Below are 230686 nucleotides of genomic sequence, written 5' to 3' on the forward strand. Positions count from 1 at the left end.
GCAGAATTCGATAAAAAAATGTATTTTCGAACTTATCAATTAGCAGGAGGATTTCTGCCTAAAGGAAATTGGGAGTGTGCCATGTTAGAGTATGCTAAGTATGCAGGTGAATGGAATGAATACTATAAGGACTATAAATGGCAAAAACTTGAAGGCGGTGATCATACCGCAGTCGGTGATTGCATAGCGACTCTAGATCTAATTAAGTCGATGGCTAATTCAATAAAACTGAAAAGGTGGTATGAGTTTTGGATTAGAAAATAACAAGTAACTTTGTTTGGTCTGATTTTGCTGATCAAATAGGAGACTCATCGCTTCACCGCAACCTCATATCGTTTCATCGTACGTTTGGAATTAAGGGCTTTTAGACGGGGCAGGGCCAATTGATACAGCGCTTCGGCTTTTTCTGTTTCTCCCAGTTCGGCTAAGGCGATGGCGGTGTAGGCGCGGGCGACGTCTGTGTAGAGGCGGGAGAAGGGTTGATTCTTTACCAATGGTTTCAGGCGGTTTTCTGCTTCGGTCAGTTGCTGAACGGCGCGCTGATAATTGCGTCGATTCAATTCAAGCAACCCTTTGGCTAATGGGAAAACAGTTTCCAGTATGTCACTGAGTTGCTGTTGTTCGATTTCTTCAATCAATTCCTGGGCACGCTCTGTATCTTGATCCAGCTTTAACAGTGTATTTGCATAACCCAGTTGAAGCGCACTATTTCCCGGGTCTCCTTCATACGCCTGCACGCGGCATTCGAGCGAACGTTCGAGCTGATTCGCAGATTCATACATTTCCGCGAGCCGCGTCAGGTACAACCAGTGTGGTATTTTTGATGCGTCAGAAAAGGGTTCCATCACTTCCAGGGCTTCATCTAGTTTTCCCAGCCCCGCCAGGGCTGCTGCCTGTCGACTTGCGAATTCCATTGGCGGTAATTTCTTGCGGATTTGGGGCAGACGCTTGAGGGCTTCATTCCAGCGGCCCCAGCACAAATCTTCCAGAATGCGATTGTATTTACTGGCTGGCGTAAATAATGTGGTCAGTAATGCAATCAAGGGGGGAAATAAAATTAATGGCACTGTGAGAACCACAAGAGAACTCACCAGACGGTCTGATTCGCGATCGACTAAAAATATGAAAAAACTACCAAACAAAAAAATCCAGAAAAATCGTTGGTAGAGTTTCTTCAACGTAAGTAGAAATACCCCGCCGCTACTCATGTTCCGTAGTGCGATAAAATCAGCAGGAGAAATTGGTCCCTTGGTAGATACTTTTCGTGGCATCAATTCTAAGGTCGCTGCCGCAATATCGTCGGTATGCAACACAATGTCATGATACTCATCTGTCTTCAGCTGGTGCAGTGCTTCCTGCGCAGAGGCAGCCTGAATACATTCTGTCTCACGTTTACCGGACTGGTCCGTTGCCGTATAAAAATATTCGGGCATGTGCTAGATCGCTTAGGTGTGAAGTAATGTGTTGAGTCTTAATAACAAGTAGACAGATGATAACAGGAAACGAAAGCGTACTTCAACCTGCGTACTGTATCATTGGAGAAGGTGTCTGTTCTGGACATACCGTCTTTTCTCTGTCATGCTGGACACTGGCCAAATTCTGTTGCAATTATGAATCCGGGAGAGGATGGAAATGAGCGATCACACAGAGAAGCATTCCCCTGACGAAGTCCATTCTGTGCCAAGAAGAACGTTTTTGCGTGAGTTGGGTACGGTGACTGCGGCGGGACTGGCTGCGGCGCCTGCGGTCTGGGCCGGTGGTGGAAACAAGGCTGATACGTTGCGCGTTGGCTTGATTGGTTGCGGGTCTCGTGGTTCCGGTGCCGCCATCAATGCCATGCAGGCCGATCCCAATACACAACTCGTAGCGATGGCAGACATCTTTGAAGACAAACTGAAAGCAAGTGCCGAACGGATTAAGAAATTGATCGGCAAACAATATGCCGTCGATCCCACTCAGCAATTCGTGGGTTTCGATGCTTTTGAAATATTAATCAGTAGTGACGTCGATGTCGTGCTGCTGACCACGCCCCCGCACTTTCGTCCCGCTCATCTGAAACGTGCGATTGAAGCCGGCAAACATGTCTTTGCCGAAAAGCCGGTGGCCGTAGACGCACCCGGTGTGCGTTCGGTGATGGAGACGTGCCGACTGGCGAGGCAGAAACAGCTTTCAATCCAGTCGGGTTTAATGCTGCGCTACAGTAGGGCCATGCAGGAAACACTCACTCGCATCCATGATGGTCAACTCGGAAAGATCGTGACACTGCAGACCAACTACAACATTAATGGTCTCTGGTCACATCCCCGCAAGCCTGAATGGAGTGACATGGAATGGCAGCTGCGCAACTGGTATTACTTCACCTGGCTCTCGGGCGGGCAGTTGGTGGAGCAGCATGTACATGGACTCGACCTGATGTCCTGGGTCATGCAGGAGGAATATCCCACTAAATGTTTCGGGCTAGGCGGCAGGCAATCGCGCACCGATCCGTTATACGGCCACATCTTTGATCATCATGCCATCTGTTATGAATACAGCGGCGGTCAACGCTGTTTTGCTTTTTGTCGCCAGCAGGATGGCACCGACATCAACACGTCTCAACTGGTGTTCGGCGAAAAGGGAACCGCCGATTTGAATCGGAACACGCTCAGCGGCTCGAAAACCTGGCGATACAGCCGGGCGCGTGGCCGCGCCAGAAATGGCGTGAAGGATCTGCCGTATCTGCAGGAACACGAGGCCCTGTTCAAAAGCATTCGGAACAGTTCGCCGATCTGCAATGGTGAGTACGCGGCCAAAAGTTCGCTGATGGCCATCATGGGCCGCATGGCCTCGTACACGGGAAAAAGCGTGAGTTGGGACGAAGCCTGGAATTCCAAAGAGGACCTGACACCATCTGAATACACGTTTGGACCGTTGAAAGTCGCCCCCGTCGCCTTGCCTGGCAAGACCAATATCTACTAAACCCAGAGAGCAGGGGGGAAATCCGTTGTCATGAAATCATTTTGTTTATCACTAGCCGACAAAGCAATCGCCGCGTAGGCGCGACCTATATCCGATTTGTATTCTCCTTAAAAAAATTGTATTGAAAACATCGAACGAAGGACTTTGGTCTACTTACATTTGGAGATTTGACTCAATGAATGATGAAAGACCACTATTTTCTTTACCATACATTAAGTTGTTTATGCAGCAAGCCTTAAATCGTTTTCTCTGCGTGGCTTTACTTTTTATTTCTTATCCTGCGGACATCTTGAGTGCGGAAGGTAAAACGCCGTTACAGATTTCTGTGAAGGATATTGATGAACGACCACTGCCGTGTCGTATTCACTTAAAGAACGAACGAGGTGAACCTCAGAAAGCATTGGGGCAGCCTTTCTGGCACGACCATTTTGTCTGTTCTGGAACGGTCCGCATGAATGTGTCACCCGGTAAATACACCTGGGAAATCGAACGCGGGCCGGAGTATGAGCGAAAGTCAGGTGACATCAAGGTGGTTGCTGATAAAGTTGCTGCAGTCGATGTCACTCTCAAACGAATTGCTTCGCTACGCGATGAAGGATGGTACTCTGCCGATTTGCACGTTCATCGTCCTGTCGATGAGATTGAGCGGTTGATACTCGCGGAAGATCTCGATTTTGCACCGGTCATTACCTGGTGGAACAATAAAAATTTCTGGCGGAAGAACAAAGTTCCGCAAAAAATAACGACTCAGCTCGATGGCCATCGTTTTTATAACATCATGGCTGGTGAAGATGAACGGGAAGGGGGCGCACTGCTTTACTTTGGCTTGAAGCAACCGCTGGATCTCTCAGTTAAGTCTCGCGAGGTACCTTCCTCGATGTTCTTTGCAGAGCAGGCTCAAAAGAAGAACAAAGATGTCTGGATTGATATCGAAAAACCGTTCTGGTGGGATGTGCCGGTGTGGCTTGCCAGCGGACAAATGGATTCAATCGGCCTGGCGAATAATCACATGTGTCGAAGTGAAATGTTGGATATGGAAGCCTGGGGCAAGCCGCGCGATCGACGGCGACTTGGCGATGTTCGAGGGAATGGATTTTGGACACAGGAACTCTATTATCACATTTTGAACTCCGGAATGAGAATTCCCCCTTCCGCGGGGAGTGCATCGGGAGTTTTGCGAAATCCTGTTGGATATAACCGGGTCTATGCTTATCTTGGTCGAGAGAACTCTGAAAAAGAAAGCGTGGGACAGGAGACCAACGAGCACGCTGAGGTATTTACGCGGGAAACATGGTTTGGCTCATTATCACGCGGTAGATGTTTCGTAACGAATGGTCCCTTGTTACGAGTGACGGCAAACGAACAGTTACCGGGAGCAACTCTGAAACTGTCCGGAGATCAAGGAACTCCCATCAAGCTTTCCGTTAAACTCACTTCAAATGATCGAGTCCCTGCGCTCGAAGTGATCCATAACGGGCGGGTCATAAAAACGATCGAATATTCTAACGAGAGAGAGCAGCAGAAAACAATTGCTTTTACAGTAACTGAATCTGGTTGGTTTCTGGTCCGAGCGATAACTGATGTAAAAAACACATTCCGATTTGCATCCACGGCTCCTTGGTACATTGAATCAGAGACTGAACCATTTCGGGGCAGTCGCCAGTCAGCCCAGTTCTTTCTGGATTGGGTCAATGAACGGATTCAACGTATTAAATCAAACGTGAAGGATGAACGTGAACTTCGTAAAGTGCTCGTCTGGCAGGAAAAAGCGCGTGAATTCTGGAAACAGAAGGTCGCCTCTAGCAAAACGTTGACTTCTGAAAATCATCCTGAATGAGTCAATGAACTAAATGGATCAGGTCTCTTAAATTGCAAAGACTGCATCATAACAGCGCTGATTTACTACGGTTGAATACTACAGAAATAAAATAGGCGAGGGCATTCAGAATTTGCTGTTACTCCGCATTCACACAGAAAACACTGCAACCCACAATAAACCCATCAGTTAGAGGCAATGAAAACTGATTACGAGAATCAAGTCTCTATCTGAGCCTGTATCCGTATTGCAGATTAAGTAATCGAAAGTCTTCCATTGTTTTAAAATTACTCTCATTCCTCATCATGATATATGCTGGATCCGTGTAGTAAGCAAGGTTTTCAAAAAAGACCTCTCGCACAACAGGCGTAAATGGAATAATTTCATCTTGAAAAAGTAGTTTGGCCTGCTTGATTTCACAGACCGTTTCCAACTCAGGATGACGCAATATTTTTTCTTGCGAGTGTGTTATATCGAAGGATTGAGTTAATGAGGCAACTAGCTCGGTCGAGACACGTTGATCAAACGGTTCCAATTGGTAAGTGCTTATGATTTTATCATTTGCGCTCACAGATAAAATTGCACAATTGAAACAGACCAATGCGACGAACAAATCCTTCATAATTGCCTCCCTGAAATCATCGGGCTCGAACTGAAAAAACGCGATTCGAGGGCTTCAAATAACAGAAAAACAAAATACTGTCGATACCATTCCTCGCCCCACTCAAACTGATTCTATGGTCTTAAAAAATCGGCCAGATACCGGGGGTTGCCAGTTCGACCACATGATTATCGGGATTACGGAAGTAGATGCTTTCACCGCCGCGGGGCCAGTTGACGCGGCTTTCGATTCCGATGACAGTGTCAAAACGACGATGATTTTTGGGACAAAATGTCTGAAATGGAATGCTGCTGGAAGGTCCACGCAGCCTGAATGACCAGTCTTTGTTGAGGCCGTAATTCAACGCAAAGAACCTTGGTTATTTCCTGCTGGAATTGAGCTCGAAGTTGATTTCGTTAATGCCAGGTTCGACACTGGCTGTGAGATTCGTACGCGTATTGTATTCTTCGGGAATCCGTTCGGGAACTTCGTGTCGTTCGTCTGATTCGACGATTTCTTCCACTTTGTATGTGCTGATGCTAACTTTGTGGTTGCCGAGAACGGCTCCTTTTTTGTCGGCGATATATTTCAGTTCAAAGTTTCCATCGTAGTCCGTGTGACCCACTGAGGGACGCCCTTTCTCTGGTTGGAATATTACGCTTGCTGATTTTACCGGTTCGCCATCCAGTTTGACCCAGCCTTTGACAATGGCGATTTCCGGCATGTCGCCGGATTGGGATCCACAACCAGAACTCAGTATTAAGACGACAGATAGAAATGGAACAAGAAGTTTTGATTTCATGATAGAGTAACACATTTGAAAATGGGGAATATCTTTTTCTGATTCGTTAAGCCGACCGTCAGCCTGTTCCTAATCAGAGGGCCTCATGAGAGAAAAGGTTGCTGTTCTGATGTTGCAACCTCTCTCTCATTGCCACATCAGAATTAAAATTCGCCAATGACACGTCCATCGTCGATGGTGGAAAGATCGTTATACGTTGTTGTGTCAATGTTCTCACTAATGAACCGAATCGCGCCATCTCCAAGTAGAAAATGAGCGCCTCCCTGGTGCATACTGCTAAACCAGCCTCGGTAGCGCCAGTGAACGGACTCGGCTGAATTGATGGGAAATGACGTTACGCCAGTCACTTCGAAGGCACCGCGCCAACCACTTCCGTTTTGATTTGATTCACGAACGCCTGCCCAATGGGTATAACTGTCATTCGTGTTTCCAATAATTTTACTGGCCCGTTCTCCGACTGCGATTGTATTGCTCGAGCCATCAGTAATGTCTCTGATTTTGACGCTGTTGTTTCGTGCCCCGAAAATACCTCGTCCATCATTTAAGCGGACCTCAGTTCTTTCTCCATTCACGCCGGGGTAGTTTGAACGGCTTGTCTGTTCTCCGGAAATGGTGAGGCCGGAAAGATTTTTTCCTGTGTCAGAAGGACAACGAAAAACAGGAATCGTATTCTGAAGAACCACCAGTTTTGCAGGATCACCAATGGCCTGACTGAGTTTGGTCGGGCCTGGTTCCATTGAGTTATAAGCGGGGGCCTGATCAACGAAGGGAAGAATCATGGCACTCCAGGCCCAGGAAGGGTCATTACAGGGAGAGCCAGCGCAATTGTTGGTGTCTGTTTCGTAAATAAATGCCGGGGGAAAAGTTCGATGCGTTTCATGATAATTGTGTAGAGCCAGACCGATTTGTTTCAGATTATTTTTACATTGGCTTCTGCGTGCTGCTTCTCTGGCCTGTTGTACTGCGGGGAGGAGTAGTGCGATCAGAATTGCGATAATGGCAATGACCACCAGTAGCTCAATGAGAGTAAATCCTTTTTTACCGTTCGTTAACTTGTTCATCGGCGCTTCCTTTTAAGAAAAAATATAATGTAAAAAGCCACCGCAGCTTCATAGTGAGAATTAGTCGAGTCTCACCGGTCGTGCTTTGGTTGTTCTTCTCGCTTAAAGCGGAATCAGGCTTCCCGTAATCAACAGATCAAAATCTGCCTGAATCAGGTTCCCGATGGATTTGTTCCGAAAATGGATGTGGTTACTGCTTTTTTTTGAAAAAATCCCAATAATCCTGGATTTATTGGGAACTGTAATTTCAAAGTGGTGTTGCGGAGCATGAGAGGTATGAAGAAAGCGCGCAAGCTTATCTCAGATCTGGAAAGAAAAGCGCAGCAAGTTTCTATTTTTGAGAAGGATTAATCTCTCGTATTTTTTGCTGCCTTCTTAAGGGGTGGCTGAGGGTGCTCAAAATTCGTTACCGAATTCCAAGTGTGGCCAATGCGGAGTTCGTCGAAGAGATATTCCCCCTTGCCTCCGACATAGACCAGGACTTGATCAAAGACACTATTATCGAAGGTTGGTTTCGAAACACAGGTCCAAACCAATGGTTCCTGTTTATAATCAGAGTCTTCCTTCGAGTAGACGCGTAAAAACATCTGATCTGGTGTGTTTTTACTGGCGACAATCTTCCCGACATAAAAATAATTCTTATGGATTCTCAAACTGGGTGAGACATGATAGCTCTCACTATTATGTATCAGTGATGGATACTTTGAAGAAGTCATGCCAAACAATAACTTACGACCATCTTCAGGCCAGTTCAGAGTTCGAAATGAAATACTCCCATATTGTGTCTCTGAGGCGTCAAGTTGTTTCGACTTATTGATGTAAAAGCTGAGATAATAGATGGCGTCCGTATCCAGCCGAATTGGTTTCTGTAGAGAACGCCAGGCCGATCGGTTCAGCCCGATTTTTAATGCGCCATTCCTGGCATCATTTTTGAATCTAGGAAACTCCAAAGACTTCTTAGGCAGGACTGAGCCTTGTGCGGGGAAATTTCGATCCACGCCAACTCTCCAGTTACCATTCCAGCCCATGCCACCATTGCGCCATTCTGGTTTCTTGTTACTTCCCAGACCCCCGGTTGCATTAAAACTCTCATAAGCAATCAGTTCATCTTTGACAAACCCTTTCTTCCGAGCTTGATCGTGTGTCTCTCGTTTGAAGCTATCAGGTCTGACAGGAATGTCTGTATTGGATGCCTGCCCAATTTGTTTGGCAGCACCGGCTTCGATAATGAATCGATCATTCGCTGGTGATTCACCCTCTTTTTGTTGAATCCGTACAGCTCCCTGGAAGACGTGGACTTCTACATCGCCATTTTTATTCACGCTGGCCCCATATTCTGTACCGATATCGTAGAGATTGGCGCGTGGGGTACTCAACTCAAATTCTTCAGCCAGTTCGTGGCCATGTAGTACGACCCGACCTAATTTGAGTGTGGCTGAATTGGAAGAATCAATACTGAGTTTTGTCGGGCCTTCGATGATCAATCGCACGCCACTATCAAATCGGAATTCGGCAACACCCTGTTCAAGGGATAGTTCACGTGTGAGCAATCGTTGGCCTTCAAATTTGGGTTGCAGTTCACCAGCCCACTGGCAGTCTCGGGCGCGAACCAGTGTTGCCACCAGGGCGGGAGGTTGCTGTGGCACCACGACAACCTGCTTTGAAATGGGAGGATTCCAGGGGGTTCGACCAAGGGCCCACCACTCAATTCCTAACGCTAAAATTCCAGAGGCTGCAATGATGGTAACGTATTTGAGAATCGCGTGTGATGTTTTCTTTGAGGGAGTTTCTGGCGGAGTAGAGATAGAATTTATTGGTTCATCAATTTTGCCAACGACTTCACCAAACGAAATGATATCCTGTTCTTCCTGGGAAAGATCGCCCAACCCCTGGAGGATATCAAGGTAATCGTAATAGGCTTCCCGGGCCTGTGGGTCGTTTTTAAGTTGATGCTGCAGTTGCCGATGCTTTTCGGCCGAAATCTCTTTTGAATAGAGGGCATCAAAGAGTTCATAGATTTCATTCGGGGATTTTGATGGTTCCATTTACTTCAACCCTTCGACCGTTAATTTTTGTTTCACGCATCGAGCCAGGCTTCGACGAAGCCCTCCGAGTCGGTTGTAAAGTGTTTGTGCGGCGTTTCCGACCTGGACTGCGAATTCATTAATAGTTGCTTCTTCAGAAGAAGCGCGGAGCACCAGTTCCTGATCATCGGGAGAGAGTTTCTTGATACATTCCTGAAGAAATTCGAAGCGACGACTCTGTGTCTTCAAGTGTGCTGTTCGCTCGCGTGCCATCATCTCAACCAGATCCTGGCTGAATTGCAGACGATCACGGTTTTCTTTTCGCCGAAAATTACATACTGTAAAATAAGCAATGCCGCACGACCACGAAAAAAAATCGCGGTCCCGATCAAATTCATCAAATTTATTCCACAACGTAATGCTGACACGTTGGAGAATATCTTCCGCATCAGGTCGATGGGGAACAAGCGTAAGTATATACCCCAGAATTCGAGAGCGATCCTGTGTAAATAACGACTCGAATAATTCACTCGCGTCTTGACTCACTGTTTGCGGAACACTTGCCATGGATCTAGATCCTTATCGTGTTCAATACTGTTTTAAACTCAGGAAGAACACTGATTTGAAACGTTTTTATACACTCTTTCTGACAAGGATCAGTTAAGTCAGTCAGAGTTAAAATGGGTTTCGATATAAATATATATTTCAATTCATGTTGAACTTGAATCTTCAGGTGGGGATTTTTGGCTCTGGCTCACGGGCTATTTTTGTATCATCCGTGAAAGATCATCGGGAATGTCTCAGGTGGTTTCACACGATTCCCCTTTGAGTATTGTCACTCAAATTACCGCATATACTGCTTTTTTTTCATATTTTGTTGAAATGTTTCCGAATTGAGGAATCTGTGTATAACTCATTTAAAAACAGCAGTTTACGACATTGATATTTTGGTCGCATGTGCAGTTTGAATGTGCGAGTTGGACATTCAAACTGTTGAGATCAGGCTTCACTTGTCCTGTTCCGTGGAATTTGCCCCGGAGCTTACTGGCTAGAAGATGGGCCAGATGCCGGGGGTGGCGAGTTCGACCACGTGATTATCGGGATCGCGGAAGTAGATGCTTTCCCCGCCGCGGGGCCAGTTGACTCGGCTTTCAATTTCGACGCCGGCGTCAATGAGACGTTGTTCCCAGTTTGGTAAATCATCTTTATCAATGGCGAAGGCAAAATGCACGGGACCAGCGCCATCGTGAGGGGGAATGATTCCCCCTTCCAGATGGGCTGCGGTATGACTGGCACCGCGTTTAAAGATCAGAAATACACTGCGGTCACCCGCATTCAAGGCACAAAACCGGCGATCTTCTGCCATCACTTCAAAATCGAATAACCGTTGATAAAAGTCGGCAGCGACTTGTAGATCATCGACATAAATTGCTGTTTCCAGAACGCCGTGTACTTTCAAGCGATTGCTCCTGCTCAGGCCACCTTTCTTTGTTCACTCGTTTCGAATTGTAGTATATCACCTGGCTGGCAATTCAGGAACTCACAAATTTTTTCCAGAGTACCAAAACGAATTCCCTTCACCTTTCCTGATTTCAGCAGAGAAAGATTTTGCTCGGTAATTCCCACATAACGTGCCAGATCACGCGAAGTGACTTTGCGTTTGGCCAGCATGACATCCAAAGTAATGCAAATTTTCATGATGCCCTTAATGCTTGAGAAAAAAAGTGTTGTTGAGGAGATCATACAATTGATCGCCTATGACTATCAATTGGCATCACTAAACAATTTGCGCGTTTTCATCGGCGATCAGACTGGCCCGCTTGAGTAAATTGGCGAGGATGAATAATAAGCCGCCAATGGCAACTAAAATGATCTGATTCGAACTGATATTAATGGCTAACATTTTCTGGCCGGCGGGTCTGTGTAATGTCAGAATCACGCTTAATACGGCTCCGGTAATGGGTGAGATCAAGGCGGTTCCCATCAAGCCAAACGCAAATCGTTTGAGATCACGGCTGTTTTGCAGCGTTAGATAGTCTTCTGTACTACAGGCTGCTAAAAAGCGACGCAACGAGAAGAGGCCCCAGTAAGCGGGGGAAATCATAATCGCTGTTAACAGGACCAGAAACGTTTTTGTGGTCACGGGTAACGGATGCTGAATCACCGAGTCGGGAATCATTCCATTTCCGGCTACGAGTTGATCGGCATAAAACCAGACTCCCAGCAGCATTAAGGGAACTACGTAGAGTGACAAAACGCTGAAATAGTAGAGCACCTGACAAATGGTACTGGTTCGATCTTTTGAAGTCATAATAGGATTCCTTTCCAAGGGGGTTTGTTGTAAGACGGCGAGTTTTTATCGTTTTACGATAAACTCTACAACCCCAATTCCAAGAAAATTTTTTGTGGGGACGGATCTGCTTCGCTGCAGATTAAGTTCCTTTTGAGAGCCAGCCTCCCGGTTGTGGAGTTGCAGTCGACTGTGTGTCCTGGTACCAGTCTTTCAATTGTTTCAGCATTGCGGCTGCCTGTTCTGGTTCTTGCTTAACCCGATTTTTTTGTTCGCCTGGATCCAGGTCGAGCCGATAGAGTTCGATCTTTTCGTTTTCAAACGTCCCCGGTTTTGCTTTGGGATGCTGGACTACCAGTTTCCACGGACCATGACGCATCGCCTCGGATCGTCTCCCATTATTGGAAAGCGAAGCCCAGAACAGGGGGCGTTTGGCAACAGCCTGTTGTTTTAATAAGACCGGTGAGAGATCAACACCGTCCAAAGGACGCTCCTCTGGCATTTTCACTTTTGCCAATGAGAGCAGGGTGGGCATCACATCAATACTGATGGCGGGTGTATTGGAAGACGTTCCCGCTTTGATTTTCCCCGGCCACCAGGCAATGGCTGGCACACGGTGTCCGCCTTCGTAGACCGATCCTTTACCCCCTCGCCATTGGGGGCTACCGCTGGGAAAGTCTCGTGCAGGACCGTTGTCAGAGAAGAATAAAACGAACGTGTTTTGGTCGAGTCTCAAGTCCACAAGCGTTTGGCGAATCTGCCCGACACCAACATCGATGGGAAGTGTCATGCCTTTGTACTTTTCAATTCGTTCTGCTTTGTTGGCTGGTTTCCAACGTTTCCATCCCTCTGCTTCGCTACGTCGGACAGGGTCGCCGGGGACTTGAACCGGATTGTGAATGGCTTCATGTGCGACATACAAACAGAAGGGTTGTTCTCGATTGTCCTTGATGAATTGAAGGGCATACCGATTAATCAAATGAGTCGAGTAACCAGTTTCGTGCGTTTCAGTTCGTCCGTGCCACCAGTCATGCTTGACATGATCGCCGACATGGCTGATGAAATCGATGTTCCCGCTATGGTAGCCGATGAAGGTATCAAAGCCATGATGATCCGGATGAAACTCGGACGTGTTATGAGGATACCCCTGGTGCCACTTGCCAATTAAACCTGTTCGGTAGCCGGCTTGTTTTAATTGTTCCGCAAATGTGTTCTCGATTTTGCGCAAGCCTTTGCGATGTTCAGGATGATTGCTGACCGGATGAATGACGGCTTCAATTCCCGCCCGCTGTTGATAGCGACCCGTCAATAATCCCGCGCGTGTGGGTGAGCAAACGGTACCCGAAGAATGGAAGTCGGTCAGCTTTAGTCCTTCGTTTGCCAGTCGATCAATTTCCGGGGTCTTGAAATAGGGATTTCCAAAACAACTCACGCCGGCATAGCCCATGTCATCCACCATGATCACGATTAAATTCGGGCGATCTCCGGGCTGTCGCTCTGCTGCTTCCAGCGATGACGACATGCCATGGTTTAAAACGATCGAAAACAGTACCAGAATCGTTGCAGGATTAAATATACGATCACACATTGATGTTTTCCTGATTTGTTCATTAAAAAAGAAATCACGATTCCCTCAGGAATCGTTTTTTTATGTTCTCTTAGGAAATTGAATTTTCTGCTTGCGATTATAGCTTAAGTACTGCATGATTTCGAATGAGTTCTGATATCTACGAAATCAAATCGATCATAAAAAATGCTTAAGGCTTTGACGATGATTAAATTCGAATGTGAAACATGTTTCCAGGAATATAAAGTACGCGATGACCGAGCCGGACAGGTACTGAAATGTAAGTCGTGCGGTTCCAAAATGCGTGTGCCTGCGGGAGATGACGATTTCGAAGACGATCTGTATGAAGACTTCGAAGAACCAGTTCGTCCTACACGTAAAAAGAAACCGACCGGCGCATCAAAAAAGAAAAGCTCGGGGAATTCGAATAATCCGATCACGATCATAGCAGGCGTGTGTGCGTTTGGGATTGCGTTCTTTGTTGCTTATACATTCGTAGGTGGCCTGTTTGGTGATAAAAATAATGAGGCTGCTCAGCATGAATTAGTCAACATAAGTCAAGAATTGAAACAATTAAGAGCAAAAATGAAGGAGTATTCAGAAGCGGTCAAGAAGGCAACTTCGAAAGAGGAAAGGCAGCCGATTCTGGACAAAATGAAAACAACTCTCGCACGAATTAAGGAGTTGAAAGCGAAACAGAAAGCGTCAATTGCTGCGATCGGCGAAACGCAGTCTCCTGACAAGGTCGCAAACAAAAGCAGTAGGCCTACCAGTCAAGAATGGGTCTCACTGATTGATCCTCCTCGCACTGTTCCAAAATGGCCAGAGGTGTCACAGATATCAATCGATTTGGATCACAGTACTAATGATCGAATTCATCCGCACTCAGTCAGTCCTTATATGGGACAGTGGTACGATGTCAATCGTGCAACACATCTTGACGTCTGGAATCTGGTAACAGAAAAAAAAGTAAACGAGTTGTCAATTGATATTAAACGAAGTTCGATTTCTTACAAAGGAAAAGCCAAGTTAAGTGAAGATGGAAAATATCTCTTACTGGCATTTCAGAATTACAAAGAACTTATCCCAAGACTGGAATGTTGGGATGTGATGAATGACAAGTTAAAAGCTGAGTGGGATGCTGGCCCTAAAGGTTCCACAATCGAAGAATATAACATTTGTAGTCCCACACGCGCTATTTCAAAAACGAATGAAAAGGTCGATGGAAAATATCACGCGTTTCTAAAACTTTGGGATCTTACTACAGGAAAATTGATAAAAGAAAGAGAGATTGAATCACTTCATCTCATTAATTCAAGTTATAAAATTAGTCCGGGTGGCAAATACCTGATTGCACACTCATACTCAGATTTATATGTATATGATTTGGGTTCACTCGACTTAATTTATGAGACTAAATTAAAGGATTTTCTGAACTCTGATGAAGACTATTACAATATTGCTGATCTCGATTTTTCTGCAGATGGTAAAGAACTAGGCTTGCTTGTGTCCGGTTCAAATTCGACGACAATCTGGATTGTCGAATTGAGTTCTGGAAAATCAAACAAAGGATTTCAAATTTCAGGAAGTTTGAGTCAAGCTTTGCGCGAACCTGGGTATGTGGGATCTGATTTTGTCTGGAATCCCGATGGTGCTGGATGGCTACTTTATGGGGCTTGGTATGTGGATCGTCAACGAAGGCAATTAATCTGGACTCTTAAGCCCGTTCCTAATGTAACCATACGAGATGAAGTATTTCTGACACCACATTATTTGATCGCGTCGACTGCAACTGCACTTAAAGACGAAAATGGTCGCTACATTAAAAATCGAGAGCCGAGGCTCGTCGCCGTTCCGATTCCTGAGCAGAAAATTTCAGACAGCCTCTCCGCTTATGAAAGTAAAAGTGATGCTATCTTGGGAGCGGGGCAGGAAATCAGCATTAATGTCAACATTGGTGAGTTAAAATTTGGTAATGCTGATGAAGTAAAATCGATATTAACTGATGTGATACAAAAACGATTAGAAGCAGATGGTTTCAAAATTATGCCAGATCAGCCCCTAGTCTTCAAACTCGAATATCAGGAACAAGAAGGGAACAAATTACAGCTTTCCAAACGAGGTGCGCCCACAGCCAAGAATCCTCTGGGGCGAATTGCTACCGGGAAATCGATTCAGTCAACAGCAGCGGTTTTTAAGCTTTCCTGGATTGATCAGCCAGCAAAAAAAACTCTCTGGTCGAAACAAGCTCTGGTCAATCCCCGCTTTCTCATCTTAAGAGATGCAACGGCGGAAGAAGCCCGTAAACAAATGTTTGAAGGCTTGCAAAACAGGTTGATGGCCGAAGCCATTCCCTATTTCATTCCTGAGAACAAAAAGCTTTCCATGCTCCCCGTTGAAATTAAATTGCCAGAGTGAGACATCTGAGCGGGGAAAATTCAGCTCACACAGCATGGGGGATTCCCTGATTGACCCATGGTGTCGTTCCCTTACAATGATTGCGAATGATAACCTTGTTAGAATCTGAGACTTGGATTCTGCTGTCACCCGCCATTGTTAAGGACAATCTGATGCGAAAGCTTTTATACCTGTTTCTTTGTGGTTCTCTTCTTCTCGGTTTAGGAGCCGATCCGCGCGATTCTCAACTTTTACATGCTGTAGATGATTCGAAGGATAAAAATAAACTGCAATCGAAAGATGAAGAAGCCGAAGAACGACTCAACAAATTCATGCGTGAGAAACTGACTAGTTCTCAAGAGGTCTTGGAAGGACTGATGATCGAAGATTATGATCTGATGCAGAAGGGGGCAAAAAAGATGATCAAAATGAGTAACGCCACCGATTGGCAGGTGATCGAAGGCCCTATCTTTGCACAACAAAGTGATGAATTCCGCTCAGCGGCGCGCCAGGTGATCAAGTTTGCGAAGGAGAAAAACCTGGATGGAGCATCGCTTAGTTACCTGCATTTGACGATGACCTGTATTTCATGTCATAAGAAAGTGAACAAAGTACTGATTTCCGAAAGATGACCATTTCGAGTTGTTGAATCGTTTTCAGTCGAATGGCATTCACAAAATTGAAAAGAAAACAGGGGTAACGTGAACTGAGATCACGTTACCCCTTTTGTTTTGCCGTCATTTTTCTGAATTATTTTTCCGTCGAGGCAGTCTTCTGTGCCTGTTTGGCGGGAATCACGCGAATCACCCGGCCGCTTTGATGTTTATCTCCGTCCATTTCGACGGTACGAACTCGTAGCAGATGGGTTCCCGGTTTCACTCCTTCAGGTAACTTGGCATGCCAGAGGTGTGTTGATTTTTTGGGCTTAGGTAGATCACGCCATTTTTTGTCTTTGATGGCATTTTCTGTCTCAGACAATTTTTTGAAGCTGGGATCGATTTCCGCTTTGTGGTGCATTGGAATCCAGGTGCCACTATTTCCAATCAGCATTTCCACTTTTGATTTTTCAGATCCATTGAAGACATTTACATAGATATCAGTATTAGCCAACTGATCTGTAGCAACCTCTTCGGGAGCCAAGATATTCATCTGATAGTCAGTTGGCCGACCTGCGGCGCGGAAATCAACGTTATAATCTTTGCCGTCGAAACTGATAATGGAATAACCATTGGGAGCACCGTCGGCCATCATAGTGTGGGGAATTCCTCGCTCGTCAGGTGCACCAGACCACCAGCTACCACTGACGGTGACATTGATGACGTGATGATGTGGCTTGGGACCCCGCCAGCCATCCGCTTTGGTAATAAAGCGGTGCTCATGATGATGCGTGTGCCCGGAAATGGACATGCAGAAGGGACGTTTTTCAATTAAACGATAAAGTTCCTGGCGATCTTTTACGTCCACCAGGGGAATGTGCATCATTAACACAACGAGTTGATCTTCGGGAATCTGTTTCAAATCATTCTTGATAAACTCCATTTGTTCTTTACCAAAGCCGCCTTGATATTTTCCTTTCTTTCCTTTTTCAGAAACAATCCATTCAATATCATCGAGTACCAGAAAATGCACTTGTCCATAGTCGAACGAGTAGTAAGCGGGGCCAAAGGCGCGTTCAAATGTTTCATCGCTCAATTTATCATTGGGCGCATCGTAGTTGATATCATGGTTGCCGATAACGTTGTACCAGGGAATTCCCAACAGAGCGATACCTCGTGCCTGGGATTCAAACAGGGAAAGGTCATCAAATAAAATATCACCCAGAGTCACACCAAATGACGCGTCGGTTCCTACCAACTCTTCCAACACGTCATGCGCGATATAATCAATTTCCTTCTGGTTCCGTGGCTGTGGATCTCCAAAGAACAGCGCCCGAAACTGAGCAGGTTCTTTTTGAGGGTAAAGCGGGAAGTCTACCGAAGCGGGAAGTGGGCCAGTAGGCTTCACACCCGCGTATTTCGATTTGGGTGATCCTTTTGGTTTATGAATATAATAAAACTCGGGTGTCAGGTTCTTACTGAGTGGAGTCCGCCAGCCTTGTGGCTTGATTACGAACAGAATCGTATCATCAGTGACAGGGAGTTGATATTGGCCATTTTCGTCAGTACACACGATATCGCGACCATTGGAAACGCGAACACAAGGTAAGACCTGTTCTCCCGCATCTCGTTTCCGATTGTGGTTAGCATCATAAAATACATAACCGGTTGCAGTCTGTTGTCCGTCCTTTTTTGTATCTGCCTGCCCACTCTCATGATGAGAAACGATAAAAAGTAAGCTCAAAAGCAATTTCAGCAATGGTCGTAGACGCATTTATCTTCCCTTGTTTGCAAGTTAGTAAACCAAATTAATCAACTTGAGTATTGTATGATCATGACGGCATCTGCAAAACCCAAACGCCTGTATTTGGTGTTGTGCGCTCTAGTATACCTATGATTTCAGGGGTCTGTGTATTCTGGTGTGGGGGTGGTGTCACCGGTGACACCCTCTTCCTGCTCACTTGAGCAACCTGCCATTGAGATTGTCATACAGAGAAGACAAGCCATTAATCGCAATACATTTTTCATCAAAAGGATCTCCAGAAAGCTGGTAATATCAGAAATACCGAGGAATGAATTTTGCATTCATTCCCCGGTTTCAAATGAAAGAAAAGAATCAGGTGGTTGCTAAGCTGAATTGGAATTTACCAATCGCCAATCACTTCACGACCGGCACGTGTTCCCAGTGCCTCCAAAATCGTCTGGCTGATATTTTCCGAAATGAATCGACAGGAACCATCGACGAGACAGACCTGCGCACCACCGGTATGCAGACTTCGCATGGCTGCGATCTGAGTTCCGTCATTCGCTTCAGTACAAGGCATTTCTGTAGTATTGGTACATCTCGATAGAATATCGGCATCCACACTATTGGGGTTTCGAGCTGTACTGAAAGCAGAGCCCCCCATGCCGGAATAAACCCAGGCGCCTCGCGCATCAGCAGTGACGTCATTGATGTAGTTCACTTCGCCTACCAGCAAAGTGTTCGTCGTCCCATCTGTGATATCTCTGATACTCGTGGAAGAATTAATGGTAAATACGCCCGCTGTTGCCTGGACATAAGAAGCTGTTAGATCTCCAGAACCATAGTTTGCAGCGTAGTTTCCACGAGACATATGTTCGATGGAACGGAAAGCAACATTACTACGACGATCCCAGGGGTGGCTGGGACAACGATACGCGACGGGAGAGAAATGACCAAAAATGTTGTTCATATAATCTAATGGATCTCTTGCACTTAAAATGGGAGCTGCTTTATCCCAAAGCGCGCCTTGTTCCATTTGTGGCAAAATGAAGAGCAACCAATTTCCCCCGAGGCTTTGCCCACCACTGCACTCTTGCAGTCCAGTGAGATTCGTTGGAGGATTTCCTCCACAGGGGCCAATGATTCCACCTGGAGGAAATACGCGATGTGTGTCATGGTAATTTTGGAGTGCCAAACCAAGCTGTTTCATATTATTTTTGCAGCTACTGCGGCGGGCGGCTTCACGTGCCTGTTGGACAGCGGGAAGTAATAAAGCAATGAGAATTGCGATAATCGCAATGACGACCAGTAATTCAATTAGCGTAAAACCGCGACGATGTAACGATTTGTTGATACGCGCACCGGCGATACGCGAAAAGTGAAGAAGCATCAACTTTCTCCTCAAAAGTGAAAAATAAAGATAAATTGTTTCAGCATTTCAAGGCACTTTGATGCCGGGGTGGGTCTTGTCTGACCAAATATCGAGAGGAAGTTCTGATTCGCTCCTCGATGTTGGCGGAATCTTACACACGGATTATTAAGATTCCATGACCGTAAAGTGAAAAGTGACCGAACCGCTGGATTGATAAAATCTTGATATGGTTCGTTCAGATAACCGGCTCGTTCACTAGTCTTGCCCGGGAGTTTTTTACTTAAAGGATTTTGGAACGTAATTGCTAAGTGAAACAGTAAGCAAACAGAAGATTTTAGTTAATCTCTTGCCAGGTATTGACGTTGTGCATTTGTTCTTTCATAGTAAAGAATGGAGCTTAGCACTCTGATTTCTTTTCCATATGAAAACCGTATCCCCAATATGATGATTCATTCCTCCAGGAGCCTGCCATTATGCCGAAACATCGCCTGATCAATCCCAACATTATTTTTCATACTGTAATATGTTCCGTGTTTTCAATTCTCTGCATCTCGTCTCTAGACGTTTATGGTGCAGAGAAGACTGATACATTGCGGATTTTGTGTTACAACATTCACTATGGTCAGGGAAATGATGGGAAGTACGATGTAGAGCGATTGGCGAAAGCGATCAAACGTACCAAGCCGGATTTAGTCGCTTTACAGGAAGTTGATGTGGGGGTCAAGCGGTCTGGTCGCGTTCACGAAGCGCAACGGTTGGCTGAACTGACAGGCATGGCGGTACGCTTTGGACCCACACAACATTATGAAGGGGGGCTGTTCGGGAACGCCGTTCTGACTCGATTGCCAATTCTCAATGTGATGATTCAACCATTGCCTTATACCGAAAGTACCAAAGAACGGGTGACTTACCCACGAGGAGCCATTGCCGTTACCGTGCGCGGCCCCAATGGAGAGCCATTACGGTTTATCAGCACACACTTTCAACACAATGTGCCTGAAGATCGAGTTGCGGAAGCAAAAGCGATCAACAAACATTTTGCTGTCAATAATGAGATCCCTACGATACTGGCTGGCGATATGAATGCCACCCCTGACTCGGAACCGATCAAAATCTTGCTGAAGCAGTGGACCAATGCCATTGACAAAGCTGCCGCACCGAGCGCTCCCGCAACCAAACCCAGATCTCGTATTGATTATATCTTCTACCGGCCAGCATCCCGATTCCAAATGATCAAATCGGAAGTCATTGCCGAGCCAATGGCATCAGATCATTTACCCGTTTTTGCCATTTTGAAATTACAGCAAGATTGACAGCATGTATTTCTTTAATGTGTGGTTAAAATCTAACCCCTTTCATGCGTCTCCTTGATGGTATTCTACAAAGCAACTTGGGAACACAATTATGAGAATCATGACCTGGATCGCTCTGATTTGTCTGTTACTCCTTTCCGGGTTCTCCAATTTAGCTATCTCTGCGGAGCCGGCTGCGACCCTCGTGAGTTCGATTCGTGTTCAGCCAGGATTTCAGGTGGAACTGTTGCGTTCTGCCGGTAAAGACGAAAGCTCCTGGATTAGTATGACCTTCGATGACCGGGGACGGCTGATCCTGGGACTCGACGATGTTGGAGTGGGGCGACTCACACTCAATCACGATCCGTCCAAAGTAAAATTCGAAAAGATTGAAAACACGTTCAAACACTGTCGTGGAGTACTGTATGCGCACAACAGCCTGTATGTCAGCGTTACCAATGGAAAAGGATTTTATCGTTTACAGGACACGACAGGCGATGATCAATTTGATCAAAAAACTCTGTTAAAAAAGCTGGACTATCGCAGTCGCTTCGGTCATGGCTGTAACCAGATTGTGCTCGGCCCCGATAATATGATCTATATCGTTGTCGGTAACGATGTCTCTTTCCCGGAGGGAACGTCGCCAAATTCACCTTATCGCGATCCGCGCAATGACCACTTGCTGCCCAACCCCCATGATGCCGGTCAGGATAATCGTGTCGGCTATATTTTACGAACCGATGCCGATGGGAAACAATGGGATGTTCTTGCAGGTGGATTTCGCAATCAGGTTGATCTGGCTTTCAACAAGGAAGGGGAGATGTTTACCTACGATGCCGACATGGAATGGGATGTCGGTCAGCCCTGGTATCGACCGACTCGTGTCAATCATGTTGTGTCAGGTGGTGAATATGGTTGGCGTTGGGGAACCGGGAAATGGCCAGACTATTTTGCCGACAGTCTCCCCACGACGCTGGATACTGCCTTGGGCTCACCAACGGGAATGATTTTTGGAACGAAAAGCAATTTTCCCGCTCGATTTAAAAATGCCCTGTTTATTGCTGACTGGCAAAATGGTCGTATCCTGCTGGTCGATCTGATTCCCTCGGGAGCAAGTTATACCTGCAAATATGAAGTTTTTCTGGAAGGGGGGCCACTCAATGTGTGTGACATGCAATTTGGTCCCGATGGTGCGTTGTACTTCATTACCGGAGGACGTGGTTCCCAATCGGGCTTATATCGCGTCACTCCCAAGATGAATCAAAAAAGTCAATCAGGGACACCTCCAATTAGCGATCAGGTCAAAGCACAATCACGGACTGCGCGAAAGTTAAGACGGGAGCTGGAAGTGTTTCATGTTCAACAGAATGCGAACATTGATGATCTCTGGAAGCATCTCAATAGTGAAGATCGCTGGCTTCGTTTTGCTGCCCGGCGTGCGATTGAAAACCAGGATGTTTCCCAGTGGCGCAAACGGGCTCTGGCAGAGTCACAGCCTACTGCTGCCATTGACGGTCTGATCGCTTTGTGTCGGCAAGGTGATTCAACCGACCGTGATGGTGTTCTGGGAGCGCTCAATCGAATCGATTTGAAAAAGTTGAAACAATCGCAATTGCTTGGTTTGCTGCGTGTCTACCAACTCTGTTTTATCAGACTGGGACGACCTGATACCACACAAGCGACCGCCGTTAATCGCCGACTGAGTTCCCTTTATCCTCATCCCACAAGTAGTGTGAACCACCTGCTTGGGGAATTACTTGTTTATTTACAAGATACGGATATTGTTACTAAATCGATCAGCTTATTATCAGATACTTCGACGCAGGAAGAACAGATACGCGCAGCGCGAACACTGACCTTTGCGAAACAGGGCTGGAATGAAGATCGACAACGTCATTTTCTTAAGTGGTTGGGACATGCGCGTACCTTCAGCGGGGGTAAACAGATCACCGAACGAATTCGCGATATTCGAACTGACTTTATCGCAATCTTAAGTGAGCAGGAACGTCAGAAATTCAGTAAAGAAATCGCTGCGCTTGATAAACCGTTGGTTGAACTCGAAACAGTACCGGCGCGGCCGGTGGTCCAGGAGTGGACCTTAAGCGATCTCGAACCTCATCTCACTTCTGTCGCATCGAACCGATCCTATAAAAGTGCACGACAGGCATTATTAGCGGCCAATTGTCTCAAGTGCCATCGTATCGGTTCCACGGGCGCACAGATTGGCCCTGATCTGACCAACGTCGGTAAGCGTTTTGATGCGCGTGCGATTCTGGAATCAATCATTGCTCCTTCCAAAGTCATGGACTCCAAATACCTTTATACCGTTTATGTGCTGACCAATGGTAAAGTGGTGACCGGGAGGCCTGTCGGAGTCAGCCGCACCACAATTACAGTGGAAACTGATCCCTTAAAACAAACAACAGTTCCCGTGCTTCGCAAAGACATTGAAGAGGCGGTGCTCTCGAAAACATCACCGATGCCTGCCAATCTGATCAATGTGCTTACACAAGAAGAAATTCTTGATCTGCTGGCTTATCTCAAATCCGGCGGCAACCCGGAAGCGACTGCCTTTCAGAGTCAGAAATGAAATTGGTGACCAGCAAGACGAAAACTGAAATCAGCGAGAAACTTTGCGAAAAGAATTAAGATTGTTATTATTTGCCGTGATATTTTTGACGGGAATACGCCTTCTGGTTAGTGGGATCATTCTTGAGCCGGTTCAATCTGGTACTCAGATAGCCTCAAACACAGAAATTTCGTCTTTATAGGGAGCTCTCGCATGCGTCGCAACACTATGTTTACTGCCTTTTTCAGTACTTTACTGCTTTCTGCGCAGTGGGTATCTGCTGAGCCACTAGCGGAACGGTACCTGACTTCGGGACAACTTGCGGAGGGGGAAAAAGCCCTGAAGGAACAAATTACGAAGTCCCCTGAAGACGATGAAGCCCGCTTCGGTTTAGGAGTGGTTCAGTTTTTTCAGTCTTTTGAACATCTGGGAGGCAGTCTCTATAAGTACGGCTTACGAACAGAGGGTACTTTTCGGGGTATGCCTCCCGAAGTTCGTGCACTATTGCCGCAGAATCGAAATCCAGAAGAAATTTCCTATGCTGATGTCCGACAAATTTTGCAAACCTGGGTAAACGATTTAAAACAGGCTGAAAAAACTCTGTCTGCTGTTAAAGAACCTGACGTAAAATTGCCCTTACATGTGGGATTGATCAAGGTCGATCTGATCGGCTCGGGGAAACCCGTTGATGCGGCATTCTTGATGGGCAGAATCGGGACACCGCAGCAAAAACAGGCTGCCGAGAACTTTGTGATTGGCTTTGATCGGGGAGATGCCGACTGGCTGGCCGGTTATTGTAATTTTTTGTGTGCCTGGGGTGAAGTAATGCTGGCTGTGGATGGGCAGGAGATCTTCAATTGCACGGCGCACCTGTTTTTTGAAAAGGTGGATACGCCTTATAAGTTTCTCTTGGAAGGACCCCGCAATTTTGATGCGCTTCGCAGCTTTAACCGACCGTTAATCTCGGACATTCTCGCTTTTATCCATCTCTGGCGTTTTGAAATGAAAGAGGCAGAAAGAATGAAGGCGGCGCTTGCTCATCTGGAAGATATGCAGCTCCATGCGAAATCGATGTGGAAATACTATCAGGTGGAGACCGACGATGATCATGAGTGGATTCCCAATCCGAAACAAACGGGAGTATTGCAGATTAAAGTCACCCAGGAAATGCTCGACACTTGGCTGGCTGTATTGGACGAAACCGGTTTGGTTCTGCAAGGCAAAAAGTTAATCCCCTTCTGGCGCGGAAAACCAGGTACGCAGGGAGTGAATTTAAGACGAGTTTTTACTGAGCCACGAATCATCGATCCGTTCCTCTGGGTACAGGGTACTGCGGCCGCCCCGTATCTGGAAGAAGGACCGATTACAGAATTCGCCTCCCCTCAAATGCTGGGCCGCATCAATAGTACGTTTGGTGGTGCCAACTTCTTCACAATGGCGTTCTGGTTTAATTAAGATGGCGAGATTTATACTCATCCTATACGCGCTGCTTGTATCGATTGTTTCCAATTTCGCCGCTGACCCAGATATTCCCCTTGCTCGGAAGTTGATACGCGAGGCCCGTGATTTATGCGGTGCAAGCTGTGAAATCGTCGCAGAATTTGGAGCGGCACAAGCGAAAGCCGGTGACTTGAAAGCGTCAAAAAAGTCGTTTGCTGAAGCATGGGATGCTGCAATGAAGCTGAAAGACGGCGTTGAACGGCGAATGGTCCTGAACGAGATTGCCACACTTCAAGCTCAGGCGGGACAAATCAAGGAGGCAATAAAGGCCGTGCAACGCTTTCCGTCTAGTTATGAGCAAGCAATGGCCTTGAGCACGATTGCCTTTGCTCAAGCCGAAAAAGGTGAGGCGAAAGCCGCTCAGCAGACAGTGGATCTGATACCAACAGAAGAGATCTGGCAACGGAATTTCACACCGCAAATGATTGTGATAAGTCTGTCTAACCGTCGTGATTTTGCAGGCGCGATCCGTGTCCTGAACCTCATTCCCGGAGACATTGAACTGGCGAAAAAGATCCTTGCCAGAAATGTCCCGATGGAACAACTTAACCCGCAGGAACAAACTATAGTTGAACAGTCAATGATGAAGTTCGCGGGATTGATCACGATCGCTCAAGATCAAGCAAAGGCCGGGTACCTAAAAACCGCTCTGCAAACAGCCCGCAGGATTGGCCTCGACAGTCACCGTGATATTGGGCTGATGCGAGTGGCGCGCGTTGCCGCAGACTCAGGTGATCTTAAGGTTGCCCAGGCAGCGTTCAAGGAAATTCGCGGTCAGGAGCAAAAAGAGTATGCTTTGGTGCGGCTCGTCAGCGCGATGGCCAAGCAGGGGAGGTTCAAGGAGGCGCGGGACATTGCAGAGACGATCAAAGATCCGAACAATAAGGCCGTGGCGTTTTTTGAAATGGCGGCTGCACGGGCTGCCCATGGAGATGCCAAGACAACCCGTTTGCTCTACCAAAACGCGTCATTGCTCAACCCATCCGACAACGAGGCACATAATGCCGCTGCCATACAGATCGTGGTCGCATTCTTACAATCATCACACCTAGAACTTGCTGAGGCTTTTACACGTGAAATCAATGATCCGGGAACGCTCTCGGAAGCCTTTGAGAAGGTCGCGGCCACAAAGTGGCGGATTCAGAAAATCAGCGATGCTAGACGGTTGTTTGACAAGAGTCGACAGGCCGCTCAAGATATCGCGGAATCTTATCAGAAATGTGTCCGCCTTCGCGAGTTGGCAATAGTCCAATTCGAAGCCGGAGACAGAAGAGAGGCTAAGACGACAATCGCGCTTGCAGTCATTGCCGCGAGAAAGATCGAAATCGGTGGCGGATCAGATGTCATCGCCCTCACGGAGACCGCGACGACGCAGAGTGTAATCGGCGATCGAGACAGTGCGATAGCCAGCTTCGAAATCGCGAGAGTAACTGCTTCACGTTATCCCGATAAAGCGTATGTTGCCCAATTGCTGCAAGATGTAACCTTCGCTCAGGTCCGTGTCGGCGATGTCGAGACAGCGATTCAGTCTGCACGGCGGCAGGAATCAGCACTGAGCCGTTCGCGCATGCTTCTCGGTGTCGCCAACGCGATTCTCTCTCAGCCAAAATAAAACTTCCAAGAATTTTTTGTGATGCGTTCCCCGAAACTCTGGACTGCATCAATAGTAAGTTCGTCGGTGCTAACTTCTTCACAATGGCGTTCTGGTTTAATTAAGAATCGGTGATGATTCGAAAATGAAAGTACTTCCAGGTTAAGGTTTGCACTTTTTATTGTCTCTGGGGCTGGTTTCACAGACTTTTGTGACTATATTACTGAGAGAAGCTGTTGAGCCTATTTCGTGTCTGGGATAGTGAGAACAAATATCTTCAGTAAGTGCTTTTGTTAATTTCTTCTCCTCCAGAGGATAAAGAAGTGCAGCCACAACCTATGATTGCCGTCAATGATGTTCCTGCCAGTAGCAATTGGTATCAACGGCTCCTCAATTGTCAGAGTGGTCATGGTGGTGATGAATACGAAAGGCTGATCGCTGATTCTGGTGAATTGGTTCTGCAACTGCATCACTGGGATGCTCACGAGCATCCCTACATGGGTGATCCCGAACTGCCGCGTGGAAACGGAGTGCTACTCTGGTTTCGAGTGGAAGGCTTTGAAGATGCTGTGGCTCGAGCCAATGCGATGTCAGCACAGGTGCTGGATGGTCCCATGGTTAATCCGAACGCCAACCATCGCGAAATCTGGATTAAAGATCCTGATGGGTATGTAGTTGTGCTTGCCGGTCCTACTGGTGATTTGTAATCTGCTGAACCCGACATAAAACAAACAAAGGAATGCAAAGTGATGTCGCAACAAATTACTTCAGACGTGATTCACTCTTTTAAAACTCAACTGGAATCGCATCCCATTTATGATTCGATTGCCACGCTTGACGATTTGCAGCGGTTTATGCAGCATCATGTGTATTCGGTCTGGGATTTCATGTCGCTGATCAAGTATCTGCAGTCGATCATCGCTCCCACCGAATCTCCCTGGGTTCCTCGGGGGGATGCCAGTGTTCGGCGTTTTATCAATGAGATTATTCTTGAGGAAGAGTCGGATGAATCTACCAGCAAAGGTGAATATTCCAGTCACTTCGAATTGTATATGACCGCCATGGCAGAAGTCGGCGCATGCACTGCGTCACTGACGGAATTCATTGAAACTGTCAAACAACAGGGAGTCAATGCCGCTCTGAAACTGCCGGGAGTCCCTGAACCTTCACGGCAATTTACGTCTCAGACCTTTGCTTTGATTGAGGAAGGGCAACCTCACAAAGTAGCCGCCGCGTTTGCGTTGGGGAGGGAGCACATCATTCCGGATATGTTTCGCTCAATATTAAAGCGAACTGGTGTCTCAGAAGCAGAGGCACCTGTATTTCATTTTTATCTGAATCGGCATATTGATTTGGATGGAGATTTTCATGCACCCTTATCATTGCGTTTGCTGAACGGCTTATGCGATGGAAATGAAACGAAAATAGAGGAAGCGATTGCCGCGGCTCAATCAGCTGTGCAGGCACGTTTGCTATTATGGGATGGTGTTTTAGCCAGCATTCAAACGCCTGTTTGAGGACCGCATATCAGGTAATCTTTCGCGAAATGTATTGTTTCTTAAAACACAGATCTGGATTCGTGAGTTCGTTTTGTAAGCATCGCGCTATATTCGATTGAAAACAATTCGGATTGTCTTTTTACTTGGCGATGATTGATTTTCAAAACGACTACCTGTTATCCTCAAGTCTTTGCATGACTAATTTTTCCTTTCGTTTGGTAATCCCTCATGACTGATCCCCAATTTAAAGCCGCCATTGCCCATGTCGCCCCCGTTTTTCTTGACAAAGATGCGACCGTGGATAAGGCATGTTCCTTGATCCGAGAAGCGGCACAAAATGGGGCGCAGGTTATCGTCTTTCCTGAGACTTACATTCCGGCTTTTCCCGTCTGGTGTGCGTTACAGGCACCAATTCATAATCATGATTTGTTCTGCAGACTTGCCGCTAACTCAATCAAAGTTGATGGTCCCGAGTTAGCTCTAATTGCGGAAACAGCCCGCGAATGCGGAATGTTTGTTTCCATGGGCTTTAATGAAGGGACAACTGTCAGTGGAGGCTGCATCTGGAATTCCAATGCGTTGATTGACGATGAGGGCAAAGTTCTGTGTCACCATCGAAAAATCGTACCGACGTTCTATGAGAAACTGGTTTGGACGCCCGGTGATGGTGCTGGCTTGCAAGTGAGCGAGACGCGTCTGGGAAGACTGGGAATGCTGATCTGTGGAGAAAACACGAATCCCCTTGCGAGATTCACATTGCTCGCGCAGGGGGAGCAAGTCCACATGTCGACCTACCCACCGGCCTGGCCTTCGCATGACCCCGCAACACACGAAAACTACGATCTCAAAAACGCGATTCTGATTCGCGCGGGCGCGCACTCTTTTGAAGGTAAGCTGTTCAATCTTGTAGCCGCCGGCTATTTGGATCGATCAACTCGCGACTTATTGGCGAACCGAGATAAAGAGGCGGGACGAATTCTTGATGCAAGTCCCCGCGGTATTTCGGTTGTCATCGGTCCCAACGGCACGCCTGTCAGTGAGATCATGCAGGAAGAGGAAGGCATACTTTACACTGCCATCGATTTGTCACTGTGTGTTGAGCCCAAACAGCTTCACGATATCGTGGGTGGATATAATCGGTTTGATATTTTCAAACTGACGGTCAATCGCGAAGCTCAGCGACCCATCAGTTTTTTGCCAAATAGTGCCACATCAGGCAATCTAGCCGGTGATGAGCCGACTGTTTAGAAAACGGGATTACGAGAGATTTCTGCAAATAAAATTTGCTACGATCGAGTTTGGCCTGTTACGATACACGCATCTGTTTTGTCGTTCACTACGGCCTTTCTTTAAAAGAGGTGTCCCATGTCACGTCGCATTTGTATGTTTCTGTTAGCGTTTCTTTGTATTGCATGGTCTGTCACGACATATTCCGGGGCGGCGCAAACTGAAGACGCGAACGTCGGCAACAAAATTTCAGAATTGATGAAGGAACGTCTTGATGTGTTCCGTCAGCTTTTAGCCGCGGCTAAGAGTTCCTATGAGCATGGAGAAAAACCGATTGAGCAGGTTATCTCTGCTCAAGATGATTTGTTCAAAGCCGAACTCGAACTCGCTTCTACAAAGTCAGAACGTATTGAGCTTTGCAAAAAGCGGCTCGACAATTTACGTAAGCTTGAGAGTGTCACGGCTCAAAGGTTTTCATCGGGTACTGGCAAAATACAAGCCAAGCTTTCGGCGAAAGCGGCACGACTTCAAGCAGAGATCGATTGCCTCCGCGAACAATCTGCGACTAAATAATGTCTGTCATAATGACAACATTCCCCAGCCAATGCATATGGTGACGATGGTGTGTTTACTGAGATTGTTGACATGGGATTGATGCGTAATATCATCATCGCAGAGTACACCACTGCATGGCAGGAGATGTTTGTAACAGAGTCATTATGCTTGAACAATGCGCTCGAATCAGTTCTAATTTCGATCCATCATATCGGCAGCACATCTATCCCCGGTCTTGCCGCTAAGCCAACGATTGATATGCTGGCAGTGGTCCAAAGTTTAAATGAGCTCGACACGTTAAATCATGTGATGTCGGATCTTGGTTATGTAGCGAAGGGAGAACTTGGTATCGTCGGGCGGCGATTTTTCGCGAAAGGGAGTGATGATCACCGCACACATCATGTTCACGCATATGAAGAGGGACATCCTGAAATTGAATCACATCTGGACTTTCGAGACTATTTGCGATCTCACCCCGACCAGGTAAGCTGTTATGCAGAGCTCAAATCAAAATTATCTGAACAACACAGAAATGATGTTGAGGCTTATATTGAAGGCAAGTCTTCTTTTATTGAAGAGACTATCTGGAATGCACGTCAATGGCGTCAATTACTTGATAACGATACATAATCATTCATAATCCGCAAAGGAAGTACTATGCCTCTCACCACGGTAATTAATGAGAGTTTCGATCGGTCATTTACTCTGTATCGTGATTTGATTGAATCGATTGAAGAGAGTACTCTCAGTTCCAAACTGGCACGACTGCCTTCCAATACATTGGGGCTCCAATTGTGGTGCGTCATTGGTGCTCGTGAGAGTTTCAGCAAAGCGATCCAGGCCAATCAGTGGTCCGGCTTTTCCTGTTCGCTGGAAAACACTGATAACAAGGTGAGCGTTGCCGAAGCGTTGCATCGTTCTGAATCTGCCGTCTCTGAAGCTCTGGAAACGATCGCGGAATTCAGCGATGTTCAGAATCGACTCATCATCGATCTACTCGAACACGAAGCCGCCCACCACGGTCAACTGATCAGATATTTGTACGGTTTGAAGCTCACGATTCCCGCTAGTTGGAAATCAAAGTATGCGTTAGATTAGACTCGCAACTAGCCCGTCAACTATGTTCATAAACATCATATAGTCGCGGAATGAGACTGGGACATCCATTTTACTTTACCGGTGCACCTTGAATTCTCTTATTTTACGCTGATTTCTGTCACAAAGACTCAATAAAAGAGCTACGATCAGTAAAGCTTTATACTTAGCGGTGAGTAGAGTAACGTGCCCCCCTTAACCACATCCAGAACTTGATATACTGATCAGGATTCTGGACCAATTGAGGAGGAGCAAACATGCTCACCAAACGTCATTCATCCGAATAGATTATTTTCAAACTCCGGGAATGCATACTCACAGTGAAGATGAATTCACTGTTCAATAGGGGCATTTATCTCTTAAGAAAGATAAGAAATACATTCTGAATCACCACACTTCGTAACGGTACTCTGTAATCCGTTCGGGTGACGGTAATTTCCAGCCCTCGATTGACAATGATTCTCGCATCGTTGAAGATAAATGAACTGAAGATTTCTCTTTCGTTCGCTTATTTATTTTACTCCTGGTGCAGAGTCTCATCTCATGAATCGATTTTTGTTTGCGTTGTCAGTTTTTTCATTGGTACTGGTAAATCAGGGAATGCCTCTGGAAGCTGCGGAGCAGCAGCCCAATATTCTTTGGATTATTGCGGAAGACATGGGACCCGAATTAAGTTGTTATGGGACTCCCGAAGTCAAAACCCCCACTCTGGATCGTTTGGCTGAAAAAGGGATGCTTTTCAAAAATGCCTTTACCGTGACCCCCGTTTGTTCTACTAGTCGTTCCTCTTTCATGACCGGCATGTATGCGATGTCGATCGACGCGCATAATCATCGTTCGCATCGTGAAGGAACTAACCCGCTACCTGATGGGGTGAGAGTGATTACCGACTGGCTGCGTCCCGTCGGTTATACGACGGCTAATATTAGAAAACTGACGAAAGATCGCAAGCTGTCCAAGTTCTATAAAGGGACGGGAAAAACAGACTGGAACTTTACGTATCCCAAGGGGAAAAAGCCCTTCGATGTCAGTGACTTTGATGAACTCAAAAACAAACAACCTTTTTATGCTCAGATCAACTTTTCAGAAACCCATCGTGGTGGTGCCTGGAATACATCACATCAACATATCGATCATCAGGCTGATCCAGCCAAGGTGAAGATACCCGATTACTATCCCGAACATCCCGTCACGCGGGCGGTGTGGGCCCAATATCTGAACGCTGTGATGGCCGTCGATAAGAAAGTCGCTTTCATACTGGATCTGTTGAAACGGGACCAGCTTGATAAAAATACGATTGTCATCTTCCTTGGCGATCACGGTCGCGCGATGCCTCGGGGAAAGCAATGGCCTTACGACAGCGGACTGCATATTCCCCTCATTGTTTACTGGCCTGAAAATAATTCCACACTTCCTGTCCCTGTGAACTATAAACGGGGGGAGCAAAGCGAGCAGTTGATCTCTGCCATTGATTTGAGCGCGACGACGCTGGCATTAGCGGGAGTGACCAAACCGGAAAAAATGCAGGGCCAGGTTTTTCTGGGATCTCAATCAGAGCCTCCCCGTACTTATTTATTTAGTGGTCGCGATCGCGGTGATGAAACCGTCTTTCACATTCGCACCGTACGCGACAAACGTTATCGTTACCTCCGCAGTAAATATCCGGAACGTCCCTTCCTGCAAATCAATCGTTACAAGGAAGCCTCATATCCGATTATCGGTTTGCTGCGTCATCTGCACTCAGAAGGAAAATTAACAGGTCCTCCATTGAAGCTCATGGCACAGAGCCGACCTAAAGAAGAGTTGTATGACCTAGAGAATGATCCCTGGGAAACAAAGAACCTGGCGAATTCCGCAGAGCATCAAGCGGCCAGGAAAAAACTGGCGTTGGCTCTTGATGAATGGATGGAAAAAATCGATGACAAAGGTCGCATTCCCGAAGATCCTGCGATTCCCAAATTCTGGGACGAGCGATCCATTCGTGTTTATACGAAGCGACTGGAAAACCGACCTGACAACTGGTTTGAAATCGATTCGGCATTAGGACCTTATAAGATCCAGGAGAAAAAATAAGTTTCGTTCTTACACTCAATATTGACATGACAACAAAAAACCTCAGGCAACAGTGTGCTGCCTGAGGTTTAGTTTTTTGAAACAGTACTTCAACTGGCACGGTTGACTTAGATCGAAAGATAACCGTTTGATTCGAGATAGGCCACGACTTCGTCAGCCAAATCATCAATGCCTTTGCCGTCGGAATCCAGAATCAGTTCTGCCTTTTCTGGTTCTTCGTAAGGAGCATCAATTCCAGTGAAACCTTTGATTTCACCAGCACGGGCTTTTTTGTAGAGCCCTTTGGGATCACGTTCTTCACAGGTTTCCAGAGAGGCTTTGACGAAGACTTCAATGAATTCGCCATCTCCCAGAATTTCTCGAACCTGATCACGGTCTTCACGATAAGGCGAAATGAAAGCCGTCATCACCAGAATTCCGGCATCAGTGTATAATTTGGAAACTTCACCAATCCGACGAATGTTTTCAGTACGATCTTCGGGAGAGAAGCCCAGGTTTTTGTTCAGGCCCATTCGAATGTTATCGCCATCTAAAACAAACGTGTGTTTGCCTTGTTCGAACAGCTTATGGTCAACGGTATTCGCAATGGTGCTTTTTCCGGACCCACTTAAGCCTGTGAACCAAAGCACGGCTCCTTTGTGTCCGTTTTGTTGACAGCGTTCTTCTTTGGAAACACGGTGGTCATGCCAAGTGACATTGGTGGCTTTTTGCTCGGCCATCGAGGAATTTCTCCTTACTTTCTAATAAATTTCTGTACAAACAATTTCTATCTGATTGATCCCTGTAGTGAAAATTCACCCGGAATCGTTTATCCTGAGCAGGTGCTTTCAAGATCCTAGAGAAACTCCACGCTTGATGGAAGTCCATAGATTGGGATTTTCTCGTAACATTCTCGTTCCGAACTACTGGAACTACGGTTTTTTAGCTGTTAGAGTACGCGCACGGGTTTTCTTAAGAGAAGGAGCCATTCGCTGGCAATCACTCCAGTGGTTCCGATTTCTAACTGAAAAAAGAAATCTAAACTGTTAATATTACATAGATTACGCACTAAACCATCGAATTCAGAAAAACAAGTATCATGTCTGAGAAGGTCTTAAAACTCGGTATTCCCGCGGGAAGTTTGCAAGAATCCACGGCGGAATTATTCAAGCGTGCCGGTTATGTGATTAAATTTTCCTCTCGCTCCTATTACCCTACGATTGACGACGATGAGATCGAATGTTTACTGATTCGTGCTCAGGAAATGGCCCGTTATGTGGATCAAGGTATTTTGGATGCCGGGATTACGGGGTATGACTGGATTCTGGAAACGAATGCCGATGTCCATGAAATTTGCGAGCTGCTATTTTCAAAAGTCAGCCGCCGCCCTGTGCGTTGGGTATTGTGTGTTCCTGAAGATTCTCCAATCCAGACCGTCAAGGATCTGGAAGGCAAACGCATTGCCACAGAAGTCGTGGGAATGACAGAGCGTTATCTCGAAAAGCATGGCGTAAAAGCAACAGTGGAATTTTCCTGGGGCGCCACCGAAGTCAAGCCTCCCAAGCTCGCTGATGCAATTGTCGAAGTGACCGAGACCGGATCGTCTTTGCGGGCCAATAATCTGCGAATCGTGGAAGAGCTGATGCAGAGCACGACACGATTCATCGCCAATAAAGATTCGTTCGAAGATCCCTGGAAACGTGAGAAACTGGAAAATATCGCGATGATGTTGGAGTCCTGTCTGGCGGCAGAAGGCAAAGTCTGTTTGATGATGAATGTCGTTCGAACAGATCTCGAAAATGTACTGAATCTTTTGCCTGCTTTGCAAAAGCCCACGGTATCTTCTCTGTCAGATCCAGACTGGGTCGCTATCAGCACCATCATGGAGGAATCTGTAGTGCGAACCATTGTCCCGAAATTGAAAGCAGCGGGCGCCTGCGGTCTTGTGGAATATCAGATTTCGAAAATCATTGACTAAACTCCGTTTGAATCTTCGGCGCACCAGACATGAAGACTGCGGTTATCAAAATTGGTGGGAGTCTGTTTGATCTTCCCGATCTCGCGGGGCGGATTGCGAAGTTATTAGACAGTTTAGAAAACACAAAGCCGCTCATCGTCTGTGGAGGTGGCAAAACCGTTGACGTTGTTCGAAGCTGGGATCAAACGCATCAACTGGGTGATCGTGCCGCGCATTGGCTTGCCATTCAATCGTTGATGTTGAATGACCAGTTACTCTGCCAATTGCTGCCTGACGCGCGTATTATTACTTCCCCTTCCGAAGCCAAAGTTGTCTGGCAGGAACGCGGTGTTCCTATTCTTAGTGCTTACGCTTATTTGCAACAAACCTTAGTACCACAAGTAACACAACTGCCAGAATCATGGGATGTGACCAGTGATTCGATTGCTGCCTGGGTCTCTCTCACCTGGCCTGCTGACGAACTTATTTTATTGAAGTCTATTGAGCTTCCCAAAGATCGATCACCTTCCAAGCTCGCTTTAGCGGGACTCGTCGACTCTTACTTGCCAACGATAGCAGAGTCCCTACCTCAACTCAGTTGGTGTAACTTGCGGTCAGATTCTGATCCACTTCAACTCGACACAGTGATCAGCGGTAACAGTTTCCACATCAGAAATGCGACAGGGCCCGCGTAAAGTGGACTGTCTAATAAATCGAGCAGACCTCCAAACCCGGGCAATAATTCGGCGGAGTCTTTTTTTCCGACGTCCCGTTTAATGAGCGACTCGCATAAATCACCCACCAGCCCCACTAATCCAATGACTGCGCCGAATAAAATGGACCAGTACCACGCGGGAGCAGACCAGTTCGAGTGAAACAGCGCGGGGGTGAACTGAAACCAGAGGAAGCTTCCCAAGGCGGCACCAAAGAGAGCACCGTATCCTCCGGCCCAGGTCTTACCGGGGCTCAGTCGCGGCACCAGTTTCTGTTTGCCCCACAACCGACCAAAGGTATAACCGCCGATATCTCCCATCTTTGCACTGATAATCAAAGAGCCCAAGGCGATGTATCCGGTTTCAGGACCAATGACCCAACGTAATTCTGCGAGCATGGCCAATAAGAACCCAAGATAGGAAACAGAAAGGATCTCAGCACCGATGGTTTCCATACTTTGCCCCGGTTCCTGAAATTGAATCGCGCCTTTGAGGAAGATCATTAAGATGGAAACGGCAAATGCCACCGCCATCAATGCCAGTGAGAGGGTTTGTGAGTGTATCTGCCCGTCAAGCGAAGTAAGAAACGGTATCCAGGCCATGATGCAGATGAGTAATGACAGAATACACACCATCGGATAACTGGGAGCAAGCTTACGGACTTTTAAAAGATGTGTTAATTCCCAGCTGCCTCTTAACACCAAAAGGCAGCACAAACCCAGTAGATAAGGTGCACCAACTCCCGCACGTTGATCCAGATAAAAAAGACCGAACAAAAGAGGAATTAGAATTGCCGATACGAGTAACCGCCAACCGAGCATGTCGGGTTATCCTTTCAAACCGCCAAAGCGACGGTCACGGGCGGCAAAGTCACGTAACGCCTGCCAGAAATCGGAAACAGCAAAGTCCGGCCAATAGGTCTCAGTGACCCAAAGTTCGGCATAGCTGATCTGCCATAACAGGAAGTTGCTCACCCGCATTTCTCCTGCTGTGCGAATCACAAGATCCGGGTCAACCATGCCTGCTGTGTAAAGATGTGAGGAAATAACATCTTCAGTAATTTCTTCTTTTTTTAAATTTCCCTGTTCGACCGCAGCCACAATGGATTGCACCGCGTCGACAATTTCTGATCGACTGCCATAATTTAGTGCCAGACAAAGTTGCATCCCGGAATTTTCCTGGCTCTCACTAATGGTTTTGTCCACTTCGATGAGTACATCCTGCGGGAGATCTGTCCGACGGCCGATAGTTGTGAACCGGATATTCTGACGCATAATCTCTTCACGCTCGCCGATGACAAACTTTTTCAGAAGTTGCATCAGAAGATTCAATTCTAATGCGGGCCGTTTCCAGTTTTCACTGCTGAGGCAATAAAGCGTCAGTTGTTCAATTCCCAGGCGTGTTGATTCTTCTACAACTGTGCGCACACTATTGACACCCTGGCGGTGTCCTTCGATGCGCGGAAATCCACGTCGGGATGCCCAGCGTCCATTTCCATCCATGATGATGGCAATGTGACGTGGCAGCTGCCGGGACTCCAAGCCGAGTGATTCTCCATCCTGTTCCGATATGGCAGGCACAACTTGCCTCACAATGACTGATGATAGTTTGAAAAGACGCCTCTGCCTGGTTAATGCAGGCTTCACAGCAGGAGTTGACAGATAAACCTCCCCCTGTAGCTCTATTGTGAGAAATTATCTCGAAAACGCCAAGGCTGTATGGCTAGAAAGCCCAGCTTCTTTAGAGAAAGCATGGAAACGGGAACACTCAGGAGGCAGTTTTACCTACACTGATTTTTACTCTGAAGGTTTGTTCTGAAGGAATCAACTAGTGGCTTCGACTGGTTGTAATTCCTCCAATTCAACAGATTGATCCAGATAGACATCTTTTTCCCAGTAAGCAGGTTCTGCTCCGGGAGTCTCTACTGAAATTCTTACGTGGTCCTCAAATACTTCAAGCACTTTAACAACTGTATGTTCCCCAATGAGGATACTCTCATTCATGCCACGAGAGATAATATGCATTCGCTCGCCTCAAAGATATTTCAGATTTGAATCTGTGAATTGTGAATAGTTATTGTGAAGCACATTCTGACGAACTGCCATCAGAAGGACAAGCGGAAATTAAATAAAATTTAAAACGATTTTAATGATGTTTCTTTTCGTCGAAAATCACTTGACAAATTCTGATTAATCATTTCTGTGATAATTCCTTGATATGTAGATTAGTTTTCTAAACTTGAGATGAATCTGTTTTTTTATCACCGCGCTCACACAATGAATGAAATTTAAAAATAAAAAAACAGACATTTGGTTTTGCACTTGCAAACATCAAATTAAGTAGAGATTCAGAATTACTTTTTACCTTCTGCACGTTTTTGACGAAAAAACTCTTGCAGGATTGTGCGGCATTCCTCTTGCATCACACCACTAATGACAGTGCTTTGATGGTTTAATCGGGAATCATTGGTAATTTGAAATAATGAATCACAGGCGCCCGCTTTTTCATCACGCGTGCCATAGATGACGAAGGGGATTCTCGATTGAATAATCGCACCCGCACACATGGGACAGGGCTCCAGCGTGACGTACAACAGACAGTCAGACAAACGCCAGGAACCAAGTGATTCTGCTGCTTGCGTGATGGCAATCATTTCGGCATGTGCCGTCGGATCGTTCAACGTCTCTCTTTGATTATGAGCGGCTGCGATGATGCGATCCTGATAGACGATGACGGCGCCTACAGGAACTTCATCCTCTTCAAAAGCCGCACGTGCTTCATCATAAGCAAAGCGCATCCAGCGCGTATGTAACTGCAATAATTCCCGATCGCCGGGAATGAATTCAGGTTCTTCTTGTCGATCAATCATCTCATTTACGATTCATTAAGAAAGAAATAGAACGATTCCACCACAACATAATCCAGATTCACTCGGAAAGAAAGGCGTCTTTTTGTTTTATTTCGTATGAACATTTTACTTCTCCAAAAGTCAGGCATGTCAGTACATAAAGCACATCAAGTAATTTCATAGGAATCGATTCCGATGATAGCATTCGGCGAGTTATTCTGATTACAATATTGTCTGATAGGACTGACTCGGAAATTCAACAAAATCAACTCAAGGTTAATCTCATGCGCGGACTCGTCATTTCTTTCTCTACTCTCATAGTCATTGGTTTTCTTGTGATTTCATCACAAAAGAGTGTCTCACAAAATGACTCGACGGTGAGCCAGGCACCCGCGATTCCGACTGTGAAGTCGTTTGGAGCCACCGGCGATGGAAAAACCGACGACTCTGCTGCCATCCAAAAAGCCGTCGGTACCAAAATGGGGCAGATTCAGTTTCCCAAAGGCGTCTATCGTATTACGAAAACGATCACTGTCGATCTGGACAAACTGGGACCGACTTCTCTCAGTTCAGATGGTACTGCGACGATCATTATGGCAGGAGCAGGGCCCGCATTCCGCTTTATTGGTACACATGCCGGTACTGCCAGCCCGAAAACCGTTAAGGAGAATGTCTGGCAGAATCAACGTTCTCCGCTGGTGGACGGGTTGGAAATTGTGGGCGATCACCCCGAAGCCTGCGGCATCGAAGCCACGGGAACCATGCAGATGACCTTCACGCGGCTGACCATTCGCCGCGCACTGCATGGCATCCATTTTGTGAAACGGAATCGAAATCTGATTATTTCCAACTGTCATATTTATGAGAACCGGGGCGCGGGAGTCTTTTATGACCATGTCAACATTCATCAATCGAATATTGTCGGCTGTCATATTTCCTACAATGCCGGCGGGGGTGTGGTTGTGCGTAAAGGAGACATTCGCAACATCCATATCGGCACGTGTGACATTGAAGGCAACATGGGCGATGAAAACTCTGAGCCAACCGCCAATGTATTGATCGACTCGGAAGGGGCTATGGTGGGTGAGATTGCCATCGTTGGTTGCACGATTCAACACGACCATTATGCTCCAGGTTCCGCCAATATTCGCATTAACGAACATGCACGCATCAGACCACACTCCACTGAATATCGCGATGGCAATATTACCATCGCCGACAATGTGCTTTCTGATGTGCAGACCAACATTGAGATCACCAGTGCCCGTGGCGTGACGGTAACCGGCAATACGATGTGGAAAGGCTATACCCACAATATCCGAATTCATGACTGTCATAACATTGTGGTTTCGAATAATGTGCTGGATCGCAATCCGCGCTATCACTATCGTGATGGGGCGACTGCCAAAGTGGGGATGCTCTTGACCAATTGCGATGGCTGTACCATCAGCGGAAATCACATCAATGGAACCGGCGATGAAACCGCGGCTTTAGAAATTCGTGATTCGCGGCGGATGAATGTGACGGGCTGTACGATTCTCGATTATGCCAAAGTAGGCCTGTTACTGAAGAACGTTTCTCAGAGTCGTATCTCAGACTGTCTGATTCAAAACGATTTGCCGGGCAACGAGAAAACCTACTCGATTCAAGTCATCGGTGGCCAGGAGAATCAGATTGTTGACAACCTGTTTGGCAATCAGAAACAACTCTAGTAAATAGAGATTATCGTTCCGGCACCAGTGATAAGAAATTCTCCTCTCAGACAAATTTCTGACGAACAATCATTTCTTAACATTCTTCAGTAGTCGCCGATTTTTAATTTTGCTTAAATAAAACGATGTCAGTTCCTCACGTTTCCTACCCCAAATATGCCGAGTCTTACCCATGAACATGCTCTCCTCTTGCTTGAAAACAATTTCACGATCTTTTCTGTTTCTGATTCCAGCGCTTTGTTTTGCTGCTGAGGCACCGCAAATCAAAGTCGGCTTTGCAGAACGCGATATTACTCCCGAAATTGGGATGGAGCAGCCCGGCGGTTATGGGAAATCATTTCATCGCTCATTCCATGATCCGTGCAAAGTACGAGCAACCGTGTTTGACAATGGAAAACATGTTGTGGCTGTAGTGAGTCTGGATGCGTTATTTATTCGTCGCGTCACAGTCAATGAAATTAGGAAACGCGTTCAAGCCAAATGTAAGATTCCCGCGGATTCGATTCTGCTCCACGCCACGCACTCGCACTCTTCAGGTCCCATGGGCATGATTTTGCCCGGTGAGTACGACCATGCTTCTGACTTCGTGCAAGAACTGGCATATGAAAAATCATCAACGGCAGACTCTGCTTATCTTGAAACGGTGGTTGATCAGTCTGTTGAAGCCATCTGTAAAGCGTATAAAAAGCGAAACGCTTCAAAGTGCGGCGCTGGTGTGGGCATTGAAGAACAAGTTGCCTTCAACCGCCGTTTCTTTATGCGTAACGGTTTGTCCTTTACACATCCGCGTCCCGGTAACCCGGATATTGTAAAACCCGCCGGTCCCGTTGATCCTGAAGTAGGCGTCATCGGCGTATGGGATGAGCAGGGTGAGCTGAAAGGTTGCATTGTGAATTTCGTCTGTCATGCGACCACCAATCCGGGTGGTATTTCGGCGAACTATATCTATTATGTCGAACAAGTCATTCGAGGAGTTTTCGGTAAAGATGCCATTGTCGTGTTTTTAGCGGGGGCATCGGGCGATGTCACACAGGTTGATAATCTTTCAAAATTCCAACGACGTCCGAGCGAAGAATCAGCGCGTTTTGTCGGCGGTCGCGTAGGGGCCGAAACTGTCAAGGTCCTGCTTTCAATGCCGCGCGGCAACTTTGAAACAGTGGCCAGCAAAACCAGAATACTTAAGATCCCTCGTCGCAAACCAAATCCGGAACGTGTGAAGAAAGCGATCGAAATGGTGAAAGCCGGACCGGCAAAATCAGGAGCCGTCGACTGGGTGTTTGCGAAAGAGACTGTACTGCTCGATGCCCGTCTGCAAAAAGAACCGGTGGCAGAAGTCGAAATTCAAGCAGTTCAGTTGGGGCCCGTAGTATTACTGACAGACCCTGCGGAATTTTTCTGTCAACTCGGTCTCGACATCAAAGCGGGCAGCCCGTTTCCGATCACATTTCCTGTTTCACTGGCCAATGGGTGTGTCGGGTATGTTCCCACCAAAGAGGCGTTTGATAAAAACGGTGGTGGTTATGAAACCCGCCTGACAGGATACAGCAATCTCATCATCACGGCGGGACCCCAAATGGTGGATGCAGCGGTTGAGCTTTCGAAGCAGCTAACCCCCGACAAAGTGCCGCAGCGTCCAGCAGCCCCCGCGTTCAATAACAATCCCTGGGGTTACGGAAGCGTGCCACCGGAGTTGGAATAGTTAAAAGGATGATTTTCGCTTTTGACTACCACGAAAACTCGAAAGGAAAACAGGCGACTGTAGTAACTCTGTTAAGAATCGAGATGCGTTTATCTGTTGCATTTAATCTTGACCATTCAGTTGACAGATGACTCTCGTTCGATGTAATCATATATGGTGTTCCAAATATCGACTGCATGCTATCAGCCAGGCAGCGATATTTTTTAGAATCATAATTTGATAATCAGAGTAAAGAGAATCTCATGGAAAATAAAACACCGGAAGTCCAGCAGTTACCAGAACGTTTGGTGGCCTGCGTCTCACATCAGGGTAACTACATCGGCGATACCGAATTATTTAAACGCCTCTTTACCAAAGTTGGTAACTGGGCAGGCGCCAAAGGCTTGTTTTCGGCGGAGACCGTTTTCTTGTCGTCGTATGTTAATGATCCCTGTGATACGCCACTCGATGAACTCAAGTTAGATGTCTGCATCAGCATCCCCGAGGGAACCGACGTTGATGATGCGGAGATACAAGAGAAGCGATTGCCCGGTGGTTCTTATGTTGTGATGCACGCCGAATTAACCGGTCCCCCAGAATATGAAACTGCGTGGAACCTGATCGTGGATTGGGTCGAGCAAAGTGACTATGAACGCGATGCGACTCGACCCTGTTATGAACTGTATCTCAACAACCCGGAAGAGCATCCCGAGAAACATCACATCGTGGAAATCTGTGTGAGTGTGAAGCAATAGACCCAAAAGGTGCAGCGAATATTTTTCTCTGTTTCTGTTGGTTACCAGTCACGCCATTCATCGGCCAGATTTTCATGTGCGCCTAAGCCGCACGCATGCACGATGGCCTCGAATTCGTGGCAGATATCTTCACGCTCGACGGTTTCAATGAATTCCAGTTTTTCGTCGAGTGCATTGAAGGCTTCGACGCAGCTCTGCAGCACATTGAGCCGATCGGGTTCGCTTGCTGACTTACCAAGTTCGATCAACGCCTGAACTGTGTCGACCATGATTTTGCGTGAAGCTGTGATCGCTTTTTTCGGAGGATACGTCCAGTCTGCGAAAAACTTGTGTTTTGCGAGGTCTTTCAACTTTGCCTGTTTCAATTGTTCTTGGCGTTCCCGTTTTTTCTGTGCTGCTTGATCAGCTTGCGCCTGTTCCCTGGCAGCATCCTCTGCTATGACAGCCTCACGATCATGATCCCACTGCCACTGCATCAAGGGCTGTTGTATCTTTGAGAACCAGTCACTGTATGAAGGACAATTCAGGGACGCTTCTTCTTCCGTGGGAGTAATGGTTCCAATCGGAATAAATGTGTCGGGGACGGGGTCACTGATCCAGGCAATTTTTTCCTCATCCCATGCATGATGTGTAAGTTTAAGAATTGGTCTTAATTCCGGATTATCCACGGAGGGTACTTCAGACCCGATCCAGGCAGAGGATGCGACTAAGACTGCATCGATACTTAATCTTGGTCGAGTGATTCGATCAGCCAGCACGCGGCACACAGAATACCGACCATCTTCAAGCGGAACTGCAAATGCGTCTCCGGCGCTGGGAAGGATGACTTTCTTCTTACGTCCCATTGGTTTGTTCTCCTCATTTTGAACGCTTTATGTGGAGGAAAAATCTCAGAAAGCTTTGAACCTACTGAGCGACAGGGTGATAGACCTCGCTATTCTACAAAAATAATTTCCGTTACGAAGTGGACCTACTAACTTGCGCCTACATTTAACTACCACGAAAAGCACGAAAGCCACGAACTTTAATCAGGGTGGTTCGAATCATTCTGCTCGATTGATTTTCGTATATAAAGATGGCAATTACAAAGGTACTGCCTACTTTTTTAAATCTCTTCGGATATGAGAGAGTAATTAGCAGTCTGAATATGATTCTACTAACACTATTGGACGAGCTATTTAGACCAGACAGTAGTACCTTGTTAAAATAGAAACAATTGCTTCTTCAGCACAAACATTACATCATATTTATCATTAATTGACAGAGAGCTTCATTATGATACGATTATTTTGTGGTTTGCATGTAACTGATTCATAATCTTATGTAGATGCACTCTGTATCATGAGATTCGAATAAAGTATCAAACGAAAAGGCTCCGGACACCTTTTTCTCTTTTTAAACCACATCATTTACTGTTTTTACGAACTACGATTAGCCAGTCCTCTTTTGGATCCACAGAAGGTGATCCCAGGTTGACTTTCCCTCCACCAGTAATTGACTTCACTGAACCTGTTGTTAAGTCGCCGCCAGCACGAGGATTAAACCACTTGACGTTAAAATCGCCCTTCGCGTCAGACAGATCCAGTTTCGTGGTTCCGCCTTGTGGAAGGTAAACCAGGTAGAGGTTTCCCTGCGAGGCGAAGCAGAATCGCGATACGCTATGATTTGGATTTCCAACCAGTTCATCGGCGTTTGTCATCGTCCAGAATGGGATGTGATGCTCGTGAAAGAAGTTGATTGCGATGCGGCAGTAGTCCCAGCTTTGATCGCGACTGCGCCAGTCTTCACACTTGAGATCGTTCTGGTCAAATTTATAGCCGAAGTAGTATTCGTTGCCTGCTCCCCCCGCCATCAGTACGGCCCACAAGGTTTGTTTGCGGACTTTGTGCTGCGTATAAATCATCTTGCCTTCGCGGTCGCGTCCATCAAATCCGTTGTAGCCGAGGTCGGGGCATTGAGCGTGAGCGGCACTCCCCGATTCATCAAAGGCGACGACCCACGGCTTGCCGGCTTTGGCGGACTCGCGAACCCATTTCACTGTTTGAGCGTGTGTGGTTTCCAATTCACTGTTTTGTAGTGACACACCCGTCAGCTTCGACTTTTTTCCAATGAGTGACCGATAGACCTGATCTTGTTGCCCTGGAAAAGTGTGAACGACAATATTGTGATTGTAAGCGTCCAGGTCGGCGATGTAATCAATCATCGCCTGCTGTTGTGCTGTCGTTTGAGTGTTTTCCTCGCCAAGGTTCCAATTCAACGCCAGGTTGTGACCAAAACGGGCGATCAACTCGCGACAATAAAGTTTTCGCTGCACGCCGAGATTGCCACCGTCCAGACTTTCGGGTACTCGCTTGTTCCCTTTCGTTTGATGGTCATCGTTTTCGGTTTCCTGCATCTTGAAATGGAGATACATGCCCAGGTTGGTTCCGTGGTCAAATACCATGCCCCATTGGTCAAGTTTCGAACAGTCGTAATGCAGCTTGTCGTCGCGATGGATAAAGGGCCAGACATTGTCGCCATCGCCGCCTGCGTTGTACGTCAGAAACGAAAATGCATTGCAACCCTTACCAGACAAGTAATTGATCGCACCAATCAGCCCCTTGCCCTTGTCATTTTTCCAGGTCGGATCGCCATCCTTCCAATCCCTCACATGCGGCCCCCACGTTTTCAACGGGACTCCTTTTGGTTTACCGGCGATGGTGTTGTCGAAGTCTTTGTAAGCGAGCAATGTTTCGGGGGCATCTGCGCCAACTTTCAAAAAGTACTGTTTCGAGCCGGCGTGTTGCAGGTAGTGCTTGCCAACATACTGCAGCCGTCCATGCGCTCGAAAGTCTTTCCCCTCCTTGTCGCTGGCCGCCACTTCAAATTGCCCGGACACACCGTCATAGGGTGTGAGATTTTTCGTAGCGACCTTCGCGTCCAGCGCTGCGTTCTTGCCAGACGAGAATGAAATCTGATATTTCCACAAACCTGTTTGATCCGGAGCGAAATGGGCTCTCCAAACCGTTCCTGCTTCTGCGGAACTCTCGCCTGCGTTGCCATCTGCAGCGAAATAACCGGGAATTGTGTAGCTGGTTCCGCTGGAGTGTGTCAACAAAACAGTCATTCGATAATCGGTAAATGGATTCGGCGCGTTGTCTTTTTCGTGAGCATAAGGCCCAGCCAAAGATAGTGTGACCTTGTGCCACTGCCTGAGTTCGCCACTGATCGTAGCGTTGCCATCGCCGTTCGGCTGACGCGGCATTTGAAGCGGTTGGGAACTGGTGGATTTTGTGGGACTGGTGCCAGGTTCCTTGTTAATAGTGACACGCTGACTTCGCTTTGCCTTCACATACGGAAACGGTTTGGGCAACTTTCCTTGATGGACAACCGAAGAAGGCCCTTTTCCCTGCGGACGTTTCAAGTTTCGGTCGGTTGTCATTAACCACTTATCAAACTCGAAGCCGTCTTCTCGCATCGAAAATTGGATCAGATGCGTACCCGCCTTTTGAATGTCCAGGAATACCTTGTAGGGTTCGCCGCAGTGTTCTTTTTTCGTACGCTGCCTGCTTTCCCACCACCACGATTGTTTTCCCTGACACCACTGCAATCTTTGCCCGCTGGCGGGCCACGTTCCGTCGATACCAACGTGCAGGCCGTTATCTTCCGTGCCTGTAGAATAAGCACGCGCCCAGACATAATACCGCCCTGGCGTTTTGAAATGCACTTTGTAATGAAGCACAGCCATTTTACCGGGTTCAGGTGAAAAGTTTTTTTGTTTGATCAATTTGTCGCTATGAGTTCGGCGCGTATCCGGCAAGATTTCCAGATAGGCTCCGCCACTTGCCCCGGCAACGTGCGGCGAATCACCATCTGGAGTGAGGTCGGGTGTCTGCCTGGAGTGTGTCAAATAAAATGCACGAACGTCGTGTTGCGTCTGTTTGAAATAGTGCTCCGCTTCGACGGAGACAATCCCCTCTTTTTCGCTGAAGACAAGGGAGTCGCGAGCAAGTGGTTCCCTGGAAGAAACAGACGAGGGTGCAAAGAGGCAAACGGTAATTACAGCTACTAGAAACTGAGAAATGAAATGTTGCATGATGTCCTGATTTTTTATTAATTGAATTCAGGGATTTCCATACCCTATATGGTCATTTTTTTTAAAATGTTCGAGCTACGGGACATGATAAATCAGATTGGTCCTTAATTAATTCCGTCTTCTTTTATAACCGGCGCAACACTCCCGCCGCAATATTGTCGGGGAGATAAACGGCGTGAGAACAGAACAAAGATTTTACATTCATAGTTCTGTGCCTCTGTCAGATTCCAACTCGCTTTGTTTGGTCCGAATTGTATTCGGCTTACCCGTTATTTAAGCTGTTTTCCAGCTTACTTGGCGAGGGGCATGAGCACGTTAGGCTCTGGTTTTTCTTCGGGGGTTTCTTCGGCCAGGACGGTTTCGCAGAAGAATTTCAATAATTGTTTGAAGTCTTCGTTGTCAACGCTTTCTGCCAGTTCTTCGGCGCGTGCTCGTGATTTGTCGACGAGTGCTTCCGCTTTTGTGAAGACGTCGCAGTCCTGGTATATTTTGCGTAAGCGACCAATTCGCAGGCCATCGGAAGGATTGCCGAGCAGAATGTCTTTCAAGTCTGCTTTTTGATGGTCGTCTGCCGTTTGCAGAGCCAGCGCCAGTAGTAGTGTGGGCCGCATTGCGAGTGCGTCCTGGCCAGTGATGAGCTTGTTATTGTCATCGCCCTGCCAGTCTTTGAGGTCGTTCAGAATCTGAAAGCCAACGCCGATGTGCCTTGAGAACGAAGAGATTAATTCCTCGTACTCTCCCACAGAACCGGTCATCCGAATTCCCGCATACAGAGCGGCCTCGAAGGCGGGGGATGTCTTGAGGGCGTAAATCTGTAAGGCGTCGAGCGGCGCCAGTTCAAACGACTGGCTGTCCTGCCAGGACATTTCTGCGCCTTGACCTTCGCACAGCTTAATATGCGCGGCTGCCATCTTTTCGACTAAGTCTGATGCGGCTTCGGCACCGATGTCGGCACGGGCTTCGTTTAGCAGGCGATAGCCGATGCCGATTAAGTAGTCACCAATGTTAATGGCCATGCCAGTGCCATGTTGTCGATGTAATGTTTCCTGGCCGTAGCGGTATTGGTCGTCATCTTCAATATCATCATGGATGAGAGACGCTTTGTGGAAGACTTCAATGGCCATCGCCGCTTTTTGAACGCCGAGCGGGTAACTCTGTTCTGGTTGATCCGTGTTTGTTGTGGATGTCTGGTTTTTGTTCAGAGCATTATAGGCTGCCAGGGTAATAAAGGGGCGGAATCGTTTTCCACCATGTTTCAGCCAGTCGTAGGCGATGGCTTCCGTCTTCCCCAGCGGAGTTTGAGCCGCCTGTTCCGTTTTTGTGCGGCGGGGAGGTAGAATCTGATCGAAGTTTTCTTCAAAGAGCGCGTTGGAAGCCCGCATCGTCGGCAGATAACTTCTGGTGAGCGGCTCTTCGAGGGGGCGATACTCTTCGAGCACTTCCCAGATCCAGGGTTCGTCCATTTTTGTATTTTTACAGTCACCGGAATGGAGGGGAATTGCATAGGAGGGCACACCGGCGATCAGAACTTTATCAATTGATTTTTCCAGCACGTTCAGGCAGGCGACTCCTAAAATGCCATCGACATAACCGCCGACGATGATTTTGAGCACTACGGGGGAGCCCTCAGCAACGAGCACCTTGTAGCCCAGCTTTTCAGCTTTGACTTTATAATCAGCAATCGAACAGGCACCGCATTTTTCGCAGTCCAGGCCGAACTCGTCGTATTCCGCCGGACAACCTTCGGCATGTTTCAAACAATGCGGCAGCAGCAAGAGGCGTCGCTCAAACGGGATCGCCAGAAATTGCCGTTTCCAGAAAAAGTTTCCGATCAAGACCATCATGAAGCCCAGAAACTTTTCAGGCTGTTCCATCCGCTCCAGCAGTTCGCGAGACCAGGCTTCCAGTGTCGCTTTGGTAAAGGGGTTGGAACAGTCGAGATGTTCGACGTACTTTTCCGCTTCCGCTTTCATCTCTTCGCGCAGGGCGAGTGTTTCCGGAACCGCTTTTAAGTGACTGGTACTTTGACGTTTTCGTTTTCTTTTGACTGGTTTCTTTTCTTCGGAAGCGTCTTGCGCAGGCTTTGCTGAGCCAGGGACGATATTATCTTCAGAATTTTCCTGGTCTAAAGGCGCGATGGACACGAAACACTCCTCTATTGTAAGTAACTCAGCCGAGCGATGATCAAGTTATTGATTAAAGTTTGCTTGGGGATCGGGGGGGACCTATTGTTTCTCGGTACTCATTATAGGGTAATCCTCTTCCGCAAGCGACAATCTTAAATTGTCATCAGTACATTTTTTTAAAACCATTTCTGCCCGATGCAGGGCGGAAACACTAAAGATAATTGGATAAAGTTGTTCGAAATACCATAATTTGGCAAAGTAAAAGCCAATCGGTGTGGATTCAGTAAAACCGTTTGTTTCCACCTGTTGCAACAGCCAGTTCAGACCCGAAGTAATGTTCGGATTGTCAGGATCAAGGCCCATTGCCAGTAAAGTGTCGACTGCTAAGGCGGTTTCTTCCACACTGGAGGGGGCTCCGGCATCACCGCCCCAACCACCATCAGTATTCTGTACGCTTTTCAAAAATTTGATGGCTTGTTCCGCCTGTGTGGAATCAGACATTTCCTGCGACGCATAAGCGGCTAACACGCGCGCGGTGCCGTAAACCGGATTTTCATCATTCTTGATGTGCTGATTTCCAAACCAGAGTGGAAGCCAGGATCCATCGTTGCGTTGAACTGATGCCAGATAACGAAACGAACGTTGGATGGCGTGTTCGGCACGTTTTCGCAATGGAATGTCCGCATCATCTGGCTCTGTTTCCAGCCAGGCTTGCAACGCACGAATGACGTGTGCCGAAATATCAGCCGCACTCTGATCGAAGGGAAGCGTTCCCCAACCACGACAGAAGGTCGGCCAGCCCCCATTACTATTTTGCAAATCGAGAAGCCATTGGACGCCGTTACGTAAGGCGAGTCTCAATTCAGATGAGAGTTCATGTTCGGAATCTTCTGGTCTTAAATTCAATAATGCCAGAATGGCCCCGGGAGTATCATCGGCATCCGGCACGCCCCCCGGTAGATCGGTCCACGCCCAACCTCCCGGTTCCGCAGAAGTGTAAGGATGCAATTCCTGATATTGCTGTTGTAATAACCATTGACGAATGGGGGCTTTTTCAAATTCGGAGAGGGTTCCCTGAATGGCATTCACGGAAAGAGTGGTGGTCCAAGTCGCCAGGTTGGTATCGATGGGCCAACTGCCATCCGGTCTGGCGGAAGCGAGTAAAAATTCGAGCCCCTTGTTAACAACCGGGTGATCGACGAGACCCATTCCCGCCAGACTCATGGTGACAAAACTAGTGAGCGGGGCCGCTTCCAGAAAACCACCGTTCGTGGGCTGAATCGAAATCAGCTTCTTGAGGCTTTTCTGAATCGACAGATTTCTGATGATACGTGTGATCGGGTTCCTGGGCTTTTGGAAATGATGCCTTACTTGGCCGATGGCAATGAGCGCCGGCAGTGCATAGCTGACGACGGGCAATCGCACCGTCTTGTAAAAATTGGCAGGCAGACAGGACAATTCAAAGGGCAGGGCAGGGATGGTTTTCCAATCGACGAGTCCTGCGAGTGCACAATGTGTGAGGATCGGCACTGAGAACGTTTTATCTTTGCCATAGCGGGCGATGACTGCCTCGACACCGCCGATGCGATCGATGTATTGTTTCGCATTGACGACAACCGTAGCAAATTTCTCTGTATTACACGTCGCATGAAATACGGCGTGGCAAAGCATACTCGTGGAAATGTTGCTGAAGCTTTTGACAGTGTCGCCCCAGCCGCCATCCTCATTTTGATGCGTGGCGATCCATTGAATACCTTGTTTGATATAGGAGTCGAGTGAGTGATCATCGTCCGGGCGGTGACGACGAATCATTTCAAGTGCCATGACTGCCGTGGCCGTTGAAAGCGCGGAAGTGGAAAGTTCTCCCTCCCAGTGACCGGCGTCGTTACGGGCAGAAAGTAATTCTGCCCGTGCTCGCTGGTATGCGGCTTGAACTCTCTGGTAGGAGATGCTTTCACTCATTCCGATGTCTTATTTTTTAATCAGAGTTCTGTTTCAAATCATTGAAAGCCTATAAGTCCATGGCATCCAGGCTGTCGATCAGCTCGTCTAACTCATCGCTGGTTTCTTGTGAAACCTTTAAACGATTGGGAATGCCTACTGTCATTCCCACAGCATCCCTTCCCTCGGCGACCAGTTCCACATCACGTTCTCTGGCTGCCATTTCCAATGCATCCGGTGCGCCGAATAATTTGGAGAGATCAATTTTCAAGCCGGCGACTTCACCATCGGCACCAGCAATGCCCGGTGTTTTATGGCCGGGGAAGATAATCGCATTTTCCGGGCAGACGCGGCTACAGGCAGGACAGCCTTTTTTACAGCTATCCTGTTCTTCCACCAGAATTTGTCCCCCCTGATCGACGCCGTAGACACCGAACAGGCAAAAATCGATGCACTCCATGCAATTCGTACACAGGCTATAGTCAATCACAGGATACCAGCGACGTTTGGTGGGTTCTAACTGGTTTGCTTCGTTTGCACTGCTATTGTCTTTCTGAGCGCTGATCGCATCCAGCGGTTTCAAATACTTTTCCAGCTGTGCCGGTTTGGGGCTTTCCTGAATCACATTCATCAGCTGAAAGGTTTGCACCTGTGCATCCTGAGAGATGCGTTTGATTTCAGAAATGTAGTCTTCAGGGTTTGAACTGACTCGTAGATCAATCGAATAAATTTTGCGATCAGGGATTGTGTTTTGACGCTCCGGGTTTTCAAAGGGGGCCGATTTTTCCTCGGCTGCTTCCAGTTCTTCTTCGTCTTCATCAGTCTCTGCTTTTAACAGCACCAGTCCTTCCTGACCGCGTACATTTTGCCGATCGAGGACCCAGTGTGAAGCGCGCGGATACAGCCATGACAGGACGACCATATCACCGCGGATCGCCTGCAGAAACAGGGTTCCTGTGTGGTCGGCGGAAAGGTCATAGAGGTGAGGCACCAGAGAGACTTCAAGGTCGGGTTCCATCATGAGTGTTGCTGCCAGCGTTTCTTCCAACTCACGCTTGGCGGGATTTTTCCCCTGAGCCTGAGAGATCACTACTGTCAATTTTTTATCAGCCATTCTGAAAACCTTTTCAACGCGAAACGAAAACGGTAAACCGTTTGTTGTTTTTTAGTTGAGCTGTCCTTTAATCATCCGCTGGGTCTGCTCCCAGCCGTCATCTAATACTTGCATGTACTCGGATGGGGTCAACCACTGTGCCTTCGACTCCATCTCAAATAACCAACCTTTATCGTAATTATCCGCCTGATTGATGGCGGAGGGATCGTTTAACAATTCTTCATTAAATTCCAGGATCTGGCCCATTGAGGGGGCATACAGATCGGATAATGCTTTTGAACTTTCAATCTCTCCAATCTTCTGTTTTTCCTGAACACGGGTAAATGGGTCAATAGCCCAGTCCAGAAAATAGACATCCTGTAATAATCGAACCGAATACGCAGTAAAACCCACCCGCCAATGATCTTGCTCAGGCATGAACCACAGGTGTGATTTACTATAAACACGGTCCTGAGGAATTCGGGCTTCGAAATTCCCCATCATAAAGACAAGATCGTCAGGCATGATTCATTTTGCAGTGAGTTTCGTTCACACTAAACCCAAGGTGAAAAGGGAGTTAAATCCCATAGTACTATTCAGGTAGGATTTTTCGCAATATACGCTACTTTAATAGTAGAAACACTTTTTAAGCTGGATGCAAGCAGGATTCCATCGCGAAAGTTGGGAAGACAGGATTTTCCCATTCAACTGCCGGAAGTACTGGAACTTTCAGGCCGATAGACACAATTCCGTGTCAATCTTTGAATACCTCATCATAGACTCTGCAAAGGGAAATACCCACTCGAAATTTTGTGATTCGATTTTGAAGAGAATGTAAATACATAATGACACTATGGTTGTGTTGATAATATTCCTACATGTATTTTGCGAATCATTGTCGGGCTAGATTCTCGGTGTTGTTCTAAATCCATTTAAAGATTGATGATAAGTTATTATTTATGGTTTGTTTTTTGTTTTTTAATTGACAGAAAAAAATGTATTAGTACCATAACAAATATCAAGTTGTATCATGTTGTATGTACCTATCGTTGATTTGTTCAAAATCTCAGGCATGATACCAAAACAAAAAGACCTTTCTAATTGGGATGATCCGACTTTGTTATTCAAAAACGAAACGTTTGATGCTGCCTCGTTTGCTGCAAATGAAAGCACTGATTCCACCCAGGCAAAATACGAGCGCATTCAGGAATATCTCAAAACACAGATCAGAGAAGGGCAACTTCCGCCGGGAACAGCGCTTCCCTCTGAACAACAGTTAGCAAATTTGTTTGAAAGTGCACGCAGTACTGTCAGACAGGCGATGGGAATGTTGGAGCGTGAGGGACTCGTCAGTCGGGTTCAGGGAAAAGGGACTTTCGTGCATGAAAATGCGCGACAAAGACTGGCATCCGGGCTCGACATTTTGGCATTGGTGATTCCCGAAGTGTTATCCGGATTTTATCCTTCCCTGCAACATAGCTTTGAGGAATCAGCCAGACACTCTCAAAACCAGATGATGGTTTGCTGCACGCGCAATAATATTGACAAACAAGGTAATGCCATTCTGCAGTTGATCGATAATCAGGTGGGAGGCGTGGCCATTGTGCCAGCCAGTACGCCTCCGACTCCGGCGTATCAAATTCGTCAGCTACAGAAAGCAGGCATTCCGGTTGTTTTTTGCCATCGTCCCGTTGAGGGGATCATCGCTCCTTTATTGGGGCTCCCCTATAAAGAGATTGGCAGACTGGCGGGTGAATCACTGGTGAAGCTGGGGCATCGTCGTTTTGCCTTTTTTGCACCGCATTGCACTCACACCACAGATATGTATTTGGATGGTTTTCAGAAGTCATTAGCCGAAGAGGGCTGCGAACTACCAGAAGACCATTGCTATTTTGGTGAAGACGGCGTGATCGATATGCAGAAACTCGATGCCGATATTGTGAGCACATTAAAACGTTTGATGGAAAGTAAAGACCGACCGACTGCCATCTTTACGACCTTTGATTCGATGGCAGAGCGAATCTATTTGCATTTGAACAAAATGGGAATCCGCATGCCCGAAGAGATTTCGTTGATTGGAGTCGGCGACAAAATTCGCCATAGCGTGCTCCAGCAACACATCGCTTCGGTCACAATCGATGAAACTCAACTGGGCCATCGCGCGGCTGAGCTACTTAACAAGATGCGTAGTGGAGAAATCCCGATCGAATCTTCTGAATCATACATTATTCCTGCAGAAGTTTATCATGGCACCACACTTGGAGCTATGAATGAAGTTGAGATGACATAAGCAAATTCCTGCTCAAACAGGAGTTTTAAGCAGATACGTTATTTGATTTATTCATTGTCTATTGCTGCCAGGTTTTAGTACGTCTCACAAAGCGCCATTTTCAGGGCGGGCCTGTGTCGCACTTTCATTTAGCTTGAAAGGGAAGAAAGATGAAAAGTGACATCTCAAAAAATCGTGGATTCACACTCATTGAACTGCTGGTGGTCATTGCCATTATCGCGATCCTGATTGCCTTGTTACTGCCTGCGGTACAACAGGCGAGAGAGTCAGCGCGACGCAGTCAATGTAAAAACAACCTCAAGCAGATGGGGTTGGGCATGCATAATTACCACGATGCCCACAACGTATTCGCCATCAGCCATGGTGATACCGGGAATTCGTTTGGATGGCGGGCGATGATTCTTCCCTATGTCGATCAGGCACCGCTATATAATCAAATCAACTTCAGCGGCAATATTATCGATCCCGGGAATCTGGATGTTGCGCAAACGCCGATGTCCCTTTATCGCTGTCCCAGCGATCCGACACTACCTCGTGTGAGTGGCGGTAACCAGGTCTGGTCGAACTGGTGTTTCCCGGCCTCTTGCACTAGTGCTTCGCGGAATAATATCGCGGTCACAACTTATAAGGGCGTTGATGGCAGAGGCTACGATCAGACGTTAGCCGCTTCTCCGATGCCTCACGGTATGTTTGACCGACGTATGGGACTCGTTGCCAGTGGAGGCGGAGGAAGTCTAGTCACGCCTAATCGTACGATCCGAATGCGCGATGTCGTGGATGGGACTTCGAATGTGCTGTTTGTGGGTGAAAATTCTCCGGGTTTTCATGCCTGGTCTTCCTGGGCCGCCTGGCATTCTCCCATGACGACGGCGTTTCCCATCAACCATCCCTGGACCGTCTGGAATAGTGCTCAAGCTCGGATTAGTTCGGGAGCTCATGGCTGGATCCCTGGTTTTGCCTCTTCCAGCTACCACGAAGGGGGCGCGCACTTCATGATGGTCGATGGCAGCGTGCATTTCCTGAGCGAGAATATGGACTTCTTAACGTATCAGCAATTGGGGAATCCTCAAGATGGGTTACCTCTGGGCGGACTTCCCAATTAGTCAACACGTTGATTCGATTCAGACTGAACCGACCTGGATACCGATTTACGCTTCACTCAATTTGGTATCTGGGATTTTCACAGGAGAGACTCATGAATTGCCTTCACTGTTTCACAAAATTTGGAATGATCCTGCTCGGTTTCACTTTGTGTGTCGGTTGCAGCGGTCAAAAAGATAAAGATTTGCCGGCCACAATTTCCGTCAAGGGAGTGGTGACGTATCAGGGGAAGCCGGTACCCGATGCAATGATTATGCTCTACCCGGTGCAGGGACGGAAACCGGCCTCTGGTAAAGCAGATGCCTCGGGGAATTTTACCATGACCACGTTCGAGAAGGATGACGGTGTCATCCCGGGAGAGCACAAAGTCACTGTGACTGCTTATGAATCGACATCAGAAGGAGTCTCTATGAAAAGTGCGATTCCTGAGAAATATACGTATCAGAATAGTTCGCCACTGACGGTGACGGTTTCCGAGTCGGAGAACGAGCTCAAATTAGAACTGGTCGATTAAGTTAGTTGATCTGTTCTGACGACGCGTCGTGTGTCAACTCACTTTTCTCTTTGATGATCGTGGGCCGATTGACGAGGGAGACCAGCACAAAACTGAGCATCATCAATAGATACCAGGCGGTTAACTTGGAGGGCGAGACCATATGCCACTGAAGTTTCTGTGTGGGATAAATCCAGACATTAGAAAACGTGGCCAGATTTTCTGCAAACCAGATAAACAGGGCCACCAATAACCAGCCGATGATCAGCGGCATATGACGGTGTATGGTGTCCATTTTAAAGTAGATCATGACTTTGCCGAACATCAGCAGGCTGGCCAAAATCAGCAACCAGCGAATATCAACGACATAGTGGTGCGTAAAAAAGTTGGCATAAATTAATGTGACCAGTACTATTGTGCTCCAAAGCGGCGGGTAACTGGAATAACGAAAGTCAAAAATGCGCCAGACGCGGGCAATATAACTTCCCACCGCGCTATACATGAATCCGGCGAAGAGTGGCACATTTCCGATGCCAATCACAAATGGTTCCGGGTATTGCCAGGAGCGAATTCCCTCTGAGGTTTTAAACAGTTCCATCACCGTGGCGACGATATGAAAGATAAGAATCACAATGGCTTCCTTTGGTGATTCCAGACGTGTGATTAACAGGAAGATTTGAAACGCAACGGCAGCCAGAAAGAGAAAATCATATCGATACAGGAAATCGATGGGATACCAGAAGCGGGTAATGATCATGAGTGCCAGCAGGAAACCACCAAAGATACAGGCCGAAGCCTGCTTTATTCCAAACAGCCAGAATTCCCACAAAAATGTTTTCAGGAGAGGAACCTCGTGATCAGTTTTCGTCTGAGTGAGTTGTTTTAGCGAGGTGAAATTGTAATGGAACAGCCAAACTTTCTCTATGACAAAAAATAGGGAGCAGACACATTGCCTGCTCCCTGTTCGGAACTTGGGATGACTCCAAGCCATCCCTCGCACACTTCCGTTACTCTACAACGATGGCAGCGACTTGTGGTGCGAACTGCACATCGATGGGGTTTGAAGCAGCACCGTCTCCGCGAACGACAACCAGGGTTGCTTCTGCTGAGTCCAGCAAAGGCAGTTCGGGCAGCTTGACGCGAACACCCAGGTCGTACCAGCCGTGGATTTCTGCTTCAAAGTTCATTCCATTGATGGATACCAGAACTTTCCCTGGTTCCGGTCCCAGACCTTCGCCTGCCAGGTTGATCAGCGAGCCACTTAACACAGCTTCCGTGTCTGTTGAAAATAACGCTGGATCAACTGACAAAACATCAACGCGAGCCATAATGGCTCCGTTGTTTTCTTCGAACGCTTCAGGAATTTCACGATGGGAATCGATCAAGACATGCAATTGTTCGAAGGGAACGGCATTTCCTTCTGCATCCGTCGACATCGTGCTGGCAGCGAACGGCAGACGAATATCAACAGACTGAATCTGACCGGCGGCGATATTATCGACGCGTGATCCCGCTTCAGGTAAACCTGTTGTTAATTCACGTGAATTCGCAGCGAACAGCATCACGTTGAAGGGGACGTTGATATCGACATCGCTGTTGTTTCTGAACCAGACTCGGAAACGTGGTCCCAGTTCTTCTTCAGAATGTCCTGAGTCGACAAATCGTACTGCCAGCATCTGCAGGTCCAGTCCAGAGTTGATGACGACAGGATTAACATCAACCCACGTTCCACAAGTGACAACAGGTAGTGGCTGCCAGATAGGACAGGCATACCAGTTCCAGGGAACACAAGGTTCACAGAAAATGGGACGACAGATGATGGGGCGTGGATCGCAAATCGGGTGACACCAATCCCACCAGCACCAGTCTACCCAATCACACCAGTGTGGGCTCCAGCAGTAGGTAGGGTAGCATCCTGGTCCGGCGTACCAGCAACCAAAGTGTGATGTCGTAAAGGTGTTTGCCATCTGACCAAACAGAGTTCGGTTTCTCCATCCACCATGTTTTAACAGGTTCTTGTGCAGGTTGAGCTGGCGAGCGACATCTCCTTTTTTATGGAGTTGGAACTGTTTCTTCAGGTTCCATTGCTGCGCTTTCTTACTGTTCATTAACGGCTTCAGTTTCCCGATTTTGAGTTGCTTATCTACACTCATATTGATGGGTTTGATGTTTTTGCCTTTGAACAGGTCCTTACTTAGAGGGACTCCATTTTTACCGAGCCACTTATTGGATTTGGGAAACCTATTGTTCAGATTGCCTTTTCCTTTGGACAAACCTTTGATCTTCGAAAGATCGATCTTTCCTGGGACGCGGCTATTGTTGCCTGGTCTTTTGCCGGGTTTGCCAATCAGATCGTCTTTGGAAATTCCTTTGACGGGAGGAATACTATTCCCTTTGCCCGGCTTAGGAACGAACGTACCTTTTCCAGGTTTGAATACGTCGTTATTTTTACCAGGGCGGGGTCGTACTACTTTATTGCCGGGCTTGGGGACAAACTTCCCATTACCCACTTTACGATCTGGTATTTTCAGATTCGGAATTTTTCGATCCGGAACTTTTCGATTGGGAATTTTGAGACTGGGGATCTTCGGTTTGATATCTTTGGTGGTCCCTTTCGAACCGGGTCGTCTTCCCGTATTCGGAATCTTGAAATTGGGTCGTGTTGTTGGGGGGGCCACTTTAATGTTGGGGACTTTGAAGGTCTTCTGAGGTCGACTGGGTCTCGTCTTGGAAATCTTGGGAGTCGTTTGCTGTGGGACTCGGTTGAAGTTGGGTCGCGTTGTACGAGAGGGTCGTTTTGAAGTGGTAGAAGATTGGAATTTTGGTCGGCTGCTACTACTTCGGATAGAACTCGAACGTTGTGGTTGACTTGTCTGAACTCGATTCAATTGGCTTGATGAGCGTTGTGAACTGCTGCGAGCGCTACGACTGGAGCTACTACGACTCGATGATTTTTTGGATGACTGTGCCAGTAACGGTGAACCACAGAGGCTTCCCACCAGTACCAGTGAAAGTAAAACGCGAAACGGCCGCTTGAACAGATAGGCTCTTCTCTGGATCATCATGACTCTTCCCCTTTTGGCTAAATCGTAACTGCCCGCGTTGTGAAGTGAACGATTTAAGAGAAGAGCGCAAATTATGCCAATTATGCCGATTTAGACTTCAGGCGAAAATTTAGAGTCAATAAGTCTTTTGATTAAATAGGTTTATGGAATCTAATAGATCTTGAGCGCAGAGCAGAATCTCATTGTAAGATCAACATCTTTGCAGCGAGCGCCGTCAAATTGATTTCGATGCAAAATCAAAATTGCCACACAGAGTCAGAGAGATCAGGACGATTTTGCCGATGCCAGAGAGGGATCATTCTGCTGTTTTCGCCAGGCGTTCAATCTCTGCTGTAATTTCGAAAGGGTTTTTGCGTGCGTTGCGTCTTGAGAGAGGTCATGTAATTCCAGCGGATCCTGTTTCAGGTCAAATAATTGCACGCGTTCCAGATGAGGATAGACGATTAACTTCCAACGGTCCGTGCGAATCATGCGCTGGTAATTGCGGAAGTAGCCGTAAACTTCATCATAGATGTCTGCTTTCTCACCCGTGATGACCGGTTTCAAGCTCTTGCCTTCAACACTGGACGGAATGGCGACGCCTGCTAAATCACAGCTCGTGGGATACAAGTCGCGCAGGTAACATTGGGCCGCTTTACGTTGATCGGCGGGAATGCCCGGTCCGACCATAATCAATGGCACGCCAATTGTGTGTTCATACATACTTTGTTTTCCACGCAAACCGTGACTGCCCATTGCCAGACCATGGTCGCTGGAGAAAATGAGAATCGTATTGTCCCACTGACCTGTTTTTTTCAATGCATCCACAACACGGCCTACCTGTGCATCTAAATGTGAAATCACAGAGTAATACAGCGAGAGGTCATTTTTCACGATCTTCTTCGTACGAGGAAAGGGAAGTAACACTTCATCACGCCCGTATTGATTCCCATGCTCGAACGGATGTTCGCTGCGAAAATTCGCGGGGACCGGCATTTTGTCCGCATCATAATAATTTTCATATCCGATGGGCATTAAGAGCGGGTCATGCGGGGCGGTGAAGCAGACGTGGAGGAAAAAGGGTTTCGTATGCTTGCGTTCGATAAATTCGATGGCCGCATCCGCGAAATGTTCGCTGATGTTGGAGGTCAGTCCCACACCTTTTTCCGGAAAAAAGTTTCGTTTGTCATCCTGAAAAATCCAGCCTCGATAACCGGTGACTAAGACCCCGTTACCGTCAAAGGAAGGGACCGCCCAACGTCCACCGCCACCGGTAAACAGCCCTAATGTTTCATCATAGCCACGAATGACTGGTTTACCATCGTTATGCCACTTCCCTACATACCAGGAGTTGTAACCTGCGTTATGCATGGTTTGCGACCAGGTGGGTAGCTCTGGCTTAATCGGTTTACCGAAATCCAGCGAGCCGTTGTGAAATCCGCTGACACCCGACAGGATTTCCGCCCGACTGGGTGTACAGATTGGGTTGGCGCATACGGCCCGTGTAAAACTGGTGCCCTGTTTGACCAGTTGATCGAGATGGGGCGTTTTGATTACGGAGTTTCCTAATGCGGCAATGGTATCGGGCCGCTGGTCATCACTCAGCAGGAACACAATATTGGGACGGGTTGTTTTCGATTTCGGTTTCTGATCTGCCGAGACGTGTTGCTGAAGGAAAAACAGGCTGGAAAACAGTAAAAAAGCAGGAATGCTCGCTCTCATGATGGCTCCCGGACAGAATGAGGGTCTCTTCTGAATTCGTCTTTTCCTAAATCCGTAATAGTGATACCTTTTGCACGTCAATCAGGCTCAAATTACACGATTCATTAACTTTATTAATCTATTCTGGACAATGTCGCCATGCAGGGCAAGCGTTTTATCAGTTGGATGCTGGGAATTGTCATTCTTGCGGGAACGGGCTGGTCGTTCTGGAGCAAGAAGCAGCAGGAAAAAGCGAATCAAACCCAGAGCAAGCCTGCTGAGTCGACCGTGGCAGCAAAGCCGGTGGCCCCACAGGTGAAAGCACAGCATGCGTCACTGAGTGAAGAAAAAGTTGAGGTCCTGGAACTCAATCTTACCGTCAACCAGCGGTTTCCGATGATCAAAACCGTTGAGCAGACGCTTTCACAGGCTTCCAGTTCAGGAATTACTCACAGCAAATCCAAACTGGAATTGATTCTGGCACTCACAGTGGAAGAGATTAAGGACGATGGCCGCAAGCGGTTTAAAGTGCTTTACACCGGCGTGAAATATTCGCATGACATTGCCGGCGAACGCGTGCACTATGATTCAAATCGTCCCAGTGGTCCTGTGCCTCCAGACGTGCAAGCTTACCAGAGGTTGGTAAAAAATGGATTCTCTTTCTGGATTGGTCCCGATAATAAGATTGTCGAACTGGTGGGCTTCGATGATTTCCTCAAACGTTGTCTACAGAATACGCCTCCCGAACAGCGGGAAACGGTGCTCGCCAAGATTTCTGAGTCTTCGGGCGATGATGGCATTGCGAATTTCATTGACGACAGTATTGGATTGCTGCCTTATAACATTGATGAACACCACAAAGGGGGGGCGATTCGTGTGGGAGAAACCTGGACGAAGATTCGCCGGCTCACACAACCCATCCCGATGGTTCTGAAGACCGAATACACGCTCCGCGAGCTCGACGAGAAGACGGCCATTATCAATGTGGCTGGCGACATTGCCGCCTCAAAAATCAGCAGCCCGCTGAATCAAAACGGCAAAAACGTCCAGCTTTATATCCGAGGTGGAAAATCGTTTGGCTCCTGTCTGATTGATCGCAAAACAGGACTGCCGCTCAAATCACAAATCGAGCGCTTTCTGGAAACCACCGTCAAACTGGCCAATGGCCGCGAATTCGAACAACAGAAACAGATCGTGACCACGATTCGCGCGTTCCCACATCAGGAATCACGACCACTGGGACCAGCGGCGAATTGAGTTATTTACTACCACGAAATTCACGAAAGCACACGAACACGATCTGACTGATTCGCTCCAAATGGAATTCAGAATAGTTCCATGGTGTGACTAAGCATGGCATAAATGCTTGGGTTTCTTTTGTCCTTTTCTCTTCTAGCTTTGATAATAGCAAGCAAGATAGAGCAACAGGATAATCTTCGTGCTAATACAAAGTAAGTGTGGTATTATATATGGAACTTCAGGAGTCAGTATTATCTAGCGCGTAAGACAATAAAGGTCTCAATTACTATGATGTCGATAGTAAAGAAAGGGAAACATGTTATTGACACTTACTTAAGAGCTAGGCTTAGTTCCGTACTACGTTGGGTGTTTAGATTATTAATATTATTTTTTCCAATTGTAATCATAATCTTCATGACTCTGGTCACCCTTGCGAAAATCCATCTCTTAGGACAGACGCATGAGGAATTTCAACGTTTTAATCTTTCTAATGAGAGATCCATTGTTATCTATTGTGAGCATGAATGGATTTTTGAACCGCCAGGATATGTTTATTATGACGTCGTTGAAAATGGAAAAACTCTTGTATCAAAACGTGTCTTTCAGGGGGTTGGGCCACAACATACACCGTTTGAAAAATTTAAAATGGTGTCAGCAGACGATGGGGATCTTGTTGCTATTATCTTTGTTTCTAATGTTGTGATAATGCACGACTTTCGTACAAATCGCAGTTGGCCTGGTAACTACGAGCGGAGAGATAATTCGGAAGACTATTTATTAGCCAAAGATTTAATCATGGAGTTTAAAGCAAAAGGAAAGATACTTCATTGTGATGCTATTATAAGATATCCTAAAAAACGCCTTCATTCGACCGATCGATAGTGGTTTGTCAGACATGAGTGGGTTGTATATGAAGGTTTAGAGGGATATCAGTTGAAAGCCCGAATGTCAGATCAAAAAGGACAGAATTATTCTCTATTTGATCTTTATTTCTCTGTGGAATATTTGGGACAAAGAAACGATAAGCAATGGAAGGCACTCAATGCTCAGTGGAAAGCCGGTTGGTTAGATGTCGACACATTTGCAGTTTCGAACGATAAGTTCGGAACTCGTGTTTGGCAATATAGAGAGTATGATTCCTTTGCCGAACTACCACAGCCGATTGATTCCCGCCTTTAAAGGCGGGAATCAATCGGCTTTGTTTACATATCAAAACAAAGAATTGCAGACAGTCAACCGTAAGATACAAGGGGCGGACTCGCGTGTCCGACCGCGCGGTTTGGATAGCAACGGGCGAACACATGGGTTCGCCCCTACGTGTTTACAATTGTCATTCTGAATCGTCAAATCTGTTTCCGGTGGCACCCGGTGAATTGTCACTCATAGGATTTCGTGCAGTTCGTGGTAGTATTGTTTTTTTGTTTAGATGAAAGTGTTTTGATGCTCTTTCTGCACTTCCAGATTTTCAGTTAGGGTCGCACGTCTCTATTATTTATGATTCCTGGTTGATTGTGCTCGGCAGATTCTTTTGTCAGTTTCTGGTAGGTCGCTTCTTTCGCTTCGTCAGACAGGTTTTAATGACGTTTGCGGTCTCATTCACCTGCAAGTTGCTGCCTTTCCGAATGTGCTGTTCTTTAATGGTTCTGGTTTGAGAGGTAAGAGTTGTCATGGTTGTATCTTCTTTTAAACGAGAGCTCGCTGTGTTGAGTGAATCTGATCATGCCGATCGGCACACAGGGGTCAAGAGAAGCTTATGCGCCTTAATGTCTCGGAAGTGGTATGAAATCGCGGTTTGGTTTCAATTATGGTTTCGGAAAGCGTGCTCAAAAGGAGTGACTCGATACGAGACATGGGGAACTGGTTCCCGCTCATCAGGTGAAAATCTGGAAAAAACAGCTCGTTTTCAGGTGAAGAAACTGAAGTTATACGTGATGTTTCGTCATCAGAAAAAAACGCCTCGCGCGCGCGAGCCAGACCACGGAGTTTCGGGAAGAGCGGGGCTGTGTCAAGCTTAGAAAGATCACTAAACAAAGAGAGCCAAAGTGAACTTCAAAAAGTCACGAGTCTGTCAAGTGCGTCTGTTTTTCTGCGGATTGTTGTGGAAAGCGTTAAGCGGCAGAACGAGTTTCTGACAGTATCTTTTTATGAGTGTTCGCGGCATGCTGCTGGCATTTCTGGATCACATCGGCCACAAACTGTCTTGCGGTCAGGTGTTCTTTCAGGTAGCTGGAGACTTTTGTAAGTCGTGAAGAGAAGTAATAAGGGCGCAGATGATAACGGAGCGGAGTGGCTTCATTGATGACGCGCATAGTTTGATGGTAGTTGGTGGGATCGATGATCGGTTCTGATTTCTCGCTGCAAGAGAAGAGCATCTGCAGGTTGGGATCTTCTTTACTGCCGAACTGTTGTTCCAGTTTGAAACCACAACTCTCTACTAACATTTTGAGGCTGGAAGGAGTGAAGTTATGAATGTGAGCGTAGTGAAACATTTTGCTGCGACGGGCGAAGGGCGCTGCGATGTTCGGACACTCGACATAAAATTGCCCCGTGTCGGTGAGCATGCTGCGAATGTATTCCAGAGCCCTTCGGGGTGAATTAAAATGCTCAATGACATGCACCAGAAGTACCAGTTCGCGACTGTGATCACGTGGTTGCTCAAACAGGTCGCCACGGACGACATCGGTGAGCAACGTTTGCTGAGAATAGTTTTGAAATCCTTCTCCCGGTTCGATTCCGCTGGCACGATGGCCATTCAATTCGAAGACTTTAACAGTACAACCAATGCCGGCACCAACCTCAAAGACTTCAGCGTTTGAATTAATATGTGGTTGCAGTTGATTAAAAATTCGTTCGCCATTTTTCCAGGCCCGCATCACGCGACGCTCTGAAGGGGTTAATTCGCCGTGATAACTCTGTCGGTATTCCGTGGCATAGTAGCGTGCGAGTTCTTCATCGGTTGGAATTTGTCCATGTGCGACAAGTCCGCATGTTTTACAAATGACCGACTCCAGAGGATTCCCGTGACGATCTTGATTTCCGATTTTTTCAAACTTGGTACCTGAGCAAAGATCGCACTGCTTATGTTCCATTTCTTTCACCACTTTTTAATACCTGACTTTGAGGAAGTTCTGTCACTTTTTTGTCTGAAAAACAAGTTAACCGTAGTTGAACCGAACTAAACGGCGTGAACCCTAATCTCAGAGGGAAATCAGGTCAAGATGAATCACTAGAAGGCGTTTTCTGATCAGAGCTTAGCGATTAATGAGACGTATCATTCAGGGACTATGATTCTTCATCTTTGAGATTTGAAGGCCCTGACTAAAATAGACTCAACAAGGACTTGGTGCATTGTGTTTCTCAAGCAAGGCATGTACTCTAGTGACGGTTTTCCTGCCTAGAAAGCCAGTCTGAATTTAACCTTAAATAAGCCTTCAAGCTAAAAGTATACAAAGAGTTAGGAGATTCCATGTCAACGGGTAGTATCAAAAGGCTCCTCGTCGCCAATCGTAGTGAAATCGCGATCCGTATTTTTCGAAGTACCCATGAATTGGGAATTCGAACTGTTGGCATCTACACTCACGAAGACCGTTATGCACTGCACCGAACCAAGGCAGATGAAGCTTATCAGATTGGGAAGCCTGGTCATCCGGTGAAATCGTATCTGGATATTGATGCGATTATTACTTTGGCGAAACAGAAAAAGATTGATGCGATCCATCCCGGTTATGGATTTTTGTCGGAAAATGCCGAGTTCGCTCAAGCATGTGCTGATGCTGGAATTATTTTTGTCGGTCCCCGTGTCGAAACTTTACAACAACTGGGCGATAAAATTTCTGCCCGTAAGATTGCTGACAAAGCAGGTGTTCCCGTTCTGGGGGGAAGTGGCGAAGCGATTACCGATGCCGCCTCAGGTCGAAAGACGGCACAGAGTATCGGTTTCCCCATTATTCTGAAAGCCGCCCATGGTGGCGGTGGTCGCGGAATGCGTGTGGTTCAGGACGAAAAGGAATTTGATGCTGCCTTTGAACAGGCACGTAGCGAATCTCTGTCTGCCTTTGGTAGTCCTGATGTCTTTGTGGAAAAGTTCATCTCCCGTGCACGTCATATCGAAGTACAGTTACTAGGGGATAAACATGGTAACCTCGTGCATCTTTATGAACGTGATTGTTCAGTTCAAAGACGCCACCAGAAAGTGGTGGAAATTGCACCTGCTCCCAACATCGATCCCGATGTCAGAATGGCACTCTGTGATGCTGCTTTGAAGATTGGTCAAAGTGTAGATTATGAATGTGCGGGAACGGTGGAATTCCTTCTGGATGCCGACACGAATGAATTCTACTTCATCGAAGTGAATCCACGGATTCAGGTTGAGCATACGGTGACTGAGGAAGTGACCGGAATTGACATTGTGAAATCACAAATCTTGATTGCACAGGGGACGCCTCTCGCAGATCCTGAAATCAAAATTAATTCACAAGAAGAAATTGAAACGAACGGATTTGCGATTCAATGTCGTGTGACGACTGAAGATCCCACGAACAATTTCATGCCCGACTACGGACGAGTTGCGCATTATCGGTCTGCCAGCGGCATGGGAGTGCGTCTGGATGCAGGAACCGCATTCTCCGGAGCGATGGTGTTTCCTTATTATGATTCGTTGTTAGTCAAGGTCACGATTTGGGCACGGACATTTAAAGTGGCCAGTGCGCGCATCGAACGTTGCTTGCAGGAATTTCGAATTCGCGGTGTGAAAACGAATATCCCCTTCGTTTTGAAGCTGATTACGCATCCGACATTTATCAACGGAGACTGTTATACGCGTTTTATTGATGAGACACCGGAATTGTTTGATTTTCCTCAGCGGCATGACCGTGCTACGAAACTTCTGACATATCTGGCAGAAACAATCGTCAATGGCAATCCATTGGTCAAGGATCGTCCTAAAGCAAAGCGTCGTAAAGCAGCTCCGATTCCTGCTTACAACAAGAAACAGGCGTCGCCTCCAGATGGTATGAAACAGAAATTACAGGAACTGGGAGCAGAGAAATTCAGTAAGTGGATTCTGGAACAAAAGCCGCTACTGTTGACAGATACTTCCTTCCGCGATGCACATCAATCATTGTATGCGACCCGGTTTCGTACGCATGATATGCTACAGATTGCAGATGTCTACGCACATAATTGCCCGGAATTGTTCTCGCTGGAAATGTGGGGTGGTGCTACATTTGATACCTCTATGCGATTTCTGAAAGAAAGTCCGTGGCAACGCCTGGCGGAGATGCGAACCCGGGTGCCCAATATTTTGTTTCAAATGTTGATTCGTGCGTCGAGTGCCGTCGGTTATACCAACTATCCAGACAACGTTGTACGTGCGTTTGTGAAAGAAGCTGCCGCCGCAGGCATTGATGTGTTTCGCGTGTTTGACGCGTTGAACTGGGTTCCCAACATGAAAGTCGCTATGGAAGAGGTCCAGAAGAGTGGCGCCATCTGCGAGGCCAGTATTTGTTACACCGGCGATATTTTAGACTCATCCAAGACGAAGTATGATTTGAAATACTACGTTAACATGGCCAAAGAACTGGAAAACATGGGTGCGCATATTCTTGCTATTAAAGATATGGCTGGACTCTGTAAACCTTATGCGGCCCAATTACTGGTCAAAACATTGAAAGAAGAAATCGGCATTCCCATCCACTTCCATACACATGATACAGGTGGTGGTCAGGCTGCTTCGATTTTGAAAGCAGCAGAAGCGGGCCTGGATATTGCCGATGGCGCTGTCCCCTCCATGTCAGGAGGGACCTCACAGCCAAATCTCAATACGGTGATTGAAGCGCAGCGATTCTCAGACCATCAGCCAACTGTTGATGTGCATCAACTGGATGAAATTTCGGAGTACTGGCGCGCCACTCGGAACTTCTATTCTGCATTCGAAAGTCCTGTACTTCCTGCGGGCGCGAATTTATACGAACATCAAATGCCCGGTGGTCAATATACAAACCTCTTGCAACAGGCCCAGTCTCTGGGATTGGGTGATCGCTGGTCTGAAGTCTGCCATGTTTATGCGGAAGTGAATCAGCTTTTGGGTGATATTGTCAAAGTGACCCCCACTTCCAAAGCCGTTGGTGATATGGCGTTGTTCCTGGTTGCTAATGATCTGAGTTGCGATGATGTTGTGAAAGGTGATCGAGAGCTGGCGTTTCCGGAGTCGGTACTTGATTTAGTCAGTGGCCGCATGGGTCAGACACCTGGCGGTTTTCCGGAAGACATTCAGAAACAGATTTTGCGAGGCGAAAAGCCGTTAACCGAACGACCGGGAAGTATTTTGCCACCGGCCGATTTTGAAGAAGCGGCAAAACAGGTGCAGGAATTTGTGAATCATACTCCCACCGATCAAGACGTTATTTCTTATCTGCTGTACCCGAAGGTGTTCGAAGATTTTATGAAGCATCAGGAAGCCTATTTTGATACGAGTGGCTTGCCTACGTATGCTTTCTTTGACGGGATGGAGCCGGAAGAAGAAATCATGGTTGATATTGCACCTGGGAAAACTTTGATCCTCAAATTCTTGGCTGTCGGGAAACCACAGACTGACGGATGCCGCACTGTCTTCTTTGAATTGAATGGTCAGCCGCGCGAAGTGATCATTGTCGATAAATCTTTGAAACCACAAGATGAATCGAGACGCAAAGCAGATCAATCCGATCCAAAACAAATCGGAGCAACAATGCCGGGAGTTGTTGTTTCGCTGGCAGTCAAAGTTGGCAGCAAGGTTAAAGCCGGCGATCAATTGTTGATGCTGGAAGCAATGAAAATGCAAACCAGTGTTATTTCTGAACAGGATGGAGAGGTCAGTCAGATTCTGGTTGAACCTGGTACACAAGTGGAGTCTGGTGACTTATTGATCATGTTAGACTAAATTCGCGTTTATGCATGTAAAGTAAAACCCTCCATCGCGATCTTGATTGGAAAACATGTGAGAGATTTTGAGCAGGTATTTCCCTCATCATGTTGCAATTGATTTAAAGATTTTTAGCCTATTTATCCTAAATATACCATCGTTCCGCAAAGCAGTTTCTTCTCTCTAGAAACAGGTTACATTTTGCCTTTAGAGACGAGAGAAATTCAATGCTGGCTTAAATCTTCGCCGATAGATTAGTTAGCAGGTCATCCATCTCAGGCCTTGGTTTAACGATTATCTTCTGTAAACCATGCATTAGAACAGTATTACTTGGGTCATATTCTATCAAGCAGTCGGAGTACTTGGCGAATGAGTGGAGCGAGTCAGTCGGTTAATCCCCCCCATTTTGTTATCTCTAGTGAGGGAGAGATCCTGGGAGAAGATACGCCCGAAAATCAGGAACTAGTTCGACGAGTCGTCGCTTGTGTGAATGCCTGTGATGGAATTACCACAGAAGAGCTTGAAAATGGCATTATTAACGACATGCGGAATGCCATTGCTCAGGCAGCTCCTTTACTCCAGGAACGGAGTCAGATGACGGAACTGCTTCAAAGAGAAATACGAGCTGAACTCGCTTCCCGGAAAAAAAATAGCTAGTTCAGATTTCTCTCACCGAGAATTCAATTTGAGTTTCGCCTGATAAATCCACTAATACGAACTTTTATTTTTCCTGTCGAACGATGACCTGCAGGTAAATTTAGCCCAATCATTAATAGACCATCCTCTTTTGGTACATATTCTACTTTGTTACCAATTTTAAATGGTCTGCTCATTTTGGGTTTCCCTTTTTCTTTGGAAACCACAATTCCCATCAGAGCGCCAGCGGGGATTCCTTTCGCCAGTTCTTTCATCGGCGTTTCATCTGGTAAGCCTTCTACGCCTACCTTGAGATCGGTAATAAAGTTATAGGTTCCTGTAGCTTGAATGCGAACGGTTTTCCCTTTCGCGACGAATCCGGCAGGGGTACTCCAGTTACGAGAAACATCGATATCAAAATCAGATGAATTGGATGTCATCAGCTTTTCGTTAAGCTGCTTGATCATCTCTTTAACACCAGGCACATCTTTTTTGATCGTCAGAATCGACTCTAGCATCTTGCGTGAACTCTCATAGTCTCCCGCATCAGAGTATTTCTTGGCGATGTCGGCAGACTGTCTGATAAATGCGTCACGAACTTTATCTGCCTGCAAATTAATTTGCTTGACATTCATTTTTTTAGAGGAAGATTGTGCGTAGGAGGCTTGAACTGTAATGAACGATGCAATCAAACTTCCTATGACAAAACATGATGTTCGGCAGAGATTTCTAGATATTAACACGTTACTTTTCCTTGTTCACCCAAAATTATATTTGTGCCTTATTCTATTATGATCGGTGAGTCTTAGCATTCGCAATGAGATTTTTGCTTTCAGACTCTCTTGCAGGCAAATCCATAACAGGCTTAACCGGGTGGCCAACTCATCGCACGACCCCCTAATAAATGCAGATGCAGATGATCAACTGTTTGGCCTCCTTCTGTGCCGGTATTGACGATCATACGATATCCATTTTCGAGTCCGAGTATCTTTGCTACCTCTCCGACAGTTAGTATCAAATGACCAACCAGTTCCTGATCTTCAGATTTCAGATGAGCCATCGAAGGAATTTCCCGTTTGGGAATCACAAGCACATGCGTGGGAGCCTGCGGGTTCACATCCTTAAATGCCAAACATAATTCGTCTTCATAAATAATCTCAGCTGGAATTTCCTGGTCGATAATTTTCTTGAAAATCGTTTTCTCACCAGTCATTTAACCTACATCCTTTCTGTTTCATTCGACGCTTTTTTGAATTTCTACAAGAAAAACAAGTAAAAAGAGCGTCTCGTTTACCAATCGGTTTATGACGTCGTGACGATCAACTGGCTTAGATTATAGCGAATGCCGATTTGATTCACATCAGCAATAAGCTTCCATTTTAGATGAATGATTTCCTTCGTTTCATTTCGAAGTAGTCATCAATCTCAGCGTAAAAACGACAGCGTATTTTAAATATGGGTATGACTACTCTTGAATGTAACACTACGCAAAAAGTTGTTTATATACGCCGTAGCTACCTGCCACTAAGAGGCCCAGACAAGACAGGAACAACAGCAGATCCCAAAGACGGCCTGGCGTGAGACGCGCGTCTATTTTTGTAAAACGCAAGTAGATGGCTGCGATTCCCAACATCGGCAGCATAATGGCCTGCATTGTTCCTGCAATTAAGACCAGCCTGACTGGGTTGGCTCCCGTTAAAAATACTGTCAGACAAAGTAGAGGTAAGAGTAACGACATCAGCTTGACGCAGTTTTGAACGGCGTTTGGTTTGCGATCATCCACGACACTAAAAAAGCGTAGTCCATCTGAGAAAATGCGTGCATTCGCCGCATTCGCAACCAAAAATGTTGAGTAAAGTACTGCGATCGCACCAACTAAAAATAACCACTTGGCATATTCGCCGAAAACCGGGACATACGCTTCCGCCAGCGTACTGACCATCCGCATTCCATCAGGGTCTAAGCCTTCCTTATGCAGGACGGCAACCCCCATTAAAAAAAACGCCAATGTCGCAAATGTGTAAATACACATTGAAGCAAAGGCATCTATTTTCATCACGCGCATCCAACCTTTGGCCCGTAGAGCCCAGCTTTCATCTTCGGAATGCGGGCCGGTAAATCGAGCGTACCCTTTTTCCAGACACCAGTAGGGATAGGCGATCAATTCTGTTGCACCGACACCAATAATCCCAAACGCGGCGAGCGCTGTCAGTAGCGGGTTCATACCATTGGTCGCTTCAGGAATTCCAAAAGAGAGACCGCGGATAATCTCTTCTGTTGAGATGGTCCAGACTTCAGAAGTCTGTAAAGAAATGACGTTCCCAATCGTGATAAATGTAAATGAAACGACTAACACCGTTGATAAATGCTCGATCAGATTATAGCGGCCATAATATAATAAAAATGAAGTCAATATGGCAATCACTCCTGCCCAGATCTTATCGTCCCAGGTTTGAGGTTCAATCAACGACTGCCCTGTTTGATCCACCAGTTTTTCCTGGTTGCGAATTTTTTGTAGAATGAGCTGGCCTTGCGCCTCGAGTCGTTCGATGCGTTCTTTGAGCTTCGCGTGGCCGCGTAGATATCGCTCCCGTTGATCGGGATTCATCGAGGCCATGGGACTCTGATCGTCTTTTAGTTCTTCTTCGATTTTCAGATAGTGCACAAACTCTTTTTCTGAAGGAACCTGAATCGCTTTGAGATAATCTCCCTGAATCGGCAGTGTCAGAGCTAAAGCTTGACCAACCCCTCCCACGATTCCTCCCAGTTGTCCGATCGTGCAGATGCTCATGACCAACCAGAACCAGAGGATCCAGTTTGGGGCAAGTCGATGCTGATCTCGTGAGAATCCCAAACGGGGGCCGGGTACATGGTTCAAAGCGGATAACGTCGTCTCCCCTCGAGAAATAGAATAGCGCCCGAGCTCAATCTGCACGAACACTTTGATCAGACAACCAACAATAATTAACCAGAGAAGAGTGATACCTGCTTGTGCGCCAGTTTTCGTAGTGGCGATCAATTCCCCGGAACCCACGATGCTGCCGGCAATAATCAGCCCTGGTCCTAAGCGTTTTACAATCCCCCAAAAGTCAGTGGGAGCATTGATGATGTCGTTATTATTGGAACCATTGGATGTATCGAGCGCTTTATTCTCCTGTTGAGATTCCATCGTACTCCTACTTCACCTTTGACTTCGACAGATGGGGTGATGTCGAAACACTACTCAGAGCCAGAAGAATTCAAACGGTATGAACTTTCATTGAAGTTGTTTTTCTGCAACTTCAATCGCTTTGAGTAACCCCTTTGCCTTGTTAAGAGTTTCATAATATTCTGTTTCTGGAACACTATCCGCAACAATCCCGGCGCCGGCCTGAACATAGGCCTTTGATCCCTGCATTACTAATGTTCGAAGTGCAATACACGTATCCATGTTCCCAGTAAAATCGAGGTAGCCGACAGCTCCTGCATAAGGACCACGTCGGTGTGGTTCAAATTCATCAATAATTTCCATCGCCCGTACTTTCGGAGCGCCCGATACCGTTCCCGCGGGCAGTCCTGCTCTTAAAGCATCCAGTGCAGATCGTTCTTTTGTCAACTTGCCAGTCACATTGGATGTTATATGCATGACATGACTATAACGCTCGACGACCATTACGTCAGACAACTCCACCGATCCGAATTCACTCACGCGGCCCACATCATTTCTTGCCAGATCAATCAGCATCACATGTTCGGCTCGCTCCTTTGGATCGGCCAGTAATTCTTCTGCCAGACGTTTGTCTTCGGCTTCCGTCGTTCCCCGTTTTCTAGTACCGGCTAAAGGACGAACTGTGGTGAGACGATCTTCCACGCGCACCATAATTTCAGGCGAACTGCCGACCAGATCGACTTCAGGAGTTTTCAGCAGGAACATAAACGGACTGGGGTTGACCACTCGCAAACTACGATAGATGTCGAGTGGCGTTGCTGAGGTTTCCAGATTGAGACGTTGGCTCAATACGACCTGAAAGATATCGCCGGCTACAATGTATTCCTTACAGGCATCGACGGCTGCTTCAAATTTCTCTTGAGTAAAATTTGATTTCCAGGTTAAGTCAGGTTCGGTATGAGTATCGACGCTGATGTCAGCCATTTTTAAAACAGAGGAATCACTATTTTGAAAACGTTCACATGTTTGATCAATGCGCTGACAGGCGGCCTGATAAGCGGCTTGTAGATCATTCTCGTTTAGCCCGGGCTCGACATGGGCATGGGCAACGACTAAAACGGTTTTGTTGATTTGATCAAAGACCACCATGTGATCATACAAGGCAAAGGAAAGGTCGGGTAGTTGACGATCATTCTTTGGAGCGTTGGGTAGATTCTCTGAATAACGCACGACATCATAGCCGGCATATCCAACAGCACCACCACAAAAACGTGGCAGTGAGGGAAGCTCGGCAGCCTGATATTGTGAGAGAATGGTTTCCAGTTCATGTAATGGATCATCGACGGTTCGTTCTTCTGTTTGTCCGTCCCGTTGTATCACCAAGCGCTTTTCATAAGCGTCTACCATCAAAAATGGATTCGCTCCCAGAAAACTGTAGCGACTGATTTGTTCTCCCCCGACAACACTCTCAAATAGAAAGGAATATGGTCCCTTTTCCAGCAATTGGTAGGCACTCACTGGGGTCAGAGTATCCCCTGTTAACTGTCGATAGACAGGGACCAGGTTGGCCTTACTCGAAAGCTGCTTAAATGCTTCAAAATCTGGAACGTATTTCATGGACTCTCTTAATTGGTCTGTCTGAGGATGAACAAGCATCCCGGTTTTAATCCTTTGTGGTGGACTCTCTTATGAACATTTCCGATCTTTGAGACAAGCTGCGAGGAGCCGCAGTTCTCAAAAATTTCAAAAATGTTCGGTTTCGACTTTATCTTACCTCGATTTCCTTTTGAACTTTCCTGTATTTGCGATTTTCATTCGGAGATGAGCAATGGTATTCAAGGCGTCTATTGCATAAAATGGAACAGGGTTTTTAATCTTACAAAGCTTTCAAAGAGATCAAAGTGGATTAGGCTTTGTTTTCAACGGCTAAGTGAGTATGTTATTCCTTTCCCGAGTCTACACCGTTTGGGAAAGAATGTCACGTAAGCGAGAATTCAGGGATAGAGACCATTTCTAACCGATTAAATTGATATAAATTGGGGTTAATAAAGGAGAAGCAGGGTGAATTTGGACGCGTTCACTCGCACAAGTGGTGAATGGTTGAGAGGAATCGGTCCCGACTCGGATATCGTCATGTCCAGTCGGATTCGACTCGCTAGAAACCTTACGCAGTTCCCTTTTATTAACCGCTGTACAGAATCGACACTGGGCGAGATCGAACAACTCGTGCGTCCCATTATCACCTCGCTTCCTATGGACGTAAAACTGTCGTATCTGGATGTGAACCAACTTTGTAGTTTGGATCGGCAGTTCATTGTGGAACGACAGCTTATCAGCCGTGAACATGCAGAGCGTTCGGGGCCTCGAGGCGTAGGTCTGGATAGTGAAGAAAACATCGGCATCATGGTCAACGAAGAAGACCATCTCCGACTCCAGGTACTGAGAAGTGGGTTTTCTTTGAACGAATGCTGGGAGACCATTAATCAGATCGATGACCTGCTGGAGCAGGAAGTGACCTATGCGTTCAGTGAAGAATTTGGGTATTTGACAGCCTGCCCTACAAACGTCGGTACTGGAATACGCGTGAGCGTCATGTTGCACCTGCCTGCATTGGTGATCACGAAAGAGATCCAAAAAGTATTTCAGGCGCTACAGAAAATTAATTTGGCTGTTCGTGGGCTGTATGGCGAAGGCAGCCAGGCGATGGGAGATTTTTATCAGATTTCCAATCAAGTCACTTTAGGACAAACCGAACGTCAGTTGATTGATAGTATCAAAGAGGTTGTTCCGAATATCATTTCGTATGAAAGACGTGTCAGGAATTCATTAATTAAAGAAAATCGCCAGGGGCTGCACGATCAGGTCTCTCGTGCTTATGGTATTTTGAGTACGGCGCAAACCATCAGCTCAGAAGAAACAATGCATCTACTTTCCAGCGTGAGAATGGGTGTGAATCTGGGATTGATTGAAGAGCTACCCATCTCAACTGTCAATGAAATGTTTATCTTTACTCAGCCCGCACATCTGCAGAAGTTGCAGGGAGGAGAGTTGGAATCGAGCGAACGTAACGCCGCGCGCGCTAATTATCTCCGCCATCGGATAAACGACTCTAACGGTTCTAATTAAGTGGTCCAGTAAACTGTTAGAAGTAGCTTGGTTATCGCGCAGCTTTTTTCGAGCGTCGAATGCTTCCGTAATATAATGTCGAACAGACATTGCATTTAATAAAGAAACCAAATGAAGTGACAGTTCGTATGTAAGAAAACCACGCAAAGAATCATATGAAATTCACTAACGTGCTCGACATGGGATGGGAGACGCTGTTAAGATAGAAAACCATTTCCCAGGATTAACCCACATGGGAAATAGTGAATTAGGTGGAGGAGTCAATTCCGTCCACCAAACATACCGCGTTCCTCACGAAATTCAATAACGATTTCCCAGAAACAGCAACTCGTCCATTCAATCGGGATACGACTATGCGAAAATATATTTGCATTCTTCTTGCCTTACTCGCATTTACTACCAGTCCAGTAAACGCACAAGAGTTCCAGAGCCTTTTTAACGGGAAAGACCTCGATGGTTGGGCTGGAAAAGAAGGTTTTTGGACCGTCAAAGATGGTGCTATTGTCGGCGAAACGACAAAAGAAAAACCAGCCAAACCGAATACTTTTCTCGTCTGGCAAGGTGGCGAGGTAAGTGACTTTGAATTCAAGGCCACCGTCCGGTTCAAAGGTAACAACTCCGGCATTCAATATCGTAGCCAGTTGGTTGATCCCATAAATTTTGCATTGAAAGGTTATCAGGCTGATCTGCACCCGAAACGAGAATATTTTGGCATGATGTATGGTGAGAAAACCGGTCGAGGGATTATCGCGCAGCGGTTCCAACGTGTCGAAGCGGGTACAAAAGGTAAGCCGACCGTTGTTACAGAGATAGGTGATAAAAAACAAGAACTCGTCGATTGGGAATGGAACGAAATTCGAATTGTTGCCGTTGGTAACCGTATGGTTCATCAGATCAATGGCGTCAATACAATTGATCTGACCGATGACCATCCCCAGGCTTTTTCAAAAGGCGTTTTGGGACTGCAACTCCACGCGGGGCCTCCGATGAGAGTCGAATTTAAAGATCTAAAATACCGTCCGTTGGCCGGTGACGAAGCGACCGCTGTTCTCAAAGCGGCAGTTGAGAACAAGAAAAAGGCGTCTGCGTCCAAAAAATCAGCAGCCAAATCGAAAAAGCCTGGCAGATATGACTGGGTGTCGAAAAAACCGGCTCCCGTTTGGGTATGGCGTACCAAGAATCCAACTGGAAATGAACCGATCTACCTTCGCAAGAAATTTGAGGTCTCAGACCCGATCAAAGCAGCACGTTTATATTTCACTTGTGATAACCGCGCAACATTTTGGATCAACGGGAAAGAGGTTGGCACAGCGACCGATTGGGGCAACCCTGTCATCCAGAGCAATGCGAAAAAGTTCGTCCAGACCGGAGTAAATCAAATTGCGATTCAGGCCAAAAATAACGGCGGCGTTGCTGCGTTTATATTGAAACTGGAAGTCGAAACTACCGACGGAAAAAAACAGTCGATCATTTCCTCTCCTGATTGGAAACTGTCTGACTCTAAAGCCAAAGGCTGGAAACTTGCCAGCTTTGACGATTCCACTTGGAAACTAAAGTTGAAAAAAATGGGAAACTTTGGCAGTGGTCCTTGGGGTAAGCCGGGGATCACGAGCCGTAGTGGTAGAGTCGACCTTGCAGAACTCACAGAGACGATTACGGTTGCCGAAGATTTCAAGGTTGAGCTGCTCTACGAAGTTCCCGGCAATGAACAAGGGAGTTGGGTTTCGCTCGCTACTGATGGCAAAGGCCGCTTACTAGCGAGCGATCAAGGAGACAAGGGGCTTTACCGTATTACTGTTTCCGAAGATGCTGAAGAACCGCAGGTCGAAGTGGAAAAACTGAAAATTGATCTTTCCGGTGCACAGGGCATGGTCTGGCACAACGACGCGCTTTATTTTCACAGGAATGGTGGCAATCTCTTTAAAGTGACCGACACCAACGGTGATGACCAGTTTGACAGAGCCGAAATATTACCCAGCGAACGCAGTGGGGGAGAGCACGGCAACCATGCCGTAATTGTGGCTGAGGATGGAGAGCATCTTTACGTCATTGGTGGAAATCACGCTGCCTTACCACCACAAGACAGTATTGTTCGCTCGCATGTTCCCACCTGGGATGAAGACCTGCTTTTACCACGCGAATGGGATGCAAACGGTCATGCGCGTGGCCGTCTTGCACCAGGGGGCTGGATTTCCAAATTCTCTCCTGAAACGAAACAGCATGAGATTATCTCAACAGGTTATCGTAACCAGTACGACATTGCCCTTAATCGATTCGGTGATCTCTTCACCTATGATGCTGATATGGAATGGGACCTCGGTACGCCTTGGTATCGTCCAACAAGAATTAACTGTGCTGTGAGCGGCTCTGATTACGGGTGGCGCAGTGGTTCTGGGAAATGGCCCGAATATTACGAAGACAGCTTACCAGCCGTGGTCAATATTGGTCCCGGTTGCCCGACGGGTGTAATCAGCGGTCAAGGCGCCAAGTTTCCTGCTAAATATCAGGATGCGATTTTCGCACTCGACTGGACGTTCGGTACCATTTATGCCATCCATCTTACCCCGGATGGCGCTGGTTACCGTGGCGAACAGGAAGCGTTCTGCTATGGCTCGCCACTTCCATTGACTGACGCGATTATTGGGCACGATGGTGCGCTTTACTTTACCATCGGTGGCCGTGGCACCCAGTCGGCACTGTTCCGCATCACCTACGTTGGTAAAAAATCGACCAAACTTGTGTCGGGAGAAATTGCGGGAGCCGAGGCGCGCAAACTCCGTCGGGGTCTTGAAGCATATCACGGTAAGCAATCCCCTGCTGCAGTGAAAGCTGCCTGGCCTCATCTTTCCAGTTCAGATCGCTGGCTACGTCACGCAGCACGCGTCGCGATTGAGTCACAGCCCGTTGATCAGTGGGCTAAGAGAGTCTTTACAGAGAAAAACTCCCAGGCCAAAATTTCCAGTGCAGTTGCACTTGCCCGTATGGGAAACAAGTCGCATCGCGATGCCCAAATTGCGGCGCTCCTCAAACTAAATCCGGCTGAGTTGAGCGAATCCCAGTTCCTCGGCCTCCTCCGTGCTTATGCCCTTTCTTTTATCCGTCTCGGCAAACCAACAGCCGCGCAACGCGAGCAGATTATCGCTGCACTCGATCCGCATTTGCCAAATAAGAACAAGAACATCAATACTGAGTTGGTCCGTGTTTTGGTTTATCTCGAGGCACCGAACGTTATTTCGAAATCCATTGATCTCATCACAAACCGTGGCGAGCCAGAAGTACCGGACTGGACTGAGCTCGCAGGTCGTAATAAAAACTATGGAGGTCGCGTGCTTGCGATGCTCGAAAACCACCCACCGACACATGAAGTCAATTATGCTTTCATGCTTCGCAACCTGCGTCAAGGCTGGACCATGGACCAGCGTCGCAGCTATATCGAGTTTATCAACTCCGCCGCGAAGTATCCTGGTGGCAATAGCTATGCCAAGTTTCTCGGCAATCTGCGTGATGAAGTTCTCGGTTATCTGAGCAATACCGACCGCGCTGCGCTGGCTGATATCAGCGGTGAGAACTTTAATCCCGTGCCCGATTTCGAGATTACCGCGCCACAAGGTCCCGGCAAAACCTGGGGTATCGCAGAAGCGAGCAAGCATACCACTCGTAACAAAATGCGTACAGCAAGTTTTGAGAACGGTCGCAATTTGTTCCACGCCATGCGTTGCGCCGCATGTCACCGATTTGACGGACTCGGCGGTGACGTGGGACCGGATCTGACGACAGTGAAAAATAAGTTCGATGCCAGATACATTCTTGAATCGATCATCGAGCCAAGTAAGGTCATTTCAGATCAATACCAGTCATCAATTGTGGTGACAGAGGATGGTCGCACATTAACAGGACTTGTCTCGAAAGATGGCGACAAAGTGATTGTCTATCCGGCCGATGCAAAAGCCAAACCGATCGCGGTGTCTGTAGAGAATGTGGAAGAAATTCTCCCTTCCTCTATCTCACAAATGCCAAAGTCGATGTTGAATGCACTCAACGCTGACGAGGTACGTGACTTGATCGCGTATTTATTGTCGGGCGGTGATCCGAAATCGCGAGTTTACAAAAAATAAACATTAAAGATCACGCGTTGTTTTTCGATTTGCGATTGTAAGGATAAATGGACTTTACAGTCGCCCGCTCCGAAAGACTCCGTAGATCAACCAGATTCCCAACAGACTTGACAACATAAAAATGGGGATGCTGATATAAACCAGCCGATCATCGGATAGAATTGTTACGGATGATGCTAAAATGAGTGCAGACACAACCATTCCAATCGTGAGCCGATTGCCTGATCGATCCATCTCAGTTGTTAAGTGATCGATCCCTCTGTGTTCCAGTTGAATCCTGAGCTCATCGTCACTCAATTTTCCCAAGGTTCGGCCAATCTGTTCTGGAAGTTCATGTAATACCTTTGACAAACTACAGGCATCGGACCAGATGCGTCCAGCGATGGCTCGAGGGTGATAACGTTCGGAAGAAATCTGATAGATGTAAGGCTCCATTTCCTGAGCGATATTCAAGTCGGGGGCAATACGAGATGCGACACCTTCCAGTGTAATTAAAGCGCGAATCAGTAACATGATATCGACGGGGCAACGAATACGGTGGATCGCCAGTATATTAATAAAATCAGTCAGCATTTTTCCCACACTGATCTGATCCAGCGGGATGCCATAATAATTTCCGATGAAATCACGCAAGTCAGCGCGTAACAACTGATGATCAACGTTTCGTTTTGTTTTACCTATTTTCAGTACGACATCGACCAGACGTGAAGCGTCTTTCTTCGCAACATTCAATAATAAGTCGACCAGTAAATCCCGTCGTTCCGCTTCCAGAACTCCGATCATTCCATAATCAATAAAACAGATGGAGCCGTCCGGTAGAATTCGAATATTACCCGGGTGAGGATCCGCGTGAAAAATTCCGAATTCAAATGTCATTTTCATAAAAATGCGGGCTCCGTTTGCCGCGACATCATGCGCGCTGATTGGCAAGTTCTTTAACTGCTCACCATTATCAATATCATCAATCCGGTAGCCATCGATATATTCCATGGTGATGACATCACCTTGTGTCAAATCCCAGTAAATTTTAGGGACATGCAAGGTCGCATCGTCTTGAAACAGGCGATAGAATTCATCGGTCGAACGTGCCTCTCGGGTAAATTGCAATTCTCGATGTATCGTACGAGAAAATTGATTCACCAGACCGACCGGATCAAAGACTTCTGCATCTGGAAAATGGCGTTCGATCATCGTTGCCAATTCGTACATCAGACTTAGATCTTGTTCTATGACTCGGTCGATATCAGGACGTTTTATTTTTACTACCAATTGTGTTCCATCATGGAGGCGGGCACGATGTACCTGTCCCAATGATCCCGCGGCCAATGGTTTATGGTCAAATTCAGAAAAGAGAGAATCAATCGAGTCTTCCAATTCACGTTCGACAATTTCAATCGCAGTGTTACTGGGAAATGAGGGGACACGTTCTTGAAGTTTTGATAACTCCCGAATAACATCTTTGGGAATCAGATCGGGGCGTGTACTGACAACCTGGCCAAACTTAATAAATGTGACACCCAGGCTTTCTAAAGCAAGCCGAATGCGCTTGGCACGAGTCAATCTGACTTCCGGTTCGGACCGTTTCCAGAATAGAAGTCGGCGGCCCCACCGTAAATAGCGTCGCAGCCCCAGTTGATCTACCAGATCATCAAAACCATAATTTACAAGAACCGTTACGATTTCGCGGCTTCTTCGTAGATTTCTTAATAACCGTAGTGGGTTCGATTCCAAAGGATTCTCCTGCAAAGAAAGCGGCCTCACGAATTTCCTCATCAGTAAGCATTGCATTCAGTTCAGTTTTACTTTTTATCTTATCAGACTATAACAGACGTTCCTATGCAGCAAACCCTCTATCCTATTAAAATAGAACTGGTAGTCATCTTCTTATATTTAACTTGAAGCGCGGAGAGGGAAACATGCGTTTTCTGAAATACATCTTGTTGATAATGCTCTATACGGCTTCTGACTGTTTTGCTGGCGACTGGCCTCAGATTCTTGGGTCCTATCGAAATGGTCATATTAGAGGAGAATCGCTTGCCAAGTCATGGCCCGAAGGGGGACCTATTACAAAGTGGCAGCGCACGGTCGGGAGTGGCTTTGCCGGGCTGGCGATTTCTCAGAATGTGGCTATTTTATTTCATAGAATTGGAGATCAGGAAACAGTCGAAGCGCTGGAAGCTCAAACAGGTAAAGTAATCTGGAAACATTCGATTCCCGTAAATTACCGGGGCACATTCAATCCCAATGATGGTCCCATTGCGGTACCCCTGATTCATAACAATCGTGTTTACGTTTATGGGATCAGTGGTAAGCTACAATGTCTCGATTTCAAGACCGGTAAACAGATCTGGATGCGTGATACGCACAAGGATTATCAGGTGGGCGAAGGTTACTTTGGTGTTGGCAGTACTCCCATCATTGTGGAAAACAAACTGATCGTCAATGTTGGGGGAAAACGTAAAAACGCAGGGATTGTTGCCTTTTCTCTGGATAAAGGGATCACGCTCTGGCAGACAATGCAGGATGACGCCAGTTACTCCTCTCCTGTTTCTGCATTCTTACATGGCCGTTATTATGCCATCTTTATCACCCGACTCCATTTAGTGGGCGTTGATCCTCGAAATGGAAACGTCTTGTTTCAGTTTCCTTTCGGGAAACGTGGTCCGACAGTGAATGGTGCGAATCCTGTCGTCGTCGGAAAGTATATATTCGCAACGGCCAGTTATGGCGTAGGAGGACTTTGGGTTCAGACTGAACGTGATAGTGCGAGTGAAGTCTGGCGGAATGGTCAAATCATGTCCAGCCAATATACGACGCCCGTTGAATACGGAGGAACATTAATTGGTATTGATGGGCGTCAGGATATTGGTTCGTCGAGGCTGCTCTGCTTTGATCCAAAATCCAAAAAAGTGCTCTGGTCAAAAGATGATTTTGGTTATGCCACTTTGATTGAAGCCGATGATAAATTGATTATTATGAAATCAGATGGGACATTAGTATTGGCCGAAGCGTCGCAGGAAGAATATAAAGAACTCGCTCGTGCTCAGGTTCTGAATTCAACTACACGGGCACTACCGGCTTTGTCTAACGGTCTCCTCTTTGTACGAAGTGAAAAAACTCTGAAATGTTTACAGTTAAAGTCGGATAATCCTGTTCCAGAAAAGCCTGATAAAGCCACTTTAAAGTAAGGACTTGTTTCATAATGTCATCCAGCCGCCGTTCACATAGTGAAGAACAGTTTCAACGTGCCCTCAAAGTGATACCTGGAGGCGTCAATAGTCCTGCGCGGGCGTTTGGAGCAGTGGGAGGTCATCCGGTCATTATTGATCGGGGGGAAGGTCAGTATCTCTATGACATTGATGGCAATCGCTATATCGATTACGTCGGTTCCTGGGGGCCTCATATTCTCGGACATCGTCATCCGCAGGTTGTCTCCCGAATTGAAGAGGCACTTAAAAAGGGAACCAGTTTTGGTGCACCCACATTACTGGAAACGGAGCTGGCCGAACTCGTTGCTGAACTGGTACCTTGTGTTGAAAAGGTTCGTATGGTGAATTCCGGTACGGAAGCGGCTATGAGTGTCCTTCGATTGGCACGCGGATATACGGGGCGAGATAAAGTAATTAAGTTTGCGGGCTGTTATCATGGGCATGTTGACAGTTTACTCGTTCAAGCTGGTAGTGGGGCACTGACTTTAGGAACGCCTTCGAGTCCCGGTGTTCCTCAAGGTTGTACCTCTGACACATTAGTGCTTGAGTACAATGATCTTGATCAACTCAAAGAGACTTTTGCAAAAATGGGAGAGCAAATCGCCTGTCTGATTTTAGAGCCCGTTGTCGGTAATATGGGGGTCGTGCTGCCAGAACCTGGTTTTCTGGAAACCATCCGCGCGCTTTGTACAGAACATGACACAGTCTTTATCATGGATGAGGTTATGACCGGTTTCCGTCTTTCCATAGGAGGAGCGCAAGAGCGATTCGGCATCACACCTGATATTTGTATGTTGGGGAAAGTCATTGGTGGTGGAATGCCTGTGGGTGCTTATGGCGGTAAAGCAGAAATCATGGATACGATTTCTCCCATTGGAACGGTTTACCAGGCGGGAACACTTTCCGGGAACCCTATCGCAATGGCTTCGGGAATTGCGACCTTGCAATGCTTGAAAGAAACCAACCCCTATCCACAACTGGAAGAGAAAACACAACGTTTGACACAAGGACTTGTTTCTGCAACCAGTAAAGCGGGTTTGCCCCATACATTGGCAGAATGCGGTTCCATGTACACGCTCTTTTTCAATCCAGACAAAGTCACCAACTATACGATTTCTGCTTGTAATGATACGGATCGATTCGCTCGATATTTTCAAGGCATGCTGGACCGGGGGATTTATCTACCTTGTAGCCAGTTTGAAGCCAACTTTACTTCAGCGGCGTTAACCGATGATGATGTTGATCAAACCATTCAAGCAGCTGAGGAAGTTTTGCAGGAAATCGCCTGATTATGTTGATCAGGAATCGATCGCACAGATTTAAGGAGTGAAGTCCGTCGTTTCATCAATGCTCCTACAAAACGTTGCCAGTAACGTTGCTGCGTTGTCGATATCTTCCAACGAGATGACTTCAACCGGACTATGCATGTACCGATTTGGAATAGCCACGATTCCTGTCGCCATGCCTGCCTGGTTTAATTGCATTGCGTTGGCATCGTTTCCCGCAGGTCGAGCGATTCCATTAATCTGGCAGGCAATTTCTGTTTCGTTAGCTAATTGTGTCAATGAGGAAAATACAACAGGGTTCACATTCGGTCCACGATAAACGACTGGTCCACCACCAACCTTAATATCACCATTTTCTTTCTTGCTCACTGTAGGGCAGTCCGTGGCATGTGTCACATCAACGGCAATTCCGACTTCAGGCTGAATTGAATACGCACTGGTTTTTGCGCCTCTCAGTCCAATTTCCTCTTGCACTGTGGAAACGGAGAAGACTCCCACTTCAGGCTTTTTTTCACTTAGTTGGCGTAAGGCTTCCATCACGACCCAGACGCCGACTCGGTTGTCCATGCCAGGAGCAGAAGCCAACTGGTTCAGCATGGGACGAAACCCAAGCTCAAAGGTCACAGGATCTCCGATCGCAACCAGCTCTCGTGCTTCATCTCCATTTTTGGCACCGATGTCAATCCAGAGGTCTTTAATTTCTGGAACCGATTTTCTTTCTTCAGGAGTTAACAAGTGAATGGCTTTGCGAGCGATGACGCCATGCACTGGTCCAGAGGCAGTGTGTACCTGCATGTTCTGTCCCAGCAACATCTGAATGTCCCAACCACCAATCAGGTTTGCCCAAAGATAACCATCATCGTCGATATGCTGCACTAAAAGACCAATTTGATCACAGTGCCCCGCAAACATGACACGTCTTTTGGCATCCGGATTAATCGCTGCAATGACGTTACCGTGCAAGTCTGTTGTGACTTCATCAGCAAATGAACCAACATATTCACGAACAACCTCTTGGATAGGGCCTTCGTATCCAGAAGGAGCAGGAGCATGAAGTAGATTTTTCAGAAAATCGAGTGATTGCGCATCCATGAATTGAGTCCAAAAAATTGAAGGGTTTTACCTGTATACAAGAGAATATACTTGATATTCATCATCTATAACGATCAGTCGACTGATTGTAAGTGTCATAATTTTAGTAACTTATGATTTAATTTCAATCCGCACTCAAAAAAGCTCATTTGATTGAAACGCTTTAAAATGGGCTCGTTTATATGGAAGGATGTAAATTTGAGAAAAAAGATTCAGCCACTGATCAAATCTTTAAGCTAAGCTTGAGTAATGATTTGAGAATAAATTTAGAGTCCAGATGTGATGTCAAATCTTCTCCCAAAAAAGCGATTCAAAGTCACGATGGAAGTGAAGCATCAGAATGACTCCGAACACAAGAATAAATGATCGGTTATGTTATCTCCCCGTTAAAACTCTGAGGCTAAAATGGTTGATTGGACAAAATTACGTAAGGAATTGATTGGAGAAGGAAAAAAAAGCCCATTACCTCCTCAAATCAAGCTGCCGATGTTACCGAAAGCGGTGATGGAATTTTCACAAAAGTCTGAAGATCCCAAAGCGACACCCAAAGAACTCAGTAAGATCATAGAAACTGATGCTGGAATTTCTTGTGAATTATTACGGATGGTGAATTCCAGCGCGTTAGGATTACGTCGTAAAGTTTCATCTATTCAGCAAACGATCACCTTGATGGGGATCCGCTCGACAAAACTCTTTTTGATTACGACTGGTTTGAAGCAGGCTATGTCGACCAATGATTCCAAGCTGATCAATCTACCAAATTTCTGGAGCACGAATCTTGAGCGGGCATTGATGGCACGAGAAGTAGCACGATTAATGAAAGTCGATCCAGATATTGCTTTTTCAGCAGCGATGTTGCAGGATTTTCTGCTTCCGATTTTATCGAAAGAATTATTCGACCTCTATCTACAGTTTACCATCAATCAGGATAGCAATCCTTGTCTCATCAATGAATATGAGCGGAGGCATTTTAGCTGGGACCACTGTGAAGCAGCAGCAAATGTGATGTTAGACTGGTCGTTTCCTGATGAGTTAATCTGCACCGTCTATTTGCACCATCAAGGGTTGAAACTGCTGACTCATCCTGAATTGAGTAAAACAACTGCAGCAGCAGTTGCCGTAGCTTCACTGATTCCGGATCCGCTCCGTCAGGATCCCAATGGATTAAACCAGTTAATTCAATTGCATGAAGCCTGGGAAGAATTTAACCTATTCGACATGGCAGAACAGATTGATACTGAACTCAGAGAAGAATCGACGGCGGCCAGCAATTATCTTTCACTGAAAAATCGCCTGGAAAAACATGCAGCTCTAATTGAAAGCAATTAGCATCTGTTTTTTCAGGAGACGGTTGTGGAATAATCGCTTGTTTGTTTCAGGCTTTTGTCCCACTTTTCTTTTTCGGTTCGAATTTGTTCTTCAGAAAGTTTTTCCTGATCAATTGCTGAATCACTTTTTAATAGATAACGTCCGTCTTCGGTATGCACACAGAACTGTTTGAACCAGAGCATACTGGCAACGTTTGGTTGCGGACTGTAAAGCGTTACTGCGATCCCTTTTTCATAGAGATCGTAAAGCATCCCGAAAAAACCGCTTGGAATATATTTTACGTATGTCAATTCGACTCCAATCGATTTACATTTTTCTTGATCGACTAAACGAGTCAGAGTCTCTCGCAACAAGGACAGATCGGCACCATCCCAGATTTCCATCGTTCCGAAATCCAGTACAGTCACTCCTTCACGCACATAGACGCTCATTCGATCGCGTTTTGAAGCCATGCCGTCGTTCTCTCTTTCTGCTTGTTGACTATCAAAGCTGTTAAACAGTGAACTGTTAAGAACATTGAATAGACGCAAAGAGCGGACCAATTTTGTCCAGATTCATTTACTTTCTATTTACAATGTCAACAAACCCTTGTTAAGAAGAGGCTTACGAAAAATTATCGCCGCTAACATTCATAAACTCTTAACAGGCACTGTTGTGCTTTTTCTACATCCAGGCAACATGTGGTGTAAAAAGACATCATGGCTGACCCAACTGTTGAAACACTCAACAAACCCAACTTTTCAGTTCTTTGCAATGTCTAATTATATCTACGAAAGGCACCTGACAAGCGTTGGATAATGGTGACAGCGAACACAAAAGACGAGCGACGTTTGAGAATGAAAAACCTAACTCACAAAAAGCGGGGTTACTGTGCAGATGTGGTGAAGAACAATCTACAGAACCTTAAACACAGAGTTTAAGGTCAGAGTGGAAATCACGATTAGCTTGCAATAATCAATGCAGTTGGACGGGATTGTCTTGTCGAAGAATTGCTAATTCTGTTTTGAAAAATTTAGTGTGAATCTCGACTTGATCTATGTAGACATTGGCAACTTGTGATAAACAACTCGTATCTTACTTTTTCTGACGTAAGGATTTCTTCTGTGGTTGCTTATTGAAATTACGAATTTGATCGGGAACCTGCGCGTGCATTTCGTCATACAGTTTTTTTAGTCGAGCTACGACTTGCGGATTTTGCTTTGCTACATTGTGTTGTTCAGCGGAATCGTCTTTGAGATTGAACAACATCATCGACGCTGGCTGATCGCCACTCACCAGTCCTGGGAATTGGTTGGGCATGGCTTGTTCATAAGGGGCAATAATTGTGACCCCATCAGGACCCCGTGGATCAATCCAGTCTTTACTTTGAGTTTTGAGTGCCCGACGTGGTGATTGTTTGACATGTAGTTTCCACGGGCCACTGCGAATGGTAAATAAAGCGTTTCCCTTCATGGAGTACAACGCAGTGTGAGGAGAATCTGCTTTCTCTGTTAGTACAGGAAACAAATCTTTTCCGTCAATAATTCGGTCCGTTGGTAGTTTTATATTTGCCTGTTTCAAGATAGTGGGAAAGATGTCAATCGATCCACATACAGTGTCAATGACTTGTTGAGGAGGAATTTTGCCTGGCCAGCGCGCAATCATCGGTACGCGTAGCCCCCCTTCCCAACTTGTTGATTTCATTCCAGAGAGACCTGCTGTATGACCACCATACCAGGGACCATTGTCTGATGTAAAAATTACGAATGTGTTCTCATCGAGATTCAATTCTTTGAGAGCTTTGAAAATCTCTCCTACGCTCCAGTCCAGTTCGGCGATGACGTCTCCATACAGACCTGCCCCACTCTTTTTATAGAACGCTTCTGACGCTGCAAGAGGCTTATGGGGCATGGCGTGTGGTAGATAAAGAAAGAAAGGTTGTTTCTGGTTTTTACGAATAAATTTAAGGGCACGGTTTGTATAACGTTTCGTCAGGTTGGCTTGAATCACCGGATATTCAACCACTTTTTCGCCTTGAAATAAATTAACAGGGCGCATGTCATTTGAGTAGAGAATACCGAGGTAGTCATCGAATCCATGTCGCGTGGGATAAAATTGTGGATCATGTCCCAAGTGCCATTTGCCTACACAGATCGTGGCATAGCCATTCTCTTTCAACAACTCGCTCAGCAAAAGCTCACTTTTGGCAATTCCGACTCCACTCCGAAACCGTCCTCCATCAGGCGCCGGGTTAAACCAAACACCATGCCGCCAGGGATAACGACCTGTCAGCAGTGTTGCCCGCGATGGCGCACAATAGGGAACAGGCACATTGAACTGCGTTAAGCGTGCTCCTTCAGCCGCCATCTGATTCAGGTTGGGAGTTTTAAACCGCGGGTGACCATAGCATTCCAGATCACCATATCCCAGGTCGTCCGCAAAAATAACAATGAAGTTCGGTTTTGACTTTGATTCAGCGCCAAGCAGAGCCTGTTGACAAAACACAATCAGGCATACGAAACTAAAGAATGTTCTTTGAATGCGCATCACAATGGTTTCCTGACTGACTGGGAATCGAGGATATCAAGATTAGAACTTCAAAATCAAATCAGCGGTTCATGCCATTTAACCGAGCGGGAATGGTTCCGGCTCCAGCATGAATGGGAAAACCCGAATTGGCTCGCCCATCGTTAAATCATCGGGATAACGGAGCTGAGCGGCGCGGTCAGCTGCAAATTGCAGCTTCGTTAATTCGAGTCCACAATAGTGGTCAGCGTTCGATTCTGCTGCGACGTCTGCAAAGACTTCACCGGCAGAAGCAGCGTGACGACGCACGCCATGGATACTTCCTTCTCGAACTTTGATACCCGCGGCGGAAAGTTTCACTAATCCTTTCAGGAACCGACCGGGAATAGAATCCGGGCCACATACTCTCAGCAGGCGTTCCCATTCATCATGGGCTTCCCAATAGAACCCCAGATTGAAATAGTCGATGGCATTCAGGTAATTACGATGTTCAACCCAATTATCTTCGGTTAGAGCTTTAGGGGGTTTGGGTTTATTACCATAGCTGTGACCCTTTGGATCGCGGTAAGGATGCGGCAGGTTTTTACCGGGAACAAAAGTATATTCCGGTAGCCGGGATGAAGGTAATAAACGCACAACTTCAGCAACAGGATAAACCATCCTTTTAAATCTCCAATTTCTCTTCAAATAATTAGGTAAATGTTTCTCAGGCGTTTCAGCAACAAAAGCTGAGGTAACGGTATTGAGTGAGTCTGTCTGGTTAGACCAAACCTGATAATTTAGCCAAATCTAACTCATTTATTCATAAGAGGTTCCGCAACGATAGCGCCAGAAACCTCATTGATTTGGGTTCTCCCCCATTTCCATATTGGGGTGGCTCTTTCTGGGCTCAAAGTGTAGGCATTTCATTTAATGCAGTATTGAGCAAAGGGGGTAGGAAACTGAAAAACGAGCCACTAAAGCCTGTTTTACAAGCCTTTCTTTCATGGCTCCATCATATACGAGCTTTTTAGAACATAAAGAGCAGATTTCGGATTTTGGGCGAATTTCGAGAATTTCCCTATTTTCCAGTTCTAATCAGGTGAAATAGCGATGAATTATCGAATTCCAGGGATTCCGATTGAAAGATTCTGGCTTCATTGGGGACGACAATTACGGTTTGAGGTTTGAATCTCCAGCTTGTTTCTGCCGGGCTTCTTCTGCACGTATTCTTCTGGCGGAAATACTCCGAAATTCCCAGGGTAGTTTACTGTTTTCGGGGAGTGAGTCCAGCACATTCCTGAGTTGTGCGTACGATTCCAGACTCACCTTGTCTGTTTTAATCCGGTTGGAATTTGCGAGATTATGCAACTCCAGAGGGTCTTCCGAAAGGTCATAAAACTCACCCGTTGAGTAGAGCTTAAAGCGTTCGTCTCGAACCACTCTCTGTTTGTAATATTGTGTTAGGCACCAAGGACGCCAGGGAGTTTTGAGAGGCTGATTCAGAATTTGTGGTGCAAATGATCTCCCATTAATCTTGACTCCTTTGGGGAGTGGAGCCTTTGCCAGATCGGCTAATGTTGGAAGCACATCGGACACGTCAATCAGGTCATCACTGATGCGCTCACTGCCGACCAGCTTCGGACAATTCACGATCAACGGCATATTGATCCCCTGCTCTTTGAGAGAATAAATTCCCTCTCCAGAGACTCGACCGTTGATGCGACCTCCCAGGCTCTGTTCTGCGTTCTGATCAGTTCCATTATCGGTTCCATTATCGGGAACAATGAAGAGAATTGTATTGTCACGAATTCCCAGTTCATCCATCGCTGTGACTAATCGACCAATCAAGTGATCCGAGTAATTTAGCATCCCGGCAAACTTTTCGCGGGGTGTTAACTCTTTCCCCAAATTGTGCGGAGTCGAGACAACGGGGATGTGAGTGAGAATCGCAGAATAGTAGGCACAGAAGGGGCGATCCCGATGTGTTTTCATATATTCGATCAGATAGTCAGTAAAGATATCAGGACCAAATTTCCCTTTTGTCTCCATTCGCTGACCATTTTTGATGACATACGGATTCCAGTAACGCTGTTTATGTGCCGGATGTCCTTTTTTACCTTCCGGGAAGATGCAATGTTCTTCAAATCCATGTTTTTTGAGCGCATCGTTCTGAGCGGGATCAAATAAGTCATTGATCTGCCACTTACCGGAGATGCAGGTATGATAGCCGGCATCTCTGAGGATGCGCGCAAAACAGACTTCCCGGTCCCAGTCGAAATATCCGCCGCCATAGATCGCCGGGTCATGATGCGTATGCCAGCCGGACTGGAAAGGATAGCGGCCTGTCAGCAACATATGTCGTGTAGTGCTACAGACCGGAGTCACATAACAATTCCGAAATCGTAGCCCGGTATAAGCCAGATGATCGATATTCGGAGTCTGGTTTTCCTGGCTGCCATAGCTGCGAAACCAGTCTTTTCCCACATTATCGAGCAGAATAAAGATGATATTAGGACGATTGTCTGCTTTCGCTTTTGCTGCAAACAGCATCGATTGCTGCATTGCAAGCAGACAAAAAACAAAACAAATCATTTGAATCAAACGTTTCATAGGAATCTCATTTGCAATGTCGAGTACTATTTTTTCTCTTCCGAATTTTCCACCGGCGCTACCGCTGCCGATTGCCCCCGCATTTTCTGGATTTCGGGAATCACTTTCTGGGTTGCGATATACCAGGCCATACCTAAGAGTAACAAGAAACCGATGCCTGCGAAAATATTCATTAAAACGCCATTACGATGTTCGCCCATCACTTTTTTACTGCTGGTTAACAAGAGTAGTCCACCTGCAGCTAATGGTGCAGCCACGACTGTGACTGCCTGTGCTGCCACAATTGCAGCAACAGGACGAATCCCTGATTCAATAACGTAGAGCGCGACGAACATTCCGGTCAATAACACAATTGCTGTCAGAATACGTGTCGATTTGTGTTGAGGTGTGCTACCTAATCCCAGGCTGTCTGATAAAATAAATCCACCTATCATCGAGTTTACAATGAAGGACGAATAGGCGGCGGAAAACAAACCGATACAAAATAAAACTTGTCCTTTTTCGCCAAACAGGGGCTTCAAAGCGTTTCCTACATCACCGACCCCTCTAAGATCTTGTCCTCTAAGCACGGCAGCTGCGGTAGACATAATCATGATCGTGATTAAGGCCATAATGCCGGCACTGACACGGGCATCAATCCGCCCATCTTTCAGGTCTTTTACTGTCCAGCCTTTGAACCGAGCCAGATAGGATTGGTAGAAGGCTGCAGTGATGACAAAAGTCGTACCAACAAGCCCCAGGAGCGAAATATTAAGAATCGAATCGACACCATTCCCACCAGAACCGGGAATGATTCCTTCTGCCATTTCCAGCAAATTGGGTTTCGCAAAAAAGAGATTGATAGCAAAAGACGCCAGCATGAGACCAACAAAAACAGACATCAGACGTTCGATGAGTTTATAGAGGTTCTTAAAGCCAAACAAAAATGCAATTGAGATCGCGTTGAATATTACAATGCCATATTTAAAATCAGTGTAATTTTCGAGGGCTGAGTGAACACCCAAATTATTCCCAAACTGATAGGCGGCAGAAATGAAAAAGACGCCACATCCTATTAACACAGTTAATGGTCTGCCAACTTTTTGAGCTAATAATGTACAAGTTGATTCATTGGTTACCGCTCCCAGCTTTGCACCTAATGAAGTATAGATCAGCATGAAGATAACCGAAACGAGTACAACCCAGATCATGCTATAGCCATGCTCGGAACCAAGCTTGGAACTCGTCAAAATGCTGCCCGGGCCAATCACAACACAGGCGGTTACTAATCCAGGGCCAATTCGCTGCCACCAATGTGGCCTGACAGTTGTCGATTGTTCTTCAGTCACGTTACCGGGTATCCTTAGGGAGTCACTCATAGTGTGTCAAATCAAAGCTCTATGATATTTATTATGCGAATCCTGCTTCGATACACAATCCATTTGCTCGTTTGTCCGGTTTTATTTTGGAAACAGTCGGTGTACCATTTAAGATGGAATCTTAGTGAGTCTAAAATGATTCTCGTTCACTCGCTCAATTTGAACTGGCTGATCAAAGCCACATCTATAAAAAATAAAGGGTAGCAAAGTGAAATATCTATGGAATTTACTCTTATTAACAGGAGTAATGTCAGGCCTCGTGCTGGAATCGGTGTCTGCTAAACCGAAACAAGCTGCCGCTTCTCATCAGCAGCCTCCCAATTTTATTGTTATCTTTTGTGATAATCTGGGTTATGGCGATATCGAACCCTTTGGCTCGACCGTCAACCGGACTCCCTGTTTAAATCGAATGGCGAGAGAAGGTCGTAAGTTTACCCATTTCTGTGTGACCGCCGGTGTCTGCACTCCTTCTCGTGCTTCGATTATGTCGGGCTGTTATTCTCAACGGGTTGGTATGCATTGGAATCCCCGCGATGGTCAAGTTCTACGACCGATTTCTCCCTATGGTTTACATCCGGACGAGATCACTGTGGCCGAAATTTTGAAAGACAAAGGTTACAAAACCGGAATGATCGGGAAATGGCATTTGGGTGATCAGCCCCCGTTTCTCCCTACGGCACAAGGTTTTGAATACTTTTATGGCATTCCTTACAGTGATGACATGACTCAAGCTGTAGGCAAACGACTCGGAGAACGGTTTGAAGGAAATCAATGGCCTCCCCTGCCTGTGATGTTAAATGACAAGGTCATCGAAGCAGGCGTTGATCGCAATTTGTTAACCAAACAATATACCGAGAAGGCAGTCGAATTTATTGAGCGGAATCAAGATCAACCATTCTTCCTCTATTTTCCTCAAGCAATGCCGGGCAGTACACAAAAACCTTTTTCCAGTGAAGCTTTTCGTGGCAAAAGTAAAAATGGTCCCTGGGGAGACAGCATCGAAGAACTCGATTGGTCAACTGGACAAATTTTGGATAAGCTTGTTGAGCTGGGCATTGATCAAAACACGCTTGTCATCTGGACGTCAGACAACGGCTCGCCAATGGCCAGGAACATGGCCAGCACCGAGCGAGGTACCAATAATCCATTGCACGGTCGTGGATACACGACGGCGGAAGGAGCGTTCCGTGTGCCAACAATCATGTGGTGGCCGAAAACGATTCCCGCGGGAACGGTTTGTGAAGAGCTAGCGACGACCATGGATTTACTGCCTACTTTTGCACATCTTTCAAAGGCAAAAGTGCCCACGGATCGGATCATCGATGGTCATGATATCCGTCCACTCATTGTCGGCAAAGCAGGTGCGAAAACGCCGTATGATGTTTTTTACTATTATGCAATGGAACAGTTACAAGCAGTGCGTAAAGGGCCTTGGAAACTTTTCCTGCCGCTAAAAAAATTCAGTCGCCATCCTCACTTTAAAAAGGGGGAAAGCTCAAAACCACTTTTGTTTAATGTGGTGACCGACATTAGTTCCGAACATAATGTGGCTGAGCAACATCCAGAGATTGTGAAAGAACTGATGATTCTAGCGGAAAAAGGTCGCGCTGATTTAGGCGATACAAATCGTCCTGGCGCCAATCAACGAAAACCCGGGAAAATTGAGAACCCCCTGCCACCCACGTTTGAGACAACGTCTAGAAAATAGTCATTCCCAATGGCACGTTAATCAGACAACTTCCAATTTTTTTACGATCGTGCATTTTTAAAGAATAGAGAATTCATTCATGTCTCCTCATGAAGTTGATTGTCACACCGTCAAACAAAAAATCGATGCAAATCATGAATTTATATTACTCGATTGTCGGGAACAAGAAGAATATGACTTAGTCAATATCTCAGCATCTCGACTGTTGCCTATGAGCGAGATTCAGCAGCGTGTATCCGAGTTGGAAATACATCGCTCAGAAGAGATTATTGTCTACTGCCATCATGGTATGCGTAGTTTGCAAGTGACTAACTGGTTGTTGCAGCAGGGCTTTACAGATGTCAAAAGTATGCAGGGAGGAATTGATGCCTGGTCCTGTGAAATTGATAATTCGAAAATACGATATTGAACGTCGATATGGAAGTTGTCATGTTCTGTTGATATAATTTGTTGACAAGCTTTGAGCATTCACCCTTTGTCTCCACTTGGAAGTCTATCATGTCATACGAACAGGCATTGTTTCTCTACCCGATTATTGCAGGTCTCGTTTTCAGTTCTACAGCACAAAAAGCGGCTGCAGAAGAACCACTCGTGTTCATTTCCGCTTTTGCTCCCGGTGATAAAGGAGCCATTCATGCATTTAAACTGAATCCTGAAACGGGGGAATTAAAACTGGTACAGCGGACAACCGATGTCGAACATCCTTTTTTTCTGGCAGTTTCACCGGATAACAAATATCTCTATTCAATCCATGCACCAGGAAAATTTGGTGGTAAAGAAAACGAATCCGTTGCCGCTTACGAATTGCTTGGTCGCACTGGAAAATTGAAATTACTGAATCGGCAGTCTTCTTTGGGAACGGCCTCATGTTATTTGGATATTGATAAGTCAGGAAAAGCAGTCGTCGTTGCCAACTATTCATCGGGTAGTGTAGCATCACTGCCTGTCAAAGAAGATGGTTCACTAGGTGAAGCATCTTCTTTTATCCAGCATAAAGGCTCGAGCGTTAATCCCGCGCGACAGAAAGAACCACATGCACACAGTATTGTCATCAGTCCCGATCAGAAATTTGTTTATGCCGCAGATTTAGGCCTGGATAAGGTATTAGCTTATGCGCTTGATCCCAAAACAGCCAAGCTTTCAGAAAGTCTGCAACCGTTTGTGAGAACTCTCCCTGGTGCCGGTCCTCGACATCTGACATTTCATCCCAATGGAAAACACCTTTATGTCATCAACGAACTAAAGAATTCCATCTCTGAATTTGATTATGATCTCAAAACTGGAACGCTCATTGAACGTCAAACAATATCCACAGTGCCCGAAGATTTTGAAGGCACAAGCCATACTGCCGATTTGAAAATTACACCTGATGGTCGTTTTTTGTACGGTACGAACCGCGGGCACGACAGCATTGCAGCGTATCGGATTGATGATCAAGGGCAGTTGACTCTATTGGGAATTGAACCAAGCCTTGGCAAAGGCCCACAAAACCTGGCGATCACGGCAGACGGCAAATTCCTACTTTGCGCGAATATGCCCGGCAATAATGTGGTGGTATTTCGAATCGGTAAAAAAACTGGTGGCCTGACACCCGTAGGCGAGCCAGTTTCAATGCCAAGTCCGTCCTGCATCATGATTCGTTAAAGCAACGTTGTGATTCTGGAAATAATACGCCAATGACAAACTGGGTTCAGGCAGGATGTTTGCCTTCCGTTTTGGAAGCAGATTCGTCATCATCAGCGTGATTGAAATCATATTCGTCCATCAAGGTAGAAGGACAGGTTTCCTCTTGCTCACATTGTTTGCAAATGATGTGAATCAGATCAGATCCTGCGAGTTTCAGCTGATTCTTCTCACAAAGTTGATATAGTTCTTTTAGGTGTGTGCAAACCATGATTTATCTACTCCTTTTTATTGTACCGTCAAATAATTTAACGTTACTGAAATCCCGATAATGGGATAATATCAAAATTGAACTCCATTACCTTTATTTTTATGCATTTGCACTTGAGTGTGCAATAGCAGTCGTGTTCATGATTATCAGAAGCTTTCACTTATTTTGCATGAGTAAAACATGAATCAACCAGACTATCCATGGACTTTCCTGCATGTTAATGACAGCCATATGGGAACTCCCCGCTCTTATCGATTTCGGCCCGCGATCAACAAACGCTGGGCAGCGATTAAGCAACAAATTGCTGCCATTGATGCTGATTTGCTCTTACATGGTGGTGATCTCACCCGTGACGGAGACACACATGAGTTTGAATATCAGCAAGCACGCGAAGATCTGGATACACTTCCCTTTCCCACATTTGTGATTCCCGGAAATATGGATGTAGGCAACAAACACGCCTCTCAAAACGGTGTAAAAAGTCGTTGGGACCCACTGGGATTAGGTTGGCATGATCCGGATTTGAATATGACTGCCCAGCGTCTGGACCTGTTCAGTGCCTATTTTGGTCCATTGCAATGGTCGTTTCGACATCGTGATGTGCGATTTACCGGTTTTTATGCTGCCGTCGCAGGCACGGGGCTCCCACATGAACGACGCTTCTGGCAAATGATGGAACGTTTGCCCCAACTTCCGTCAGCAAAGCACCATGTGGCTGTAATGCATTATTGGCCGTTTATGGAACAACCTGACGAACCGGCATGGGATCTGACTGATGGAGATCAGTATGACAACTGGTATTTTTCGATTGATCCTCCACACCGACAGCGGCTATGGGAAATTCTTAAAGCATCCAAAGTTGAAATTCTATTTTGTGGGCACGTTCACACGGGGCGTCCCGTTCAAGTCGTCGATAACATTCGCGTATATCGCACACAGGCTGCTGGTAATACAGGACAATTGTCTGAACGCTGGCCGGATGCAGATACTCGCTTTGGCTTTCATCGCTGTGATGTGAGTGAAACAGGTATCGATGTGAAGTTTATTTTAGGCAACGATCAATGTGAAGAATTCGGTACGTTCGGTCCATTGGGACATCCCCCTGTGAATGAACGTGATTATACGGTTGCACAAGAAAAACCATCGATTACCCCTGATGTAGTACACTAAAGTTTTTAGACGAAAATGGAGTGACTTGTGAAAGCTTCGGTTTACATTGCCACCAGTCTGGATGGTTTTATCGCCCGAGAAAATGGAGAACTCGATTGGTTGCCCGGCAGTGATGGGCAAAGCGATCCTGATGGGGAAGACTATGGCTATCACGAATTCATGGATTCGGTCGATGCTCTGGTGATGGGACGCAACACGTTTGAATTAGTACTCTCCTTTGGAGAGTGGCCTTATGGATCCAAACGGGTGATCGTACTCAGCAGCAAACCACTTCCAATTCCGAGCCACTTGCCTCCTACGGTAGAGTCGACATCATGTTCCCCATCTGACTTAGTACAGAAGCTTTCAGATGAGGGGCTAAAGCACTTATACATTGATGGTGGTAAAACAATTCAAAGTTTTCTGAATGCCGGATTGATTCAGGAACTTATCATTACCAAAGTACCAGTTCTGATTGGCAGTGGCATTTCTCTATTTGGACCTTTGGACAAAGACAAGAAATTGCAGCACATCGAAACTCTTACATATGAAAATGGATTTGTACAAAGCAGGTACGAATTGGTGGAGTAATCAGGATGACTTGTCTTCCTTGAATTTTCGATTAATTACTTGGAATTTTATATCACACATCAGTTTCCTAAAGTAACATATTTTCTCACAAAGGTTCTCGAACAGTTCTCAAGTCGCAACCCTGTCGAGAGTTGAAAACTCACTCATCATTGACACATTCAATTTTCTTCGAAAGGAATAGCCCATGTTCGTTCGACTTATTGTCATGACCATCATTTTCAATCTGTTAGCAGGAACCACTTTGTTCGCAGAAGACCACGCCGACGGTAAAAATACCGAACTACTTAAGGCCGTTGAAATTTTGGATACCGCTTTTGAAAAACAGGATGACGCTACGATACGAAAGTTGATTGATACCAACCATATTTCGATTGCTCCCTCCTATCAGTTCTTTAATCGAAAAGATCAGTTGAAAGCATTGCCAGAACTGAAAATTACGTTGTTCGAAGCAGAGCCTAAAAAGATTTTATACGTAACTCCTAAAACTGCATTAATTTCATATAAAGCAAAATTGGCGGGAACCTATGCCGGGGAGAAATTGCCCGCCCGCGTACAGATTCTTGAATCATGGGTAAAGCGTAAGGGAAAATGGATAGAAGTGTCTTACCAGGAAACTCCGTTACCATGAAGTTATTTCAGACAATATGTCGAATTTGAAGAGAGTGATCCAGAACGGGCAGTACCACATTATCTCTGAGTTAACAATCAGAGTTGTTTTCTGCTGCTTCTTTCATCCAGCCTTGAAGCATGTCGCGCAACAGTGACAGTTCACGGAAGAGTTGCCTTTGATCTTTATTAGCATGTTCGAAACACCACGGCCCACGAAAACCGGCATTCCAACCAATCTCGAAACAACGTTTTAGATCATAGAGAGAATGCTCTCCCCTGGGGCCCATCGCACGAGCTTTGAAATCACAGGTAACCGCAATGGGAAATGTTTTTTTCAGTCCAGCATAACGTATGGGATTACTGTCCCAGTTTCCTGTATCGGGGCACGCTGCAACATTGCCACCGATGGCTTTGACTAACTTCACAACTGATTCCGGATCATTTTGCATCCAGCCATAATTTTCTACCAGCAGTTGCACATTGCGTTCGGCTCCATATTCACACAATTTCCGATAGCTGGCAACGTGAATTTTCATATCGGGACGTTTCACAAGAGGTAAGGGGCGTGCCCATTTCAAACCCAGATGTGCAGCAACATCAATCGATTTTTTATAGGCAGTGAGTGCCTTATTGCGCGTTGTTGCATCGGTACTGTTCATATCCAAATTGCGCTGGTTCATCTTTAAATTGGTGAGAATACAACCTGCTTTTTCCGCTGAGTCTCGGACCTGATCAAGATACTTTTGATCGGTCTTAGCCAGAGTAGAAGTATTGAGGTCAATCACGGTCATCCCTAGTTCATTTCGTAGAATATGAGGAAGCTCCAGTAGTGTAAATTTTCCCTTTGCCGGGATTGATGACATCTGATAGGTCAAAGAAGAAGTGGTGATCCCGAGCGCTTTGTCGAGAGGATTTACTACCTGTTGTTTACTTTGAGCTTCTGATGTTTGGGAACTGTTTCCTAAAACGGCAGAAAGGAACGTGCCAGTACCAGCATGTATAAAACTTCGTCTGGATAGTTCCATGTGCGTTTCTCCGGTTCGAACAGGTAACGGGCAATTAAGGTATTAGACTGTAATAACCATGATTACAAGATGAGAGAAACAATGAAAGGTATTAGACATAAAGGTGAGATGTGGTAGGGATTTCAACATATACGAGAATCATCAATCGAACAAAGAATTTTGACGCTTCTGATTTCCATAGCGTTCCAGGTAGCCTTCGACGCGGAACTTTCGCGCGGTGTTTTTGCTGCTCATGTAGCGAATTTTGCCGAAGATGGGACGCTCTGGTCCCCAGGCACGGTCATAACGCCCCAAACACCAGAAGATGCCGCTATAAGAATTGGGATTGCGACCGTCCACTGCGTATTTGTTGTTGAGGTGAATCATGATTTGTAGTGCTTCTTGCGGTGATTCCGACCAATGGATGATTTTTTTCCCCCATAACATCCTCATATAGTTATGTATGCGGCCTTCAGTTACGAGTTGCATTTGGGCTGCATTCCATAGTGCATCGTGCGTCTTTGATTTTTCAAATTCTTCTAATGTGTAGCAGTACTCTCGTGGATCTCTGGCATGATTTTCAAGAGTGGTCTGAGCCCAGTCTGGCAGTGATTCGTATTGGTCATAGTCCTCACGCTGCGAGCACATATTATATCCTAGTTCGCGCCAGGTAATCAGTTGATCGAGATAAGCTTCGGCTGTTTCACTCATGCCCCACCAGCCGGCACGTTTTCCCGTTGCCTTTTGATCGCACACTTGCTCAACCGACCATTCTTCCTGTTTGATGATTTGATTAAAAATGTGGTGTGCGGAAATATGTCCAAAATGCAAATAGGGAGAGAGACCGCTGGTGACTTCCTCTTCTGGCAGGTTACGCTGTTCAATATAGTGATCGAACTGTTTGCTGAGAAAGCTGGTTAGTGCCCTTTTAGCAGCCACCGCTCCCCCCTCAAAGGCAACAGATCCAACTCCATGGTCTATTGGTAACTTCGTTAGAATCTTCAAAGTAGTTTGTAAGCTTTTTGCAGATATCGGTTTCCAACGGGTACGAATCTCGCTGGGAATGTTCTTTAAGTTTGGTAATTTCTTTCTTGCGAGTGGATTCGCTTGCGGCTTGTCTCGCAAATGTTCAGGAAGTTCCTTGTGAAGAAACCGGCGAAACGCGTAGGCTGTTGGGTAAATTTGTGGGGCCGCTCTCATCGGTAATAAACCATTGGAGTCAACGGCTTCCACGACTACTGGCAAACGAGGAACAACCTGCCTCAACATCTTGGGGATAAAGAAACAGGGGAAATCATCAGTAATAGTGATACAAGCTTTTTTTGCCAGTGCTTCCAGCAGTCCTTTCCCGTGACCGGGCTCTGGTTCAACGTAGCAATAATAGGTTGCTGTCGAGTTTTTAAAACGCTCCTGATTGACAGACATTCCTTCTAAAACAAACTGATGAATGCGGTCGCTTGCCCATTTGTATCCACATCGCAGAGCTTCAAATACAAGCAGCGGTTTGTTTAATTGTTCGCAGACTTCAACAGCACGTTGTAAACTGAAATTATAGTCCATACGCCGATTGGCAATCATCCAATACAAAACGTAGTCACCGTCCGTGTTTATGGCATGTTTGTTAAGTCGTCTTATTCTAATTTCAGGGACATTCACTGAGCTCAATGTTATTCCCAGCGATAAACGGATAAGTCGTTCAAGGCACGAACAAAAATTTCGTTACCACTGACTGCGATGTGTGCCCAGGAATCATCGGCGATTTTACGGCGGTCAATCAAATCGAACTTTTCGGGGTTGGCTCGAATCAACAGCAGATCGCCTTTTTGATCTAACGCCAGAATCTTTTCACCATCGGTAACACAACTCCAGTACTTACCGAAAGGAGTGGTCGTCCAACGATCTTTGCCAGTTTCAAGATCGATACAGGTAAAACGCTGGTTTCGCAGATGAAGATAGGCGTGACCATCAATGATAATGGGGGAAGACATATAAGCTTGTGTCTTATTTGTCCAGGTTTCAGCCAGATTCCATCCTGATTCATTTTTCGAAGTTGTGAATAGAAATGAGCCACCACCATAGCTACTGGTGAAGACTGAGTTTTTATAGACTGTAGGAGTCAGAATATTCATGCCACGAAATGCAGGGATTTTCTGGCTCCAAAGGATCTTGCCATCTTCGGGGTCGATGCCAGCTAACTTAGTTCGAGTTTGTACGATGAGTTGAGGCTCACCATTTAGTTCTGCATAGTATGGTGAAGAGAAAGCGCTGCCAAACATGCCTCCACCATCATCGAGTACACGCCATTGAATCTCACCAGAAAGTTTATCAACTTTACACAAACCACCTCCAGCTTGTACAAAAACATGGTCGCCGATTATGAGGGGTGAAGAAGCAAATCCAAATGCGGGAAGATTCGTACCTAATTTTTTGACGAAATCCAGTCGCCAGAGTTCTTCGCCGGAATCAGCATCGAGGCAAACCAGCACATCACGAATGCCAGCGACATAGAGGCGTTCACCGTCAAAAGCCGGCGTGGCGCGAATCCAGTCACCATTTGCTTTTGCGAAAAAAGGAACGGTCATCGCGCCTTGCCAATCTTGCTTCCACAGCTCTTGACCCGTTTTGCGGTCTAATGCACGAACTACCTCATTTTTCTTATCCTGAGTTTCAGTTACGAAGACGCGATCAGCATCGACAATAGGACCTGAATAACTGGGGGACAGCTTGACTTGCCAGGTTTGTTTCAAGCGGTTCTCTGACAGTGATTCGGGTAATTTTAATCCTTGAATGAAACCATCGCGACTTGGTCCTCGCCACTGCGGCCATGAACTTTTGACTGGGTCCGCACCAAATAGGGGAGCATTCTTAGGAACGAACAGCAGTATGAGACAAGCCGTTATCAAGAGATTCTGTTTCTTCATCGTTGTTTGTTTCTCCCTATTTAGATCTCTTTTTTTGAGTGATTCGAAGCCCTAAGAATCATTAATAAGCAATAATGGAAGGGTATCTGTCATAGAGTATGAAAATAAATGCTATGATTTTGCGTGAAAATTGGTATGGAATTTTTTTCCAATGACTGGTATTTCATCACTACTATTTGACAACAGATTTTAGACGTTTTCAGTGATTCGACCACTTTTTATTAGAAAACCGATTGAATTAATTGGATATTAATATCGTTTTGATGCTCCAACATTCACTATTGAGATAGTTGTGTAAAATATCCAAAGTCTATTTAGAATCCGAAGTTAGTGGTTATAATACGAAATCTGTAAATCATACTGTGGTAGAAAAAAGAGGAGTGGGATAGAGTTGTTTTTTAGTACGTTAGCTCGTTGAATGTAATGGAAGGATTCTGGAATTCTCATTCTGGAAGATAACCAATTTTTAATGACTTTGTTTGCTCTAAATTCTTCACTAAGATCGCTTCAACTCTGAGTAATAAATATGGCAGACGAACAATTCTCGGATTCTATTTTCTCTGACGTTCCACGAGATCTGACTGGGGGGTTAGTCGTCTTTCTTGTGGCGTTGCCTCTTTGTTTGGGAATTGCACTGGCTTCCGGAGCTCCCTTATTCTCCGGTTTGTTAGCCGGGATTGTTGGTGGGCTTGTTGTCGGGTCTATCAGTGGCTCCAGTACTAGTGTCAGTGGGCCGGCAGCAGGATTGACAGCGATTGTTATCGCACAGCTTGCTGCTTTGGGGTCTTTTGAAGCTTTTCTGTTAGCCGTCTTTATCGGTGGCATCATTCAAATCGGTCTGGGGATTATCCGAGCTGGATCACTATCAGCGTTTTTTCCTTCAAGTGTGATCAAGGGTTTGCTGGCCGCCATTGGTGTGATTCTCATTCTGAAACAGATTCCTCATGTGCTGGGGCACGATACCGATCCGGAAGGGGAAATGTCATTTTCTCAGCCTGATGAGCAAAATACCTTTTCAGAAATTCTTACAGTTGTTGCGGGAGATATCCATTTTGGAGCAGCCGTTGTGGGACTGCTTTCGATTGCCTTACTGGTAGTGTGGGGACGAGTTCGATTCTTAAAAAATTCGCTGATTCCAGGACAGCTGGTTGTTGTATTGCTTGGTGTTCTGCTTCATATATTTTTTCAAAGTCTAGGCAAACCCTGGGCGATTGGAGTCACTCATCTTGTCCAGATTCCTGTTGCTGAATCTGCTAATGATCTTTGGACTTTTTTCCAGTTTCCTGATTTTTCACAGTGGAATAATCCGGCCGTTTATTTCGGGGGTATTACCATTGCCATTGTGGCTTCGCTTGAAACGTTGCTAAATCTGGAAGCGGTCGACAAGCTTGATACTTTGAAACGCAATTCACCACCCAGTCGAGAGCTGGTAGCGCAGGGAGTAGGAAACATTGTGTCGGGCCTGATCGGTGGACTCCCAGTGACTTCTGTAATCGTGCGTAGTTCTGTTAACGTAAGTGTTGGCTCGAGAACCAAACTGGCCACCATTTTTCATGGTGTACTGCTTTTGGTTTCCGTCATGTTGTTTCCCATCTACTTGAATATGATTCCGCTTGCCGCGTTGGCTGCGATTCTGTTGGTCACAGGGTTCAAACTTGCCAGCCCGGCCTTATTTCGCCAAATGTTGAAGGAAGGTCGTTACCAGTTCATACCGTTTCTCGTAACGCTGCTCTCTATTGTGTTCACAGATTTGCTGGTTGGTATTTTGATTGGATTGGCTGTCAGTGTCTTGTTTATCCTTAACAGCAATCTTCGTCAGCCGATTCGGCGGATTGTAGAGACCCATCTGGATGGCGACATTCTGCATATCGAATTGGCAAATCAGGTTAGTTTTCTGAACCGTGCAGCGCTCAATAGACTATTCGATGACGCACAACGCGGCACTCATTTGCTGATTGATGCTACTGGGACTGACTATATCGATCCTGATATTTTGAGTTTGATCCAAGAGTTTAAATACAATATTGCGCCAACACGAGGTATTTCAGTGAGTCTGCGTGGGTTTCGTAAAAGGTACCAATTACACGATGAAATACAATTTGCAGACTTCACGACACGGGAGTTGCAAGATCGCGTTACGCCGGAACAGGTTCTCGAAATTTTGCGTGAAGGCAATCGACGTTTTTACACCGGCAATCGACTTTCACGAGACTTTGGACGGCAAGTTAATGCCACAGCTGGAGAACAAAACCCATTAGCAGTTGTGCTAAGTTGTATTGATTCTCGTGTACCCGCTGAATTGGTTCTGGACTTGGGGATTGGGGATATTTTCAGTGTTCGTGTTGCCGGAAATGTGATCGGTACGAAATCACTGGCGAGTATCGAATATGGAGTGGGGGTCGCTGGTGTCAAATTGGTTCTTGTATTAGGGCACACACGTTGTGGTGCGGTGAAGTCTTCGCTTGAACTTTTAGCAGAAAATAAAGATGTTCAACAAACAACAGGTTGTTCCCATCTGGAAGCAATTATCAACGAGGTCGAACATTCTACGGACAAAGAAGCCTGCAAACGCTTAAATGATATGAGTCCAGCAGATCGAGAGACATTCATAGATGATGTCGCCAAGCAAAACGTTCTCAGGACAGTGCATGAAATTATAGAACGTAGTGATTCAATTCGAGAAAAAATGGATGCCGGGCTGGTGATGGTTGTTGGCGCGTTATATGACGTGAAAAGTGGAGAAATGGAGTTTCTCCTGGAGCAACCACCGGTGAGAGAAACACAAGCTTCCTAACTTGAAAGCAGGATTTCAAGTTAGGAATGGATAAAACTAGAACAAAGCAATCGTTAATTATATTTTTTTGCGATTTCTACTTATTCGCGTAACGCTATCTCAAACATTGCAGCACTATACGATGCTTTTCCCTGTTTGATTTCAATCTTCCCTTTCACAGGGATTACTGTAGATACTGGCTTTTGCTTGCGTTTAATCGTTAAATGAGGAGTGGTGCAAATAAGATCGCCAATTGTAATTTCAATCATAGGACCTTGTTTTGTTTGAATTGAACGCAGAATTGCCATCTCACTCTCGAAGAACCCTTTCTGATTTCCTTCCGACACCGAAAAACAGGTAATCGTAAAGAGACAGACTAACGCACAAATGATCGTTTTAAAATGAAACACCATCGAATCCCTTCTTTAATTTTATAATACTGCTCAAGCAGCAAGAACAAATGCTGTTAAATAAACAGAAATATCATCCCTTGAATATTGCATATGGATCTTAAAGAGTTTGCGGCTAGTAAGAAATGGATTTTTCTCCTTTATCAATAAACAGTCAATAACTAATGTATTTCCAAAAGCCTGTTTAGTTTTACTTAAAAACGTCTGCCACTGATTGGGAAATCTCTAATTTAGTTGACTTAATTGTTCAGAGTTATCATCAATAATAGCCTCATGAAAGCGGCTTTCATTCATTGGTGTACTACGCAACATGGAATCGAAGGCTTTTGCTGCCTGCACATAATCCCGGATAGAAGGGGCTTTGAGTTCCTTAATGTCAGTTGAAATTATATCACGATCCTGAATATTTGGTTCAATCGATTTAAAATGTGAATGAATTGCAGGTGGAGGTGATGTCGCGATCGAAAATCGTTCATAGTTTTTTTCTATCGTCGACCTCCATTCTTTTGCAGTTGCATAGATAGGAATCCCATAGTTACTACGATTGTTTTGGAGGTGTTTATGATAATCTGCTATGAAAACGATCTCTCTTACGTTCGCTTCGAGTGCAGAATCGATAATTTGTTTCTTAACGGCATAAGTGTCTCCATCTTTACTGAATGGACCATCATCCGGTAACAATCCATTTACAGAAATGATCACAACTGTTGCCTGAGGGTCGTGTGAAATGGCACGTTCAAACTGCTTTTCCGCATCAGTTTTAAATGTACCTCCATGTTGTGTGCATTGCAGGTTTGCATCGAAATCGGCATCACCTCCTATTATTGAAAAACCGCGATGGAATGCACGTGCAACACATGGATTGTCTCGCATCTCTCGAATTAATACGTCATTAGAAGTCGTAATTCGAACATTCTTTCGGAATGAAGCGATTGCTAAACCGGCGTAAGTACAACTTGAACCATCGGGAATGACTATATTGTCTCCATCTCGGACGATAGATGCTGTTCCATTTGCTCGAACTTTAGAATTGGCGATTAGTCTCCCGACAAGTTTTTTCTCGAGTTGCCTTTCATAAAGCTGAGTGCCATATCGAGAAGCAGTGGAATAGATTCCGAGAGGTTCTAAAGAATCCAAATGCCATTGCCACCATTCTTCTACCGATGTTTTTAGGAATTCATCGACTGTCTGACCAAATCGATCCGCGGCGATTTGGCCTATTTTATGATGCCTTAAGACTTCACCAAATGGATGAAGTCTGCGTTTTGAAAGATCGTAGGAGACATCGAGGAAATTATTGAATGTTTGGGAGCGTGAGATATGACTATGTTGCTCTGTTAAAAGCTTCTTATACTCTTCCCAGTTTATCTTTTGTCTTTGGAGTAAAAAATTTCCGAACTGCATTTGATCCTCCTTGTGACCTCCCTGAGCAGTGGTATTTTTCTTTGTTGTAGAAGGTCTTAATAAATGTGGTGCATTTTACCTCTGGTATTACTAGGTATAGTTTGGAAGTGGTTTCGGTAATGGAACGATTTGAATGGATGAGTGCTTGTGGAAAGTAGGTATGCACACTGATATTTCCACGAACAGATAGTTGTCACTTTTTCATCCTAAGTTTCCAGCTTACTTTTTATGAGTAAAATGTCAAATAAATTTTTTTAGAATAGTTTAGATATGTGTGAGACTAGAGGGAATATGGTAAAGAGAACAGGTCGTTTTATAGTTAAATCGTAGGACTCACACCGACCCTAAGAGGCTAATCTGAAAGAGTTTTAGATTGACTCAGAATGACGTTAATATTCAGAAAATTTTTTTTACTGTAGGCAATAGACCTCAAGAGAAATTGAATTGTGTAATTAGTATTTTTGTTTCAGTTTCGAGTATGTTATCGGACTGCTGGTCACCAATTAAATATCTTTCGATGTCCATTAAAGCAGATCGAGAAATATTTGATTCCCAATTCAATTTTTATCTCATAACGTGGGCTCTTCCAACGCGGGGGGGCAGACTCTGATCTAACTTCGGGTAATAATCCGACTACATACTCCATTATATATAAACGAATCGCAAAAAGATCTTCTTCTGTGTTTTGTTGTTCGATCTCGGAGGGAATATTCAGATACGCATCCCGCAATAATTTCTCAATTTCCAGCTCGGAATCTGTTTCCACCTGAATTGTGTGAATCGGTTTTCTCATAGCACAGTTTCTCGACCGAAAAAGAAAACTCAATTTGTAACGTCAGGATTCTTTTGACTCTTAGATAGTGCTTTCGCTTGCAGTTATTCCGGCACGTTAGGGCTGGTGACTTCTTTGGGTATTTGCTAGAACGCTTCACTGTTATCATATGAGTCATGTCAGGTCTGGGGAGGAGGTTCAGATGATGTTTCCGCCTGCTTTTCGAAATTCTACAGAGCTTCTCAGGTGAAATAACATTGCAGCAGAAGCCGTTTCTGGTTGTCTTTTTTGTAGTGCTTCTAAAATTATTAAATGTTCTGCGTAGTCTCGCCGTAACAGTTCAGGCGAATCATCTGAGATTTCATATGTCAGTCGTTTGAAACTCATACACTTGCAAATCGACTCGCTAAGAGGCAGGTTTCCAGAAGCACGTGCGATGGATGTATGGAGTTGATAATCAAATGCATGCGCTTTGGGAATCCAGTCAAGTTGTGCCGTTGGCTCAGCTGCTTTTCCATGCTCCGACAGCAATGTCAATGTTTCGGGAGTCAACCGTCTAGTCGCATGTAATACGGCGTGAGGTTCAAGAAGTAACCGCATTTCATGAATATCAACGAGCCAGTGTTCTGCTCCCTCTGCGACAACGGCCCGTTGTTGTGGTACCTGGGTCACAATGCCATCAGCGATTAAGCGTTGTAATGCCTGGACGATGGGGGTTCTGCTGAGCCCTAGTTCATCAGATAATTTCGTCGTTTTTAGCACGGTGCCACTAGGAAGCATTCCCCTGACGATTTGCAGCAGAATTTGGTTGTATGCTGTTTCGACGAGAGTCGAGGTCTCTTGGGGGATTTCAAGAGACACATTCGAAATGTCTGAGGGACTCTGTTCTGACTGAGGCTCCGAGGTATTCATACAGTATATTTCCTGTGAAATATGAATTCATTAATTAGTGTCGAGATTGACTTGGTTTCATTGTATGTGTAATTATAATAGTGTTGTTTTGCTGAAAATACGAATGACTTAACAAAAGTCTCCTTTTTTAAGGCTTGAAATGAGTTCATTTTTAATGATGAACAGTCATAATGAGACTTATCCAGGGAGAGCAACTAAATTCGTATAAAATTTTTTAGTCCTCAAATTTATTAGATTTCTTAAAAATATGCAAAAAGCACGCGTTTTTTGCATCATTCTCGAAAGGGCATGTTTGAATGAAAGACCTCGTATACCTGGTGATGTTGATAACAAGCTGTCTAATTAATTTCACACCCACTTCCCTTTTGGCCGAAGAAGATGCATTGATTGGCCATTGGCGGCTCATGGGAGATGTGAAAGATCAGTCGGGTTTTCATAACAATGGTTTGAATCGTGGTGTGCTTCTCAAACCTCATCATCCAGCGACATTTAATGGGGAGTCAGCTTACATTGAAGTACCGCATTCCAAGTCTTTGGCTTTAGGAACCGGTGAATTTTCCATTTCTGTGAATGTGAATACAAGGGCAGACTTAGGAGATGTCATTGGCAATGTACTCAGTAAATATGACGCCCAGAATCGAAAAGGCTTTCAACTCTGTATCAAAAACAATGCGGGAGTTACCAGCAGTCAATCCAATAACCGCCATCTTCAGTTTGGGATTGATAATGGTAAGATTGATGCAAAGTGGACTGACCACGGACAGTTGGGGAATGCCATTCTGGTTTTCAGCATGGCGGTATATGATGGAAAACTCTTTGCGGGCACTTGCGTTCCTGGCAAGGAAGCAGCAGGTCGTGTTTTTCAATTTGACGGAGATCAAAAATGGATCGACTGTGGTGCACCCGATCTATGTAACTCTGTTACATCGTTGGCTGTCTTTAACGGTAAACTCTATGCCGCCACGGGTAAGTATCGACTAAGTGGTTCCTCCTTAACAGAATCAGAAAACCCGAATCTGGGAGGTAATGTGTATCGTTATGAAGGCGGCAGTAACTGGGTGCATTGCGGTAAATTACCAGAGGTCGAAGCGATCAATGGCATGGTCGTTTACAAGGGAAATTTATATGCTTCTTCGATGTATGCCCCTGCTTCGTTTTATCGTTATGATGGTGGGAAACGCTGGACTTCATGTGGTGTTTTTGATGACAAGCGTGTGGAATCTTTGGCAATCTATAATGGGAATCTCTATGCTTCTGGCTATGACGAAGGAGCCGTTTATCGTTTTGATGGGAAAACCTGGTCACATGCCGGAAAAGTAGGCAAGTCGACTCAAACCTATGGATTTGCTGTTTATGAAGGAAATCTTTATGTAAGTGAGTGGCCACACGCAGAAGTGTATCGCTATGTCGGCGATAATCAATGGAGACTCGCAGGTCGATTGGGTGAAGAAAAAGAGAGCATGCCGTTGGCCATTTATAATGGCAAGATGTATGCAGGTTCGCTTCCACTGGCTGAGGTTTATCGTTATGACGGCGGAGTCGACTGGACGAATACTGGTCGGCTGGATTTTACTCCGGATGTACGCTACCGTCGGGTTTGGTCAATGGCCGTGTATCAAGGGCGGTTGTTTGCAGGTACCCTGCCTGCAGGACGGGTGCATTCGATCGAAGCAGGCAAAAGTGCGACTTACGATACCGCACTCAAGCCAGGCTGGCGGCACATCGTAGCTGTTAAAGGAAAAGACCGACTCAAACTATATGTTGATGGCAAGTTAGTGGCAACGTCTTCTCAATTTGACCCCGCCGATTATGATTTGTCGAACGGTAAACCGCTGAAGATTGGCTTTGGTTCACACGACTATTTCAACGGGAACATGAAAAATCTGCGACTCTATCAGCGTGCTTTGAATGTTGACGAGATTTCAAAATTATATCAGTCAAATAAGTAATACCATTTCGAGCAATAAAAAAGGGGCCATCTGAATTCAGATGGCCCCTTATCTTTTTAAGGTCACAAGTGTGTGTTATTGAATTCCGTAGCGACGACGTAAATCGTTCTCTAGCTGCGGCACACGGCCTTGTTCTTTAATCCACAGTTGTTTTAGAGGATAGGTTTCAGGAATAGGCAGCCCTTTCAGATCATGAATGTAACGCCAGAGTATGATGGCCTGTAGCCCTTCTTCTATCGCCAGATCTTCGCTCAATAGGCTGGGGTATTTGTTTAATACCTTTGCATATAACTGCATGCCTTTCTCAAGTTCTGCATTCGCTTCATCGAACTTACCACTGCGGAAGAGCTGTTCACCATCGTAGATTGCTTTGTGAGCGTCGATGGTTTCTGTTTCCGATTCAGACAGCGCCCGAGTTCGCCAGAAGCGATAATTGGACGTATCCTGGTAACGATTCGTCCAATGTCTTACATCGGCTTCGGTAATATTCTCATCCCGATTCGCGAGATCCTTGATGTCGTCTTCGGTCCATTCTAATACGATAGGACCTTTGGGAGTAATGAATTCTTCCCGACCAAAAATAGTGGTCCAATCTTTGAATCCTTGTGCCCAGGCATCAGTTCGCTGCTTTCCAAACGTTCCTTCCCGCTGCATGGCATTGGCGTAATCGAATTGGGCGTGCCAGGGAGAAGCACGGAACAACATACGCATTTGCAAGTGTTGTTTATGCTTCAACTCTTTTTCATTTGCCAGCAGGAAGTGCTCTTTGGCGACTTGGTAATTGTCCAGGCGTTCGGGATTGATTTCTGGATCAGGGCCGTTTTCATATCGTTCTGTATCAGGATCGACTTTATAGAATTTTCGGAACAGTCTCCATTCATCGGAACGTCCTACTTTTTGCCCATGCAGGTTTGCGACTTTCCAGTCAAGTTCGGGGAAGCGTTCGTTGCGTCGAACACCTTCATTCAAAAACTTAATGCCTTCCTTAACCCAGAAATAACGGTCTTCTACGGCATCCCATTCTGCAGAAACATTATAGGCCAGATTCCAGCCCTGAAAGTCCCAGACTTTCATGTAGTGGGGTTGTAACAAGATGATTGAATCTACGGTAGAACGGAGCTTAGCCCATTCTTTTCTCTTTTGATAATCATTGGCATCCATCCACAACAGGTTTGTGGCAATGCCCCGTAGTCCCAATAAGACAAAATTCATGGAAGCACTGGAAGGGTCCACATCGCCTAATGTGCTTTCACCGAGTTCATGTTTAACACGTAGTTGTGCAAGTTCACCACCAGAGCCTTCTTCACCTGTGGAAGGCATACCGAGCCAGATGACAGGGATTAGCAATACGATAATGGCAATGACATAAGCAAGTTTACGGTGTTTGGAAGTGAGTTTGTTCATTTCGCCTCCAATTCGCGAAGCTTCAAGCTGTAAAAAGAAACAATTAAACAAGGAAGAAAATAAGCTGCGGTTGTGATAATGCCCGGCAGTAAGGCGGCATTCCAGGACACATCAAAACCTTTAATCACGTATTCGCGCATATTTGAGAAGATGCCAAAGTTCGGAATAACCTGCTGACAGAGCCAGAGAAAATTAATAATACCGGCATCAACTAATTCAATAATAAACTTCACGGGGCCATCTGGAAGTGCTGTCTGCGAATTCATATGGGTAATCAAACGGTACCAGGCTTCGATGGCTCCTGCTGCCTGCATTTGACCACTAAGAATCTCATTCATGTATTCTTTGGACATAAAGCCAACCAGCACTATCGTCAGAGTGGTCAGAATCGCGACAGGACCTTTTACAAAACAGCTAATGGTCACTCCCAGCATGATGACGAGCACCATTGGTAACCAGATTCCAAAAACAGCTTTTGAGTAGCCTGCCAGGAACGCACGGTCCGGAGTACGAACAAAGAGGTCGGGCCGGGCCATTCCCAATAGTTGTCCTGCCTCCAGGCACTGAACTTCAACGGTCAGGTTTCCATCTTTGTCAATTACATCGTTGAAGATATCCAGTTCTTCTCCGGAGTTCCCTTCCGGATTGTCATACTTGAGTTTCCGATTAATTTCCAGAACGTTATCTGAATACTCTTTATTGATTAATGGTCGAGAGGGGACTCGCAGATTTTTATCTTCATTCACAAAAATGAACTGGTAGAGAATCCCTCCTTTTTCCATGTTCCCTTTGTGCGTTCGAAATGCTTCAAACGAAGACTCCAGGACTAGCTTGTCGTTAATCGCGTCACTTTCGTCGATTCCTGCAAATTTATAAATCGCACGTGCTTTAGTGGCCCCTTCAATATAACTGCGAAAATCCCAGATGTCTCCCACATTGAGACCTGTTTCTGTCGGGGCTCCTTCACGGTTAGTGAAGAAAATCTCACCGTAAACGGGGACTTTGGAGACCAGTTTGTACTGTGCGCTATCGGGAACCTGACGATTAATCCAGATGTATCCAATTGTTCCCATGACAACGAGAATAGCGCTTCCCAGAAGCGTAAATCCCAACATTCGACCCATGACGATTTCGATGCGATACGCGGGCTTGGTCACGACAGTATGAATGGTTCTTCTTTTAATATCTTCGGGTAGTGACCAGCAAGCCAGCAGCAACATGATTGGTATCACGAGCCAACTGATCGCCTTGAGAACAAAATCAATGTAGGACTGAACCTGTAAGTCAGGTCTGTCTGCAGCACCTGCAAGAAACCAACCTGCGAACATGAAGAGTACTGCAAAAATAATGAAGACGAATAGAATTTTTTGCCTCAAAGCCTCGCGGATCGTTAAAACTGTCAGCGACCAGACACGGCGACAGGAAACGTGTGTGATTTGCACAAAGAAATCGAGTATGGCACGAAAGACGCCCGTGAAACCTTTGGCTCCCCGTGTGAGAGTGCCTACAATCAAGCAGACAACAATTGCGATGAGCATCGCGCTGCCAAATACAACGAGAAAATATTGAAAAGCACCAAGCAGGTCATATGGAATAGGATCAAAAGACATAGTGATTTACTTCTGTGAATAACATCTCATAGGAAATGATGCTCTTCTGTTTTTAATCAGTCAGAGCCAGAGTTAATAATCTTGAGTAAAGACATTAGGAACGTACTATAAATAATGTTGCTTACTCGGAAGCCTTTTTCTCTTCTGTGTCTGGAACAAACCGTTGTCCCGGACGGTCTTTACTTTCCTGAACGGTTTTCAGGAACAGTGATTCCAGTGTTGCAGTTGGATGGTCGATTGTGCCGACCTTTCCATTGTGTTTTGCAACGACCTGCTCAATTTCCTTGATTGCCTCATCACTCAGACGGGAGGTCATGATTTGCGTTTCATCCTGTTCCTTCAGCAAGTCTTCCACGCGTCCCATCACTTTTAATTCACCACCATAGAGAATTGCAATACGGTCACACACGTCCTGAACATCAGCCAGAAGGTGGCTACACATCAGAACTGTTTTGCCCTGCTCTTTTAATTCCAGGATCATGCGTTTCATGTCATCTGTACCAAGTGGGTCCAGACCACTGGTTGGTTCATCCAGCATCACGAGGTCAGGATTATTGATGAGTGCTTGAGCTAGTCCGATTCGTCGGGTCATCCCTTTTGAATATTCTTTTAGCTGACGTCGTTTGGCATGTCCGAGGCCGACTTTTTCAATCAGTTCAGCAGCTCGTTCACGACGCTCTTTTGCGGGCATTTTGAAAAGTCGCCCATAGAAATCAAGTGTTTCCTCAGCATTCAGGAATCGGTATAGATACGATTCTTCAGGTAAGTAACCGATGCGTTCATTTTTTTCTACATTTGATGCTGGTTGGCCGAGTACTTTGATGTCGCCTTCAGACGGAAAAAGCAGCCCCAGGAGCAATTTGAGAGTGGTGGTTTTTCCTGATCCATTGGGACCCAGGAGTCCAAAAATCTCTCCTTTTTTTATTTCAAGACTCAAAGAATTGAGAGCACGAACTTTCTTTCGGCCCCAGAAGTCACGATAAATCTTTGTCAGATTACTAATCTGAATGACTGGTTCATTGTCCATGGACAGTTCTTTGCTCCACTGTTAGTTAGATTTTGATAAAAAATATGATCAATAAAAAGAACAGTTTTTCAGTTAAAAAAAGAGAACCAATTTAAACTAACGCTAGAATATCTGCGAGTTTACTACGATGTGTGGCAGAACTCTGTTGGTAAAAAATTCAATTTCCTGGTAGCGGAAATCAAAAAACAGAGAGTTTGCAAAGATCAGTGCCTGGCCATCATCCATTACAGGGGCTCGAAACTCAGGATTCCATTCAAAACAATGATCCAAAGTGATTTACACTCTAAAATCGAGGGACTGCGCTTGCAAGCTATTTTGGCAGCATACTAGATTAAGATTTCAAGAACTCTATGAGGTAACCTGTAAACAGGGCTGAATCATTATAATTTAACCTCCGATGCATAAAGTCCAACGAAAAAACCGCATGATCTGTGTTCATGCGGATAGTCAGAAACGGGCTTTTCTTTGCGATAAATATTCGATCAACGCTTTATCAAAGGGCATGCTGGTATCGAGGGGCACATAATCTGCTCTCATCGCCTGCAACTTTTCCTGATAGATCTGTCTGAGTTCATTCACTGCTTCAAGGTAGTCGGCTTTCATTCCTTCCGCATCCAGAACCAGTGAATCACCTGCTTCGGGTTCTTTCAGGTCAACCATACCTTTGAAGGGGAAATAGACTTCAGCTTCGTCGAGTATATGGAAAACGATTACATCGTGACCTGCATAACGAAGTCTTTGCAAACTGTCTAAAACATTTTTTTGGTCGGTTAGTAAATCAGAGAAGATCATGATTAAACTACGGTGTTTGACCATAGAGGCAATTTGTTGAACATTACGTGAAACTTCTGTGGTGCCCGATGGTTGTGATTTTGCCAGCATGGCCAAAATATTTCCCAATTGTCCTCGTTTGCTGCGAGCAGGGAGGTAGTTTTTAATTTGATTACCAAAGGTGATCAATCCCACTGGGTCTTGTTGATGGATCATCATATAAGCAAGAGACGCTGCCAGACAGATTGCATAGTCAAACTTCGAAAGTTGCTGGCGATAGGTGTAGGCCATACTCTCTGACAAATCGAGTACCAGATAACCGGTCAGATTCGTCTCTGCTTGATACTTTTTGATGTAGTAGCGGTCAGTTTTGGCATAGACCTGCCAATCAATATCGCGCGGGTCATCTCCCTTGGTGTAACGGCGGTGTTCGCTAAACTCCACGCTAAAACCATGATAAGGGCTGGCATGCAGGCCGCTGAGGAACCCTTCCACAATGAATTTTGCCCTCAAGTCAAGACGGGCTACAGTCTGGATGACTTCAGGTTTGAGATATTGTTCCACATTAGGCATTGGTGAGAGTCTCCGCTTGGATACGTCTCCTACTATAACAGCAGCGAGATAGCAATTCCCAGTCGATAAGGAGCCTGATTACCAAGATAGGGGAATCGATTGCAGTAATTATATGGTCTGGCCGAGCCGAGAGTGTATACCCTTGAACATTTTGTGTCACTTGTATAATCTAGATATCAGAATGGATCAAGTAATCTCAATCTTAAACTTGATTTGAAAGTGTAATAAAGTAGGTTTATCATAAAGATTCTATTACTGAGTCCGCTCAATTTGTTCTCATGAGAATTGAGAATATGAGACAGTTTTCAGTACTTTGAATTAATTATAAAAGCAAAAAACGATACTGCATTTGCTTGGGTGCTATGTTAATCTGACATTCCGCAGCAGGGGATGTCGAAATTTACATCCATCAATTTCCCAATTGGAATCCGCTTCTGATTTTATCAACATACATTTACTGATCTTTTTCATAGAGCAGAAGCATTGATGATTTTATTTTTCTGAAGATTATAATTTGTATTTATCGAAGTATTAGGGATTTATAATGTCAAATGGCGTAACTCCGGATGAACACGAAAAGAATCCTACAGAGATACCATGTCCGTGTTGTGGTGAGATGGTCCGTGTTGGCCTGGTTCGTTGCTGGAACTGCAGCGCATTTATGCGCGAAGATATTGCAGAAGCATATCGTAAGATGCAGGAAAATCCCTCTCCCATGATTTTCAGTAAACTGCCTGATGACTCCGACGAGGGAGCTGAAGCAGATTCCCAACTCTCCACAGCCACGATGTCTTCGTTTGGAGGCCGTGATGACGATGATTTTGAGTTAGATAAGAATATTGCAGTCACAGAATATGAAGCCTCGGATGATGATTTTCAGCTTACTGGAAATACGAAAATCAGTGATTCTGATCAGTCTACCATCCCTCTGGCACGAGAGGAAACGGTAGCTGAGTCAGAGCAGGATAGTGATTCAAAGCAGGATACCGACAATACCAATGAAGCAGAGAGTGCCTCGGATGCAAAAGCAAAAGAGGTAAATGCAGAACCAACCGAAGACCATTCGGTGGCTACAGGAGGTGATGTCTTGTTAGACGTCGCCATGCAAGAAGAGAAGGAAGATAGAAAACGTCGCAAAGGTAAAAGAAGGCGTCGGTCTGGAAAAATCGAGGGAGGAGTAGTCGTTTATTGCCCCAATGGGCATCGAATTCGTGTTCGTGAAGAATACCGAGGTGCTGCCGGTAAATGCCCAGCCTGTGGTGTGTTATACCTTGTACCTTTGGCAACGGACAAAGAAGAAGAGAAACCAGAAACTGATGAATCTGAGACTACGTCCAGCAAAGATGGTGGTCCAGAATTAAACACTGGTGCTTATAAATATTGGTTCAATGACGTTAAGTTGCATGCGATTGACCCCACAAAACTTAAGTTAAAGCCCAATAGTCTGGAAAAGACATTCACATTAGTCGATCTGGCGATTTCTAATGACAAAATGTTGTTGCCGGTACTATCAAAAGGTGGCCTCCTTGGAGGTAACAAAGAGAAGCAACAGAAGGTCAGAGCTGAGATAGCACAGCATCTGAGTGAAGAAAAAGACGAAGCAGAAATTCCCGCTCATAACGTGCAAGTGTTGGACACAAATCAGATCCAGAAATTGCGAGTCGTTTTTCCTGCGATGTATGATCATGAATCAGTTTTTGCTGGTGTGCCCGTCTTTGGAAAAGGGCGTATTGCGATATTGCTACCGAAGCAGGAAGATGCAAAAGAGAACCAATACCTCACACTTTCTCTGACCGAATATCGCAAATTTTCTAAAGCGTTAAATGAACTTCATGGTATCAGTAATCTGGGGCAAGATTCTGGGATTCCACTGACGGATCAAGTCAATCAAGTCACTTGTCACTATAGTGAAGAATCATTTGAGACGTTGGATAATGAAAGTCTTCATTTTTATGAAGCAGATCCCGAAATTGAACTGACACTTGCTGGACGACAATGTGAAGCCTGTCAGTTAATTGTAAGCGAGGATTCAAGGAAGAAAGAGCGAATTGGGGGAAAAACAGGTAAGGGAATTGCGAAAGCGAAATGCCCGAAGTGCAATGAGAAATTCGGCAATATTTCTCTCTGGCAAATTGCGGTATCTGAAGTGCCAGAACAAGCGGAAGCTGAATAGTATAATAGTGTTGAATTGTTTGACCATTTCTTACTCTGCTTTATTTGCTTACAACCTTCTTCAGCATTTGACAGGGACATTGCGGTGGTTGTGTCAGAAGTTATAATGCCTATAATTCATATAAACCAACTGTCTAATGGCTATTGATTTGCCTGTTCGGATTGTGTTGACTATTCTGATTGAGTAAGTGATACAATCATGGTTTACTATTCGGATTAACTTGTACTTGCACACTTAGGCATGTTTATAACATTATATAAATTTTGATCTTATGAGCTAACATGGTTTGTATTACTCTGAATGGATTTTCTTGACCAATGGGAACTATGGGGTAAAATTAAGTTACGCAGAGCTGAGCAGGGAAGCACTCTTGACTGAGATACGTGTGTCCACTTTTCATGTTTGGTGAATTAAGTGGCACTGAGGGGCCGCTTTTTGAACTGTTCAGGAGAAACTGGTGTCGCCAGGATTTGATCAAAATTTCAAAGAACTGGTCCGCCAGAGAACAAACATCGTTGAGTTGGTATCCGAGTCGATTCAATTGACTCCCAGCGGGCATGATTTCAAAGGTCTCTGTCCTTTTCATAATGACCATAATCCTTCAATGATGGTCTATCCTGAGCGTGGTACCTGGCGATGCTGGGTCTGTAATAACGGAGGCGACTGTTTTTCCTGGGTGGAAAAATATGATGATGTCAGCTTCTATGAGGCATTAAAGATCTTGGCTGAGAAAGCCCATTTGGAACTGCCTCAATCTACTGCACGCGTGGGATCTGTTCCGCGATCTAATATCGTAGAAAAGACATCATTATTTGAAGTGATGAAATGGGCAGAGCAGCAATTTCACCATTGTTTGATGGAAACTGCCGAAGGAGAATATGCTCGTCGCTATCTTATTGAGGAGCGAGGATATACCGAAGATACGATCAGGCAGTTTCGGTTAGGCTTTCATCCGGACCACTGGCAATGGTTAGTGAATCGCGCACAAGGTAAATATGCTGAAGCATTATTGTCGGAAGCAAAATTGATTTTCAAAAAAGAAGGTCATAACCGATATTCCGATTATTTCGTCAATCGGGTGATGTTTCCGGTTCGCGACGAGCGTAAACGAGTTGTTGCATTTGGGGGACGTGTTCTGCCAGGAACTAATTCCGATGGAATCGCCAAGTATTTCAACAGTCCCGAAAGCTTGATCTTTACTAAGAGCAAGCTGCTATTCGGTTTGGATCAAGCGAGACAACGAATTCGAGAAACGGAGACTGTAGTCGTCGTCGAAGGGTACACTGATTGCATAACAGCGCATCAGTTTGGGGTGACGAATGTAGTGGCAACATTAGGGACAGCGTTGACGGACACGCATGTTTCTTATCTGAAGCGTCTGGCTCGAAAAGTCGTGCTCGTATTTGACGGTGATGATGCAGGACAAAATGCGGCCGAGCGTTCTTTAACGAAATTTATCTCTCAGGAAGTCGATTTGCGAATTTTAACGTTACCTGCGAGAAAAGATCCTGCCGAGTTTTTGGAGGAGCAAGGTGCAGAAAAGCTGAAGCAACTGATTGATCAAGCGCCCGAAGCGTGGAGTTTCAAGTTAAATATTTGTCTCAAAAAATTTGGACTAGAGTCAATTGATGGTCAGCATCGTATTTTAGAACAAATGCTTGAGTTGTTGGCAGCAAGTCCCAACCTAACCGGTAAAGTTCGTGAAGACATTATATTGAGAAAGTTGTCAGATCGACTGGGTTTACATGAACAAGTTGTCCGAAAACGACTTAGTGAAGTAAAACAAAAGCGTCATTCAAATCTTAATTCCAGTCCCTCAGCTAATGAATCTCGCTCGATTCCAATTACGAATTCCATTCCGGGCAGCAGCCAGGAAACTGATCATACAGCGAAAGACAATCAACTTGAGAGCGAACTTCTTGAAATTATCTTTGTATATCCGGAATCTGTCACCCAAATTCATCAACATATTTCCCCTTCCAACTTGAAGAACCAACAGTTGCGATTTCTTTATCAGTTAAGCATTGACTTAACTGAAGAGGGGATTGTACCTGTTCTGGATCGGATTCTGGATCGAATTGATGATCCAGATTTAAAACAACTGGTCGTAAAAATTGACGCCCAGGCACAAGAAAAAGCAATTCACACAAAAATCCATGCGAGTCCCAACCTGCATGAAGGAATTCCTCATTTTTTGAAGCATTCCATCAAAAACCTTAAATGGCGGGAAGAACGGGAACACCACGAGCAGACTAAGGGACTTCTATTTCAGAACTCCCAAAACACAAGTTTGAATTCTGATGCAAAAGAATTATTGAAGAAAGCATCTGAGTTTCATCAAAAACGACACCAGAAAAACTCACTTGAGACCCATTAACTAGATAGATTGGGAGAAGCAACGTGCACCGACTCGACGCCCGATTGAATGAACTCATCGAAAACGGCAAAAAACAGGGATATCTCACTTACGATGAGGTGAGTGCTTATTTACCTGATGAAGCACTCAATCCTGAGAAGCTTGATAACCTTTTGCTCACGATTGAGGAGATTGAATTAGATATCATTCCTGATCAGATCATTACAGTCTTAAAGCCCGAAAAAGCCAAAGGAGGTCGCTCTCGTTCTTCCGACGATGCTGCTCGTCGTATTGATGATCCCGTGCGGATGTATTTAACTCAAATGGGTGAAATACCGTTACTAACACGTGAGGAAGAGATTCGGCTTGCCAAGAAGATTGAAATCACACGTCGTCGGTTCCGTCGTGAATTGTTGAGTAGTGATTATGCGATGCGACAGGCAATTGACATTCTGGACAAAGTTCATAAAACCGAACTTCCTTTTGATAGAACGATTAAAGTTTCGGTTACAGAAGGGCTCGAAAAGAATCAGATTCTTGGTCGGATGCCTCATAATCTAAAGACACTCGAGTATCTTTGTAATAAAAACTCAAGTGACTTTCAAAGATTTGTTGACCCAGAGCTTTCGAAAAGTGAACGTCGTGAAGCATATTCTTCGTTGCAAAAGCGACGTCGAAAAATGGCGACTTTGATTGAAGAGTTGAGTTTGCGCACACAACGTCTGCAAATTGGTATGAAGCGACTTGAGCAAATTTCTCAACGTATGACGGAATTGGAAGATCAGATTCGTGATATGAACGATCTGAGAGTGAAAAATTCCAAGGATGATCGTGCCAATCTTGATCGTGAATTACAAGATTTGGTTTCTATGACGATGGAAACTCCCGAAACACTTCGCGAGCGAATCAAAGCGGTCAAGCAGCGCTATCTCGATTACGAAACCGCGATGCGTGAGCTTTCAGGTGGTAACCTACGTTTGGTCGTCTCTATCGCTAAGAAGTACCGCAATCGTGGTCTCAGTTTTCTTGACCTGATTCAGGAAGGCAATACTGGCTTGATGCGAGCGGTTGATAAATATGAATATCGTCGCGGTTATAAATTCTCAACATACGCCACATGGTGGATTAGACAGGCCATTACCCGTGCTATTGCTGATCAGGCTCGTACAATTCGTATTCCCGTACATATGATTGAGACGATGTCTAAACTCAGAAAGGTCAGTAAGCAACTATTACAGGAAAAAGGACGTGAGCCTACCATGGAAGAGACTGCAGAAGTGGCAGGCATCAGTCTGGAAGAAACTCGCCGTGTGCTTAAGATTTCCCGCCACCCCATTAGCCTTGATCGACCAGTTGGTGAGAGTGAAGATAGCTACTTTGGTGACTTCATCGAAGATTCTGACTCAGACAGTCCTGTTAACACAGCCAGCCAGGAAATGCTAAAAGATAAAATTGATCATGTCTTGAAAACACTGACCTACCGTGAGCGTGAAATTATCAAATTACGCTTTGGCTTGGGAGATGGCTATACCTATACATTGGAAGAAGTGGGTCGCATCTTTAAAGTAACACGAGAGCGTGTACGTCAGATCGAAGCAAAAGCGGTCAGAAAATTACAGCATCCAGTTAGGAGTAAACAACTTCAGGGCTTTATAGAAGGGTTAGTCCCCGAGTGGGGGCAGGCAGAATCCGAAGAAGAGGCGGATGTGACAGCATCAGCCAGTATTTGAAATTCAAACGCCGATCATTATTGATCGGCGTTTTTTTTTACATTATCTGAAGGGGCTATGATTCATTATATTTTGGCACCAAAGAAGATCAGCTAGATTTACTGCGTATGTCTGGCTATTTGCCGACAGAATCTTTATAACAAAGCAAGTGCATTGAGGCGTGTCGCATTTCGTCTCACCAAAAATAAGCGTTTCTGGAGTTCTTTAACATGTCAACTACTGCAGCCAGCTTGAAAGCTTTACACCATTTGTATTTGAGATTACATGATGTAAACCGAAAATTAGAGCAGGGGCCCAAGCGAATTAAACTAAAAGAGGAGTTCGCTTTACAGCAGGAAGAGAAGCTCAGGTCTTTTCAGGAACAAGTCACGCAGTTGAAAAAACAGGTTCAGCAGAAGAATCTGGATTTACAATCCAATGAGACAAAAATACTTGATCTGAAGGCAAAACTGAATACTGCTTCCTCAAATAAAGAGTTTGATATTATTAAAGGGCAAATTAAGGCAGACGAAATGGCAAACAGTGTGCTGGAAGATGAAATCCTGGAGCTCATGGATAAAATCGATGCCGCTGAAGCCGATGTTCAGTTATGGGTGGAAAAAAAAGATGCCGCACACGAGTCAGCTAAAGAAGCGGCACAAAATTTCGAGTCTGCTCGAGATTCTCTCGATGAAGAGATCAAAGAATGTAATGCGGCGATTGCTGATGCTGAACATATCATACCAGAGAATGTGAAGGTTCAATTTGAAAGATTGGTACGGTCACACGGCGCTGGTGCCTTAGCAATTGTAGAAGGTAAGTATTGTTCTTCCTGTAATGTTTTAATCTCGCCTCAGTTGCGCGTGGAGTTGAATTCAGGAAAACTCGTTTTCTGTAAGTCATGTGGGCGCCTGTTGTACCTGGAAGAATCACAGGAATAACGAGGTATAATCGCTTCGTTGTTATGCATTAAGTAGAGCCAGCACACCCAGGCCATAAAATGTATATTCTACATCAGCCTGCTCGTCCCAGCTTGCTCCTCGAAACCCTCCTGTGGGGAACTCAAGCCATTCGGTCATAAATTGCATCAATTGCTTTTGATCGACTAGTGAGTCGAGCCCCAGATCCTGTGCAGTCAGTAATCCGGTGAACGTAGATAGTCCATCGGCAAAGGGAATGCGCGTATTTGCCTGAAAGCCTCCCTCAGAACTCTTCACTTGATTGAGAAAATCGCGAACATCGTCTTTCAGTTCATCATCCATTGCATTTAGGATCAGTAATGTCGCAACAGCAGCGGCTGTCGGGTTTGTGCCACTACGTTTCATAGGCGAGATTTCTACAAAACCGCCATCGTCACGCTGTCGATCGTAAAGAAATTGTATTAAATCGTTTGAGTCAGGTATCTCAAGGCCGATCAACTGATAGATCAAAACGACTAGGAACGTGTGGTACGTACTTCCAAGAGCACCTTGTTCTGATTTTGCGTAGCCACCGTCAGGAGTTCTTAGCCGTTCTAGATTTTGTGAGATTTGTGTATTCCAGTTGTCAGACGCTCCTGTTAAGAGGTCTTCTCCCCCTGAGGCTTGAATAATCAGAGCACAGTAGAGCCAGCTTAACAGATCGATGGTCGACAGTTTTTCTATGTGGAATTGTTTGAGATAGCTGCTAAGTTCAATACACTGCTGATTTTCAACTCCTCCTAAAATTCCCAGACTACGAACCGCAAACCCTGTATAATATAGATCGGAGTCTCCTTCTCTTCCGGAAAATCCCCCATCTGCCTGTTGTTGAGCCAGAATATAAGTGCGATGTTTTTCTAATGAACTTGGTGGCAGTTTCTCTAATCCCGCTGCCAGTCGTAGGGCCAATTTGACTAAATAAGGTTCGTCATTCATCTATATCGTGTACCGCCTCCCCTTTAAAAAGGGGATAAGTATGGAATCCAAATGGTTTTTTCTCATGCTTTTTTGAAAATTGTGAAAAATTTCTCAATGGAAATGTCAAATTCGTCTTTCGTTGGATCTGAATTTAGCATATGTTCCCGCTCAACATCTCTTAAACTCAAAGAATCTATCTCTCTCAGAACTGTAAATTAAGAAAACCATTCGGTAATGATCTTCTTTTTCAGTTCAAAATGGGTCAGCCTTACCCAAGGTTGATCGATCGGATTCTTCTGAGTGACAACTCACAATAAAAATTACCTAGAAACTATTCAAACAATACTAGCACGTTTCCGCTAAAAAGCCCATTTTTATCGGTTCGTGTGACTACATATCCTTCAATGTTCGGCCGGATTCTATCTTCTGATAGAAGTGTAATGATCAATGAACTCTCTCATGATGGTTGCAAGCCAGTCGAGTTGATTTACTTCCTTATAACAATTGATTTTTAAGACATAAAATCACAGATGCGCATTTTTTCTGCCGCTGCTGTTGGGCAGTTGGTGTATGTGTCTGTCGTTATGAGCTTAATTTATGTGTAACTACGACTTGATTGATCGAGTCTGTGGAGATAGCTCCTCAATTCGGTTCTGAATTTGGAAGATGATTTGTTGAGACATCTCATGAATGATCCTGAAATTATTGTCATAGATAAAAACAAATTCATGACAGATCAAAATACAACAGAGCGAGACGATAACGCCAAATTGCACTCAACGTGCATAACCGAGGTGAAACAGATGCCTGTGTTGACATCAAGCTATTCTGGACGATTTATGAAAATTGCATTTCGCCTGATCGCAGGTGTGATCGTTCTGGCAATTTCTGCCATGTCAGGAACATTACTGGCCGAAGAACAGGAATTTTCAACAATCATTGCAGATGGTTCAGAGACGACGGATACACTCGATGGAATCTCATCAATTGTGCCCGGTAATGGCATGGGAACACTGTTTCGAGCCGGACATCAGGCAGGTAAAACCGTTGGTTTAGAGGAATCCATTTCTCATCTTGAGGCCATGCCATATCTGTTTACATACACGAAAAATCCTGATGATGCAGGTATGTTATTTGGAAACTTTCGTTTGTTTAGAACAAATCGTGGTCATCTTGGCGGTGGTCTTGGGCTTGGTTATCGATTTTTCAATTATGACAGAGACCGAATTTTTGGAGCCAGTTTTTATTATGATCGTGATGACTCTTCTACAAAAATTTTCCAACAGTTAGTTCTCAATGTAGAAACAATGGGACGCTTTTGGGACGCGAATGGAAACTTCTATCTGCCTATTGGAACTCGTCAGAAATTGCTTGACGTTCAATTTAATGAAGGTAGTCAGCGGTTTTCAGGATTCAATGTTCTTTATGACCAGACACGTACACTTGGAACAGCAATGCGTGGTTTTGATGCTGAATTCGGAGTTCCCATTTGGGGGCAAATCGCTCAAAAACATGAAGCGCGCGCTTACGCGGGAACTTATCACTTCGCAGCAACAGGCAGTGAAGACGTCTGGGGCTGGCGAGGTCGTTTGCAGGCAAATCCGGTTCCCAATGTTTTGATGGAACTCAGCTTAACCAACGACGCGACCTTTAATACGAATGTTTTCTTCAATGTGACATGGACCTTTGCAGGTCGACCTGAGTGGAACAAGATGGAAAAATCCACTCAGATGTATCGTATGGCTGAACGGGTCAGAAGAAATTACAATGTTGTTGTCGAACAACGTGATGTGGTCGATTCCGGGCTGATTGCCATAAATCCAGCCACGGGGCTTCCCTGGACAATCTCCCATGTTGATTCAAATGCAGGGCCGGGAGGGACTGGAACGGTCCTCGATCCTTTCCAGACGATTGCAGATGCTCAGGCAGGGCCTGCTAATGATATTATCTTCACTCATGCTGGAAGTGTATTCGATAACGGACCACCGATTACACTTGCTGCAGGTGACCGAATACTGGGAGAAGGACAGGGAGTTGATCACTTCATAGATATTGAAGGATTTGGTCCCAGGTTGTTACCAAACTCTCCTGCTTTTGGAAATCCAAGTTTTGTACGACCAACATTTAATAACACAGTTGGTGATGGCGTTATACTTGCATCAAATAGCGAGTTTTCTGGTTTCATCATTAATACCCCCACTGGACGTGGTGTTGTAGGGGTCGGTGTTTCTGGTACGACTGTAGACAATGTTGATATCAATGATGCCGCTGGAGAGGGAATTTTCCTAAGTGGAACGACGGGTACGCTCTCGTTTGACACTACGAATATTACTAATGCTGCTGGCGATGCATTTGTTGTCGATGGAGGTGACCCATTTGTAAATTATGTAGGAACTATCACCAATACGGCAGCAGGTCGAGCAGTTTTGATTCAAAATACGACAGGGGGATCTGTCAATATGACGGGTTCAACTATTACCGATACGAATAGCCAAGGTGTTTTGGTTAGTAATATAGCTGGTGGAGCAGTCTTAGATAACGTGACCATTACTGGAAGTACGAACGAGGGAATTCATGTTACTGGCGGTACTGCAGGTGCAATTGTGACTGTCAGAAATACTGGCCAGGCAGCAAACATAATTGATGGAGCAACTGATGCCAGTATTTTTGTGGAAAATTATCAGGGCATTTTCCAGATCGAAGATGTTGACATCCTGAATCGTAATGGAACAGGTATCTTGGTCGAGAATCTCTCAGGTGACATCTCGGTTGTTGGAAATACGACGATCACAAATGGGGTCTCACTTGCGACCGATCATGGTATTGATGTGAATAACTCTACCGGAAATATTTTATTCGGTGGAACCCTCGGGATTACCGGTGGAGCGGGAGAGGGGATTTCATTTAATGCCGGTAATAATACGGGATCCTTTAATGTTACTGGTACCACAACCATCTCCGGGACAGCGGCAGAGGCATTTATCGTCTTGAATGACAGTCCTGTGATCAGGATGGGGGATACAATTCTCTCCAATGCCAGTACGACAAATTCGGTATTGTTGATCAACAATGCAGGACAGGGGGGGACTGCGGGGCAAGTTTCCTTTGGTAATACCACAGTAACGGGAACTACTCTTTCAACAGTTCCTACTGTGCATATTCTCAATACGACTCCGATTGTCAACTTCGGTTCACTCAGTGTCACTGCCAACAGCACTGCATATACTGCAGTGGTACCGGCGATTGTGGCACCTGCGATATCTGTGGAAACAAACCCCGGCAATATTAACTTTGGTGACTTAAATGTGACAGCAGCTAATAACCTGGGGCTCATTGCCAACAATAACACTGGTACATTGAGCTCAACTGGGGGTGTCTTCAATGTTACAAATGCTGCTGCCATCGATATTCAAGATACTAATCTTTCAATGATTTTGACATCAGTAACTGCAGGACCGACAAGTGGCCCTGATTTAAATTTAGGAGATGGCTTCTTTTTGAATAGTGCTGGTATTCGACTGGTTCGTACACCAGGTCTATTTTCAATCGCCGGCGATGGAGCCACAATTGATGCCGGGGGAACTATTACCGGTGCGACTCACGGAGTATGGTTAGCAGATATTGGTCGTGTCAATATTGATGGATTAGAAATAGATGCACCTACTGTTTCTGGTATCGAGTGGCAGGAAACCACTGTTGCCGATGGCCCCGTGGTGAATTTGACACGAGTCAGAGTCGAAGATTCTTTAGGCGACGGGATTCGAATTATCAACGGACGCACATTCCAGATAACCGATTCAGAGTTATTGGATAATGGTACTGATGCTACAGAACATTCTATTGAATACACAGCAAATCTAGAACTAGATGATACAAACGATGACTCCTTTAACATCACGATTCAGAACAATACGATCACAGACGATAGTGCAGATGCCATTCGCATACAGTCTGCAGGAGTACTGCTAGATGATTCTCTGCTAGAAGTATTATTGGAAGGAAATAATATTACAAACAGTGTTTCTAATACTGCAGGGTTGAGCGTGATTTGGGAAGGACCAATGGATATTACCGTTGCAAACGCGAACAACTTTTTTGGTACAGGAGCCACTAATAACCAGGGAATCAACATAGATGCAACCAGTAGTGATTTGGCAGATCTGATGTCCTTAACTGTGATCAACAATAATAACTTTATTATCTCAGGAACAAACAGTGAAGGTATTCAGGTTTCAACTGAAGGGCCCTCGAATATCCTGATTTCCAATAATATTGATCAAGGTATTGTGATGGCAGGTGAGGACTCGACTGGTCTGCGATTCTTGGATCTAGCTGCTAATAGCAATGTGCAAATTGATACCAATATCATCAACATGACGGCAATTGGTGGTAATGCGATCTTCTTTGATTTAATCGATGCCACTAATTCCTCGGTTGTCATTGATAACAACCTGATTGGGTTGTTTGATGGTGGATTCGATGACAATGAAACGGCCGTCGGTTTCAACGCGATGACCAATGGACCACTCGCATTGGGAACTGGTATTAATAATATTGTGAATGTGACTTTTGTAGGCAACAACAACAGCTTTATTCTGTTCAATCCTGGCGGAGGTACATTTGATGGCCAAATCAGCCTGAATGGCTTCTTGCTTCCATAACCATAAAACAAAGAGAAGTCTCGTTAATATATAATTTCAATAACACTCTGGTGTGTTTTGCTTCAAATATTTCAAGGTTTTAATCGATGAGTCGCACATCCTGGAAAGTAATGATGATTACTCCATTCAGACTGAGTGCACTACTGGTGTTCTTGTGCTCTACCGGATTACTGGTTGGAGAGAAACATGTAATAGCAGCCGATGATGGCGAGCTGGAATATGTTATGCACGGTGATGCAGATGTGGTAGGCGATGAATATATTGAAAACTCAGGGTTGTTCTCTGGCATCAATACTTATTCAAGGACGATGGTTCGCAAGTTGCCAGTGGATCGTGGTTGGACTTATGATTCACCTATAGATAGATCCATTAAAAACGCGTTTCAAACGTCCAAATTGCGACTTGACTATTTACATTGGTCAATTGAAGGACCTGACAATGTTCTCCTGAGTGCACCAATTCTGGGGAATCCAGACCCAACAGCACCTGCCCCCGCTTTTGATCGTGAGACTGGCATCTCGCGTGGAAATGGTGTGGCATTGGCTTATACTGATAAATCCATGGATACAAACGGAATGCGGGGGATCCTCGAATTCGCATTACCTGAGGGAAGCCTGGAATGGAATGTTTGGGGGCTGTTCAGGAATGAATCAACCCGTCCAACAAATGAAATCTTTGGTACACGAACTACTGTTGATCCGACTGACGATTTGGTGGTTGTGACGAATTTTAATGTCAATGGCGCCCTTGCTTCTAATACGAATGTTTATGATACCAGTTACACCGTTGACATGAATACAGAAATGGTTGGTACGGGAATCAATTATGTATTAGACCCTTATCTTCCTGGTGAAGGCTTTCGTATGCGGCCCTTATTTGGTTTTCGGTTTATCAGTTTGCAGGAATCGATGAATCAAGTGGGAGTCGATTCAGGTGGCGGAATTGGTTTGCCCCGTACGACAACGATTGCTTCTACAGTTGAAAACCGGGTCTTTGGACCTAGCATTGGTGCACGTGCGGAATACTCGAATAATCGATTTTCAATCGGGGCCGAGCCCAAGTTTACATTTGGTTTTAATCGCAATACCAACCAAGTAGCTACAGATCAATTATTTGTACCAACCGATCCGCGTATTGTTTCTGTTCAGAAAAACAATGAGTTTTCACCAACCTTTCAGCTAACAGTTTATGCAAAAATGCAAGTTAATGAACATATGAAGTTTTTCATTGGTTACGATTATTTGTTTATTGGTCAGATCTCACGTGCTTTCAATATTATCGATTACAACGAAGACCGCACAGCAACAAACCCTGCGACAGGAACTAAAGTGAGACAACAACACGAAGACTTTACAGCAGACGGTATCAGTGCCGGCGTTGAGTTTATCTGGTGAAGTCTGACGCTCCTCACGAAGAAGTTCTAACTACAGTCGCGCTTGTATGGCGTTTTTCAGATTTTTTCAGTTGGTAAGACTGACTTGTAGCGAACTTCTGATAAATTCCGTTTGCCAGATCATGGTTGATTTCATTCGCATGTGCATGCAATAAAAATCGAAATACTAAAGGTGAATTTTGGGTTGATTCAAGCGGGCCATGCATACAAGGTGAAGCGCCCATCCATCCGTCTTCACGAACATGCCATGAGACGGCAGCTTGTGGTTTTGCTATTGGATTGGATGGATGAGAGAAATAAGTGATCCCTTCTGTCACATCTGGTATTACCGGTCCCGAATAATCCATCCACTCAGCTGGTTTTCCAAAGATGTTTTTTTCACCAACTTGTTTGCGGCTATTTGTGATCTTACCTGCCCCAAAAAAGCTCGAAATGGTTTTAGCAACTCGCACGGCGAGAAACCCAAAATTCGTTTTTTGAAATTCCAATGCGTTGGCAGTGGGAATAAATGCGGACTGTAGCTCTAAAAACAGTTCATCATTCGCATTGGTTCTGACGGCCGAAATCAATTCCTGTCTCAGTAAAGGTAGTGGATCATGGCCATCAAACCACTCCAGTTCGACAGCGAGGATAGCTTCGTCTTCACGCTCGTCGATAGAGAGCCATCGTTTTTGAATGATTTTGGCACCTGTGTCGTTTGCCCAGAAATTGATTCCGAGTACTTTGTGATGTGCAAACCAGACTGATCGATGATGATCATGGTTTGGCGCGCCAGGATGTCCGATACGTGTCAAAGGAATACCTGAGGGACCGGTTAAAGGATAAAAGAAAGGGCGTTGATATTCAGGACTATGGTGCCAGCGAAGCCGTTCTTTTCCTTTGACCCGAAAGGAAAATTGAAAATCGGGAAGTGGAACGATTTCATATTGAGGAAAAAGTTGATTCACATCAGGTCTCCCAGTTTTTGAAACGCCATTCGTCACTCATGTAGCTTATTTCAGCGTTTTTTTGAATTCGAGCAAAGTAAAGCTGACTTCAAGGAAAATGACTAGGTCATTGGCCAGACGATCGACAGCAAAATAGTGGTAGCCAGACTGGTAAAGCCCAATACAATCAGTAACGGAGTCCATGATTTCAATGCTTCTGCTTCAGTTAAACCGCTCATCTTACAGAAAATCCAAAAGCCGCTGTCGTTCATCCAGGAACCAATCAGTGAACCTGCGCCGATGGCCGTCGCCAGATAGACCGGATCAAAACCCAACATTTGGGGTGTCACCTGCATTGCTGCCAACATCGCTGAGGTCGTAATCATGGCTACCGTACTGGAGCCTTGCGCGACTTTCAGTAAGGCGGCAATTCCGAATCCCAGGAATAGAAAACTGAGTCCGGTCGCCTCCGTTTCAGTAGTACTAAACATGTTTTGAATCGCAGGACCAATTTGGGCCACCGTCAACATTTTACCAAAGGCGCCCCCGCCAGCTGTGATCAGAATAATCACGCCACCACTCATGAGGGCATTTTCAACGGAGGCTCCTAATTTAAGGAGTGTCATTTTTCGCTGATGATAAAGAATTCCCAGAGCAATTGCGGTGGCTATTAACAACGCAAAATTGGCATCTCCAATAATCGATGTGAAAGGACTGATTTTTTGTAATAAACTTTGTGGGCCGACTCCACTCGCCAGCATGGAATTCACAAGCGTGTTGGTAGTGATCATCAACACGGGTAACACGATGGGTATGAGAGAAATTGTAAGAGAAGGCAATTCATGTTCTTCCAGTGGATCGGGATCTTTATGCTCTGCGACTTCCCGCATGGGAATATTCATGACCCGGTTAGCAAACATGGCGTAAAAGATCCCTGCAAAAGCAGCCGGCAGTGCGACGAGTGCGCCCACAAAAATCATCTTTCCTAAGTCTACTCCCAGATTGTCGGCCATAAATAAGGGCCCGGGTGTGGGAGGCACCAGCGTATGTGTAATTGCTCCTCCCGCAGCAATAGCCATGATATACATCAAATAATTCTTTTTGGTGCTACGATAGAGTGAGCGTGCCAGCGGAATCAGGAGATAAAAGACCGTATCAAAAAAAACGGGTACAGCTAAAACAAATCCACTACCCATGAGGGCAAATGATGCGTTCTTTTCACCGAGTGTTTTTAAAAACGCTCTGACAATTCGGTCGGCAGCCCCGCTATCCATCATGCATTTTCCAATGATGGCAGCAAGCGCGATCACGATACCAATTCCGGAGACCGAGTTACCAAAAGCAATCGCAACGCGCTTAATACGGTTAACTGTTTCGCCAGTCTCCGGATTCATTACTGACTCGGGCCCCAGTAGGCTGACTACTATGGCTGCAGTAATCAACGCCAGAAATGCATTGATCTTTAGAAAGATGATCATGCCGATGACGGTGGCAATACCAATGAATAAGATCAGAAATGGATAGTTCTCCAACATAAGCGCTGCTCCAGAAAAATCTTAGATGAATATCTCAAGTGGGTATGAGCATTACATAGAATTGCCTGGGACGCAAGCGAGTGTGCAATAGAAAACTGGCCTTTCACATTCTGAACGAGATTAAGAAATAATTGCTTTCCCTCGAAACATGCTTTTTGTAGGATGGAGTGGAATTGCTTTCCTCCTCCTTCCCCTGCTCATAAGGAATTTCTGGCAATGCTTGTTTCTTCCATTTGTCCGAGAACACGTTTCGCGTTTTTTCTCTGTTCTCTTTGTTTTGGGGTAAGTTCTGGACAGTATCTGTTTGCTGAGGTCTCTCCCACTGATGCGAAACAGGCGATGAAAAGAGCGACACGTTTTTTTACAGATGAGGTATCTACTGAGGGAGGTTATCTCTGGACGTACAGTGCAGACTTGTCACTTCGGGAAGGAGAAGGCCGCGCTTCTGATTCTATGATCTGGCTTCAACCGCCGGGCACACCGACAGTGGGTGAAGCGTTTTTGACCGCTTATCAGAAAACAGGTGAACCGTATTTACTGGATGCGGCCAGGGAGGCTGCAAATGCCTTGGTTAAAGGTCAGCTGAAGTCGGGAGGCTGGGGGCACTATATTGATTTCAATAAACGTGAGAATGTCCAATATCGCATTGATGGTGGAGGCCCGAAAGCCAGAAATCGGACAACATTCGACGACAATAAATCGCAGTCCGCACTTCGCTTTTTGATTCTGTTGGACCAGGAACTTAAGTTTCAGAATCAATCCGTTCATGAAGCAGCCATGTATGCTTTGAATTCATTTCTGAAAGCTCAGTTTCCCAATGGTGCCTGGCCGCAACAATATTCGAGCTTTCCGAACCCCAAGGATTATCCTGTTCTCAAAGCCAGCTATCCAGCGAGTTGGTCTCGAGATTTTCCTAAAAAGAAGTACACAGATTATTATACATTCAATGACAACGTGATCGGAGATTTGGTGGATCTCATGTTTCTGGCGAACCATGTTTATAAAGATTCCCGTTATCGTAAGGCGGCTTTGAAAGCAGGAGATTTTATATTGCTTGCTCAAATGCCGGAACCACAGCCTGCCTGGGCGCAACAGTATAATTCTAAGATGCAACCTGCCTGGGCACGAAGGTTTGAACCTCCTTCGATTACAGGAGGTGAGTCGCAGGGAGTCATTAAGACGTTAATGCAAATTTATATTTATTCAAGTGAGAAAAAGTATCTGAAGCCGATTCCTGCCGCACTTGCTTATTTGCGGAAATCAGAATTGCCCAATGGAAAATTGGCCCGTTTTTATGAATTGAAAACGAATCGTCCTTTATATTTTACAAAACAATATCAACTCACCTACAAAGCTGATGATTTACCCACTCACTATGGTTTTATGATTACTTCGAAAGTGAATCAACTGGAAAGCCGTTATCGCAAACTTTTGAAAGCGTCTCCTAAACAGCTTGCTTCCATGCGATTTCCAACTCGTCGTGTTCGTTTAACACCTGCTCTCACGGCAAAAGCAAAATCAGCGATCGAGGCACTAGATACGGGCGGTGCCTGGGTGACTCAGGGAGAAATCCGTTCTGCTAAGCTGAAGAATACTCCAGTCATTGAAACGCGAGTCTTTGTAAAAAATCTGGAGACACTAGCTAATTTCGTAGCCGCTCATCAACGCGATTAACTTATAATTCCATCATGCATTTTCAGCTAAGGACTGCATACGTTCTAGTCCCAGTTTGGCAACTTCCAGTGGATCTTGCTGCCAGAGATCTTCTCGAAATAATTCAAGAGAAAGCCAGCTTTGATAACCGATCTGTTTTAAAAGCCGGCAGTAATGCGACAAGTCAAGATGTCCGTCTCCTGGTAGAACCCGGTCTGGGTCCATCTGCGTCTCTCGGGGAATCGTATCAACGGCATCGTTAAAGTGCGAAATGGCAATCTGCTCAGGCTTGAGTTTGGCAAGCGTCTCTATTGAGCCTCCACCACGAAAGACGTGAAACGGATCGAGTACCAATGTTGCCTGTGGGTGTTCCGATTTTTCGACAATTTGTAAGGCATCTTCAATGGTAGTGACATCTTCTACGAATCCTAAAAATTCCACCGCGGGTTTCGCGCCAGCTGTGATTCCTACTTCCAACAGTTCTCGATAACGCTGCGCCCCCAGGTCATAGTCAGGTTTCTCACGGTGTGGACAGGCAATAACATATTCTGCTCCCAGCCTGGCTGCAAGCTTGATGCGTTCCAGGCAACGATCAAAAACTTGGGCGTATTCTTCAGGTGTAGCAGACCACCAGTCACGCAACATAATCATTGTGGGAATGGCTAGCCCCGTGTCCTGAATTGCTTGTGAGATACTTTCAAGATCGCCACCCTCTGAAATAAATGCTTCAACTTCATCAAACCAGAGCTCAATGCCGCCGTAACCGGCTTCTGCTGTGATACGAATTTTGTCAAGCAGTGGAGTCGTACGGATTGTACTGGCATTCAGGCTGTAGAGAAAAGAACTCATTGAGGGGGTTCCTTAAAGGAAAAAACGCAGAAACAGTCATAAATTTAGATACTATTTGACGTAAGACTATCAGAGGCGCCTTCAGCTGCCAGGACAGGTTGCATTATCTTGCAGTCTAATGAGCATCGATCAACATATTTTGCATGAAATGCCAGCAATGATCAACTCAATCGATTATCGAAAAGGTTGCTCGACTCTTGTGTGTCAATCCGTCACAATAAGATTGTTCGTTTTAGCCTGATTGAAAACTATCACGATTTAAAAAAAAAGTTTCGGCGTGCGCTGTTTCATTTTTAGAATATGTCTTCAATGATAGATCGTTCTTACTTTCAAATGTTTGCTGGAATCGCAGTGGTCAGTTTACTGATCAGTGGTTGCGGTTCGGAATCACCTGCTCCACAGAAACTTACGGAATCTGAAATTGTAGTCACGCAGGAACAATCACCTGAGCTACGTTCTAAAACCAAGACTTCTCGAAAAAGTACGACTGAATCAAAAACCACAACAGAGGAAACTGTTGACAACAAAAATCTCCATCGCAAGGCCAGCCCCTCAGAAGGGGATACAGAGAAAATAGCAAAAATGGTCTATCGGCCCAGCGATCAGAGACCGGTTCACAATAATCAGAGATTGGCTTTACTGGGCATTCATCTTTATGAATCTCCTCGATTGAAGCTTTATACAGATATCGATCCTGAAGTTGCTGCAAAGTTGCCCCCTGTGATCGATCAGGCATATCTGGCACTGGAAGATTATTTTGGTTCGTTACCTCAGGATCGTGAGGGGACCGAATTTCAGGTGACTGGTTACATTATGCAGAATCGCGAGTTGTTCAAAGAAGCAGGCGTGATTCTTGATTCGTTGCCTCGAATTGTCAATGGCCGCCATCAAGGAGCTCAATTCTGGATGGACTATCAGACCGAGAATTATTATTTACGGCATCTAATGCTCCATGAATATACTCACTGCTTCAGTATGATTATGGAAAACATTGGTGCGCCCGTCTGGTATCTGGAAGGAATCGCTGAATCCATGGCAACACACTCCATCGATCAGAACGGCAAGATTACACTCAATGTGATGCCTCATAATAAAGAGGATTTCGCCGGATTAGGCAGGATATCGCTCATTGAACAGGCTGTGCTAACGTCACCTCCCAAAAATATGCTGGAAGTGATGCAATTTGGGCCAGCTGACTATGTTGGAAATAATGAATCCTATGCCTGGTCCTGGGCACTCACACAGTTTTTTGATAAACATCCTCGCTATGCAAAACAATTTCGAGAATTGTCTCGACACATGCAGGGGAGAGCATTTTCACAAAAGATTCAGCAATTGATCAAGGATGATTTTACGAAGATCAATGACGCCTGGTTGTTATTTGCTAAAAACCTGCAACCAGGTTATGACTTTGAGCGAGCAGCCATTTCATTTCGTCCAGGACAGCAGTTAGATCAGGCAAATTCATTTGCGGTTGCGAAAATTGCCAGCGATCGTGGCTGGCAATCGAGTGGGATTCGTGTCAAAAAAGGCGATACATATGAACTGATCGCCAAAGGAATGTTTAGCCTGGCAGAGAAACCAAAACCCTGGATGAGTACTGCAGACGGAATCAGTTTTCGTTATTTTAAAGGACAGCCACTCGGACGATTAATCATGTTGATTCGGCCGGACTCTGTTTCAGGAATTTCTGATCGACTTTCAATTTTAGAGGAGTATCCTCTGGGAGCAAGTGCAACCTGGATGGCTCCCGTTTCCGGAACGATTTACTTTCGACTCAATGATGCATGGGATGAACTGGGAGATAACGAAGGCAGTGTTTCGGTCACCGTCACTCGAAAGTAAAAAGTAATTGTTTAAATTGTGGTCAGATTGGGAGCAGTTTCTTCTCGCTAATATAATCAACACCGTTAACTACCAAGCCAGACGACAGGAATACAAGATGTCAGATCAATCGTACAAGTTTATTGATTTACAAGACCAAACTTCGCGGAGAAATTTTTTCAAGCAGGTTACCGCGTCTGCACTGGCAGGAAGTCTGGTTTCCCCTCTTACTGCAAAGTCAGCAGAGGGACAGACAGAGTCTTCCAAAAGTAAGATTAAAAAAGCGGTCAAATATCAGATGATTCTGGAGAAAATTTCGGTTCTCGATAAGTTCAAAATGTTAAAAGATCTGGGATTCGATGGGACGGAGATTCATTATCGCACGAAAGTGGATCCGAAAGAGGTCAGAAAAGCTATTGATGCCACTGGAGTCCAAGTACATGGATTTCTAAACAGTAGTCGTGATGAGTTGAAAGATTCGATTGATCAAGCGAAGTACTATGGTGGGACAAGCGTGCTGGTTGTGGCAGGACGCGTTGATCAGAAAAACCCTTATGATGTTGTTTACCAGCAACAGCAAACCAAGCTACGAAAGCACCTGCCGTATGCAGAAAAGCAGGGCATCGAATTATTAGTCGAAAATGTCTGGAATAATTTTCTGCTTAGCCCATTAGAGATGGCGCGTTTCATCGACGAGTTGGAGAGTCCTGCTGCTGGAGTTTATTTTGATGTGGGAAATGTGGTTCGCTTTGGCTGGCCAGATCAATGGATTCGTGTGCTTGGTCCACGGATTGTAAAACTGGACATCAAAGAATATAGCCGTAAAAAACAAATCGACGAAGGGCTCTGGAAGGGTTTTCAAGTGGAGCTCAACGAAGGAGACTGTGATTGGCCATCGGTACGTAAGGCCTTACTAGATATTGGATACACTCAAGGTTGGGCGACCGCTGAAGTAAAAGGAGGCGATCGTCAAAGATTACAGGATATTTCAGAACGCATGGATCGTGCTCTTGATCTTGCCTGATCCAGAGTTGATAATAAGTTAAGACAATTAAGAAGTGACTTCCCTTTAATTGTCTCCCGCAAACATCCTACCACTGGCGAACTCGATGGAAATGGTTCGCATTATCGAAGACAGAATTCAATATCATCCTGAATGAAAGGTCTTTCCTGTGAACGAACATGCCTCCGATCAACAACCATTACAAGCACGTCGTAAATTTTTGAAACAATCATTGGGGACACTCGCAACGACAGGACTTGTGGTGAATCCTGCACTCACATCGGGGGCTTTTGCTGCCAGTTCAGAAATGATCAAAGTGGGACTGGTTGGTTGTGGTGGTCGAGGGACCGGTGCCGCCGCCCAAACATTGAGGGCTGATCCGAATGTGGAATTGGTTGCGATGGCTGATTCTTTTGGTGACCATCTTGAGAAAAGTTATCAGAATCTCAAGAAGACCGAAGTTCAGGACCGTGTGAAAGTAGATGCGGAACACAAATTTGTCGGATTTGATGCATTTCAGAAGTTAATTGATTCCGGTGTTGATCTGGTACTCCTGGCAACGCCGCCTCATTTCCGCCCTCAGCATTTAAAAGCCTGTATTGATGCCAATAAACATGTTTTTTGCGAAAAACCTGTAGCTGTGGACGCTCCCGGAATTCGTTCGGTTTTAAAATCGACAGCAGAAGCCAAACAGAAAAATTTAACGATTGTTTCCGGGCTTTGCTGGCGTTATGAAACCGGTATGCAACAAATGGTTGATAAGATTCATAATGGTGGGATTGGCGATATTATTTCACTACATAGTACTCGCTATCTTGGTGGGGTTGCCAAAATGGTGAAGCGAAAACCTGAGTGGTCTGATATGGAATACCAAATGCGTAACTGGTATTACTACACTTGGCTCTCTGGTGATTTTAACACAGAACAGTTTGTGCATGAATTGGATAAACAGTCCTGGGTGATGGGCGAGTATCCCGTGCGTTGTTATAGCGTGGGGGGGCGACAAACGCGTACTGGTGAAGACTACGGTCATATTTATGATCACTTCAGTACGGTTTATGAGTATGCCAACGGAGCCAAATACGTTGCGTCTACGCGACACCAGCAAGGTTGCAGTTCCATGTTCGTGGATACTGTTTCTGGTACGGAAGGTACAGCGACTCTGATGAAGTATCGAATCGAAGGGAAAAATCCCTGGAAGGGAGCCCGCCGACGTACCAATATGCATCAATTGGAACACAACGAAATGTATAAGGCACTCCGAAATGGCGACGTCATCAATAACGGTGAATACATGGCCAACAGCTCGATGATGGGAATTATTGCTCGGATGTCCGCTTATACCGGCAAAACACTCACTTGGGAACAAGCCATGAATTCAAAGGAAGATCTCTCTCCTGAGAAATACGATATGGCAATGTCTTTACCGACACCTGAAGTCGCCACACCTGGAGTGACTCCATTTGTTTAATCTGCTTTTGAAATGAAGCGAGTTCAGGTATATTGAACAACCGGCGTGAATGATACATGCCGGTTGTTTTTTTTGAATATAAAACAGTTCCATAAACTAATTATATGCTGTGTATTTTTTATCCAGGAGGATGTGATGAGGTCGCTCGCTGATTCACTTCTATATTTAGTTATCATGATTTCAACCTGTTTGATTCAAAATGATGCTCGATTATGGGCAGGTAAGAAGTCGGCAGAACAGAAACCGGCAGAGTCAAAACTTACGCTCTCTCGTGAAAAGAATATGCTCTATATTCATGGAGATCGTATTCCGGGTGGAAGAATCCCCATCTATTATCTGGAAGCTTACTGTCGTGCGAATTCCACTGATGCCGACTGGGTGAAACACACTGTTGTGAAACATGAGACTCAGACACTTTCGATGAATGAAGATCGGACGGTGCTCAAGTTGAAGTGCATTGTAGCGGACGGAATGACCGTGCATCACACGATTACCGCGAAAGATGATGAAGTTGATTTCCAGTTAGTTGCCCACAATCCTACAAAGCAGCGTTCCGAAGTACATTGGGCACAACCATGCATTCGTGTGGGGGATTTCACAGGTCTGGGAAAGTCAGCTACGGATGATAAATATGCCTACATTAAAAAGTCATTTATTTTTCTCGATGGAATGCCGGCATCGATGCCTACAAAAGATTGGGCCACCAAGGCGCGATACATTCCGGGACAGGTTTGGTGTCCGATCAATGTACCTCGTACCGATGTCAATCCCCGTCCTTTAAGCAAGAACGTTCCCAGTAATGGCTTAATTGGCTGCTATAGTGCTGATAATCAGTGGATTTTTGCGACGGCCTTCGAACCGTATCAGGAGCTGTTTCAAGGTGTTATTCGGTGTTTGCATGCAGACTTTCGTCTGGGAGGTTTAAAACCAGGTGAGACCAAAACAATTCGGGGGAAAGTGTATATTGTTCCTGCGGATATGGATGCCCTTGTGAAACGCTATGAACGCGATTTTCCCGAACATACGAAACACAAAAAGTAGGATCGTTTTTAAATTAGCGATATCAACGATTGACCGTGGTCGGTTCGCTAACGCGCGTAACCAGCTTTTTAGCATCCGCACCACTGATGGTGACTTCGAACTCACCATCTCCCGAGCTAATTGCTTTCACAAGAATGGTGTAACGCAGGAAAGCATCCGCTGGAAGCTCTCTCACCGGGGAAACTTTTAAAATGTTTTGATTTACTTCAGGACGTAAATTCAGTTTTTGATTTCCCTGATGGGCTTCGACGGAAACGACGCGAAACATACGCGGAATTTTTGCCTGCAGAGAAATGTCTCTGGCAGGTTGTAAGCCTCGGTTTTCGATACTGACTTCATAGGTGGTCTCTTCGCCACGTGTAATCGGGTCTTTTGTATCTCGGACCTGCACATCCAGGACACCTTGTAGGGGTGTCACTTTTAAACAAGCTGAAGCCTGTTCATTTGGAAGCTCAGGACTGGAGACCACGACCTGTAAGCAGGCATGTTCGGCCGCAACCTCGCAATCAAATTCGACTTGTAACTGAACTCCTTCGCCCTTACGGATCTTGTCTAAAGACCATTTCAATTGCCCTGTCTCACGTTCTGAACCAATAGAAGCTTCGCGTGGAACAAAGACTGAGTCATAAGAAATGACTGCCTGGATATTATTTAAATCGACATCTGACACATTTGACAATTTCACAATATATTCTGCGCGACTTCCAACGGTTCTCAGGGAAGGGCCGATGACTGACAGGTCCAGTTGTTTCTTTTCGTATTCTACACAGACAGATTTCCAGACCAGTTCCTCTCCATCGGCAATGGCACGAAACCGGCAGCAATGATTTCCTAGAATATCACTGTAGAGTGTTAATGAAATTTCCTTTGACTCACCTGGCTGCAAGGTACCCAGACGTTGTCCGATTTTCTTTTCACGTCTCCCCGGAAAGAGGAACTCGGTATCAAATTCACACTCCACAAGTACGTTTCTGACGGCACGGTCTCCAACATTTTTGGCAATGACATAGAATGTTGCACCACTTCCCAACTGTCGTTTGGGGATGACATCCACAGACAATTCCAGTGGGCCTGTTGTTGCAGGGGCTGTCATCTTAGGACCAGATTGCAATTTTGGACCAGACTTTGACTGCGGGGATTTTTTTAGATAATCCGGACGTTTTAACTCTGGCCGAGGAGAGATCCGTTCGGGTAGATCACGGGGCTGAGGTGGCAGATTCCGATTCACAGATTCGGGAACAGCAAACAAATCTTTTTGAGGCTGTGAGTTCTGTGGTTGTTTTTGACGAATGGTCTCCGGATTAACCCTCTGTGTTTCCCGAGATTGTGGAGTGGGGTTTTGTGAAGGATTCTCCAATGATTCATTTTGCGGATCTAATGGTGGCGGATTAGACAGTTTCCAGGAGGAACGTTGTCCCGGCGCAAGGGAAGAGCAGGCTGATACAGCCACTGTGAGCATTGACAGTAGCAGCATTCCAGCAGCAAATTTCGAAAATGGCCGAATCTGACTACCCGGCATGTATAGACCTCAATCCTCAATAATTAAAAGTAAACGTATCTCTTTAAAGTTTACCATGCAAACTTGAGTTCAACAGAGAAAGAATGAGGTGATTTTTTAAATAGTAAGAGCGTTAAAATGGATATGAAATCTACTTTCATCTGCATTACATTTCTCGTGACTAATGCAACGATTCAAACGAATGATGGGCCTGATTCTCAGGAATTATCGATACAGTTTTATGCAATGAGAGAAACATGATAAAACGTGCGGAAATCAGTGAGATGCAGACTCCTTTCAATTAACAAACAAGCTCATAGTCTTTAGACTAAAACAATTAAGACGATGGTTTGGTTTGCGACTATCATCCAGATCCCAACCACGATTTCCCACTCCTCATAGGTCGCTTTTTTGTAATACTGAAAACGAATAAGGTACGACTTTGAACGTATTTGTGTCTGAATTTCTCTGTAGTGGGGCCTGTGAGATATCAAGTCGGGATGCTTCTTTACTGGTAGAAGGAACCGCGATGTTAGAGGCGGTGATCGCTGATTTGATCTCCATTCCCAATTACAACGTTATCACATGCATGCAGGAAGATCTGATAACAACTTCTCCCACTTTCAGTCACTGGGAACAGAATGGTCGTTTGCAAGTCTATCAAGTGGGTGATCCAAGGGAGGAGCAAGCTTGCTTCGAACAAGCTTGTCGACAGTCTGATATTGTATGGATTATCGCTCCGGAATTTGATGAAATTCTTTCTTCAAGAACCGAGCGAGCAATCCAATCAGGGGCAGAAGTTGTTGGTTCTGATTTGAAATCGATTAATCTGACCGCGGATAAGTGGCGATTTTATGAATTTTTGCATGATCGCTCGATTCCTACCATTTCAACTTTATTACTTGAAAGTCAACATCTGGCTGCCCCTTGTAACTTTCCCTGTGTCATTAAACATCGTTTTGGCGCGGGAGGCTTGGGCTTGCATTATTTCTCACAGCTTGAAGACTGGCAGGAGCAATTCTCGCAAATAAGAGAAAAACATACAGATTATATTGTGCAACCCTTTGTTTCTGGCAAAATGCTTTCATCAGTGGTTCTGGTCAATTCCCATTTCAGAGAGATTTTTCCAATCGGAGAACAGCGGATTTGCTGGGAATCCGGTTTTCAATATCAGGGAGGAGCGATCCCGAGTGAGTTTAATATTGATGTGACACAATCCGTTCAGAGTCTGCTTCAGCGTGTGTGTAATGAGTTACCGGGCCTTGCGGGATATATGGGGTTCGATCTGCTACTGCCAGACGAGAATCCCATGCAACCATTGATTGTAGAAATCAATCCAAGATTGACAACAAGCTATACTGGTTATCGTCGACTTACGCAGGACAACCTGGCTCAACGGATTGTTGAATCTGAAACGGTCTTCCCGTTACTCAAGTGGGACGAAACACGGAGAGTTCAATTTCGACCTGATGGAACTGTTTTATTAAACCAGATGCAGTCTTAGAGAGTAGTTCAATTGATGTATGTGATTGGTTTGGATATTGGTGGTGCAAACATCAAATCAGCGGACAGCGATGGTGCCGCCAGGACGATTCCATTTGCGCTTTGGAAAACTCCTCAGTTGTTAAAAGCAACATTACAGGAGTTACTCTCAGGTTTTCAACGTCCCGATCTGGTGGCGATAACGATGACAGGTGAATTAGCGGACTGCTTCCCAACAAAAGCGACAGGTGTAGATCAAATTTTATCTGCAACCGAAGAAGCGGTGGCTCCTGTTCCCTTAGTTGTCTGGCAGACAGGGGCAGAGTTCCTGCCAACTGATATCGCCAGAGAATTTCCACTATTGGTTGCTGCCGCGAATTGGCATGCACTGGCGACTTGGCTAGGCCGGATGATTCCTGATCAAAATGGGATTCTGTTAGATATTGGATCAACGACCACAGACATTATTCCATTAGAAAATGGTATTCCCATTGCGGAAGGACTGACGGACGTTGAGCGATTGCTTTCTGGCGAGTTGGTTTATACTGGTGGACGTCGGACGCCACTTGCGATGATTGATCAGCAGGTCCCGTTTCGAGGTCAATGGTGTCCATTAGCGGCAGAATGTTTTGCCACGGCATTGGATCTCTATTTACTGCTCGAGGAGAATACCGAGAATCTGCATGATCACGATACGGCTGATGGAAATCCGGCGACTCAAGATAACGCTTATGTTCGAATCTCCCGGTCTGTTTGTTGCGATGTTTCAGAAATGACAAGAGCAGAGGCCGTGGAAGTTGCTCATTATCTGGCTGAGCAACAGCAGAAGCAGATTAACCAGGCTTTAAATCAAGTCGTGGATCAAATGTCAGTACCACCAATGGCGGTATTGATGAGTGGAAGTGCCGTTTTTCTGGCCGAAAAAATTATTAGAGCTCACCCGGTTTTAAGCGAGACTGTCATTACAAATGTTACAAATGTTGCAGAAATCTTTGATCGATCGATTTCGAAAGCGGCCTGTGCGTTTGCTGTCGCGCGCCTGGCGGCAGAAAGGGTTCGGATTTAACAGATTGTAGCTTAGGACCTGTCGCCAGCTAATCTGGAGTTAGCAATCATTGATTTATATAAGTCTATTGAAAATAAACGCTTATATGATTATATCTGGTGCGGTTATGATCACTTTCTTTACAGTTCCCTGGTCTAAGAGTGGTTGACTCATTTTTCATACTTGTGTTATCTTTCGCCTCTTGTAAGTGCTTACTGGCGATCGTTTTTTGAGCCAAAGTCATTTTTCCTGCTGCCATGTTTTCCAGCCGAACGGATGGAATCAGAGATACGGTGCAGTGTTTACTGGATTTTGATTGAAACTGTGACTAAAAACATAAAGCCGAAATAACTTCCCTCATTCAGCGATGGAGCGCGAAAATATGTGTGGAATTGTCGGATATATCGGACATCGAGAGGCGGGGTCTGTATTAATCCAAGGTCTGCAAAAACTGGAATATCGGGGATATGACAGTTCTGGTGTTGCCATTCACGAGAGTCCTTCTATCCAGATTCGTAAGAAAAAAGGCCGGGTCTCAGAAATGGCGGCGCTCTTTAAAGCGAGTCCTGTTGCAGGAACATTGGGAATTGGCCATACACGCTGGGCAACACATGGTGAGACCAATGACCAAAATTCACACCCGCATGTTGGGGGTAATGGAGAAGTCGTCATTGTGCATAACGGAGTCATTGAAAATTATTCTTCACTCCGCACCCAGCTACAGGCACTGGGATATGTTTTCCGTACAACGACTGATACAGAAACCGTTGCGCATTTACTGTCTCATCATCTGGAAGAGCAGCTTAAGCTGGGCGCTGATCCGTCAGAGCTTTCGACCTATCTTAAAGTTGTCGAAATTACGCTATCGAAATTAAAGGGAACCTATGGCCTGGTGATCATGTTCCAGGATCTTCCCAATCTGTTGATAGCGGCTCGATTGGGAAGCCCGTTAGTGATCGGTGTAGGCAAAGGGGAACATTTTATTGCCAGCGATGCAAGTCCTCTGATTGGATATACTGATGAAGTCATCTATCTCTCTGATCATGAGATCGCAGTTATCACTGAAGATGAAGTTGAAGTCATTCACCGCGATGAGGGTCAGCAGAAATTATCGATTCAGACTTTAGATCAGGTAAGTGTTGATTCCGATCTGGGTGACTATGAGCATTACATGCTGAAAGAAATCTTTGAGCAGCCTCAGACACTTGAGAATGCGATGCGAGGTCGTATTGATGAAGATGAGGCAACCGCGAAATTTGGTGGATTAAACCTGTCTGCGCAGCAGCTGAGAAACATTGATCGAGTCGTCTTAACGGCTTGTGGAACGAGTTGGCATTCTGGATTAGTAGGTGAGTATCTCCTGGAAGAATTTGCCAGGATACCAACAGAGGTCGAATATGCTAGTGAGTTACGGTATCGGAATCCTCCAATTTCAAACGATACCATGATTTTCGCTATTACCCAAAGTGGTGAGACGGCAGATACTCTGGCTGCGATGAGAGAATGCAAACGAAAAGGTCATCCTACATTGGCGATTTGTAATGTGGTTGGCTCTTCAATCGCTCGTGAAGCAGATGGTGGAATTTATTTGCATGCCGGTCCTGAAGTGGGGGTGGCTTCGACCAAAGCCTTTACATCTCAGGTGATGGTCATGATTCAATTGGCACTATTTCTGGGGAGAATGAGGCATCTCTCTTACCCTGCAGGTTGCAGAATTATTGATGCGATCCAAAAAATTCCCGATCAAATTCAGAAATGTCTTGAGTGTAATGATCTCATCAAAGACATTTCCAACAAGTACTGTAATTTCAATAATTTTCTCTATCTGGGTCGGCTTTATAATTTTCCCGGGGCATTGGAGGGGGCACTGAAACTCAAAGAGATCAGCTATATACACGCTGAAGGTTACCCGGCAGCCGAAATGAAACATGGCCCGATTGCGCTGGTTGACGAAGAGACCCCCAGTGTTTTTGTTGTTCCACGCGGACAGATATATCCCAAAGTCATGAGTAATCTGGAAGAGGTGAAAGCGCGTAAAGGGCCTGTGATTGCCATTGCCTGTGAAGGGGACAAAAAAATTGCTGATATCGCTGACGATGTCATTTATGTCCCAGATGTTGAAGATTTCTTGCAGCCTCTCGTTACTGCGATTCCGTTGCAACTCTTATCATATCATATCGCCGTGTTACGAGGCTGTAATGTAGACCGACCACGGAACCTGGCAAAGAGTGTTACAGTAGAGTAGTGACATCAGGCAAGAGCAAAGGCTGGTTTCAGTCTTTCTGATGTTGAAAAAAGACTTTCATTCTTGAGAAAACATGTGTTTTCTCCCTGAAAACAGCAAAATACAGGCATACCTCTCCTGAAAGTGCGAAAATTAAACTTTCCTGATTTGGTTTAATTCTGAGTTCCGCATAGAATGACTGATGAGGTACCCAATAAGTACCTCATCAATGTTCTTAAGCTCGGTGAGGCGTCTGTCTGCCAGCTGAATTGGCGTACAAGCCTTCTTAAGCAGATAGGTAATGCAATCCATCTGCAAAACTGGATGTAGTAAAATGAAAGTAATTCTGGCAAATCCCCGTGGTTTTTGTGCGGGTGTCAATATGGCAATTGAATGTCTCGAAGAAGTCATTCGGATTTTTGGTAGTAACATTTATGTCTATCATGAAATCGTACATAACAAACATGTCGTGAATCGGTTTACCGAGCAAGGTGTGGTTTTTGTTGATTCCGTGAGTGATGTTCCCGAAAATTCGATTCTCGTGTTCAGCGCGCACGGTGTTTCCCCTGTGATTCGTCAGCAGGCGCGAGACAGAAACATTCGTACGATTGACGCGACTTGTCCTCTGGTAACCAAAGTTCATACGGAAGCAATTAAATATGCAAATGCGGGCTATAACATTATTCTGATTGGTCATGAAGGGCATGATGAAGTCATAGGCACAATGGGTGAAGCTCCTGAAAGTATTACCTTGATCGAGACCCCCGAAGAAGTCGCAGCTTTGGAATTTTCTGAAGATGACAAATTAGCTTATCTCACGCAAACGACATTGAGTGTTGATGAAGCAGGCAGAGTCATCGAAAGTCTCACGAAAAAATATCCTGATATCGAGAGTCCACCCAAAGCCGACATCTGTTATGCGACAACAAATCGCCAGGAAGCGGTTTCGGAACTTGCACAGCAAGTCGATCTTGTATTGGTCTTAGGTAGTCAGAACAGTTCCAATAGTAAGCGACTGATGGAAATCGGAAAGTCTGCTAAAAAGCAGGCTTATCTGATTGATGGTGTGAATGAGTTATTACCAGAATGGCTCGAAGGATGCGAGGCGATTCTCATTACCGCAGGAGCGAGTGCACCAGAGGTAGTCGTTCAGGAATTAGTGCAACATTTAGAAGACCATTATCAAGCAGAAGTGGAAAATGCCGTTGTTCGTGAAGAATCGGTTCGCTTCCCACTTCCCAAAGAGTTACGTACCTTGCAATCAAAATAGAAACTGCCAGGCTGGTGCTGGTTTCGAAATTGTTCGATTTCGTTTATTATAAAAAAAGTAGAGATCGAGTCGCATTCGGGTTTGAGTGCGATTCTAAGAGAAAACCAAATCTTTAAAGAATTGAAAAAGCAGATATGAGTGATGATCTGACACCAGCGGAAAACAACGACGACCATTCTGAGGAATCGAATCAGGAACGGCACACACAAGAAATCAGGCATTCCCAGGTAAGTGCACGTGTGCCTGAGGGGGTTTCGCGCGGGGTGTTCAGCACAGGGGCTGTTGTCTTACAGGGGGGACACGAATTTATCCTGGATTTCCTGTTACGCATTTCGACACCTCAACAGGTTGCCGCACGTGTCGTTTTACCCATTGGCGTTGTTCCGCAAATGATTCGTGCCCTGAGAGACAATTTGAATAATTATGAAAAACGGTTTGGTACTCCAGTCATACCCACTCCTATTCCTCAACAAGTGACTGGTTCTGCAGATGCCATCAATGTCGGACCGGGGATGGAAGTCGCACCTTCCGAATCACCGACTCCACCAGTTGCGAGTGTGGGCTCAGATATCAATGCCGGAGCTTCAGGTGAGGCTGTACAACCTGAAGCAGAATCGGAGAGCAATCCTCAGCAACCTGCTGCTGAGCCAGTAGCTAAGCCTGCAGAAGCGGGACAAAAGCCTCCTTCAGCAGAAGACTTGTATGATGAATTGAAGCTGCCTGATGAGATGCTCTCAGGCGTGTATGCGAATGCGGTTCGAATCGGTCATTCGGCCACAGAGTTTTCCTTTGATTTCATTACAACATTCTTTCCTCGTTCGTGTGTTTCTGCTCGTGTGCATATGGCAGCACCGAATATTCCCCGCCTGCTCGATTCACTGACACACTCATTTGAGCAGTTTCAGCGAAAAGTAGCGGAGCAGCAAAAGCGGCAGCAACCTCCTGAAGGAGGGCAACCAGGTAATCTTTAAGTCTTCATGTGCCTGCTATTCATTCCTGCTCGTCAGCAGAGGGGCCGTAGAGTGCGGGAACGGGAATATCATTGAGTCGCAGATACACACAGAGATGACCACGGTGATGGATACTATGATTGAGTACCCAAGTGCGAATCACACCAATTTTTGGCATCGTGATGAGGGGCTCACCACCGGAGAGAAGTGACCATGACTTCGCAAATTCTTCATCGGAAGTGGACGCGATGCGTTTTCTGGCAGCGGTAACATTCGCGTCGAAGAGGTCCAGGATTTCTTGACGGCTATTAAGTACAGGAGCTTGGTAAGGTTCGCCACCCTCCGGGTTAAGATCCCAGGTATCTTGAGTCAGGGTTCCTTCAACCCAGCCTACCATTTCCGCGAGATGAGTAGCGACCCAGCCGATACTGTTCGATTTGGAGTGCGCTTTCCAATCAAGTTTGTCATCGGGAATTCGTTCGATCACTTTGCGAGTTCCCGCCATTTCCATATCAAATTCGGGGAGGATTGATTCGGCGATAGTCATGGGAGTATCCTGTCTTCAATTATGGTGATAGAGTCACAACGAGATGGTATTTTGAATGGGGATGAGTCGCAAACAATTTGACGACTCAATACACACTTATTCTAACAGTTTGTTCACTTGGATGTCCAGTGTTTCGGCATCAAACTGTTTTTTGACTTCTACTGGCTGTTTTGTGCTTTGAAAAAACAAAATATCGGCAGAGAATAAAATTGAATGTCATACCCACCACGATTCCAATTAACGCCGCCAGCAAAGTCCTTTTCTCGAAATAGGTAATTGAACTACACAATACCATTGTCGTGAGCCAGTTGAAGAAAGCACCTAATAGACAACTACTGCAATAACCGAGATACTGCTTGAGAATGGGAGCGTATCGCGCATACGAAAATGTTATATTGCGGTTTAGCAGGAAATTAGTGCTCATCGAAATCCAGATCGCAACTGCAATTGCCACCGGTCGATTAAACCAATTCAAGAGCAGGGATAGTGCCACTAAATTTACGACGACTCCCGAGCATCCAATGACAGCAAATTGTGCAAAGTAAGCATAGTTTCTGTATTTAAATTCAAACAGACGTTTGAGATGTTTCAGGTAATTGATTTGCTCTTTGAACGAGAGTTTGCTGCTTCCCTGAGTACGATCTGTGAAGTGAATAGGAATTTCAATGATGTTGCGGCAACGACATTTCACCATTAATTCCAAGCCGATTTTGTAGCCCACGGGATTAAGAATTTCGCGTGCATTCAGAAAATCTTGACGATGTAACGCGAAAAAGCCTGCCATCGGATCTTTCACTGTTGTGAAGGGACGTGCCATCCAAGTTGCAATTTTTGAATTAAACTTTCTGAACCAACCCCAGGTTTCGTCTGTCGAACCACCGTTCACATAGCGGCTGCCAATCACAAAATCTGCCTGTTGGTTTTTCAAGGCAGAGTACAGTTCCGGAATTGTTTCTGGTGGGTGTGATAGATCGGCGTCCATTACCATCAGAATCTCTGCTGAGGCTGCATCCATGCCAGCGATGACTGCAGTTGAGAGGCCCCGTTCATTTTCACGGGTGATCAGATGAAGGGGCGATGATTGTGACAGCGTTTGACAGAGATCTGCTGTGCCATCTGGACTTTGATCATCAACTACGATGATTTCTGCAGAAATTGCAGAGTCGTTCAAGACCTGAGTAATACGCGGGATCAGGTTGGCCAAATTTTCGGCTTCACAATAGGTGGGCACGATAATCGATAATTCAGGCAATGTTCTAACTTTTCAGGGTTGTTGCGATTATAACGGTTGGCGTTTAGATGCGGAGATTCAGTTAGGTTCTCTTTCGACAGAAGCAGTAGAACGATTCTCACCTGTGACTGTATTCAAAATCTAGCTTGTAGTGATGAAAAGCACCCTTTTTCATTAATCCAGTGATTTCCCCGAATCGTGACAGTTTCAACCACTACTTTCCGCAGATTGTGAGAGATCAATAAGTTCCTCATGATTCACGCAACTTTTTTGCTTTCAATAGTCAAACTATGCTGTTTTTTTGCATCATTTTCATAGTTCTGACGACTTCAGGCAGTTTTGTGACCTAGATTTGTACTGAAAAACTACGTGGAAATGGGCGGGCTGAAAATATGGTGCTTATGGTGAAAGTGCCGGTAAGCATGCGTGATGATCAATAAAATATATCAGTTGAAGGAGTAGAGTGAATATGGCTGGTTCTGGCCTTTCTCAAGTTGATTCCAATATGGCTTTTGATGATCTCAAACGACTTATTCATGGTAAGTTGGTTGAAAAGCTCGATTTGACCCGCGTTGGAGATCTGGAAGGTGATTCGCTCAGGCGTGAAATTCGTCTGGTGATCGAACATTTGTGTGATACCGAAAATCCCCTTCTCAACCGATCGGAACGTGAGCGTTTGATCGAGGAAATTCTGGACGAAACTTTTGGCTTTGGTCCACTGGAATTGCTGCTTAAAGATCAAGATATTGCAGATATCATGATCAATGGTCCCAAGCATGTTTTTGTCGAAAAATGTGGTCGTATTCAACGTTCAAATGTTGTTTTCCGGGACAATCAGCATCTGCTGCAAATTCTTGATCGTATTGTTTCCAAAGTGGGACGCCGTGTCGATGAAACTTCTCCTCTGGTAGATGCCCGCTTACCCGACGGATCTCGACTTAATGCCGTGATTCCTCCGCTGGCGCTGGATGGACCTTCGTTAACGATTCGTAAGTTTGGATCGAATCCATTGGGGCTGGAAGATCTGTTGAGATTTGGTGCCTTCACGCCGGAAATCGCAATGCTACTGGAAGGTATCATTAAGGCTCGGATTAATACCATCATCAGTGGTGGTACCGGTTCCGGTAAAACAACACTCTTAAATACATTATCCAGCTTTATTCAGGCTGATCACCGTGTCATTACGATTGAAGATGCGGCCGAGCTTCAATTGCAACAAGAGCATGTATTGCGATTGGAAACACGTCCACCCAACATTGAAGGTAAAGGGCAAATCACAGCGACGGATCTTGTAAAGAATGCCCTGCGTATGCGTCCCGACCGAATCATCATTGGGGAATGTCGTGGCCCTGAATCATTGGACATGCTCCAGGCGATGAATACTGGTCACGAAGGTTCTTTGACCACAATTCACGCCAACTCTCCTCGTGATGGTGTTTCCCGTTTGGAAACGATGATCACAATGGGGGGAGTTGAATTACCGCTCAAAGCCCTCCGACAACAATTCGCAGCAGCCGTTGATTTGATTATTCAGGTCAACCGCTTGCAAGGGGGACCTCGTAAAGTGACTCATGTGACTGAGGTACTGAATATGGAACAAGACACAGTTATTATGCAGGATATTTTCCTGTTCATTCAAGATGGCATTGATGAAGAAGGCAGAGCCTATGGTCACTTTGAAGCGACTGGGGTTCGTCCAGCCTTCATGGATCGGCTGGAAGCTGCGGGCGTTCGCCTGCCTTCAAATCTGTTTGCAAATCGTGTTTTACAGGGCTGACGTTTTCAGTTTGGTTAGAGAAGAATAAAAAATTAGAAAAAATAGATCTTCAAACGATAAAGGTAATCAGAGATGGATCAAACACTTATCATCTCAATCGCTGCATTTTTGGGTATGATGGCTTTCGTGGGAGCTGTCATATTCGTATTCAAGGATTTTTCGTCTAGCAAAGCGGAAGATCGTTTAGCGGTGATTACGGGTAAAAAAAAGACAGTAGATGAAACAGCTTCGTTGTTGAAAGACGAAATTGTCAAAGGTGGCATCACCAGTGTTTCAGATCGAGTAGCACATTTTTTTGAGAAGTTCGGCAATCTGAAACTGTTACTGGAGCAGGCAGAGGCTCCGTTTAAAGCAGACACTTTTCTTTTAATGACAGGGGTGGCTGCCGGATTAGGGTTTGCATTAGCCTGGTTTACGAATGCACCTGTACCGTTTTGTCCTGTAGCTGCTTTAGCGACGGGGGGACTCCCCTTTATGTGGTTATTGTTTTGCCGGAATCGACGATTCAAAAAATTTGCACAGCAGCTTCCCGATGCCTTGGAACTGGTAGGTCGCGCGCTGCGATCTGGACATAGTTTGGCCTCGGGATTGAGTGTCGTCGTACAGGAAATGCCGCCCCCGATCGCAACGGAATTTGCTATGGCGTATGAAGAACAGAATCTGGGTATTCCCATCGATGAGGCGTTGAAGAGTATGCTCAAACGAATGCCCAACCTCGACTTGAAGTTTTTTGTGACCGCAGTTGTGATCCAACGACAGGCAGGGGGAGACCTTGCTGAAATTCTGGACAAAATTGGTCACATTATTCGGCAGCGTTTCAAAATTATGGGACAGGTTCAAGCATTGACCGGGGAAGGCCGAATCAGTGGAGTTGTTTTGATGGCTCTACCAATTGCTCTGTTTTTTGCAGTTTACTATCTGAACCCGGATTACGTCATGTTGCTCTTTACCGATGAATTAGGGCGTAAAATGATAGCCGGTGGAATTGTTCTTCAGGTTCTGGGAGCCCTCTGGATCAAGAAGATTATTAATATCAAGATCTGATTAAACGCACGTCAGAATTACTGGATCAACTTTTTACTATTTAAAAATGAGAGCCAAAAACGTTGGCTGAGTGTGGGAGAGTGAATTATGGATTTTGTTCAACTATTACCGTGGGCGATCTTTGGGATGGTGATTGTCGGTGGTATCGCATTGATCAACAAACTGAACTCAGATCAATCGCGTACTACGGAGAGACTGGACGAGTTACGCAATCCGCACTTACGCAATAACCCAGACGCCGCTCAGTCTGCCAGTACACTATTGGAAAAGGCAGCGCCCACACTTTCCAAAGCATTGACGCCCAAATCAGAACTGGAAGAGAACAAATTAAAAGTGAGGTTAGCAAATGCCGGATACAATTCGGAGAATGCGTCGTCAATCTATCTTTCATTAAAAGTCGCTCTAGGATTACTAGGATTGTTGCTGGGGTCAAGTTATGGTTTTTATCGTTTTGGATTTGCCCAAAATGGTTGGACGGCATTGGTCATTGGCGGTGGTATTGGTTTTTATCTACCCGAACTGGTCTTACGTTTTTTAGCAAGTTCTCGAATCTCACGTATTTTCTTGTCTTTACCTGATGCATTAGACTTGCTTGTTGTGTGTGTCGAAGCGGGGCTGGGGCTTGATGCTGCCATGAGGCGGGTTTCGGAAGAACTGGAAGAAACGGCCCCGGATGTGTGTAGTGAATTTGCTTTGTGTAATCTGCAATTACAGATGGGGCGCCCACGACGTGAAGTATTACATGATTTGGGTATCCGCAGTGGTGTCGATGACATGCGTGCTCTGGCCGCTATCTTGATTCAGGCAGACAAGTTTGGTTCATCAATTGCTCAGGCGTTGAGAGTCCAATCTGACAGCATGCGTGTGAAACGTAGCCAGATGGCAGAAGAGCAGGCGGCGATGACTGCGGTGAAGATGATCTTTCCTCTGGTGCTGTTCATTTTTCCGGGAATTTTTGTCGTCCTGGTCGGTCCTGCTGCCATCATGATGATTAACGGTTTACTTGCGAACTAACTCTGAAGTTATTTTTAACTGCAAATTCATCAAACAGCTTTGTTAACACCTTTGAACATTTCGATGATCAAAGGTGTTTTATTTTCTTTACAGTTGATGTTTACATTTTAGAGATCCTTAGAAATAGAAGAATAATCCTCATTGTAAATTGGTAATATTTACCCTCAATGTCTGCTTTTGAGTCATTTTGCTGGTATCAAACAGTCTCAATCCCGAATCTCTTTTCCAAAGGGGGTTTGGCACTTATTTTGCGTTAAATTGAATTACATTAGATATTTAAGTGGGGTACAAATATATCATGCTCATGTCGTGAGTTCGATCTTTGCCGCATTAGATCTCTTTTTTCTTAAATGTCATACGCGGGCCTTGAGATGACGAATAGCAAGGTTCTGCGATCTTAGTGTCGATTGAACATCAACTGCGAATTGTATTCAAAGTTTAGCGTTACTTGAATATGGTTCAGAGGCATTGTTTTTTTGACAAACAGTAATAAGGCACATATAAAATTCACTGTCCAATTTTCTAGATCGACAATTTCAGATGCCCGCCCCTCCAAACTGGCTTAGTTCGATGGCTAATCAAGTCGCCTCTTTGATGTATGATGTCGATGTGCTTGCGCCTATTGGTTGTCACTTTTTTCATAATGCAAGCCGTAACGAATGGGAAGTCACTCTGTTTGCTTCGAATACAGAAATTGTAGGCGGTGAGTGGGACGGTGTTTTGGCACCTTCCAAGTTCTGTTTTGATATTCTCAAGCTGGGGGAATATTTTGAAGAAGTGCGTGCTTTGTACTGGCAGGCTTTACCTGTTGATTATGACGACCAACTCGGCCCACATATTTCGATCGAAGCGACTTATGAAGGGCATCAGGTTTGGGTTCGCGTTCTGGCGGAATCACCAGAAGAATTTGAACCAGGTCGCCGAATTCAAGCTTATGATGCGAACCTGAAAGAGATCTGGTAATTGAATCTTTTATCCGTTCTGGAATAAAAGCTGAGTTAGTAGACCCAGATCAGGTCTGCTCTTCGATATCTTATGATTACTGAAGTCTCGGGATATCAGGAAGGTGCATCAAGTAGACCGGTACTCGCAATCAACTGGTACACTCTGATTTGACTATAAGGCCGGGGTTTCGCATAAGCAAAATTTCAGGTTACCTAAGGTCTTTTTTCATCTGTTTTTCACCTTCTGCTTCCGCAGCAGGATCAATTTCGACTGTGACATCATACTCGCCTTCGACCATCGGTTTTTCTCCACCACAGCCGAACAGGAAGGGAGTTAAAAAGGTTAACAGTAAAAAAGAATATCGATTCATGATGTCTGTTCTTCCGTTTGATTTTAGAATACCGATTAGAGAAATAGACTGTCATTTATTTAAAAAGCGGGTGTAGAAAAACTCATTTATTTCTTCAAATTCCAAAATGAGACGACGCTTATCCCTGGTATCGGTGTTAGATACATCGCCACTTGATGCTTGAAATCAAGTGGCGATGAACGTACTCGATATAAAAAGGTCAGATACGAATCTTACCATTCACCAATGACATTTCCATCAGCAGGGGCACCCAGATCTCGCCATGTCTGTAAATCGATGCTGTTAGATGCAAAGCGGACTGCACCATCGGCGACTAAGACGTGGACTCCTCCAGTGTGCTTACTTCGTGCTGCTAGAATTGCTGCAGTCGTACTAGAGCCACCACCACAGTCAGGCTGTTCATGATTCGGCCCATAGACGGTACCATAATAATGTGCCTCATAGACCTGAGCCCAGAACCAGGAGAAGCCTTGCTGGGCACCTCCCGTATATGCAGGAAAGCCGCTGGTCTGACAACTGGCTGGACAGACGCCACCTGAGGGCTGGTCACTACAGAGAGGGGCACTTGCAAACGTTTCTGAAACCATCATGGTGTTTGAGGTCCCGTCTTCAATATCTCGAATTCGGACATTACTGTTCTGTGCGAAAATCGAACCAGAGATGTTCGCGGTTGAAGATGCTCCTGTACCTCGACATGCCATATAGTTTGTTGGACCATAAGTTCCACTTGGTTGACGGGATGAATCACTGGGGCAGCGAACTACAGGTAACTTTTCTCTGCGGATATTGTTATTGGGAGCGGCACTGACTCCGCTTTCCATTTCCCAGTTAATTTGATTGTAGAGAGGTGCCTGATCAAGGAAGGGAAGAATCCGTGGGATCCAGCCGAGTTGGCTTGTTGTCCAGGATTGAACTCCTGAGCCATAGGTTCTTCTCACATCCCCTGGTGGGAACGTTCTGAAATTATCGTGATAATTGTGTAAGGCCAGACCAATCTGTTTCAGATTGTTTTTACACTGTGAGCGACGTGCTGCTTCGCGTGCTTGTTGAACTGCTGGCAACAGTAAGGCAATTAAGATAGCGATGATAGCAATCACTACCAGCAGTTCGATCAACGTGAAGCCGCGTTTCCTTTTGAGCAACATTCTTTCCATAACTTGAACTCCCGGAAATAAAATAAAGAAACAAAAACAGATACCGAATAAGGCATAAAACGAACCTCTATTTCAGTCAGTATTTTCACTGACGAAATAAAGGGGATTTTGCTTAATAAAATTTGAAGTGATTAGACTGATTTCAGTCTTTTAAGTGAGTTCAATTAACTTATGAGTAACTACAACCATACTTAGATAATGGATACATAGTTTCTTATATTGATTAATTTTTTATTGATAAATGAAAATACCAGTAAGAATAGGTGTTTTTAATTTACCTGAAGGGAGAAATAAATCAAGCCTAAAAACGTACTCAAGAGTTGAGTAGTAAAGAAAGATCATCAGATAAGATTATTTGAAGGGTAGCCTTTTTTAATTTAACTTGTTTAATTAATTGTGGGTTGGCTTTAAAAAATAGAAGAGAATGAGATGAGGCCATCGCTAAGTATTAGCTATGATAGTGAATTAAGGCCACGAGAGAGCTTAGAATTTAAGTTTTGGCGACCCCATGATTGATATACTCAGGTTCTTTGTAAAACGAACCTGGTTAACCTGAGAAAATTATCGATTTTCTTTCATCGCTTTCTTTTGCGCGGCCGCTTCCTCAGCTGGATCAAGCTGGTCAGCTTCGTTGAACTCACCTTCTTTCACCATTGGTTCTTCTGCACCACATCCAAACAGGAACGGAATCGAGCAGGTAACAATCAAGAGAGATGATAAGTATCGAATCATTTTTGTTTCAATCTGTAATTATTAGAGTTTGGAAAATTATGAGTGTTACGTACCGATTAAAAGATGTGAGTGGCTCTTTATCACAAATTTAGAAATGATCGCCACCTGATTTGAAAAACAAGTGGCGATCATCAGTTATTAATCAGTGAGCACTAAGTGTGTTACTTACCATTCACCAAGCACGTTCCCGTCATCAGGATCGCCTAAATTTCTCCAAATGGATAGGTCGATGTTTTCGGAAGCGAAGCGGACTGCCCCATCTGCCAGTAGAACATGGACTCCACCCACATGCTTGCTGCGAGCAGAAAGGTGTGCTGCTTGCGAACTGGAACTTGCACCACAGTCAGGTTCAGAGTGATTAGGAGTATAAACTGTGCCGTAATAGGCTGCCTCATACAGAGCTGCATACATCCATGAGTAACCTTGCTGTGCGCCTCCTGTATAGGGGGTTTTTGTGATACAACTGGCAGGACAAACACCTCCCGAAGGCTGGTCATCACAGAAGGGAGCACTGGCAAAGGTTTCTGAGATCATCATGGAATTCGAAGTTCCGTCTCCAATATCACGAATCTTGGTATTGCTATTGTTGGCAAAGATTGATGTATCAGGGCTACCAGTTGTAGTAGTGGTAATTCCTCTACATGCCATGTAGTTTGTGGGGCCGTAATCTGCTGATGGTTGACGAGAAGAATCACTGGGGCAGCGAACTACGGGCAATTTTTCTCTTCTGAGAGCATTATTAGGAGCGGCACTAACTCCGGCTTCCAGTTCAAAATTGATTTGATTGTAGAGTGGGGCCTGATCAAGGAAAGGTAAAATTCGAGGAATCCAACCCAGCATGCTGGTTGTCCAGGTCTGGACCCCGGCACCATAAGTTCTTCTCACATCTCCTGGAGGAAATGATCTGAAGTTGTCGTGGTAATTGTGTAAGGCCAGGCCAATTTGCTTAAGATTATTTTTGCAAGTTGAACGGCGTGCGGCTTCACGCGCCTGTTGAACAGCTGGTAACAGTAAGGCAATTAAGATTGCAATGATCGCAATCACCACCAGCAACTCAATCAGTGTGAAACCACGCTTCTTTTTGAGTAACATTTTTCCCATACTTTGTACTCCTGGAAATAAAAAATAATCTTAAGAAAGGCATAAGATGTAAAATGAAACAACATTTCGACCAACGAAAATGGTGTTGGTGAAACACGACTCGTTAGATTTCTGTTCTATTTTTAGTGAAAACGGAGGAAAGTTTCGTTTGCCTGCTACACGAACATTGGGTTTTCAAGTGGTGGGATGACTAGTCCAAATAAATGTTTGTACTAACAAGGCAAACTACGGTGAATACTAGTAAAACAATTAATTTATTCTAAATAATATTGAGGCTGAAACAATAATAGTAAGTGCATATTTTGCCTTTAATTAATGTTTTATTTATTAAATATGGTGTTTTGTCCATGTTTAGTAAGTGTTTTTGCTAAAAGCGGTTAGAACAACGGTTTTCGTGTCATTCATTCTGATTCTACTTTGTCATGAAACTCATCAGTGTAGGTCAAAACCAGCGTATCATTGAGTTGAAACTGAGTCTCAATATGCCTATAGTGAAGAGGAATAACACAGTAAATGCACTTAAATACACGCTATATTGCTTTCTTTTGTGTTGAGATCGTATTTGTGATGACGTTAAACCAGATTATCAAAGGCCAGATTGCGCGGATCACCCAAATCAATGGTGAAGATGCTGTTTCCATTCGCTTAATGGAGATGGGGCTTATTGATGGTGAGGAGATACAACTCTTAGGCAAAGCGCCTTTAGGTGATCCATTGGAGTTTGCGGTACGTGGCTACCGTTTATCTCTTCGATTGAATGAAGCAAAGTGTGTTGAGGTCGAGATCGTATAACTTCAGTGCTTTCTGAATTTGCAGGCCATAATGTTTCCTTCCAAATGAAAGCGACGCTTTCAGAGCTTCCAGTTTCATGACCAACTCTCCTGCCATAACACAAAAAAAATTGACTGTTGCCATTATTGGTAACCCCAATACAGGAAAGAGCACTCTATTCAATCATCTTTCCGGTGGGCACGCTCATATAGGAAATTTTCCTGGTGTGACCGTGGAAAAGAAGGTGGGGAGTGTTACCTGGGAAGGCCGGAGCATCGATCTGGTTGATTTGCCGGGAACCTATAGTCTGGCACCTCGCTCTATTGACGAAATGGTGGCAGTTGATGTCTTGCTGGGAAGACAAAAAGATGTTCCGCTTCCCGATGCCATCGTTTGCATAGCGGATGCATCAAATCTGGAACGAAATCTTTATTTGTTCAGCCAGATTCTTGATTTGTCGATTCCCGTTGTTTTAGTTCTCAACATGTGTGATCTTGCTCGCTCACGGGGGATTGAGATTGATGCAACGGCTTTATCACAAAAACTAAAATTACCTGTGGTGTGTACCGAAGCGCATGCTGGGAAAGGAGTCAATGAATTAAAGGCAGAAATAGTACGGATTGGCGTTGGAGAGAAACATCTGCCTTTGTCTCTTTTTCCCGATGCCTTTTACCACGAGCGCGAGCAGTTGTCTGAGAAGCTTCAGACCGATGAAGATGGAATACCCCCCGATTTTCTGGTGGATCGATTACTGCTTGATGTGGGGGGGTATGTCGAATCGTACTTTGAGCACCATACTCATAATGGCCTGATGGATGATTTACGTCAGGCACGCCTGCGCTTGAAGGAGGCAGGTTATGCTGTTCCGGCGATGGAAGCGCGCTTGCGTTATGGCTGGAGCAGGGATCTGTTAAAAGACGTCATAAAACATCCCCAAGAACATCAAGTGACGACCTCTGATCGAATTGATCGTTGGTTAACCCATCGTGTATTTGGTTTTCTATTTTTTTTCGCGTTGATGTTTTTTGTGTTTCAGTCTGTCTTTACCTGGGCAGGCCCTGCCATGGATCTGATTGAAGCGGGGCAGGGAATGGTAGAGGGAGCTGTGGAATCGTTGATTTCTCCTGGTCCATTGAGAAGCCTAGTTGTAGATGGAGTGGTGGCTGGTGTTGGAGGTGTGCTCATTTTTCTTCCACAGATTGTGATTTTGTATTTCTTTATTGCAGTATTGGAAGACAGTGGTTATATGGCACGCGCAGCATTTATCATGGATCGATTAATGAGAAGTCTGGGGTTGAGTGGCAAATCGTTCATTCCGTTGATGTCCTCTTTTGCTTGTGCTGTCCCCGGGATTATGGCAACGCGCGTCATTGAAAATCGACACGAACGACTGGTGACAATTTTAGTGGCGCCTTTAATGAGTTGCTCGGCGCGTTGGCCTGTCTACACACTTTTTATCGCTGCTTTCATTCCGAATATTGCTTACCTGTCACTGGCAGGGAGTCCCCTGGTGACATTGCAGGGACTCGTACTGTTTGGCATGTCATCGATTGGAGCATTGGTTGCGATTCCCGTAGCCTGGTTTTTGAAACGAGTTTGTTTCAAAGGGGATGTGGCACCATTTGTAATGGAATTACCGGGTTATAAATGGCCTTCTCCTCGTAATGTAATTTTACGAGTTTATAATCGTGCGAAGTCTTTTGTCGTTAAAGCTGGTACTTTGATTTTTCTGACATCAATCATAATTTGGGCCGCTGGCTATTTTCCGGGTGACCATAGCGAGCAATTTCAAATTCAGCAGAGAATCGAAACGATTGATTCTAAAGTTCAAAAACTTGAAGTTGAGATTACCGAGACTGATGAAGGTGATCAGATGGCTCTCAAGGAATTACAAGCTCAAAAGGAATTACTTTCAGCGGAGCAGACTGGATTGAATGAGCAGCAGAATCTGGTGAGCAGTCAATTAGTGGAATCCAGTTTTTTAGGTCAGGCAGGGCATTTGATTGCTCCCGTAGTCAAACCTCTGGGATGGGACTGGAAAATAGGTGTGGGAGTAATAGCATCCTTTCCTGCACGAGAAGTGATTATTTCCACTTTGGGAACCATTTATAGTCTGGGCGGAGACGTAGGTGAAGATGACGAAGGATTGATTGGCTCAATCCGTGCTGCGACCTGGCCTGATGGCAGCAAGGTGTTTAATGTTCCGGTCGCGATTTCGATTATGGTCTTTTTCGCTTTGTGTGCCCAGTGTGCGGCGACATTGATGGTCATTCGGCGAGAAACCAACAGTTGGTTGTGGCCGGTAATCTCATTTACCTATATGACAACGCTGGCCTATGTGGGAGCATTCATTTCCTATCAGGTGGGGATGTTGTTTTAACTAAAGTTGATAGTGGTAACATATATAAATACCATTCGAATTTTAGGATCAGTCCGGGTTATGAATCAGATTGACTGGCAACTAGTGGGAGCCCTGGCTTGTGTTGCGACAGCCGTCTTTTTTCTGCTCCGTCGTATTGTGCGTTTTTTCAAACAAAGGACTGGCTGTGCTGGCGCCTCCTGCACTGGTTGTGATTCAGGAACTAGTAAAACTCCCGACTTTGTTTCGCTGGATCAACTGAAACATTCCGACTAGATCAGACCGCAATTCTCAGGCTCAACGCTGACCTGCTCTTGAAGTACAAATTTTTCCCCTCTTCTATGCAGATGATATCGGATAAAATCGGTGATGCTCTGGTGATTTTTCTGGTATGTCTCCATTCCGGACTCGTTGAAAGAGAGCCAGTTGGTTCGTCTGTTTCTATTCACTGATTGTGACAATTATCATCTTGAAGGGCGTAAACCAGTCAAGGGGTGATCGATGTGTGAAAGTGAGTTGAAGGATCTGCGATGTAAAATGAATGCTGCTTCAAAACAGGTGAAACGATTTGATAGCTATGCAAATCAATGGTGTTGATTGTGAATCGGATCAGGGACTATCTCGTTTATTTGTAATTTCAAGTGGTTTTTATAGTGATAGAATCACCAGGGGATAATCGATGCACTATCAAGAAAATATTCCCACGCGCGCGACGCAGATTACGCAGTTTTAAGTAGAGACTTCGCTAAGTCAATATTGAAAATGAGTCCTGTTTTTAAGGAAAATTAGATGAGACTTAAATCTGTCAATTGAGTTTTAAATCAATTGTTTTCCGACAGATCTACGTTTCTGAGCGTTTGGTTTTGAAATCAAAGAGAATACGATAGCGAATAAGGAAACAGTGATGATTCTTTTGAAGTTGTTTTTGAATAGAAAGTAAGTAAATGAAAACCGGGATCAGTTTAAGCATTCTGTTCTTACTCACAATTCTTAGTAGCGGTTTTGTTTTTAGTAGTCATATTGAGGCAGCCGATAAATCGAAATCGAAGAATGAAATCGATAAAAAGAACTCTGAGTATGCTAATCCAGTTGCACGAAATCGTGGGCGACTTTATCAGGTGAGTATACCGCCTCGTGAACAGGATGCTTATGAAAATGCCTACTACCGATTGTGGGTTCCCGATCATGTCAAACAGATTCGAGGGGTCATCGTGCGACAGCATGGTTGTGGTGCTGGTGCCAGGAAGTATGGTCTGGAACACGCGGATGATTTGCAGTGGCAGGCTTTGGCCAGAAAGTGGGATTGTGCGTTGCTAGGAACTCAAATCTGGGCACCTGAAGAAGAATGCAGCACCTGGTATATGCCCGCTGATGGTTCGGAGCACGCATTTTTTTCTGCACTTCAGAAGTTGGGGAAGCTTAGTCATCACCCTGAGATTGCAAAGGCACCCTGGTGTTTATGGGGGCACTCCGGTGGTGCGTTGTGGGTGATGAATATGCTGTACCGAAATCCGGAACGTGTGATTGCCGTGTTTCCTCGTTCGGGAGGATTGGCTCCCGTCAATCGAGAGTTACCCCGTAGTCAGCCGCTTAAACCGGATAGTAACTCCGCTGTCTTTCAGGTTCCCGTGATGTTCTGTTATGGTGAAAAAGAAAATCAGCCTGGTGAGCGTTTTTATGCAGCAGTGATTGGTACACATCACGTTTTTGATGTCGCACGCGAAAAACAGGCGCAGTGGTCAGTTGCCGAACACCCTGGTTCGAGTCATGAAAACAGTAATAGCAGGTTACTGGCGATTCGTTTTTTTGACTCAATACTCAAACAGCGTTTACCAAACGATTCAAAATCAACCAAACTGAAACAGCTCGATTATCAGTCAGGTTGGCTTGGCGATCTAAAATCAAAATCAATTCAGTCACTTATGAAGCATCAGATCGTTGATTCAAAGCAACAGTCCTGGTTACCCGATAAGAAGGTGGCTGCAGCCTGGCGCGAACTGGTAAAGTCAGGTAGGATTTTGGATACATCACCTCCTGCCGCACCTTTAGCAGTACAGGTCAGCAGTGTGTCAGGCAAAGGTGTGAAACTCGAATGGCAGGCAGAAGCCGATTTGGAAAGCGGAATTCATGCTTTCCAGGTTTATCGCGATGGTGAAATCATTGGTACGGTTCAAGGTCATCGGAATCAACGATGGAATCCTGAGGGGCATTTCCACGCCTGGAATTATTCGGATCAGCCGATATTTGATGATCATCCAGCACCGAAGATGGAGTTCCTGGATCAGACTAATGAGGCTTCTTCAAAGGCAAAATATGAAATTTCGACGGTTAATCAGGCAGGACTAAAATCTTCTCGAACTGTTGGTAAAAAATAATAGTGGAGTTGGTGAAAATAAGGGGAAATATTTGATCTCGAACTCAGACAGCTACGTTTTTAGAAGTAATCATATTCGATAAATAGAAACCATGTCGGAATCAGGGAGAAATGTGATGACTGAAGAGAAACAATATGACCCAATATCGGGTTGGAATCCGCTGGCTGTTTGTTTGTGTGGATTATTGTTAGCAGTGTTTTTGTTCGTGTCTGCCGTTGCGGCAGAAAGTGTGCCACTAATCTTACTGGCGATCATAATAGTGCCAGCCTGTATCATTGGTTTGTTTGGGTGTATGGCGGTTGCTCCGAATCAGGCACGAGTTTTATTGTTGTTTGGTGAGTATAAAGGGTCAGTGACGCGCTCTGGTTTTTTCTGGGTCAATCCGTTTTTCTCCAAACAAAAGATCTCTTTGCGAATTCGTAATTTTGAGACCGGATCAATCTCAACTCCTGAGCAGAAAGATCCCACGACCGGGAAAATTCTTCAGGCCAAAAGTCGTTCGGCGGGAAAACCTTCGAAAGTGAATGACCGAGATGGTAATCCGGTCGATATTTCCACGGTAGTAGTCTGGCGTGTAGTCAATACCGCGGAAGCAATGTTCGAAGTAGATGACTATGAAGATTTTGTGGCCGTTCAAAGTGAAGCAGCATTACGTAATCTTGCCAGTCGTCATCCTTACGATAGCGAAGACCATGAAGTGTCTTTACGTGGTAATACAACTGAAGTCTGTGATCAGTTAAAGATTGATATTCAGGAACGTCTGGATAAAGCAGGCGTCGAGGTCATAGAAGCACGTATCAGTCATCTTGCTTATGCACAGGAAATTGCTGCCGCGATGTTACAACGACAACAGGCACAAGCAGTCGTGGCAGCCAGAACTAAAATTGTTGAGGGAGCAGTTGGAATGGTCGAAATGGCTTTAGACCATCTGGCAGAACGGAGAGTCATCGAATTGGATAACGAACATCGGTCAGCGTTGGTATCTAATTTGTTGGTTGTATTATGCAGCGATCGTCATACTCAGCCCGTGGTCAATACAGGAAGTTCACACTCATAGAGTTTGATTCATTGATTGATATGAGATCCCAGATTTTTTTTGGATAGCTTCTCTCAAAAACTGAAGTACGAAAAAGAATAGAACTTTAAAAGGACTTACTCCGGTTCGTATTCGATCTGAAAATGTTAAGGTAAAGCTAAAATGAAGGAAGGGAAGATGAGCCAACCCTCATCTCCCCTTCTGCCGTTCAGGGACTAGCATTGTATGAACAAAAAGAATTACGATGAAGACGTAACTGATTGCTCTGCTATCAACAAATTGTCTACTCGATTCAAAAATTTACTATAAAAAAATAGAGAATGTTGGAATATTCAGAAAAGAAATATCGGTACAATAATTCCATTCAGTTTTTGGAACGCCACTTATAAAAGTATAGTTGCGAGTTAAAATTTTATTGAAACTCTATGTAAGACTTTTCTGTGTAATTCATTCAGGGGTTGCATAAGTACAAAATAGAATGAAATATACGGAAGAAAATGAGAAGAAAGTGGAGCGCAATTACTTCACTTTTGGAGGATCGGGGTCATTAAAATTTACAACGGATTCCCAAGTTGTGCCGATGTGGAGTTCATCGAAGAGATATTTGCTGTTTCTACCTGCAAAGATTCGAACATGATCAAATACTGTTGAATCATAAAATGGGTCAGTGGTGCATGTCCAAATATGTGGTTCTTGCTCTGGGATTTTTTCGGTTCCAGAAAAAACGCGTAAAAATATCTGGTCTGGTGATTTTTCACTCGCCACAATTTTCCCAACAAAGAAATATGGTTTTTCATCTTCTAATGGTGGCGCTTTCTCAACTGTTTGAGTCTGAATACGTAAAGAGGGAAATCTGTTAGAACTGATGCCAAATAATATTTTTTTCGCGTTTTTTTGATCTTCGTTCGATTTCCCCAAGTTCCATAAGGAAATGTTTCCATACTGACGGTCAATGGCAGGACTCCATTTTCTTTTCTGAATAAAAAAGCTGATGTAGTAGATTGCGTCAATATCGAGCCGAACTGGTTTTTTTAAAGTGCGCCAGCCGATCTTTCCACGTTCTATTTCGACACAACCTAATTGGTTAGGTGAAAGTTCTTTAGGCACGAGTGACTTTGTAGGATAGCTATTTCCGACAGCGAGCCCTGACCAGTTTTTATGATTTCGCCAATGGGTTTCCCAGCCAATTCCCCCTCGCTGCCATTCGGAAAGCTCTTCTGGAGTGATGATTTTTGAGGGATGAAAACTGTCATAAGCAATTAACTCATCCAGATTGACCTTCTTTGCATTTCTCGGCTTTCCTGGAACTTCACGTTGAAACTTTGTCAACTCTAAAGGAATATCTTTGTTTTTTGTGATATCCCGCGCTTTCCCTTGATTGACGATCAAATCTTTGGACTTGCCTGAGGGCTCTACTCTGACAGAGCCTTGAAAAACATGCAGTTCCGTATCTCCGTTGTCCTCCACTTTCGTTCCATATTCAGTACCGATGTCAAAGAAAGTGGCTTGGGGAGTCGTTAACGCGAATTCCGGTGCGGATTCATATCCATGTAGAACGACCTCTCCTGAATCAACTATTGCAGAGTTTGCTGAATTGATATGGATTTTTGTTGGGCCTTTGAGAACTAAGCGAATTCCACTATCAAAGCGGAATTCTGCAGTTCCTGTTTCCAAATAGAGGTCCTTTGTTAACAATCGCTGTCCAGAGAAAAGAGGTTCGGTATCACCGCCCCATACGCAATTATTTGATCGTGTGAGAGTGGCTACATAAGGCAGGTCTTTGGGCTCTGTGATTCTTGGAATATTTACAGCAGGGATGGGTTCCCAGATAAAGCGACCTGTGATTGACTTTTCTGCGAACAGCATGAGAGAAACTGAGGCCGTTGCTACAGCCAGGTAACTGAGCATCGAGAATAGTTTCGTGTTTCGTCTAAAAACAGGTGCTTTTGAAGCTGGTTTAGTTTGAGGGACCTCATCAGTGAAGATTTGGTCAAGTTCTTTTAATCTTTCAACGTAGCTTTTCTGAACACCGGTTTGGATATCGAGATAATCAAAGTAAGTCTGCATCGCTTCAGGAGTCGAACTAAGATATTGTTCCAGTTCTTCAAATTCTGATTTGGATATTTTACCGTCAATCAGTTGATTTAACAGTCGATCAAAATTGGGAGGGAGCTCATGAACAGTCATTGCGATTGGCCCTCACTTTTAAGCTTTCTCAAAATGCATTGAGCTAATTCACGTCTGAGGGTGCTCAGACGGTTGTAAAGTGTTTGGACCGTTTTACCAGCTTTCTCTGCAAATTCTTTGATGGACTGTTTTTCAAATGTCGCCTGCAAAAGCAATTCCTGATCAGCTGAACTTAAACCGCTGAAGCAGTCTTGCAAAAGCTCAAGCCGAGTGTTGTGATTGCTTAAATGGCGCATCCGCTCCGCAGACATTGTTTCGATTAACTCCTGACTGAAAAAGTGTCGATCGCGTTGAATACTTCTACGAAAATTGCAAACAGTAAAAAAAGCGATTCCACATGCCCAGGAAAAAAAATCTCGTTCTTGATCAAATTCACTGAATTTATTCCAGAGCGTCAAACATACATGTTGATATACGTCTTCTGCATCTGAGTTGTGGGGAACTAAAGTCCGGATATACCCAAAAATGCGTAACCTCTCTGTGGTCAATAATTCTGTAAACACTCTTCTAGCATCTTGATCAGAAGAAGTGTTGAATGTCGACATTAGGTCCGGTATCTCCGTTCAGTGGATTCTGTAAAGCTTGCCAAGTATTTAATATAATGGCTGGAATCAGTCATTAAAATTAAATACTACAAACTTTAGGAAAGAACGGAAATCGTTACCAAATCTGCTGTCATAAACAATGCATACGAGTTATTTTCTATAAATAAAAAGTGTCATGTGCATATAATTTATTGTTCCAAAGTTACTGAGATCTAATGTCATAAATTTGAAAATCGCGTTTTCTTAAAGAATTTAATTTGTAAACATGAATAAAAATATTGTCTTTTTGTTCGAATGATTCGTTTTTCAGCGAAGTATAGAAATCTGATGATATCGGTCTCTTTTTGTGTTAATCTGTGCTTTTAATATAGTATCAAATCGTGTTTTTCAAATTCATTTCTCTTTCTAATTGCGAGTATCACCAATGAAAGATTTAGTGGACAAAATATCTATTGGTATGAACGCTGTTCTAATTTGTTTTCTACTAATCTTTGCAGCATTAGGATGTCAGGACCCTTCTGAAATAGCAAAACAGCAAGATGCAGCTCAGGGCAAACAACAGGAAGCAGTGGGAGACGCTCAAAAACCGGAATTGCCTGAAGGGGGAATGGCCGATCAGGCTGTGCAAAATGTAGAAGCTGGGAATCAGGGAGCACCTCAAAATAACACGAAAAAAAGCATTATTCATAAGACGACAGCCGTTGTCGTTGATGCTAAAAAAGCATTGAAAAATCCAGAGATTTCTGTTGTCGATGGCAAGATCAAAGGGGTTGATCCTTTTACTCAAGCTGGAAGTGCTTATTTTTCGATGGCGTCTCGTGTCAGTACTTTAGGGATGCAGCAAGCGATAAAAGCGTACAAGGCACTCAATGATAAATTTCCTAGTTACGATGAGTACATGAAAATGATGAAGGAAAATCGAGTGGAATTTGCTCAGCTCCCTCCTTACAAAATGTATGGCTACGATGATGAAACGGGAAACATACTGGTCTTGCAGGATAACAAGAAAAAAGCAGAGCTCTATAAAGAAGCGGGGATTCCGCTTGATTGATCAGTTTGGTGTCTGATTGGCATACTATCTGCGTATTACCTCTTTATCACTTTGATTGAAGAGTGGATGTTGTTTTGAAGCAACATTCGTTTCAAAGCAGATTCAATTTGTTGATTTTAAGCAACATCTTGAATGACTTCTGAAGAGGTAAGACTTATGAAATTAAATTTTTCATCAAAAATCAGAAGATGTGTCGCAAAATGCGTTTTGCTGCTTTTATTACCAGGTGCAGTTAGTTTTAGTTTAGGCAATCAGCAAGCTGAAGCAGAGAGCTGGATGTTTAATCGTTCGTATTACAGCCACCAGCTACCCCCAGAGGTTGCAGAGCGTTATCCTCGTCCTCAGAGCCGGTCTGCCTATCGTTTGCCTGAACTGGCGACAACTCCGGGGTTTGCAATCAAAGGCGCAAGGCGTTGGAATTACGTTCGCATGTTTAATGGTAATGGCTTTGACACAACTATTTTACGCAGTGACACGTTTGATGTTGTTTCACCTTAAGATTGCGACTTCAGACCATATAACAGTGTCACCTCTTGCAAACTGGTCTCTGATCAGGGAGATCGTTTTTTCTTCTCTGCCAGAGCTTCATAGTAGCGACGTACTTGTTCTTCATACTTGGGAAGAAACTTCTCAGTATAGACGTTTAGCAGTTGCTGTCGCACAGCAGGGGGTAAATGTCCCCAGGTATCTTTGATATGCCCGTTGGATTTGGTCAGACTGCCCGGGGTCACCAGTCCTTTTTCCTGCCGCTCAGAGGATTGACGTGCTGGTCCTTGAGAGGTTTGGGGTATTTTTTTTTGTCCCATACCACCTTTCTGCTGTTGAGTTTTCTGTTTAGTATTCTGTGGTTGATCTTGTTTTGGCTTTGATTGCTGCGGAGACAACTTAGGGGCTGATTCAATCTCGTGGATTAATTTTTGAATATTTTCAACGACCTTTCGCTGAATATTCTGAGTTTGTTGTCCAGTTTGTTGATTTTCAATCAGTTTTCCGGCGCGCTTCATCTCTTCAATAATCAACTCGACTGGAAGTTGTTGGCCGAGGTTTAACTTTTTGAGTTCTTTTTTGGTTTGTTGATTCAGAACCGGATCTTGGTTTTCTTCATTTTTAGTAATTTTATTGTCATCAGGATTTTTCAGAGGGGTTTCGTCGGCGCACAGCCAAGGCTGAGAAAGGCTGAACACCAGTCCGATTGAGAACATAGAAAGGGCATGAATTACTGGCCGGTTTGTGAATGCAGTCATTGTGGGATCTCATCTATTGGTTGCGGATCATCTGAGAGAGGTTCATTAAAGCGTGCTAACAGTTCCATAGATAACTCTGCTAAAGCTGCTTGTTCCTCAGACAGATCTTTTCGTTCTTGAATTTGCTGCGGAGTCAATGTTTTTACCTGACTGATAGATTGATTAAATGATTTTGTCCTTTGCAGAATATCTTCTTGTAAGAGTTTTAGTAATTTTAACTGTGTGATTAACGAAATCTGATCATTTGGAGGGATTATACTTTCGGGAAGATCTTGAGCTGGATCAGGCTGATTTTGGTTTTGTGACTTTCTGTCATCTAAAACTTTTAACAACTCTATCAATTTTGATCTTACTATTTTTTCGGCAGTTAATGTCTCTTTGTCGGTAAGGCGTTGGCCTAATCTGTTAGTCGCCAGGTCCAATTGATCAATGATTTTTTGAAATGCTAAAGCAAATACAGGAGCCGCCTCCAAATCTAATGCCAGTGATATCGCTAACGATTGTAGTTCTTGCTCTGTTTCGAAAAGCTGTTTCAAGGATTTTAATTGACCACGAGACCACCGCCCACGTGAAAGACGTATCTCTTCAAGGCGAATTGTTTCCTGAATCACAGCTTCTTGTCTTTTGAGTAGATTTTTGATTTCGGAATCTAATTTCTCGAGTGCTTCAAACGCCAGTGACTCTTCCATATCTTTTCTACGTGAAGCTAATTCACGTTGTGCTTGTTCCAGATCATCAAGCGACTCTTGGATTTCTGTTGTGGCATCTTGAAGATTTCCCTGTTTTAACGCATTTTCTATTTTGGAGAGCCGATTTCTGGCTCTTTGAACGGATTGCGCTTCCTGCTGTAAACTCAATCGCTTTAATTGCTGTTCGAATTGTTTTAGTTTTTGTCGCAACTCCTGTTCTTCTTTAATTAGTTTTTCTAGCTTCTCTGTCAGTTTTGTCTGATTTGATGAATTGGCTGCTTTCTGTAACTTCTGTAGCACGTTCTGTTGCTGTTGTTTCAAAAAACTCAGTTCTTGTTCAGACTGTTTTAATTTCTTTAACAACTGGTCCGGCGAAGAATCTGTGGATTGGTGATCAAAAATATCTTTCAACAATTGCATCGATTGCTGAATTTTTTGTTGATCTTGAAGTACCTGTCCCACCTGGTTTTGTTTTAGTTTTTCGGCTATTTGCTTCATCTCTTCCGGAATCGTTTTTTTTCGCAAAAAATCGATAGCTTCCTGATTTCTTAATTGTTCTTCTCGTGTGAGGGCTCCTGATTTTGAATTGAGTGAATCAAGAAGATTTTTAAATGATTTGAAATTTTCAGCCTGTTGTTCCTGGCGGGATGCTAGTTTTTCAAGATCAGCTTGTTCCTGAAGCTTGAGCTTACCAAAAGACTTAGTAATGGTCTTCTGTGCCAGTTTGCTGGTTTGATTCTGAATATCTGATTGTTGCTGAATCTGTTCTTCTAATTCGGAAACGAGATCTCTTGTTTTCTGCCATTGAGAAAGTGATTTTAGAACATTATCCAACCTGCTAATTACCTGCTGCTGGCCTTTTTCAGCGATGTTTAATGCTTCGAGTGGGGCATTGTCAGCAAATGTCTTTTGTTCGGTTTTGCCTGCTTTAGTGTGTTGCTTAGTATTTTCCACATCAGACTGTTCTGAATCTCCCCGGGTCTCAGGTTGAGCATTTGAGTTTGATGATTGCTTTCGTGATGATCCGGAATCAATATTTGACTGAAGTTTTTTGCGAGCTTGTGTGATTTGTTCCTGTATTTCAGGGAAGACATTTTGATTTAATTCAGAAAGCTCTGTGTTGAGCTCCGTAAGTCGCTGACTCATCGTAGGGTCATTAATATGGTTCCACTCAAGTTCTTTCACTAGTTCCTTTGAGCGTTGTTCCAGCCCGGTCCGAGGACTGAATAATTGAGAGGTAATCCGTTTCTGGTCCATTTCTACCTGTTTGATTGTATCAATTTCTTCTGACCTTGCCTTACCGACGCGCTCAAGTTGGTGTTGAACATCTTTCACTTCTGTATGCAAAAGCCGTTGATTTTTTAATACTCGTGTCAGTTCCTCTAGCAAATGTGCATGACGATTTGCTAATTCATTCGCTTTGTACTGCGGGCTTACGAGTGTCAAGACTCTTGAAAGGCTTGTTCCAACTCGATTTAATTCAACCCGATTCTCATTACCTGCTTGAGGCAACATCTGATAATGATCATGTGCTTCTGCTCGAAATATAATTCGGTCACCTTCCGTTAGCGACAACTTGGTAAGATCCCAGACATCGTTCAGAATCACTTGCTCACTTGAATCATTCGGACTGAATGGTAGCGGGAACGATTGACTCTCTCGATCTGTTCTCAGTGCGCGCGACAATGTTTCTTCTTTTGATGATTTTTGAAAACGAATCAGTGCGCTGGCGATTTTTAAATCATCTTGGATTGAAACCGTTAATGGTATTTGAGCTGATGGAGTCACTTGCAAGTCTGTAGCTGGTTTTTCGAGATATACTTCTGGAACGGAATCGGTGATTCCAATGATTTCATAACGTTCCGGGTTGAGAGGCCGAAATCCCTGATCGTTTTCTAATTCAAACCAATAGGAATAGGTACCTGGATCCTGAATGACAAATTGAGCTGAAAATTCTTTCCTGTTCGGCTCTAGTTTTACAGATACAGGTTCTCTATCTTTCACTCGTAAGCTAACAGATTTCAAAAGTTTATTAGAACGCGCTTTGAGATCGACTCGGGTTCCGATCAGAGCTTTGAAGCTACCAATACCGGCAGGTAGTTTTTCAACAGGCTCTTGCGAATAGGCAGGGGGGGTGAGGGTTACCTCTTGTAATTTCAGAGTTGTTGGAGGTACAGAAAGTAGTGTCAGCCACGGCATGGAGTGATCGTCACCTCCAATCGCGCGCAGCCTTATTGTTTTATTGGTGATCCTTAAAGAACCGGTGCCAAGTTCATGGTCTACTGCTGATTGATCTGGGACTGAGACGATTCTTAACGGTTCCGAATTTAATTTCCCACGTGGTTGATGATTCTTGCTAACTTGATACTCGATGCGTAAATCTTCAGGAGGAGTTCCATTGCGGTTTTCAACAAAAAACCGAAAATTCTCACCTTCTACAACCTGATATGGATTATTGGGGCCTGATTCGATAGGTACAAGATTTTCATCCAGAAATTGCAATTCGACATTTTGTGGCCAATCTGGTGCTGAAAAGGGTAGTACAAAACGATGAATGCCTAAAATCACTCGATTTGGATGCAAGATTGAAATGGAAACGACAAATAAACAGAGCAGCGCAGCGCTAATCATTATTTTTCTGATTGGTCTTGTGTCAATCAATTCAAGAAAATTGATTTGAGAGGCTTGCTGGTAGGCATCTTTAATGACTGCCTGCCGAAGCTGTGACGAACCGGTAAAGTGACTCGGTTTTTCTGTATCAAATAAAACACTGCTGGAAAAACTGTCTTTCAGACGAGGGTATTGCCGTTCAATTTTCAGAGCGAGATCAAAATCGGTGAGTGGTGTTTTTAAAGGAATTACCAAATGTTGCCAGAGAGTCCAAACGACAAAGCTTCCCGCACCTAGCCCTAAGATTAATCGAATCATCGGGTCTGAAATCTTTAAGGCCCAATCGAGACTGATTACCAGGGATGCCGAAATCAGTAAGATGGTCAATCCCCAGCAAAGTCCATTCAGCCAGACCAACTGATGAACCTTACGATGCAGTTGCACAAATTGTGCTCGAATGGAAGCAGACATAATTAATGACTTCAGAGATAAAATTGGGGAATCAGAATTCCTATTATACTAGTCGAAAACGTTTTCTTAACAGCCATTCTGCCGAGATTAATAGTGTGAACAGAATGAGAAATTCCCAGCGATTCCAAAGCGTGATCGGTTCTTCATTCTCGAGAGGAACCGGATGGCCTGTTGGGATGGCAGCTGGAAGTTGGTCAGCGGCAAAGATATGATAATATTTTCCTCGCGTTTCCCTGGCGGTTTTCTGCATATCGCTTTGGTTCATGTCTCGATTTAATAATTCACGTTGCGATACTTCAACTCGAAAGTCATCGGAAGGAGGATTCCCTTGCAGGATTGGTTGAGAGACCCAGCTATGATACGATCCTTCTGCGATATTGGAATAACTGCCTTCGAAGATATTGGGTGACTTTTCTAATGGTGTTAATTTGACCGGCCGAGAAGCTTCTCCTTGTCGTTCTAGCATCACAGTCACATCTTCATCGTCTGTCGGAATTAATCGTTCATCTAGAAATTTCACTCGAAACTGAACCGAGTCGCCTTGTTGATATGTATTACGGTCAAGTGTGAGTTCGACAGCCTGTTCCTGATTTAATAGTTTTGAACGACTAAGGTAGCGGATCGATTGTACCCAGTAACGGGAGTAATAAAGATCACCTACAAGATCGCGCCATCTCCAAAGGTCGTCTGTTGCACTGAAGATTACTTTACCAGCTCCAATACGCTGTGTGGCAATTATTGGGATCAACTGTCCGTTTTTTCCTTTCTGTGTGGGATGCGTTGCAAGTACAGAAGCTCCGGGCTTGACTCCATTTGCTGTATAGTACCAATACAGTTCTGGTAAATTATTCCAGATTGTCTGGCTCTGCTCGGCATTGTCTGCAAAACGAAATATTGAGGTACTGAATTGACCTTCAGTTGTTAGTTCCGGTTGAAATCCATTGACTAATGGGGCAGCATCAGTCGATTCCTTTGTTTTAGAAATTTCGATAGGCAATAGGGTTTCCAATTTGGTATTGGCATAGGCATGAGGGGAAAAGCGAGGACCAGCGACGACTACCAGACCTCCTCCTTTTTCGCGTACAAATTGGTCGAGATTTTCAAAAACAGCTTGACTGAAGTAAGCAGGATCGGCGTCACCCAGAATGACAACATCGTATTGATAAAGGTCTTCTTTTTTTACCGGGAAATAATCTAGAGCAGTAGCATCTTCGGACGAATATTCCAGATCCGATTCCTGTAAAATGCTTCGGAGTTCGATGGTTTTGTCTCTTTCCAATAAATGCTTAAGGTAGCGGTATTCATAACGAGGGACTGAATCTACCAATAACACACGAATTTTTTGATCGAGAACTGAGACCTGACCGCTTTGCTGGTTGTTATTGCGATTGACTTCTCCTTTGACTGGTTCTACTTCGAAGACATATTCCAAAAGCCCTGGCTTGTTCGGAGTGAAGGTGAGATCAATCTTTTGAAATTCTTTGTTAGGGTTAATTGACAATTTTCTAGTGATCAGCGGATTTCCTGTTTTGGCGTCTTTGAGGGAAACAGAGACTGAACCGGCAGTGATACCAAAGCTTTTTACTTTGGCTGACAGATTAACTGGATCATTAACAAAAGCGACATCATCAACCAACAGGTCGTACAATTGCAGATCTCTGACTGGCTGTTCGCTACCAACTCCAACGGGGTAGATGGGAACGAGCTTCGATTTCGCCAATGTGCCGGCGCGGGACAATAGATCCATATCGCCGGTACTGGAGATTCCATCACTGAGGACAATAATCGCAGTGGGAAGCGTTCCTCGAAAATCGTTCAATACTTTTTGTACCGCGTGGAAAGGTCGTGTTTCATTCCCTATTGGTTCGAGTTGTTTGATTAATTCCTGGGCTTGTGCAGTATCCGTTTTGTCAAGCAGTCCCTGTTCTCCCAATGGAATACACTCTTCCGAAAAATGGTAAAGCTTCAATTTGTGTTTTTTTTGTAACTCCTGTAAAAATTGTGCATCTTTTTGGAGCAACAATGTTTTGACCAGACCAAGCCGATTCTTGCCTTGGTCCTGCTGCTTGTCTATTGCACTGTTCTTGGTAGAAGCGATTTGAGAGTAGTCATCTGCGAGCCCCATACTTGCTGAGTCGTCAATTAATAAAGCGACAAAAGGTAAACCGGTTCGGTGAATGGAAAGCGTGATTTTTGTGAGGAACAATAACACAAACAAAAACAATGCTAGGCGAATACTTAATAATACGGCACGCTTCTGCAGATTAAGGTGCGCTGTATCCTTCAGGTACGCGTACATCAGCAGGAAAATGATTCCCACTCCCAAAATGAAAACAACCCAATCTGGGAGCCATGTAGGCCAGGGAGTATTCCACTGGAAGCTCCACGCCGTTCCCTGCCCAGGACCCGCTGGAGGGATTTCAAAATAGGATTCTAACAGGTGTTTCAGATAATCCATGAATTTGTATCAAAATTCGACAATTTGATATTCCGACTCAATTCTTCAGAACATTCAGATCTCTTCAGTTGCTTATATTGTATTCAGATCTGCCAGCAATTGTTGTTTTTCATCTTCTTCCAGCTCCGATTCTGCAATTTTTTTTGCCTGTTCCAGGTATGTTGAGACCTCATCTTGCTTATTTGCGGCCGAAGTGGCTCGTGCTAATGCTTCGTAAGCATAAGCAATGTAAAAAGGGCTTAAGTGGTTCATTTGAGTTACTTTGAGGCAAAGTGTGCCGTAGCTGATTGCCAGGCTAGGCTGATTAGTAATGGCATAGACTCGAGAAAGTTGCCAATAAGCAATTGAAAGGTTGATAGGAGTATGTTCCTCGAATTGTGTCCAGTGCCAATATGAGGCATGACTGGCCGAAATCATCAGTAAATTCTCTTCTGAAGTACGATCTTCTTTTTCGATATAGCTCCAAGCCTGGTTAAAACAGTCAGTGGCAAAAAAGTGATGCGCAGCTTGAACATCAAATGCTGGTGGCTGCATGCTACATAACTCCTTAAATAGGATTGAATTTGGTTAGACCATTGTGTAGAGAGGCCATCGAAAATTGCCCTTCAGGCAGATTGGATTTCAAGGCATAATGCATTGTATCGAAGCCAGAGAAGAATTATAAGAACTTCGAAAAAATGAATGGAAGTTTGAGAACTGAGGAAACTTCTAGAAATCTTCGGCCTTATTTTGTCTATTTTCTCAGTTTTCACCAGGCAACCGGCTTGATGCAACAGGATCTTCCTATTCGATAATGTTTATCCAGTCGAAACAAATGTCATAACCAATGGATTCAGAACGCGTTGATTCCCGATGAAAAAGACGAAGGGTTGGAAAACAATCCAACCGAAATCAGGGCTTGTTTGGGAACATCCCTTCCAGGCTATCTCATGGGGAACTTCAGATAGACATTAAGGCGGCTATGATCCTGTCAAACGCGAGTACAAATCAACAACGCCGATCAGCGAATGAATCTCGAACGGATTCTGCCGCATTGCCTGCATCCGCTCATCTCGTGGGTATCCGTGGTTCGGGAATGAAAGCGCTTGCAGAGTATCTTTCGAGTGCAGGCTGCCGTGTGACTGGGTCCGATTTAAGTCCTTCAGTTCCCACAGAAAATGCCTTGCGCGAGGGGGGATATCGAGTTCATCAGGGCCATGATAAACGATTTGTTCCTGAAGGAACGAGCGTTTTGATTTACAGTCCTGCCATTGGTCTGGCAAATCCAGAACGTCGCTTTGCCCAGCGGATGGGAATTCCACAGTTATCTTATTCTCAGATGCTGGGGCGTCTGATGCGGCAGAGACAAGGTGTCTGTGTGGCTGGTACACACGGGAAAAGTACTACCTCGGCTCTCACCGCATATGTGCTGCAAAATTCAGGAGTTTCTCCATCGGCAGTGATAGGAGCAGAGCTCTGTAGTAAGAACTTAAATGGCTGGGCAGGGGAAGGTTCACTTTTTGTTGCTGAGAGTTGTGAATATCAACGTAGTTTTCTGGATTTATTCCCTTATTATGCCGCCATTACAAATATTGAACCCGACCATTTTGATTATTTCAAAAATCAGGATGATATGACGTCCGCTTATGCCGAGTTTGTCTCTCGAATTCCTGCAAGAGGTCATTTATTGCTTCCAGGGAATTGTTTGGGGCTGGAAAAAATTCAGGGTTCCTGTCAGGCAAGAGTCTCCACGTTTTCTCTTGAAAGAGGTGCTGACTGGTGGGCCACAGATATTAAACAAACTGCTTTTGGCCTCAGATTTCGGCTCTTTCACCAAGGTGATTACTTTTCGGAAATCTCACTGCAAAAAAAAGGGAAACACAATGTTTCCAATGCAATGGTCGCAGCGATTCTCTGTCATACAGTCGGAATTGCTGTTGAGGACATTCGAGAAGGGATTTATGAGTTTCCCGGTATCCATCGCCGCTTTGAACGAATGGGTTCGTATAAAGGTCTGACTTTATTCGATGATTATGCTCATCACCCTACGGCAATTCAGTCTACGCTGAAAATGTTGCGACAGGAGTATCCAGATCGAAAAATCTGGTGTCTATATGAACCGCACCAGGTCTCTCGCACTCAGGCGTTGATGGATTATTATGCTCGAAGCTTCAGATCGGCGGATGAGGTTCTGATCTCCCCTGTGTATGCCGCTCGCGAAAAGCTCGAACAAGAACCCTTTGATATATCAAAAGAGCTTGTCAAACGGACTCTTCGGCATAATGATTCGACTAGATTCAGCAGTTCCCTTGACCAGATGGTCTCAACTTTAGAGACTGAGGCTCAATCTGGTGATATTATCATTACTATGGGAGCGGGCGAGATAAATCGGATCCATTATGAGCTCAATCGAAGACTTCAAAGCGATTCTTAAAAGTTCTGAACCACTGGCAAAATATTCCTATTTTAAAATAGGAGGACCTGCCCAGTTTTTGCTTGAACCACGCGACGCAGATGAATTGCAGCAGGTCGTTTTGTGTTGTGTCGAAAATGAGATACCCATGCGTGTGCTTGGTGGAGCATCTAATGTGCTCATCAAGGATTCTGGCGTACAGGGAGCAGTCATCAGAATCTATGGAGATGAGTTTGCGAAGGTTCAAATTGAAGGGACTACTGTGACCGCCGGGGCGGGAGTCTTGTTGTCGAACCTTGTTTCGCAAACCGTAAAAGCCGGCCTAGCTGGTATGGAAGGGCTGGTTGGCATTCCCGGAACGATCGGCGGGGCATTACACGGGAATGCTGGCGGAACTCATGGTGATATTGGCCAGTACGTTACTTCGGTGTCAGTGTTGACAGCCCGAGGAGAAAAATTTGTAAGGACTGCAGACGAATTGAGTTTCAGCTACCGTGAAAGCAGTGTGAATGAGTTAGCGATTCTAGAAGCCACTTTTGAATTAAAACAGGATGATTCCGAAGAGGTAACGAATCGGATGAAAAAGAATTGGATCATGAAGAAGTCCAATCAACCTTTGACCCATCAGTCAGCGGGTTGCATCTTCAAGAATCCCCGTGGTATGCATGCGGGAGCCTTAATCGAACAAGCAGGTTTGAAGGGGACCCGGATTGGTGGTGCTGAAATCAGTGATCGGCATGCAAATTACATTATCAATGATGAAAATGCGACGACAGAGAACGTACTCGATCTGATCAACTTGGCGCAGAATACCGTTTCTGAAAAGTTTGGTGTCGAGCTTGAGTTAGAAATTGAACTCTGGTAATCGGATTTTCTCATTATTTTCCGATGCAATAAACGTGATTAAATGTTCGCAGGAAGACCTGTCCTTCAGAAAAGGCGGGTGTAGAGTTGCTTTTTTCGTGAAGTTCATTCTGAGCAATTTTTTCGAGATGCTTCTGGTTAAGTTTGAAGACGTGCGTTGTGCCATTTTGATCGGTTACATAAAAATTTCCATTTACCAATACCAAAGAACCCCAGCAAGCTGCGCCTCCTGAGCGTTCCTGCCAGATGATTTCTCCGGTCTCCGGATTGAGGCATTGGAATGTGTTGGGGCCGGCATTTGCCATGTAAAGATGATCTTTGGAAATAATTCCAGAAGAAATTCGTTGGGGATTGGGCTCCTTTTGCCAGAGACGCTGTGCTGAAGTGATGTCTCCTGATCCTCGCATGCGAAAACCGATTGCAGGTCCATTAAAGCCTCCCATCGCCACACAAATATCACTTGCAATGACCGGGGATGTATAAGCCAGGTCTCCCTTCTGCCCTCGTAAGCCATAACAACTCCAGATAATATTTCCCGTTTTGGGATCATAGGCATTCACACGTAATGACATACTGCAGATGATAAGCTTTTGACCGTCTATCTCTGTCACAACCGGAGTACTCCAGGACCCCATATATTTCCGCTCTTTATTTCGCGAGCCATTCCCTTCAACTGCTTCTGTGGTTTCCCACAAAGTTTTCCCATCCTCCAGGTCAATACTTGTGATAAAGACCCGTTTTCCAGGCCCACAGTGCAGAATCACCTTTCCTTCGTGCAGAATAGGAGAGGTGCCATAACCCCATATATGTTCAAACTCTCCTAGATTCCGATTCCAGAGTTCATTACCGGCAAAGTCATAACAATACAAGCCTGCAGAAGCGTGCCAGACGACAACCCGCTTTCCATCTGCAACAGGTGTTGAGCCACAATAATTGTTTGTTTTATGGGTGGGCATGACTTTATCGAAGTTTACAGTTCGAACCCAGAGTTCTCGTCCGTTAGTGCGATCATAGCAATATAGACTTCGTTTGCGTCCTTTGTTTTCTGCACAGGTTACAAAGACGCGTCCGTTCGAGACGATAGGGCTGCTGTTTCCAGGAGCCGGGAGTGGCACTTTCCAGAGAATGTTTTCAGACGGACCCCATCTAATGGGGACATCTTTTTCGAGAGAGATTCCATTTCCCCGTGGTCCACGAAACGCAGGCCAGTCTTCGGCGGTGAGTTTAGTGGAACTAAGAACGAGAGAAGATGAAAAAGCCAAAAATAGAATTTGGAAGAATTGTTTCATCTTAAAGCCTTTTCAAATACGAAATTGATTCGCTTTGAACGATCCTGGTTAACTTATGACGTCATGAATGACGTGTCCGTGTACGTCGGTCAGACGCATGTCACGACCACCAAAGCGAAAGGTCGATTTTGTATGATCTAACCCCAGTAGGTGCAACATAGTAGCGTGGATATCGTGGATTTCCACACGATTTTCGACGACTTTGTAACCCCATTCGTCGGTAGACCCATAAGTGACACCGCCTTTCACTCCCCCTCCAGCCATCCACATGGTGAAGCCGAATGGATTATGATCACGTCCATTTTTCCCTTGTGCAAAAGGTGTTCTACCAAACTCACCTCCCCAGATAACCAGTGTTGATTCCAACAGCCCTCTTTGTTTGAGATCTTTGAGTAGAGCTGCGATGGGTTGATCAACCGCGCGGGCATTATTTTCATGATTACGTTTCAAGTTACTGTGTTGGTCCCAGCGATCACTGTTAACACTGGTGCAAGTCAATTCGACAAATCGTACTCCTCGTTCGATAAGCCTTCTTGCTAACAGGCACTCTGCGGCATAGATTTGCGTGGGTTTGTATTTTGCATTGAAGCCGTACAAGTCCAGTGTTGATTGGCTTTCACTGGTGAACGACATTAAATCAGGAATCGCCAATTGCATTTTGTAGGCAAGTTCATAGTTAGAGATGGCTGATTCTATTTCATCATGCACACCGGATTGCAGTTGTTTAAATCTGTCGAGTTGCTGCATAAGTTTCAGTTTTTGTTGTTGGGTTTGGACCAGTTTTTCCTGCCGTTTTACATTGGCGATACCACTGCCACCTGGCTTGAATACGGATCCCTGAAAGCTGGCAGGTAGGAAACCACTATTAAAGCAGTCCAGTCCACCCGGCGGAATGAGGCCACCGTTAATGACAACAAAGCCAGGTAAGTTCTGACATTCACTGCCTAAACCATAGTTGACCCACGCACCCATACTGGGACGTCCTTGTAAGCCACTACCTGTATGGAGAAAGTAGTTAGCAAAAGTGTGTTCAGGGAATTGCGAAACCACAGAACGAATCACAGCGAGGTCGTCGACACACTCACCGATATTTGGGAAGAGATCGCTGACTGGATTACCGCTTTCACCGTATGGTTTAAATTTCCAGGGACTTTCAAGAACCTTACCCACATTATCGAATTGTGTTGCTTCGACCTTAAAAAAGTCGCTGGGACTTTTGCCATTATATTTGGTCAGTAATGGTTTGGGGTCAAATGTATCGACTTGCGAAGGTCCTCCGTCCATATATAAGAAGATCACATTTTTCGCTTTGGGGGGAAAATGCGTTTTACCTGTTGCTTCTCCCGAAAACGCCTGGTCTTGCAAGAGTGCAGTCAATGCAGCTGCACCAAAACCGTTGGCGCATTGTTTCAGCATGTCACGCCGCGTAAATTGTTGTCGGAATTGACCGCAGTGCATGTTAATGACTTTCTGAGGAACATCTTGAAACTAAAAAACGTATATAAACTCTTTAAGATTAAAAATAACATGTCCTAACTCTGCCCAAACAAGGGCTGATTTAGAATTTTGTTTGGTACGTGCGATAATAAATTGACGCGCTGCCGATAATTCTTCTGAGGTTGGAAGCCGACTTAATGCCGATTCATACATCCAGCGAATTCTGTCATCGGTTGTTTGCTGTTTCAATTGTTTGGTTACACGTTCTCCCCAAAGCCCAGACTGTTGAATCACGAATGGATCATTCATCATAATCAGGGCTTGCGCAGGAACATTGGATACATTACGACGTCCCATAGTGCTGAAGGGGCTGGGAGTGTCATAGGCCAACATCATGGGAGAGAGAAAGTTACGGCGGACCTGGATATAGATGGATCGTCTACCGTTGCCGTCCAGTGGACCGTTTTTAGGTGGTTTACCACGTCCATCCATAAATTTGGTCAGATGAATTGGAATGGATGGGCCATACATTTTTAAATCGATCCTTCCCGAAATCTCTAACAGAGTATCACGGATTGCTTCACCCTCCAGACGCTTTAAGGGCATTTTATGGAGGTATATATTTTTGGGATCGACTTCTGACACATCCAATGTTGTCTGACTGGACTGTTGATAGGTCTTTGTCAGCACGATGTACTTGATCATTTGCTTGATAGAACGCCCCTCTCTTAAGAATTTGAGAGCGAGAAAATCTAATAGTTCAGGGTGTGAAGGGCGTTCTCCCAAAACACCAAAATTATCGACGCTGGGAACAATCCCACGACTAAATAGATGTGCCCAAATACGATTTACAATTACGCGATGGGTTAAAGGATTAGCAGGATCATTAATGGCTTGTGCTAACTGGAGTCGTCCGCTCCCCGAATTATTCACCGGTGACTTACCATCGAGCGCTTCCAGAAACCGACGTTTGATTACGGGTCCGGGATTCTGGTGGCTGCCTCTGATCAGGACATGGTCATTTTCAGTACTGCCATCCATTATCGCCATCGCAGTTTGTGACTTTGTTTGGATAGAATGCTTTAGTTGTTCGCGTAGTTTTTTGTATTCTTCTATTTCCTTAGAAAGTGCCTGTCGTTCTTTACTTCCCGATTCTGAGAATAATTCCGGGTGAGTGAGTACCCAGTTAAGAAGCGAAACGGTTTGTGCACTGGGTTGCTGGTCACTGTCAAAATATTCTTCAAAAGCAGTTTCGAACGCTTTTTGTACTTTGACGGTCTTCAGGCTGACTGAGGTTAAAGATTGTTCGGGATGCGGTGCCGCGTGTTTTACCTGATAGACTTCCAGTGGTTCTTTATCCAAAGCAGTGAATTCCAGGTGAATACGGTGCCCTTTGTATCTTGATAAATCATGAGTGATCCATTGCGGCTGATGTTGGGCATTGGCAGAAACTTTTTTCAATGTCGAACCATGCAGCGGGCCAAACAACATACGATGCGAGTCTACACAAGCGTAAACCCAGCAACTTCCTTTCACTCTGTAGGAGACCGGTCCGCGCACTTCGAAGGTGGGAGTCCGTAAAGTGCGACCCGAACGAGGGAAGGATCGCAGTTTGTTTTTTTGATTCATCTTTGGTGAGGGAGTATCAGCAATGTCATCCCAGAGGGAGTCTCGCCTGGCGGCACCTTCTAAAAGCAAACTAAGTGGGATGTGTTGATTGGATGGATCCAAAACCAGAGTCCCCCGTGGTTGTGGTGCAAGGCCAAAGGTAAACCCATCAGTAATAAAATCTTTTGGATCGCAATTGCCATAATCAATGATGGTTCTGTCATCAGGCCCGGACTCTGTAGGTGTCTTTGAATTGAACTGTGCGGGAGGGGCTTTTGAACCAGAATCCACAAAAAGTGTCGTGGTCAGGCTGTTCTCTTTGCCTTGGTTGCTCTGCAAAAATTGAACCCAGCATTTGAGAATCGAGGCATTCAGTTTTTTCTCTGAAGCTTGCCGGTTGATTTCTTGATCAACATTTGATGAACTTTGGCGAACAAGTAAATCGGCAGTCTGATAATAAGTTGAGAAGTTTTTCATCTCACCAGCGAACGCATTTTTTATTTTAGTCTTCAGAAATTTTTGTTTCTGTTGATAAAGTTGTTCTGCCTGCTGTGCAATTTTTTGATTGTGTAGCATCGACTCAAAGCGTACCTGATGATAATTGCTGCTTTGCAAGTATCCATACAGAGCGTAATAGTCTTTGGTTGAGATTGCATCAAACTTGTGATCGTGACAGCGTGCACAGGAAACAGTCATACCAAGAAATGATTTGGTCATGACATCGATTGCATTGTCAAATCGGTCCGTTTCATCCTTACGAATATCGACGGGAGAGTGGACCCATTCACCCAAATACCAAAACGCCGTTGCCAGCACGGATTCGTTGAATTTTTTATTTGGATGGAGACGGGGATGTTCCACTAAGTCACCGGCAATATGCTCTGTCACGAATTGATCGTAAGGGAGATCGGCGTTCAAAGCCCGGATGACATAGTCGCGATATTGGTAAGCATTCGGCGCATCATTATCAAATTCGTGACCCCGAGATTCCGCATACCGCATCAAGTCCAGCCAGTGTCGTGCCCAGCGTTCTCCGAAATGGGGAGAAGCCAGAAGTTGATCGACTAACTTTTCTGTTGCATTTTCAGATTTGTCATTCAGATAAGAGTGGATATGTTCTGGAGCAGGGGGGAGTCCAATTAAGTCATAATATAATCGGCGAATAATTGTCCGTTTGTCGGCAGCATGGCTGGGCCTCAAATTATTTTCTTCAAGCCTTGCCAGGATAAAATGATCAACGGGGTGATGAGACCAGCTTTTATTTTTCACTTTAGGAGGAGATACATCTTGGATCGGCTGCCATACCCAATGTTCGGCTCGTCGTTTTTTTAGATCAAAAATTTCTGCGTTTCCAGATTCGACCGGTGGTTCTTCGTTGGGCCAGGGGAGTCCCATTTCAACCCAGCGTGTTAAAAGCCCGATTTGTTCTTTCTTAAGTCTGGTATCAGGAGGCATCTCGAATGATTCATAGCGTATGGCTTCCAGAAGAAGACTCGCGTGCGGTTTTTTGAATTCAACAGAAGGCCCTGAATCGCCACCTTTTAGAATCAGGTCGCGCGAGTCTAACCGAAGTCCACCTTCCAGTCGTTTGGCGTGGCCGCTATGGCATTGGTAGCAGTGTTCAGCAAGCAACGGACGAATTGATTTTTCAAAGAATTCCAACTGTTCAGCAGAAAACGAGGGAATAGATTCTGCTTGCGATTCTGGTTCCTCAGCCCTGGTTGAAAAACTGACGAACCCAACTAAAAGCAATAAAACAGATATGATTCGAAGAATATGTTTCATGCTTTTTTCCCGGGTTTGGATCGTGATTCATCTTGAGGATCTTTAGGCAACAACTCACGATTGTTGAGGACACTTCAAGGTGGTGGGAACAATATCCGATTAATGAATATTGCCATAAGCTATTTTAATGCTTTCAGTTGAAGCGATTCAAGGTTTAAATAGCAATGCAGAGCCATACAGCCGGATTCGATGGGAACCTTAAACTAATTAACTAATTCAGGTAAGGGTCTGGCATGATCTTCGACCAGATATTGAGGACGACCACTGAAATCTTCAATCGTCGTCTGCTCTGTTTCGATACCGACATTATGATAGAGGGTTGCAAAGAGTTCCGGGAATGTAACAGGACGATCAACGGCTTCTCCAGCCAGTCGGTCAGTCGCACCAATGACCTGACCGGTTTTCATGCCCCCTCCAAAGAGAATCGCAGAATTCACTCGAGGCCAATGATCTCGACCAACTTGTGTACTGATTTTGGGAGTACGTCCAAATTCACCCCAGATGGCGACAGTACAATCCTGGTCCAAACCTCTTTGATGAAGATCTTCTAATAACGCACTCACACATTGGTCGAATATCGGAAAGTCTTCTGCTTCTCGTTTAAAGATGGAATTGTTTTTCCCGCCGTGCCAGTCCCATTTGCTATAATTCAAAGTGACAACGCGTGCACCGGCTTCAATCAGTCTTCGTGCCACAAGCATACTTTGCGGTACACGAGGTGCGCCATTGCTGTCGATGAATTTTGTTGGGTCCCCGGTACCATAACGTTCAACGGTTTTAGGATCTTCTTTGGAAAGGTCCAGAGCTTCTGCCAGTTGAGAAGAAGTCAGAACGCCCATGGCCTGTTCGTTAAATGTATCCAGACTGTTCATCATGCCCGAAGCATCTGCCTCTCGTTTGAAATTGTCGATGTTCTGAAGTAGCTTTTTTCGATCAGAAAGCCGTTCCAGAGAAATCCCATTCAGAACCATGTCATGCCGAGTTGGCCCCATCGGTCGGAAGGGGGACTCAGAAAGACCAAGGAAACCGGGACCGGGTTCATTGTAAGGACCGTGAGTACAAGGATAACAGAGGCTGATGAAGGGAGGTGCTGATTCCACATGTGCACCCTGGAGTTTCGAAACAGTCGAACCGAATTGAGGCCAGCCGCCTTGTGGTTTAGGTTTACGGGGATTGTGACCGTTGAAGCACTGAATGGCATCATGACCACTTTGAGATCCCACAATCGAACGCACTAGAACCATTTTATCCATGAGTTGAGCCATGCGTGGAAAGGCTTCACAGATTTCGATTCCAGGAACATTGGTAGAGATAGGACGCCAGGGGCCTGCGATTTCTTTGGGGGCTTCTGGTTTGAGATCAATCATGTCCTGATGTGGTGGCCCACCCACCAGATAAATCATGATTACAGATTTCTGACGTTTTTTGTTGGCAGGGTTCGATTCTGCCTGCAGGATGCGGGGTAAAGTCAGACCAGAGAAGCCAAGACTACCAATTTGCAGGAAATTACGCCGCGTTAATCCATCACAAAATGAGGGTTTTGATTGGCCGTGACCTAATAATGTCAGCATATCTGATCTGTCTCCTGCTGCAGTTTGAATCTTTAATCGCAGACAGATTGTATCAATTCTTGCTTATGTGTTCCAGAGGGGCTTGAAAAGATTCTATAAATCTTCAGTTTCTGGCTCTCTCTCGCAATTCAGGCAGGGCCGCACGAATTCCATTTGTTCCCAAGGTTGCAATAGTACCAATGTTTACGAATCGGTAACCTTCGTCAATAGCCTGACGGCACCGGTCCAGGTCACCAAAAGTAATTCCCGCAGGTTTATTTGCTGTCGCAACTCGTTTGGGGAACTCAGCCAATAATTCCAGAAGCTTTGGATGTTCTATTTGACCGATGATTCCCAGGGAAGCAGAAAGGTCCATCGGTCCAGCAAAGAGGACATCAATACCATCGACAGCCGCGATTTCTTCGATATTTTCAATTCCCTCAGGTGATTCGATTTGAGCGACAATTGCTGTTTCCTCGTTAGCATGTGGCAGATAATCGTCAAAGGAAAAGTCCATGAACATCGTCCAATCGGGAGATACACCCCGTGTTCCTTCGGGGGGATACTTTGCATATTGAACGGCTAGTCGGGCTTCATCAGCATTATTGATCTGAGGCACCATGATTGTGTTGGCTCCGATATCTAATGCTTTTTTGAAGAAAATGGGGTCCAAGCCAGGAACACGAATCATAGGCATGCATCCCTTTCTGCGCGCGATCTCAGGGATATGTTTGACTTCATTTACACCATAAGGACGATGCTCCAGATCGACCCACAAAAAGTCGATGCCCGTATCAACGGAGAGTTTGGCTAGAATTTCTGATGCGTCCGGCATAGCCACTCCCAAGGCAATATCTCCTTGAGAAAGTAGCGTTTTGATTTTATTTTCGAACATTGTTGCGTCCAGAAAAAAGGAGAAGTCATATTGAAGGGATGATGAGTTAGATGAAAACTAAATCGCATGATAAGCGGAAAAGTAGAAACGGCATACCCTCGGAGAGTATGCCGTTTATGAATTCAGCTTTTTTGTCAGCTGTTTGACTATCTGCCAATATAGTACATTGCTGGATCATCGATGATCCATTCCGTTGACCAGGTACGACCATTATCCTGATTGCAGACATTAAAGAATGCAGTATGAAATGACTGGATCCGGGTACCATAAGGAAGGTGTGAAGCAAAGCGATCAGCTGGAGTCAAAGGATCTACTCCAGGACTGGCATAATAGTGCGTACGCCCGTCTGGAGTGAATGACATTCCGAGAGTCCACCACCCTGTTTGTTTGATTTCGGGTCCGATAAAATCCTGCCCCATTGTATCTGCTCGCACGACGAACATAGCAGAATCTTCACCGTTGGGACTGTCCGTTTTACTATTAAATTGGATGAACATTCCCAGATAAATGGTTTCTATTTTCGTACTGTAACCACTGCTACGCGAGAAGAACCTACGTCTCGAACGGGAGCGTTTTGATTTCATGGGCGCTTTTACAGCGGCGCGAAACCCAAACGAAGTGCCGGTTTTGTCTTCCCACTCCTCAAAGGGGGGAATATAAACGCGTGTCACAACACTGGGAGAGTAGCTTACTGAAATCATTGATCCCTGCATGATCAGGTCATCCTGATTAGTGCCGCGGCTACCTTGTCCTGGAACTCCTGTATGGAGCGTTTTCATCAACAAAGCGCCTTTGCTGCCGGGAAGGCCACCTGCAGGTGTGGGGATTCGTTGAATCACATCTGGTTGTCCGCGTTTGGCACTCTCAGTCCAAATACTATTTGTTGACTGACCTAATGGATAACGAGTCTGCTTATCGACATTGGTGCTACTTTTGGGAAGATTTGTGATGAACTCCCAGGATTCATCTTCAAAGTCATCCCAGCATCCATCTACCCTTGTTCCCGTACCAGGGGTGACCTGAGCATGTAATTCAACGCCTGCTATGAGAATAGAAGTTCCGGCAAGAAGAGCCAGACAGTATCTGGAGAAAAAACGATTCCATTGGAGAAACATGGTTTTCTGTCCCTGGTAATATGTGAAAAGAGAGGGAATAGGTTTTTAGACCCTGACATTAGGAGCACATTCGTGATAGTGGGGCAAAATTCCATCTCTGTTCAGTACAGCTTGCCCGCATTTATCGTACTTATTGGAATTATCGGATAGATCGATAGAAATGATTCAAATTATCTTGATATGTTCGATTTGCTGTAAGGTCTTGCTTCGTCTCAATTTTAAGCATTTATCTGTAAGAGAAAGTTCAAACCGATGTGCCGATTTTTAGTCGTACCAGACATATAGTCCCTGCATTTTTCTTGTTTTAACTAACCCGCACACTTTCCTGCTTTCCTTTTTGAATTTAACGTGCTGAATTGGATTTCGAAAATGGAATCGCTAAGATGGCGATTTGGTTTTTGCACAGAATCGTGTTCTTAAGCCACGCTAAATTCTATAGCAAATCATTCATTTGAGGACCTGGTGCTAATTTCTCAAATGACTCTCCAGAAGATTTAATATTTCGAGAACATAATGACTAATCCCCATGTCACTGAGCAGGATGCTCTTTCTCAGAGTTTAATTAATACGAAACAAGAAGAACTCATTCTCGTCCTCGATTTTGGGTCTCAAACTGCCCAACTCATTACCAGGCGTGTACGTGAGCAAAATGTTTTCAGCCAACTGGCACGTCCCAATCTCTCAGCAGAGAGAATTAAAGAACTCAATCCGAAAGGAATTATCCTTTCTGGTGGTCCGGCGAGTGTTTATGGGGAAAATGCCCCACAGGCCGATCCCGAAATTTTTAATCTCGGAATTCCTATTCTCGGTATTTGTTATGGAATGCAACTCGTATGTGACTCGCAGGGGGGTGAAGTCAAAGGAGGCGCATCACGAGAATTCGGTCGAACACCTTGTACAGTGAATGACCACTCTAACTTATTCTCAGGTGTACCCTCTCATTTTGTTGCCTGGATGAGTCATGGGGATCAAGTTGAAAATCTAAGCGAACAATTTTCCTCTCTGGCCTCGACTGAAACTTGCCGATTTGCAGCAGTTAAACATCATAGTAAACCACTGTTTGGTCTCCAATTTCATCCAGAGGTAACTCATACTGAATTTGGTGGCGCGCTTCTGGCCAACTTTGTCCAAAAAGTGTGTGGGTGTAAGGGAACCTGGAAGATTTCTAATTTAATAGAGCAGGAAGTGGAATCCATCCGTGATCGGGTTGGTGATCAACGTGTCATATGTGGATTATCAGGAGGTGTGGATTCTTCGGTGGTTGCAGCGTTATTATATCGCGCAATCGGTTCTCAATTATCGTGTATCTTTGTTGATAATGGATTATTGAGAAAAGGGGAAGCCGATGAGGTTTCCCATCGTTTTGGAGAACACTTTAAAACCGATTTACACGTGGTAGATGCACGGCAATTATTCTTATCAGAATTAGCAGGTGTTTCTGATCCACAGGAAAAGCGGAAAATAATCGGCAGACTCTTCATTGAAGTTTTTCAAAAGGAAGCTGCATCCATTGAGAATGCTCACTTTCTCGCGCAAGGAACGCTTTATCCAGACGTGATCGAGTCTGGTGCCAATCATGATGGTCCTGCCGCGACAATTAAGTTGCATCATAATGTAGGTGGCTTACCTGAAAAACTGGGATTCGAATTGATTGAACCGTTGCGCGAACTATTTAAAGACGAAGTTCGGGAAATGGGGCATGAACTTGGATTACCAGACGATCTGATTTACCGACATCCCTTCCCTGGTCCTGGTTTAGCAGTGCGATGCCTGGGAGAAGTGACTGAAGAACGTTTGAATGTGCTGAGAGAAGCAGATTTGATTGTGATTGAAGAACTGCACAAGGCAAATCTGTATCGAAAGACCAAGCAGGCTTTTGCCGTCTTACTTCCAATTCGATCAGTCGGCGTGATGGGGGATGGGCGAACTTATGAGGATGTCGCAGCAATTCGCGCTGTCGAAACTGACGATTTCATGACTGCTAACTGGTCCCCTCTGCCTCATGATGTTCTGGAAAGAATGTCGACCCGGATAACGAATAATGTCAGGGGGATTAATCGTGTGGTTTATGACATCAGCTCAAAACCACCCAGTACGATTGAGTGGGAATAATGCTACTTAAGTTCCTTTTTTGTTCTCTTGAAAGCGAATGGAACGACGTAGTTAACTTTGTCATCAGCGATAAGGTTTTCTGATTAGGGGTAAATGCCCTTGATTTTGGGTGTGATCCGAGTATGCTGGATTCATTCGTTAACATTCTTTATAATTTGTGTGGTTTGATTCAGAGGTTTGATACCCTGTATTCAATGCAGCTCTTTTAAGGTCAAAAAAGAGGGCTGCTCCCTCCTTCGGTTTCCTTCCTGATCTGTATCGTACTATTTGACATAGAAAGTCGGAAAAAATGAGTTCGGTTCCTAAGAGCAAATTGCTTTGTCTGGCTGTGATTTGTTGCTCAAGTATTGTGTTGCTGGCAAGCCATCATCAATCATCGGTCATTGCTCAAAAACCATTGGCCAATGAAGGCGATTTAGCCAAGCGATTGAAGCGAATTCCCGCCACATCTCCTAAAGAATCTTTAAAAGGATTTAAGCTGGAGCACGGTTTTCAGTTGGAATTAGTGGCCGCTGAACCTGACGTGATGGACCCCGTTGACGCTTGTTTCGATGAAAATGGGCAAATGTATGTTGCTGAAATGCGGGGATATCCTTATCTGCCTGAGCAGCGTCCCGATTACATTCCTGGTCCCGTCAGGAAGAATGCTGGTGTCATTCGATTATTAAAAGACACCAATGGAGATGGGAAGATGAATGAAAGTTTCGTCTTCGCAGACACGATTACCTGGCCGACTTCGGTTTGTTGTTTTGATGGCGGAGTCTTCGTAATTGCACCGCCAAATATTTATTACTTTAAAGATACCGACGGTGATCACAAAGCAGATATCAGAGAAACTGTTTTTACGGGACTACCAACCAAAAACGTACAGGGTCTGGCCAATAACTTGAAATGGGGATTAGATAATCATATCTATTTTGCCGGGGGAACGAATGGTGGTTCGATATTAAAAGATGGTAAAGAAGTGATTCCATCGGGACGTCGTGACCTGAAATTAAATCCAAAGACTCGTAAGCTGGAAGCCATTTCTGGTGGTTCTCAGTTTGGTCATTCAATGGATGATTGGGGAAATCGTTTTGTATGCAGCAATAGCAATCATATTCAGCACGTTGTCTTTCCCAGTCATTATTTAAAGCGAAACGCTTATTTGGCTGTTCCCAGTGTTTTGCGGACCGCTGCCCGTAGAGGGGCCGCGGCCCCCGTTTTTCGTCGTAGTCCTCCGGAGCCATACCGAGAAGTTCGGACTGCCCGTCGGGCCGCGGATCCTAATTTTCGAAAGCGTCTCTCTCCAACCGAGTTGGTAGCGACTGGTTTCTTTACATCTGCTACAGGGGTCACCATATATCGTGGTAGTGCCTATCCAAAAGCGTTTCAGGGAAATGCCTTTATAGGTGATGTGGGCGGAAATCTGATTCACCGTAAAACAATGGATTCAAAGGGCGCGACATATATAGCGACGCGCGCTGATGAGCAGACAGAGTTCGTGACGTCGAAAGATAACTGGTTTCGACCTGTTAACTTTGTCAATGCACCAGATGGAACACTTTGGGTACTTGATATGTACCGAGAGACAATCGAGCATCCATTTTCAATTCCAGAAGACATTAAACGTCATCTGGATTTGGAAAGTGGTTTCGACCGCGGACGCATTTACCGCCTGGTTCATCCAGAAGGGAATCAATTCAAAGTTCAGAAACTAGGCGAGATGCCAATCGATCAGCTGGTTAAGCAATTGAATTCACCTAATAGCTGGAACCGAGAAACGGCACAGCGTGTAATCTGGGAACGTCAGGATCAGGCAGCAATCTCACATTTACAGCACCTGTTTCGATCTTCAACACAACCATTGGGGCGCTTACATGCTTTGTGGACTTTGGATGGTTTGAACGCGTTGACTTCAGAAATACTAAAACAGGCATTAAAAGACCCTGTACCCGGGATTCGAGAGCAAGCTATCCGGCTCTCAGAAAAATATGTTGAACAAGACTCTGAGCTGGCACAAATCGTGTTGGAACTCACGAGCGATCCGGATTATCGGGTTCAATTACAATTGGCCTTTTCCTTAGGAGAATTTAACAATCAAACAGCAATCGCTGGTTTAACGAAATTAGTAGATTCCAAAAATTTTGATAGTGATATGAAGATGGCGGTCCTCACCTCTTCCTCAAAGATTGCGGGGCCTTTGTCGATCAGTTTTCTTAAGAAGTCACCAGAAAAGTTGTCAGGAAACCAAGGCTCTCTAGTTACAGAATTACTGATGATTGCAGGGGCTAGAAAAGAAACTGACGACGCTTTAGCTGTGATGTCATTTATTTCAGGCGATTCCATTTCGTTACAGACCAAACAAAAGACATTAGGTGCGTTGGGTAGAGGACTAGAACGAAGAGGAGCCTCTCTCGCCAGCTTGCTGAATGACAGTAAACTTGATGTTGATGTCAAAGAACGATTTAGTAAAACGATTGCTGATGCGGTTCGAACGGTCGAGGATGAAGACAAACCGGTTGCGAAACGGGTAGCCGCTGTCAAGCTACTCGGATTCATTGATTATAGCGTGGCTGGTGAGGTTCTGGCGGAGGTTCTGAATCCTAGATCATCGCCTAAAATCCAACTGGCTGCTGTCGAAGCGTTATCCCGGATGAGACACAATGATGTGAGTGCTGCTCTATTGCAGAACTGGTCTGGATTCAGTCCAGCCGTTCGTTTGGAAGTGGTTGATGCCTTGTTGGGATCATCAGGGAGGATCGACAGTTTGTTGAGCGCAATCAAGGAAAAGCGGGTGAAACTCAATGAAATTTCTCGCGATAAAAAAGATTTGCTGATGAATCATCCCAATCAAAAGATCAGAAAACAAGCTCGAACAGTGTTGGGTAATGAAGTCAACAGTGATCGTGCCAAGATTGTGCTTGCTTATGAAACTGCCTTGGAATTAAAGGGTGATGTAGAGGCAGGTAAGAAGGTCTATCTCAAAAACTGTGCCGCGTGTCATAAAGTAGGTGATCAGGGGCACAATGTAGGGCCTAACCTGGCAACAACGAAGAATAAGTCGAACAATGATTTGCTGATTGCGATTCTGGATCCCAGTCGCGAAGCACAATCAAATTACAATACTTATACGATTGTTACGGAACAGGGCAAACTCTTCACAGGGATTATTGCCGGGGAAACTGCTACGAGTTATACAATTCGAAGAGCAGAGGGCAAAGAAGATATTATTTTACGGAATAACATTGATACATTGCTTTCCAATGGAATTTCTTTAATGCCTAACGGGCTTGAGAAAGAGATCAATCATCAACAGATGGCTGATTTACTGCAGTATATTAAGACTTTAGAAGCCCCTGCGAAAAAGTAACTATCAATCTTAGGCAATGTGAGAAAAGCCCTCTTAGAATGTTCCAAGAGGGCTTTTCAATATTTGATATTCTGGCGGGATAGTTTTACCAATCCATCCCCAGGGTGATAGACCCCCCGAGGAGACTCAGGTCACCCGATTCACTAGCAGCTGAGCCAGCTCCATTCCACCACATCCCATCCCAGGCAGCTCGTACCCATACGAGTGCCCCGGTTTGTAGTACAAAATCCGCTTGCATACCAACTTGAACCTCGACGATACTCAATGATTTTTTCGTGTCAGTTTGAGCTACGGCGACAGTAGGTCCAGGAGTTCTGTCTTCAGCAGAGTATTTTGACCTTCCCCATAAGGCAGAATATTTGGCGCTCGAAATTAAAGACACACTTGAAGTTCCTTTTGTTCGTCTATCAAAGAGCCCCAAAGGGCGTCGTGCTTCTCCAAAGATCACAAGGCCATTTCCATCAAAGCGGTGTCCTACATCCGAAGATACGGGAGCACCACTGGCAGTACCCACTGCTCGATATGTTTGACTGACTGAAGCGTGACGGTAACCACCGCCAAAGGTTGTCTGCCAACGTTCAAAGTTCAATTCCTGGCTCATATCCACATCAATGGTGTATAATTTCAGGTTACTTGATGTGCTGATGAAGTCGCCTGCTTGACCACCAGCTCTTAATCCTCCAGTAACTGTTTGTGTGGGAAGTCCATTGAAGAAGATAAAGTTATTTGGAGAAATTGCTCCATTATTGGAATTATCTTCGAGTTGGAACCAACGGACCTGTGCGCTAAGTCCTTCGTTATCAATGACTCCCAGATTGATACGGGGAGCAGTTTGATAATTGTAAGGGAAATCATTTGAGGTGGTTATTGTGCTCATTCCCGATTGATCTTCAGTAAAGAAAGCGGTGTCCGTATCAAAACCAGGCTTTAGAAAGACTGCTGCGGCTCCGGCAACGATTCCTAAACGCTCATAAGTAGTGTCATCTAAGTAAGGGTCTTCAATCCAATCGCCCTGAGTATATTCTTCTACAGGTCCATAGTACTCTTCATTACCGTAGTTTTCTGGCATGGCAATGGGAGCTAAATCGGAAGTCCGCGGTGACGCTGGCGCAAATGAAACGGCGTCAATGTTTGACTCAAAATCATCCGAGGCATTTGAAATTCTGAAGACTCCTTCAGATTCATTTGATGGTTCGACAGGAAAATCTGATTGAGAATAAAGTGCCTGTGATGGAAGGCAGCAGATTCCCGCAATTATCAAGCCAACGAATCCGTTCGTTCTCATAGCCAAATCTCTCCATTTCAGTTCGATAAGAATCTCTTTTGAGAGTCCAATGACTGAAAGATGCTAATTAAAAACTAACCTCTCCAACAAAGCACAATTTTTTGATTTTAGAGTGCTTTGTTCGTAAGTACAGCAGTAGGTGGGGGCTATATAGATAACCCGTTGTCATAATTGATCGGCTTGCTATTGCCCAGAAGACCATTAAAAACGGTATATCTTGAAAAAACAGAACAATTTTTGATTTAATAGAATACAAAAGTACATATTTGTTTGAATAGATCCTCTTCTCAATTCGGAAGGTTTTTTTGAAATAAAACTCTCTAAGAGTCTTCTGGAAAATAAGTTGTGTCTATCAAAAAATTTAAGAAATGCTGCCGACTGAAAATGTTTCAATGTTAGTTATGAGGATGTCATTCGTCTGTACTGTGACATTTTCAAATTGCAATTAGATTTGAGGGACAGGATTCAGTGATTCTTGGGCTTTCTTTGTTTGGATGATTCACTGTTTTTGGATACATGTATGATTGTTACAAGTGGAATCCAGTAGTTATATTTTGCCTATTTTGTGCAATTTTCTTTGACATCGGTTCAGAGTAGTTTTTAGCATCAAAGACTGCGTTTCTGTAATAGGGCAGAAACGGCTTGGAACCGAATAGTGGTCAAACGTTAATTTTCGAGACTGGCTCTGTTTCAAACAGAATTAATAAAAACTGAAATTCACAACTAACTATAGAACATATTGGCATTTGGATTTGTTGTAAAAGCGGGACTCGGGAGTGATATCTCTCTCAATTCTCATTAAAATGCCATAGTAAATTAGAGTTTATGGGAGACAGCAGATGTTACTGACATCTTGGGTTGAGTCGATGCGAGTTGCGTTCGAGAAAAGCCGCAAGGCAACTTTAAATCCTCGTCGCCGACTTCAGCTTCGAAGTGTTCCTTCTTCAGCACGTCAGAAAATCCAGCGTAAGGTTGCAATCGAGCAATTAGAAGACCGCACACTACTGACATCGCTCATCATCAATCAGCTTACCCCTGGTCTGGGAGTGACGCTTGACAATTCCGTATTGGATCCAGATGCAGATGGTGTCTCAAATTTTGACTCGATTATCTTTGAAGATCTGACAATCGATGCGACCTCAGGTTCTGGAGTCTCGATTGATTTAGATAATTTGACATTTAGTGATCCGTTCACGATTTTATTTGATAATGTTTCGATTTCTTCCAGTGCTGGGGTTGGAATCGACATTGAGCTTTCCAATTTATTAGTCGATACGATTGCCGTTGATAGTTCGACTATTACGGGAGGCGTGGGAAATGCCTTTAATGTAGATCTTACAAATGTAACACTCAATGAGTTTAACGTCATCGATTCTACATTGTCCGGTCAATTAGGAGCAGGAATCACCGCTGCCGTCAATGCTTCGATTGTCGAAGAGACTTCTGTGCGGCGTTCTACCATTGACGGTGTCTCTATTGATGTGACAAATGGCTCGGTTTTGCGGCATACGACGATGGCCGACAATACGATTTCAGGCACATCTGGAAATGATGGTGTTAATGTTAACATTATTGATTCTATCGCAGAAGAATTGCGGCTGACCAACAATAACAGCATTCAAGGTGTTGCGATCAATGTCGATGACACTGCTGCTGGCGGTGCTGCTTTATTGACAGAATTGTTCTTACATAGCAATATCATTACTGGAAACACTGTCGGTGATGGTGTTCGGATTGATTTGAACAATGTTGACTTGTTTGCTTCGATAACAGAAAACTCTATTACTGCAAATTCGGGTCACGGGATCGTATTTGATCAAATCGATGGTGACTTGAGTGGTGATATCTCTGATAACGTGATCGCCAACAACACAGGTCACGGTATTTTCTTCACCCCGACTACGACGAATCCTCCTCCAACTGGTGCTGGTGCACCGGGTGTTCCTCCTTTTGCCGGCGTACCAGGTGCGACCGACAGAATTGACTTTGCCGCACCTCGTAACGAAGTCCAACTCATCACTTTTGCCGGATCTCCTTCTGGTGGGACATATACCATTTCTTATACTGGGGGAGATGGGGTTACTGAAACGACAGTTGGCATTCCCTTAACGGCAACTGCCGCTCAAGTTAAAGCAGCCATTGTGAATGGCATTAGTGACATCGGTGTCGGTGATATTTTGGTGAATGGAAATTTCCAGGATGGATATGAAATTGAATTTGTGAATGCGCTTGGTGGAATTAATGTTAATCCATTGAGTGTCGATGTAACCGGGTTATCTAGCTTACCTGCGTCAGTCAATGTCACAGCAACGACTGCGGGTAATGTTGACGAAATTCAACGATTTGAAGTAACAGGCACTCCGACGTTTGGTACATTCCAGATTACCTTTTTAGGATTCTCTATTCCTTTACCCTTTAGTGATGCAGATCCAGCAAGCCCAACTGCTGCTGCTAACATTGCAGCGGCATTAAATTCAATAGCCAACATTTCTGGTTTCGCAGGTACTCCGATTGATGTTGTAGTGAATGGGAGTGGATTTGATATTCTGTTTCTGGATACCGGGTCGATGCACGACCTTGATGTGCCTCAAATTACTGTCGATGCTGCAGGTCTCAGACTTTTCGTTGATGTTGTTGAAGGTCCAGTAGGGGCAAATCCAAATAAACCCCCTGCACAGACAATTACTTTTAGAGACGTGTTTAGTAATCTTGTCACGCCTGATCCCGGTGGAACATTTCAGCTCACCTTCCAGGGGCAGACGACTGGCGATATTCTGATCGATGCTGATCCAGCAGTGACCGCCGCCAATATTGATGCTGCTTTGGATGGATTGGCTTTTGCTACTTCTCAGACAGGCATTCGTGGAGATTTTATTGTTACAGGAGACTTCGTATCAGGGTTTGTTGTCGAATTCAATGAAATACAACATCTCGCGATGATTGGATCGTTTGACCCTACATTTGGAAGCTTTGAACTCACGTTCCTTGGTCAATCGGTAACTTTTCCTTTTACTGATTCCATTCCCAGTGCGAACTCTGCGCAAAACATTGAAATTGCTTTAAACCAGATAGCGCTTGGTCAAGGTTTTGCTGGAAATCCGGTTGATGTAAGGGTCAGTGGAAACGGATATGACATTGTTTTCCTGGACTCTGTGGACTCTGGCGCATTGGGAGATGCTGATATCCCAGAAATTACGACAGATGCTTCAGGTTTAAGATTCACCGTTGATATTGTTGAGTCTGTTCAGGGCAATGCCACAACTGATGAGGAACAGGTATTACGATTTGAAAATTCATCAGGTGCGTTTCCATTTACGTTTGCAGGTAATGGTGTGGACATTACCAATCCTCCTATCGGGCCTTCATTTACACTTACATTCCAAGGTGAAACCACCCAGGGGATCGTAATTGATTCTGACCCGGATGTAACAGCTACAAATATCGAAAATGCGTTAGAAGCACTGTTGTTGGCAACCAGTGGTGATGATTTTGATGTGACTGGTGATTACTCGAATGGTTTTGTCATTACATTCCAGGGAGATTTTACCAACGTCAATGTCCCTCTCATCATAGGTGATGTTTTTCCACTCGATATCCAGCCTTCTACTTTGCTTGGCAATTTTGACATTACGAACGTATTACCGATGACAGGTGATGTTCTCTCAGGACCACTTTTACCATTCGTTGATGTCGTCGCGTCTACGACAACTCAAGGTATTGGAAACAACGAAGTCCAGACAATTTCCATTCCCGATACACCTGCGTCGGGGACATTCACACTTGACTTCCCAGGTAGTACAAATGGACCGGTTGTATTACCCTTTAATGCGACTGCCGCTGAAGTTCAAGCTGCTTTGGAGAGCCTTGATAGTATTGGGGTCGGCAATGTGTCGGTTACAGGCTCAATTGCTGCTGGTGGTTTTGACGTGGAATTCATTGGAGATTTTAGAGCAGAATCTCCAGGTGGCGTGATTGTGATTGACGATAGCGGGTTGTTTGTTTCCGTTCCCACAGTCACGACAGTCACAGAAGGGACGACACAGAATGAAGTACAGGAAGTTGTGATTAATGGGGCACCCACTGGCGGAGACTTCACTCTGACCTTTGATGGTGCGACGACTGGACCGATTGCCCATAATGCAAGTGCTGCTTCTATTATTAGTGCATTAGAAGCACTGAATACAATTTCCGCTGGTGATGTGATGGTACGCGGCGATGCCCTTACTGGGTTCGAAATTGAATTTGTTGGTTCGTTAGCCTTAATCAACACTCCTCAGATCACTGCTAACGCATCCGGCTTGACGGGGGGGACAACTCCCACAATTACAACAAAAACAACTTCTGTTGGAGGATTTTTAAGAGGTATTCGAGGTAATACCATTACCGGTAACTCGGGCGCTGGAGTAGAAGTCGATTTAGCGATGTTTACTTCCTTCTATGGTGATATTACAGGTAACACGATTAGTTCGAATAATACTCAGGGGATTAATTTAGTAGCCGCCGATTCGACGATATTACAAAGTGTCGATTTTAGTATTTCTGTCGATGGTAATACGATGGATGATAACCGTGGTGCTGGCGTAGCAGTCGCCATGCAGGATACAGCGACCGGTGATGTAAGTATTACCAATAACACCATTACCGGATCCCGCAACGATAGTAATGTTTCCACCCCTTATGCAGGGGACGCGATCTACATCGATTTATTTGGAACGGATGTCAGTTTTGAAGCATTTAATCAGTTACGTGATTTGACAATCGATGGCAACTTTATTGGAACCGATGTCGACAATACTGCGGGTCAGGGAAATGCGGGGCATGGTATTGGGATTCATATCGAAGAATCCACGATTATTGACCGAACTCAAATTTCGAATAATGTGATAGCTAATAATTCAGTCGACGGTATCAATTTTCACCGTGAAGATGATGCACGCGTTGGTAGAGCCATTGTTGATCCGATTGTGGGTGAAGAGCGCGCTGTGATGATTTACAGCAATACTATCACCGGAAACAGTGACGGTATTGACATCCTGGCACAGAATGGTTCTTTAACGACAACTGACTTCGAGATCAAAGACAATGTGATTTCCAGTAATATTCGCGATGGAGTCAGTTTGCATGCCGAAGCAGACGCGACGATTTTTGCTGATATCATCAATAATCAAATCACTTTGAACAGCATTAATGGTATTGAATCGACGACGCGTACTACCAGCTATTTCGGAACAGATCAGAGAAATGTTTCAGGGACCTGGATCCAGAACAATATCAGCAACAACACCTCACATGGAGTTCGCATTTCCGGACGTATTGGTAATCGCGTTGAGTCAGCACCACACTTCTTGTTTATCGGATTAGATGGAGTTGATCCTGTTACTGGATTGGACCGAGGTAACTTAATTGAGAGTAATGGTGGAGACGGAATTCAAATTGCAGCTCACCTTGATCGTATCGAAGGAAATGTCAAAATTGCCAACAATTCGATTCTCTCTAATGCGACTGGGGGGATCGAGCTTTCAGGAGAAAGTCTTTCATCATCAATTGATAATAACCTGATTGCCTTCAACAACGGAAAAGGAGTTGATATCAACTCCAATAGCCAAACTGTTTTCTTACGAAACAATGTTATTACTGAAAATACATCAGACGGATTGGAAGTTCTCAGTGCGAATGTGATAATTCATAGTGAGCTGAATTTTACACAAAACGTTTTGATTGGTGGTGCCGTAACAAGTGTGACCGCGATCGGCAACTTTATTGATAATAATGGTGGTCGTGGTATCGATTTGCAAACGGAAGAGTCAGCTAATTCCGACTTTATTTTTGGTGATGGTACAGCAACAGGTGCCAACCGCGTTGTCTCGAATGCCCTGGAAGGATTCTATGTTATTACTACTGCGTCTCGTGGGCAGGATCAGGATGCAGATAGTACCGATACTTTGGATGCCACAGGAAACGTCACAACCTCAAGCCCGGATATGGTTCTTCAATTAGATACCAACTTTATACAAGACAATGGAGTCAACAGTGATTTCACAACGACTGGTTTAATCTTACGAATTGGTACTTCGGCTTCTAGTACCAGCTTTACAAGTCAACTTCCAGGATCTAATGCCAGTGTGGGAGATGAGGATAGTTTTGATTTTGCTAATGGGCGTTCGAATGTCTCCGTGACAAATAATGAATTTGAAGGTAACTTTGGTGAAGATTTTTATGTCGAATCGTTTACCTCTACCGTTGATCCTCCAACGACACAAGATAACTGGGACAGTGCTGCCAATCCTCCATTTCGTGTTCTTGGTTCCTACCGACGTGACCCATTAGCACGCTTGAATCTGGTATTTGAAGGGAATACTGGTAATGGCTTGAATGTAGTTAATGTAGGTGCATTCTATAACAATTCTGAACCAGAATTTAAATCCCGTATTAGAAATGGTGCACCTGCGCCAAATCCGGATGGGCCCTTCACTTCTGCAACGCGACGTCGTAACGCACAGCGTGTTGCTTCCCGAACCAATTTAGCGCCATTTACCGCTCCTAACATTGCCCCAACTGCAGTGGGAACAGTCGCGGACGCGTTCAACTCCGCTCCGGGGGGACCTATTCAAATTACGACAACGACAGCCCACGGGTTGTTTTCGGGATCGACTGTTGAAATTACGGGTGTCTTTTCAGATGAACTTGGGTTCTTTAATTCCGGATTGAGCCCCGCTAATGGTGTGTTTGTGATTGACGTGATCGATGCTTTCAACTTCACATTAAGGAGTACTGAAGGTGCGGTAATCGGTAACGTGTTCCCAGGTTTTGGGACATGGTCGTTTAACGATACAGGGGCCTTCCTGTATGATGGAATGGGTGTGAGTACGTTCCGAATCGCTCAAGGCTTTGATGGTGTAGATGGTTCGGGCATTGGCAGTGGTGGTTTCGAGCAGGGTGATTCGTTTTTAACAGAAGCAAATCGTCCGGGAACGATCTTTGGTGAACTCAACTTTGATTGGGACATCTGGACTCCCGATGAGGATACTTTTCTGGCACCAGAAGTCAGTACTTTTGTTACGGCAGATATTTCAGTAGCTGTTCCTGATCCAACGACTGGAGCGATTACCAACCCATTGATCATTTCATTTACAGAAGATGTGAACGGTGTCGATATCTCTGATTTCGTATTGTTGAGAGACAACGTCTTCGTTGCCTTAAACGCTGGCATGCTGACACAGATTGATGCTCGTACATTTGAGTTAGATTTGAGTTCTGTTACTGGGATCGAAGGGGAATATGATTTACGTCTGATTACAGATGGTTCTATTTCCGATGCGAAGTATGTCGATCCCTTTTCTCCGTTGTTTGGAAATATCCCTTCCAATTTCTTGTCATTTGGTGACATCGAGCGATTCACTGTCGATACGACTGATCCTGTAGCGGATATTGTAGATGTCTCACCCGACCCTCGTAGTGATGCAGCCGGTGAAGTGGTTGTGAACTTCAGTGAAGATGTGACGGGAGTTGATCTCAGTGACTTCACAATCAGTATCGATGGCGGACCTGCGGTTCTGTTATCAAGCACACCTGCGACTTTGACACAAGTCACTGGTAGTCAGTTTGTGCTTGATCTCAGTAAAGTGACCAGCCTATCGGGCGACTACACCTTAACATTAAATGCTACCGGGTCTTCCATTACCGACTTGGCTGGAAATGCGTTGGCAGCCGATGCCGTTGACATGTGGGTCAATGACACGTTAGCTCCCATCGCACAATTTGAAAATGTAACAGATCCTGTTCCCGCTGGTACCGATCCCACGTTTACTGTCGTATTGAATTTCTCTGAAAATGTGACGGGTCTGGCGTTATCAGATTTCACTCTCGATGATGGTAGCGGTCCCGTTAACCTTTCTACAACGACTGCGGTGATTAACCAGATTACGCCTGCTCGATACGAAATCGTGTTGGGAACTCTGGCTGATGCGAATGCAATTTACACCATTACCTATAATGCTGGTGGATCTGCAGTACAGGATGCTTCTGGTAACGATGTGGCCGGGTCCACTTCTGAATCCTGGCAAAAGGGGACCGAAGTCATAGCACCAACTGCCGGGATCCAAGATATTACGCCCGACCCTCGTCCCTCTGGGGATGTAGTAGGGATTGTGACTATTAATTTCTCCGAAGAGGTCACAGGCGTCGATATTACTGATTTTGAATTATTGTTCGATGATGGTAGTGGCCAGGTTAGTATTCCCTTGGGAGCCATCTTAGTTACACCATTGAACGCATCAACATATCAAATTGATCTCAGTACGGTGACGGGAACTGATGGTGATTATACACTAAACTTACTGGCGGATGGTTCGATTCAGGATCTTGCCGGGAATACATTTGCGACTCCTACTTCTGATAGTTGGCGAACAGGCGGTTCAGGTCCTGTAGCAACGATTGAAGATCTACCGGATGTTTTATTGACAAATGCCGGTGTTGTGAATGTGACGTTCAATCAGGCTGTGACAGGTGTTGATATTTCCGATTTCCGATTAACTCTCAATGGTCAGGATGTCTCATTGGCTGGGTTGACTGTGAATCCGATAAGTGGAACAGAATACTCTATCGATTTAAGTTCTGTTACAAATGTGTTTGGAAACTATGAACTGACTCTGGTTGCAGCAGGTTCAAATATTCGAAATATTTCAAGCGATCCTGTTTTGAATAATTCCTCTGAATCCTGGGTGACCAGTTCGACCATTGATTTGAATATTCCATCGCCCGTATTGACAGATGGCGTCGATTCTGTCGCCGGTGATGGAGTCATCGGAGATGGGACTGCGGGAACGCAAACTCTACGTGCTGCGATCCAAGAAGCCAACGCACTAGCTGGTTCCAATGTGATTGAATTAGCCGCTGGTACCTATGTTTTAAGCATTGCAGGCATTGATGAAGATCTATCGGGAACAGGTGACCTTGATATTCGCGATAATTTAACCATTCGAGGGCAGGGGGTTGGTGTTACGATCATTGATGCAGGAGCATTAGATCGTATTTTCCAGGTCTTTGCTGGAGTCACATTGAATCTGGAAAATCTGACAATTACCAATGGGGCCTTAACTGGTAGTGCAGATGGTGCAGGTATACGCAACAGTGGTACCACAACTTTGACTAATGTGGAAGTGACCGGAAACGCGGCCGAAGACAGTGCCGGTGGTCTAAATAACACAGGGGTGATGATCATCGTTGATAGTACCATTTCAAATAACACGGCCGGTGGAAGTGGTGGTGGTATTCGAAATACTGGGACTTTACAAGTTTCGCGAAGTACGATTAGTGGTAACTCCACGGAACGAGATGGCGGTGCAATATTCAACGCGGGTATCGGTACTATCACTTTAGATAATTCGACATTTTCGGGTAACCTTTCTGATCGCAGTGGTGGTGCAATCAGAAATACGGCTACCATGAACGCGACGAACAATACATTTACTCTCAATAGTGCTGGAACTGATGGAGGCGCTGTCTCCAATACCGGTACAGCCACTTTTCAGAATAACCTGGTTCTTGGAAATACAGCTGCAGTCGGTGCTGAACTGCAAGGAGACTATGTCAGTCTGGGAGGTAACTTAACAGGACTAATTGGTACGGCAACCGGATTTGGAGCATTTGACATTGTGGATGTGTTAGATCCAACGACAGTGCTCGATTCTAATTTAGCAGATAATGGTGGCCCGACTCTTACTCATGCCTTGATTCTGGGAAGTATTGCCATTGATGCTGGTGCTAGCGATACCACTAATGTCGCTGCTTTAGAACAGCGAGGAACGTCGCGAATCCTGGGAAATAACGTTGATATTGGTGCTGTGGAATTTGGGACCTTCTTTGTCAACAGTTTCCTCGATACAGTCGATGCCAATCCCGGCGATGGAATTGCCGCGGACATTGATGGTAATATCACATTACGTGCTGCGATCATGGAAGCCAACGCGTTGGCCGGTGATTCTCTGATTGTGTTGGAATCAGGAACTTACTATCTAAATATCCTCAATTTAATAGATTCAAATTTAGATGACGCGTCAACTGGCGATTTAGATATTACAGATACAACAGGTAGCCTGAGAATTGTAGGTGCTGGTAATGGCCAAACAATCATTAGTGCCGCTCAAGATCCTTCTGATGTTGACGCGGTCAGTGGTCTCGATGATCGTGTATTTGACGTACTTTCCGGTGCTGATTTAACTCTCGATTCATTAACTATAACTGGCGGGACTGCGATTAATGGCAGTGGTGGTGGTATTCGTAACATTGGGACTGTATCGCTTTTGAATGCCATTGTAGACGGTAATACCGCCGATGTTAATGGTGGTGGTATTCTCAATGGCTTACTCGATCAGCAGGGAACTTTAAACATCACAAATAGTGTCGTCTCAAACAATGGTGCTGTGGACGGGGCTGGTATCTTCAATAATGATCAGTCTCAGGTGACCATTATTGATTCTGAAGTTAAAGATAATACGGCTTCCAATGATGGGGGGGGGATATTCAATGATCTCCAAGCTACAATTGATATTACCAGAAGTACGATTTCTGGTAATACTGCTACTCTGGACGGTGGGGGAATTTATAACAACGATTTAGCAAGCCTGACACTGAATGACAGCAAAGTAAATAATAATACCGCAGATCAAGGCGCGGGTCTTTTCAATGAAGAGGCTGCTTCCTTGACGGTAAATCGTACCACGATTTCTGGGAACAATGCGTTACTCCATGGTGGTGGAATTTACAACGATGAAGGTGTTGTCATGCTAAGTGATGTTTCTATCTTAACGAATACGTCCAATAGTGATGGTGGTGGTTTTTATAATGCTTCTGCCGGAGATGTGACGATTTCAAATAGTTTCTTTGACGACAACACCGCCAATCGTGATGGTGGTGCCATTGCTAACTTTGGAGTCAGTCTATCGATTACAGGGACAATAATCAGAGACAGTGAAGCTTTGAGGAATGGTGGTGGTCTGTTTAATGACCAGGAAGAAGGAACTGTTTCACTGGTTTCAACTTCTTTGATTAACAATGAAGCAGTAGCCGGTGGGGGGATTTATAACCAGGAACTGGGGAACATCACTCTCGATCTTTCTAATGTGATGAATAACCTGTCAAGCACTAATGGTGCTGGTATCTTTAATACTGCCGATGCCACGCTTACGGTTCAACGAACCACGATTGATGGTAATGTTGCTGCGAATGATGGGGCAGGGATTTATAATGAAGACAATGCTCAATTGAATTTATTCAATAGCACGGTCTCAAATAATATTACTACCCGTTTCGGGGGTGGAGTTTACAATAATTCAATCGCATTAGCAGACATTGTGAACGCCACAATTTCAGGAAACGAAGCTTCGAGTGGTGGTGGAATTTATAATGACGAAGAAGGTAGCATGGAAATTACGAATGCAACCATCTTTAATAATTCTGCCATTACCGGAGGAGGTATTCTGAATGCAATTGACGGTTTTGTCAGCGTGGCCAATACAATCGTTGCTGGTAATTTCAGTGTTTCCCCCGGTCCTGATGTCAGTGGAGACTTTTTCTCACGCGGAAATAACCTGATTGGTGTCGAAGGAATTTCTACTGGCTTTACGGATGGCGTCAATGGAGATCAGGTGGGAACATTCGCGACACCCGTCAGTCCTGGTTTAGGAGCGTTGCAAGATAATGGTGGTGCTACCTTTACACATGAACTTTTAGGTGGCAGTCTGGCACGCGATGCAGGAAATAATTTCTTTGCACCAACAGACGACCAACGCGGATTTGCTCGTTTGTTTGATGGTGATGGAAATGGTTCTTTAATCGTCGACATCGGAGCCTTCGAATCTGGTTATATCGTGACTGCTTTTGGTGATTCTGTTGATGCTGCTCCTGGTGATGGAGTGAGTGTTGATATCAATGGTCAAAGTACGTTGCGGGCCGCGATTAACGAAGCAAATGCTCGTGTCGGAGCAGATACGATTCTATTAGGGGCGGGAGTTTATACTCTTTCTCTGTTTGGTCAAGGTGAAGATAATGGACTTTGGGGTGATCTGGATATTACAGATGACTTGACGATTATTGGTGCAGGATCAGGTAGAACGATTATCGATGCCGATTTCATCGATCGTATTTTCCACATCCTAACTGGAATTAATGTTTCTATTCGTGGTGTGACTCTCGTCAATGGTGATGTGACCCGTGTCGAAGACGGGGGCGCAATTCTCAACTACGGTAATTTGACACTGGAAGATGTTGAGATCAGAAACGGTCTTGCAAATCGTGGTGGTGCATTATTCAACAATGGTGTTGTCACAATTACTGAAAGTGAATTCATACAGAATACTGCCATTGCCGGTGGTGGTGCGATCTTTAATACGAATGGTGGAACAGTTACTCTCACCATGAGTAATATTTCAAATAATGATGCTGAAAATGGTGGTGCTGTTTATAATTCGCTCACCGGAACCTTGGAAATCATCGATACTACACTCGACAGTAACACGGCAACAATAGCCGGTGGAGCCATTTATAACTCCTCTGAGCTCGCGGTAGGAAATGGTGAAGGTGGTGATGACAGTGGTGACCCACCACCACCGCCTCCACCACCACCAGTACCTGAATATACTATTGATGTGGTCTTTACTGACTCAAGTTTATCAGCCAGTCAGCAAGCCATTTTCCAGCAGGCTGCTGCTCGTTGGAGTGAGATTATTATAGCCGATGTTCCCGATGTGGTCATTGCTGGTATCGGTCTTGTTGATGATTTACGCATTGAAGCGACTGCTCCCGCCATTGACGGTGTTGGAGGGATTCTTGGACAGGCTGGCCCCAGAACAGTTCGAACAGGGTCATTTATTCCTTCAACCGGAATCATGCAGTTTGATAGTGCTGATTTGGCAGCATTGGAAGCGAGTGGCCAATTGATTGATGTCATCTTGCATGAAATGGGACATGTCATCGGCATCGGGACTATTTGGGACAGTCTAGGACTTGTATTGAATGGTGGAACTGCAAATCCACGTTTCACTGGAACCAATGCCATTGATCAGTACAATACTCTTCTGGGGCGAAATGTAGTAGACATTCCCCTTGAAAGTGGTTTTGGTCCTGGAACTGATGACTCGCATTGGGATGAAGACGACTTAGATAACGAGCTAATGACCGGATTTCTTAATCCGGGAGTAGCGAATCCAATTAGTGTAATTACAATTGGAAGCTTAGCAGATTTAGGGTATGTAGTCGATCTGAATGCAGCTGACACGTTTCCTCTTCAGGCACCTCAGGTTCAGTTATTAAATCCTGTTCCGCTAGGCGAAATGCTGGATGTTGATCCATTCATTGTCTTGGGCGAAAGTGCTTTTGTTTCTGTAGAAGCAGGGGCAGGGACTGTTACGATTGCCAACAGTACCGTTTCCAATAACTTCGCAGGGACTCGTGGTGGTGGATTACTCAACGAAGATCCCATGAGTATTTCAAATGTAACCTTCTCTGGTAACGAAGCCGGAAAAGAAGGGGGAGCGATCCACAATACTGGTGAATTAACCATCAATAACACCACAATCTATGATAACTTTACTGAGGGATCCGGTGGTGGTATTTATTCTGTGGCCGACACTGCCACTGTGAATATTAAGAATACAATCGTTGGAGGAAATAATGCATTCGTCAGTGGTTCTGACGTTCAAGGTACTTTCAACTCGCAAGGTAACAACCTGATTGGAACGAATGGTTCGTCCACAGGCTTTATTGATGGATTCAACAATGATATTGTCGGATCAGAAGCACAACGCATTGATCCCGCTTTAGCTCCGCTTCAGGATAATGGCGGACCAACTTTAACTCATGCATTATTAGTCGGAAGTCTGGCAATTGACGCCGGTGATAATACAGATGGTGTTGTTACCGATCAACGTGGAGCTGCACGACCTACAGACACGACAAGTGACATTGGCGCCTTCGAAATTGTAACTCCTTCAATTAGTATTGCCGATATCAGTCAGGTTGAAACGAATGCTGGTACAACTGTTTTCGAAATTCTGGTTTCTTTGTCGAATGTAAATGTCGATGCAGTAACAGTTGATTTTGAAACCTCAAATGGAACTGCTGTCGCTGGTATTGACTATGAGTTTACAACAGGTACTGTGACATTCTCCCCTGGTGAAACAACCCAGATTATCGAAGTGATTGTGAATGGAGATACGCTCGTAGAGGATAATGAGACCTTCTTTGTGAATCTGTTTAATGCTGTTGGGGCGCAGATTGCCGATAATCAGTCTCTGGGAACGATTCTGAATGATGAAGCAGAAATTTCTATCAGCGATGTGACTAAAGTAGAAGGTCCTGTTGGGACGACGACCAATTTCGACTTTACTGTCTCATTGGCTCAGCCTGTTGCGGGAGTCGTGACCGTTGACCTTCGTACTTTGGATGGTTCTGCTTTATTGTCTGATTCCGATTATGTCGAACTGCCATTACAAACAATTACCTTTAACCCAGGAGAAACCAGCAAAACGGTAACTGTTGTGGTTAATGGCGATTCTAGCATTGAGAGCGATGAAACCTTCCAAGTGGAACTATCAAATGCTACAAATACGGTTGGCGATGCGACGATATCAACTCCAACAGGAACAGGCACGATTGAGAATGATGACTTTGCATTACTTTCAATTAGCGATGTGACATTAACAGAAGACTTTGGTGGTGCGACAACAAGCTTCACGTTTACTGTTTCATTGTCACAAGCAGCCGGAGCTCCTGTCACCGTTTTCGCTTCCACAGCCGATGGTACAGCGACCGCAGCTTCAGGTGATTATGTTGCTTTTACGAATATTCCAATCAATTTTACTGCTGTTGAAACAGAGCAGACCATAACAGTAACTGTCAATTCAGATGCGTTTACTAATGAAGGCAATGAAACATTCTTTGTGAATCTTTCAAATTCCACAAACGCAAATATTGCTGACGGACAGGGACTTGGAACTATTGTTGAAGATGGGATTGTCGTTACTACGTTTGACGATGTTGTCGATCCTTCCGATGGCCTGGTTTCATTACGTGAAGCGATCACAGAAGCTAATAACACGACTGGTACAGATAACATCATTCTGTTACCTGGTACCTATGATATCTCAATTGTAGGCGCGGGAGAAAATGGTAATGCCACAGGTGACTTTGACATCCTTGATGATGTCAACATCTTTGGACAAGGCTCTAATTCAACCATCATTGATGCCCACGGACTGGATCGAATCTTTCATTCCGGACCCGGAGTTGAATTGAATCTTTCCAATATGCAGCTGATAAACGGTGATGCTGATGACGGTGGTGCATTATTCTCACAAGGACCAACAACCATCAACCAGTTGATCTTCAGAGACAATAATGCTGATTTCCTGGGGGGAGCGATTGTCAGTGCAACTCAACTTGATATCTCGGATGCTCAGTTCTTGAATAACCATGCTGGTTTCCAAGGTGGAGCCATCTATCAATTCCAGGATACCGCTACGATATCTCGTTCCACATTTACGGACAATACATCAGATGGACGTGCCGGGGCAGTGTATGTAGCCAGCGGTGCAACCTTGGATGTTTCAGCGTCATTATTCAACCAGAACGACGCTGGTAGCCGTGGTGGAGCCGTTTATAACGAAGGAATTACGACGTTAACAAATACAACATTCTCAGCAAATCATTCAGGATCTCGCGGTGGTGCGATCTTTAATGATGGAGATTTGAATGTTCTTAATAATACCATCACTCTGAATACTGCAGATCAATCAGGTGGTGGTATTTCTAATGAATCTGCGTTAAATCCAAGCGCGGTTGTTGAATTGGTGAATACGATCGTAGCAGGAAACAGTGGTGCCTTAGGCAATGATGATCTAGACGGAGACTATGTCAACGCTACCAGCTTTAATAACCTGATTGGAAATATTGGTTCGGCAACTGGTTTGACGGATGGTGACAATGGGAATATTGTTGGTTCCTTAATTGCTCCTGTAGATCCTAATCTGGGGATTCTACTCGATAATGGTGGTCCGACTAAAACGCATTCTTTATTGTTTGGAAGTCTTGCAATTGATGCTGGTCGAAACAATGGAGCGCCTCTTGTTGATCAACGTGGTTTAACGCGACCCGTTGCCGGTACTTTAGGTGGCGCTGATATCACAGATATCGGAGCTGTGGAGTTGCAAGCTCCCCTTCCTGCTCCTTTGTTTGGAACGGGAGGCGATTCTGATATTGCTGAAGAACAGACGAATATTCAGATTTCAGTAGTAACAGAACGAACAGTGGTTTCTAGTGACGGGCACACATTTGCATTGCCAGCAAATGAAGACTGGATTCATGAATGGGAATCGTTCTGGGTTGAAGTCTGGGTTGATACAGCCAGTGGATTTGGTATTACCGATGTATTAACTAATCTTGTTTACAATACAGCTTACTTTACTGCGACATCATTCGAGTTTGGTTCTAACTTCACATTCAATAGAACTATCGTAATTGATGATGAAGCGGGGATTGTTCGAAATCTTGGTGGTAGTACGATTCAATCTAATGTAGGGGGAACAGGTCATGCCTTGTTAGCCCGGATTAAGTTTGAGCCTTTGGCGGGAGATCAGGTGGAAGTTGATCCAGATGCTTCGAATTTCGGTCCGCTTGAGTTGGGTCTGGATATTGTCAATACAGAAATTAATGTTGGCGGTGTAGGAGAAGTGATTGCAAATGTGGGAGCACTACCTGAAACCGATCTGTATCCAGTGATCTATGATATTAACGATGACGATGCGATCAATTTCCGTGATCTCATGATTTTTGCATCAACTTATAGTCAAGAAGTTTATAGCTCCTCTTCAGCCTTTGCAGCAGCAATGGACTTCGACAAGAGCGGTTATGTTAATTTTAAAGATCTGACTTATCTCGCCTCGAATTATAATAAGAGTAAGAGTGGAAATACCCAGGTTAATTTCCCACTGAACTTTGGTCAGAAATGGATTGGAACATCACTGGATATCGTCAGTGGTGATGATAACATTGATCAGGTTGTTGAAGCTGCCATCGATACATGGGAAACCGCCCTTGGTTTGGAAGAACCATTGGAAGTACAAGTTATCGTTCACGATTTTGGTACTGCTCAGCTAGGTTCAGGACAGACAACAGAACTTAGTGCTGATGGTATTCCTGTTGCTGGCCGTGTTGTGATTGACGATGATGCAAACGGTTTAGGGTGGCATGTCGATTCAACAGAATTGCCTCCTGGTGGTGGCTATGACCTGTATACTGTCTTGTTACACGAAATTGGACATGTTCTTGGATTCTCCCGTTATTATTCTGGATTTGGCGATCATGTTGAAACTGACAATAATGGAGATTTAGTCTTCGTGGGATCTGACTTTACTGTTGCTCTTGATTCCGCAGGACTACATATCGAAGATTCTGCGTTTCCTGATGATTTGATGAATGCTACGCTTGATCCAGGCGTCCGAAAGACACCATCGGCAATCAACATTCAAATGTTACTGGAGTCTTATGCGAGTGCTCAGTCGGGAGCCAGTAATAATGGTGGAGCGAATCCACTCTTGGGAACGAATATGTTGCCAACCGTAGTTGCTAATCCAGTAGTGATTCAAAGCCCCGAGGCAGCTCAGAAGTTCGTTGAGGAATCAACTATCGGTTTTGTGGCACCTGCTGCCATTAAGACTACAGAAGAAGAGCATTCTCTGAATAGCGTTCAACAGTTAATGACTTTCGACGTGATTCAACCACCGTTATTTGAACAGAACATTGCTAAGGATGGTGTCGAATTGGATGGATCAGCCTTTGAAGATCTCTATTCAGAGTCTGATTTCGATGAAGGTTTGACAGGGATGGAATCGGATGACCGACAATTAGTATTTGCTCATTCTGCAAATGATTCTGAATTTGATCTCACTGATAATTTTGATGATGAACTGGAATCAATGGATGACGCCTTTACTAATTGGGAAGGTCCGCTTCTTTAAGATTTCGCTTTCGAAATTACTTTAGTGATTAAGAAGTTTCAAAATTAGTTTACACCACCCTCTGCAGATGCACTTATTTGCAGAGGGTTTTTTATTGGTGAGCGATCTTCTTGCTCTTCTTTCATCTGCAGCTGATAGGAGGTAAGATATTAGGGGTAGGTTTGGCTTAGAGATTATTCTTAAAGATACAGGCTTCCGGGAGACGATAGTTTTGAATCGACGCGAACTATATTTCAATCAGTGTCTATTGTGTTTGGGGCTGATCCTGTTGATTGTACAACCAATTCAGGCCGCAGAATGGGGGACATTGACTGGGCAATTTCTCTATACAGGTAAACCGACTCGGCCTCAAAAACTCGATGTTAGTCGAGACCAGGAAATTTGTGGACAGTTCAGCGACCAGATCGTAGATCAATCATTAGTCATTGGCAAAAATGGTGGGGTCAAGAACGTTTTTATCTATTTAAGGGCATCTAAGCTCAACGATGCGCAAATTCACTCAAGTTACCAAAAATTACCTCAGACCGTCACGATTCAAAACAAGGGGTGTATTTTTCAACCACACGTTTCTGGGCTCTGGGTTAAGAAACAGCAATTATTGGCAACGAATCAGGATCTTTGTGCACATGGTTTCCAAGTAAAGGCTTATCGAAATCACAGTCTCAATCAGGTATTACCTCCTGGTGAAAAAATGATGCATCGTTTTGAATATGGTGAAAAGCTCCCTTTGCGCATGAGCTGTAGTATTCACCCTTGGCAGGAAGGTTGGTTGGTTGCTCTTAATCATCCTTATTTTGCAACGACAGATGAGACAGGTTTATTCATCATTAAGAATTTGCCTGTGGGTGAGTGGGAATTTCAACTATGGCAAGAAAAAGCAGGGTATCTTGTTGCGAAGGATGAATGGAAGCGGGGACGAGTTAAGATGAAGATATCGCCAGGTAAAAATGATCTGGGAGTATTAAAAGTCACTCCGCAAATGTTCGTAGGAAAGTAAAAGCGAATCGAGCATGCGTTTATTAAGCTACAATATTCATAAGGGAATTGGTGGACGAGACCGGCGTTATCGCTTGGAACGAGTTCTGAGTGTGATTGAATCAGAGAACCCTGACATCATTTGTTTACATGAAGTAGATCGAAATGTAAAACGCTCCCGGTTTAATAATCAGCCTAAAATCTTTGCTGAGTATTTCAATATGACTGAGTCTCTATTCCAGTTAAATGTGAAACTGAAGACCGGTGGCTATGGAAATTTAATCCTTTCACGTTGGCCCTTTATTTCTCAACATCAGATCTCTCTGACTATGAAAAGGCGTAAATCGCGAGGCGCACAAATTGCGATTGTTGATTCCCCGGAAGGTGCATTTCAATTAGTCAATTTCCACTTGGGATTGGCTGAGAAAGAAAGGCACTGGCAGATTAACCATTTGTTGACACATCGATTGTTTGAGGAAGGGAATGGCTATCCTACTGTGGTGGTCGGTGATACAAACGACTGGAGGAATACATTGGCGAAAGCACAACTTTCGCAGCATGATTTTCAGGAAGTCACCCATCCCCCTTCGAAATTTCGTTCATTTCCAGCCTATATGCCTGTAGGTACTTTGGATAAGGCATTCATTCGTGGAGAGATAGGTGTTAGAAATGTGAAGCTGACTCGCTCGAAACTTTCAAGAGAAGCTTCAGACCATTTACCGCTGGTGGTCGATTTTCATTTAAACCATCATGCAAAAGACTTTATAAAAAAAGCAGGGCATTGATCAATGCCCTGCTTTGAACTTGTTTGTGATGAATTCAACAATTTATGAACCGTTGAATTCTTTTAGCTTATCCTTTTTTCGATGGTGGCTGCTCATCCGCTTTGATGAAATCGCCGAATGTCTTACCTTCAACAGGGCTTGGCATATTTTCAGCAGCTTTCAATGCCTTTACAATGATCTCTTTGTCAGTTTGCTTTCGCTTTCCCAGACCTTTACCAACTGCTTGTGCATAAGCATTTTTCTCTTTTTTGGTTTTTCCAGGATGGCACACACCACATTTCTTAGCGACCAGCATTTTAGAATTTGGATAAGTTTCAGCCCAGATCTTTTTAAAATTAGGTCGTGCTTCAACTTCATTCGATGTGTAGATCAGAGATAAACCTGCTACAGCAAAGCCAAATAATAAAGCCGTTTTAATGTTAATTATGTTCCGCATAAATTTCCTCATCTTCTTCCAAAAAGTAAGTGACATCTAACTTCTGATACTCAGATTAGAGCCAATCTGAGGCATCAAGATGTGGTTGCCCCGATTAAAAAAACTCAACTTTTGAACCACAAAACCGTTATGGTTCTTTCTACATTAGAATTATCCGTTTCTATGCTGTCAACGCTTCCAAGGTACTCGAATCAAGAATGACAAATATGAAAAATGATCTCAAAAAAGTCACCTCTGGTCATCTAACTGCTTACGAAGTTACAGGGAGAGAATTTGTGCAAATTTACCTTGATGTTCAATTGCACATTTTTCTGTAAGTTGTTTAGGGTATTGGCCTTAGTGAAGTAATTGGTGGGATGAATTGAATGTGGTTTTCGTAAGTATGTATTTCTTCTGCAATCTGTTACGTTATTATAATGCCTCGTGTTGGGTGATTTAAAGAATTATTTGAAAATAATTCTGCTTTTCCCCACATCAATAATGTACTCACAAAACTGGATGGTGAACCAGTTGAGTAATGCGAGGATTGAGTTACTAAAACAAGTCTTCTTGCTTCAGACTAGAGGAGTGAAATGTGAATTTATTGAGGAAGTCTACAACATTACTGATTCTAATTTTTTGCTTAACAAGTTCGCGCCATGTTGTAAGAGCAGAATCAAAGGCCGATCATCCGAATATTGTGATGATTATCTCAGACGATCAGGCATGGAACGATTATCGGTTTATGGGGCATGAAGTTATTCACACTCCCAATTTAGATAAATTGGCATCGGAAAGTGCCGTATTTAAAAGAGGCTACGTTCCTACTAGCTTGTGTCGTCCCAGCCTGATGACTCTTGTGACTGGCTTATACCCTTACCAACATAAAATTACAGGCAACGATCCTCCTAAGGGAATGAACCGACAGAAGTTGTTAAAGCATGTTCAGAGTGTAGATTGTTTGCCTGCGATGTTAGGAAAGCTAGGCTATCAGAGCTTCCAATCGGGAAAATGGTGGGAAGGTAAACCGGAACTAGCCGGTTTTACTTCTGCCATGACTCATGGTGATCCCAAACGGGGAGGAAGACACGGAGATCTAGGACTTAAAGTTGGCCGAGAGGGGATGGCTCCTGTTTTTGAGTTTATTGATCAATGTGGAAAAGATCCCTTTTACTTGTGGTACGCTCCTTTTTTGCCTCACACTCCCCATAACCCACCAAAGCGATTATTGGATAAGTATCGTAATTCTGAGCTACCGATCGAACTATCCTATTATTATGCGATGTGTGAATGGTTTGATGAAACTTGTGGACAGCTACTGGATTATCTTGATCAAAAGGGGCTTTCCCAAAATACGATTGTCGTTTATGTGACCGATAATGGCTGGATTCAATATGTTCCTGAGTCCAATCAGGAACGAAAAAAAATGAAACGCAGGTTTCGATATGCACCCAAATCAAAACGCAGTCCCTATGACGGCGGAATTCGAACTCCAATTATGTTTCGCTGGCCTGAAAAAATAAAACCGGCTGAATATGACACACTCGTCAGCAGTATTGATATCGTGCCGACTTTGTTGTATGCAGTCGGTCTGAAACCAACTAAGGCGATGCAAGGAATTGACCTGTTAAAGGTAATGGAGCATGGGGGGAAAACACAGCGAAAAGCCATCTTCGGCGATATTTATGAGCATGATATGGTAGACATTGATGATCCTGCTTCGAGTCTCAAGTATCGTTGGTGTATTGAAGGAAATTGGAAGGCCATTATTCCCGGACCTCGACTCGCAAACGAGAAAGTGGAGTTATTTAATCTTTCGAAAGATCCTTTTGAGAAAAAGAACCTCGCAGCTGAGTATCCTGAGAAGGCGAATCAGTTATTGAAACTAACCAATGCATGGTGGGATGGTTCTGAAAAATAGAGATGTTATCAGTGAACAGAGTAAAAGGCAGGTCTGCTCTTCCAGACCTGCCTTTGTTCATTCAACCACTCTCAAAGAACAGGGATGTTGAACTCAATGGTGGTGAATCGTATCCCAGTGTCCCGTTCGGTGAAAATAGTAACGCCCGGGCTGATAGTGGAAATGGTTTCCGTGTCGGTAGAATCCACCGGGACGGTAATCATAGTGACTAGTATCATGCCAGAACGGGTGTCGTCTTCCATAGTAAAAAGGTCGGTTATAGCAATTACGGTTACCATAATATCCGCTAAATCCATTACCAAACTGAACGTTGAACCTGACACCCGCATCTGCTGTGGAAGTATTTCCAATCAATGTGAATCCTGCTACGGCGACGCATACGATCAATAATTTTTTCATCTTTCTGTTCCTTAAAAGAAATTACCAAATTGTCTTAATTCTTGGCCGCTTCTAAAGAGTGATAAAAGCATCGATTGTGCCAATTGAACAGAAAAAGGTCTAAGTGCTTTATTGGGTAAGATTTGCGGGTCGTATTAGATTTACGACTACAAAAGAATGTGAGATCAAATTGATAAATGTGACATCAAAAAGAAGCTAGACTTTGTCAGAGATCGGCAAAAAACTACCAAATACAGTGATTAGTGCACTGGATTAGATTACCAGAGTCGTCTTGAACCTTAGCCATTTGTGCGAATAGTCATAGCTTTGATTGGCTCTAATAAGCGACTGAAGTCACGAACACGGTCCATAGTCGAAGTGATTTCTTCCTGCAATTTTTTTGTGTGAGAACCATAGCCCAGTCTACGAGCAAGAAATTCAAATTCTTCTTGTTCTTGAGGGGGGACTGTTAAGTCTTTTGCATTTCCTCTCACCATCCTCAGTGCATCAATTAATCTGCGTAAAAAGATATAGGCGTTACGTAAATTTTGAAAATCATCAGGGCTGATTAATCCCAGTTCCTTCAACGCAGTAATCCCTTCCAATGTATTTGTTGTGCGTAGCATCGGATTACGGTGGCCATAGGTGATTTGAAGTCCTTGAATGAGATATTCGCAATCGACAAGGCCTCCATCGCCGAGTTTAGCATTGATTGTGCCCCCTTTCACCAATTGTTGGATCTGCTTTTCGCGCATCGCTAGCATGGCTGCCACATCAAATGGTTTTCCTGAATAAAGGATTGCATCACGCATTCTAACGACATGGTTTCCGAATTCTTCGTCAGCTGCAATCGGACGCAACTTAACAAGAGCCTGTCGCTCATAAGGCCAGCTTGCCCCTCCGTAGGAAAAATAACTCTGGAATGCTTCTGCAGAGACAGCCAAACTACCAGCTTGCCCGTAAGGGCGAAGTCGCAGGTCAATTTGGAAAATCCCTTCGCTGCGTGCCTTGATCATCTTGGTGAACTTTTCGACCAGTTTCAGATAGTATTCATTATTGGTAATGACTTCCGTTCCTGTTGTTTGACCTGATCCTTCATAGATAAACATGAGTTCGATGTCTGAAGCAAAGCCGAGTTCACGTCCTCCACATTTTCCTAAAGCACAAATTGAAAGGGAACAGGGTTCTCCCGATTCTAAGGTGGGAATTCCATACCGTTCTTGAAGCTCTTGATCACAGATTTCATAAGCTCCCTGAACAACAACTTCTGCTACGTCTGTCAGTTCTTCCGAAAATTGCCCAAATTCAGAAATGTGACCTAAAATATGTCTCATATCCTTGCGCAACATTGCCCGATCTTTGAAGGCGTTCAATTTTTCCGATAGCTCTTCGCGGGAAGTTACTTGTTCCAATTCACTGGCAAGTTCGGCTCTCAGATCTTCGATGGAGAGGCGATTTTGTAGTTCTTCCACATTGGCCACAACCGGGAACAGATTAGAATGTTGCAATCGCAGAAAATCTTCCCATAGAAAATCACTTACACCGAGAAGTTTTGCTAACGCACTGAGAACGCTCGTGCGTTCGAGTGAAGATATTTCTTCAACCCAGTTCGGTTGCTTGAAAAGCTGTTCCAGAAATTCTCTAAAATGTAATAATGCAGATTCTGGATTGGGAGATCGTGGTAATAAGTGAGTGAAATGTTTGATTAACACGACAGCGGCTCGTAAGCCCTGTTGTTGTTCCTCTGAGTTAATTTTCTCTCCTTTTTCATCAGTTACGTAAAGTAAGTCACTGACTTTCGCTCCCTCTGAATCAATGACCATTCGCACAATGTCGAAACCGCTCATGGAAAGTGCATTGGTGAGTTCGTAAAGGAATCCAATTGTGTCTTCGGATTGAATTCGTAAAATGGTGTATCGGCTGTCTGACTCATTATCTAATTCAATCTCGACGGGATAAAGAACCTGGCTGGCATGTGATAGATCGCGTAACGCACCTGCGACCCGCTTTGCGAGTTCACCTACTGCTTCCCGCTTTTTTCCCGACTCAACTTTGTTTAACAGTTCCGTTAAATCATTCTTATAGTTTACCCAAACGGTTGGCTCTACAGTTGCGGCTGGCGATTTGACATCAAGTACAATGACAAACTTACGAGGGTTTTTCGATTTTTCAGAGGCTTTGGCAGATCGACCTTTTGAGGCCACAACGGGTCTGACTTTCTGATTCGTAAACAGGTGACCTTTTTGAATATCAAAACCATATACAAACAGAAGACCGCAAATTAAAGATAAGTCTCCAATTTGATCAAATCCAACCATCGTGAGTCGAATCTGTGTCTCAGGTAAGTTTTCCGTTTCAATTTCTACTATGTTGGAATCACCCAGTTTCTTGGCCATCTTACTGTGTTTTTCAATTTCTATTTCGTTAAACACTTTAGAATAGGAAGCAGACATCATTTCGATCAGATGGTTTTCTTGTTCTGAGTCAGCCGAGCCATTTTCTGAGTGAGGTAAAACTGGGTCATAGATGTATTTTTTGTATATTTTTCTCACTGCTTTGCGATGCTGCTCATAGAATTGAACCAGTTGTTGACCATCACGAAAATCGAGTCGTCGGGCGAGGTATGCCAGTTCGCGTTCATCAGTTGGCATGAGGTGCTCCTGGTTATAATGCATCAACTGAAGAGCGTGTTCGATTTTTCGAAAAAACACATAACCGCTGGTTAAGTGTTGATATTCATCTGCCTGAATTAATCCATGATCAACCAGTCTTACGAGACCATCTAACGTATTGATACTACGAACAGCAGGATAATCTGCGCCATTGGACATTTGCAAATATTGAGTGGTAAACTCGACATCCCGGATGGATCCTTTTCCGGATTTGACTTCGCCCCAGTTTTTCCCCTTCTTTTTGAGTTCTTTTTCAATGCGTTGTTTCATCTCCAGTGCATTTTTTCTAACCGCTTCCTGATCACAGTTATAGATTTGTGGTTCAATCCGACGAAAGAATTCAACACCCAGTTTCTGATTTCCAGCAATGATGCGTGCCTTTAACATCGCCTGTTTTTCCCAGAGACGTCCATGTTTGGCAAAGTAATCAACATAAGCATCAACTGTCGTGACGAGGGCACCTGATCGACCCCAGGGGCGCAAACGCATATCCACACGATACAGAAATCCCTCAGACGTTGATTCCATCAGTGATTTAATGAGACGCTGTCCCAGTTGCCAGTATTGTGTCGAGTTCGCTCCCGCAATGAATACGAGATCAATATCAGAGCTATAATTTAACTCTTCGCCTCCCAGCTTTCCAAACGCCAGGACGGCAAAATCATCTACTGACAACTCCAGTTCTTCTGAAATAATTGTCAGGCAGGTTTGGACCAAACCGTCGGCGAGCAATGAGAGTTGAACCGTGATGTTTTTCAGATCCATCAAACCAAATGTGTCACAGGCTCCAATTCGCAACAGTTCCCAGCGTTGGAACCGTCGGAGTACATCGAATTTTTCTGCCGTTGATTTGGATTCCAATCGCACCGCAGCCATTGCTTCTGAATAGAACTGCTGTTGGCTCTTAAACTCAGCAATGCGATTGTAACTGGTCAGTCGCTCCAGATAATCCGGATTTTTTAAAAGGATTTCTGATAAAAACTGACTTCCCACAAACAGTTTTACCAGTATTTCGACAGCGCGCGGATTTTCTGTCAGAAAGCTGAGCATTGCTTCCGGATTGGAGACACTGTTGATAAAACGTTCAAAATTAATTAATGAACCATCGGGAGTGGCTGCATCAGAAAGAGATTGCAAGAGCGTAGGGAGGATCAGTGTTAATTCTGTGCGAATGCGCTCAGTTGAGCACATTTCCCTTAAGCGGATCAGCGCACGTTCCTGGTCAGTAAAGCCAATTTCGGAAAGGATGTTCTGCACGTCTGCATCAGCAATGGGCACATTTGAGTCTAGTAGTTTTGCTGGATTTTCGGTAATGAGGGGTTTATTCATGAGGTTTGTTGAGCCTGCTTGTGTTAATACCAGTCCATTCAGGTATCTGATTAATAAGGGGCTTCTGTTTTGAGAGAGTACTCAAAGAAATAAGTTTACCCGTATCTTGTTATATTCGCGGAACCAGAATAATCAAGCTGAGTACCGCAGAATGCTGTTAAATTATAACAGACCTGTTTTCAGATTCGAAGAAATGACTCAGTAATGGTTCCTGATGAAGACGAGTAAAACTCTCTTCAAGGATCAATTTGAGTCGTTGATGACCTCATAGCAATTACTGGTTGATTTTCCGTTATCATTTTTCTACTCTGGAATCAGGTGCGAGAAGAGTCGGCAGGTTCTTTTCAAATTGTGTCATTCTTATCACTGAGAAACCGAGTCATGCATAATCTACAATACGATCGTCGCGATTTTTTAGCTCAATTACTAAGTGCTATGGGAGCAGTTGCTCTGTCTCATCCTACATTTGCAGGAGCTGCCAAGTTCCCACCAACGCGTGTCATCACCAGGGGCCCACGCCACCATTGGTTTGGGTATTATGATAAGTTACAGTTTGATCCGAGTAGCCGTTACGTGCTGGGAATGGAAGTCGCATTCGAACATCGCTCACCAAGGGCAGATGATGTCATCAAAATCGGGATGGTCGATCTACAGGATCAAGACCGATGGATTGAGCTGGGAGAATCCTCCGCCTGGGCCTGGCAGCAGGGATGCATGCTACAATGGTTACCTGGCTCTGATTCCGAAATAATTTGGAACGATCGTGAAGATAGTCAGTTTGTCAGTCGTATTCTGGATGTCAAATCGGGGAAGGGGCGTACCATACCTTCGCCCATTTATTCGGTAAGCCCTGATGGCAAGACTGCGGTGACTCCTGATTTTCGCAGAATTCAGGATGTGCGCCCCGGTTATGGCTATCCCGGTTTTCCTGATCCTCATTTTAAAGATCTGGCTCCCAAGGATTCCGGGATTTTTCATGTCGATCTTGAAACGGGAAAAACGAAAATGATTCTTTCTCTGGATGAGATTTCCAGAATGGGGACCATTCCGAAACAGCAAAAGGGCATCAAACATTATTTTAACCATTTACTCTTCAGCCCCGATGGTTCTCGATTTATTACTCTGCACCGTTGGCAGTATCCGAATGGAAAACGACTCTCCCGGATGATTACTGCCAAACCTGATGGTAGCGATGTACGAGTTGTGATCGACAATGGCTTTGTTTCGCATTTTATCTGGCGAGATCCCTCTCATATTCTTGCTCAGTCCAAAGCAACTCCCGAGAGTCGTTCCTGGGGCGATTTTCTGGTGCGCGATGTCGCTCAGTCTAAACTCGAGGAAATCGGAAAAGGGATTCTCGATAGCGGCGGACATTTAACTTATCTCCCCGGCAACGAGTGGATCTTGAACGATACCTATCCTAAAGGAAAGGAACGCATTCAGACGCCCCACCTGTATCATGTGGAAAGAGGCAAGCGAATTGATCTCGGGCATTTTCCCTCGCCGAAAGTTTATACCGGTGAATGGCGCGTTGATACACACCCTCGATTCAGCCCTAACTCACGTTATGTGTGCATCGATAGCCCACACAAGAATGAAGGACGACAATTGCATCTGATCGACATTTCCCAGATTGTAGGAACATCCTGATCAGAGGATGAAGGTGAACTAAGAAAAACAAGTTTATTACGTTCCGGCTTTCGTTTCTTCTTTCTTTGGTGTTGGTTCTACTTCCGGAATCACCTCTTTAGTGATATTGAGCTGATAGAATTTATTGCGCGTTAATGCGCGTTCAAGTGCACCATCATCCACAATACTCCTGTTGATAAATGAAATTTCTTTGGAATCGGGATTGAACTGAATCGATTTCTGATCAACCCAGACAAATCCTTTTAAACTTCGTTTGACAGATTCTTTGATGGACTTGCCGCTGTAAACACCATAGTGAATCACGTATTTCTGTTTCTTATCTGATTGCGGATAGTTCGTAGAAGTCTTTTCTGTCGTCCTCTTTCCTGATGTGGTGTTTGGGGAGTTTGAAGCCCGATGCATTGCTAGGTCTGCTGGAGAAAGGTCAAATTTTTTAGGAGACACAAATAGGCCAGCAGTCGAGAATGCATTGACTGCTGCTCGTTCGATTTCAGATTTATCTCCTAAACCTTTCAACTTGATATAGATCCACTTGTCAGCATAATTAATGATCAATGAATTAGGAACATAGCGATTAATTTGTTGAAGATTGACTTCCGCGACTTTAGGCGAAGAGTTTTTGTTGAACCTGAGACGATTTAATGTTCTGATGCGAAACGTAAGATAATTAGAATCCATGATTCGAGAGTTAGGATTACTACTGGCTTCTTCAATTTTAGGGGCTTCTTCAGCCAATATGATGGATTTGGCAAAGATGTTATCTGCAAATTTTTGGGGAATATCTGAAGGCAGGTCCCCAGTAAACTCAAAACTAAGAGTCATCTGTTCCAGATCCAGATTTGCTGAGCCTCTTGCATGACCGGGAACAATTTCTCCCAGTCCAAGCTGAATCTTGTCGACAATTGAACTTTTCCAAAAGTCAGGCTTCTCTTTCAGTGTTTTTTCATAGAATTCATCAAAACCGTTTACTTTAAAAGTGGCTTTCCGTCTGGTGACATCGATCAGATTTTTTGCATTTTGAAGGGCTGTTTGGTTCTGTCCTTTGCTGGCAGCCATTTGTGTATCAGTCTGTGAGGAGCTCGACTTTGCGATTTGTTTTTTAATCCATTCAATTCCCTTTGGAAGACCTTCGTCAATCATGGTCTGGTAGTGATCGTTACCATTTCCTGCTACGAATTCGACTTCAGTTCCTTGTGTTTTTAATTGTGAGGCAAAATTCTGTGAATTTGTAAAAGACGTAACAGGATCTTCACGTGAATGAAATATAAATACGGGGCAGGTAAGATTACTAATATGTGATTGAGGTGAACTGAGTCTGAGGAAGTCTTCCACATCTGGAATGACCGCTTTTATTGTAGGCAGATATTCTGCCATAGATTTTTTAAGATCAACTGAAGCGGCGTAAGCCAGACAGCCTTTGACTTGAGGGTAATGCTCTGCGAATAACAGTGAGAGTGTTCCCGCTGAACTATGACCTGCGATAAAGACGTTGTTTTTATCAATTCCCGGAATTACAGCTTGTGTTTCCAAAAACGCGTGTACACAATTAACCAGTCCTGCTTTACTTTTCCTGAAATCGCTATGAGCGTTTTTTACCTCGAAATTTGTTGATTGTTCACGTCTCCACAAGTGGCCGTCCAGAGAAAAGGTAATCACAGCGAATCCGGCTTTGAGGTAGGGTTCGTGTTCCGGGTTTGGCATTAAATCTGGAGGGTCGATCTCCATTCCAGTAAGCAGATTTGATCCGGCTGGAGGCACTAGAATACAAGGGACCGGTGAAGCCGGATCAATATCTGGTGGCAGATATACCCTGAATTTCATATTGGCACCAGCTGGAGATTCTCCTTCGAAGCTTCTCGAATTTTGTGCCTCATAGACTTTGCCGATAGACGCTGTTTTTCTTTCTCTATAAACGCTAAAGCCTGAGGCGCCTTCTGCTGGCCAACTCATTAACATTGGTTTAATCTGAGATAGATCGAATTTGGAGCGCTGTGTTTGATTTGAAGAACGAGTCGGAGAGTTTGGTTGCCTGGTCTTGGGAAAATGGCCTCGAGAGTCACTACTTAGTTGATTGTTGATGTTGCTAATCGATGTTGGACTAGATTGAGAGGTTTCATTGAATTCGGCAGAATCGGGAGCAGTAAAACTGGGACTTCGGCTTGAGGAAATACTAATTAAGCTTCCAAATGTCAGGGTGAAAGAAATGAGCAATAAGAGTGCTCCTGTCACAAACGTTGCCAGTGACTGCTTGGTTTGTTCAATACGGGAGATTGCAAAATACACGTTGTATAGAGGAACAATCAGGCAGAGAATTAGTTCGGTGCCACTTTCTTTGCCGGCTTCGATCAGTAACCCCAGACCACCAGCAAAGACACAGCCAATAGCAACAATACATGTCAGCATAAAAGCCAACATTAAAAAATGGCTCTGCATCAGAAAGAGAACCAGGTTTAACAGGATTAATCCAATTGACGTAACAGCGATAAAGGGAGTCAATCCATATTTTTTTAAAGAAAAATCAGATGGCGATTTCTTTTTCTTCTTTGGTGTTTTGTTCTTTTTTTTCACACTTGGTTTGACTACGGAACCGCCACTCAAGTCATCTTCCCAGTCCTCAAAATCGTCATTGAACATGTCAGTAGACGAGTTTGATTCGTCCTCAAAGAAATTCTCTTCCGGGATTGCTTTTTTTAATTTTGTCCTGGGACGTGTTGATTGATCTGAGGATTGCTTTTGAATCACAAAAGGAGCCTCACACTTAGGGCATTTCACCTTTTTTCCAAAAGCAGACTTATTTTTAATTTTAAAAGACGCAGTGCAATGCGGGCATTTGATCGAAAGTGGATTTGTCATAGATGGGGTTTTCGAAGTTGTGGAGTTTTAGTTCAGTCATCAAAACAAAGGAATTGAGGCATAAAGCGGCTATTTTACGATATGTTTTTATACGTTGCAAATGGTGGTTTTTGCTCAATTTATTTAAAAAAATGACTGAGTTGGCGTCCCAGTTTACTCTTCGGAATCTGAAGATCTATCCGAAATAACTTCTTTGAGCTCCTGCACTTCGATTTTCAATTCTCGAACTTCATTTCTTAACTGATGCAGTAATTCGTGTGTTTCGTGATGTGGCATCGGTCTGTGTTCATGCTGCATTGCACGTTCAATCTGTTCTTGCAGATGGATTTCCTGCTGTTTGGCTTGTCGATGTACCTGAGCTGCCAGTTTGCCCAAGCCCGCCTCTTCTAAATGCTCCGCTGCGAGATGCATTTTCTGGATGCGATGTTTGTGTTGATCAATATGCTGTTCTCGGTTTCGATGTGCATCATGAGAGTGATCGCGGTGGTGTTCACGAATTTGTCGGTGGAGTTTTTGTAATTGTCGTTCTACCTTTTCAACTTCTCGTTCATTTTTTGCTTGTCTTGCTTTGTTGAGTCGATCTTCCAGATCAAATTGCGTTTCATGATATTGCTCAAGAAACCTTCTATCCTGTTCATTGCTGTCATTTGGCGATGTTTGTGCATCGGCATGTGTTTCGGGGAAAAAAGATGAGTCCATTCGCATCCAGCAGACAACAAAAAGGACGATCAGGGCAGCAGCGAGAGTTGATTTGAGCATTTTCATTTCCTGTTTCTATAAGAGTTTAAGGGAAGACAGGTTATCAAATATGTAGCGTCATTTTGCGTTGCGATCGTGATACATTTAAAAAGACTATTGAGTCGAGAACTTCAATCTAATTTTTCTAAACGAAACGACAGCAGGGAGTGAAGACGAAAACTTCTCTCTCCCTTCAATTGGATCTCTAAGCAGAACGTTGTCGAACTTGTGCGCTCAACAGATTTTGATAATGAGGACAGGTTTCTACGAGAGTGTGATGAGGTCCGGTTGCAACTACTTTACCAGAATCCATCACAACAATGCGTGTTGCGAATTCAAGCAGGCTTTGACCGACAGAGTGTGTAATGATGAATACGGTTCGTCCAGGGGCAAACTCTTTTAGCGCTTTGTGAATCAGAATTTCACTTTGTGAGTCAATGGCCGATGTTGCTTCATCGAGAATCAGAATTTCAGGATCTCGCAGAATCGCACGTGCCAAAGCAATACGTTGCCTTTGCCCACCTGATAATTCATGCCCTCGTTCACCAACATTATAAAGCAATCCATCGGGGAGTTGCTCAGTAAACTGTGAAACATGTGCTTTTTTTGCAACAGCTTCTATTTCAATACGACTGGCATTAGGCCGACCATAACGAATGTTCTCGAGGATGGAATCATCAAACAACATCGTTTCCTGTGAGACGACACCGATATGGTTTCTAAGATCCCTTAACCGAATATCACGGGTGTCAATTTCGTTAATAAAAACACTGCCCTTATCGGGATCATAAAAGCGAGGCAGCAGGTTGACTAACGTCGATTTTCCAGAACCGTTTTCACCGACAACCAGTACGACTTCTCCCGCGGAAATTTCCAGATTCACACCATCGAGGATCGGTTCATTATTTCTTGTCGACTCTTTACGTTGTGCATAAGTGAAGTCGATCTTTTTGAAATGGACCGATTCCAGTTTCTGAGGAAAACGTTGAGGTGCATCAGCTTCCTTTACCAGTGTTTCGCGGTCAATGACCGAGAAGATGCGTTCCGCAGCAGCAATGGTTTTTTTCAATTTTGAATAGACGGATGACATTTTTCGAGCAGGATCAGAGATTCCAGCGAGCAAAGCGTACATCATCGAGAGAGTCGCAATATCCATGGGGGCCGAAGCCAGTTGAATCCCCCAGATCTCGGTTTTGCCACGCAATACAAGATAGGAACCGGGAATTAAGGCTATAAAAATAGCCATCAATCCCAACATTTCTGTTGTCGGGCTCGTTAATGAATCAATGCGGACAATACTTAATGCTTTTTTGAAATACTCTTTATTCTCATGATGAAACCGACTGCGGTGTTTTCGGGCGCCGTTAAACGCGATGATCACTTTTGAACTTTCAAAGGACTCCTCAAGCGTTTTATAGATCCGAGACATGCTTTCCATCATTTTTTGGCTGGCATGTTTCAGGGTCTTCCCAATTTTATAGAAGACAATTGCGATCAGAGGAGCAAATACAAATGAAAGAAGTGTCAAACGCCAGTTGACCATGAACGCGAAGATCATACAGGCCAGCGCTTTTAGGGGTTCACGAATGATTTTTCCACCCATTAAGGTCAAACCTTGCGAAAGTTGCTGCATATCAAACGTAAAACGCGACATGAGTGAAGCGGTTCCCTCATCGGATATACTTTGATAATCCAAGTCAAGAACTTTGCGAAAGCATTCCTTTCGAACTGACATCGTTACTAATTCTACGACGCCCCCCACCAATACATCTTGTGTGAAAATACAGAGACCTTTAACGAGGGTTGTCAGCAACAAAAGTCCCAGAATGAGTGCGAACGTGTCAAACTGGTCATCTGGAATACGTGTGATAATTGTAGATTGAATCCACTTGAGGGCTAATAACTTACGAGAGGCATTACTCAGTTTTCTTTGTTGCCGAGATTGGTCGCTAAGCAGATTGACTGGTGCTGTGGCCAGATCAGTTTGAGTGAACTCGTCTCCTGTGGAGTTGTCTGGTTGAGCCTCCAAATTTTGTGAATGAATTGCACGGGTGATATCTTTAAGTGCGTCTTGTTTCTCCTGAATGAGTTCTTCAGTGAGGCTGATTTCTTTTTGTACGTAACCGCTTAGACTTTCGCCCTGTAACAAGACTTTGACAACAAGAAACGTGACGGAGAGATTGGCGCCCCATAACAGGGCAACCAGAAGGGCAAAAAAGAAAGACACGACCAAACGTCTGCGAAACGGCCATGCATAAGATAGGATTCTGGTTATGTGATTCACAGTGTCTACTCGGGTATCTGAGGAAGATTATGTGCGTTAAGTCTATTTTAATAAATGGTTTATGGTCTTTGTCTGATTCCTGTATCGAATCCTCTCGCGTACACTTTCAGAGTGGTTTTGCGATGGAAAACGCGAATTAGACTAGGAAATGGAGTTCAGGTCCAGACGAAATTCTGGTACGTGTTGAT

General features: G+C 44.9%; 161 protein-coding genes and 2 pseudogenes (1 of these 163 running past the window's edge). 79 read left to right on the forward strand and 84 right to left on the reverse strand.

The genetic code is table 11. The annotated features are described in order from the left end of the window. Nucleotides 1–264, forward strand: the 3' portion of a protein-coding gene (locus V144x_RS07100) for a 3'-5' exonuclease (RefSeq protein ID WP_197998802.1). Its footprint begins 243 nt before the window's first position; 264 of the gene's 507 nt are visible here — the last part of the coding sequence; its start codon lies off the left edge, out of view; the stop codon is at nt 262–264. Nucleotides 265–308: 44 nt separating this feature from the next. On the opposite strand, the gene V144x_RS07105 is transcribed toward V144x_RS07100, so the two are convergent. Continuing rightward, entirely contained in the window at nt 309–1433 is a 1125-nt protein-coding gene (locus V144x_RS07105) for a tetratricopeptide repeat protein (RefSeq protein ID WP_144983447.1), read from the reverse strand. Between the two features lie 199 nt (nt 1434–1632). Here V144x_RS07105 and V144x_RS07110 point away from each other — a divergent pair, with 199 nt between their 5' ends. Further along, nucleotides 1633–2958 (forward strand): Gfo/Idh/MocA family protein, encoded by a 1326-nt coding sequence (locus tag V144x_RS07110; RefSeq protein ID WP_144983450.1) that lies wholly within the window; start codon nt 1633–1635, stop codon nt 2956–2958. A 175-nt stretch (nt 2959–3133) separates the two neighbouring features. Further along, nucleotides 3134–4795, forward strand: a complete 1662-nt coding sequence (locus V144x_RS07115; protein ID WP_144983452.1) for a CehA/McbA family metallohydrolase — start codon at nt 3134–3136, stop codon at nt 4793–4795. Between the two features lie 205 nt (nt 4796–5000). Here the strand turns inward: V144x_RS07115 and V144x_RS07120 are convergent, their stop codons facing one another. The 10 genes and pseudogenes from V144x_RS07120 to V144x_RS07165 form a co-directional block, all read right to left on the reverse strand. Then, complete coding sequence (locus V144x_RS07120) at nt 5001–5396, reverse strand: hypothetical protein (protein ID WP_144983455.1); 396 nt, start codon at nt 5394–5396, stop codon at nt 5001–5003. A gap of 121 nt (nt 5397–5517) precedes the next feature. Next, a pseudogene (locus V144x_RS28985) lies at nt 5518–5631 on the reverse strand (VOC family protein); the annotation flags it as partial. A 123-nt stretch (nt 5632–5754) separates the two neighbouring features. Further along, nucleotides 5755–6177 (reverse strand): carboxypeptidase regulatory-like domain-containing protein, encoded by a 423-nt coding sequence (locus V144x_RS07130; RefSeq protein WP_144983458.1) that lies wholly within the window; start codon nt 6175–6177, stop codon nt 5755–5757. Between the two features lie 143 nt (nt 6178–6320). Beyond that, nucleotides 6321–7238 (reverse strand): DUF1559 domain-containing protein, encoded by a 918-nt coding sequence (locus tag V144x_RS07135; protein WP_144983461.1) that lies wholly within the window; start codon nt 7236–7238, stop codon nt 6321–6323. A gap of 347 nt (nt 7239–7585) precedes the next feature. Further along, a complete protein-coding gene (locus tag V144x_RS07140) occupies nt 7586–9283 on the reverse strand; it encodes a FecR domain-containing protein (RefSeq protein ID WP_144983464.1) in 1698 nt (565 codons plus the stop codon). After that, nucleotides 9284–9829, reverse strand: a complete 546-nt coding sequence (locus V144x_RS07145; protein WP_144983467.1) for a sigma factor — start codon at nt 9827–9829, stop codon at nt 9284–9286. It abuts the gene before it with no gap. Nucleotides 9830–10310: 481 nt separating this feature from the next. Continuing rightward, nucleotides 10311–10721: a VOC family protein gene (locus V144x_RS07150; RefSeq protein WP_144983470.1), complete on the reverse strand. Its 411-nt coding sequence runs from the start codon at nt 10719–10721 to the stop codon at nt 10311–10313. Nucleotides 10722–10735: 14 nt separating this feature from the next. Then, entirely contained in the window at nt 10736–10960 is a 225-nt protein-coding gene (locus V144x_RS07155) for a helix-turn-helix domain-containing protein (RefSeq protein WP_144983473.1), read from the reverse strand. 79 nt (nt 10961–11039) lie between these two features. Beyond that, nucleotides 11040–11573, reverse strand: a complete 534-nt coding sequence (locus V144x_RS07160; protein ID WP_144983476.1) for a DUF2975 domain-containing protein — start codon at nt 11571–11573, stop codon at nt 11040–11042. Between the two features lie 121 nt (nt 11574–11694). After that, nucleotides 11695–13140 (reverse strand): sulfatase-like hydrolase/transferase, encoded by a 1446-nt coding sequence (locus V144x_RS07165; protein ID WP_144983479.1) that lies wholly within the window; start codon nt 13138–13140, stop codon nt 11695–11697. 183 nt (nt 13141–13323) lie between these two features. On the opposite strand from V144x_RS07165, the gene V144x_RS07170 reads away from it, so the two are divergent. Together V144x_RS07170 and V144x_RS07175 are read left to right on the forward strand one after the other, a co-directional pair. After that, a complete protein-coding gene (locus V144x_RS07170) occupies nt 13324–15537 on the forward strand; it encodes a WD40 repeat domain-containing protein (protein ID WP_144983482.1) in 2214 nt (737 codons plus the stop codon). 152 nt (nt 15538–15689) lie between these two features. Next, the gene (locus tag V144x_RS07175) at nt 15690–16148 is read left to right on the forward strand and encodes a hypothetical protein (RefSeq protein ID WP_232102747.1); all 459 of its coding nucleotides are present in this window, start codon (nt 15690–15692) and stop codon (nt 16146–16148) included. A gap of 118 nt (nt 16149–16266) precedes the next feature. Here V144x_RS07175 and V144x_RS07180 read toward each other — a convergent pair whose 3' ends face one another. The 3 genes from V144x_RS07180 to V144x_RS07190 form a co-directional block, all read right to left on the reverse strand. Beyond that, nucleotides 16267–17886, reverse strand: a complete 1620-nt coding sequence (locus tag V144x_RS07180; RefSeq protein WP_144983485.1) for a calcineurin-like phosphoesterase C-terminal domain-containing protein — start codon at nt 17884–17886, stop codon at nt 16267–16269. Nucleotides 17887–18011: 125 nt separating this feature from the next. Next, the gene (locus V144x_RS07185; protein WP_144983487.1) at nt 18012–18197 is read right to left on the reverse strand and encodes a hypothetical protein; all 186 of its coding nucleotides are present in this window, start codon (nt 18195–18197) and stop codon (nt 18012–18014) included. 59 nt (nt 18198–18256) lie between these two features. After that, nucleotides 18257–19246 carry a DUF1559 domain-containing protein gene (locus tag V144x_RS07190; protein ID WP_144983490.1) on the reverse strand — a complete coding sequence of 330 codons (990 nt, stop codon included), beginning with the start codon at nt 19244–19246 and terminating at the stop codon, nt 18257–18259. A 455-nt stretch (nt 19247–19701) separates the two neighbouring features. Here V144x_RS07190 and V144x_RS07195 point away from each other — a divergent pair, with 455 nt between their 5' ends. From V144x_RS07195 to V144x_RS07245, 11 genes are all read left to right on the forward strand, one after another. Beyond that, nucleotides 19702–20541, forward strand: a complete 840-nt coding sequence (locus V144x_RS07195; protein WP_144983493.1) for an endonuclease/exonuclease/phosphatase family protein — start codon at nt 19702–19704, stop codon at nt 20539–20541. A gap of 91 nt (nt 20542–20632) precedes the next feature. Further along, complete coding sequence (locus V144x_RS07200) at nt 20633–23110, forward strand: c-type cytochrome (RefSeq protein ID WP_144983496.1); 2478 nt, start codon at nt 20633–20635, stop codon at nt 23108–23110. Nucleotides 23111–23302: 192 nt separating this feature from the next. After that, nucleotides 23303–24544: a hypothetical protein gene (locus V144x_RS07205; protein ID WP_144983499.1), complete on the forward strand. Its 1242-nt coding sequence runs from the start codon at nt 23303–23305 to the stop codon at nt 24542–24544. Between the two features lies 1 nt (nt 24545). After that, a complete protein-coding gene (locus V144x_RS07210) occupies nt 24546–26201 on the forward strand; it encodes a hypothetical protein (protein WP_144983503.1) in 1656 nt (551 codons plus the stop codon). A gap of 302 nt (nt 26202–26503) precedes the next feature. Beyond that, nucleotides 26504–26887 carry a VOC family protein gene (locus tag V144x_RS07215; RefSeq protein WP_144983506.1) on the forward strand — a complete coding sequence of 128 codons (384 nt, stop codon included), beginning with the start codon at nt 26504–26506 and terminating at the stop codon, nt 26885–26887. A gap of 42 nt (nt 26888–26929) precedes the next feature. Continuing rightward, nucleotides 26930–27697: a DUF3050 domain-containing protein gene (locus V144x_RS07220; RefSeq protein ID WP_144983509.1), complete on the forward strand. Its 768-nt coding sequence runs from the start codon at nt 26930–26932 to the stop codon at nt 27695–27697. Nucleotides 27698–27907: 210 nt separating this feature from the next. Further along, nucleotides 27908–28927, forward strand: coding sequence for a carbon-nitrogen hydrolase family protein (locus V144x_RS07225; RefSeq protein ID WP_144983512.1), 1020 nt, complete (start codon nt 27908–27910; stop codon nt 28925–28927). 117 nt (nt 28928–29044) lie between these two features. Further along, complete coding sequence (locus V144x_RS07230) at nt 29045–29479, forward strand: TolC family protein (RefSeq protein WP_144983515.1); 435 nt, start codon at nt 29045–29047, stop codon at nt 29477–29479. A 51-nt stretch (nt 29480–29530) separates the two neighbouring features. Next, on the forward strand, nt 29531–30091 hold the full coding sequence (locus V144x_RS07235; RefSeq protein ID WP_197998804.1) for a GrpB family protein: 561 nt from the start codon (nt 29531–29533) through the stop codon (nt 30089–30091). A gap of 27 nt (nt 30092–30118) precedes the next feature. Continuing rightward, nucleotides 30119–30559, forward strand: a complete 441-nt coding sequence (locus V144x_RS07240; protein WP_144983518.1) for a hypothetical protein — start codon at nt 30119–30121, stop codon at nt 30557–30559. A 540-nt stretch (nt 30560–31099) separates the two neighbouring features. Continuing rightward, the gene (locus V144x_RS07245) at nt 31100–32629 is read left to right on the forward strand and encodes a sulfatase family protein (RefSeq protein WP_144983520.1); all 1530 of its coding nucleotides are present in this window, start codon (nt 31100–31102) and stop codon (nt 32627–32629) included. Between the two features lie 107 nt (nt 32630–32736). On the opposite strand, the gene cysC is transcribed toward V144x_RS07245, so the two are convergent. Beyond that, nucleotides 32737–33348, reverse strand: coding sequence for an adenylyl-sulfate kinase (gene cysC / locus V144x_RS07250; protein ID WP_144983523.1), 612 nt, complete (start codon nt 33346–33348; stop codon nt 32737–32739). 359 nt (nt 33349–33707) lie between these two features. On the opposite strand from cysC, the gene hisG reads away from it, so the two are divergent. Both hisG and V144x_RS07260 read left to right on the forward strand, forming a co-directional pair. After that, nucleotides 33708–34586, forward strand: a complete 879-nt coding sequence (gene hisG, locus V144x_RS07255; RefSeq protein WP_144983526.1) for an ATP phosphoribosyltransferase — start codon at nt 33708–33710, stop codon at nt 34584–34586. A gap of 29 nt (nt 34587–34615) precedes the next feature. Then, nucleotides 34616–35260, forward strand: a complete 645-nt coding sequence (locus tag V144x_RS07260; RefSeq protein ID WP_144983529.1) for an amino acid kinase family protein — start codon at nt 34616–34618, stop codon at nt 35258–35260. On the opposite strand, the gene V144x_RS07265 is transcribed toward V144x_RS07260, so the two are convergent. From V144x_RS07265 to tadA, 4 genes are all read right to left on the reverse strand, one after another. Further along, complete coding sequence (locus V144x_RS07265; RefSeq protein ID WP_144983531.1) at nt 35197–36099, reverse strand: phosphatidate cytidylyltransferase; 903 nt, start codon at nt 36097–36099, stop codon at nt 35197–35199. The genes V144x_RS07260 and V144x_RS07265 overlap by 64 nt on opposite strands. Before the next feature lie 6 nt (nt 36100–36105). Then, nucleotides 36106–36858: an isoprenyl transferase gene (locus V144x_RS07270; RefSeq protein WP_144983534.1), complete on the reverse strand. Its 753-nt coding sequence runs from the start codon at nt 36856–36858 to the stop codon at nt 36106–36108. A gap of 243 nt (nt 36859–37101) precedes the next feature. Continuing rightward, a complete protein-coding gene (locus tag V144x_RS07275) occupies nt 37102–37302 on the reverse strand; it encodes a carbon storage regulator (protein WP_144983536.1) in 201 nt (66 codons plus the stop codon). A gap of 329 nt (nt 37303–37631) precedes the next feature. After that, the gene (gene tadA / locus V144x_RS07280; RefSeq protein ID WP_144983538.1) at nt 37632–38147 is read right to left on the reverse strand and encodes a tRNA adenosine(34) deaminase TadA; all 516 of its coding nucleotides are present in this window, start codon (nt 38145–38147) and stop codon (nt 37632–37634) included. 263 nt (nt 38148–38410) lie between these two features. Between tadA and V144x_RS07285 the strand changes: the two genes are divergently transcribed. The 3 genes from V144x_RS07285 (at nt 38411) to V144x_RS07295 (ending at nt 42271) form a co-directional block, all read left to right on the forward strand. Beyond that, on the forward strand, nt 38411–39838 hold the full coding sequence (locus V144x_RS07285; protein WP_144983540.1) for a right-handed parallel beta-helix repeat-containing protein: 1428 nt from the start codon (nt 38411–38413) through the stop codon (nt 39836–39838). Nucleotides 39839–40010: 172 nt separating this feature from the next. Further along, nucleotides 40011–41537, forward strand: a complete 1527-nt coding sequence (locus tag V144x_RS07290; RefSeq protein WP_197998805.1) for a hypothetical protein — start codon at nt 40011–40013, stop codon at nt 41535–41537. A gap of 242 nt (nt 41538–41779) precedes the next feature. Then, nucleotides 41780–42271, forward strand: coding sequence for an AraC family transcriptional regulator (locus tag V144x_RS07295; protein ID WP_144983541.1), 492 nt, complete (start codon nt 41780–41782; stop codon nt 42269–42271). 41 nt (nt 42272–42312) lie between these two features. On the opposite strand, the gene V144x_RS07300 is transcribed toward V144x_RS07295, so the two are convergent. The 6 genes from V144x_RS07300 to V144x_RS07325 all read right to left on the reverse strand — a co-directional run bounded on the left by V144x_RS07300 (nt 42313) and on the right by V144x_RS07325 (nt 52031). Continuing rightward, a complete protein-coding gene (locus V144x_RS07300) occupies nt 42313–43116 on the reverse strand; it encodes a DUF5713 family protein (RefSeq protein WP_144983543.1) in 804 nt (267 codons plus the stop codon). A gap of 560 nt (nt 43117–43676) precedes the next feature. Then, nucleotides 43677–46346: a DUF5060 domain-containing protein gene (locus V144x_RS07305; protein ID WP_144983545.1), complete on the reverse strand. Its 2670-nt coding sequence runs from the start codon at nt 46344–46346 to the stop codon at nt 43677–43679. A gap of 290 nt (nt 46347–46636) precedes the next feature. Then, on the reverse strand, nt 46637–48490 hold the full coding sequence (locus V144x_RS07310) for a polyprenyl synthetase family protein (RefSeq protein ID WP_144983547.1): 1854 nt from the start codon (nt 48488–48490) through the stop codon (nt 46637–46639). Nucleotides 48491–48571: 81 nt separating this feature from the next. Continuing rightward, complete coding sequence (locus tag V144x_RS07315) at nt 48572–50434, reverse strand: prenyltransferase/squalene oxidase repeat-containing protein (RefSeq protein ID WP_144983549.1); 1863 nt, start codon at nt 50432–50434, stop codon at nt 48572–48574. A gap of 49 nt (nt 50435–50483) precedes the next feature. Beyond that, a complete protein-coding gene (locus V144x_RS07320; RefSeq protein ID WP_144983551.1) occupies nt 50484–51527 on the reverse strand; it encodes an ATP-binding protein in 1044 nt (347 codons plus the stop codon). Between the two features lie 51 nt (nt 51528–51578). Next, entirely contained in the window at nt 51579–52031 is a 453-nt protein-coding gene (locus V144x_RS07325) for a glycine cleavage system protein H (protein WP_144983553.1), read from the reverse strand. 547 nt (nt 52032–52578) lie between these two features. Between V144x_RS07325 and V144x_RS07330 the strand changes: the two genes are divergently transcribed. From V144x_RS07330 to V144x_RS07340, 3 genes are all read left to right on the forward strand, one after another. Next, nucleotides 52579–53796 (forward strand): GntR family transcriptional regulator, encoded by a 1218-nt coding sequence (locus V144x_RS07330; RefSeq protein ID WP_197998806.1) that lies wholly within the window; start codon nt 52579–52581, stop codon nt 53794–53796. 149 nt (nt 53797–53945) lie between these two features. Next, complete coding sequence (locus tag V144x_RS07335; protein ID WP_144983557.1) at nt 53946–54899, forward strand: DUF1559 domain-containing protein; 954 nt, start codon at nt 53946–53948, stop codon at nt 54897–54899. 92 nt (nt 54900–54991) lie between these two features. Then, a complete protein-coding gene (locus tag V144x_RS07340) occupies nt 54992–55411 on the forward strand; it encodes a carboxypeptidase-like regulatory domain-containing protein (RefSeq protein ID WP_144983559.1) in 420 nt (139 codons plus the stop codon). A 1-nt stretch (nt 55412) separates the two neighbouring features. Here V144x_RS07340 and V144x_RS07345 read toward each other — a convergent pair whose 3' ends face one another. The 3 genes from V144x_RS07345 to V144x_RS07355 all read right to left on the reverse strand — a co-directional run bounded on the left by V144x_RS07345 (nt 55413) and on the right by V144x_RS07355 (nt 60156). Next, entirely contained in the window at nt 55413–56219 is an 807-nt protein-coding gene (locus V144x_RS07345; protein ID WP_232102748.1) for a DUF817 domain-containing protein, read from the reverse strand. Nucleotides 56220–56397: 178 nt separating this feature from the next. Beyond that, the gene (locus V144x_RS07350) at nt 56398–58455 is read right to left on the reverse strand and encodes a hypothetical protein (protein WP_144983565.1); all 2058 of its coding nucleotides are present in this window, start codon (nt 58453–58455) and stop codon (nt 56398–56400) included. A 264-nt stretch (nt 58456–58719) separates the two neighbouring features. After that, nucleotides 58720–60156, reverse strand: coding sequence for a sulfatase-like hydrolase/transferase (locus tag V144x_RS07355; RefSeq protein WP_144983568.1), 1437 nt, complete (start codon nt 60154–60156; stop codon nt 58720–58722). A gap of 138 nt (nt 60157–60294) precedes the next feature. Between V144x_RS07355 and V144x_RS07360 the strand changes: the two genes are divergently transcribed. From V144x_RS07360 to V144x_RS07370, 3 genes are all read left to right on the forward strand, one after another. After that, the gene (locus V144x_RS07360) at nt 60295–61392 is read left to right on the forward strand and encodes a DUF6263 family protein (protein ID WP_144983570.1); all 1098 of its coding nucleotides are present in this window, start codon (nt 60295–60297) and stop codon (nt 61390–61392) included. Between the two features lie 396 nt (nt 61393–61788). Then, nucleotides 61789–62256 carry a hypothetical protein gene (locus V144x_RS07365; RefSeq protein WP_144983573.1) on the forward strand — a complete coding sequence of 156 codons (468 nt, stop codon included), beginning with the start codon at nt 61789–61791 and terminating at the stop codon, nt 62254–62256. A gap of 63 nt (nt 62257–62319) precedes the next feature. Next, complete coding sequence (locus tag V144x_RS07370; RefSeq protein ID WP_144983576.1) at nt 62320–62553, forward strand: hypothetical protein; 234 nt, start codon at nt 62320–62322, stop codon at nt 62551–62553. 352 nt (nt 62554–62905) lie between these two features. Here the strand turns inward: V144x_RS07370 and V144x_RS28325 are convergent, their stop codons facing one another. After that, the gene (locus tag V144x_RS28325) at nt 62906–63043 is read right to left on the reverse strand and encodes a hypothetical protein (RefSeq protein WP_197998807.1); all 138 of its coding nucleotides are present in this window, start codon (nt 63041–63043) and stop codon (nt 62906–62908) included. Between V144x_RS28325 and V144x_RS07375 the strand changes: the two genes are divergently transcribed. Next, a complete protein-coding gene (locus V144x_RS07375; RefSeq protein WP_144983579.1) occupies nt 63042–63389 on the forward strand; it encodes a hypothetical protein in 348 nt (115 codons plus the stop codon). The genes V144x_RS28325 and V144x_RS07375 overlap by 2 nt on opposite strands. 93 nt (nt 63390–63482) lie before the next feature. Here V144x_RS07375 and V144x_RS07380 read toward each other — a convergent pair whose 3' ends face one another. Beyond that, nucleotides 63483–64463, reverse strand: coding sequence for a class I SAM-dependent methyltransferase (locus V144x_RS07380; protein ID WP_144983582.1), 981 nt, complete (start codon nt 64461–64463; stop codon nt 63483–63485). 377 nt (nt 64464–64840) lie between these two features. On the opposite strand from V144x_RS07380, the gene V144x_RS07385 reads away from it, so the two are divergent. Both V144x_RS07385 and V144x_RS07390 read left to right on the forward strand, forming a co-directional pair. Continuing rightward, nucleotides 64841–68293, forward strand: coding sequence for a pyruvate carboxylase (locus V144x_RS07385; protein ID WP_144983585.1), 3453 nt, complete (start codon nt 64841–64843; stop codon nt 68291–68293). A gap of 351 nt (nt 68294–68644) precedes the next feature. Beyond that, nucleotides 68645–68932 (forward strand): hypothetical protein, encoded by a 288-nt coding sequence (locus V144x_RS07390; RefSeq protein ID WP_144983587.1) that lies wholly within the window; start codon nt 68645–68647, stop codon nt 68930–68932. A gap of 23 nt (nt 68933–68955) precedes the next feature. Here the strand turns inward: V144x_RS07390 and V144x_RS07395 are convergent, their stop codons facing one another. The 4 genes from V144x_RS07395 to trpE all read right to left on the reverse strand — a co-directional run bounded on the left by V144x_RS07395 (nt 68956) and on the right by trpE (nt 73676). After that, nucleotides 68956–69654 (reverse strand): hypothetical protein, encoded by a 699-nt coding sequence (locus tag V144x_RS07395; RefSeq protein ID WP_144983590.1) that lies wholly within the window; start codon nt 69652–69654, stop codon nt 68956–68958. Nucleotides 69655–69776: 122 nt separating this feature from the next. Then, nucleotides 69777–70124 carry a histidine triad nucleotide-binding protein gene (locus V144x_RS07400; RefSeq protein WP_144983593.1) on the reverse strand — a complete coding sequence of 116 codons (348 nt, stop codon included), beginning with the start codon at nt 70122–70124 and terminating at the stop codon, nt 69777–69779. 270 nt (nt 70125–70394) lie between these two features. Further along, nucleotides 70395–72080: an Nramp family divalent metal transporter gene (locus V144x_RS07405; protein ID WP_144983596.1), complete on the reverse strand. Its 1686-nt coding sequence runs from the start codon at nt 72078–72080 to the stop codon at nt 70395–70397. Nucleotides 72081–72167: 87 nt separating this feature from the next. After that, complete coding sequence (gene trpE / locus V144x_RS07410) at nt 72168–73676, reverse strand: anthranilate synthase component I (protein ID WP_144990762.1); 1509 nt, start codon at nt 73674–73676, stop codon at nt 72168–72170. Between the two features lie 444 nt (nt 73677–74120). Here trpE and V144x_RS07415 point away from each other — a divergent pair, with 444 nt between their 5' ends. Beyond that, nucleotides 74121–75185, forward strand: coding sequence for a protein arginine kinase (locus V144x_RS07415; protein WP_144983599.1), 1065 nt, complete (start codon nt 74121–74123; stop codon nt 75183–75185). 353 nt (nt 75186–75538) lie between these two features. Beyond that, complete coding sequence (locus V144x_RS07420; protein ID WP_144983602.1) at nt 75539–79300, forward strand: family 16 glycoside hydrolase; 3762 nt, start codon at nt 75539–75541, stop codon at nt 79298–79300. Nucleotides 79301–79354: 54 nt separating this feature from the next. Here V144x_RS07420 and V144x_RS07425 read toward each other — a convergent pair whose 3' ends face one another. Next, nucleotides 79355–81061 (reverse strand): ABC1 kinase family protein, encoded by a 1707-nt coding sequence (locus tag V144x_RS07425; RefSeq protein ID WP_232102750.1) that lies wholly within the window; start codon nt 81059–81061, stop codon nt 79355–79357. A gap of 155 nt (nt 81062–81216) precedes the next feature. Between V144x_RS07425 and V144x_RS07430 the strand changes: the two genes are divergently transcribed. Further along, the gene (locus V144x_RS07430; protein WP_144983608.1) at nt 81217–82488 is read left to right on the forward strand and encodes a PQQ-binding-like beta-propeller repeat protein; all 1272 of its coding nucleotides are present in this window, start codon (nt 81217–81219) and stop codon (nt 82486–82488) included. 14 nt (nt 82489–82502) lie between these two features. Then, entirely contained in the window at nt 82503–83798 is a 1296-nt protein-coding gene (gene hemL / locus V144x_RS07435; RefSeq protein WP_144983611.1) for a glutamate-1-semialdehyde 2,1-aminomutase, read from the forward strand. Between the two features lie 30 nt (nt 83799–83828). Here hemL and V144x_RS07440 read toward each other — a convergent pair whose 3' ends face one another. After that, nucleotides 83829–84887, reverse strand: a complete 1059-nt coding sequence (locus V144x_RS07440; RefSeq protein ID WP_144983614.1) for a M42 family metallopeptidase — start codon at nt 84885–84887, stop codon at nt 83829–83831. Between the two features lie 405 nt (nt 84888–85292). Here V144x_RS07440 and V144x_RS07445 point away from each other — a divergent pair, with 405 nt between their 5' ends. Further along, complete coding sequence (locus V144x_RS07445; RefSeq protein ID WP_144983616.1) at nt 85293–86216, forward strand: HDOD domain-containing protein; 924 nt, start codon at nt 85293–85295, stop codon at nt 86214–86216. Nucleotides 86217–86227: 11 nt separating this feature from the next. Here V144x_RS07445 and V144x_RS07450 read toward each other — a convergent pair whose 3' ends face one another. From V144x_RS07450 to V144x_RS07470, 5 genes are all read right to left on the reverse strand, one after another. Next, nucleotides 86228–86668, reverse strand: a complete 441-nt coding sequence (locus tag V144x_RS07450; protein WP_144983619.1) for a hypothetical protein — start codon at nt 86666–86668, stop codon at nt 86228–86230. 622 nt (nt 86669–87290) lie between these two features. Continuing rightward, nucleotides 87291–88742: a sulfatase family protein gene (locus tag V144x_RS07455; RefSeq protein ID WP_144983621.1), complete on the reverse strand. Its 1452-nt coding sequence runs from the start codon at nt 88740–88742 to the stop codon at nt 87291–87293. Nucleotides 88743–88820: 78 nt separating this feature from the next. Beyond that, nucleotides 88821–89381: a DUF309 domain-containing protein gene (locus tag V144x_RS07460; RefSeq protein ID WP_144983624.1), complete on the reverse strand. Its 561-nt coding sequence runs from the start codon at nt 89379–89381 to the stop codon at nt 88821–88823. Between the two features lie 492 nt (nt 89382–89873). Further along, the gene (locus V144x_RS07465; RefSeq protein ID WP_144983627.1) at nt 89874–91313 is read right to left on the reverse strand and encodes a sulfatase-like hydrolase/transferase; all 1440 of its coding nucleotides are present in this window, start codon (nt 91311–91313) and stop codon (nt 89874–89876) included. Between the two features lie 26 nt (nt 91314–91339). Then, entirely contained in the window at nt 91340–92641 is a 1302-nt protein-coding gene (locus V144x_RS07470; protein WP_197998808.1) for an Nramp family divalent metal transporter, read from the reverse strand. 277 nt (nt 92642–92918) lie between these two features. Between V144x_RS07470 and V144x_RS07475 the strand changes: the two genes are divergently transcribed. From V144x_RS07475 to V144x_RS07485, 3 genes are all read left to right on the forward strand, one after another. Next, nucleotides 92919–94379, forward strand: coding sequence for a sulfatase family protein (locus V144x_RS07475; RefSeq protein ID WP_144983633.1), 1461 nt, complete (start codon nt 92919–92921; stop codon nt 94377–94379). A gap of 79 nt (nt 94380–94458) precedes the next feature. Next, nucleotides 94459–94788, forward strand: coding sequence for a rhodanese-like domain-containing protein (locus tag V144x_RS07480; RefSeq protein WP_144983636.1), 330 nt, complete (start codon nt 94459–94461; stop codon nt 94786–94788). 89 nt (nt 94789–94877) lie between these two features. Continuing rightward, a complete protein-coding gene (locus V144x_RS07485) occupies nt 94878–96023 on the forward strand; it encodes a lactonase family protein (protein WP_144983638.1) in 1146 nt (381 codons plus the stop codon). A gap of 46 nt (nt 96024–96069) precedes the next feature. Here the strand turns inward: V144x_RS07485 and V144x_RS07490 are convergent, their stop codons facing one another. Continuing rightward, a complete protein-coding gene (locus V144x_RS07490; protein ID WP_144983641.1) occupies nt 96070–96273 on the reverse strand; it encodes a hypothetical protein in 204 nt (67 codons plus the stop codon). Nucleotides 96274–96453: 180 nt separating this feature from the next. Here V144x_RS07490 and V144x_RS07495 point away from each other — a divergent pair, with 180 nt between their 5' ends. The 3 genes from V144x_RS07495 to V144x_RS07505 all read left to right on the forward strand — a co-directional run bounded on the left by V144x_RS07495 (nt 96454) and on the right by V144x_RS07505 (nt 98641). Then, the gene (locus V144x_RS07495) at nt 96454–97443 is read left to right on the forward strand and encodes a metallophosphoesterase family protein (protein ID WP_144983644.1); all 990 of its coding nucleotides are present in this window, start codon (nt 96454–96456) and stop codon (nt 97441–97443) included. Between the two features lie 27 nt (nt 97444–97470). After that, nucleotides 97471–98013, forward strand: coding sequence for a dihydrofolate reductase family protein (locus V144x_RS07500; protein WP_144983647.1), 543 nt, complete (start codon nt 97471–97473; stop codon nt 98011–98013). Between the two features lie 184 nt (nt 98014–98197). After that, entirely contained in the window at nt 98198–98641 is a 444-nt protein-coding gene (locus V144x_RS07505) for a nuclear transport factor 2 family protein (RefSeq protein WP_144983650.1), read from the forward strand. A 70-nt stretch (nt 98642–98711) separates the two neighbouring features. Here the strand turns inward: V144x_RS07505 and V144x_RS07510 are convergent, their stop codons facing one another. The 3 genes from V144x_RS07510 to V144x_RS07520 form a co-directional block, all read right to left on the reverse strand. After that, the gene (locus tag V144x_RS07510; protein ID WP_144983653.1) at nt 98712–99647 is read right to left on the reverse strand and encodes a sugar phosphate isomerase/epimerase family protein; all 936 of its coding nucleotides are present in this window, start codon (nt 99645–99647) and stop codon (nt 98712–98714) included. 141 nt (nt 99648–99788) lie between these two features. Continuing rightward, on the reverse strand, nt 99789–101282 hold the full coding sequence (locus V144x_RS07515; RefSeq protein WP_144990764.1) for a cryptochrome/DNA photolyase family protein: 1494 nt from the start codon (nt 101280–101282) through the stop codon (nt 99789–99791). An 11-nt stretch (nt 101283–101293) separates the two neighbouring features. Then, on the reverse strand, nt 101294–102547 hold the full coding sequence (locus V144x_RS07520; protein WP_144983656.1) for a PQQ-binding-like beta-propeller repeat protein: 1254 nt from the start codon (nt 102545–102547) through the stop codon (nt 101294–101296). Between the two features lie 526 nt (nt 102548–103073). Between V144x_RS07520 and V144x_RS07525 the strand changes: the two genes are divergently transcribed. Continuing rightward, nucleotides 103074–105341, forward strand: a complete 2268-nt coding sequence (locus V144x_RS07525; protein ID WP_197998809.1) for a bifunctional SulP family inorganic anion transporter/carbonic anhydrase — start codon at nt 103074–103076, stop codon at nt 105339–105341. A gap of 80 nt (nt 105342–105421) precedes the next feature. On the opposite strand, the gene V144x_RS07530 is transcribed toward V144x_RS07525, so the two are convergent. From V144x_RS07530 to V144x_RS07545, 4 genes are all read right to left on the reverse strand, one after another. Beyond that, entirely contained in the window at nt 105422–105733 is a 312-nt protein-coding gene (locus V144x_RS07530) for a hypothetical protein (protein WP_144983662.1), read from the reverse strand. Between the two features lie 222 nt (nt 105734–105955). Beyond that, on the reverse strand, nt 105956–107134 hold the full coding sequence (locus V144x_RS07535; protein ID WP_144983664.1) for a sugar phosphate isomerase family: 1179 nt from the start codon (nt 107132–107134) through the stop codon (nt 105956–105958). 496 nt (nt 107135–107630) lie between these two features. Beyond that, nucleotides 107631–107927 carry a hypothetical protein gene (locus V144x_RS07540; protein ID WP_144983667.1) on the reverse strand — a complete coding sequence of 99 codons (297 nt, stop codon included), beginning with the start codon at nt 107925–107927 and terminating at the stop codon, nt 107631–107633. A 177-nt stretch (nt 107928–108104) separates the two neighbouring features. Then, nucleotides 108105–108818 (reverse strand): GntR family transcriptional regulator, encoded by a 714-nt coding sequence (locus V144x_RS07545; RefSeq protein ID WP_144983670.1) that lies wholly within the window; start codon nt 108816–108818, stop codon nt 108105–108107. 296 nt (nt 108819–109114) lie between these two features. Between V144x_RS07545 and V144x_RS07550 the strand changes: the two genes are divergently transcribed. Beyond that, nucleotides 109115–110767: a LamG domain-containing protein gene (locus V144x_RS07550; protein WP_144983673.1), complete on the forward strand. Its 1653-nt coding sequence runs from the start codon at nt 109115–109117 to the stop codon at nt 110765–110767. A gap of 75 nt (nt 110768–110842) precedes the next feature. On the opposite strand, the gene V144x_RS07555 is transcribed toward V144x_RS07550, so the two are convergent. From V144x_RS07555 to V144x_RS07570, 4 genes are all read right to left on the reverse strand, one after another. Continuing rightward, nucleotides 110843–112171 (reverse strand): hypothetical protein, encoded by a 1329-nt coding sequence (locus tag V144x_RS07555; protein ID WP_144983676.1) that lies wholly within the window; start codon nt 112169–112171, stop codon nt 110843–110845. Continuing rightward, the gene (locus V144x_RS07560; RefSeq protein ID WP_144983680.1) at nt 112168–113781 is read right to left on the reverse strand and encodes an ABC transporter permease; all 1614 of its coding nucleotides are present in this window, start codon (nt 113779–113781) and stop codon (nt 112168–112170) included. Before V144x_RS07560 ends, V144x_RS07555 begins: the two co-directional genes overlap by 4 nt. Before the next feature lie 121 nt (nt 113782–113902). Then, the gene (locus V144x_RS07565) at nt 113903–114808 is read right to left on the reverse strand and encodes an ABC transporter ATP-binding protein (protein ID WP_144983683.1); all 906 of its coding nucleotides are present in this window, start codon (nt 114806–114808) and stop codon (nt 113903–113905) included. Between the two features lie 447 nt (nt 114809–115255). After that, nucleotides 115256–116152, reverse strand: coding sequence for a DUF58 domain-containing protein (locus tag V144x_RS07570; RefSeq protein WP_144983686.1), 897 nt, complete (start codon nt 116150–116152; stop codon nt 115256–115258). A 544-nt stretch (nt 116153–116696) separates the two neighbouring features. On the opposite strand from V144x_RS07570, the gene V144x_RS07575 reads away from it, so the two are divergent. From V144x_RS07575 to V144x_RS07590, 4 genes are all read left to right on the forward strand, one after another. Beyond that, nucleotides 116697–118325 (forward strand): hypothetical protein, encoded by a 1629-nt coding sequence (locus V144x_RS07575; protein ID WP_144983689.1) that lies wholly within the window; start codon nt 116697–116699, stop codon nt 118323–118325. A gap of 457 nt (nt 118326–118782) precedes the next feature. Continuing rightward, nucleotides 118783–120702: a DNA primase gene (dnaG, locus tag V144x_RS07580; protein ID WP_197998810.1), complete on the forward strand. Its 1920-nt coding sequence runs from the start codon at nt 118783–118785 to the stop codon at nt 120700–120702. Nucleotides 120703–120725: 23 nt separating this feature from the next. Beyond that, the gene (gene rpoD / locus V144x_RS28940; RefSeq protein WP_144983695.1) at nt 120726–122411 is read left to right on the forward strand and encodes an RNA polymerase sigma factor RpoD; all 1686 of its coding nucleotides are present in this window, start codon (nt 120726–120728) and stop codon (nt 122409–122411) included. 209 nt (nt 122412–122620) lie between these two features. Beyond that, nucleotides 122621–123331, forward strand: a complete 711-nt coding sequence (locus V144x_RS07590; RefSeq protein WP_144983698.1) for a zinc ribbon domain-containing protein — start codon at nt 122621–122623, stop codon at nt 123329–123331. 21 nt (nt 123332–123352) lie between these two features. On the opposite strand, the gene V144x_RS07595 is transcribed toward V144x_RS07590, so the two are convergent. Further along, nucleotides 123353–124285, reverse strand: coding sequence for a prenyltransferase/squalene oxidase repeat-containing protein (locus V144x_RS07595; RefSeq protein ID WP_144983701.1), 933 nt, complete (start codon nt 124283–124285; stop codon nt 123353–123355). 668 nt (nt 124286–124953) lie between these two features. On the opposite strand from V144x_RS07595, the gene V144x_RS07600 reads away from it, so the two are divergent. Further along, a complete protein-coding gene (locus tag V144x_RS07600; RefSeq protein ID WP_144983703.1) occupies nt 124954–128928 on the forward strand; it encodes a right-handed parallel beta-helix repeat-containing protein in 3975 nt (1324 codons plus the stop codon). An 86-nt stretch (nt 128929–129014) separates the two neighbouring features. Next, nucleotides 129015–130322, forward strand: a complete 1308-nt coding sequence (locus V144x_RS07605) for a BBP7 family outer membrane beta-barrel protein (RefSeq protein ID WP_144983706.1) — start codon at nt 129015–129017, stop codon at nt 130320–130322. 13 nt (nt 130323–130335) lie between these two features. Here V144x_RS07605 and V144x_RS07610 read toward each other — a convergent pair whose 3' ends face one another. Continuing rightward, a complete protein-coding gene (locus V144x_RS07610) occupies nt 130336–131268 on the reverse strand; it encodes a DUF6807 domain-containing protein (protein ID WP_144983709.1) in 933 nt (310 codons plus the stop codon). Between the two features lie 101 nt (nt 131269–131369). Next, nucleotides 131370–132782 (reverse strand): GntP family permease, encoded by a 1413-nt coding sequence (locus tag V144x_RS07615; protein ID WP_144983712.1) that lies wholly within the window; start codon nt 132780–132782, stop codon nt 131370–131372. 216 nt (nt 132783–132998) lie between these two features. On the opposite strand from V144x_RS07615, the gene V144x_RS07620 reads away from it, so the two are divergent. Beyond that, entirely contained in the window at nt 132999–134456 is a 1458-nt protein-coding gene (locus tag V144x_RS07620) for a pectate lyase (protein ID WP_197998811.1), read from the forward strand. A 12-nt stretch (nt 134457–134468) separates the two neighbouring features. Here the strand turns inward: V144x_RS07620 and V144x_RS07625 are convergent, their stop codons facing one another. Beyond that, nucleotides 134469–135284, reverse strand: a complete 816-nt coding sequence (locus V144x_RS07625) for a sugar phosphate isomerase/epimerase family protein (protein ID WP_144983718.1) — start codon at nt 135282–135284, stop codon at nt 134469–134471. A gap of 309 nt (nt 135285–135593) precedes the next feature. Here V144x_RS07625 and V144x_RS07630 point away from each other — a divergent pair, with 309 nt between their 5' ends. The 4 genes from V144x_RS07630 (at nt 135594) to V144x_RS07645 (ending at nt 140623) form a co-directional block, all read left to right on the forward strand. Further along, nucleotides 135594–137129 (forward strand): hypothetical protein, encoded by a 1536-nt coding sequence (locus tag V144x_RS07630; protein WP_144983721.1) that lies wholly within the window; start codon nt 135594–135596, stop codon nt 137127–137129. 97 nt (nt 137130–137226) lie between these two features. Further along, entirely contained in the window at nt 137227–138132 is a 906-nt protein-coding gene (locus V144x_RS07635; protein WP_144983724.1) for a sugar phosphate isomerase/epimerase family protein, read from the forward strand. 148 nt (nt 138133–138280) lie between these two features. Next, a complete protein-coding gene (locus V144x_RS07640; RefSeq protein WP_144983727.1) occupies nt 138281–139582 on the forward strand; it encodes a Gfo/Idh/MocA family protein in 1302 nt (433 codons plus the stop codon). 135 nt (nt 139583–139717) lie between these two features. Further along, on the forward strand, nt 139718–140623 hold the full coding sequence (locus tag V144x_RS07645; protein ID WP_144983730.1) for a hypothetical protein: 906 nt from the start codon (nt 139718–139720) through the stop codon (nt 140621–140623). A 22-nt stretch (nt 140624–140645) separates the two neighbouring features. Here V144x_RS07645 and V144x_RS07650 read toward each other — a convergent pair whose 3' ends face one another. Further along, complete coding sequence (locus V144x_RS07650; RefSeq protein ID WP_144983731.1) at nt 140646–142142, reverse strand: COG1361 family protein; 1497 nt, start codon at nt 142140–142142, stop codon at nt 140646–140648. A gap of 433 nt (nt 142143–142575) precedes the next feature. Here V144x_RS07650 and V144x_RS07655 point away from each other — a divergent pair, with 433 nt between their 5' ends. The 5 genes from V144x_RS07655 to V144x_RS07675 all read left to right on the forward strand — a co-directional run bounded on the left by V144x_RS07655 (nt 142576) and on the right by V144x_RS07675 (nt 149113). Beyond that, complete coding sequence (locus V144x_RS07655) at nt 142576–143625, forward strand: ATP-grasp domain-containing protein (RefSeq protein ID WP_144983734.1); 1050 nt, start codon at nt 142576–142578, stop codon at nt 143623–143625. 15 nt (nt 143626–143640) lie between these two features. Then, a complete protein-coding gene (locus tag V144x_RS07660; RefSeq protein ID WP_144983737.1) occupies nt 143641–144669 on the forward strand; it encodes a hydantoinase/oxoprolinase family protein in 1029 nt (342 codons plus the stop codon). A 361-nt stretch (nt 144670–145030) separates the two neighbouring features. Continuing rightward, nucleotides 145031–146893, forward strand: coding sequence for a glutamine--fructose-6-phosphate transaminase (isomerizing) (gene glmS / locus V144x_RS07665; protein ID WP_144983739.1), 1863 nt, complete (start codon nt 145031–145033; stop codon nt 146891–146893). Between the two features lie 313 nt (nt 146894–147206). Continuing rightward, nucleotides 147207–148142: a 4-hydroxy-3-methylbut-2-enyl diphosphate reductase gene (gene ispH, locus V144x_RS07670; protein WP_144983742.1), complete on the forward strand. Its 936-nt coding sequence runs from the start codon at nt 147207–147209 to the stop codon at nt 148140–148142. A gap of 134 nt (nt 148143–148276) precedes the next feature. Then, the gene (locus V144x_RS07675; RefSeq protein WP_144983745.1) at nt 148277–149113 is read left to right on the forward strand and encodes a DUF3467 domain-containing protein; all 837 of its coding nucleotides are present in this window, start codon (nt 148277–148279) and stop codon (nt 149111–149113) included. A gap of 19 nt (nt 149114–149132) precedes the next feature. On the opposite strand, the gene V144x_RS07680 is transcribed toward V144x_RS07675, so the two are convergent. Continuing rightward, nucleotides 149133–149639, reverse strand: coding sequence for a DinB family protein (locus tag V144x_RS07680; protein WP_144983751.1), 507 nt, complete (start codon nt 149637–149639; stop codon nt 149133–149135). A 139-nt stretch (nt 149640–149778) separates the two neighbouring features. Continuing rightward, nucleotides 149779–150891 (reverse strand): glycosyltransferase, encoded by a 1113-nt coding sequence (locus V144x_RS07685; RefSeq protein WP_144983754.1) that lies wholly within the window; start codon nt 150889–150891, stop codon nt 149779–149781. Between the two features lie 448 nt (nt 150892–151339). Here V144x_RS07685 and V144x_RS07690 point away from each other — a divergent pair, with 448 nt between their 5' ends. The 4 genes from V144x_RS07690 to V144x_RS07705 all read left to right on the forward strand — a co-directional run bounded on the left by V144x_RS07690 (nt 151340) and on the right by V144x_RS07705 (nt 155668). Continuing rightward, nucleotides 151340–152647: a CpaF family protein gene (locus V144x_RS07690; protein ID WP_144983757.1), complete on the forward strand. Its 1308-nt coding sequence runs from the start codon at nt 151340–151342 to the stop codon at nt 152645–152647. Nucleotides 152648–152719: 72 nt separating this feature from the next. Next, the gene (locus tag V144x_RS07695; RefSeq protein ID WP_144983760.1) at nt 152720–153691 is read left to right on the forward strand and encodes a type II secretion system F family protein; all 972 of its coding nucleotides are present in this window, start codon (nt 152720–152722) and stop codon (nt 153689–153691) included. Nucleotides 153692–153778: 87 nt separating this feature from the next. Next, entirely contained in the window at nt 153779–154705 is a 927-nt protein-coding gene (locus V144x_RS07700) for a type II secretion system F family protein (protein ID WP_144983763.1), read from the forward strand. Between the two features lie 570 nt (nt 154706–155275). Next, on the forward strand, nt 155276–155668 hold the full coding sequence (locus V144x_RS07705; RefSeq protein ID WP_144983766.1) for a hypothetical protein: 393 nt from the start codon (nt 155276–155278) through the stop codon (nt 155666–155668). A 190-nt stretch (nt 155669–155858) separates the two neighbouring features. On the opposite strand, the gene V144x_RS28330 is transcribed toward V144x_RS07705, so the two are convergent. The 4 genes from V144x_RS28330 to V144x_RS07715 all read right to left on the reverse strand — a co-directional run bounded on the left by V144x_RS28330 (nt 155859) and on the right by V144x_RS07715 (nt 159007). After that, nucleotides 155859–156020 carry a hypothetical protein gene (locus V144x_RS28330; RefSeq protein WP_197998812.1) on the reverse strand — a complete coding sequence of 54 codons (162 nt, stop codon included), beginning with the start codon at nt 156018–156020 and terminating at the stop codon, nt 155859–155861. A 212-nt stretch (nt 156021–156232) separates the two neighbouring features. After that, complete coding sequence (locus tag V144x_RS07710) at nt 156233–157174, reverse strand: DUF1559 family PulG-like putative transporter (RefSeq protein ID WP_144983769.1); 942 nt, start codon at nt 157172–157174, stop codon at nt 156233–156235. A gap of 561 nt (nt 157175–157735) precedes the next feature. Beyond that, nucleotides 157736–157906 (reverse strand): hypothetical protein, encoded by a 171-nt coding sequence (locus tag V144x_RS28335; RefSeq protein ID WP_197998813.1) that lies wholly within the window; start codon nt 157904–157906, stop codon nt 157736–157738. 165 nt (nt 157907–158071) lie between these two features. Next, on the reverse strand, nt 158072–159007 hold the full coding sequence (locus V144x_RS07715; RefSeq protein ID WP_144983772.1) for a DUF1559 family PulG-like putative transporter: 936 nt from the start codon (nt 159005–159007) through the stop codon (nt 158072–158074). A 513-nt stretch (nt 159008–159520) separates the two neighbouring features. Here V144x_RS07715 and V144x_RS07720 point away from each other — a divergent pair. The 5 genes from V144x_RS07720 to V144x_RS07740 all read left to right on the forward strand — a co-directional run bounded on the left by V144x_RS07720 (nt 159521) and on the right by V144x_RS07740 (nt 165569). Further along, nucleotides 159521–159799: a FeoA family protein gene (locus V144x_RS07720; RefSeq protein WP_232102751.1), complete on the forward strand. Its 279-nt coding sequence runs from the start codon at nt 159521–159523 to the stop codon at nt 159797–159799. A 76-nt stretch (nt 159800–159875) separates the two neighbouring features. Beyond that, nucleotides 159876–162158, forward strand: coding sequence for a ferrous iron transport protein B (gene feoB, locus V144x_RS07725; protein WP_144983775.1), 2283 nt, complete (start codon nt 159876–159878; stop codon nt 162156–162158). Nucleotides 162159–162218: 60 nt separating this feature from the next. Continuing rightward, on the forward strand, nt 162219–162413 hold the full coding sequence (locus V144x_RS07730) for a hypothetical protein (protein WP_144983778.1): 195 nt from the start codon (nt 162219–162221) through the stop codon (nt 162411–162413). Nucleotides 162414–163081: 668 nt separating this feature from the next. Next, on the forward strand, nt 163082–164512 hold the full coding sequence (locus tag V144x_RS07735; protein WP_144983781.1) for a hypothetical protein: 1431 nt from the start codon (nt 163082–163084) through the stop codon (nt 164510–164512). A gap of 115 nt (nt 164513–164627) precedes the next feature. Continuing rightward, the gene (locus V144x_RS07740) at nt 164628–165569 is read left to right on the forward strand and encodes an SPFH domain-containing protein (RefSeq protein WP_144983784.1); all 942 of its coding nucleotides are present in this window, start codon (nt 164628–164630) and stop codon (nt 165567–165569) included. Nucleotides 165570–166067: 498 nt separating this feature from the next. Here V144x_RS07740 and V144x_RS07745 read toward each other — a convergent pair whose 3' ends face one another. Further along, complete coding sequence (locus tag V144x_RS07745) at nt 166068–167735, reverse strand: FecR family protein (protein WP_144983787.1); 1668 nt, start codon at nt 167733–167735, stop codon at nt 166068–166070. Next, on the reverse strand, nt 167732–168280 hold the full coding sequence (locus V144x_RS07750; protein WP_232102752.1) for a sigma-70 family RNA polymerase sigma factor: 549 nt from the start codon (nt 168278–168280) through the stop codon (nt 167732–167734). Before V144x_RS07750 ends, V144x_RS07745 begins: the two co-directional genes overlap by 4 nt. A 424-nt stretch (nt 168281–168704) precedes the next feature. On the opposite strand from V144x_RS07750, the gene V144x_RS07755 reads away from it, so the two are divergent. Together V144x_RS07755 and V144x_RS07760 are read left to right on the forward strand one after the other, a co-directional pair. After that, nucleotides 168705–169331, forward strand: a complete 627-nt coding sequence (locus tag V144x_RS07755; RefSeq protein ID WP_232102753.1) for a hypothetical protein — start codon at nt 168705–168707, stop codon at nt 169329–169331. Between the two features lie 132 nt (nt 169332–169463). Then, on the forward strand, nt 169464–169829 hold the full coding sequence (locus V144x_RS07760) for a hypothetical protein (RefSeq protein ID WP_144983793.1): 366 nt from the start codon (nt 169464–169466) through the stop codon (nt 169827–169829). Between the two features lie 53 nt (nt 169830–169882). On the opposite strand, the gene V144x_RS07765 is transcribed toward V144x_RS07760, so the two are convergent. From V144x_RS07765 to V144x_RS07780, 4 genes are all read right to left on the reverse strand, one after another. Continuing rightward, nucleotides 169883–170575, reverse strand: coding sequence for a hypothetical protein (locus V144x_RS07765; protein ID WP_144983796.1), 693 nt, complete (start codon nt 170573–170575; stop codon nt 169883–169885). Beyond that, nucleotides 170572–174345 carry a DUF4175 family protein gene (locus V144x_RS07770; protein WP_144983799.1) on the reverse strand — a complete coding sequence of 1258 codons (3774 nt, stop codon included), beginning with the start codon at nt 174343–174345 and terminating at the stop codon, nt 170572–170574. The genes V144x_RS07765 and V144x_RS07770 overlap by 4 nt, the downstream gene beginning before the upstream one ends. A gap of 43 nt (nt 174346–174388) precedes the next feature. Beyond that, a complete protein-coding gene (locus V144x_RS07775) occupies nt 174389–176803 on the reverse strand; it encodes a vWA domain-containing protein (protein WP_144983802.1) in 2415 nt (804 codons plus the stop codon). A 72-nt stretch (nt 176804–176875) separates the two neighbouring features. Next, complete coding sequence (locus V144x_RS07780) at nt 176876–177337, reverse strand: hypothetical protein (protein WP_144983805.1); 462 nt, start codon at nt 177335–177337, stop codon at nt 176876–176878. 427 nt (nt 177338–177764) lie between these two features. On the opposite strand from V144x_RS07780, the gene murC reads away from it, so the two are divergent. Together murC and murB are read left to right on the forward strand one after the other, a co-directional pair. Beyond that, nucleotides 177765–179216, forward strand: a complete 1452-nt coding sequence (gene murC / locus V144x_RS07785) for a UDP-N-acetylmuramate--L-alanine ligase (RefSeq protein WP_144983808.1) — start codon at nt 177765–177767, stop codon at nt 179214–179216. Continuing rightward, nucleotides 179182–180060 carry a UDP-N-acetylmuramate dehydrogenase gene (gene murB / locus V144x_RS07790; protein WP_144983811.1) on the forward strand — a complete coding sequence of 293 codons (879 nt, stop codon included), beginning with the start codon at nt 179182–179184 and terminating at the stop codon, nt 180058–180060. Before murC ends, murB begins: the two co-directional genes overlap by 35 nt. 13 nt (nt 180061–180073) lie before the next feature. Here the strand turns inward: murB and V144x_RS07795 are convergent, their stop codons facing one another. The 6 genes from V144x_RS07795 to V144x_RS07820 all read right to left on the reverse strand — a co-directional run bounded on the left by V144x_RS07795 (nt 180074) and on the right by V144x_RS07820 (nt 189738). Then, on the reverse strand, nt 180074–181348 hold the full coding sequence (locus tag V144x_RS07795; protein WP_144983814.1) for a PQQ-binding-like beta-propeller repeat protein: 1275 nt from the start codon (nt 181346–181348) through the stop codon (nt 180074–180076). 48 nt (nt 181349–181396) lie between these two features. Then, nucleotides 181397–182806, reverse strand: a complete 1410-nt coding sequence (locus V144x_RS07800) for a DUF1501 domain-containing protein (protein ID WP_144983817.1) — start codon at nt 182804–182806, stop codon at nt 181397–181399. A gap of 30 nt (nt 182807–182836) precedes the next feature. Next, complete coding sequence (locus tag V144x_RS07805) at nt 182837–186178, reverse strand: PSD1 and planctomycete cytochrome C domain-containing protein (protein WP_144983820.1); 3342 nt, start codon at nt 186176–186178, stop codon at nt 182837–182839. Between the two features lie 203 nt (nt 186179–186381). Beyond that, nucleotides 186382–187749: a DUF1501 domain-containing protein gene (locus tag V144x_RS07810; RefSeq protein WP_144983823.1), complete on the reverse strand. Its 1368-nt coding sequence runs from the start codon at nt 187747–187749 to the stop codon at nt 186382–186384. Between the two features lie 103 nt (nt 187750–187852). Continuing rightward, nucleotides 187853–188623, reverse strand: coding sequence for an HpcH/HpaI aldolase family protein (locus V144x_RS07815; protein WP_144983828.1), 771 nt, complete (start codon nt 188621–188623; stop codon nt 187853–187855). Between the two features lie 146 nt (nt 188624–188769). After that, nucleotides 188770–189738: a hypothetical protein gene (locus tag V144x_RS07820; RefSeq protein WP_144983831.1), complete on the reverse strand. Its 969-nt coding sequence runs from the start codon at nt 189736–189738 to the stop codon at nt 188770–188772. 513 nt (nt 189739–190251) lie between these two features. Here V144x_RS07820 and guaA point away from each other — a divergent pair. Together guaA and V144x_RS07830 are read left to right on the forward strand one after the other, a co-directional pair. Then, nucleotides 190252–191850 (forward strand): glutamine-hydrolyzing GMP synthase, encoded by a 1599-nt coding sequence (gene guaA, locus V144x_RS07825; RefSeq protein WP_197998814.1) that lies wholly within the window; start codon nt 190252–190254, stop codon nt 191848–191850. A gap of 289 nt (nt 191851–192139) precedes the next feature. Next, nucleotides 192140–195202, forward strand: coding sequence for a PVC-type heme-binding CxxCH protein (locus tag V144x_RS07830; protein WP_144983834.1), 3063 nt, complete (start codon nt 192140–192142; stop codon nt 195200–195202). Between the two features lie 85 nt (nt 195203–195287). Here the strand turns inward: V144x_RS07830 and V144x_RS07835 are convergent, their stop codons facing one another. After that, a complete protein-coding gene (locus V144x_RS07835; RefSeq protein WP_144983837.1) occupies nt 195288–196487 on the reverse strand; it encodes an Lpg1974 family pore-forming outer membrane protein in 1200 nt (399 codons plus the stop codon). Nucleotides 196488–197326: 839 nt separating this feature from the next. Here V144x_RS07835 and V144x_RS07840 point away from each other — a divergent pair. The 3 genes from V144x_RS07840 to V144x_RS07850 all read left to right on the forward strand — a co-directional run bounded on the left by V144x_RS07840 (nt 197327) and on the right by V144x_RS07850 (nt 216258). After that, nucleotides 197327–214498 carry a choice-of-anchor Q domain-containing protein gene (locus V144x_RS07840; protein WP_144983840.1) on the forward strand — a complete coding sequence of 5724 codons (17172 nt, stop codon included), beginning with the start codon at nt 197327–197329 and terminating at the stop codon, nt 214496–214498. A 211-nt stretch (nt 214499–214709) separates the two neighbouring features. Beyond that, entirely contained in the window at nt 214710–215495 is a 786-nt protein-coding gene (locus V144x_RS07845) for a prealbumin-like fold domain-containing protein (RefSeq protein WP_144983843.1), read from the forward strand. A gap of 13 nt (nt 215496–215508) precedes the next feature. After that, a complete protein-coding gene (locus tag V144x_RS07850) occupies nt 215509–216258 on the forward strand; it encodes an endonuclease/exonuclease/phosphatase family protein (protein ID WP_144983846.1) in 750 nt (249 codons plus the stop codon). Between the two features lie 67 nt (nt 216259–216325). Here V144x_RS07850 and V144x_RS07855 read toward each other — a convergent pair whose 3' ends face one another. Next, entirely contained in the window at nt 216326–216694 is a 369-nt protein-coding gene (locus V144x_RS07855; RefSeq protein WP_197998815.1) for a hypothetical protein, read from the reverse strand. 574 nt (nt 216695–217268) lie between these two features. On the opposite strand from V144x_RS07855, the gene V144x_RS07860 reads away from it, so the two are divergent. Then, nucleotides 217269–218594 (forward strand): sulfatase family protein, encoded by a 1326-nt coding sequence (locus V144x_RS07860; RefSeq protein ID WP_197998816.1) that lies wholly within the window; start codon nt 217269–217271, stop codon nt 218592–218594. 93 nt (nt 218595–218687) lie between these two features. On the opposite strand, the gene V144x_RS07865 is transcribed toward V144x_RS07860, so the two are convergent. Further along, nucleotides 218688–218993 carry a hypothetical protein gene (locus V144x_RS07865; protein ID WP_144983853.1) on the reverse strand — a complete coding sequence of 102 codons (306 nt, stop codon included), beginning with the start codon at nt 218991–218993 and terminating at the stop codon, nt 218688–218690. 278 nt (nt 218994–219271) lie between these two features. After that, a complete protein-coding gene (locus V144x_RS07870) occupies nt 219272–222973 on the reverse strand; it encodes a [protein-PII] uridylyltransferase family protein (protein ID WP_232102754.1) in 3702 nt (1233 codons plus the stop codon). Between the two features lie 381 nt (nt 222974–223354). On the opposite strand from V144x_RS07870, the gene V144x_RS07875 reads away from it, so the two are divergent. Beyond that, nucleotides 223355–224623, forward strand: coding sequence for a hypothetical protein (locus tag V144x_RS07875; protein WP_144983856.1), 1269 nt, complete (start codon nt 223355–223357; stop codon nt 224621–224623). Nucleotides 224624–224659: 36 nt separating this feature from the next. On the opposite strand, the gene V144x_RS07880 is transcribed toward V144x_RS07875, so the two are convergent. The 4 genes and pseudogenes from V144x_RS07880 to V144x_RS07890 form a co-directional block, all read right to left on the reverse strand. After that, the gene (locus tag V144x_RS07880; RefSeq protein WP_197999000.1) at nt 224660–227365 is read right to left on the reverse strand and encodes an alpha/beta hydrolase family protein; all 2706 of its coding nucleotides are present in this window, start codon (nt 227363–227365) and stop codon (nt 224660–224662) included. An 18-nt stretch (nt 227366–227383) separates the two neighbouring features. After that, nucleotides 227384–227476: pseudogene (locus V144x_RS28990) on the reverse strand (MJ0042-type zinc finger domain-containing protein); the annotation flags it as partial. A 153-nt stretch (nt 227477–227629) separates the two neighbouring features. Continuing rightward, on the reverse strand, nt 227630–228235 hold the full coding sequence (locus V144x_RS07885; protein WP_144983862.1) for a hypothetical protein: 606 nt from the start codon (nt 228233–228235) through the stop codon (nt 227630–227632). 184 nt (nt 228236–228419) lie between these two features. Then, nucleotides 228420–230441 (reverse strand): ABC transporter ATP-binding protein, encoded by a 2022-nt coding sequence (locus tag V144x_RS07890; protein WP_197998817.1) that lies wholly within the window; start codon nt 230439–230441, stop codon nt 228420–228422. Nucleotides 230442–230686 lie beyond the last annotated feature (245 nt).

Source organism: Gimesia aquarii, assembly GCF_007748195.1.
Lineage (GTDB): Bacteria > Planctomycetota > Planctomycetia > Planctomycetales > Planctomycetaceae > Gimesia > Gimesia aquarii.

Bases quoted from the DNA above. Each gene is read 5' to 3' on its own strand.
- V144x_RS07650 (WP_144983731.1), bottom strand. From the start codon at position 142,142: ATGCCGGGTAGTCAGATTCGGCCATTTTCGAAATTTGCTGCTGGAATG.
- V144x_RS07620 (WP_197998811.1), top strand. From the start codon at position 132,999: ATGCTTGTTTCTTCCATTTGTCCGAGAACACGTTTCGCGTTTTTTCTC.
- cysC (WP_144983523.1), bottom strand. From the start codon at position 33,348: ATGGCCGAGCAAAAAGCCACCAATGTCACTTGGCATGACCACCGTGTT.
- V144x_RS07495 (WP_144983644.1), top strand. From the start codon at position 96,454: ATGAATCAACCAGACTATCCATGGACTTTCCTGCATGTTAATGACAGC.
- V144x_RS07265 (WP_144983531.1), bottom strand. From the start codon at position 36,099: ATGCTCGGTTGGCGGTTACTCGTATCGGCAATTCTAATTCCTCTTTTG.
- V144x_RS07200 (WP_144983496.1), top strand. From the start codon at position 20,633: ATGAGAATCATGACCTGGATCGCTCTGATTTGTCTGTTACTCCTTTCC.
- V144x_RS07135 (WP_144983461.1), bottom strand. From the start codon at position 7,238: ATGAACAAGTTAACGAACGGTAAAAAAGGATTTACTCTCATTGAGCTA.
- V144x_RS07365 (WP_144983573.1), top strand. From the start codon at position 61,789: ATGACTCTGGTCACCCTTGCGAAAATCCATCTCTTAGGACAGACGCAT.
- V144x_RS07130 (WP_144983458.1), bottom strand. From the start codon at position 6,177: ATGAAATCAAAACTTCTTGTTCCATTTCTATCTGTCGTCTTAATACTG.
- V144x_RS07360 (WP_144983570.1), top strand. From the start codon at position 60,295: ATGCAGGGCAAGCGTTTTATCAGTTGGATGCTGGGAATTGTCATTCTT.
- V144x_RS07260 (WP_144983529.1), top strand. From the start codon at position 34,616: ATGAAGACTGCGGTTATCAAAATTGGTGGGAGTCTGTTTGATCTTCCC.
- V144x_RS07600 (WP_144983703.1), top strand. From the start codon at position 124,954: ATGAATGATCCTGAAATTATTGTCATAGATAAAAACAAATTCATGACA.
- V144x_RS07440 (WP_144983614.1), bottom strand. From the start codon at position 84,887: ATGGATGCGCAATCACTCGATTTTCTGAAAAATCTACTTCATGCTCCT.
- V144x_RS07450 (WP_144983619.1), bottom strand. From the start codon at position 86,668: ATGGCTTCAAAACGCGATCGAATGAGCGTCTATGTGCGTGAAGGAGTG.
- V144x_RS07765 (WP_144983796.1), bottom strand. From the start codon at position 170,575: ATGACTGCATTCACAAACCGGCCAGTAATTCATGCCCTTTCTATGTTC.
- V144x_RS07810 (WP_144983823.1), bottom strand. From the start codon at position 187,749: ATGCTGACATTATTAGGTCACGGCCAATCAAAACCCTCATTTTGTGAT.
- V144x_RS07485 (WP_144983638.1), top strand. From the start codon at position 94,878: ATGTCATACGAACAGGCATTGTTTCTCTACCCGATTATTGCAGGTCTC.
- V144x_RS07380 (WP_144983582.1), bottom strand. From the start codon at position 64,463: ATGGAACATAAGCAGTGCGATCTTTGCTCAGGTACCAAGTTTGAAAAA.
- V144x_RS07165 (WP_144983479.1), bottom strand. From the start codon at position 13,140: ATGTGTGATCGTATATTTAATCCTGCAACGATTCTGGTACTGTTTTCG.
- V144x_RS07630 (WP_144983721.1), top strand. From the start codon at position 135,594: ATGATAGATCGTTCTTACTTTCAAATGTTTGCTGGAATCGCAGTGGTC.
- V144x_RS07690 (WP_144983757.1), top strand. From the start codon at position 151,340: ATGGCTGGTTCTGGCCTTTCTCAAGTTGATTCCAATATGGCTTTTGAT.
- V144x_RS07815 (WP_144983828.1), bottom strand. From the start codon at position 188,623: ATGTTCGAAAATAAAATCAAAACGCTACTTTCTCAAGGAGATATTGCC.
- V144x_RS07695 (WP_144983760.1), top strand. From the start codon at position 152,720: ATGGATCAAACACTTATCATCTCAATCGCTGCATTTTTGGGTATGATG.
- V144x_RS07340 (WP_144983559.1), top strand. From the start codon at position 54,992: ATGAATTGCCTTCACTGTTTCACAAAATTTGGAATGATCCTGCTCGGT.
- V144x_RS07195 (WP_144983493.1), top strand. From the start codon at position 19,702: ATGCCGAAACATCGCCTGATCAATCCCAACATTATTTTTCATACTGTA.
- V144x_RS07830 (WP_144983834.1), top strand. From the start codon at position 192,140: ATGAGTTCGGTTCCTAAGAGCAAATTGCTTTGTCTGGCTGTGATTTGT.
- V144x_RS07370 (WP_144983576.1), top strand. From the start codon at position 62,320: ATGTCAGATCAAAAAGGACAGAATTATTCTCTATTTGATCTTTATTTC.
- V144x_RS07520 (WP_144983656.1), bottom strand. From the start codon at position 102,547: ATGAAGAAACAGAATCTCTTGATAACGGCTTGTCTCATACTGCTGTTC.
- V144x_RS07605 (WP_144983706.1), top strand. From the start codon at position 129,015: ATGAGTCGCACATCCTGGAAAGTAATGATGATTACTCCATTCAGACTG.
- V144x_RS07545 (WP_144983670.1), bottom strand. From the start codon at position 108,818: ATGAATACCTCGGAGCCTCAGTCAGAACAGAGTCCCTCAGACATTTCG.
- V144x_RS07115 (WP_144983452.1), top strand. From the start codon at position 3,134: ATGAATGATGAAAGACCACTATTTTCTTTACCATACATTAAGTTGTTT.
- feoB (WP_144983775.1), top strand. From the start codon at position 159,876: ATGACCAACTCTCCTGCCATAACACAAAAAAAATTGACTGTTGCCATT.
- V144x_RS07335 (WP_144983557.1), top strand. From the start codon at position 53,946: ATGAAAAGTGACATCTCAAAAAATCGTGGATTCACACTCATTGAACTG.
- V144x_RS07505 (WP_144983650.1), top strand. From the start codon at position 98,198: ATGTTCGTTCGACTTATTGTCATGACCATCATTTTCAATCTGTTAGCA.
- V144x_RS07350 (WP_144983565.1), bottom strand. From the start codon at position 58,455: ATGATGATCCAGAGAAGAGCCTATCTGTTCAAGCGGCCGTTTCGCGTT.
- V144x_RS07615 (WP_144983712.1), bottom strand. From the start codon at position 132,782: ATGTTGGAGAACTATCCATTTCTGATCTTATTCATTGGTATTGCCACC.
- V144x_RS07430 (WP_144983608.1), top strand. From the start codon at position 81,217: ATGCGTTTTCTGAAATACATCTTGTTGATAATGCTCTATACGGCTTCT.
- V144x_RS07105 (WP_144983447.1), bottom strand. From the start codon at position 1,433: ATGCCCGAATATTTTTATACGGCAACGGACCAGTCCGGTAAACGTGAG.
- V144x_RS07740 (WP_144983784.1), top strand. From the start codon at position 164,628: ATGACTGAAGAGAAACAATATGACCCAATATCGGGTTGGAATCCGCTG.
- V144x_RS07675 (WP_144983745.1), top strand. From the start codon at position 148,277: ATGAGTGATGATCTGACACCAGCGGAAAACAACGACGACCATTCTGAG.
- V144x_RS07170 (WP_144983482.1), top strand. From the start codon at position 13,324: ATGATTAAATTCGAATGTGAAACATGTTTCCAGGAATATAAAGTACGC.
- V144x_RS07730 (WP_144983778.1), top strand. From the start codon at position 162,219: ATGAATCAGATTGACTGGCAACTAGTGGGAGCCCTGGCTTGTGTTGCG.
- V144x_RS07330 (WP_197998806.1), top strand. From the start codon at position 52,579: ATGATACCAAAACAAAAAGACCTTTCTAATTGGGATGATCCGACTTTG.
- V144x_RS07540 (WP_144983667.1), bottom strand. From the start codon at position 107,927: ATGAGAAAACCGATTCACACAATTCAGGTGGAAACAGATTCCGAGCTG.
- V144x_RS07390 (WP_144983587.1), top strand. From the start codon at position 68,645: ATGAGTGGAGCGAGTCAGTCGGTTAATCCCCCCCATTTTGTTATCTCT.
- V144x_RS07715 (WP_144983772.1), bottom strand. From the start codon at position 159,007: ATGGGAAAAATGTTACTCAAAAAGAAGCGTGGTTTCACACTGATTGAG.
- V144x_RS07510 (WP_144983653.1), bottom strand. From the start codon at position 99,647: ATGGAACTATCCAGACGAAGTTTTATACATGCTGGTACTGGCACGTTC.
- V144x_RS07705 (WP_144983766.1), top strand. From the start codon at position 155,276: ATGGCTAATCAAGTCGCCTCTTTGATGTATGATGTCGATGTGCTTGCG.
- V144x_RS07720 (WP_232102751.1), top strand. From the start codon at position 159,521: ATGCACTTAAATACACGCTATATTGCTTTCTTTTGTGTTGAGATCGTA.
- V144x_RS07660 (WP_144983737.1), top strand. From the start codon at position 143,641: ATGTATGTGATTGGTTTGGATATTGGTGGTGCAAACATCAAATCAGCG.
- V144x_RS07385 (WP_144983585.1), top strand. From the start codon at position 64,841: ATGTCAACGGGTAGTATCAAAAGGCTCCTCGTCGCCAATCGTAGTGAA.
- V144x_RS07820 (WP_144983831.1), bottom strand. From the start codon at position 189,738: ATGTTTCTCCAATGGAATCGTTTTTTCTCCAGATACTGTCTGGCTCTT.
- V144x_RS28325 (WP_197998807.1), bottom strand. From the start codon at position 63,043: ATGACAACTCTTACCTCTCAAACCAGAACCATTAAAGAACAGCACATT.
- V144x_RS07590 (WP_144983698.1), top strand. From the start codon at position 122,621: ATGTCAACTACTGCAGCCAGCTTGAAAGCTTTACACCATTTGTATTTG.
- V144x_RS07145 (WP_144983467.1), bottom strand. From the start codon at position 9,829: ATGGCAAGTGTTCCGCAAACAGTGAGTCAAGACGCGAGTGAATTATTC.
- V144x_RS07275 (WP_144983536.1), bottom strand. From the start codon at position 37,302: ATGCATATTATCTCTCGTGGCATGAATGAGAGTATCCTCATTGGGGAA.
- V144x_RS07735 (WP_144983781.1), top strand. From the start codon at position 163,082: ATGAAAACCGGGATCAGTTTAAGCATTCTGTTCTTACTCACAATTCTT.
- V144x_RS28335 (WP_197998813.1), bottom strand. From the start codon at position 157,906: ATGATTCGATACTTATCATCTCTCTTGATTGTTACCTGCTCGATTCCG.
- V144x_RS07400 (WP_144983593.1), bottom strand. From the start codon at position 70,124: ATGACTGGTGAGAAAACGATTTTCAAGAAAATTATCGACCAGGAAATT.
- V144x_RS07575 (WP_144983689.1), top strand. From the start codon at position 116,697: ATGTCAAATGGCGTAACTCCGGATGAACACGAAAAGAATCCTACAGAG.
- V144x_RS07160 (WP_144983476.1), bottom strand. From the start codon at position 11,573: ATGACTTCAAAAGATCGAACCAGTACCATTTGTCAGGTGCTCTACTAT.
- V144x_RS07745 (WP_144983787.1), bottom strand. From the start codon at position 167,735: ATGACTGTTCATGAGCTCCCTCCCAATTTTGATCGACTGTTAAATCAA.
- V144x_RS07465 (WP_144983627.1), bottom strand. From the start codon at position 91,313: ATGAAACGTTTGATTCAAATGATTTGTTTTGTTTTTTGTCTGCTTGCA.
- V144x_RS07140 (WP_144983464.1), bottom strand. From the start codon at position 9,283: ATGGAACCATCAAAATCCCCGAATGAAATCTATGAACTCTTTGATGCC.
- V144x_RS07300 (WP_144983543.1), bottom strand. From the start codon at position 43,116: ATGGGACGTAAGAAGAAAGTCATCCTTCCCAGCGCCGGAGACGCATTT.
- V144x_RS07455 (WP_144983621.1), bottom strand. From the start codon at position 88,742: ATGCGCATTCAAAGAACATTCTTTAGTTTCGTATGCCTGATTGTGTTT.
- V144x_RS07240 (WP_144983518.1), top strand. From the start codon at position 30,119: ATGCCTCTCACCACGGTAATTAATGAGAGTTTCGATCGGTCATTTACT.
- glmS (WP_144983739.1), top strand. From the start codon at position 145,031: ATGTGTGGAATTGTCGGATATATCGGACATCGAGAGGCGGGGTCTGTA.
- V144x_RS07625 (WP_144983718.1), bottom strand. From the start codon at position 135,284: ATGAGTTCTTTTCTCTACAGCCTGAATGCCAGTACAATCCGTACGACT.
- V144x_RS07320 (WP_144983551.1), bottom strand. From the start codon at position 51,527: ATGGCTGATAAAAAATTGACAGTAGTGATCTCTCAGGCTCAGGGGAAA.
- V144x_RS07490 (WP_144983641.1), bottom strand. From the start codon at position 96,273: ATGGTTTGCACACACCTAAAAGAACTATATCAACTTTGTGAGAAGAAT.
- V144x_RS07315 (WP_144983549.1), bottom strand. From the start codon at position 50,434: ATGAGTGAAAGCATCTCCTACCAGAGAGTTCAAGCCGCATACCAGCGA.
- V144x_RS07795 (WP_144983814.1), bottom strand. From the start codon at position 181,348: ATGAAACAATTCTTCCAAATTCTATTTTTGGCTTTTTCATCTTCTCTC.
- V144x_RS07445 (WP_144983616.1), top strand. From the start codon at position 85,293: ATGGTTGATTGGACAAAATTACGTAAGGAATTGATTGGAGAAGGAAAA.
- V144x_RS07110 (WP_144983450.1), top strand. From the start codon at position 1,633: ATGAGCGATCACACAGAGAAGCATTCCCCTGACGAAGTCCATTCTGTG.
- tadA (WP_144983538.1), bottom strand. From the start codon at position 38,147: ATGATTGATCGACAAGAAGAACCTGAATTCATTCCCGGCGATCGGGAA.
- hemL (WP_144983611.1), top strand. From the start codon at position 82,503: ATGTCATCCAGCCGCCGTTCACATAGTGAAGAACAGTTTCAACGTGCC.
- V144x_RS07405 (WP_144983596.1), bottom strand. From the start codon at position 72,080: ATGGAATCTCAACAGGAGAATAAAGCGCTCGATACATCCAATGGTTCC.
- V144x_RS07850 (WP_144983846.1), top strand. From the start codon at position 215,509: ATGCGTTTATTAAGCTACAATATTCATAAGGGAATTGGTGGACGAGAC.
- V144x_RS07885 (WP_144983862.1), bottom strand. From the start codon at position 228,235: ATGCTCAAATCAACTCTCGCTGCTGCCCTGATCGTCCTTTTTGTTGTC.
- V144x_RS07305 (WP_144983545.1), bottom strand. From the start codon at position 46,346: ATGCAACATTTCATTTCTCAGTTTCTAGTAGCTGTAATTACCGTTTGC.
- V144x_RS07645 (WP_144983730.1), top strand. From the start codon at position 139,718: ATGAGGTCGCTCGCTGATTCACTTCTATATTTAGTTATCATGATTTCA.
- V144x_RS07780 (WP_144983805.1), bottom strand. From the start codon at position 177,337: ATGCAGCCACCAGCATTTGATGTTCAAGCTGCGCATCACTTTTTTGCC.
- V144x_RS07755 (WP_232102753.1), top strand. From the start codon at position 168,705: ATGAAAGATTTAGTGGACAAAATATCTATTGGTATGAACGCTGTTCTA.
- V144x_RS07290 (WP_197998805.1), top strand. From the start codon at position 40,011: ATGAACATGCTCTCCTCTTGCTTGAAAACAATTTCACGATCTTTTCTG.
- V144x_RS07565 (WP_144983683.1), bottom strand. From the start codon at position 114,808: ATGGACAATGAACCAGTCATTCAGATTAGTAATCTGACAAAGATTTAT.
- V144x_RS07750 (WP_232102752.1), bottom strand. From the start codon at position 168,280: ATGTCGACATTCAACACTTCTTCTGATCAAGATGCTAGAAGAGTGTTT.
- V144x_RS28330 (WP_197998812.1), bottom strand. From the start codon at position 156,020: ATGAATCGATATTCTTTTTTACTGTTAACCTTTTTAACTCCCTTCCTG.
- V144x_RS07225 (WP_144983512.1), top strand. From the start codon at position 27,908: ATGACTGATCCCCAATTTAAAGCCGCCATTGCCCATGTCGCCCCCGTT.
- V144x_RS07550 (WP_144983673.1), top strand. From the start codon at position 109,115: ATGAAAGACCTCGTATACCTGGTGATGTTGATAACAAGCTGTCTAATT.
- V144x_RS07805 (WP_144983820.1), bottom strand. From the start codon at position 186,178: ATGAAACATATTCTTCGAATCATATCTGTTTTATTGCTTTTAGTTGGG.
- hisG (WP_144983526.1), top strand. From the start codon at position 33,708: ATGTCTGAGAAGGTCTTAAAACTCGGTATTCCCGCGGGAAGTTTGCAA.
- V144x_RS07295 (WP_144983541.1), top strand. From the start codon at position 41,780: ATGGAAAATAAAACACCGGAAGTCCAGCAGTTACCAGAACGTTTGGTG.
- V144x_RS07770 (WP_144983799.1), bottom strand. From the start codon at position 174,345: ATGTCTGCTTCCATTCGAGCACAATTTGTGCAACTGCATCGTAAGGTT.
- V144x_RS07210 (WP_144983503.1), top strand. From the start codon at position 24,546: ATGGCGAGATTTATACTCATCCTATACGCGCTGCTTGTATCGATTGTT.
- V144x_RS07710 (WP_144983769.1), bottom strand. From the start codon at position 157,174: ATGGAAAGAATGTTGCTCAAAAGGAAACGCGGCTTCACGTTGATCGAA.
- V144x_RS07475 (WP_144983633.1), top strand. From the start codon at position 92,919: ATGTCAGGCCTCGTGCTGGAATCGGTGTCTGCTAAACCGAAACAAGCT.
- guaA (WP_197998814.1), top strand. From the start codon at position 190,252: ATGACTAATCCCCATGTCACTGAGCAGGATGCTCTTTCTCAGAGTTTA.
- V144x_RS07835 (WP_144983837.1), bottom strand. From the start codon at position 196,487: ATGAGAACGAACGGATTCGTTGGCTTGATAATTGCGGGAATCTGCTGC.
- V144x_RS07120 (WP_144983455.1), bottom strand. From the start codon at position 5,396: ATGAAGGATTTGTTCGTCGCATTGGTCTGTTTCAATTGTGCAATTTTA.
- trpE (WP_144990762.1), bottom strand. From the start codon at position 73,676: ATGAAATACGTTCCAGATTTTGAAGCATTTAAGCAGCTTTCGAGTAAG.
- V144x_RS07245 (WP_144983520.1), top strand. From the start codon at position 31,100: ATGAATCGATTTTTGTTTGCGTTGTCAGTTTTTTCATTGGTACTGGTA.
- V144x_RS07875 (WP_144983856.1), top strand. From the start codon at position 223,355: ATGCATAATCTACAATACGATCGTCGCGATTTTTTAGCTCAATTACTA.
- murC (WP_144983808.1), top strand. From the start codon at position 177,765: ATGATCCTGTCAAACGCGAGTACAAATCAACAACGCCGATCAGCGAAT.
- V144x_RS07355 (WP_144983568.1), bottom strand. From the start codon at position 60,156: ATGAGAGCGAGCATTCCTGCTTTTTTACTGTTTTCCAGCCTGTTTTTC.
- V144x_RS07375 (WP_144983579.1), top strand. From the start codon at position 63,042: ATGGTTGTATCTTCTTTTAAACGAGAGCTCGCTGTGTTGAGTGAATCT.
- V144x_RS07595 (WP_144983701.1), bottom strand. From the start codon at position 124,285: ATGAATGACGAACCTTATTTAGTCAAATTGGCCCTACGACTGGCAGCG.
- V144x_RS07155 (WP_144983473.1), bottom strand. From the start codon at position 10,960: ATGAAAATTTGCATTACTTTGGATGTCATGCTGGCCAAACGCAAAGTC.
- V144x_RS07570 (WP_144983686.1), bottom strand. From the start codon at position 116,152: ATGCCTAATGTGGAACAATATCTCAAACCTGAAGTCATCCAGACTGTA.
- V144x_RS07190 (WP_144983490.1), bottom strand. From the start codon at position 19,246: ATGCTTCTTCACTTTTCGCGTATCGCCGGTGCGCGTATCAACAAATCG.
- V144x_RS07775 (WP_144983802.1), bottom strand. From the start codon at position 176,803: ATGGATTATCTGAAACACCTGTTAGAATCCTATTTTGAAATCCCTCCA.
- V144x_RS07180 (WP_144983485.1), bottom strand. From the start codon at position 17,886: ATGCGTCTACGACCATTGCTGAAATTGCTTTTGAGCTTACTTTTTATC.
- V144x_RS07175 (WP_232102747.1), top strand. From the start codon at position 15,690: ATGCGAAAGCTTTTATACCTGTTTCTTTGTGGTTCTCTTCTTCTCGGT.
- V144x_RS07420 (WP_144983602.1), top strand. From the start codon at position 75,539: ATGCGAAAATATATTTGCATTCTTCTTGCCTTACTCGCATTTACTACC.
- V144x_RS07870 (WP_232102754.1), bottom strand. From the start codon at position 222,973: ATGAATAAACCCCTCATTACCGAAAATCCAGCAAAACTACTAGACTCA.
- ispH (WP_144983742.1), top strand. From the start codon at position 147,207: ATGAAAGTAATTCTGGCAAATCCCCGTGGTTTTTGTGCGGGTGTCAAT.
- V144x_RS07480 (WP_144983636.1), top strand. From the start codon at position 94,459: ATGTCTCCTCATGAAGTTGATTGTCACACCGTCAAACAAAAAATCGAT.
- V144x_RS07460 (WP_144983624.1), bottom strand. From the start codon at position 89,381: ATGGTTTATCCTGTTGCTGAAGTTGTGCGTTTATTACCTTCATCCCGG.
- V144x_RS07325 (WP_144983553.1), bottom strand. From the start codon at position 52,031: ATGCCTGACGATCTTGTCTTTATGATGGGGAATTTCGAAGCCCGAATT.
- V144x_RS07760 (WP_144983793.1), top strand. From the start codon at position 169,464: ATGACTTCTGAAGAGGTAAGACTTATGAAATTAAATTTTTCATCAAAA.
- V144x_RS07185 (WP_144983487.1), bottom strand. From the start codon at position 18,197: ATGCAAAATTCATTCCTCGGTATTTCTGATATTACCAGCTTTCTGGAG.
- V144x_RS07220 (WP_144983509.1), top strand. From the start codon at position 26,930: ATGTCGCAACAAATTACTTCAGACGTGATTCACTCTTTTAAAACTCAA.
- V144x_RS07285 (WP_144983540.1), top strand. From the start codon at position 38,411: ATGCGCGGACTCGTCATTTCTTTCTCTACTCTCATAGTCATTGGTTTT.
- V144x_RS07555 (WP_144983676.1), bottom strand. From the start codon at position 112,171: ATGAACAAACTCACTTCCAAACACCGTAAACTTGCTTATGTCATTGCC.
- V144x_RS07700 (WP_144983763.1), top strand. From the start codon at position 153,779: ATGGATTTTGTTCAACTATTACCGTGGGCGATCTTTGGGATGGTGATT.
- V144x_RS07205 (WP_144983499.1), top strand. From the start codon at position 23,303: ATGCGTCGCAACACTATGTTTACTGCCTTTTTCAGTACTTTACTGCTT.
- V144x_RS07855 (WP_197998815.1), bottom strand. From the start codon at position 216,694: ATGCGGAACATAATTAACATTAAAACGGCTTTATTATTTGGCTTTGCT.
- V144x_RS07840 (WP_144983840.1), top strand. From the start codon at position 197,327: ATGTTACTGACATCTTGGGTTGAGTCGATGCGAGTTGCGTTCGAGAAA.
- V144x_RS07680 (WP_144983751.1), bottom strand. From the start codon at position 149,639: ATGACTATCGCCGAATCAATCCTCCCCGAATTTGATATGGAAATGGCG.
- V144x_RS07535 (WP_144983664.1), bottom strand. From the start codon at position 107,134: ATGCAGTTCGGAAATTTTTTACTCCAAAGACAAAAGATAAACTGGGAA.
- V144x_RS07800 (WP_144983817.1), bottom strand. From the start codon at position 182,806: ATGCACTGCGGTCAATTCCGACAACAATTTACGCGGCGTGACATGCTG.
- V144x_RS07230 (WP_144983515.1), top strand. From the start codon at position 29,045: ATGTCACGTCGCATTTGTATGTTTCTGTTAGCGTTTCTTTGTATTGCA.
- V144x_RS07560 (WP_144983680.1), bottom strand. From the start codon at position 113,781: ATGTCTTTTGATCCTATTCCATATGACCTGCTTGGTGCTTTTCAATAT.
- V144x_RS07865 (WP_144983853.1), bottom strand. From the start codon at position 218,993: ATGAAAAAATTATTGATCGTATGCGTCGCCGTAGCAGGATTCACATTG.
- murB (WP_144983811.1), top strand. From the start codon at position 179,182: ATGAGCTCAATCGAAGACTTCAAAGCGATTCTTAAAAGTTCTGAACCA.
- V144x_RS07530 (WP_144983662.1), bottom strand. From the start codon at position 105,733: ATGGTGTTTCATTTTAAAACGATCATTTGTGCGTTAGTCTGTCTCTTT.
- V144x_RS07635 (WP_144983724.1), top strand. From the start codon at position 137,227: ATGTCAGATCAATCGTACAAGTTTATTGATTTACAAGACCAAACTTCG.
- V144x_RS07525 (WP_197998809.1), top strand. From the start codon at position 103,074: ATGGCAGACGAACAATTCTCGGATTCTATTTTCTCTGACGTTCCACGA.